We start from the raw sequence: 230,686 nt of genomic DNA on the forward strand, positions 1-230,686 counted from the left end.
TTCCCTCACGCTTTTCTTATGTTTACTCATATTATTCTCCTAACTTCATTCCTTCTTCTAAATGCGAGCCTGCTCCACGAAGGTAATCCACTGCACTCATCCTTTTCTTACCTGAAGGCTGCAGATCTGTTATCTTTATTGCTGTCTCGTTTCCGGTGGATACGACAAATCCGTCCTTTTTCACCTCGATGATTTCCCCCGGATTTGAAGAATGACTGCTTACTTTTTCTCCCCACCAAACCTTCATTACCGTTCCACCCACTGTGGTATAGGCAACAGGCCAAGGGTGCATCCCCCTGATATGGTTATAAATGTCTTCGCCCGTTTTCGTCCAATCGATCTTTTCTTGTTCTCTCTTGATATTTCTGGCGAAAGTCGCTTTTGAGTCGTCTTGTTTTTTCGGGGTAAGCTTTCCGGATAATAAGTCAGGCAATGTGTCTATCAACAGCTTGGAACCCGCAGCACTCAGTTTGTCGTGAAGTGTTCCCACATGGTCTTTTTCTTCGATCTCAACTTCAACCTGGCTGATCATATCACCTGCATCCAGTTTTTCCACCATATACATGATGGTTACACCGGTTTTTTCCTTGCCTTGAATAATAGAATAGTGTATCGGGGCTCCGCCTCTAAGTTCAGGAAGCAGGGATGCATGAACATTAATACATCCGTGTTCTGGTGCTTCCAGCAATTCGTTCGGAAGGATCTGACCGAAGGCTGCAGTGACGATAAGGTCTGGATTCAAGGCCAGTATTTCATCCAAATCTTGTTGATTTCTGATTTTCTCAGGCTGATACACCGGGATTCCGTACTTCATTGCCTCCGCTTTAACAGGAGGCGGTGTCATTACACGCTTTCTCCCTACAGGCCGGTCCGGCTGTGTAACCACCGCAATAACTTCATATTCAGCATTCAGTAAAGCCTGTAAAACCGGTACTGAAAAATCTGGTGTTCCCATAAAAACGATTTTTGTCATTCAACCTCATACCCTTCTAATTCTTCTTCTGTAACATATTTCTCTATTTTCGTTGTGAAAAGAATTCCATGTAAATGATCTATTTCATGCTGTATGGCACGTGCCAAAAAATCCTTGGCTTGAAATTCCAGGATTTTCCCTTTTCTGTTATACGTACGCACTTTAATAGAGAACGGCCTCGTGACCTCTCCATATAATCCCGGAAAACTTAGGCAGCCTTCAAGATCTGTCTGGGTTCCATCCCTATCTATAATTTCAGGATTGATCAGTTCAATTGTACCGCTCTCATCCCCGATATCGACAATGGCCACCTGCAGGTCAACACCTACTTGAGGCGCTGCCAAACCCACGCCGTCTGCTTCAATCATCGTGTCATACATATTGCTCAATAGTTTTTTTAATTTCTTATCAAATGCAGTTACCTGTTCACATTCTTTTTCCAAGATCGGATCAGGATGCATTACAATTGGAAGAATCGCCATTTATATCCTCGACTTTCTATATAGCTTTACATCATCATATAAGGATTCACATCAATCGAGATGGATAACCCCCCAGATGCATATTGTTGTTGAAATTGATCCAGCACTGTTTTAAGTGTTGGTGCCAGATTCGGTTCCCGCTTGTATTTTATCAAACATTGGTAACGATATCTATTTTTTATCCGGGGAATAGGAGAAGCAGCCGGTCCGAGAATAACAGTTGATTCCGACAGGCGTGAACGTACAAAACCTGCCAGTTTCTCAGCGATGCCGACGACTTTCATCAGGTCTTCATGACTCAGAGTGATCAATGTTATGAAATAAAATGGGGGATACGCACCCATTTTCCTCATCATCATCTCCTGCATATAAAAGCGGTCATAATCATGCTCGGACGCTAATTCAATCGAATAATGTTCCGGGGTATAGGTTTGAATGACCACTTCCCCAGGCAGTGTGTGCCTGCCAGCCCGTCCGCTTACCTGGGTCAATAGCTGAAAAGTCTTCTCGGCAGCTCGAAAATCTGGTAAATGCAGCATGGTATCGGCACTTAATACACCGACCAGTGTGATATTTGGGAAATCGAGGCCTTTAGCGATCATCTGAGTGCCAAGAAGGATATCCGCTTTTCCTTCACCGAATGAAGTCAGCAGCTTTTCATGCGAGCCCTTCCTGCTGGTTGTATCCACGTCCATCCGGATGATTCTTGCACCGGGTAAAAGTTTATTAAGCTCCTCTTCCACTTTTTGGGTTCCGGTCCCGAAATAACGGATATGCTCACTGGTACATTCAGGACAAGTATTGGGCACACTCTCTTCATAACCGCAGTAATGGCACTTCATTCCATTAGAAAAACGGTGGTATGTCAGCGAAATATCACAATTCGGACATTGCACGACGAAACCGCAATCCCGGCACATGATAAATGAAGAGTGACCTCTTCTGTTTAGGAATAGGACTGTCTGTTCACCTTTTTCCAATCGGGTTTGAAGCTTGTCAAAGAGTTCTTTGGAGAACATCGAACGGTTCCCGCTCCTTAATTCTTCTCTCATATCCACGATCGATACTTTTGGAAGGTCTCCATCATTCATCCGTCTATTCAATGTCAATAGTTGATAGACCCCTTTTGAAGCACGGGCGAATGACTCCAATGAAGGAGTCGCGCTCCCAAGGATGACGGGGCACTGGTGGTTTTCCGCTCTGTGAACAGCCACATCCCTTGCATGATAGCGGGGATTTTCTTCTTGTTTATAGCTCGTCTCGTGTTCCTCATCGATGATGATGATCCCGAGGTTTTCAAATGGGGCAAAAATAGCTGATCTTGCGCCCACTACCACTTTTACTTCTTTCCGCTGGATCTTTCTCCATTCGTCATACTTTTCCCCTACCGACAATCCGCTGTGCAGCACAGCAACGTCATCTCCAAACCTTCCTTTGAAGCGATGGACCATTTGCGGGGTGAGGGAAATTTCAGGAACCAGTACAATCGCTTCTTTTCCTTCGTCCAATACCCGCTGGATCGATTGTAGATAAATTTCAGTTTTTCCGCTGCCTGTCACTCCATATAAGAGGAACGTCTGATGAAGGGATTGATCGATTTTTTCCATAATGGGCTCGATGGCTTCAGCCTGCTGCTCGGTCAAATGTAATGGCGAAGTCTTTTCAAACGCCCTGTTTTCAAAAGGATCACGGTATACCTCTTCATCTTTTTCAATCAGCAATCCTTTTTTAACCAATGCCTTGATTGAAGAAGCAGTCGTTCCAGCTTCTTCAATGAGTTCATTGAGAAGCATCCCGCCTCCCGGTTTTGCAGTACGTCCAATATATTCCATGATTTCCTTTTGTTTGTTCGCTTGAGGCGGTAGGCCTTCGAGCAGCTCTTGAAGCTGATCTTCCGGGAAATTCGGGAAGATTTTCTTAACCGTCTTTTTCTTCGCTTTGGCTTTGACTTTATAAATGACGTCGACCATCCCTTTTTTGACCTGCTTCTGAATAAGGGGTAGATAGCCGGCTTCCTCTACCGACTTCCAGGAAATCTCACTGCCTTTTTTAAATAACCGGCTTAATGGCTCGGGAATTTCTTCGATTTGGATCGATTCTTCCAGACGAAAAAACTTTTCATATTTGGCTTTCATAGCTGCTGGGAGCATCGCCTGGAATGCTGATATCTTAAAACATAAGGTTTTGTCAGTCAGCCAGTTCCCCAAAGATAATAGTTCTTCGTTCAGCACCGGAACTAAATCCATGGGTTCTGAAATAGCCTTCAGCTTTGAAACTTCTCCTTTTTCTTTGAGCTCAATCACAAATCCCTGAATTTTCCGCGGACCAAAAGGCACGACCACTCTCATACCAGGTGAAATTCTGCCCAGCCAATCATCAGGAACAAGATAATCGTACGTCCGGTCTGTCTGCATTGCGGGAACATCGACAATGACACTAGCTACGTTCTTCATGCTTACCCCTCATTTGCTCTATTGCTTCTTTAAAAATTTCCTTTGCAGCTTCCTCTTTCGTAAGCAGCGGCAAATGACGTACAGAATCTACTGTGATAATGGATACTTTGTTTGTATCTGTACCAAATCCTGAACCCGTTTCCTTCACGTTGTTCGCTACAATCATATCGGCATTTTTTTTATGAAGCTTTGCTTTGGCGTATTCCTCGACATTTGTTGTTTCTGCTGCAAATCCGATTAAAAATTGCCCATCTTTCTGTTCACCCAGGCTCTTGAGGATATCCCTGGTCCGTTCAAATTCAAGTACCAGGTTACCGTCTTTTTTCTTTAATTTTTCATCCAGTATTTCTCTTGGACGATAGTCTGCGACTGCAGCACTTTTCACGACAATATCCGCTTGTTGGAACACGGAGTGAACAGCCTCATACATTTCTTCTGCTGAATTCACCTCAACTAGGTGAGCACCTGCAGGCGGTGATAAACTGGTCGGACCAGAAATCAGTGTCACATCGGCCCCCAGGTGCAAAGCGGCCTTTGCTAATGCATATCCCATTTTTCCGGTGGAACGGTTCGAGAAGAAGCGGACGGGATCTACCATTTCTCTTGTTGGACCTGCTGTAATGACAATTCGTTTCCCTTTTAATAGAGATTTTTCGCTCTTTGACTGGGTAAAGTGCCCGTGTATGATTTCAACGATCTTTTCAGGCTCTTCCAGCCTGCCTTTCCCAACATAACCACAAGCCAAGTATCCTTCGCTCGGTTCAATGAAACGGCAGCCGTCTTCAAACAATGTCTGAATATTTCTCTGCACTGCAGGATGATCATACATATGTACATTCATAGCCGGGGCCACCCATACAGGTGCATTGGTTGCCAGCAGTGTGGTCGAAATCATGTCATCCGCAATACCATTCGCAAGCTTTCCGATTATGTTGGCAGTGGCCGGCGCAACCAGAATGAGATCCGGCCAATCGGCCAAGTCAATATGTGCTATTTTAGAAGAATCTTTTTCATCAAACGTATCCCAATAGACATCTTGTCTGGATAGGGCCTGAAACGTAAGAGGTGCTACAAATTTCCGGGCGGATTCTGTCATGATGACCTTTACTTCCGCTCCGCTTTGCACAAGCTTACTTGTTAAGGCTGCAGCTTTATAAACCGCAATTCCGCCCGTTACACATAATAGGATTTTTTTCCCCTGATTCATCGATCTTCCCCCAGTACCTTTATACTTCCTTATATTATGAAGGATTTTCACTTAAAAAGAAAATAGGGCTGTCCCAAAAAGATTAAGATAAATCTCCTGGGTCAACCCTCTGTTTTTTCATAAAGTTGAAATGCTTTTTTTACTCATCTGAGTAAACAGCTTTTTCGTCTCTTTCTTTCATGGATAATTGACCTGCATGTATTTCTTCAAGCGCTTTCCCTACAAATTTTTGTGAAGAATACTTATCCAGGCGGAAATCTCCGGTATCCTGCAGATTTCTTGCACGCTTTGCCGCGACACTTACTAAGGAATATTTAGAATCAATCTTTTTCATCAATGAGTCAATGGATGGGTATAACATCTATTCAACCTCCAGCATTTTAATATATCGTTGTTGAACTCGTTCTCTTTTGCAATGCTCGGCCTGCACGATCGAGTTGATTTTTTCTACAGCATTTTCAATCTTGTCATTCTCCACAATATAATCGTAAAGATTCATCATTTCAATTTCTTTTCTGGCAGTGTTCAATCTTCCTTGAATGACTTCATTTGTTTCAGTCCCTCTTGTTACAAGACGGTTTTGAAGTTCTGAAAGGCTTGGAGGTGCCAGGAAAATAAATAATCCTTCCGGGAACTTATCACGTACCTGCTGTGCGCCCTGCACTTCAATTTCCAAGAAGACATCTTTGCCGTTGTTGATCGTCTCACGGACATAGTCGACTGGAGTGCCGTAATAGTTTCCTACAAATTCAGCATATTCGAGCAGTTTCCCCTGTTCGATCAGTGCTTCGAATTCTTCTCTTGATTTAAAGAAATAGTCAACTCCATCTACTTCTCCCTCCCGCGGCTTACGGGTTGTCATTGAAATGGAGTATTCAAATTTCGTATCTTCTTGGGAAAAAATCGCTTTACGCACTGTTCCTTTTCCTACTCCAGATGGGCCGGAAAGTACGATCAGCAATCCTTTTTCATTCATTTATTTACCCTGCCCTTCTTCTTGCAAATCCTCTTTATCAGTTAAGCGGTGAGCAACGGTTTCTGGTTGAACAGCCGATAATATCACATGATCACTATCGGTAATGATGACTGCCCGTGTTCTTCTTCCGTATGTAGCATCCACTAAAGTACCCCGGTCTCTTGCATCTTGAATCAGACGCTTGATCGGCGCAGATTCAGGACTGACAATCGAGATGATCCGGTTGGCTGATACAATATTTCCAAATCCTATATTGATGAGCTTAATAGACATGACGCTCCTCCTAATCAATAGCTTAGTTTCTCCGTATTCTGAATAAACTAAACTTCTTATTCAACATTTTGTACTTGTTCCCTAAGCTTTTCCAGCGTAGATTTCAACTCTACCACGGAAGCCGTGATGTTTGAATCATTCGCTTTCGAACCAATGGTATTTACTTCCCTGTTCATCTCCTGAATCAAAAAATCAAGCTTTCGGCCAACGGGCTCACTCAAACTCAATGTGGAGTGAAAATATTGGATATGGCTCTTCAAGCGGGTCAATTCTTCGGTTATATCCGATTTATCGGCCATGATGGCCACTTCATTCAACAAACGGTTTTCATCGATTGAGCCTTCGCTATATTCCAACATTTTCTTTTTAAGTCTTTCCCTGTATTCAATGACAACGTTCGGTGCAAAACTGGTTAACTCGGAAACTTTTTGTTCGAAATGACTCAGATGGGCATGGAAATCCTCCTCAAGTGCCTTCCCTTCCTGCATCCTCATTTCCTTCAAATCCCTGGCAGCCATGATCACGGCATCCAGTACCAATTGTTCAAGCTCTTCGTTTTCTTCTTCCATTTCTTCAATCGTGATGAACTCTTCTCTTGATAATAATTGATTTAACTCAACGTCACCCTTCAATGAGAAACTATTCTTTACTTCATGTACTAACTGATAATAATCTCGAATGAGCTTCCAGTCAATATGCAGGTTTCTATGAACGAGTCCATCTCCAGTAATAGTAATGAAAATATCCACTTTTCCTCTTTTAATGAATTCTGAGACCTGCTTTTTGATTTTTTCTTCAAGCTTCATCAACTGCCGCGGCAGTCTGATATAACATTCATGGTATCGATGATTCACCGATTTCATTTCGACTGTTATTGTATGTAGTTCAGAATCCAGCTTACTTCTTCCAAAGCCTGTCATGCTGACAACCATTACGATCACTTCCAATCTGTATGTGTATTAGTGTATGTAATGTTGTTCGTTTATGTATAAAATCCCCCGGCTATCATAGAGGGTGGGAATCATTTGAAAATCCCCTAAGATGAACAGTCGGAATATATGAAAAAAGGTAATAGAGGACGAAACTCTATTACCTTTTGGATTATACCACAATTAACTATTTTTTTCTTGCAAAAAATGACCCCGCCAGTAAAAAGGTAGGCACAGAACTGAGACCGATGATCAGCATCCAATCCTTTAACTCTATCGGAACCGTATGGAAGATGGGCTGAAGGGTCGGGATGTAAATGACCAGTAGCATCAGGACTAGCGATGATATGACGGCCCAAACCAAATACATATTTCCAAATGGATTCCTTGAGAAAACCGACACTTCACTCCGGCAGTCGAAAACATGGATCAATTGAGCCATTACTAATGTAGCAAAGGCCACAGTTTGAGCATAAGCAAGATGATCAGGGTGCGCTTTGTAAGCAAGGATGAACGCCAGCAAAGTGACGAGTCCAATCAAGAATCCCCTTGAAACGACTTTCCAACCCAACCCTCTGGAAAACACACCTTCATTCATATTCCTCGGCTTTCTCTTCATCACATCATCTTCAGGCTTATCAAGTCCGAGTGCCATGGCAGGAAGCCCATCTGTCACCAGATTGACCCAAAGGATTTGAATGGGAACAAGCGGAAGAGGTAATGCTAGCAGCATCGCAAATAACATGACCAGGATCTCCCCTACATTAGATGCAAGCAGATATCTGATGAATTTACGGATGTTTTCATATATATTGCGGCCTTCCTGAATGGCAGATTTAATCGTAGCAAAATTATCATCGAGAAGGACCAGGGAAGAAGATTCCTTGGCAACATCGGTACCTGTTATCCCCATAGCCACTCCGATATCCGCTGACTTGATTGCAGGGGCATCATTCACCCCATCACCTGTCATCGCGACTACATGACCCCTGTTTTGTAATGCCTTGACAATCTTCAATTTATGCTCCGGGGTAACGCGTGCAAATACAGAGACATCTTCAACCACTTCCTGAAGTTCTTCGACGTCCATCTCATTCAACGCTTTTCCATCCAGCACTTTGTCATTTCTTTTCAGGATTCCTAATTGAGCAGCGATTGCTTTTGCGGTCAGGAGATGATCCCCTGTGATCATGACCGTTTTGATGCCCGCAGACTTACACTCCCTGACAGCTTGTTTTACTTCTGGCCTTGGCGGATCGATCATTCCTTGAAGTCCGATGAATGTGATCCCTTCTTCCACATCTTTCTCACTCATAGATTCGGCCTTTATTCCATTTAAAGGCTTGTAACCGATTGCGATATTGCGCAGTGCGTTGGAAGACATTTCACTGATCGCAGTATCTACCCTTTGGGATAATTCACTAGTTTTGAATTGCAGTTTGTCATCCCACAGTATGGACTCACTATTCGCTGCAAGCACATCCGGTGCACCCTTCGTTACCGAAAATTGTTTGCCGTTTTGATCGATTACGATGACGCTCATCATTTTCCGGGTCGAATCGAATGGAAACTCTTTGACGATTTTAAACTTTTGTAACAAAGCATCCCGATTTAATCCAGCTTTTATCCCTGCTACCAGAAGAGCTCCCTCTGTTGGATCACCATTTACCGTGAAACTGTCATCCCTCGTGACAAGCTCTGCATGGTTGCAGAGCATACCAAACGTCAGTAATTGATTGAGGGCTTTTTGATTGTGAGGTGAAACCCTTTCCTCTCCACTGTAAAATTGCCCATCAGGTTCATACCCGGTACCCGTCACAGACCAGTTCCTGCCTCCGCTCCAAAGATGGGTTACGGTCATCTTATTCTGAGTGAGAGTGCCGGTTTTATCTGAACAGATGACTGAGGCGCACCCCAACGTTTCAACAGCTGGGAGCTTTCTTACAATCGCCCTCTTTTTGATCATTCTCTGTACGCCGAGTGAAAGAGCGACAGTCACTATGGCAGGCAGCCCTTCTGGAATGGCTGCCACCGCCAGCGACACACCCGCCAGAAACATGGTATAGATATCATGACCTTGGATCACACCTACTCCCACAACCAATGCTGTGAGAATCAACGCAACTGTTATAAGTATTTTCCCTAATTCTTCCAACCTTTTTTGTAAAGGGGTGATCATTGATTCCGCTTTTTGAAGCATGTCAGCAATCTGCCCCATCGCCGTCTTCATTCCAATTGCCGTTACAACCCCCACACCGTTCCCTCTCGTGATCATCGTCCCCATAAAGGCCATATTTTCTAAATCTCCAAGACTGATATGATCTCCCGTCACAGGAGAGGTGGACTTCGATACAGGTACGGATTCTCCGGTCAACGCTGACTCTTCAATTTCTAAATTATTGGCATCTATCAAGCGGACATCCGCTCCTATGCGGTCACCACTTCCAAAGCGGATGATATCCCCTACAATCACTTCCTTGGAAAGGATTTTCACCCAGCTTCCGTCTCTCAGAACTGTCACTTGAGGAGCTGACAGCTCTTTGAGCGCCTGAAGCGATTTTTCGGCTTTCCTTTCCTGGAAGAACCCGAGGAATCCATTTATTAGTACGATTGCAATGATGGCAACCGCATCAATATATTCACCCAGCAGTCCCGATATGAGGGTGGCTGCGAGCAGAACAAGCACCATGAAGTCTTTAAATTGGCTGAAGAACAATAATAAATTTGATTGTTTCTCTGCTTCTTCAAGCTGGTTATAACCGAATTGTTTCCTTCTCTTGGATACATCTTCTGCTGACAGACCATTGTTATAATCGGTATTTAGTGACTTTTCTATATCTTCCTGTCTCATCTCATGATATTTCATTCAACCAATTCACTCTCCTCCTACAATAACGAAAAGTTGTTCTTCTCTTAGCATTCTTATTCAGACTCGTCCTAAAAAATGATATGATTTAGATATGAATTTTAGGCTTGGCTGAATTAGTCACCACTACTTGTAAAAAGAAAGTGTCTGTGTCGATCACCGCTGTTAATTTCCGTGCAAGACTTCGCTTTCCGCGGGCGGTTGGTGAGCCTCCTCGTCGCTAAAGCTCCTGCGGGGTCTCACCTAACGCGCTTTTCCCGCAGGAGTCTTCGTCTTTCACTCCAATTAACAGCTGGAGACGGTAAGATATTAAGAATGAGCTTAACTTAGTGCAAAACTTGTTAGTAATGCAGGATTAGAGGCAAATGTTTTAAAAAATATTAATGATAATTATTTTTTCAGGTTGCTCTTCTTAAGAGAAACGGTTGGTTTCCTCTATTGAAAAATACAGAGTGGATTGGAGCGGAAGGCACTTGACTCCGACGGGAATTAGAGGAAAAGTCGAGACTTGTCCAGCTCCGGCGGTTAGCCCCTCGAGCTCATAAGCTAAACGGACCAAGAAGGCAAAGAACGCCTTCCCGGTCCATTCATCTTATGCTTGTCGGGGCTGTGCGAACCGCCTACACTTTTCTAACCCACAGGCGGAACGTCGAGGAGGCTCGACTTCCTCCCCGGGGAATCTTGTGCCTGCAGCGGAAAGAAACGGACAGTGTTTTTTCTTGAAGTTCGATATTAAACAGCTGTAAATCAAGAAAATTAATAAGATACTTAATAGAAAATATAAAATACGTTATTTTGAAGAGGATGTTGGTTATGTCATTTGATGGATTGTTTACTAGAGCTATGACGTTGGAATTGAAGGATGAGGTTGTGAATGGAAGGATCAATAAGATTCATCAGCCTTATAAAAATGAAATCATCATGATCGTACGTGCGAACGGTAAGAATCATAAGCTCCTTTTATCAGCTCACCCGAGTTATTCAAGAGTTCAGCTTACTAAAGAAGATTACGAGAACCCGGCAGTCCCACCTATGTTCTGTATGCTTCTTCGCAAGCATTTGGAAGGATACATCATTGAAGATATCAGACAATCGGAGCTGGACCGGATGATTGTATTTGAAGTTAAAGGAAGAAATGAAATAGGTGATGTTTCTTATAAGCAGTTGATCATTGAAGTGATGGGAAGACACAGTAATATCATTTTGGTCGATAAAGAAAGAAACATGATCCTTGACAGCATAAAACATATCTCTCCTAGCATGAATACTCACCGTACCTTATTACCGGGGCATGAGTATATCATGCCGCCGAAGCAGGACAAGGGAAATCCCCTGGAAGCAACGACTGAAGATGTGCTGAGGGCACTTGACTTCAATGCAGGGAAGCTGGATAAACAAATCGTGCAGTCATTCGCAGGGATCTCTCCGTTGTTTGCCAAAGAAGTCATCCACCATGCCGGTCTGGGTAAACAGGATGCAATCGCTCAGTCCTTCCTTGATTTAATTGTTAAATCGAAAGAAAATCAAGTGTCCCCAACGCTCATAATCGGGGAGAAAGAGGTATTCTACTGGACGGCCCTTGAACACGTGGAAGGGGAACAGCTCTCCTTTTCTTCGTTAAGTGGATTACTTGATCGTTTCTTCCATCAAAAAGCGGCCAGGGACCGTGTGAAGCAACAAGGAAATGATCTGGAGCGGTTTATCCGGAATGAACGGGATAAAAACGTAAATAAAATTGAAAAATTGAAACAAACATTAAAGGATGCCGAGCAGGCTGACCGCTATCAGCTATTAGGAGAACTCCTTACTTCAAACCTTTATGCTGTGGAAAGAGGAATGACTGAAGTCAGCGTAGTGAATTACTATGACGAGGATGGCGGCAGCATCACCATCCCGCTTAATCCACAGAAATCACCTTCTGAAAATGCTCAGCTTTATTTCTCCCGCTATCAAAAAGCCAAGAATGCGATTGAAATTGTTAACGAGCAAATCAAAATTGCAGAAGAGGAGATCATTTATCTGGAGCGGTTAATGCAACAGCTGGAATCAGCATCAACCAAGGATGTTGAAGAAATCCGTGAAGAACTAGAAGAAGAAGGCTATCTTAGAGCCCGGAAACAATCGAAAAAGAAAAAAGCAAATGTGAAGCCTGTACTGGAAAAATATATTTCAAGCGACGGCACACAAATCTTAGTAGGTAAAAATAATAAACAAAATGACTATTTAACGAATAAAGTCGCCGGCAAGGATGACATCTGGCTCCATACAAAAGATATACCAGGTTCTCATGTTGTCATCAAAAGTCATGAACCTTCCGAGCAAACAATCAAGGAAGCGGCAAATATCGCTGCCTATTTCAGCAAAGCAAGGGAGTCTGGTTCCGTTCCAGTCGATTTCACCGCCGTCAAACAGGTTAAGAAGCCAAAAGGGGCAAAGCCCGGCTTTGTCATTTATGAAGGTCAGCAAACAGTATATGTCACACCAAACCTTGACTTGGTTCGTTCACTTAAAGAATGATGCAAAAAGCGCTTTTACCACATCCCCCGGTAAAAGCGCTTTTTTGTTTCACGTTGCCGTTTGAAGAATCGCCGCTTGGATAAAGTGGCTGACTTCAATATATGATGTCGAGCTTCTTTATTCTAATTACCCCATGCTTCGGGATTTTCTCTCCATTTATTCAATTCTTCCAAATCTTCTTCCCTGATGATTGAACGTTGAAGTGCCACTTGAAGTAAACTGGAGTAATCCGATAAGGCATGAACATTTATTTTATGTTCTTCAAGCATCTCTTTGCCTTTTCCAAGTTCGTATGTGAAGATGGCAGCAACTCCCAATACCTCACACCCAGCTTCTCTTAATGCTTCTACTGCAGTGATGCAGCTGCCCCCAGTTGAAATCAGGTCCTCAACCACCACTACTTTTTGTCCTGCAGCGACTTTTCCTTCTATTTGATTTCCCTTTCCATGTGCTTTAGCTTTGGATCTGACATAACACATTGGGAGGTTTAATTTCTCACTTACCCAGGCTGCATGCGGAATCCCTGCTGTTGCTGTACCTGCTATCACTTCTGCTTGGGGAAAGTGCTCTTTTATCATCTCTGAAAGGCCGCTTGAGATGTCATTTCTCACCGAAGGGTAGGACATCGTTAAACGGTTATCACAATATATCGGCGACTTTATCCCGGATGACCATGTAAAAGGTTCTGCAGGATTTAAAAAGACAGCTTCAATGTCTAATAGTTTTTTGGCAGTTTCTTGTTTCATTTAAAAGCCCTCCCATTCTCTTACAACTTGCTGATATGCGAGTTGTGGATCATCTGCTTTCGTGATGCTTCTTCCGACAACTATTAGCGATGACCCCAATTCTTTTGCTCTTTCAGGGGTAGTAATTCTTTGCTGATCTCCTTTATCATCGTCATGCAGTCTGATTCCCGGGGTGACCCTTAAAAACCCCTCCCCGCAAGTTTCCCTGATCAGATGTGCCTCATGAGGTGAACATACCACTCCATCCAGCCCTGCCTGTTTTGCGAGACTGGCATAATGCAAGACTGAATCATTGATTGAGCTAGTAATCAGTTGTTCCTCCCTCATCTGCTTTTCTGATGTGGATGTTAATTGGGTCACTGCGATCAGTTTTGCACGATTCTGATTTGATGAACTGCCAGCCTGAAGGCCTTCCAAAGCTTTTTCCATCATGTCACTCCCCCCTGCAGCATGGACATTGAGCAGTTCGAGATCATATTGAGCAAGACCTTTCATTGCCCCGTAAACTGTGTTGGGGATATCATGAAGTTTCAAATCAAGGAATATACGGTGATTTTTCTCCAGTATCTTTTCGATGATGATCGGGCCATTTTGAAGATACAATTCCATACCAACTTTTACATTCAAACTCTCATTGAACAATTCCAGAAATGAAGAAGTATCTTGCCACGTCGGAAAATCAAGAGCTATAAATGGTTTTTGATTCATTCTTTCCCCAGCTCCTTCCAGTAAGATTGGAAATATGATCAACTCCAAGTTCATCGAGCAATCCAGGAAGTTCGTTAATGATCCGCTGACACACAAAAGGATCGACGAAGTTTGCAGTACCAACTGCAACAGCACTCGCTCCTGCGTAAAAATATTCAATGACGTCTTCAGCTGTTTGAATGCCGCCCATTCCTATAATCGGGAGGTCAACAGCCTGGCTTACTTCATAGATCATCCTGATGGCAACAGGTTTGATCGCCGGTCCGGATAACCCTCCTGTTTTGTTGGCCAATACCGGCTTGGCTGTTTTGATATCCAGTCTCATTCCGAGAAGAGTATTGATCATCGTCAAGCCGTCAGCTCCGCCTGCCTCAACTGCCTTCGCCATTTCAACAATATTGGACACATTTGGGGAAAGCTTTACATAAAGCGGAACCTCAGACACTTCTTTGACTCTTTTCGTTAATTCCTGTGCCACATCAGGAATGGTCCCGAATGCAATTCCGCCCGTTTTAACATTCGGACAAGAGATATTCAGCTCAAGTGCTTTTACATTGGGAGCGGTAGAAATTTCTTTTGCCACTTCCACATAATCTTCCATTTGTGATCCGGCAACATTTGCGATGATCGGTACATCGAACCTGGAAAGCCACGGCAGTTCATTTTCCATGACCCCATTGAGACCCGGGTTCTGAAGCCCGATTGCATTTAACATCCCTGCATTAGTCTCTGCTACACGCGGAGTCGGGTTCCCGAAGCGCGGCTCTTCAGTTGTTGCCTTTATCATGATCGCACCAAGTTCGCTTAAATCATAGAATTGACTGTACTCGCGCCCAAATCCGAAACAGCCAGACGCGGGCATGATGGGATTCTTCAGCGATAATCCTGGTAATTCAACCTTCAGTCTTCTCATAATTGCACCACCCCTGCAGGAAATACCGGTCCATCACTGCATACCTTTACATAGCTGTGGCCATCCGGATCATCTTGTTTGTGACAGACGCATGCAAAACATGCGCCGATTCCGCAGCCCATTCTCTCCTCTAAGGATATGGAACCAGATTTCATTTCTAATTTGGATTCTAATGCTTTAAGCATCTGTGTCGGTCCGCAAGAAAAATACTCATCAAAAGCTGGTGCTTCACTTTGGATGACATCTGTGACAAATCCTTTCGTACCCAAGGATCCATCCACTGTAGCGACAAATGTTTCACCTAGTTCCTGAAAGCGTTCTGCATAAAAGCTGACAGACTGATCTTGAAAACCTAGAATATGTTTCACTTCCCAGCCCCTTGAGACCAGACTTTTGGACAGACCGTAGAGGGGAGGAACACCGATTCCCCCTCCTACCAGTAATGCAGTCTTGTTTTTACCCTCCGCGACTGAGAATCCATTTCCAAGAGGGCCTAATACGTCGACTGTTCCTCCGATATCGACAAGGGAAAGAAGCTTCGTCCCCTTGCCTTCCGCGCGGTAAATCAACGTCATCGTTTGTTCTTCTCGATTGTGGGCTGCGATGGAGATCGGCCGCCTTAGCAAAGGGTCGATTCCGGTACCGACTTTCACATGGACAAATTGTCCCGGGGCCGTGATTTCATTCACTAAATCCCCGTTCAGGACCATTTCGAATATGTTTTTTGCAATCTGTTCATGGGAAACCACTGTCATCTGGTCGTTTACGATCATTGATGGACCGCCTCTCTTTTCCCCTGCTGTGCTGGCAGTGCATCCGCCGAGAAGGTCATTGATTCGATTACTCGTAAAATGGCCTCTGCTGTATCCAATGAAGTTAGGCAAGGAACTCCATTTTCCACTGATTCACGTCGGATCCTGAAACCATCACGGGCTGGCTGTTTCCCTTTCGTAAGCGTGTTGATGACAAGCTGCGTCTCTCCGCTTTGAATGATATCAAGCAGTGTGGGACCATCAGAACCGATTTTATCTACTTCCTTAACAGCGATGCCTTCCTTCGTTAAATACTCAGCTGTCCCTTTTGTAGCCAAGATCCCATAACCTATATTGACGAAGCGTTTAGCTAATAACACCGCTTCTTCCTTGTCTTTATCTGCCACTGTCATCAGGACGGATCCGTACTCCTTCATTTCCATTCCCGCTGCGACCATTCCTTTGTACAGAGCTTTCTCCAAAGTTAAGTCTTTCCCCATGACTTCCCCTGTGGATTTCATTTCAGGGCCCAGCGTGATATCGACTCTTCTCAGCTTTGCAAAAGAGAATACCGGGACTTTCACATATACTCCTTGCTTTTCAGGTATTAAGCCTGATTCGTAACCCTGCTCCTTCAAGGAAACTCCGAGTATCGCTTTTGTTGCCATATTGGCCATCGGAACATTCGTGATCTTACTGATGAATGGCACCGTCCGGCTCGATCGCGGATTCACTTCCAGGACAAAAATTTCACCTTTGGAGATGACATATTGAATGTTAAGCAGGCCGACAATATTCAATCCTTTTGCCAGGCGGGTTGTGTAGTCCACTAATGTTTCCTTTTGTTCCTGTGTCAGCTGCTGCGGTGGGTACACTGCAATGGAATCCCCCGAATGGACGCCTGCCCTTTCAATATGTTCCATGATTCCCGGGACAACGACATCGACTCCGTCTGAAATCGCATCGACTTCAATCTCTTTCCCGATCAAATATCTGTCGATCAGTACCGGGTGCTGGGGATTTACTTTTACCGCATTTTCCATATAGTGGAGGAGCTCTTCTTTTCTGTACACTATTTCCATCGCTCTCCCGCCAAGTACGTAAGAAGGTCTTACCAATACCGGATACCCGATGGATTCTGCTATTTCAAGCGCTCCTTCTACAGATACGGCTGTTTTTCCTTCTGGCTGCGGAATCCCTAATTCGTTGAGTGTCTGTTCGAATTTGTCGCGATTCTCGGCACGGTCGAGATCCTCAAGTGAAGTCCCAAGAATCGTGACTCCCCTTTTTACCAATTCCTCTGCCAGGTTAATCGCCGTCTGCCCTCCAAATTGGACCACAACCCCTTTAGGCTTTTCTAAATCAATAATGTGCATCACATCTTCCACCGTAAGAGGCTCGAAGTATAACTTATCTGAAATACTGAAATCCGTTGATACCGTTTCAGGATTATTATTTACGATGATCGCTTCATATCCTGCTTCTTTTATCGCCCAAACTGAATGGACTGTCGCGTAATCAAATTCCACTCCCTGACCGATTCGGATCGGCCCTGATCCCAGAACGATGACACTTTCACTATCTGTGACTTTAGATTCGTTTTCTTCCTCATAAGTTCCATAGAAATAAGGTGTTTCTGATTCGAACTCGGCTGCACAGGTATCGACCATCTTATACACCGGGAAAAGGCTATTTTCTTTTCTCCACTGATAAACTTCATTTTCAGCAGCGCCCCAAAGCTTTGCGACAGTGATGTCAGAGAAGCCCATACGTTTTGCTTTTTCAGCAAGTTTCACGTTAAACGGATGGTCCCTTAATTCTCTTTCAAACTCTACAATTCTATTCATTTTATATAAGAAGAAGAGGTCGATCTTGCTCCATTCATGAATCGTTTCTATCTTCACTCCTCTTCTGAGTGCTTCGCCTACATAGAAAAGACGTTCATCACCAGCTTTGCGGATCCTTTTCTCAATCCACTGATCCGTCATCTGGTCAGCACCGCTTAACTCGATGTGATACGTATTGCTCTCGAGGGAGCGGACCGCCTTCAACAGCGATTCTTCGAATGTTCTTCCGATCGCCATCACTTCGCCTGTTGCTTTCATTTGGGTACCGAGATTTCGTTTGGCTGCTTCAAACTTGTCAAACGGCCAGCGCGGAATCTTCGTTACCACATAATCAAGGGCCGGTTCAAAGGCTGCGTACGTTTTACCGGTAACAGGGTTCATCATTTCATCCAGTGTCAGTCCTACAGCGATCTTCGCGGCAAGCTTGGCAATCGGATAACCGGTTGCTTTTGAAGCAAGAGCGGATGAACGGCTCACCCTAGGGTTCACTTCGATGATGTAATACTGGAAGCTGTCGGGATCCAATGCGAGCTGAACGTTACATCCTCCCTCTATCCCAAGTGCACGGATGATTTTCAAGCTGGTGTTTCTGAGCATTTGATATTCCCTGTCACTTAAGGTCTGACTCGGAGCCACCACGATTGAATCCCCTGTATGGATTCCCACAGGATCGATGTTTTCCATGTTACACACTACGATTGCGTTATCGGCCCCATCTCTCATAACCTCGTACTCTATTTCTTTATATCCTGCGATACTCTTCTCAAGAAGGCATTGTGTCACAGGGCTGTATTTCAATCCGGAGCTTACGATTTCAATCAATTCTTCTTCGTTGTGGCAGATACCTCCACCAGTGCCTCCAAGTGTGTAAGCAGGTCTAACGATGACCGGGAAGCCGACTCCATCGACAAAATGAAACGCTTCTTCCACACTGCGGATGATCTCGCTCTCCGGTACCGGCTCATGGAGCTCATTCATCAGATTCCTGAATAGATCACGATCTTCCGCTTTTTCAATGGCAGATAGTTTTGTTCCGAGTATTTCAACTCCGCATTCGTCTAATACCCCAGATTTTGAAAGCTCAACAGCCAGATTCAAGCCAGTCTGTCCCCCGAGTGTCGGAAGGATTGCATCCGGGCGTTCCTTACGTATGATCCTGCTCACAAATTCGAGTGTGAGGGGCTCTATATAGACTTTGTCAGCCATTTCAGCGTCTGTCATGATTGTTGCCGGGTTGGAATTGACCAATATGACACGGTAACCTTCTTCTCTAAGGGCGATACAGGCCTGAGTCCCTGCATAGTCGAATTCCGCCGCCTGTCCTATGATGATCGGTCCGCTTCCAATTACTAAAATGCTTTTAATGTCTGTACGTTTAGGCATGTTGAAGCTCCTTTCTTTTCTCATCTTCCATTAAGTTCATGAAATCATCGAATAAGTAATTTGAATCCTCCGGTCCTGGTGATGCTTCCGGGTGATATTGAACAGTGAATGCAGGGTAGTCAAGGTGTTTCAAACCTTCCACCGTGCCGTCATTGATGGCAATATGAGTGACTTCAAGTCTTGTTCCTGCCAGCGATTTTTCTTCCACAGCATAACCGTGGTTTTGCGAAGTCAACGCTACTTTACCGGTTTTCAAGTCTTTCACCGGATGATTGCCTCCGCGATGGCCGAACTTCATCTTGAAAGAATCCCCTCCAGAAGCCAGTGCGAACAGCTGATGGCCCAGGCAGATTCCGAATAGCGGGATTTCGCCAATCAGTGCCCTGACCGTTTCAATTGCTTGAGGCACGTCCTTCGGATCTCCAGGTCCATTCGACAGCATGATTCCATCCGGCTGCAGCCTGCGAATCTCTTCTGCTGATGTATCGTAAGGAACGACGATGACGTCGCAATTCCGTTTATTCAGCTCTCTTAATATGCCGTGTTTCATCCCAAAATCCATCAGGACCACTCTGAATCCTCTTCCGGGACTGGCATAAGCCGTTTTTGTCGAAACTTGTTTTACTTGATCGTGTCTTAATGAGGTTGCGTGCAGCTTTTCAAGCACTTCTTCTTTATCTAATTCAGCAGAACAAACGATTCCTTTCATTGCTCCATGCTGTCTGATGATCCTTGTTAATTTTCTGGTATCGATACCAGCTATACCAGGAATGCCCTTCACTTTTAATAACTCATCCAACGTTGATTCATTTCTCCAGTTCGACGGAAAGTCAGCTACTTCCCTTACGATGAATGCCTTGATGGCAGGAGTGATCGATTCAAAGTCGTCCCGATTGATGCCGTAGTTGCCTACTAAAGGATACGTTAATGTAACCAGCTGTCCGCAATAGGATGGATCCGAAAGAATTTCCTGATAGCCTGTCATGCTTGTGTTGAATACAACTTCTCCAATAGAATCTTCATTTGCTCCAAAACCTTCTCCAATGAATACTGTCCCATCGTCTAATATGAGTTGTCTTTTCATTCTTCATTTCCTCCTTTTCCCCATACAAGGGATCCTTGATAAAAAGTGGCTGCCGGCCAGCCTTTACATTCCCAGCCTTTGAATGGAGTGTTCTTACCTTTAGATAAAAATTCGTCTGTATCAATGGCTTCCTGTTTTGATAAATCGATTAGGGTGAAATCTGCATCCCCTCCCACTTCAAGACGTCCAAATGGAAGATTGAATGCCGAGCTCGGTTTAATCGTCATCCATTCAATCAACTGCTTCAGTGTGAAAATTCCTTTTTCGACAAAGTTTGTATAGAGCAGCGGGAATGCTGTTTCGAGTCCTACGATCCCAAATGGTGCAAGCTGCATCCCTTCTGACTTCTCAGATTCTGTATGCGGAGCATGATCTGTAGCGATGAAATCAATCGTTCCATCCAATAATCCTTCGATTAAAGCCTCTTGGTCCTCTTTGCCTCTAAGCGGAGGATTCATCTTAAAGTTCGGATCAAGACCCGGGATATCATCTTCACATAGAAGAAGGTGATGCGGTGTTACTTCCGCAGTGACGTTGATTCCTGCCTTCTTTGCGTCCCTAACCACCCTTACTGACTCTTTCGTCGAAATATGACACACATGGTAGTGAACGCCTGCTGCTTCAGCCAGTAACACATCCCGTGCAATATGTACGGCTTCACATACAGATGGAATTCCAGCGATATCGTGTTTTCTTGAAAACTTCCCTTCGTGTACCGCTCCCTTGTTGATTAATGTATTCTCTTCACAGTGAGCAACAATCGATGCACCGGTGCTTGCCGCCTTTTTCATTGCTTGGAGCATCATTCCTGCAGATTGAACCCCAACTCCGTCATCCGTAAATGCAAATGCCCCATTTCTTTTTAAGGAAGCTAAGTCATTCAGACTCTTACCTGTCTGCCGTTCTGTAATCGCTGCGTAAGGTAAGACCCGGATGCTGGCTGTTTCTGCAATCCTCTCATTTAAGAATTGCAGTGTTTCTTCTGAATCTGGTACAGGTCGCGTATTCGGCATTGCTGCAATTGTTGTGAAGCCCCCTCTTGCCGCTGCTTTCGTACCCGTTTCTATCGTTTCTTTATGTTCTCCGCCTGGTTCCCTCAAATGAACATGCAGGTCGACAAACCCAGGAGAGATCAACAATCCTTCAGCTTGGAATTCTTGATGACCGCTGTTGTCGAGATTTTGACCCATTGCGGTGATTTTATTCCCTTGAAGCTTAATATCGATTTTCTCAAGTTCACCGTTTTCTTTTAAGATATTTGCATTTCGAATGAACCAATTCATCTTACATTCCCCCAATTAGTTGTTATCCAGTGCCCTTTTCAATACAGCCATTCTTACAAATACACCGTTTTCCATCTGCTTAAAAATTCTTGATTTATCGCATTCCACCAATGAATCGGCAATTTCAATCCCACGATTTACTGGGGCAGGATGAAGGATGATTCCGTTATCTTTCATTCTTTCTTTTCTGCTTACCGTCAGCCCGAAGCTTTCGTGATATTGTTCTCTTGTAAGATTCGAAGTGCTTCTATGGCGTTCATGCTGGATTCTTAAAAGCATAACTGCGTCCGATGTCGCCACACTTTCATCAACCGTCATATACTGATTCTGATATTCAGGCGGGAACCATTCACGGGGACCTGAGAAAACGACTTCAGCTCCCAATTTCCTCAGAGCCTCGGCATTTGAACGCGCTACCCGGCTATGTGCAATATCCCCGATGATCGCCACTTGAAGATTTTCAAATCCCCCAAATTCCTGACGTATGGTCATAAGATCCAATAAGCATTGAGTCGGATGATTCCCGCAGCCGTCGCCACCGTTGATCACCCTTATCTTCAAGCCTGCCAGTTCATCAAAGTATCGCTCGAGTGTATGTCGGATGACAACCGTTTCAACCCCTATCGCTTCCAAGGTCCGTACTGTGTCGTAAAGTGTTTCCCCTTTTTGGACACTCGAAGTATGTGCCTCGAATGGGATGATCTCTAGTCCCAGCTTCCTTTCTGCCATTTCAAAACTGCACTTGGTACGCGTACTTGCTTCAAAGAAAAGGTTCGCCACATATTTATTTGACCCTTTGTCCCAGGCCTCCCCTTCCTTGAACCGTTCAGCCTGGTCAAGGATGTCGATGATTTCTTCTTTCGTTAATTCATTCATTGTCAATAAGTTCTTCACGATGAACCCCTCCTAAAAAAACCACCTTGCCATTGATGCGACAGGGTGGTTTTGAACATGCTTCTTAAGACTTTGAGAGTATAGATCTCCCTTGTCCCGTTCAATTCACCCTTGTAGACTCTCTGGACTAACTTAAAAGGTGTTTCTATGCAACTTCATTTTTTGAAGAGTGTTCTTCTTCAAAGAGATTATGATTTCCTTCAGCTTCTTTTCTTCCAGGTAAGACCAGGTTCAGCACTACTCCCACAATCGCTGCTAGCGCCATGCCTGATAATGAAACCTCATCACTCACTTTCACGAATGCGCCGCCAACCCCGATTACCAGGATTACTGAAGAGATCACCAGATTCCGCTTGTTTCCGAGATCCACTTTGTTATCGATCAGCATTCGAAGTCCGCTTGAAGCGATGATTCCAAACAAGAGGATCGAGACACCGCCCATTACCGCTGACGGAATCGAGCTGATCAATGCAGTGATCTTTCCGATGAATCCGAATGTGATGGCAAGCACCGCTGCGCCGGCTATGACGAATACACTGAAAACGCGTGTTATGGCTAAGACTCCAATGTTTTCACCATAAGTTGTATTCGGAGGCCCTCCAATCAAGGAGGCAATCACTGTTGCTACTCCGTCTCCGAGAATCGAACGATGAAGGCCTGGTTTTTCAACGAAGTTCCGGCCGACAACCTTGCTTAATACCATCTGGTCTCCAGTATGTTCTGCCAACGTTACCAGGGCTACCGGCACCATGATTGATACGATTTCCCATGAAAAGCTTGGTGTATAGTTTACAAAAGGTATGAAGAAGTCCGGCATTTGAAAAACCGGAGCATCGATCACTTTTTGAAAGTCAACCAGTCCTGCGAGTACCGCAATGATATAGCCGCCGACGATACCTGCAAGAATCGGTACCATCCCAAGGAACCCCTTGAAGTAAATCGAGAATATGATGGTGATGGCCAGTGTAGCCAGTGCCACCATGAAATGAGTGTTGCTATAAACCAGGTTCTCTGCCCCTGGATTTTCATACATTGCCATGTTGACTGCCGTACCTGCCAGTCCCAGACCGATCACCATGATAACCGGTCCGACCACGATTGGAGGCAGGATGCGAACCAGCCATTTTAACCCCAGCTTTGAAATAAGCAGTGCGACGATCCCGTAGACAATCCCAGCCATGAAGCTTCCCATCATGGCTGCTTCCGGTCCGCCGAAGCTTTTAGCTGCAAGAATCGGTGCGATGAATGCAAACGATGAGCCTAGGTACGCGGGGATTCTCCCTTTTGTGATGAGCAGGTACGCTAAAGTTCCCAATCCACTTGAAATCAGTGCAACCCCGGGACTCAACCCTACCAGGAAAGGAACCAGTACTGTTGCTCCGAACATCGCGAATAGATGCTGTATGCTTAATGTGAGCCATTTTCCTGGATTCGGTCTTTCTTCTACATCAAGTACTGCTTTTTGATTTTCATTCATTACTTGTTCCTCCCTTGATTCTGTTTTTCCCATAAAAAAACCCTCTTTGTACTGTAAGAGGGTACAAAGAGGGTATAAGAAGTCCGTGGTGCACTTCATTCCCATCCTTTGTCAGCCTCTCTGGACCAATTTTAAAAGGATTATGCTTTATTCATTTTCGTGTATCGTTACTTGTTCCTCTCCGTCTACTTCAGAGAGCGAGACCATAATTTTTTCTGAACTTGAAGTTGGAATATTCTTTCCTACAAAATCTGCTCTGATCGGGAGTTCCCTGTGACCTCTGTCTACAAGGACCGCTAATTGAATCTGACTCGGACGCCCTCTGTCCATAAGAGCATCGAGCCCTGCTCTTACTGTTCTTCCCGTAAATAATACGTCATCGACAAGAATGACTTTTTTATTGGTGATATCCACCGGCAGATCCGATCCCTTCACTTCCGGTTCATTATCTGCTGTTTTTTTGCTGAGATCATCTCTGTACAGTGTGATGTCAATTTCACCTACAGGGATCTCTTCTCCCTCGATATCGTGAATGCGTTCAGCCAAGCGGTTGGCAATGTGGATTCCCCTGGTTTTGATGCCGACGAGAACACAATTTTCAATACCTTTATTTCGTTCGATGATTTCGTGGGCAATCCGTGTCAATGCCCTTCTGATGGCAGGCTGATCTAACACCGTAGCTTTCTTTGTCATTACTGCACCTCTTTTCACTCTCTTATCATTTTATAATCGGTTATCATGTAACTGCTCTATACTCAGCTTCCCGGTTTAATCTTGATTGTAAACGCTGATCCAATAAAAAATCCCTCTCACCGTTGGATGAGAGGGCACACTTATCGTATATAATCATTGCACGCCAAAGTATTGTCGTACATGCTCCTTCTCAGCCTCACGGGACCGTATTAAAGGTGTTATTCAATTAACCTAATGGTACAGGTTGGTCGATGTTTTGTCAATCATTTGTTTTTCAATTTTGTTAACAGCTCTTTGAATTCGTTTGGCAGCTCGGCCTCGAATTCCATATATTCATTTGTCCTTGGGTGGTTGAAACCCAATACTCCGGCATGAAGCGCCTGTCCATCAATATCCAACGTTTTACGCGGGCCGTATTTAGGATCACCTGCGAGAGGATATCCGATATACTTCATATGGACACGTATTTGATGAGTTCTGCCTGTTTCCAATTCACACTGTACTAAAGTAAAGTCCTTAAATCGCTCAAGTACTTTAAAATGGGTGACTGCATTCTTCCCATTGTCCACGACAGTCATACTTTGACGGTCTTTGGGATCACGTCCTATCGGGGCATCAATCGTCCCGTATTCATGAGGGATCAGTCCATGGACGACAGCGGTATATTTTCTTGTGACAGTCTTTTCGACAAGCTGATTGACAAGGTGTTCATGTGCAAGATCATTTTTCGCCACCATCAGTAAACCTGATGTATCTTTATCGATTCGATGCACGATCCCAGGTCTTAATACACCATTGATTCCTGAAAGGTCCTTACAATGGTACATGAGACCATTCACCATGGTTCCTGAATAATGACCTGGTGCCGGGTGTACAACCATTCCTTTTGGCTTGTTTACCACGATTACATCTGAATCTTCATAGGTGATATCAAGATGAAGATTCTCTGGTTCGACATCCAATTCTTCGGGCGCGGGAATCGTAACGGTAATGGTCGATTCCACCGGGCATTTAAAATTTGGTTTGACCTTTTCATCATCCACTTTGATATGTCCTTCTTTAATCCATTGCTGGACCTGTGAACGTGACCATTCTTTATTCAATCCGCTGACAATCTTATCAATTCGTTCGCCCTGTTCATTCTGTTGTATGATGTGCTGAATTACTTCCATTCTCTTTCTCCTTCTTTGCTTTTCGTTCGTCTAGATACATATAAATAATTAATAGCGCAACTCCAATCGTCAATGCTGCGTCGGCAATATTAAAAATCGGGAAATCATAGGAAAAAATATATGTATTTAAAAAATCGACAACTTCTTTTCGAAAAACACGGTCGATAAAGTTTCCAATTGCTCCACCAAGCATAAAAGCAAGGCTTAAACTAAACAAAGACTGCCCTTTTGCATGGACTTGCATATAATACACAATGCCTACTATCACTACTAATGTAATAATGTAAAAAAACCACATTTGCCCCTGGAGTATTCCCCATGCTGCACCTTGATTTCGATGAGAAGTCAAATAGAAAAGATTTTCAATGATTTCTATGCTTTCCCCTTCTGACATCTTTTTCACAACTAACCATTTCGTCAGCTGATCCAATCCAATTACAACCAAAGCCAATAAATAATAAAACACAAAGGCAACCTCCACATCGTAAGAAATGATTACCTTTGCATTTTAGCACAAACAGTAGAATAAAGACACTTAAACTAAAGGCTTTTATGAAGATTGTTTTATGAATGCTTGCCCATATGAATTTTCCCGTATTGTCTCCATTCATTTGCTTCTGTTAACGAAGTGAGTGTCGGGTTCATTTTGATTAAGTCAAAAGGAATTTCTTCACCGCTCATTTCACAAAGACCGTAACGATTTTGTGATGCCAGATGAAGCGCATGCTTCACATCTGAAATTTCCTCGTTTATATAATGTTGTATTAAAGGATGTTGAGATCGACTTGCCTCTAGCTCTTTCAAGGATGCTGTCAGTTCTTGAATGATGGATGTGTATCGGTCATATGTCATCTTGATCCCTCCACTCTTAGTATGGAGGTAAGTGTCTTAAAATTTGTCTTGCAAGATATAGTAATTATGGAATTAAGCGTGCCAATGACATAACTGCGCCATTTAAAGAGATATGTCAATGATTTCATGCTTAGAAAGTCCAAGACAATTGTTTGGTTGACTTTTAATTCCGCTAATGATTTCCGTGCAAGACTTCGCTTTCCGCGGGTAGCCCGTGAGCCTCCTCGTCACTGCGTTCCTGCGGGCTAGAAATGCGGAGGCGGCTTGCCCAGAGGCGACAAGCATAAGGCGAGAAAGCCGGAAAGGCGATTTTTGCCTTTTTGGCTTTCTTGACTTATGACCTCGAGCCTCTAGCCGCCGGAGCTGGACAGGTATCAATTGTCCAGCTGCAGGGCTTAGAGGCACATGTCATAAGCCAAACCGACCAAGAAAAGGTAACATCTGGGTGTATATTCAAACAAAAAACCCTAACTATTTTGCTTTTTTGAAGGCAAATTAGTTAGGGTTTTACTTTTTACTTGGACACTCATGTCCCATTCACTTTAATATATTCTATGCTAAGTGTGAATAATTTTCTTTTACGACGGAAGCACATCTTGTGCATAGAGCAGGATGATCTTTGTCATCTCCAACTGTTGGAGTGACTATCCAGCAGCGGTCACATGTTTCGCCTTCCGCTTTTTCTACGACAATGCTGTTCTGCCCGACCGTTAAAGCTTGTTCCGGTGCATCACTTGCTCCACCGCCAATTTCAATAGCTGAGACGATGAACAATTGCTTCAGGTCTTCTGAAATTGAATTCAATAGTGATTTTGTTTCATCATTTACGTAAAGGATTACTTTTGCCGTTAATGATTTACCGATCACCTTTTGATTACGCGCTTCCTCAAGGGCTTTTAATACATCGTCGCGCAGCTCAAGGAAGGCATTCCATTTTTCCTTAAGTGCTTCAGCATTAGGAAGCTCCTTCAATTCAGGCATATCTGTTAGTTGTACACTTTCTTCTTCTACTCCTGGAACGTGAGCCCAAACTTCGTCTGCTGTATGAGAAAGGATCGGTGACATTAATTTTGCAAGAACAACCAAAGCTTCATACAATACAGTCTGCATCGCTCTACGCTCATAGTTATCTTTTGCTTCGATGTAAAGGACATCTTTTGCGAAATCAAGATAGAATGAACTCAAATCCAGTGTACAGAAGTTATTTACTGCGTGATAGATGCTTGCAAATTCATAGTTGTCATAAGAATTTTTTACGTTCTTCACCAATTCATTCAACTTCACCATCATGAACTGATCGACTTCACGGAGTTTCTCATAGGATACCGCATCGGCTTTCGGATCGAAATCCGCCAGGTTACCAAGCAGGAAGCGGTAAGTGTTACGAATTTTTCTATATACTTCAGCGACTTGCTTTAAAATCGGATCAGATACGCGGACATCAGATTGATAGTCAACCGACGCTACCCAAAGGCGAAGGATATCTGCACCCAGCTGTTTCATGACTTTTTCAGGAACAACCACGTTTCCAAGTGATTTACTCATCTTTCTTCCTTCACCATCAAGGGCAAAACCATGACTCAATACGCCTTTATAAGGTGCTTTCCCTGTTACTGCAACCCCTGTCGTCAAGGATGAATTGAACCATCCCCGATATTGATCGGAGCCTTCAAGGTAAAGGTCTGCAGGACGCTGCAAGTCATCACGCGCTTCAAGAACTGCCTGGTGAGAAGAACCTGAGTCAAACCATACATCCATGATGTCCTGCTCTTTCGTGAACTGACCATTCGGGCTTCCTTCATGAGTAAACCCTTCAGGAAGTAGATCTTTCGCTTCTTTTTCAAACCAGATATTTGAACCATGCTTGCTGAATAAAGCAGAAACATGATCGATCGTTTCATCTGTGATGATTTCTTCACCGTTTTCAGCGTAGAATACAGGAATTGGGACACCCCATGCACGCTGTCTTGAAATACACCAGTCGCCACGGTCTCTTACCATATTGAAGAGACGGGTTTCACCCCAGCTCGGAACCCATTTCGTGTCCTTGACAGCTTGCAGCAGCTCATCACGGAATTTATCGATGGACGCGAACCATTGAGCAGTCGCTCTAAAAATAACAGGTTTCTTTGTACGCCAGTCATGAGGATATGAATGCGTGATGAAGTTAAGCTTCAATAATGCTCCGGCTTCCTCTAGCTTCTCAGTGATTGGTTTGTTGGCTTTGTCATAGAATAGTCCTTCAAAGCCTGGAGCCTCAGAGGTCATTACACCTTTATCATCAACAGGACATAATACGTCTAACCCATATTTCTTACCTACAAGGAAGTCATCTTCCCCGTGGCCCGGTGCAGTGTGTACACAACCTGTACCTGAGTCGGTTGTAACGTGATCCCCAAGGATGATAAGGGATTCACGGTCATAAAGCGGATGTTTGGCTTTTAGGTGTTCAAGGTCATCACCTTTGACTTTTTCCGTTACTTCATACCCTTCCCATTCAAGGTTTTCTGCCACATCTTCCAGAAGGTCTTCAGCCACTACATAAGAGTTTTCATTAACCGATACAACTACGTATGTCAGGTCCTGATGAACAGCGATGCCAAGGTTCGCAGGAATCGTCCATGGGGTTGTCGTCCAGATAATGAACTGTGTACCTTCTTCAAGGATACCTTTTCCGTCGGTCACGCTGAACCCTACATAAATGGACGGAGAACGTTTGTCTTGATACTCGATCTCGGCTTCGGCTAAAGCAGATTCACTTGAAGGCGACCAATAAACAGGTTTTTTCCCCTTGTAGATATATCCCTTCTTAGCCATATCGCCGAACACTTTGATTTGTTGTGCCTCATATTCAGGTTTTAATGTGATATAAGGATTTTCCCAGTCACCGCGGACTCCCAGCTGCTTAAATTGAGTACGCTGGATATCAACTTGTTCATACGCATACTCTTCGCATAATTTACGAAATTCTGCAATCGTCATCTCTTTACGCTTTACACCTTTATTCGTAAGTGCCTGCTCGATTGGGAGTCCATGTGTATCCCAGCCTGGAACATAAGGTGCATGAAAACCGTTCATTGATTTATATCGTACGATGAAATCTTTAAGAATTTTATTCAGGGCGTGCCCCATGTGAAGATTTCCATTTGCATATGGAGGTCCATCATGAAGGACAAACAGCGGGCGTCCGTTTGTACGATCCTGGACCATTTTGTAGATGTCCATTTCTTCCCATTTCTTTTGAGTTTCAGGTTCTCTTTTAGGCAAGTTCCCTCTCATCGGAAACTCAGTTTTCGGCATCAATAAGGTATCTTTATACTCCATTTAATATATCCTCCTTCAGCATGTATCTTAATTGCCATCTTTTCTACTTTCTTGTGTTCTTAATCAATCTGGACAACAAAAAAAGCTTTCTCATCCCTAAAAAGGGACGAGAAAGCTTTCCCGCGGTACCACCCTCATAAAAATATCCAAATGGACACTCTCACTCGATTCATTCGTAACGTGAATAAAACGCCATACACTAGTCTTCCCGAATCAGTTGGGTTTTTCATGCATGGAGCTCAAGGGTGATCTTCCGCTTCTATTTCCTTACCGGGCTCGCACCATCCCCGGCTCGCTATATAGGAATCAAAGTAGAAACGTACTGTCCCTATCTCAGCCTTTATTATGGCAAATCAGATTGTTTTACAATTATATGAAATGAAAGCAGCTTTCGTCAAGACAGAGTCTCTTCTTCTTTAAGAGTTTTCAATTCAGTCGCATCTAAATCAAATTCCATCAACTGATCCCAATCGTCTGTATCCAGAAGATCAAGCTGCGCTTCAATCAACATCTTGAATCGGGTACGGAATACTTTCGACTGCTTCTTAAGCTCTTCGATTTCAATCGCGATCTTTCTCGCTTTTGAAAGCGATTCATTGACGATCCTGTCTGCATTTTTCTCTGCTTCTTTGATAATCAGCTTAGCTTCTTTTGTTGCGTTCCTCTTTACTTCTTCCCCTGCTTCTTGAGCGATGACGATGGATTTGTTAAGCGTTTCTTCAATGGTTGTAAAATGACCTAAACGTTCATTAAGAGAATTCAAACGTTCTTCAGTTTCTTTCTTTTCACGGATAAGAATTTCATAATCTTTAATGATTTGATCTAAAAATTCATTAACTTCATCCTCATCATAACCGCGAAAGCCACGACTAAACTCCTTGTTATGTATGTCTAATGGCGTTAAAGGCATGGGAGCCACCTCCAGTACTTGGTGAGTTACACTCTTATTATAACTAAAAATTCGACAGCATGTGGGGGGATTCCTTCTTTTTTCTATAATTTATTTCAGAATCCCTAATGAAATTCGCCATTTTTCCCGTTTGGTTCTGCCTTCGATCGAAAGAAGCTTGCTTCTTCCGTATCCTCTTACTGATAATACATCTCCTGCTTCGACTTCTATGGACGGATTTTCTGTGACCTTCCAATTCAATTTCACCAGATTGCTTTTGATATAGGCTTGAGCCTTCTGACGTGAAATATTATAAATTGCTGAGAGCACTACATCCAGTCTTAGGGAACTCACGGTCGTTACTTTCTCCTGCCATTCCTCCCTTGTTTCAATCAATTGTGTAAAAGGGGTGGATTGTAATGTCACTTTTGCTTTCCCTATCTGATTTAATTCCATCCTGACAAATTCAGAAATTTCTTCCGCTAGAATCAGTTGGACTTTTTGTTCATCTGACAGGATATCACCAAATTTTTCACGCTTCAGCCCTAAAGACATGATGCTGCCTAATACTTGCCTATGTTCTATTGTAACAAACTTACTCGGGTACTCAATCTCGAATAACCGTATACCATAATCTTCTTCTTCAGGCTCGAAATAGGGAGGGTATAGCAAAGCCCTTTTCCTTTCTGTATGTTCTGGAAAAAAAGATAGTAGCACCTCTTCATTCTGCCCGATAATCGATTGGACAATATGCTGCTGCCTGGGATCAAGAAAGTCTGTCCGTTTAGGTGCATATTGACTTGCCACCTGTTCTCTCCACTGGAGCACATGATCTACAAATTCTTTTTCATCCTGTCTGAAATGCTGATAAATGGACAACAGCCTCAGCTCCTTACATGGTCTTGTATACAATTACGCCAAAATAAAAGAACTGAAACGAATTAAAATGTTTCAGCTCTTTACGGTAAAAACTTTTTTCAGTGAATGCATTTAAATGAACCAAAAATATAATTGACGGAGGCCCATTTGTGCCAAGTTCAACACAATGAATGCAACGATTGGAGAGATATCGATCATTCCAAGCGGCGGTACAAACCGTCTGAATGGTTCCAGGTAAGGTTCACAAATCCTGGCCAAAAACTGGCCAATGGATGATTCCCTCGCATTCGGGAACCATGACATTAATATATAAATGATTAATGCCCATGAGTAAAGCTGAATAAGTGTAGATAATACGTCAAATACAAATCCCATAATTTACATTACCACCTTGAATCAGATATATCTTCTTCTTTCAGGAACTCAGAAATATTTCCGCTTACTTCGACATTATCAGGTGTACAGAGGAAAATGTTCATGCCCACACGCTGAATGTCACCGCCTATCGCGTAAACGGTTCCGCTAAGGAAATCGACGATACGTTTAGCCTGATCATGCTGAATCCGCTGCAGATTCACAAGGACTGATCGCCTATTCTTCAGGTGATCTGCTATTTCCTGCGCTTCAGCATACACTCTTGGTTCTACCAGAATCACCTTGGAAGATTTCTGGACGCTCTGAAGACTGACAACATTCTGCTTGGAGCCAGACACTGGTTGTGTTTTCATTTTCTTCTTCTCCTCGAATTCCTCTTCGAACTTCTCATCTTCTTCATAATCATATTCTTCTTCATCTAATAAGAAGAACGTTTTCAATTTAGATTTAATGCCCATTTACGTACATCCCCTCTCAGTCATTTCCAACTAACGCTGATCCAATACGGATAAAAGTAGCTCCTTCTTCAATTGCAATCGTGTAATCATTACTCATCCCCATTGATAGCTCTGTACATGGTGCATTTGATATTTCCAAGGAATGGATCTTCTCTTGAAGTTCTCTTAATGTGCGAAAGTATTTTCTTAAAGAATCTTCATCATCTGTATAAGGCGCCATCGTCATTAAACCGATTACCTTTACAGTAGAATAGTCTTTGAGACTTCTGATGAATCCTTCAACTTCCTGGGGAGGCATGCCATGTTTCGAGTCCTCACCCGATACATTCACCTGAACGAAACAAGAGACAGGCTTGTCCGCTCTTTTATGAATTTCCTTGGCCAGGGATAACCTGTCCAAGGAGTGTATGTATGATATTTTATCAATGATATTCTTAACTTTCTTAGATTGAAGGGTACCGATGAAATGCCACTGAGGTTTATCTCTTAACTCTTCCCATTTGGACAGGAGACCTGAATCCCTGTTTTCTCCTAAATGAATGATGCCGGCTTGCAGGGCTTCCTCGGCTCTATCTGTAGAAACATATTTGGTTACGGCAACAACATTAATATCTTCAGGCTTTCTTCCACTCCTGCTGCAAGCCTCGTTAATGTTAGCCTGTATCATTTTCAGATTTTCTGCAACTTTCATTTCATATCTCCTTCCAGCCAATAAAACTCATCATTCTCCCTGTCTTCCCCTCATCTCTTCGGAAAGAGTAGAATTCACTGCTGCAGGAAGAACAATAACCAGAAGTATGGATTTGTTTTTCTTCTAAGCCCCTTTGAAGCAGAAGGAGTCTGTTCACCTTTTTCAAATCCAAACGATACTGCCCCTCTTCCTTTAAATTATAGGGCAAGTCGTTACCATCTTCTAGTACTTTTTTTACTCGATCCAATACTCTATCATCTACAACATAGCATTCTTCACAAATGGAAGGCCCTATTACGACTTCAATATCTGACAGCTGGGAACCTTCCTCCATGAATTTTGTTATCACGGCAGGTCCTATCTCTTCAACTGTTCCCTTCCAGCCTGCATGTGCCACCCCGATCTTCCCAGTCTTGTGATCAAGAAAATATAAAGGGACACAATCTGCATAACACATCGTTAACAGGATATTTTTATTGTCTGTCAAAAAACCATCAGTATCTTTGATGCTCGTGGAATAAGAGAGGCTTCCTTTTCCTTGATCAGAAGGAATCACTTTATGAATCCTGTTCCCGTGCGTCTGTTCGGCACCGACCCAGTTTTCTAAAGGAAATTGTAATGAACGAGAGATTATTGTTCTGTTCTTTACCACATCTTGACTGTCATCACCAACATGCAGCCCCATATTTAATGAATCATAGCAGCCTTTACTGTCTCCCCCTAGCCTGGTAGTCATTCCTGCCTGCAAACCGGGAAATTCTTCAGTCCATTTTTTTATCGTATAATATGAATCAGTTTCTTTGTAAAATGGCTCGTTAGACACGATTGAATCTCCTTCTTTTTTTATAAGTGTACCACAGAATCTGAATATTCGTCATTTATCAAGAAGATTCTTTAGGTTCCTCAAGCTGTCCTTGTATATAATGGCTTTCTTTGTGTCGAACCAGGATGACATCTTCCCCAATTTTCACGATACTCTTCCACGGTATGACAATATCCTCATCCTTTCCAAAAAAACCAAGTAACTTACCCCCTCCTCCAATGACGATCGCTTCAATCCTGCCTGTATCCAGATTAATTTCAATATCTCCAATGTTCCCTAACTTTCTACCATCCGATATATTGACTACATCTTTAATTTGGAATTCAGATATTCGTACCACAAGATCCCCTCCTGCAACTTTTGAATGTGACCGTAATACCCGCCGGTCAACGTTTTGAACCTTACTATATTGTATGCAGCAAAAAGAAAGGCAGACCCGGGATTTATGGATCTGCCTTTCTCAAGAGATCAAGGAGAAGAGATTGTTCTTCTTCCAGTGATGTTTCTTATTGAATATTCTTATTCATTTGTTTTATGGCTGCTTTTTCTAATCGAGAAACTTGAGCTTGTGAAATCCCTATTTCGTCAGCTACTTCCATTTGAGTTTTCCCTTGAAAAAAACGTTTACTGATAATCAGCTTTTCCCGATCATTCAGTCTTCGCATACCCTCTTGTAAGGCGATTTCTTCAATCCAGTGGAAATCACGATTCCGTTCATCGCTTAGCTGGTCCATTACAAAGATCGGATCTCCTCCGTCATTGTATATGGGTTCAAACAATGAAACCGGATCCTGGATTGCATCCAATGCAAAGACAATTTCTTCATGCGGGACGTCCAAAACCTTGGCTATCTCTTCAGCAGTCGGTTCTTTGGAGGTTTCACCCATCAGCTTTTCTCTTACTTGTAACGCCTTGTAAGCTATGTCACGCAGAGAGCGTGAGACACGGATGGGATTATTGTCACGCAGGTAACGACGTATCTCTCCTATTATCATTGGTACTGCATAGGTGGAGAACCGCACATTTTGACCTAAATCAAAATTGTCGATCGATTTCATCAATCCGATACACCCGACTTGAAACAAGTCATCAACATACTCACCACGGTTGTTAAAGCGTTGAATTACACTTAAGACGAGGCGTAAATTTCCATTCACAAGCTTTTCTCTTGCGGATATATCGCCTGCTTGCATTTGTTTGAAAAGCACTCTCATTTCTTCATTTTTCAATACTGGTAATTTGGAAGTATCTACACCACAAATCTCAACTTTATTACGTGTCATTCTTTCCCCTCCTTGCAGGAGCTGTTGTACAAAATTCAGTATTTCCTTGAGGAGGAAAAATATGCATTTCATTCAGACGAATAATCGATGGTTTCCTTTGAATCCCTTACCAATACAAGAAATAATGAACTAAATTTTTTTATGATTGCAATGAAAAAAGCTGATCTTAATAAAAAGATCAGCCGTCTGGATTTACACCATTTTATTGAACTCTTTTTTCAATCTCTTGATAATCCTTTTTTCGAGCCTGGAGATATAAGACTGTGAAATTCCCAGCATATCCGCAACATCTTTTTGAGTCTTCTCCTCTTCTCCCATCAGGCCGAATCTCAGCTCCATGATTTGTTTTTCACGATCGGAAAGCTGATGAAGTGCGTTGAAGAGCAATTTCTTATCCACAGTGGCTTCGAGGTCTTTCGTGATAATGTCTTCATCCGTACCAAGAACATCTGACAGCAGCAGTTCGTTTCCATCCCAATCAATATTCAACGGTTCATCAAATGAGACTTCCGAGCGAATTTTGTTGTTTCTTCTGAGATACATAAGTATTTCATTTTCAATACATCTGGAGGCATAGGTGGCTAGCTTTATCTTTTTTTCTGGATTGAAGGTATTTACTGCTTTAATTAAACCGATCGTACCGATGCTGATCAAATCTTCAATATTTATGCCTGTATTTTCAAATTTCCTGGCGATATAAACGACCAATCTAAGGTTCCGTTCAATGAGCAATGACCGTGCCGCTTTATCGCCATTGGGCAATTTGTTGAGAAGGACTTCTTCTTCTTCTTTTGTCAGGGGAGGAGGAAGCGCCTCACTGCCTCCTATGTAATAGATTTCATCCGTTTTTATTCCAAGCTTGATTAATAATTTGTACCACAAGTATAAAAATTTCATTTTTACTTTTTTCATTGTTGTTCCCCCTTCTATTTCTTTAGAATGTGAGTATAGTAATACTATGAAACATTCTGTACCGGCTTCCCTGAAGCCATTCTGGGATGAACGATCGCTCCAAAGCTTTCATCAGCCGAGAGCGGTTCCTGCCTGAAGACGATCAAGCCGCTTGATGACCAGGAGGATTCATGATCTTTTAAATTGATGGAATCAGGCTTGATTGCTGCTAATAGCTGACTTTTCCTTCCAACCGACTGGGCAGGGACGATTCTTAAACGGTCAGACCATTGTACTTCAAGGTTTGTTTGACCCGAAAATATGTCTTCCGCTTCTTCACATAACATTTTCACTTCTTCAGGAACTGAATCCTTTAAAGATGAAATGGACACAATCATTACGGGAGTCTTTGAAATAGGGTCCTGCAGCTGGTTGCCGCTGTCCACGAGACCTTTTACACTGAATTCATATTCCCCGATCTTTATGGCGACATCCACTAATTGGTCATATTGGATCTTAGCGTGCTCTACACTATCCATTCTGCCTTTTGAGAAATACCAAGCAAGTGGAAATGCAATCATGACGAAGACCCAGCTGATTGGATCTCCAAATCCCTTGATGCTTGCCAAAAGTACAGTCGTTTCCGCACCAGGATCAAACGTAAGGAAGTAATGGGCACCTATGAGGATTCCACCTGTAAGAAACGTGACAAAGTAAAACATAAGAAGATTCGTAAGATAGTAACGAAGTCTCTTGTAACCAAATGACGAATAAACCATGATCAGTGAAAACAGAAGTTTAATCAGAGGATTTCCAACTACATAGGCATAAGGAGAAAAGGAAAGAATTATAATGGCAGAACCTATCAAACTTCCTATCGCTATCCTCCAGAGAGCGAATTGTCTCTTGAGGAGCAAGCCTGTCAGCCAGAGCAACATAAAATCCACACATACATTCAACAACCAGATGACATCTAAATATAAGGTCAATCGCTACCCTCCTTAAACTTCATCTAGTCTGCTTCCTAATTTATAAAACTGAATGACTTATACGAAGTATATCGTACATACCCTCTAAAAGTTTGTCATTTTATGTATGCCAGGAAGGAAAACTTTTAAGAGAAAGAAACGAAATATGTCACCTCAATATGATAAGAATACGGAAGTCTTGAATGACTGGTTGACAATACAAAAAAGACCCCTCGATGAGTGGGTCTTTTTTGTGAAAGTTATTTTTCTGCATGAACCTTGTCACAGAGCAGTAATTATCGTCTGCGGTTACGGTTACGCAGGAATGTCGGAATATCCAATGTATCCTCTGCACCCTGGTTGTTAGAAGAGGAGCGTACTGGTTCCTGTTGTTGAGGTTCTTCGCGTTTTGGTTGTTCACGCTTGACCTGCTGCTGACTCGGTGCTGGATTAGGTTTCACACCGCCAAATGTAGGACGAGTCTGTTTTGGCGCTTGAATAACTTCTTCGTTAAATCCAGTTGCGATGACAGTAACCACGATATCATCTTTTAAGTCTTCGTTGATGACGGAACCGAAAATCATATTTACGTCCTGGTCTGATGCTGAAGCCACGATATCTGCAGCTTCCTGTACTTCATACAGGCTCAAGCTCGTTCCGCCTGTGATATTCATCAATACACCTTGTGCTCCATCGATCGATGTCTCTAGCAAAGGACTGGAAACAGCTTTCTTGGCAGCTTCTGCAGCACGATTTTCACCTGAAGCTGCACCGATTCCCATTAATGCGGAACCTTTGTTGGACATGATCGTTTTGACATCTGCAAAATCAAGGTTGATCAGACCTGGAGTCGCGATAAGGTCAGAGATACCTTGTACACCTTGTCTCAATACATTATCCGCTTCCCTAAAGGCTTCAAGCATCGGAGTGCTCTTGTCGACGATTTCAAGAAGACGATCGTTAGGGATGACGATTAACGTATCCACTCCTTCTTTCATGGCAGCGATACCACCGCTTGCCTGGTTAGAACGCTTACGGCCTTCAAACGTAAATGGACGGGTTACTACCCCAACCGTCAATGCCCCGATTTCACGTGCAATCTGGGCGATTACAGGTGCAGCACCTGTACCGGTACCGCCTCCCATTCCAGCTGTAACAAAGACCATGTCTGCTCCTCTTAATGCTTCTTCGATCTGCTCTTTACTTTCTTCTGCAGCTTTCTTACCGACCTCAGGATTGGCACCTGCACCTAAGCCCCTAGTCAATTTGCCGCCGATTTGCATCTTTATTTCTGCTTTTGAAAGATTAAGAGCTTGTGCATCAGTATTTACAGCGATGAATTCAACACCCTGTACCCCGTGCTCGATCATACGGTTTACAGCGTTGTTTCCTCCTCCACCGACACCAATAACTTTTATTGTCGCTAATGAATCTAAATTTGTATCAAACTCCAACATGACAAATCCTCCTAACTCGTCGAATCAATGGATTCCTTATTTATTCAAAGAAGTATCCAAAGAACTTTTTCACTTTTGACATCGCCTTATCATCTTCATGTGTTTCTTCTGTTACTTTTGCTGGTTTCGGCTTCTTATTCGTTTGTTTCGACTGCTGCCTCTTCTCAGATGCATCAACCGGTACAGGTTCAGCACTTACGCTTTTCCCTTGTAATCTGGCATTCTTCTGAGCATACTTTATCAATCCGACAGCTGTCGTATACTGTGGCTCTCTTACCCCGATATAATCCGGAATAGCTACACGAACTCGATTTTGGAATACAATTTGTGCTAATTCTAACACACCTGGCAGATTTACTACACCACCAGTTAATACATATCCGCCAGGCAGGTCCCTGATACCCATTCTCTTCAGTTCATGACTGATAAGATCAAGTATCTCTTCAAGCCTTGCTTCTATGATATCAGAAATTTCTAATTGATTAAATTGTTGATGTTGATCGCTTCCTATAATTGGGACACTGAAAACTTCATCTTCTGAAGCATGATCATAAAAAGCATGTCCATATTTTGTCTTTATCTTTTCGGCATCCTCGGTTGAGGTCCGGAGTCCGATGGATAAATCCTTTGTAATATGTTCTCCCCCTACAGGTAAAACAGTAGTGGCCTTTAAATGACCTTGTTCAAATACAGCAATCGTCGTAGAACCGCCGCCGATATCAATCAGTGCAGCCCCAAGATTTTTTTCATCTTTAGAAAGGGCGACCGATCCTGCTGCCAGCGGCTGCAGAACAATATCCACAATTTCGAGCCCTGCTTTTTCTACACAACGCAAAGTATTATGTAAAATCGTCTTAGATCCTGTAATGATGGTGCCTTCCATTTCAAGTCGGACACCGATCATGCCCCTCGGGTCTGTGATTTCATCCAGTCCGTCAACTATGAACTGTCTCGGGATTACATTGATGATTTCTCTTTCAGGCGGGATGGAAACCACTTGGGCTGCATCCATCACCCTCAGGACGTCTTCATCCCCTATTTCACGATTCTCACTTGAAACGGCTACCACACCGTGACAATTTTGAAGTGAAACATGATTTCCTGTAATTCCGACGATGACCTGGCTTATGGATAAACCGACCATTCTTTCTGCTTGCTCAACTGCCTTCTTGATTGTTTGAACAGTTTCGTCTATATCTACGATGGAACCCTTTCTGATTCCTTCTGATTCTACATTTCCTACACCGATAATGTTCAAGGAATCATTTGACATTTCACCAATGATCACTTTCACTGTGGATGTACCGATGTCTAGGCTAACGTAAATTTCATTGCTGTTCACTCTATGGCACCTCCTTAAAGAATGTTTATGGGAACAACAACCCTAGATAGTCTCAATTCTAAGTATATCTTAATTAAGATATTCGTCGTAACAAAAACGATTCCCTTTTAAAATTCTAATTTTTTTCTCTTTTTTCTTGATTAGTAGTCCAATTGCTTATGAGTATCCGTCTAATAACTGCTATGTTTTGGAATAATCGCACTCCAAAAGCAAAAACAGCTGCCAAATATAAGTCTACACCAAGATGGACCCCTAGAAAAGCTAAACTTGCTGCTAGTAAAATATTAAAAAAGAATCCCGAAACAAAGACTTTATCATCGTAAATATTTTGGAGGTGAGCACGGATTCCGCCAAACAGCGTATCCAAGGCTGCCAGAACTGCAATCGATAAATAGTTCGAGTATTCATCTGGAATTCTAATATCTGTAAGAAGGCCGAGTATGACCCCTACTAGCAACCCTAAAACGGGAAGCCACATATTATCCGTTACCTCCTCTTTCACTGACAGGTTCCATATGGCGGACACGGATTGTATCATCATATGCCGGTAAAGCCACTTCCTCCAACGGTTTGGATATGGAAACCCTGAGATTATCGATAAAGAAATCCTCTACAGATTGTGACACCTGCATCCGATTATACAATTTTTGAGCCGTTTCAAGATCCTTTGTCAATACTCTGACTTCAAACGGGATTTTGGTGATGGAGTATCCGTCTACATTTGTTTCCCCGTTTATGTCCCGGATAACCGAAGTATTGATTAATCGATGTCCATCTATCGAGATATCCATCGCTTCATATTGATTTAATTCATTGACTAACCGTTCGAGGAGCTGCGGGGATACGCTATGTACTTTTTCACCCAGCAGAATATCTTCCATGGCAGGTTCTATCGTTAGAATCAAGCCTGTTCCGTTTTTCTCGGTTAATCCTGCTTCTGTTTTCAGTTCTTCTAACGTTTCTTTCAGAGCCTGCTCGGGACTTGCCTTTCTCTCTGTTTCATAGGTCTCAAGTTTCTCTTCCACAGCTCGCATTTCCTCAAGCAGATTCGAATTCAATTCTTTCTCTTTTAGAAGTGCATCTCTTAATTCCCAAATGTCTCTCGTATCACGGACAACAGGTTCCTTGACTGTCTGGAATTGAATGGCAATCATGAAACCGATGATGATGGTGATAACCGTAAAACTCGCTTTAAGCTTGTTGTCCATTCCCCTTCACCTTGCTTTCCAACCACTATCCTTTTATTGGAGTGCAAACTTTATGATTCACCGATCAGTGGTTCCAGAACGATATCCGTTTTCTTTTCCAGAGAGAATTCAATATTCTCATTTACCAATTGATCTTTTACCCCACCTGTAATATTCATGGCGGAAGAGAGTACCTCCGGATCCCCTATGGCTGTGATTTCAAACGGAGCCGGATATTCAATCCCGTCGATTTGTATGACCGGTCCATGACACAGTACGTATGAATCATGTTTCAGCCTCTGTCCGTTTATGGCAACTGCAGAAGCTCCGGCAATATACAATTCATTTATCACCTTGAAAATGTGGTGTTCATGAACAATATAATTGTTTGCGTTATCTTCATTAGGTTTATAGTCAGCATCAGAAAGCTTCACTTTCACTCCCGGACCTTTGACTTTTGTTTTCCCTAAGAACATGCGGTACTTCTCTGCTTCTTCTGCAAGATTGAAATAAATTTGCTTTTCTTTAGAGAATTCCTTTTCCATATTGACTACTTTTTCCTGTTTCTCATAGAGCTGTTCCTGAAGAGTATTATTCTTCTGCTGCTGCGAGAGGATCTGATCTCTAAGCTCTTCTTCCTGTTTCCATTGTCCGTTACTGCGTTTTCCCTGTCCGGCTTCTTCTGAATTGGCAAGACTATAAGAAAAAGCAAGGATGAAACCAAGCACTAAGCCTACGAGAGAGAGGATAACATGTTTACCCTTCACTTTCATCCCCATCATCTCCTTCTCCCTGCTCTTCTGCTTCACTTCCTGCTTCTTCTTCGGTTTCATATGCTCTGAAATAAGAGCCTACCTCCAAATCAATGATCCCTTTTTTGGATGGGTCCAATTGACTGACAATCGAAGGGTAATGCTCCATTTTTTCTGAAAATGTCCGAATCGTCGCACTTACCTCATAACCGTCATTCATAAATAACGTTAAATGGTATTGATCCGTTTTCTTTGGCACCAAATTTATTTCCGATATCAGATGCTGAACCTCTTTTGGAAGTTCCCCAAGTTCTGAAATCATCTTCTTCAGTGTCTTATCCTCTTCGAATCCTCTTAGGAGAGGAGCGTCTACAGGAATGGATTCAGTTCCTTTATTCAGAACCTTGCCGTTTTCCAAGATGATCAGAAACTTATTATCTTTTAAGAGATAAGCTTTTTTGCCTAATTCATTCACTTCTATCACAAAGGAATTTGGAAAAGACAATTTGACCTCTGCACTCTCTATCTCGGGAAGTTTTTTTAATCGTTCAGCCGTTTCATTCTTATTGACGCTCCAGACATTCATTCCCGGTTTGATTTTACTTTCTGAAACAATCGTTTCACTGGAGACGAGTTCATTTCCCTTGACCTCTGTTGTTTTCACATGACTGAGAGGTGACTGAAAATAAATGACAGATAGGATCATAACCAGAAAAAGTGCCAGTAAAAATAGCAGCCTTCTGTTGGCTTTCTTTTTTCTGTGCTGTTTCAGTTTGGGAATTCTTTCTTCAATGGAAACAACATTTTCTTTTCTCATTACGTTTTCCTCAATTTCATTTCGTATTTATGGGGCATGGTTCGTCACGCCTTAAAATGAAAGTACTCTTATATGAGTTACCTTCTATGTCAGTGTGAAGGCAATGTATTGTGAAAGAGAATAGGACGGTTATCATTTTGAAAGGTCAAGTTACATTCCCTTAACTACATCAAACATAATGAAAATCTCAAATGATCTTTTATGTACATTCCATGGAATCGAAAAAGAGAACAACATCTTGTATATTACACTCTTTCCCTCTATTCTAAACACGAATTCCATGTTATGAAAGGATGTCATTGAATTGTAAAAGTTTTGGTTAAAAAAAGTAATATTACCTCCTATATTATAGAAAACCAAAACCCTTTCACACGTTGCATTTATGTAATTAATTGTAACATCTAACCTTCAAATATCCTATTGTTATTTCAATAAAATTTGCTTAATAGTGCTTTTTTCACTCTATGTAAAGATACCTCTTATTGCCGCTGCCCGATTCCGTGCAACACTTCGCTTTCCGCGGGCGGCCGGTGAGCCTCCTCGTCGCTGCGCTCCTGCGGGTTAGAAAAGCGTAGGCGGCTTGCTCAGAGGCGAATAGCATAAGACAGGGCAGCCACAAATGCGCTTTTTGCCTTTTTGGATGGCATGGCTTATGTCTCGAGCCTCTAGCCGCTGGAGCTGGACAATAAGAAAAGCGGAGGGGCTTTGCTCAGAGGCGGGTGGCATAAGACAAATCGGCCATGAAGGCGTTCTTTGCCTTCTTGGTCGGTTTGGCTTATGACATGTGCCTCTAAGCCCTGCAGCTGGACAGGTCTCACCTGTCTCGCTTTTCCCGCAGCGTCTTGCACTCCAATCAACAGCTGGAACAAGTTAAAATGGCAACACTTATTTTCTAACCGAATAATAACAGCATAAAAAAGACAACAAAAAAGATTGACTTCCTATCATACATTCAGACCCTTCCCAACTTTGATTCGAGGGAAGATATTATTGAATAAATGATGAAGCCAACCTTATTTGTTGTTAATGTCTTGAATATCGACTGATATTTAGAAGAACCCCAACAGCCATGAGCATGAGGGTCAATGAAGATCCGCCGTAGCTGAGGAATGGAAGCGTGATACCCGTTACTGGCATCAAACCTGTGACAACCCCGACATTGATCATGACTTGAATCGCGATCATCGACACGATTCCGACAGCCAGGAAACTTCCAAATAAATCAGGTGCACCGAGTGCAATGCGCACCCCCCGCCACAATATCAGTGAAAATAGCAGAAGTACAAATGTCCCGCCGATAAAACCCAATTCCTCTGCCAATATAGCAAAAATAAAATCATTCTGGGGTTCAGGAAGATAGAAGAATTTCTGTCTGCTTTCACCCAACCCCAACCCAAATAGTCCTCCAGGACCGATTGCATACAGTGATTGAATGATTTGAAAACCGCTGTTCAATGGATCCTCCCAGGGATCAAGGAACGATGTGATTCGTTTTATCCTGTAAGGTGCCGAAAGAACCAATGCACTGAATCCTGCCAATCCGGCAATCCCGAGCCAAGCAAAATGCATGACCCTGGCCCCGGAAATGAAGATCATCACCACACATGTGCCTACCATTACGGTACCTGTCCCTAAATCAGGCTGGAGCATGATCATGCCAAACGCTGAAAAAACCAACAGCAAAGAAGGCAGCACTCCTTTTCTGAAGGAGGTGATATACTTCTGATTCTCAGATAAGTATTTAGCCAGGAACGCAATCATAGCCAGTTTCATGAATTCTGAAGGCTGAATGGAAAATGCCCCGACTCCAATCCAGCTCCTGGACCCATTTCTGAGAACACCGATTCCAGGTATCAAAACCAGCACAAGCAGAATAAAACAGATGATGATAAGGACTTTCGCCCAGTTTTTCCAGGTCCAATATTCCACATTCATAATGAAAAACATGGCAAAGACCCCGACAGCTGCAAAGAGCAATTGTCTCTTTGCAAAGAAAAATGAATCATCAAATTTATAATCCGCCCATACCGCACTTGCACTGTAAACCATAATCAGCCCCACAGACAAAAGTGTAAGGGTGACGATAATAAGGATAAAATCGGGAGTCGATTTTTTTAAAGGCAATCTTAACACCTCGAATAGACGTATTTGAGCCGCTCCAAGCAATACATACTGTTCAATTTCGTAGATTGCCTTTCTGGTTGTAAGTAATTTTGCTTTTTAATGACAAGCCCTTATTAAAGGTTATGCACCGCTTTAATAAAAATGTCACCGCGTTCTTCAAAAGTTCGATATTGATCCCAGCTTGCACATGCAGGAGATAACAGGATCACATCACCAGCTTCCGAGTTATCATAAGCGGCGGGCACTGCCTTCTCAACATTATCGACACGTATGATGGTTTGTAACCCTGCCTTTTGACCGGTTTGCTGTAATTTATCAGCCGTTTCACCAAATGTAATCAGGATCTTCACATTTTTCAAATGAGGGATAAGATCATCAAAAGAGTTCCCCCTGTCCAATCCTCCTGCCAATAAAATAGTAGGCCCATTAAAAGCATTAAGAGCACTTTTCGTCGCCAAAATGTTTGTAGCTTTGGAATCGTTATAAAATTTTCTTCCATCAAGTTCTTTAACAAATTGAGTGCGGTGCTTCACGCCCGTAAACGTTTTAAGAACATTCATGATACTCTCATTTGAGACTCCATATAATTTTGAAGCTGCGACTGCGCAAAGAATATTTTCAAGGTTGTGGGCTCCTGGTAATACAACATCGGATAATTCACCGATGCGTTCGTGCTTAAAATAGATTCCCCCATCTTTTATAAAAGCCCCGCCTTCCACTTCCCGTGTAGTGGAAAAAGGAATGATGGATGCCTTGGTGAATTTGACGGTGCTCAGAAGATGCTCCTGATCATGATTGATGATCAAATAATCTTTTTCGGTTTGATTCTTTGTAATATTGGCTTTAGCATTCCAATACTCCCCGATATTACCGTGGTAATCCAGGTGTGCATCATATAAATTCGTGATGATCGCGATATGAGGGGAGAATTCCTCGATCCCCATTAGCTGGAAGGAGGATAATTCCACCACCATTTTTTCGTCTTTTTTAGCTGTTTGGGCCACTTCTGATGCCACTGTTCCGATATTCCCGGCAATCAGGGGCTGCTGTCTGTCTTCATTCAGGATTTCATACAGCAAAGTGGTAGTGGTCGTTTTCCCATTCGTCCCGGTGATGCCTATCATTTCTGCTTCTGAAACTAAATAAGCAAGCTCCACCTCGGTAAGGACGGGGATCCCTTTTTCAACCGCCCTTTTGATTAAAGGATTATGATAGGGGATTCCCGGGTTCTTGACAACATATTCAAAACCTTCGTCCAACAACTCGATCGGATGGCTTCCGCAAATGACTTTGATCCCTTCCTGCAGCAGACCCTGCGCTTCGGGATTTTCCACTAAAGGCTTCTGATCATTCACTGTGACAAAAGCTTCGAGCTTATGTAGTAATGAAGCGGCACTTACCCCGCTCTTTGCCAACCCTAATACAAGAACTTTTTTATGTTTGAACTTCGTATTTTTTTTCAATTATAACCACACCTCGATATAGATTCCTAATACAGCAAAAAGCAAACCAACCGTCCAAAATGTAACGACGACTCTCCATTCGGACCACCCGACAAGTTCGTAGTGATGGTGAAGAGGGCTCATTTTGAAGATTCGTTTTCCAGTCGTTTTAAAAGAAGCAACTTGTAAAATAACTGACAGTGTTTCGATGACAAAGACTCCGCCGATCAGTATCAGGATAATCTCTAATTTCGTTAAGATGGCAATCGTTGCAATCGCGCCCCCGAGAGCCAGTGAACCTGTATCACCCATAAATACTTTGGCAGGATGAGCGTTAAATACCAAAAAGCCAAGGACTGCCCCTACTACAGCTACTCCGAAGATCGCTACATCATATTGACCCTGATTCCAGGCAAGCACTGCCAAGGCACCGAATGCAATAGCAGAAGTACCGGATACCAGACCATCCAATCCGTCTGTAAGATTCACGGCATTAGAGAAGCCGACAAGCCAGATAATGATAAACAATACATAAAACCATCCAAGGTCGAATGATACGTCCGTCAATGGTATCGATACAGTCGTAGGGAAGTCGTTTTGTTTAAAGATGAAATAGAAAATAACCGAGATCACGATCTGTCCCAAAAGTTTCTGTTTGGAGGTCAATCCCAAGTTTCGCTTCATGACAACTTTAATGAAGTCATCAAGAAATCCGAGCAAACCAAATCCGACTGTAACGAGAAGCAATAAATATGTCTCAGGACCAGGTTCTGAATATTTCCCTGTCATCACAAAGGTCGTGATGATGATTGATAGCAGGAATACAATGCCCCCCATCGTGGGAGTCCCTGTTTTCTTTTGGTGTGACTCAGGACCTTCATCCCGAATACTCTGACCAAACTTCAATCTTCTTAAGAAGGGAATAAAGATCGGTGCCAGAAGCACAGTGATCAGAAATGCCATTATGATAGTAAAAAAGATAACTTGTTCCAGCACTTCATTCCCCTCCTTTCTTCTTCGCGTTTAAAACTTCCAAAAACTCTGCATCAACTGTTTTGATTAAATCAGATTCACTATTACATATAAACTTCGTCATAATTTCCCACTTTTCTAGATTGTTTTTTTGTTTGTAAAATTGTATAAGTTCACTATAAGCTGAATGAACATCCTCCACGATAAACAATGGAAAATGATTCGGTACGAATAAAGGGACCTTTTCACTTCCATCCCAAAGTGAAGCGACCGCACCATTATTGATGCTCTCAAAAAGCTTTGCATGAGACTCCAATGGAATATATAAGCCCCTTTCCAATCTTACATCCGGTAAGGAAGAAACCTTATGGAATCCTATCCCCGGGAGACCGACTCCCCGTGTATCCGGAAACAACTTCTTAACATCATCATAAAAGAGCATGACTACATCTCCCTTATGATTTGTCTTGCAACTTCACGGTCATCAAACTCATACACATCATGACCGATTATTTGGTAGGTTTCATGCCCTTTGCCGGCAATGAGCACTATGTCTCCTTCTTTTGCGAGAAGGATAGCTTCTTTTATTGCGTCTTTTCGATCGGAAATCAACTTATACTGTTTGCCGACAACCCCGGCTTCCATATCCTTCAATATTTCCATCGGATTTTCAGTACGGGGATTATCAGAAGTGAAGATTGCAAAATCACCGTAATCACAAGCGATTTCAGCCATGATAGGACGCTTGATTTTATCTCTGTCCCCTCCGCATCCGACGACAACGATAATATTGCCTTCTGCAATGGATTGAATGGTTTCAAGAACGTTTTTTAGACCGTCCGGCGTATGAGCATAGTCAACGATCACAGAGAAAGACTGCCCTGAAGCGACTGTTTCAAATCTCCCTCTGACCCCCTGCGCTTTCTCAAGGGAATTAACACTTTGTTCGATGGGGATGCCGGCAGCCGAAGCTGCAGCAATTGCAGCTAATGCGTTGTATACATTGAACTTTCCCGCCAGGCTCAGGACCATATCCTTTTCCCCGAACGGACTCACCAGCTTAAAGGAAGATTCCGAAGATTTCAACTGTAAATCCTTAGCATAAAAATCTGCTTCATTTGTTAAGCCGTATGTGAAAACATGCGCTGCTGTAGATCTGATAAAATAGTCAGCGGAATCATCATCCATATTGATAATGGCATATTTAGGTGATTTTTTAAAATAAGTATTTCCTAATTGTGAGAACAATAAGCCTTTCGCATTCCGATACTCATCCATGGAGCGATGGTAATCCAAATGGTCCTGCGAAAGATTTGTGAATACAGCAATATCGTAATCACATCCATGCACCCTTCCCTGATCCAGGGCATGCGAAGAAACTTCCATGATTGCAGAAGTAATCCCTTTCTGGCAAAATCGGTAAAATGTCTGCTGCAGGGTCAGACTGTCCGGCGTGGTATTATGACTGACCTCAAGCTCGTCGCCCGCTTTAATATGCATCGTACCGATGAGGCCGGTCTTCATTCCGTTGCCGGTAAAAACCTGATCGATCAGATGGGTGGTTGTCGTCTTACCGTTCGTGCCGGTCACACCCACCAACAATAATTGATGTGAAGGCTGTTTATAAAAATAATCCGATAGCACAGCCATGGCTTTTTTAGTGTCCGGTACAAGTATGACGGGTATGTGAACATCCACTTTCCTTTCTGCAAGAATAGCAGCTGCACCATTCTTCTCTGCAACTTGGGCAAGGGAGTGGCTATCAACCTCTAGTCCTTGAATGCAGATAAATAAGTCACCATCCCTTACTTTCTTATGGTGATTAGCGATGTTTGAAATAGCCGGATTTCCTTCACCATGTACTTTATAAAACGGAAGTACTTCCAGCAAAGTGTGCAATCTCATCATTTCAACTCCTCACAGGTAGAAAGCAACCTTTTTATATTTTACATAAAAACAGACTTGAAAGCTATCAACCTTTTAACTTAGTTCTTAATTTTCATAAGATCGATGATTTCCAGTAGAAAACGAACTTCAGTAAAAAGGGGGCTTTCTTTTCTGCTAAAACGCAAATGGATGATAAACCCATCAAAGAAAGCACCCCCTTGTCTTTATTCAGATAAATATACTCGTACCGTTGACCCCTGCTTTATTTTCACTCCTGGATCGGGCGACTGATTTACTACCTTTTCTCCGCTGCCGCTGATGTCAAGGTTTAGATTGACCAATTGCTGCTGCAGCTCTTTTTTCGACAATCCGATCAAATCCGGGGTTTCGATCATCGGGATGTCATCCCAATTCATTTTTTTCTCGATTTGTTCTTTTCTCTTTGGCACTCCCAATGCTTCTAAACTATCTCCTATTATACTGCCGGCAATAGGAGCAGCTACTACCCCGCCAAATTGGACGGTACCTTTCGGATTATCCACTGCTACATAAACGACTATCTCTGGATCGTCGGCAGGGGCGACACCCATAAATGAAACGATATGATTATTCTCCAAATACTTTCCATCCTTGGCTTTCTGGGCAGTTCCTGTTTTACCGCCAACCCGGTAGCCATCCACGAAAGCCTTTCCTCCTGTTCCTTGTGCGACCACACTTTCAAGTGCTTCCCGTATTTGTTTGGATGTTTCTTCAGAGATCACTCTTTTCTTCACTTGAGGTGACTTTCTCATAACGACTTCATTTGTTTCGGGGTCGATAAGCTCTTTCGCAATATATGGCTGATACAGGATCCCCCCATTGACAGCGGCAGAGACGGCTGCCACCTGCTGGATAGGGGTTACTGCAACACCCTGGCCGAAAGCAGTTGTCGCTTGTTCAACCGGACCGACACGGTCTATATTGAATAGAATCCCTTTACCTTCACCTTGAAGATCGATCCCTGTTTTTTGACCGAATCCAAAGTCTTTGATGTATTTGAACAATGTTTCCTTGCCGAGTCTTTCCCCAAGCTCCACAAATCCGGGGTTGCAGGAGTTCTGTACAACCTGAAGGAAGGTCTGGGTCCCATGGCCCCCTCTTTTCCAGCAGTGAAGTGTAGATCCAGCTACTTCGACGTGACCGGAATCATGAAACTTTTCTTTGTACAAATCAACCTTATTTTCTTCAAGGGCAGCTGCCAAAGTGATAATCTTAAAGGTTGATCCTGGCTCATACGTACTCCAGATGGGAAGATTGCGGTTATAAATTTCCTGCGGGACATTTCGGAAATTTGCAGGATCAAATGTAGGGCGGCTTGCCATCGCTAAGATTTCACCATTCTTTGGATTCATCGCAATGGCGATCATTCCATCAGGGTTATAGGTGGCCTGAGCGATGTCCAGCTCCCTTTCTACAATTGTCTGAACCTTCGTATCGATCGTCAGCTTTAGATCCAGACCATTCTCCGGATCATCAAAATCGTCTGCCATATCCCCCATCCGCTTGCCTTTGGCATCTGAGAAAAACTTCACGTACCCCTTATCACCTGTCAGCTCCTCATCGTATGACAGTTCAAGTCCCATCAGTCCCTGATTATCGATGCCAGCAAATCCAAGCACATGAGACAGATAGCTTCCATAAGGATAATACCTCTTGGAGTCCTCTCCAAGGTACACTCCTTTAAGGTTTAAATCTGTGACTTCCTTCGCTTTTTCATATGATATTTTTCTCGCTTCCTTTATCAAAACCATACTTGCCTGCTGTGTTACATATTTATATGCAGTTTCTACTGAAATATTAAGAACGGGGGCCAGTTTCTCCGCGGTTTCTTGGGGGTCGGTTATTTGTCTTGGAACAACAAAAATGGTCGGGGCACTTTGATTGCCCGCTAACTCCACCCCATTCCGGTCTACTATTTTCCCCCGCTCAGGCTGAAAAGGGATATTCCGGCTCCACGAATCTTTGGCACGGCTTGTCAGCATATCCCCCATGAAAAACTGCACATACCCAAGCCTCAAATCAATGATAGAAAATATCAATACTCCCACTATCAGAGCAACCGCTAACCTTTTTCTAACCGTAACGTTCGATACTCTTTTCACAAATGGACCTCCCCTTCTATGGCTCGTTCCATTATATGCTTGGACACACACGGGTATGTATTTCTTTATTTGAAGAGGATTCAGCAGCAAAAAGAAAAGGATGACTCTTCCGTGTGTTCTCCTTCTCCTTGCCATTCCGCCAAGTGAGTATGGAGTGACCACACAGAAACGTCCATCCTTCATAAGTTCACTACTAATTCAATGGTCTTTCTTGTTCAGAGTCTTCGGAGGCTTCCTCTTCTTTTTTCTTCTGCAGCTCTTCTTCAGGGGTTTTAAAGTTTACTACGAGAGGTTCAGATTCCTTTACAGGTGTATCTGGCTGAATGTTCTGACTGACCGCAAATCCATTCCCGACCATATTGATTCTGAGACCGGCAATATTTGCTACTTTGAAAACGTCTCTTATCGACCAGCCCTTCATATCCGGGATCGTAATGTCTCCGTCCGTTCTGAGAATCACTTTTCCACCTTCAAGCATTTCACTGCCTGCCTGCGGCAACTGTCTGATTACTTCTGAACCGTTACCCACCACTACAGGTTGGGCCCCTGATTTTTCTATTTCTGACTTTGCTTTTTCAACACCCATCCCGGTCAGATCAGGAATTTGTTCTTGTTTAAGATTCACTTTTTCCTGCGGTTTAATATTTAAGTATTTCAAACTGTTCTGCATGACTGGTTTAAAGATATCCGATACAGGATCCGACCCGATCTCAGTCACTTTCAATTCTGGTTCCTGCACCCCTACATAGACGATCAGCTGCGGATTATCCGCAGGTGCCATTCCCATGAAGGAAAAGAGGTAGTTTTCTTTCCCATACTTGTATCCCCCGGTTTCAGGGTCGGGAATTTGTGCAGTTCCAGATTTTCCTGCAACGCTGTAGCCTTCAATTGCAAACCTGGTACCTGTGCCGTTTTCCGAAGTGACAGTTGATTCTAAGTATTTTCTTGTCTTCTCCGCAGTTTCCTTTGAAATGGGAGTCCCGGCTACTTGAGGTTTTGTTTCTTTCACAACCTCTTTTGTATTCGGATCAACCACCTTCGAAATGACATAAGGCTTCATCATTTTTCCGTCATTCGCAATCGCAGATTCTGCCTGAATCATTTGCAGCGGGGTGACAGTTGTACCCTGGCCAAAGATGGTTGTATATTTTTCAATTGGATAATGATAAAGAATCGAGCCCGATGCCTCATGCGGGAGGCCGACGTTTGTCGGTTCCCCGAAACCGAAATCATGTAAATATCCTTCAAATTTCTCGAAACCGATCCGGTCAAGCAGATAAGCGAAAGCTACATTGGATGACCGCTGTACTCCTTCAAGGAAAGAAATCGATCCCCATCCCTCACCTCCATTATGATCACGTATGGGGTTAGGGACTTTCTCTACTTTATAAGTTCCTGATTGGTATGCTTCGTTGGGGTTGAACTTCCCTTCATTCACTGCTGCTGCAAGTGAGAAGGATTTCATGGTAGATCCCGGTTCTATCGTTTCTTCTACGATAGTATTTGTCCAGTTATCCATAAGCCCCACCCTTGTATCAGGGTGGAATGTAGGGCGCTGGGTCATTGCAAGGATTTTTCCTGTTTTGGGATCCGCTACAATCGCAAACATCTGCTTAGGTTTATACTGCTTTTGTACTTGATTCATTGCTTCTTCCAGGAACGTCTGGATTTTCTTATCAATAGTCAGATAAATATCCTTCCCATCCTGCGGAGGCGTGACATGCTCTTCTGAGTTAGGGAGAAGATATCCCCACACGTCACTTTTATATTCAACAGAACCGTTTTTTCCACTCAGGATGTCATTAAAGCTCTTTTCTATTCCCATTTTACCTGTTGTAACAGACTCGCCATCATCATTAGCCGTCTTCTGGGCAAAGCCGATCAAATGGGAAGCGAATGTTCCATTGGGATAGAATCGTTTGGCCTCTTTCCTGAATGTAATGCCAGGAAGCTCTTCTTCCTTGATATCAAGCATCAATTGATGGGAGAGGGCACGGCCGGCTGAACCGAACTCCACCTGGTAGGCACCATCAGCCGTTAATTTTTCATAAATTTCACTTTCCTTCATGTCTATGAACCCAGAAAGTTCTTTTGCCGTCTTTTCAGGGTCTGTTACATGTTTAGGATTCTCTGGATCACTTGTCACCGTCGGGCTGAGGACTGCCACTAAAGTGTAGGCAGAAGTGTCTTCGGCTATCACTTCCCCTTTTTGGTCATAGATGGTTCCTCTATGGGCTTCAAGTATCCGGCTTTTAATATATTTTTCTGCAGCCTGCGAAGCAAGGACTTTACCCTCTGCCTCGCCTGTTACTTGAATTGTAATAAAGCGAACCATTAATACAAAAAAGAGCAAGCCGAAAATCCCGAAAAGGATGGCTGCCCCTATGTTCATACTTGGTCTTTTTTTCATTATTGTTCAACAACCTTCACATTCTTTTCTTTTAAGTTAAGTCCAAGTTCTTTTGCTTTTTCCAAAATACGCTCGTATGTGCTTAACTCACTGATTTGAAGTTTAAGGTCATTATTCGCCTTTTCCTGCTTTTCAACGGCTGTTTCCATCACTTGCACTTCTTTGTTCACGTCATAGATTGCTGCTTGAGTCTGTACAATCTGTACAGCCAGGAAGCAAAACACCATTGCAAAGATTGCGACAAGAATCTTTTCCCCGGGGGTGATGACAGAACGCTGCTCTTTCCTAAGCGGCTGAGGCTTCACCTGAACAGATTGATTAGATTGTTCGACTTGCTGTCTTTCATAGTTTCTGGCTAAGTTACTCATTTTTTCTCCCTCCCATTTCCTTTTTTTATCTAGGCTCTTTTCTCATACTATTTTATATAAATCATTTTTCCGCTGTCCTATCTGTTATCCGTTAATGCTTGAGTTCGAAAAGAGCACGTACACACACTCCATGCAAACTTCTTAAACAACGTTCGAAAAACAACAATCTAACAAAAAATAGCCTCTACTTATTTTTCTCTGCAATTCTTAACTTTGCTGATCTGGCTCTATTATTTTCTGAGAGCTCTTCCTCGCTTGGTAATATCGGCTTTCTTGTAACGAGTTTTAATAATGGTTCATATTCTTTTGGAATAATCGGCAGCCCCGGCGGTAAATCAGGTCCGGAGGCTTTCTCTTTAAACATGGTCTTACACATGCGGTCTTCCAATGAGTGGAAAGTGATAACGCTGACCCTTCCGCCTTTTCCAAGCATGTCTATCGCTTGCTCAAGAGAATCCTCAAATGCCCCGAGCTCATCATTCACTGCAATCCGGATAGCCTGAAACACTCTTTTGGCAGGATGGCCTCCCTTTCTTCGGGCAGGTGCAGGAATTCCTTCTTTTATCAATTCAACCAGCTCTCCTGTGGTTTCAATCGGCTTCAACTCGCGGGCTGCTTCAATCTTTCTCGCGATTTGCTTTGAAAATTTCTCTTCCCCATACCGGTAGAAGATACGGACAAGGTCCTCATATGACCAGTGGTTCACCACATCGAACGCAGATATATCGGCTTCAAGATCCATTCTCATATCAAGTGGTGCATCATGATGGTAGCTGAAGCCTCTTTCAGGTGTATCAAGCTGGGGTGAAGATACCCCAAGGTCGTAAAGTATGCCATCGACACTATGTACTCCAAGCTGCTCAAGCTCTTCTTTCAAATGACGGAAATTCGATTGAACGAAAGTTACCTTTCCTTGATGGGGCAGAAGCTTTTCTCTAGCGTGGTTGATTGCGGTTTCATCCTGGTCGAAGCAATAGAGATGTCCATTCTCAGACAATTGGCTCAGCAGGTACTCACTATGACCTGCACCGCCTAACGTACAATCCACATAAACCCCGTCTTCTTTAATATTCAATCCATCTACCGTTTCCTTCAATAAAACTGTTGTATGTTTAAACATGTTGACGTCACCTTTCCAATCGAACGTTTTTGATTTGTTAAATATCAAATCCTATCATATTCTCTGCAAGTTCTGCAAAAGAATCTTCAGACTCTGTGAAGTAGTCTTCCCATAAAGCCTTACTCCAAATCTCAATCCGATTGGAAACTCCAAGGATGATGCATTCTTTATCCAGGTTTGCGTAGCTGACAAGAGTGGAAGGGATGTTTATTCTCCCTGTCTTGTCCAATTCACTTTCCGTGGCTCCAGAAAAGAAGAAGCGCGTAAAGGCTCGGGCATCTTTCTTTGTAAGTGGTAAAGCTTTCAGTTTTTCCTCGAGCGCCCGCCATTCATCCATTGGATAACCGAATAAGCATTGGTCCAATCCACGGGTGATGACAAATGACTCGCCGAGTAGATCGCGGAACTTGGCAGGCACAATTAAACGGCCTTTATTATCAATGTTATGTTGATATTCGCCCATGAACATATGCACTGCCCCCACTTTCTATCACAAATGTACCACATCCCCCCACTTTTCTCCACTGTTTTCTAAATTCAATATTTATAAAATATTTCCTTTAACTTTTTTTAGTCTTTTTCTCCCTTTTCCTGACAGTGAATGGAAGAATAATTTGTCTTTTAAGCACACAAAAAGGACTTCTTTCGTCTTTTATTACGAAAGAAGTCCTTTAATAATTGTTTCTGTTAAACACCGCAGTTTTAAATCTTATAATTTGGTCTTAAAAAGGCAAGTAAAGTCATGTTGTGTTACAAATAAACAACCTTATGAGTCCCATCAAATTCTAGTGGGAGGGAGGTCAGGTCCTGAATGAAGCTTTCTCCATATTTATTCAGGAAATAAAGGGTGTTCCAGGTTCTTTCCTGCGGCCCATTGTTGGGACGGAGACAATTTTCCACTTTAGCGAAGTCTGAAAATGTTTTGTCATGTTTATCCCTTAGTGCCTTATCTGCCCTCTTCCTCAAGTAATCAAATTGATGGAGGTGAATGGACAAGTTCTTATCCACTATCTGATTCAATCCCGTGTCGATCCGTTCAGATTTATCTCGGATATGGTTATATTTTTGCTGAAGCAACTGTTCAAGCTCGGCAATTTCTCTTTCTAAAGTTGGTACTTTTATAGAATTCCAGTATTTCTCGCGTTCTTCTTTGACACCATCTATTAATATCTGTGACAATGACAAATCGAGCAGGTTTAGTTTTTTCTCTACTTCTCTTTCAAGCAAGGTGATACTCAATCTCGGTACGACAGGAGGAATCTTCAATCCTACATAGTCGAATGCTTTTTTTAATTCACCCCAATAGGCGATCTCACCAGGTCCACCAATAAATGCAAGAGTCGGAAACAGCCATTCCTGCATCATTGGCCTTGTCACCACATTGTTGCTGAATCTTTCAGGCGTCTTTTCAAGCATCATTAGTAATTCCCTGCCCGTGATTTTGCTCCCGGTATTTTTTTCTTTGAAATCGAATCCTTCTCTTTCTAATAATGCACGTTCATTTTTTACGTTGATAAATAAATTCGCTGCTTCAGGAGATATGTCCAGTTGTGTGGGGAAACCGTTACTTTTGATTTCTTCCTGCTGCTCGAGTACTGCATTTGTAATACTCTGACTGCTTTCGATCAGATGATGAAAATGATTCTTTTCCAGACTCCTTAATGATGGATACGCAGAATCAATCACCAATAAACCGAATCCCTTGAACAGTTGCATTACAAAATGAGCGAAGAACCTGACCAGATCATCCTGAACATCAATCATTTTATTCAATTCAAAGGCAAGTTTATTTGTGTGCCGGGTTTCACCGAGAGTCTGGATGATTTCCTTCACCCATTTCTTCATGACATTTTTATCGAATGATATATCTGACGTCATCTTTTTTTCAAGTACTCGTTCAGGATAACCCGCCTTTTCCATTTTGTTGCCTTTTTCCAAATAAATGTGATTCACTTCCTGATAATCATGATCTTCTCCGGCTATCCAGAATACAGGAACAACAGGATGGTTCAATGCTTTTTCCTGCTGCTGTGCCAATTTGATGATTGAAATAATTTTATGTATGGTATATAACGGACCCGTCAACAAACCTGCCTGCTGACCTGCTACAACAGTAACTGCACCGGCTTTTAGTTTTGCTAAAGATTCCTCGACTTCATTTGAAGATGGCAGGCCTTTCATATATGAAGCAATACATCCAGCAAGCTCTTCACGCGGAAAGTCCCGAATTTTCAAATCATCCAGCCTTTTAGAATACACATCGGGCTGATTGATATTATAATGAAAAAAAGAAGTCACAGGTTCTTTCTGTTTTATATAAAGTGAAGCAAACTGGTTGATTGCCGGAATGTTCAGATTCTCCAATTCCATATGAACTACTACTCCTTTTCTAGCTCTATATTTCCTAACGAAGAGTATAACATTTCACTAACTGAAAAGGAAAAAAACTGCCTGCGTGAGAAGACTAGTTCAGCTCTATTATTCGTAGGATCAATCCCGTGATCATCAATGCAATATAAGCCGCGAAAAACAGAAGAAAATTTATTCTCCATACCCCTCTTAACAGCTTTGGATAATGAATTTCTCCCTTCGCCCTCCAATATAAAACAGCAAATATTAAGCCTACGCAGCAAACACATAAAAATATCAACCATAAATATGAAGTATCCCAAATCGCAAGCACAATAAAATGGACGGAAACCATAAGTAAAAACGTTGTCACATCAATTGCAGCATGCACAGCTTTCCGGTGATTCTTCATCACTTCCTTTGCAATGATAAAACTGATGAAATATCCCAAGAATGGAATAATGACAAATATGGCAATGACCGTGGAAAAAATGGAAGCCATTTTACCCCCCCTGACCTTCTCTTTCAATTCCTTTAACTAATTCGTAAAGTGTTTTCATGATGGGTACAAAATGGTTTTCTTGTTCAGCCTTTATCAATAAGGCTCCTAAAATGGTTTCAATTTCTGTCTTTCTGTGTTCTTCAATGTCTTTCAGCATGGATGAACGATTAGCTGATGTGCAGTAACAAATGTCCAATATTTCCTGGAAGTGAATGTGATCCTTCATGTGAGGAAAAAGGATTTGCAGTTCTTCGAATAACTTATGTTGGATATGAAGGAAGTGTGGATTTTCCGGTAATCTTCCATTCTTTACTCCAGCAATTGAGGTAAGGGGATTAATCAAGACATTTACAAATAGTTTTTTTAACAACATTTTTTCATAGTCGTCTTGAAGAAGGAATGGAAAATGATCTATATGTTGTATTAATAATTCTTCTATTCTACTCGATTCTCCTCTAATAAAAGCAAGATTTGTCTTGCCTATCCCCAGATGAATCACTGAGTGATCATTTTCTTTAGTCGCTCCATGTTCTACAGAACCCGCCAGGAGAGTATGATGAGGGAGCTTTTTCACCCGCTCTAAATGCCCGATACCATTCTGTAAGAAGACCAGAGGAATTTGAGGATTCGTATCAATCAAGTGTGTAATAACCGAGTCAAGGTTATATTCCTTAACTGCGATGATGGTTAAATCAAACTCCATTCTGCTTTCTGTGAGCCTTTCGGTATGAAAGAAAGCAGTGTTCGAACTATCACCCCTTTTAAGGTCGACACCTTGACGGTTAACCTCCTGCAATTGTTCATTTCTTTTAACTAGAAGTGTGACATCAAACTTTTCACTTAAATAATGGGAGAAAAGAAGCCCGATCGCCCCTCCTCCAATAATTCCTATCTTCATGACTACTCCTTCAAAAAGCGAAATGATATGTACTATTCATAGTTTAGCAAATTTTTCCCCAGCAGAAAACTATGGGTAAAAAGAATGATGGACTAAAAAAGACTTGTTCCCGAAAAAAGTCAGGAACAAGTCTGCCATCTAACGTTATTAAACCGGATATACCGGGTGCTTTCTTTCACTGAACTGGACTTCTTTCGTCGCATATAATTTAAAACGTTCTATCAGTACAGAACGCAGCTCATTAGGGGCAGTTATTTCATCAACGATTAGTTCTGAAGCCAATTTATAGATATCGATATGCTCTTTATATTCTTGTTGTTTCTCTTGAACATATTTAATTCTTTCTTTTGGATCTTCAATTGCCTGAATTTTATTCGAATAGACTGCATTCACTGCTGCTTCCGGTCCCATTACGGCAATCTGTGCAGTCGGAAGTGCAATACACACATCCGGGTCGAAAGCCGGACCAGCCATAGCGTATAATCCTGCTCCGTATGCTTTTCTTACAATAACAGAAATTTTCGGTACAGTCGCAGAACTCATAGCCGCAATCAGCTTGGCTCCATGCCTGATAATCCCTGCTCTTTCAACTTTTGTTCCTATCATAAAGCCCGGAACATCAGCTAGGAATAGTAAAGGAATATGGAAAGCATCACACAGCTGTATGAACTTAGCCCCTTTATCAGCAGAATCGTGGAACAAAACGCCGCCTTTTACCTTTGGCTGATTAGCAATAATACCTACCACTTTCCCGTCCATACGGCCAAATCCTGTGATTAGCTCTGGCGCAAACAATTTCTTCATTTCGAAGAAGCTGCCTTCGTCAATCAGTGTGTTTATACCCTCATACATATCAAATGGGGCATTTTGATGCTGCGGGATGATATCTTCCAACAGTTTTTCCGTTTTCGGCGCCATCCCTTCTTGAACGGGAGGCTTCTCTTTATAGTTCGCCGGGAAATAACTCAAGTATCTTTTGGCTTCTTCAATTGCTTCTTCTTCTGAAGCTGCCAACAGGTCACCACAGCCGCTCACTGAGCAGTGCATTCTTGCTCCGCCCATTTCTTCAAGCGTCACTTTTTCCCCAATTACCTTTTCTGCCATACGAGGAGAGCCGAGGTACATGGAAGCATTTCCATCAACCATGATGACGATATCACAGAAAGCAGGAATATAGGCTCCCCCTGCTGCCGATGGTCCAAAAAGTATACAAACCTGAGGGACCATGCCTGACATCTTCACTTGATTGTGGAAAATCTTCCCTGCCCCTCTGCGATTAGGAAACATTTCGAGTTGATCGGTAATACGTGCTCCCGCAGAATCCACTAAATAAAAGATAGGGACTTGCAAACGTAAAGCAGTTTCCTGGATACGAATAATCTTCTCAACAGTCCGGGCACCCCAAGAGCCTGCTTTTACTGTAGAGTCATTCGCCATGACACAGACCGTTTGTCCGCCCACTTTACCGATGGCTGTCACCACTCCGTCTGCAGGCAAGTCATCAGCTTTATTGTTTGCAAACATCCCGTCTTCCTGATAATCTCCATTGTCAAATAATAGCTGAAGACGATCACGAACAAACATTTTGTTTTGTTCCTTTAATTTTTCATGATATTTCGGCTGTCCGCCGGCGCTTATTCTTTCTTTTGTTTCATTGAGTGTATCTATGAATGTTTTAGATGCAGTCATATGAATCCCCCTTTGTTCGTTATGTAGTAGTGGTTGCTCTCCTCTGAAGACATTATTTTCATTTACCTTGATTGTTTTATTAAAGTGATGGCTACTTAACCCCGCTGTTGGTTTCCGTGCAAGACTTCGCTTTCCGCAGGAGTCTACGTCTTGCACTCCAACCAACAGCTGGAACCAACCAATACCTCTAAAAATAACGTTACGTAGTTTATCCTTGAGCTATTCATATATTATTTTGAAGGAAGAGCATTGTATGATAACAAGTGTTGATTCCAGCTATCAATCAATTCAGACTAAACCATGCTGTATACGATCGATAAAACTAATCTTCCTTTATCCTTCAAGGACGAGTAAAACGTCGCCTTCGTTTACGAAGTCTCCGATGTTTACTTTGATTTCTGCGATTTTCCCTTCGGCTTCGGCTTCTACTGGGATTTCCATTTTCATTGATTCAAGCATGAGTACCGTGTCCCCTGCCGCGACACTTCCGCCTTGTTCCACTAAAACATTTAATACTGTTCCTGCCATAGCTGCTGTAATTTCTTTCATTTTCGTTTCCTCCAATTGTAATAAATCTTCTTATGTTCGATTTGCAGTCAAATAATCCTGGAGCCATTTAGTCGTGTAGGTTCCATCTAGAAACTCTTTTTCCCCAATGATCTCCTTGAACAAGCTCACATTCGTTTTGAGACCATCGATTTGCACTTCTGCGAAAAATGCTCTGGCTTTCTCTATTGCTTCTGATCGATCTTTGCCATAAATGATACATTTGGAAATCATCGGATCATAAAAAGGAGTGACCTTATTCCCTTCCACATATCCTGAATCAATACGGACATCTTCACTATTGCCCCAATCCAAGGTTTTGATTAATCCTGGGGAAGGATAGAACGTTTTTGGATCTTCAGCATATACCCTGAACTCCAATGCATGACCGTTAGATGTGATTTCATCTTGATTTATTAATGGCAGAGGCTCTCCAGACGCCACCAGGAGCTGCCATTTAACCAAATCAAGCCCTGTGACAGATTCCGAAACCGGGTGTTCCACTTGTAATCTTGTATTCATTTCAAGGAAGTAGAAGTTTTCTTCTTCATCAACTATGAATTCAACCGTACCGGCGTTGGTATAATCCACAGCCTTCCCTGCTTTGACAGCAGCGTCATACATGGCTTGTCTTGTCTTCTCGGATAACATAGGAGACGGAGACTCCTCTATCACTTTTTGATTACGTCTTTGAACAGAGCAATTTCGTTCAAATAAATGGACGATATTCCCCTGCCCATCTCCAAATATCTGCACTTCAATATGCCGCGCATTATCCACACATTTTTCAAGGAACACTTCATCTTTTCCAAAATATGCTTTTGCACGATTTCTTGTAGAGTCAAAGCTTTGAACGAGCGCTTGCTCATTTTCACAGCGAATCATACCGATTCCGCCGCCCCCGCCACTCGCCTTAAGCATGACAGGGTAACCAATTTCTTTCGCAACCACCTTAGCTGACTCTATATTGTCCACTCCACCATCACTTCCCGGTACGACCGGAACCTGAGCCTCCTGCATCACCTTTCTTGCCTCTACTTTATCTCCCATCTTCTGAATGATGCTGTGATGAGGCCCGATGAAAGTAAAGCCTTCTTCTGATACCCTCTTCGCAAATTCCCCATTCTCTGATAAAAGACCGTATCCAGGATGAATACCATCTACGTTTTCTTTTTTTGCAACTTCAAGAATATTATCTATAACTAAATAAGATTTGTTAACGGGCGGTTCACCGATTCGATGAGCAATATCCGCTTCCTTGACAAAAGGCATATCCTCATCTGCATCAGAATAGACGGCAACCGTCTGAATGTTTAATTGTTTACAAGTTTTAATGATTCTTGAAGCAATTTCTCCCCTGTTTGCTATTAAGACTTTCTGCACATTATCTCCCCTTTCTTCAAAAAAACAGCAATTCATATAAGGAATTCTACAAAACTCGTCGAAATCCTCCTCTCTATTGTAAACGTTTTCTTAATTAAGTGCAGAATTTTTTGTTTATTTGTTATATAATAATAATAAATAATATATTATATTTCATAGTTGTGTAAACGGATTCAGATGATTCCGTTACTAACAAGGTACCATGAAGCAATAGTAGGAGGTAATAAAGATGGCTGTAAAAGTTGAAAAATTAAAAGTGAATTATAAAACTCTTGAAGAGTTTAAAAAGTTTAAAGAATATGGTGTTCAGGAGCTTTCCATGCTTGAAGATCTGCAGGCGAACATCATTGAAAATGATAGTGAATCACCCTTTTATGGTATTTACTTCGGAGATACCTTAATTGCAAGAATGAGCTTGTATCAGCGGGAGGCAAGATTCGACCAATACTTCGATCCGCCTCAAAATTATCTGGAATTATGGAAGCTAGAGGTACTTCCCAAGTATCAAGGTAAAGGATACGGCAAGCTGCTTGTTGAATTCGCAAAGGGATTTGGGCTTCCCATCAAGACAAACTCACGCATAAAATCTCAGGGATTCTGGGAGAAGATGAGCTTTGAGGCCGTCACTTATGATGTGGAACGTGATTTGGGGGAAAATCCTTTGGTCTGGTATCCTGAAGGGGTTAAAGAACAAAAAATCGGATAAATAACTGAAAAGGCTGGCTAATGTGCCAGCCTTTCATTATGGTTTAACGGGGAGGCTTTCGCCTCGATTTTATTTATTGACCCTTTGCAGATTTCCGTTTTTGTCCATCTGGAATTTCACTTTCTCTTCATTCCCTTGCAAAAGGGCCATCTTTCTTGCCTTTTCAAAAATGGTCAAAAGCGATTTATGATCCTCTTCAAGTAAAGTAAACTTGCTTTTGTATTCTTTTAATTCTTCCTCAAGCTGTTCAAACTTACTTGTTAATTGAGAGATTTGCTCATGAAGCTGTAAATTTTCCTCTTTCACCTTTGCTTCATTTCTTACCGCTTCCTCTGCTTTTTGTAAATACTGGATCATGCTGCTCATTGAAAAGTTATCATGCATACTCTGTCCGGATTCCAATTGAACTGGGGGCAGTGCCTGATTTTCCTCCTGAGGAGGCTTCTTTACAAACGGAGTATGTTTTTTTGATTGTTTTCGTTGTTTTTTTGCCAATTCAATACCTGATTTATATTGTTTACGGACAAATGAGTTCCATCTGAAACCGCATGCAGCGGAAGTCCTTGAAAGTTTCCTGCCCACTTCTTCAAAGGCCTTAAGCTGTGTACCGCCTTCACGAATGTGGCGCAGGACCACTTCAGCAAGTATTACATCCTCATCCTGACTCCAAGCATCCTGTCTATTTGAAGACATTTCCATCCCTCCTGTAAGATCCATTTATTCATGCATATGCACTTACTAGAGTAGATAGAATCAACAGAATACCTCACTTCGAAATATTTAAATGATCCCCACTGCTACTTGGCTAAGAAACGGTCAACCGCCTGATGGTGTTCTTCCATTGCCCATAGTCTTGAGCAATGACGGATTTCGCTTTCAATATCTTTCTCCATTTTCTTGCGATCCCAGCCCCTCAGCTGCTGCTGTTTGTATGCTTGAAGGACCTCGGTGGTTTTAGAGGAGATGGATTTTAATAACGGTATTTCCTTTATATCCTCTGTCTTCACCACTAGTTCATCTATGAAGCCCATTTCAAATAACGTTTCAGTTTCGTTCAATCTTGCTGTCATGAGAAGAGATAATGCTCTTGGGGAAGAAATACGTTTATGCAGCAATGTGCCGCCGCCCCAGCCCGTCGTAATAGCCAGATTCCCTTGAACAAATCCCATTTTCACTCCTTTTTTTGCGATCCTTACATCACAGGCTGCCGCAATCTCGCAGCCGCCCCCAATTGCTGTACCGTTTATAAGGGCGAATGTCGGCTTTGGAAGAAAAGCCAATCTGATTAATATACTCCCCATCCTGCTAAGCATTTCATAACTGTCTTCTTCAGTTTTCAGGCGATGGAATTCCGATAAATCCCCTCCCGAACAAAAAGCATCCTCTCCACTTCCTGTAATGACAAATGCCTTAACAGATGGATTTACTTCACACTCATTCAGTGCTTTTTCCAACCCGTCCATTATTTGATAATTGATAGCATTTCGCTTTTCGGGACGGTTGATAATGAATTGAAGAATCCCCTTTTGATTTTTATGTATGATATATTCTCCCAACTTATATTCTCTCCTTTTTCTATAGTGTAAATTGATTCAATTCAAATGAACAGTATTGCAATAAAAAAAGCGTGAAGAGCCATGGTCTCTTCACGCTTTTTTATTGGTTGTAAATGGTATTTACAACTGGTTGTAAATGGTATTTACAACTGGTTGTAAATATTATTTGTTTACAACTTCTTTTCCTTTATACGTTCCGCACTCTTTACAAACACGGTGTGCTAGTTTCATTTCACCACAGTTTGGGCATTCTACCATACCAGGTACACGTAGTTTGAAGTGTGTACGACGTTGTCTTTTTGCTGTTTTAGAAGTTCTTCTAAAAGGTACTGCCATTCTTCCCACCTCCTTAAAGAGATAAAAATATTATGAAGCCAGAACGAACTGGTACTTCGCTTTTAAGAGTTCTTGTTTTGATCAAGAAGCTTTGCTAAGTCAGCGAGTCGAGGATCAACTTTTTTCTCTTTTTCCTCTTCGACTTCATAAGCTTGATCTTCCGTCAACACTTCCCAGTTCTTACCGGAAGGAAGCTTATCCTGTTCTCTCGCTTCATCGCTGATTACCTGCAATGGTATCTCAAGTAACAGCAACTCTTTAATTACTGGTTTTAAATCAATTACATCCCCTTCGATGCGGTGAACTTCCTCTTCTTCATACTGATCATAATCAGTATCTGAAAGAAGGAAGGTTTCGATCGTTTTAAGATCAATTGGCCAATCCACGTCAACGAGGGTTCTCGAACAAGGCAAGACCAGCTTTCCTTCTAAGTGAAGATGAAAGGTGACACGGTTTGAGCCTATGTCTGCTTTACCTGTAACATGAATCGGGAAAACTTCTCTGACTTGCGGATCAATTTCTTTCGGATCTTCGAAATTTACCATTTCATCAAGAGTAAGTCCTTTATCCCTGAATTTTTGTAATTGTATAATTGACCATTTCAATGTCATCACCTCAAGGCAACAAAGGTAATTATAGACTTCATATTACCGTTTGTCAATATTTTTTCTTTACACTTATTACTCTACCAGTGTTGCAATTATAACGCTTTATTATAATCTGTTTCAAATATTTTATAATATCCGATATGATACTTATATAAATTAAATATTTTATGTGGCTTTAAGATTAAGGTCGTCCATTTATTCGTTATAATGTTTTTGAATGCCCCAGTTGATTTCCGTGCAAGACTTCGCTTTCTGCGGGTGACCAGTGAGCCTCCTCGGCTTCGCCTGCGGGTAGAAAAGCGGAGGGGCTTCGCTCAGAGGCGGGTGGCATAAGGCGAATCGGTCACGAAGGCGCTCTTTGCCTTCTTGGCCGGTTTGACTTATGACATGTGCTTCTAAGCCCCGTAGCTGGACAGGTCTCACATAAGCTACTCTTCCCGCAGGAGTCTTCATCTTGCACTACAATCAACCGCTAGAATAGGTAAATATCGCTAAGCTTTATCAAATATTCTATGCATTCAATAAATGGCGAATAAACATTTCTTTCATTACAGTTGTTTTGTGAAGAGCAAAACTAAAAGGAGTGAAATTATTTAATGAAAGCAACAGGGGTTGTGGTTGAGTATAATCCGTTTCATAATGGACATTTGCATCATTTGAATGAGACGAAGAAAGCATCGGGGGCAGATGTTGTTGTCGCCTGTATGAGCGGGCACTTCTTGCAGCGCGGGGAACCAGCACTTGTATCGAAATGGGCACGCACTAAGATGGCTTTGTCAGCAGGTGTTGATATTGTCATTGAACTGCCTTATTCATTCGCGACACAACATGCGGAAACCTTTGCGAAGGGTTCCATATCCCTTCTTCATGAAATAGGCTGTGAGAGCTTCTGCTTTGGGAGTGAAGACGGGGGGATTGCTTCATTTGAGGAAACTGTCAAATTAATTCACGATAACCAACATACATATAATACTTCTATTAAGCACTATGTGAATGAAGGCTTAAGTTATCCTTCCGCCTTATCGAAAGCCTTCAAGGAATTAGAAGGTAACGAAGACATGATAGATTTGAGTAAACCGAATAATATTCTAGGTTATCATTATATCGAGGCACGAAATGCAGTCGCTCCGGACTTAAAGGCGTACACCATTACACGAGAGTCGGCAGGCTATCATGATGAACATTTTTCATCGCCTTCCATTGCGAGTGCAACCAGCATCCGTAAAAATCTTTTTGACCCTGCCCAAGAAGAAAGCACAATCAATCAGTACATTCCTGCCGGGACTCTTCAGATACTTGAAGAATACAGGCAGGAGTTTGGGAATTATCATCGTTGGGAGAATTATTGGCCTTTACTCCAGTACAAGATAATGGCTTCCTCACCTTTAGAGCTTAAAGGGATTTATGAAATCGAAGAAGGCATTGAGAATAGAATCATTGAAAGCGCAAGGGCAGCTCTATCGTTTAAAGACTTTATGAGCAGACTGAAAACCAAAAGATATACTTGGACCCGGTTACAGCGAATGGCGCTTCATATTTTAACTAACACCACAAAAGAAGATATGGATAAAAGACATCATGCTCCCGCTTATATCAGGTTACTTGGAATGAACCAAAAAGGCCAAGAATACCTGCACATTTGCAAGAAATCGCTGAATCTTCCACTTATTAGTAAACTTTCAAGTGCAGACAAAGAAGATATTTCATTAGACTTAAAAGCTTCTGAAATTTATTCACTTGGACTTCCTTCTTCTGAAGCCAGGAAAAAGCTCCTTCGTCAGGAATGGTCACAGCCGCCGATTATAATAAAATAAGGATCATTTGATTTGATAAGAAAAAGAGAGACTGCCAGCCGGCAGTCTCTCTCTTTCAAATATTATTTGTCAGGAAGCGAATGTAAAAAGTTGATGGCATCATCAAATGTTTTTACCGGTATGACTTTCATGTCTGTCCCGATATCTTCGGCTGTCTTTTTGGCCGCTGAGTAATTTGATTCGAGTTCAGGATGTTTTTCCTTTATTTCTTTCGATATCGTATCGTTTGGAGCAAGAAAATACGCTGCACCCGCTTTATCAGCAGCAATGATCTTCTGCTCGATTCCGCCGATTCTTCCAACTTCCCCATTTTCTGAGATTGTTCCTGTCCCTGCTATAGGATGACCTTTTGTTAAATCATCTTCCGTCAATTGATTATAAATCTCAAGACTGAACATCAGGCCTGCCGATGGGCCTCCTATCTCATCTGTATTGAGGGACACTTCAGGATCTGTCACAATCTCTTTATCATCACTCAAGGAAATGCCGAGTCCTACTTTATCAGGCATTTCAGGAAATTCCTTCAAAGGGATCGTTGATGTCATTTCTTCATCATTTCTCATAAACCTGATCGTTACTTCGTCACCTTTCTTCTTCTTTCCTACATATTGTATGAACTCTTCGGATGATTCGAATTCCTGCCCATCTATCGCTGTGATGCGGTCACCTGGTTTCAAGATGTCCTCCGCAGGCATAGAAGGATATACGTTCAATATATAGATACCTTTATAATTATAATGAAAAGGTTTATTCGCTGCTTTATAGGCAACTTCTATTGCGTAATTTTGGGAATTTTCCATCAGCTGAAGTTGTCTGATGTTGTATTCTTCGTCACTTTCATGAGGATTTCTAATTTCCTCTACAGGATAGATATACTCATACTTTTTTATACTTGCAATAAGATATGCATAAATGTTTGCCTTTCCCATCCTGACAGTGGTCAGCATAAACTCACCTTCATCATCATACCCACCCTCCACTTTAACAATGGGATCAAGCTCATGTGCACTGCCAGGCTTGGTTACATAATAGGGAAGATAATAAAACGATGTTGCAACGATAAAAACGGTCATCAGGACCAGGATTCGAATCAGCGTTCTGTTCTTCATAGATTTTACCCCTTCCATTCCTCCAACGCTTTTTTAATAGAAGGAATGACCTTCTTAGCCTCTTCTTCCCCCATATCAATAATATCTTCAATATTCTTAAATGCCCGTGTACTGTACATTTCCACATGAGGCCGGATCATAAAATCTGAAGCAAATTCTCTATGAGCCACAATTTCAAGCTGGAGGATATCAATACTTTGCATAATGACATCATAGATTGTTGTAATTTCTGCATTTCTTTTGACATGCGAAACGTCCACGCCTATGACTATATCAGCACCCATTTCTTTTACGACAGATACAGGGACGCGGTCGATGACCCCTCCGTCCACCAATAGGCGGCCGTTGATCTTCTCAGGTACGAATATACCCGGAATAGCTATACTAGCCCTGACGGCGCTGGATACAGGCCCTGAGGTAAAGACCACTTTCTCGCCATTTGTTATATCAGTGGCCACAACACTCACGGGTATATTTAAATCTTCAATGTTTTTGTTATGAGAGAATAATTGTATGAATTCCTTTATTCGCTTACCTGCTATGAACCCCATTTTTGGAACTGTAAAATCCAAATAATATTTCCTTCTGAACGTGGTCGATAATTTATAGAGATCATCCATTTTATGACCTACTCCATACATGCAGCCGACCAGAGCACCCATGCTGCTCCCGGCAATCATATCCACTGGGATTCCTTCTTCGTCAAAAGCCTTTAAAACACCTAAATGTGCAAATCCTCTAGCTCCACCTGAACCAAGGGCTAATCCTATCTTCGGTCTATTCAACAGTCTTCCCCCTTTACCCTTAGTTTGCGGTTCAATTCATCATATGGTCTATTTCTAATATGTATGAGTATATTGATTAATATGAGGACAAGTAGAAGTTACTCTCATTTTATCATTCTTTCTGTGTTTCACAAGAAATTGACATAGTATGGTCTGTGAGGAGGACGTCCGGTTGTTGAAGTCAAAATTGAAAACATTAGTCTTATCGGCAGGTGTGACAGTGTTTGCTGCAGCATTAATCCTAATGCCTGGTGAATCCTTGGAGGCTTCGATCAGAGGACTGGATATGTGGTGGGAAATTGTATTTCCATCTCTGCTGCCTTTTTTTATCGTATCGGAAATGCTGATAGGGTTTGGGGTTGTTAGATTTATTGGTGTGGTGCTGGAACCACTGATGCGCCCTTTATTCCGTGTCCCTGGTGTAGGAGGGTTCGTATGGGCTATGGGGATGGCGTCAGGCTTTCCGGCAGGGGCAAAATTAACAGCGCGTCTACGCCAGGAAAAACAGCTGACCAAGATTGAAGCCGAGAGACTCGTTTCCTTTACGAACTCTTCCAATCCTTTATTTATTTTCGGAGCTGTTTCAGTAGGCTTCTTTCAAAACGCGACACTCGGAATCGTTCTTGCTTGTGCTCATTATATAGGGAATATCTGCGTGGGACTGGCGATGAGATTCTATGGGGGGAAAGACGGAGAATTCATTAGAAACAGCTCAACCAAAAAGAAACGATTCTTCCTCAAAGAAGCGTTCTCAGCTCTTCATCAAACGCGATTAAATGATAAGCGGCCCATCGGCAAGCTCCTCGGAGATGCAGTGACTTCCTCTATCCAGACTTTATTAATGATAGGTGGATTCATCATCCTTTTCTCCGTTATAAACAAGATGCTGTATCACCTTCATATAACGACATTTGTTGCTGCCGGATTTTCATACTTATTGAACATTTTTCAGTTAACTGAACAATTAAGCATCCCTTTCATTTCAGGATTATTTGAAATCACTCTGGGTTCAAAACTGACAAGCGGAGTGACGGAAGCTACATTGCTGCATCAGGCAATCATCACAAGTTTTATCCTGGGCTTCTCAGGCTTTAGTGTGCAAGCTCAGGTTGCCAGCATTCTTGCCCAGACGGATATTCGTTTTCAGCCTTTCTTTTACGCCAGATTTCTTCATGGCGCAGCCGCTTCGCTCGCGACAATCATCATCTGGAAACCTGTTTATGAAAGGTTTTCAGATGAACAGCTTTCGAATGCCATACCGGTTTTCTCACAACAGAACGCCTATATTTGGAATGGGATCATGTTTTGGCTGAAAACAGTCGGTCCCCTTATAACAATCGTAAGTTTACTTGTTTACATCCTGATTTACAGTAGAAGGACGTTTAAGAAAATCAATTGAACAATAAGGGGCTGTTCATGTGATTTAATTCAGCATGAACAGCCCCTTCTCTTATTCTTTAACGGTATATTTATCTTTCAGTGCGCCCTTTACAGGATGAGGAACCAATTCAGAAATGTTCCCTCCGTACTTAGCTACTTCCTTTACAATACTGGAGCTTAAGAAGGAATATTGATTATTCGTCATGATAAAGAATGTTTCAATGTCTTCTTCGAGCACTCTGTTCATGGATGTGATCTGCATTTCATATTCAAAATCTGATACAGCTCTTAACCCTCTGATTATAGCACTTGCTTTCACGCTTTTTGCATAGTCCACAAGAAGACCTTGAAATGAATCGACCACAACATTAGGAATGTCTTTAGTGGATTCACGTATCAACTCGATTCTTTCCTCAACTGAAAATAAAGGTTTTTTCGAAGAATTGTTCAATACCACTACATAAATTTGATCAAAAACTTTTGCCCCTCTTGTAATGATATCTAGGTGTCCGTATGTAATGGGATCAAAACTCCCTGGACAAACTGCGATACTCGTCATGATCATTTACCCCCAAGCTTCTTCTTTTTGCTATTTTTGATATGTATAAATCGATATACCAATGATTCCATAAGTCTCTTCTTTAACTTTATGCAATCTCCCAATCTCATCTATTGGTTTGCTGTCCGAGCTGTACTCACACATCACGTAACCGTTTTCATTTAATAGGTTATTTTCGTCAATGAACGCCACCAATTCTTCCAGTTTTTTCATTTTGTATGGAGGGTCCAAAAAGATATAGTCAAATGAAATCCCCCTTTTGACTATCGCCTTAAGTGCTCTGCCCGCATCATTTCGATACACTTCACTGTGACCCATTAAGTCACACTCTTTCAGATTTGTCTTAATGGTTTGAAGCGCCTTAGAATCTTTGTCGACAAAGATTACATTTTCCAGCCCCCTGCTTAATGCTTCTATACCCAGACCGCCGCTGCCTGCAAATAGATCCAAGCCAATACCTCCTTCAAAAAAGGGGCCAAGCATATTAAATATTGACTCTTTCACTTTATCTGTAGTCGGCCGTGTCCCGCTTCCCGGAACGGCTTTTAATGGCCTGCCTTTTAACGTTCCTGCTATTACTCTCATAATCATCCACCATATATGTATTTTTCCTCATTATCCTAACACAAATCTACAGCATTCGCCACTTCAGGAAATTGTCCTTAAAATGTATAAAATCATATTGTTAGGTGATAATGGAAGTAACAACATCCTAATTGATGTTGTTGCCAACCGCGGAGAAGACTTACGTTTCCCCATAAGTTCTTCCTCCGGTTTCTCCTCTCCCTTTGCCTTCTTTCCAGAAATGGATATAGAAGGACCCTGCAGAAATTCTGCAGGGCTTTTTATGTTTCATTTGTTTGTACTTTGACATTAGAGTTTGTCCGCTCTATTTCTATCTTGAATAGTTTTTTAAGCCACTCCACATCCATGTACACAGTGCTGCCTATTTTCTGTACCGGTTTTATCAGGAGACCGTAATTTTCTTCGTTAAGTATAAAATAATCTTTGTCGATAAAGAACCGATACGAATGACCGCCGTCGATCACATAAAGGACATCTTCCTGTAGATATTTATATTCAACACCCGCTCCCTTCAGCAATTCAGTAAGTGAGATCAGTTCATTTTGATTATATTGAATGAAGGAACCACCGTCTATAGGCTTACCATTCAGTAATACAGTCTGTGAAGCTTTCAGGACGAACGGAATCTCTATGTCTGTAATTTTTGTGATTTCACTTATGTATGATGAGTTAAAACTGGTCGCTTGTTTCAACAAAACATCCATTCGTCCTGCCTGAATAAACGGGCTGCTCTCGTTCATCAAAAACTGTCTAAAGGAAGCGAATTGATTTCCTGTCAGTCCATTTTTCAGTTCTTTATAAACCTTTAAAGTTTTGTGTGAGCCATGAGGTGATTGCAAGATGATACTCGCCTTCAACTCTTTTAACCAGTTTTCCTGATAAGAGGCAGTATATTTCTGCTGTTTTAGCCCCCAGTTCACTTTTTCCATATATTTTGATTGCGGTAGATCCTTGCTCATGATCAGAAAGTTCTCCGTTTCGCGCGCAGGAAGTCTGTCATCTATGACCACCGTAACGAAACCGTCATCACTGTAATCAGCATCTACGATGTTGTATTTCATTTTTTCTCTTGAATACACCCTGACTTTTCCATCTTCATAAAGATTCATCTCTCCTGAATAAAGAAGTAAATCCGATGGAGGTCCATTTCCGTTAAAGGAATAATAATCGATAAAATCCAAAGATTCATGCTTCCAATTTTTATATCCTGATATCCAAGCCGCATCCCTGGCTGTTTTCTCAATGATATTAATTGATGTTTTCACGGGGATTGCAGTTGATAACACAGGATACCACTCACTTAACAGCAGATGCCCATCAGCCGTTTGCCTTTTAAGTTTGTATGAGATTGTCAGCTTCTGGTTCCCTTCCTTTTTGACGTTTAAAGTGAATTCTCCATTTTCTTTAAATAAGCAGTGATCCCCGCTTTCATCTTTGCACTGATAGTTCGTGGCATTTTCCGGCCAGTCAATCGTCATATCCTTCAGATCACCGGAAACCAATTCCACTTCTTGGATTATGAAAAATTCGTTACCACTATGTTTAATCGTAAAAGACTGATTCACCTTAGATTGGCCGGATTCCTTGGAACTGCCTGATAAAAATCCGTTCCACTGAAAAAAGAGAATTCCTGAAATCACCATCACCATGGTGAAAGTAAAAAAAAGAATTAATCGCTGCATCTTGGTACCCCTTCGTTTGACCTTATCATTAAGATATCAGATTTCACAAAAGGGTTATATAGTAAGACCGCGAAATTTTCAACAATTTTGGAAAGGATTAACCTATATCTAAATCCTTACTTTCTACAAAAGGATTACCGCTTTCCAGATGGTCACTCACCAATTCATCCCATTCGAGCTCACCAATCCCGTTGTTTTTCAGAAGGTTTTCTTTTAAACTAATCAAGTTCTCCCCTTCAAGCTCCCTTGCTTCGAGCAGGGAAATCACTCCATGAGCAGCCAAGGTGGAAAGAATGGCAGTTACAATGAACGCATCGACATTCTCCAAGGTAACCTCTTTTTCTTCCTTCTTCACGGTAACGACATAAGAAACAATTAAACAAATAATCATACCTATAAATACCCATAACATACAATCACCCCTTCATATCTTCTTTACTTCTAATAGTATGTTTGAAATAATAAGGAATTGATTAAATACGTAAGAAAAGGAGTTAGAACATGATTCAGCGGTTTATCGAATTAGGCGAAGGATTATCTGATATTTATGAATTGATGGAAACGGCAAGATACAATAAAGAAAGAGTTCAGCACATGATGGCTTTTCATACTATTGTAAAAGACCGGCCGGTTACGTCTCTTGGCGTCGTGATGAAGCCGACAGCCGAAGGTAAGTTTCAGGCTATATACTTCTCCCGTGAAGGGATACCCAATCCAAATATGATGGAAAATAAGCGGTATTCACTTTTCCAGCAAACAGCAGAAGAACTTGAAAAAACAATCATTCAGCTTGATGTAAAACCATCCACATTATTTCCAGAAAAAGATCTGTATTATCAGCACTTAATTGCCATATTAAGATTAAATCATTATATTTTACCCTTGCAATGACAACAAAAAACCTAAAGAAAAAAGCTGCCAACAACATACGTTTGGCAGCTTTTTTTAAAAACCCATCTTATAATCATATTCCTTCGCCTTATCAGGCCTTGAATTCTCGAACACTGATTTAATAAATGGTTTATAGGAAGGATCCACTTTTTTTACATAAGAATACGAATTAATTCGATCCATGACAGAATCGATTTCGTCCTGATTACAATACAATACAACATATTTCATTTTTTTCGATACATAGTGAACATTTCCGAATCGCCTCAAAGACTTTGCATGCTTCAAACTATGTAACCAAACAACTAAACCTTGTCTTTGCGTCAACATACCGTTTCCCCTCTAGGAATCACTTTTTTTTAAGTCTAGCACAGAAATATGGGAATAATCAACACGAAATGCGGAGGCGGCTCGCTCAGCCCCGACAAGCATAAGATGAATGGGCCGGGAAGGCGCTCTTTGCCTTCTTGGACCATTCATCTTATGACCTCGAGGGGCTAGCCGCCGGAGCTGGACAACATGAAATGCGGAAAGGCTTTGCCCAGAGGCGGGTGGCATAAGGCGAATCGGCCACGAAATGCGGAGGCGGCTTGCTCAGCCCCGACAAGCATAAGCCCCCACTTCCCGCTTAAAACAACATTCTCCTTATTTACCGAACATATTTATCTTTTTTTGGGTATAGTACATAAGTAAATGCAATTGAACGGCCGGATGGAGGGTTATAATGGATTTGAAAGTCATATGGGATGATTTCATTGAGTATCTTCGAGCAGAACCGGATATTCAGAATGCATACGTCAAATGGGTTGCAGGCATCCCTTTTCTATATTTAGAGACCGACCTTGATAAAAACGAAATTGAATATTTAATAAGGAAGTGGTCGGCCCGGGCTATGAGAGGCAAAAGACTGCATTCAGATACAATATTCTTCAGGTCACAATCATCCTTATTTGTTTACCGACATCGTTTCTTCGTACCTCAAGAAAAAATGTTTTGCTGCGGAAATTTGTGTGTCGATTGTGTACGGCTAAAACAATAAAATGGTAAAAAAAAGCCGACGAAAAAATCGTCGGCTCTTTAATGAATCCTTATTAGGCTGAACAGCCGCAGCTGCCTCCAGATCCGCAGCCTCCGCCACATGAACTTCCGCTGAAGAAAGGGCTGCCTGTTGGGACCTTCACGTTTTTAGAAACCGAATGTCCTATGATCAGACTCACTCTGTCCAATAAATCCTGAAGTTCATTTTCTGCACGCCTGAATTCGGCTACATTGTCATCCATATCCATATCTCTTTTAAGTTCACGAATCTCCTTCATGACCGTCTTATAGTCCGGATGATAGCGGCCAAACCGCTGCACCTCTTCGTAACGTTCTTTCATACGCGTAAACTTTTGTATTTTTGTCTGCGTATCATTGTTATTACGAAGTTTATATAAACACTTCCGATATTTTTCTGCCACATCGGAATTTAGTATCCACTGAGAAAGTTCATCAGCACTATCTAATATTTCCATTCTTTCTATAGTAGCAAGCATAATGCTCACCTCCGTAACGCTATTTTAACACGTTTTATGATCGGAAGCGAATATGCTCTGTAAAAAAATTCCCGCTTTAAATTTAATAATTCTACGGAATCGTCACATACAATCGTTCTTTAATCCCGAGTGATTTATTCTTTGGGCTTACCACTTCAATCGTTAGGATATGATTCCCCTTCGGGAGATTCTTTACAACAAATGCTGCAGTATAATATTCCCTGTATAGCCCGCTTGTATTTGAAGTAACGATGATCTTCCCTTTCTTTGCTCCTTTTCTTGCCGATGAGAATGTTACATTGGGCACTATACATTCAATGAACACCTGGTTTCCTTGTACAATGTGCTTAACTGAAAGCGACTTGTCTTCTTTGGCATGAACCTTGTTCACGAATGAGAAATTTTCAGGTTCCGGGATATCATCTTTACACCCGCTTAGAACCACAAGAAGCGACAGGGACAAGACAATAAGTTTTTTCATAATCGAATCCACTCCTTTTCCCTTAGCCTTCCCCATCTTGCGCCCTGTTTACTCATTGTAATTCCAAGAAGAAAGATATCAATTCCAGCAGCGGCGGCTTGTCTGCATTATCTAAACAAAAAAGGAAAAGCAACCCGGCGATTGTTCTTCCTTTTGATTACCTACAATATTCTATTCAGCTTCATTCATACTTTGAAACATGCTGATCATCATAGACGCCATTTGGACGCCATTCGAAAATTTTTGCACACGATGAGGAATCGTTTTTTGAAAGTGATTAATTGATGCGATTTCAAATTTCTCCAGCTCATTTGGATTTCTGGAAAGCCTTCTGTACCATTCGGGTTTTTCCCTCAAGAACATTTTTAACTCTTCATTCGAATGAATATATTCAATAAGATCTGCTCTCATGTTTATACCTCCTAGTCCTTTCTGAACGAAAAGGGATGAGAAGGTTTTGAACGTGTCTCGTTCGTCACGGTCGAGCTTTTTGGATTGGATTGAAACTGACTGATGACACCCTGGACAGTTCCCAAGACTTCACTTATATTATTGATGTGACTTTGCAATTGATTGGCATCCATTTTTTTCACTAATTCACCTACGTGATCAAACCACCCGTTTTTACCGGTTTCTTCTTTTTCTGCATCACTTTTGTTTTCAGCGTCCCTATATATGTCCCAACGGGTATCCTCTTCCCCCAGCAAATACCAATCTTCAAATAGCTCCTGCCAATTCGCATTCCCGTTTCGGACATCCTTTACAATTTTCGGATGCTTCCTGACAAACTCTTTAAATTCTTTCACTTTAGGGTGTAATGATTTTCCCATTCCAAGCACCTCCTGCTCAGGACATTTACCTATTACATTTTATGATGAAATGAAAAAATGGTGAAACATTCCTTTTTGTAGTAAAATTCATTTGAGAAACAACGAGAAACTATACAGTCATGATCATACATAATAAAAGAGATGGGCTGTGTAAAGAAAAGGATGTTTAACAATGCAAGAAGAATTGCACAAATTATTGGATGAGGTTTTACAGAGAGCAGATGAAGAAGAAGTGATCAGTATCAAACAGCTGCTCAACGGAGTAAAGCGGAAGCAGAATAAACAGAACGAATCTATAATCGGCGGCATTTTTGCCATGGATAAATGTTCAGAAGACGGAAACTTTACAATAAGCATTCCAATAACAGCCGTTACCTATAATTCATTGCAGATCGTACATGGCGGTGTGACGGCCACATTAGTAGATACTGCCATGGGGACCCTGGCAAATATGATGCTTTCCGAAGGGTATGGTGCCGTCACAACAAATTTAAATGTTCATTACCTCGCACCCGGCATCGGTGAAGGATTGACCGCAAGCGCAACAATCGTTCACCAAGGGTCAAAGACAATGGTAGTAGACGGCAAGGTTGTGAATTCTGCAGGGAAAGTGGTAGCCCACTCCACTGGATCCTTCTTTATTTTTAAAAAGGATTGAAGTGAAAAAGGTTGACTGTTTCGAGGACGAAAAAATGTCCTGAAGAGTCAACCTTTTTACTGTTCAATTGTAAATTTCTCTATGAAATTCTGGGTATAATATTTCTTATAAACCCCGACCCCAAGATCGGTAAAATCTTTTTCCAGGAGGATTTTCCTGTGTCCTTCGGAATTCAGCCATCCGTGAACGGCCTCAGGGGCATCAGTATATTGCGAAGCGATGTTTTCCCCTGCAGTCTTGAAGGTGATCTCTTGTGTTTCCAATCTGTCAGAAAGGCTTCCAAACACAGGTGACTCATGTGAAAAATATTCTTCTTTAAACATTTCTTCACTATGTCCTCGCGCCACTTCTGCAGTTTCTTCATTCCACTCTACTTTTCCAGCTCCAAAATGTGTACGAATGACATTCGTAATATCAAATATCTGCTTTTCACTTGCGGTGTCGATTTTCTTCCACTCTTCATCAGTAGGCTCTGTTCCTTCAACCAGATCTCCTCGGTACATCATTTCATATGGATGCATTTTTATCAGGGTGGAACTATCCAAAAACCGGATACTCATTAGTTCACCAGTAAATTTGTCTAGATACAGCTGAGCATAAATATCCCCTAAAGAAACCAACAATCGTGTATTAAGATCTTCTTCATTTAATTCAAATTGATAAGATCCAGAATCATCGTTTACGACTATTTCAGACTCTATGATGGTAAAACGATAAATGTCCTCCAGCTTTTGACCAAGCTTATAAGGAGTAACCTCCACTTCGTTCCCAATCGTATAAAGAGTCACTACTTTTTTGTTCTCGACCCCTAGTTGGATGTATTGTTTGGGGGAAATGGGATAAACCCACCATTCATACCCATAGGAACTTGGTTCGATTCTTTCCGGTTCCCCAAACGCTTCAATTACTTTATCTGAACTTTTCCCTATCCATGTGGAGAGCCCGGTAACAGGACGTTCTCCCGCATTTTCAATCGGTTGTTTCAGCTGATTATCGTGATCTTTCTTAAGGGTCTGGGTGTCAGGCCCTTTTAGAGGTTCATTCTCGTCATTGAGACTTTGATAAATACTTATTAAAAGAATAAATACCAGAATAATAGCAATACGTAAAACCGTCTTCAGAGATTTCCCTCCTCTCTGCTTTCTCTAGCAGGATATGCTTGAAATACTAGAATTATTATACCATTTAAAAGGTTTCTTAATATTATGTATTGTATAAAGCATAGCATATTTTATTTTTGACTAAAACTAGATTTCCCCAAACAAAAAAGAAGCGATTTTAGAATCGCCCCTTAAGAATTAACATGGCTTGTTGCTGAAGTGAGATTCTGAAATCTCTTCGAGTGCTATAGAAGCTTGCGCCTCCAGCGATTCCCTGATGGCGAAATCCCCGAGAGAAACAACTCCGACTAGGCGGTCACCTTCAACTACCGGCAGCCTTCTGATCTGTTTATCCGCCATCAACTGTGCTGCCTGGGCCGCATCTGCATCCGGACTTATCGTTATGAGCTCCCTGCTCATGATATCCTCTACTTTGGATGAAGCAGGGTGTTTTTCTGCTACACAGCGAGTGACTATATCCCTGTCTGTTATGACCCCTACGATTTTGTCACCGTCTACAATCGGTATGGAACCAACATTATATTCTTTCATTTTCACTGCAACTTCGTATACATTATCCAGGAGCGTGCAGGATTCTACATCTTTAGTCATGATTTCTTTCAGTTTAGGCATTGTAGTCCTCCTCCAATATATCAATCATGATTATTCTTCTCTTTCATCCAGTACTTATACACCTTTAATAAAATTGACATATTCCGATTCACCAAGACATTGCAAGAAAAAGGATTTTACACTATTATTAAGAATGAGAAATACCGCATTTTGTATCATAGTACATTATACCGATATAAATGCTTCTAACATGAAGAATGCAGATAGGCACCAGGTGACACTTCAACCTGAGCCTTGCGCCAGACAATATAGGAGGGAATTTATATGCGTTTCGAAGCAACTGAAATTGAAAACTTAAAAGTAGATCTGAATCGCCTTGATGACATCATGGAATCTCACGGCCTTGTACGTGCAGGTCAGTGGGATTACGAAAGGGTAACATACGACCGTAAGTTTGAAATAAGAGAAGGCATTTTCTATCTTCGTATCCAAGGACTTGCAGTTGAGGGAGACATCGGAAAGCACGATGCCATCATACAGCTCATGACGCCGCTATTAGGCAAACACTATTATCCACACGGTGTTGAATACGGTGAAGGTGAAGAATTCCCTAAACACCTGCTGACTTCCTGTGAAAAACTAATCGCCGACGTAAAAAAAGAAGCAACAGAATTCGCTTGGTAAACCCAAAAGCGGAGGCGGCTTGATCAGAGGCGACAGGCATAAGATGAGCCACCCAAAAAGGCGCTTTTTGCCTTAATGGGTGGCTTAGCTTATGTCTCGAGCCTCTAGCCGCCGGAGCTGGATGAACCAAAAGCGGAAGCGGCTCGACCAGCCCCGACAAGCATAACTGGGAAATCCCTGAAGGCGCTCTTTGCCTTTGGGGATTTTTCAGTTATGACCTCGAGGGGCTAGCCGCCGGAGCTGGATGCTAGAAATGCGGAAGGGCTTTGTACAGAGGCGGGTGGCATAAGACGAACCGGGCTGGAAGGTGTTCTTTGCCTTCTTGTCCGGTTTGGCTTATGGCATGTGCCTCTAAGCCCTGCAGCTGGACAAAACCAAAAGCGGAGGCGGCTCGATCAGCCCCGACAAGCATAACTGGGAAATCCCTGAAGGCGCATTGCCTTTGGGGATTTTTTCACACTCGTATATTCCTTCCCCAAAAATATCAAATTTCACTTCTTCCCTACTGTTCATTCTTACGCTACTTTAATATAATAAATAGTAAGAGGAAACGTCAGAAAGGGGTTCTCAATTGTCCAAGTTCTTCACCAGAAAATTTTTCATCATACTATTAAGTATTATCATACTCGCATTATTAACTTTTTTTATTTTGCCCATATCAGTCCCCTTAATTACTGCTCTCATTACCGCGTTATTTCTAGAGCCTGCAGTTAAGTTCACTCAAAAAAGATTCTCCACCAACAGAAAAATAGCGGTTTTATCCGTGTTTATCGTTTTCTTGTTGTTAGTTGGTTTATCCGCTTACTTTGTCACAACAAAAGTGGTTGGAGAAGGAATTAAATTAATAGAGGACACACCAAAATATATTAATCAACTAAGTGACATATGGCTGGAATATGAGGGAAGACTACTGGAGGCGACTGAAGAGCTGCCCAATGAAGTGGTGACCGGGTTCAGTGAAGAAGTTCAGAATTTCTTGAACTCAGTAAAGACTAAAATACTTAATTCATTAAATATAGAAAAGATCAGTGCGTTTTTATCCTATATCCCTAGCTACCTGGTGAGCTTTCTGGTTTATCTGATCGCGCTATTTTTGTTCATACTGGACTTACCTGGTATTAAAAAGAGTATTTTCAGTCATCTGACTGAACGGACTGCAGAGAAAGTGAATTTTATGACTTCCAGACTTTCTTATGTTATCTTCGGCTTCTTTAAAGCCCAATTTCTTGTGAGTATCATCATCTTTCTCGTCTCACTTATAGGCTTACTCTTTATCTCGCCGGAAGTGGCGATTGTGATGTCACTTGTAATCTGGATCATAGATTTCATCCCTCTGATAGGTTCAATTGTCGTTCTTGGGCCCTGGTCTCTCTTTCACCTAATTACAGGAAATATCGCATTAGGTTCACAGCTTGCTGTATTGGCTGCCATCCTTCTGATTATCAGGAGAACAGTGGAACCAAAAGTGATGGGTACCCATATAGGGCTTTCGCCACTGGCTACACTGATTGCCATGTATCTTGGCTTGAAGCTGTTTGGAGTCCTCGGTTTCATAATCGGTCCACTTATATTGATTGTTTTTAATTCTGCAAAAGAAGCGGGCATCATCAAAACAAATTTCAAGTTGTAAACACAAAAAGGACTAACCGCTAAACCGGTAGTCCTTTTTGCTATTACTCAGAAAAAATCATAGAACAACGGGCTTGACTTTAGTGTAAGCTTTTCAAGTTTAACGACCTCTTCCCACTTACCTTCAATCCGTCCCATTTCGAAAAGCGCATGAGGTGTATATACACCGAAGATGATCGCAGTTAATGTATTAATGTTCATTTTTACATCTTTTTCAACCGCTTCACTTACCTTTACACCCTCGCTCTCCAATTTAAATGTACGGTTGTTCCAATCCGCGTTAACATCCTTCACGGAAATATGTACGCAGTCCTTAAACTCAATGTTCTTTATAAAATTATTCAGAAATCGTTCCACATCTACTATTCTACTCATAAAGTAAGGATGCCTTTCAATTTTAACCCGGGGGTCACTAAGCAAAAATGGCAGGGGCTCATTCGGATTCAAAACCAGTTCTGCGTCATTGATCATTGAATCATGCTGACAGATGAAGTTCCATAGCCCATATCTCGCATCCGCAGTTAGTGGAATGAATTCTTCTACCTTCAATTTTTCATTGTTAACTTCATAACTCAAATACCCTTTTGGAATCTCATCCTCATCATAATAAATTGCAATCCATAAGTCGGTGATACTTCTTTCTCTCCACCATTCCTTTGTTCGGACAAGCATCCCATTGTGTCTATGAGCATATTGCTCGTACAGGTTATGGAGTACTTCCGGGTATGAATCTTTATTAAATCTCTTAACACGTCCATTTGTCTCTTTCAAGGGACGCAGATCTTTCTTTTTTAAATGAAGCTTATCAAAATAGGCAAATACTTCCCAGCCGAACTTCCTGTAGAATTGAATATCAAAAGGATGAAGCATGGAAAGAGACTGCCCCTTATTCTTCATCTCTTCCAATGAGTAGGTTAGTAAAGATCTGACAAATCCCTTCCTTCTATATTCTGGGTATGTTGCAACTCCTGCTATTCCTCCCATTGAATATTTCCCTTCCCCTAACCAGATTTCCAAGGACAATAGATGAAGCTTCGCTGCTAGTACATCATCATTGAAAATACAATACACATCCTGTTTTTTTAGCTGTTCAAGTCTTTTTTCTCTTTTTACAGCAGGCACTTTATATTGAAATGCGTATTCAGATAACTGCAAAGAATCTTCATAATGGGTTTGTTTCAACTTTGATATTTTAGACTGCATCTTTTTATCTCCCCTTTATCAATTGTTTATTCGACAGGGACATGGAGATTCCTTTTCACAAAAAAAAGTTCGTATAAGAAAATTTCTTATACGAACTCCTAAACTCAATTTCCGAGTATCGCTTTGATGACTGATGTGGTTTCCCCGCCTTCATAAATCACGTACAAAAGCAGGTAAACAGCCACTCCTGTAATGGCAGTGAAAAACCATATCATACTTGTGATGGGACCGAGCTTTCTGTGTCTTGCCAACTTCTCTTTATAACCCGTCCACAAACTCATTAAACCGAATACAGCCCCTATTGTGGCAAGGGTAATATGGAAAATTAAGAATACTGTATAATATATTTTGATATCATCTGGTCCACCGAAAGATGTATTCCCGATGAAGATTGTTCTGCTTGCATAAATGATAAAGAAAATCAGTGCAAAAATGCCAGCCAGGGTCATCGTCCCCTGGTGCTGTTCAATTTTTCTTTGTTTAATTTGCCACCAGCCAATTGCGACAGTAATGGCACTTAATACTATGAAGCTGGTACTGATAGTTGGTAAGATTGGTACACCCATAACTAGTCCTCACTTTTCTGTAATTATTCTATGTACGGCAGGAACGGTGGTAAGCTATCCCTGCACAATATTTCCTCAGTCTGTCGGAGCAGGATCGGAAATCCGTTCGTATGATTGATTTTCCTGCCTCTCCATATCCTTTCGATACCATTGAAAAAAGAGGTTAAATAGCATGACACCGAAAACGATCTCCTGGATGATTTTCATGATGACTCCACCCAGCTGCTGATCATTTACCGTGGACATTGATGTAAATAATTCCGGACCTGTCAACGTCAAACCTTGTAAGGTATCAACCGGAACACATAAAGCCAATGCTTTCATGAACTCTTCGGGATCATAATAGGGTGCATACAGAGGGTTTTCTGCAAAAATAATCAAGCCGCATGCAGGTGTTAACAGCACTGCACTTCCCAATATATATCCAATTCTCTTTAAACCGCTTAAATCAATGTCTTCATCAGCGGGGTTCAATAACGGCCACCACATGAAAACCGATAATAAGAATAGAATGACCGTAGCCAAACCGTGCATCGTTACATCCGTTCTTACATGATCAAATACCAACGGAATATGATAAATGGAAAACACAATGTTAAACGCTAACAATGCAATTAAAGTCTTCGTCATAAATTTAAATAACGGTTGTACAACAGGCAGGTTGATTGCTGCCTTCCATACCCAATTGGGAATTCCCAAAATGATGAGCGGTGTAACCACTAAATAAAGAAGAGCCATCTGAGTCATATGAGCAGAGAATAAAATCGTGCTCATTACTTCAACAGGTGAGCCTTTGATTGCATATAATAGAATCATTGCCAATATAAAATAAGCTGCTTCTTTTAGAGTCAGCGGAGCACTTTCCTTGAAGCTGCTTCTCCACTTTACAGTAACCAAAAAATAAACAACTGTGATAAATACCAATGCCAATATAAAAAACGGGCTCCATAAAGCCATAAACCCAAATATACCTAATGGCATTTCCTCACCTCATTTCACTATTAAACCTATACCACCATTATACTGTCAACCTCCATCCACTTCAATCCAAGGTAATGACAAGTTCTTGAACAATTAGAAAAGCAGAGGCGGCTCGTTCAGCCCCGACAAGCATAAGATGAATGGGCCGGGAAGGCGCACTTTGCTTTCTTGGACCATTTAGCTTATGACCTCGAGGGGCTAGCCGCCGGAGCTGGACATTAGAAAAGCGGAAGGGCTTTGTTCAGAGGCGGGTGGCATAAGACGAACCGGCCTGGAAGGCGTTCTTTGCCTTCTTGGACGGTTTGGATTATGACATGTGCCTCTAAGCCCTGGAGCTGGACACTAGAAAAGCGGAAGGGCTTTGTTCAGAAGCGGGTGGCATATGAACACATCTTTAAAAAAACAAAAAAGCCAGCCAATTAAATTGGCTGACTTTCTTTTTAGATCCAAACGATTGTCATGAATGCTAATACTGTGATAAACGCTACAAGTGCTCCAGAATACAAGAACAATGCAGGAGCTTCATGACCTTTATGACTCATATGCATGAAGTAATATAATTGGAAAATCAATTGTACTACTGCCAGTAACAGGATGAATGGTACTATAAAGTACTTATCAAAATCACCTGCAACAGCGATGAATGCAACTAGTGTTAAGAAAATCATTAACATGAATGAAGTAACTTGCATTCTCATGTCTTCTGCATTTTTCTTACGACGGTATTCGTAATCTACACTTGGGTTACCTGAATTTGATTGTTGATTCGCCATCAGTTTATCCCACCATTCCCATTAAGTATACTACTGTAAAGATAAATACCCATACAACGTCGATAAAGTGCCAGTACAGAGAAGCTAAGTAGAACTTCGGAGCGTTGTAGAGATTTAGACCGCGTTTTGCATTACGGAGCATCAGACTGATAATCCAAAGAAGACCGAATGCCACGTGTCCACCGTGAAAACCAACCAGCGTGTAAAAGGCTGAACCAAATGCACTGCTAGTAAAAGTATGCCCGTATTCATGAACGTAATGATTAAACTCATAAATTTCCAAACCGAGGAATGCTGCACCCAATAATACAGTGATCAGTAACCATGCCTGCATACGCTGGAAATTATAGTTTTTCATGTGATACATTGCATAAACACTTGTTAATGAGCTAGTCAAAAGCAACATGGTAGCCACAAATGCCAACGGAAGATCGAAAATATCCGTCGTCAATGCATGGCTGTCACTTGGCACCTTGTTTTTAAGAGCTAAGTACGTTGCGAAAAGTGAACCGAACAGTACCGTTTCTCCACCAAGGAAGAACCAAAATCCCATAAATTTATTTTTCCCCTCAAGGGTCGCCTTTTCAGGGGTGGCCGGCCAGGTCTTTGGCGTGAATTTTTCTTCAGCGTGCATTATGCCTTACCCCCTTTATCATCATCCATTAAATCTTCTTTGTGAACATGATAACCATGATCATCGATTACAGATCTCAGGAACATTGCTCCCAATGTAATCGCCATACCAATGATTAATACAGGCAATGCCCAAGCTTCTCCATCAGGACGATACATTGCCCCAAAGGCTGCAACGAACAATCCGAAAGAAATGATTACCGGTAAGATTGAGTTATTCGGCATATGGATATCGCCAATCGGTTCAGCTGGTGTAAGATCTTTTTTCCCTTCCATTTTCTCTAACCAGAAAGCGTCCAATCCGCGGATAAGCGGAGTCTGCTTGAAGTTATAGAATGGAGGCGGTGTCGGAAGCGCCCACTCAATTGTGCGGCCGTCTCCCCATGCATCTTTACCTACTTTGACACCTTTAACTTGAGTCATGATCACATTGAAAATAAGGATTATTACAGCTACACCCATAAATCCTGCTCCAATGGAGCTTACTAAGTTTCCAGTCTCGAATCCTTGTCCAGGCAAGAATTTCCAGATACGGCGAGGCATTCCCATAAGACCTAAGAAATGCTGAATGAAGAATGTTAAGTGGAACCCGATAAAGAATAACCAGAAGGAAATTTTACCAAGGAACTCATTTAACTTCGTACCGAACATGATTGGCCAATAATAGTGAGTACCTGCTAGTAGTGCGAATACAACCCCACCTACGATAACATAGTGGAAGTGAGCTACAACGAAATACGTGTCGTGGAATTGGTAGTCGGCTGCAGCGGATGCAAGCATGATACCAGTGACTCCCCCTGCTACGAAGGAAGGAATGAAAGCAACTGCATACAACATCGGAGTTGTAAATTTCAGGCTTCCTCCCCACATTGTGAGAAGCCAGTTAAAGATTTTAATACCTGTTGGAACCGCAATAGCCATAGTCGCTACAGCGAAGATCGCATTTGCGATTGGCCCAAGACCTACCGTGAACATATGGTGAGCCCAAACCATGAATCCCAAGAAACCGATAAGCACGGTAGCGAATACCATGGATGAGTATCCAAATAAGCGTTTTCTTGAGAAGTGTGGAATGATCTCAGAGAAAATACCGAATGCCGGCAGGATAAGGATGTAAACTTCAGGATGTCCGAAGATCCAGAAGAAATGTTCCCAAATGATTGTGTTACCGCCATTTGCTACATCGAAGAAATTAGATCCGAACATACGGTCAAACATCAATAAGAACAGTCCGACAGTCAATGCAGGGAATGCAAATAAGATAAGTGCTGATGTAACAAACGCTGTCCATGTGAACAACGGCATACGCATATAGGTCATTCCCGGAGCACGCATATTAATGATCGTAACAAGGAAGTTGATACCACCAATTAAAGTACCTGCACCTGAAATCTGTAACCCTAAAACGTAAAAGTCAATTCCATGACCTTCTGATGCCAAGGATAATGATGCATAGGACGTCCATCCTGAATCCGGTGCTCCACCCATGAACCATGAAAGATTAAGGAAAACCCCTCCAAAGAAGAATAACCAGAATCCAAGTGAATTCACGAAAGGAAATGCAACATCACGGGCACCGATTTGTAAAGGAACAACAGCATTCATGAATGCAAAAATCAAAGGCATGGCTGCCAAGAATATCATTGTTGTACCGTGCATTGTCAATACTTCATTGTATAAGCCTGCGCTAATAAAGTCACTATTAGGCACCGCAAGCTGTATACGGATAATAAGAGCTTCTAGACCTCCAAGCAGGAAAAAGAATCCTCCTGACATAAGGTAAAGGATGGCGATCTTTTTATGGTCTACTGTGGTTAAGTAATCCCATACAGTCGCACCGAAGCCTTTTTTCTGTGCTAAGCTACTCACGATTTAACCTCCCTTTTAACTAATCCCCTATTAATCTTGAACTTTCAGGCCCATCAGGTATTCTGCAAGAGCATCCATCTCTTCATCAGACAACTCTCCATATGTACCTGTCATTTTGTTTCCTGGCTTATATTGCTCTGGGTCTTCAAGCCAGTTTTTCAGTTCTTCTTCATTGTGTTCCAGAATTCCAGCAATCCGGGTACGCTCTCCAAATGTTGCCAGGTTAGGAGCAAGACGTGCAGACTCTGGACGGCCATCTTCTGGTGATACAGCATGACAGCTTAAGCATTTTTGGTTGAAGATTTCTTGTCCTTGTTGTGCAAGATCAGAAGTTGGTTTAGGTTCTCCTGCATTTTGCATATCTTCTACCCATGCAGCAAATTCATCTTGAGGCAATGCTTTAACTTTAAAGTCCATTAATGCATGAGATGGACCACAAAGCTCTGCACATTTACCGTAGAATACTCCGCCGGCTTCCTCTGATTTTTGTCCATCAAACTCAAGGAAGAATGTGTTGACACCATCTACGTTGGTATCGATCTTTCCTCCTGCGGAAGGAATCCAGAATGAGTGTTTAACATCTGAAGCTGTAACATTGAAGTAAACCTTCTTATCTGTTGGAACCACTAGATCTTGAGAAGTGATGATTTTTTGGTCAGGATATTCGAACTCCCACCAGTAAAGGTTAGCTCGAACATTAACGACCAGCGCTTCACGATTGCCGTCAGCGTCTTTTTTGTCCATTGCTTTTGTATCAGCAAGCTGGAACGTAGCAGTAACTGTAGGTACTGCTAGGATAAGAAGAAGGATAATCGGAATAACCGTCCATAAAATTTCTAGTGTATGGCTTCCTTCTACTTGTTTTGGGATCGTAGTATCTCCTTTTTTTCTACGGAAACGAATAATCGCAACTGTGTAGACGATTACAACTACAATAATAACTAATACCATTATTAATGTAGCCAGAATCATAAGATCGTATTGTGTCTGTGCTACTTCCCCTGCCGGCTGCAGTGTCGAGATGAACGGCTCTCCACAACCAGAAAGTATAAGTGCCATCATGGCTACAATGGAGAATAAGCGCCACTTAGTTAGCCTTGCTTTCATAGCTTAATCAAACCCCTCTTTCGTGTAATGTTCTTTTGAAATAAAACAAGGACTCAAAAAATATCTATTTGGATTTCTTATCAGAAAGAATTCCCACTAATCTTATATAACGGTAACGATAACCATCGCTACAAACAAGATAGTCAAATAATTAAGTGAATATACAAACATCAATCTTGACCACTTGATGTCATCCTTCATTTTATAGCCTGCAAGGCCAAGAGCCAGCCAGCCTATGTTGAAAGCTGTTGCAAGAATGAAGAAAAACATTCCCAGATCCATCAGAAAGAAAGGAAGCGGCAGTAAGGCAGCCACCCAAGCGACGATATGGTGCTTGGTAACAGCGAATCCTTTCACCACAGGCAGCATTGGAATATTGGCTGCTCTGTATTCTTCCACACGTTTCATGGCCAGCGCATAGAAATGAGGCGGCTGCCAGATAAACATCATTAAGAACAGCATCCAAGCGATAATGTCAAGGTTGGCATCAACAGCTGCCCATCCAATTAATGGAGGAACAGCACCTGAAATGCTTCCTACAACCGTGTTGCTTACGTATTTCCTTTTGGACCACATTGTATATAATACAACGTAACTAAAAACTCCGATTATTCCTATAACACCTGCAGTTACGGTAGTCATGAACAGCATGATGATTCCGAATGCAATCATCAGAAGCCCCAATAACGAAGCTTTCGTACCATTTATCTTACCAGTGACCGTAGGACGTTCCTTTGTACGCTCCATCAGGTGATCGATGTCTCGGTCATAAACATTATTGATCACACAAGATCCTGCAATAATAAGAGAGGAACCTACTAAAGTAAGAAACATGATATCAAGAGAATTCAGAAAGTGTGTATTTGTAAAATAAAATGCTAACCACATCCCGGTAAAGGTAGTGATCAGATTAGAATTAACAATTCCGACTTTGATTAATGCTAAGAAATCTTTCCACACAGTGGATGTAGGAATCTTAGCTTCTTCAACATTTGCCATTGATCGACTGTTTGACATTTTACCCCTCCTCACATTAAAACCAAACAGAGGCAGATGATACCCCTTACTACTATAAAGTAAATGTACTACCATTTCTATATCGAATTGAAATTTTTAGCAAAGATAAGAAATAGTAAATACGCCATCAATATTATATTAAACCATATATTTTTTCCTTTTTGTGATAGAAAAAAATAATATTGTGAAGAAATTGTGAAGAAAGGAAACATTAAGGGTGCATGTCCTTTCTTAGGGGTATTTGTTTTATCATATCATACTTTGAAGATAAGCGCTTACACAATTCCAGTAAGTAGATTTAGGATATTTCTACTATGAAATAGTCTTCCCGGCTCCATCTTGAGAAATGCTCAATATTCTGTAACATTTTATATGTTGAGTTTTGGGCTTAATTTCGTTATTATCGTAAAGGCAACAAACTATTTTTCTACTATATTTTTTAATCCAACATTAATTAAGTCTTTATCTAAGAAGGTGAATAGATTGCATAGAGGATTAAAGTGGCTTGCCGTCATTACGACATTAGGCATGCTATTTGTACTATTAGGTGGAGCCTTAGTGACCAAAACGGAATCAGGAATGGGCTGCGGCCGTTCTTGGCCGTTGTGCAACGGACAGCTGATCCCTACAAATATAACGTTTGAGCTTGTCATCGAATTAGCTCACAGAGTTGTTTCCGGTGGTGTGGGACTATTGGTGCTTGCTTTGTCAGTGTGGTCTTGGAAAGCCATAGGGTATAAACGTGAAACGAAATTTCTATCAGTCCTATCTTTCTTTTTCTTGTTGCTGCAGGGATTGATAGGAGCAGCTGCAGTAATCTGGGGTCAATCAGATTTTGTACTTGCTTTGCATTTCGGTATTTCCTTGATATCATTCGCTGCTATATTACTATTGACTCTACTCATTTTTGAGGTGGACCAAAAATTTGAAGCAAGTTCACTCGTTATCAACAAGCGTATGAGATTTCATATGATCGGAGTAACCTTATATAGTTATATCGTCGTGTATACCGGTGCACTTGTCAGACATACAAACTCAAGCCTCGTATGCAAAGACTGGCCGCTTTGTGTGAATTCGAGTCCCTCGCTCCCTTCAAATATGTATGAATGGATTCAGATGGGACATCGTTTTGCAGCCGGACTGATCTTTTTATGGATAGCTTATATCACGTATATCGCCATTAAAGAGCACAAACATCAAAAAGTGATTTATTGGGGGTGGATCATTGCATTCACTCTTGTGTCGTTGCAAGTACTATCCGGAGCTTTGGTCGTTTTAACGCGATTAAACTTAGGAATCGCCTTGCTTCATGCCTTGATCATTTCCTGTCTGTTCGGGTTATTATGTTACTTTATCCTTCTCGCTTCAAGAAGTAAGTTGAAGAATGACTAATAAAAAAGGATGCCGGTTTGAAAACCGGCATCCTTTTTTTATATGTTCTTATGACTTTTGCATTTCAATCAATAAGTCCCCAGGGCTGATTGCATCCCCGCTCGTCACGTAAATGTCTTTTACCGTTCCTGAGAATGGTGCTTGAACGGTGGTTTCCATCTTCATGGCTTCTGTGATCATCAAGTGATCTCCCTTTTCCACCATCTCCCCTTTATCGACAATTACTTTAATGACTGTACCCGGCATAGAGGCACCGATATGCGTTTCGTCTTTTGGATCTATTTTTCTTTTCGAAGCAACCGTAGATTTGATATTTTCATCTTTGATCACAATCTCACGAGGCTGGCCATTTAATTCAAAATAAACGATCCTTGTACCGTCTGCCTGCGCCTGGCCGATCGATACCAATTTAACAATCAATGTTTTTCCAGTTTCAATTTCAACTTCAATCTCTTCTCCAAGTCTCATACCGAATAGGAATGTCGGAGTGTCCAATACGGAAATATCGCCAAACTGCTCAAGGGTTTGAGCGTAGTCAGAAAACACTTTTGGATATAAAGCATATCCTAGGGCATCAAAACTCGTGACAGGGCGATTAAGCTGTTCATACAGCTTTTCTTTCAGTTTCGTAAAGTCCACATCATCCAATAGTTCACCTGGTCGGACAGTTAAAGGATTTCTCCCTTTCAAAATGACTTTTTGGAGCTCTTCCGGGAATCCGCCATGCGGCTGTCCCAGATAACCCTCAAATAGTTCCACTACAGAATCAGGGAAGTCTATCTTTTCACCTTTTTCAATGACATCTTGTTCTGACAGATCATTCTGTACCATAAAGAGTGCCATATCCCCTACCACTTTAGAGGAAGGAGTAACCTTGACGATATCTCCAAAAAGATGATTGACTCTTGCATACATTTCTTTCACTTCTTCCCATCGATCTCCCAGACCGACAGCTTTTGCCTGCTGCTGAAGATTACTGTACTGACCTCCAGGCATTTCGTGCTTGTAAACTTCAGGATGAGGCGACATCATTCCGCTTTCGAAATCAGTATAGTATTTTCTTACATCTTCCCAATAGTGAGACAGTGATTCAAGAGAATCAATATTTACTTTGGGCTCTCTTTCGGTCCCCTTCAGCGCATAATACAATGTGTTTGCACTAGGCTGGGAAGTCAGCCCTGACATCGTGCTGAGGGCAGTATCTACAATATCGACACCTGCATCAATCGCCCTTGCATAAGTGTAGATTCCATTTCCACTTGTATCATGTGTATGAAGATGGATAGGAAGATTCACAGAATCTTTCAATTCAGAGATAAGCCTGTAGGCAGACTGCGGCTTCAATAGTCCGGCCATGTCTTTAATTGCTAGTATATGTGCACCGCTTGCTTCAAGCTCTTTTGCGAGATTCTTGTAGTACTCAATATCGTATTTAGTACGTGTTGGATCTTCGATATCACCTGTATAACAAATGGCTGCTTCTGCGACCTTTCCGCTCTGTCTAACGGCATCAATCGCTACTTCCATCCCTTTGACCCAGTTAAGGCTGTCGAATATCCTGAATACATCTATTCCGGCAAATGCAGATTTCTCTACAAATTCCCTGATGACATTATCCGGGTAATTCTTGTATCCTACCGCATTTGAAGCCCTTAACAGCATTTGGAATAACACATTAGGAATTCTCTCCCTTAACGTCAACAAACGGTTCCAAGGGTCTTCCTTCAAGAAGCGGTAAGCAACATCAAATGTAGCCCCTCCCCACATCTCAAGGGAAAACATATCTGGAAGAAGCTTCGATGTCGGCTCTGCAATCTGCTTCAAATCATTTGTTCTGACACGGGTCGCAAGCAATGACTGATGAGCATCGCGGAATGTTGTATCTGTCAACAGAACAGATTTTTGATCGTTCACCCAGTTCACCAAACCGTCGGCACCATGTTGATCCAGGATTTGTTTAGTCCCCGGCCTTACTGGTTCGGTCAAATCGATCACGGGTGTCCTTGGTTTGGAAAATACCGGTTTCTTCTTCTTTTCAACTCCAGGGAAACCATTTACCGTCACATTACCGATGTACGAAAGCATTTTAGTACCTCGGTCTTTTCGCTTAGGGAAAATGAATAATTCTGGGGTCGTATCGATAAACGAAGTATCATATTCCCCGGTAATGAATTTTTCATGTTTGACGACATTCTCTAAGAAGGGGATATTGGTCTTGATCCCGCGAATTCTAAATTCTTGAAGATTTCTGACCATTTTCGATGCGGCTTGTTCAAATGTCATGGCCCACGTCGAAAGCTTAACAAGTAAGGAGTCATAATACGGTGTAACAACCGCTCCCTGATATCCATTACCAGCGTCAAGACGTACGCCGAATCCTCCCCCGGAACGGTATGCCATGATCTTTCCTGTATCAGGCATGAAGTTGTTGAGCGGGTCCTCTGTCGTTACCCTTGATTGAATCGCAAATCCGTTCAACGTAACATCCTCCTGCAGGGGTATTCCTACTTTACTGCTGTGCAGGGCATGTCCTTCAGCGATAAGCAGCTGAGATTGTACGATATCCACACCTGTCACCATCTCGGTGATCGTATGTTCAACTTGTACACGGGGATTGACTTCAATGAAAAAGAATTCGTTGTTTGCCACTAAAAATTCAACGGTTCCAGCATTCACATATTTCACATTATCCATCAGGCGTACCGCAGCTTCACAAATATCCTCTCTCAGTTTATCGGGGAGGGATACTGATGGAGCGATTTCGACTACCTTCTGGTGGCGCCTTTGGATAGAGCAATCACGTTCATAAAGATGCACGATATTACCCTCGGCATCTCCAAGGATCTGCACCTCAATATGTTTAGGGTTTTCCACAAATTTTTCTACATAAATCTCGTCGTTCCCAAAAGCCGCCTTAGCTTCTGACTTTGCTCGTTCGTATGCTTCCTTAAGACTTTCAAGGTTTCTGACGATCCGCATTCCACGGCCTCCGCCGCCAAGGGAAGCTTTGATGATGATTGGGAATCCGGCTTCCTTCCCAAAGCTGATTACTTCCTCCAGGGAGGTTACAGGTCCGTCACTCCCTGGAATGACAGGGATATTCGCAAGCTGGGCCTGCTTACGTGCTTTAACTTTATCACCAAACATATCTAAATGAGTTGAATGAGGACCAACGAAGGTGATCCCCTCTTCTTCGCACCTTCTGGCGAAATGGATATTTTCAGACAGGAATCCATATCCAGGATGGATTGCATCAACACCGGATTTCTTCGCTATTTTGATAATTCCTTCAATATCCAGGTAAGCATCTATAGGTTTCTTGTCCTCACCGACTAAATATGCTTCATCTGCTTTATATCGATGATAAGAACCAGAATCTTCTTTACTGTATATAGCAACAGTTCTGATATTCAGTTCCGTACATGCACGGAATACGCGGATGGCAATCTCTCCGCGGTTTGCGACTAATACCTTTTGAATTTTCTTCAATACAATCTCTCCTTTAAGTTAGTTCATGATTGAAAATCTTTCATTACTAGTCTATTAAAAAAGGGCTGACCCGAAAGATGGATACTAGCGTATCTTAGGGGGCAGACCCTAGACATAGAGTGTTTGATCCTCTATTAGAGACCTACATTTTTACACCATATATTCTTCTGTTAGTAGACATATTCTCCAAAGGTTCGCTATTTTCCTTCTTTGTTTTATATTTTTCTTCATATTTCACAAACATCGAGACATTTACAAGAACTCCCAATGACAAAGAAAGAACCAATAATGATGAACCCCCATAGCTGATAAACGGCAGCGGAACCCCGGTGATAGGGATCAGACCGGATACACCACCTAGATTGATGAATGCCTGTATACCAATCATACTTGAAATCCCGATGGCAAGCATCGTCCCAAACGGGTCTTGGCATTTCACCCCGATATAAATCCCTCTTAATACAATATAGGACAAGCCAAGAATGACAAAGCTGACACCGAAAACACCCAATTCTTCCGCTATGATAGCCATGATGAAGTCCGTCTGAGGTTCAGGGATGTAACCGAGCTTCTGAATGCTCTGCCCGAGGCCAAGCCCCTGGACCCCCCCCGAACCAATAGCAAGATAGGAGTTAACCAGTTGATACCCTTCACCCTGGGCATCCTTAAACGGAGACAGGTAGGCTTCTATCCTGCTCAATCTTTCCTTCGTAAAGATAAACCCCCTGGCCAAGTAAATGAAAGGTGAGGTGATCAAAAGCAACCCCGTACCGATTCCGGCAAGCTTAAAGAAGGTACGGAAGTTAATCCCGGAGCACATAATGACGATGGAACCGATCGCAAAGATGATCGCTGCTGTACCAAAATCCGGTTCCAGGAAAACGATAAAACAAATAAAACCGAGAAAGATCACAGGGGGTGCAAGTCCGCGATTCAAGTCATTGATGTATGCCTGTTTCTTCGAATACACCGAACCGAGATAAATGACGACTGCAAGCTTGGCAAATTCAGAAGGCTGAATCCTCATGAACCCGAGGTCAATCCAGCTTTTTGCATTATTTACTTCACTCCCAATAATATGTACAGAAATAAGCATTGCTATAACCAAGAACATGAGTCCTTTAATGATTTTGCCGATCTGAAAGGCTTTGTAAGGAAACCATGCAGCTATTGTAAAAGCTATGAACCCGATGATGACGTTAATCAGCTGCTTCTTGTAAAAAAAATCGCTTTCCAGATCAAAACGTTCAACAGCCATCACCATACTTGCACTGTAAACCATTACCAATCCAAAAAAACACAGGAATATGTATACAGCTATTAGAGAATAGTCATAGGACTTCATTATTTTTTTAATCATGACAATTCAACCCTTTTTCTTATTTCAATTTCTTACCGGCAATTTATGTACCTCTACAAAAAAACTCAAACAACAGAGTACAGTATTGTTTGAGTTGTCATGACTATTTTACTTTTTTGTGGACGCATCATGAAGGGCAGAAAGTTGTCTTTCTAAAGAATCAATCAATTCCTTGCCATCTCCATCGTCCACCAGCCCTAATCGGACAGCAAATTCTATTTCACGGGATAATCCGAACATTTGGGTATCCAATACTTCCTCATAAAGAGGACATTGGGGCATCGTTAAATTATCCATTTGTACTTTAATTAGCTGTAAAATCTTTTCTGCATCAGCCTTTAATAACTCATAGGCTTTCTCTCGATGATTAACTGTCATTTCTGACGCCACAGTGATCCCCCCATTCCGAACAAATAGCATTCCTGTCTTAAAATTTTATCGTTAAATTGCATAAATTGCAAGAACAATTAGCTTATTAATAAGGATTGAATTTGTGAAATGGGGAGTTATCAGTCAACATTGGATATTGATGATGTATTAGAAAATACTCCATGAATACTTAGCGCTGAGGCCTTCAAGAAGTTTCACCCCCGCAATGCTGTTTCCTACATCATCCAAAGCAGGCCCGAATATCCCAATCCCGCACCGGCCAGGCACACTTCCCATTATCCCGCCGGAAACCCCGCTCTTTGCAGGAATACCCACTTTGATGGCAAATTCCCCTGAACTATTATACATACCGCATGTTACCATAAAGGTTTTGCATATCCTTGCAACATCCCTGGTGATAAGTTGTTTTCCACTCTCGGGATCAAGACCGTCATTTGCAAAGACAGCACCTATCTTGGCTAAGTCCACACAGTTCATCTCCACTGCACATTGCTTGGTATACAAAACTAATAAGTCCTCTACATTTCCCGTAATGACCCCATGTTGTTTCATAAAATAGCATAACGAGCGGTTTAAATTCGCTGTCTGTAACTCTGAATAAGCCACATCTTCATTATATGTAACTCTCTGCCCAGTCAAATGAGAAATGAACTCTATCAACCTTTCCCATTTTTCGACGACAGTGTCTCCATTAATCATATTCGTGACTGCTAAAGCACCTGCATTAATCATTGGATTAAGAGGCTTGGAAGGTTTATTTGTTTCGAGCTTGGCAATTGAATTAAAAGGGTCTCCTGTCGGTTCCATCCCGACTTTCGAAAACACTTCCTCTTCACCGTTATCCATTAACACCAGGGCAAGTGTAATCACCTTCGAAATACTTTGAAGCGTGAATTTTTTCAAGTGATCACCTGCATAGAAGGAATCATTTTCAATGGAATAGATGCAAATCGCTAAATCGTCCGGATTTTGATCACTCAACGCAGGGATATAATCTGCTACCTTGCCATAAGAAGCAAAGGACCTCGATATTTCAACTAATTCTCCCAATAGGTTCTGGTCTGACATTTATACTTCACCCTCCTCCATTCTCATTCATAAGTTTCCCTAATTTCATCAATTGAAACAGTGAAAATGCTTACATGAAATGATGTGACAAACTCTTCTATAACCGATATACTAGAACTATTGAAAGGGAGGAATCTGTAGTGGAAAGCATCGTACCGATTAAAGGTAAAGTAAAGTTTGTCATCACGTTGGATTCCGGAGTATGGATATTTGATGACAGAAAGATTGATTTGAACTCATTTTTTGAAGAAGGAAGTATCATGAAAGACGAACTTGAAGAATATACAAAGGCGGTTTCCAAGCATTGGTCGCGTGAAATCCAAGAGGGTGCCACTTATCCTCCGACATTAAAAACAGAAAAGAAGTATGAAAAGGAAAAAGTCCTGACGGGGAGCTTCGCCATGCCCCTTACTCCATTTCTGAAAAACGCGGAACCGCTTGAAGATGCTTCAAAAATCATTGTTGAAACAGCTTCTGATGTATACAGTTTCGACCTTGATGAGGCTGATGACCTGCTACTTGGTTTTTCTAAGAACGGAAAACCGTTCAAGGAAGATGGTCCGATTCATATTCTCTATAAAGACGGCTCCAACAAAGAAAACCCTATAACAGATGTTAAAGCTTTTCGTCTGGAATAATTAAATTACGTATAAATTCCATACATAAAGGAAAACCGGTACAGGAACCCCTGCACCGGTTTTTTCATATGGTATAAATGTATTTATTTTCCATTTCTCTTATTTGCTTTTGTCCTCAGATCATGTTTATAATAAATCGGCTGCCAGCTGGGCAAGACCCGAACGCTCACCCTTCATCAACTTGACATGGCCGGCAATTGATTGATCTTTAAATTTTTCGACCACATACGTTAACCCGTTATTGTATTCATCAAGATAAGGATGGTCGATTTGAGCGGGGTCCCCCATCAAGACGATCTTACTTCTTTCCCCCACCCGGGTTAAAATCGTTTTCACCTCATGCTTCGTTAAATTCTGTGCTTCGTCAATGATAATGAACTGATCAGGTATACTTCTTCCCCTGATATAGGTAAGGGCTTCTACTTCAATGGATGCCATTCCTGCTAGAATATCATCCAATTCACCCGGTTTTTTTACATTGAACAGATATTCAAGGTTATCATATATCGGCTGCATCCAGGGTCTGAGCTTTTCTTGCTTCTCACCCGGCAGATAACCTATATCTTTGCCGACCGGTACAATCGGACGAGCTACCAGGAGCTTGTTGAATTTGTGAAAATCCTCTGTTTGCAGCAGTCCGGCAGCGAGTGCCAATAGAGTTTTCCCTGTCCCTGCTTTCCCGATCATTGTCACGAGTGAAATATCATCTCGAAGCAAAAGCTCAGTCGCCATTGTCTGCTGAACATTCCTTGCTTTTATCCCCCACATGTGGTCTTGATCATATACTAACTTTTTCAATCTCGTTCCTGACCCATCCACCATTCCAAGGGCAGAAGCAGAGCTTCCCAATGCGTCTTTCATGATAATGAATTCATGTGAATAAAACCGTTGCTGTGTTATATCTTTAAGGGATAATTCCCCTTTTTCATAAAATTTGTTTACTAACTCTTTATCAACATACAACTCATTAAAACCAGTATATATGTCATTGACCTCTACTACCCGGTCGCTCAAAAAGTCCTCAGCCTGTAATCCAAGAGCGTCGGCTTTCACCCTCACCAGGGTATCCTTGCTTACCAAGATGACTGATTTCCCGCCCTCTTTGGCATCTTCCTCCAAAGAAAGATTTTTTGCGACAGCCAAAATCCTATTATCATTTGTCTTCTCTACAAATATTTCTTGAAGTTCCTGAAAGGAACGGTGATTTAACTCAATTCTCAGAGAGCCTCCCGTATACAAAGGGATCTTTTCGTGGAGCTTTCCTTCTTGCCTTAAATTATCGATCAGTTTTGATACATGTCTTGCGTTTCGTCCGATTTCATCCATGTAACGCTTTTTAGAGTCCACTTCTTCTAATACGACTGCTGGTATAACCACCTCATTGTCCTGAAACGAAAAGATGGCTTGTGGATCTTGTAATAAGACATTGGTATCTAATACATAAATTTTATTCAAATCGATGCCTCCTGCTCCTCATTTCTTATTACTATTGTATGTAGCCAAAGTTCATCCGGTTATTCCCAGCTACTCAAATAGGACGGCCCGTTTCTTAAAATATATGAATAAACGTATAAAGATAGAAGAAAATTACACAATAAGAAAAGATATTGAAATTAATTCGGGAGGTACTGACATGAATAAATTCGTCTCTCTGCTTGTGATGGTCCTCATTCTCACTGCTTGCGCCAATAACAATGAGGTAGGATACGAAAAGAATCCGAAATCTGACAGCAATAAGCCCATCACGGTCCAAGACAGTAATATCCAGCATGTTGAAAGAAAATCCGGTCAGCAAATATCAAGACATCTCGTTGACTTGACTACCAGTGTTCCTGATGTTAAAGACGCTACAGCTGTTGTAATTGGTAAATATGCCTTTGTAGGAATCGATATTGATTCCGATGTTGAACGCTCTCAAGTCGGTTCAATTAAATACTCGGTAGCTGAAGCATTAAAAGATGATCCATATGGTGCGCAGGCAGTCGTAGTCGCTGATCCTGATGTAACTGCGCGCCTGAAGGAAATAAGTAAAGATATCCAGCGCGGAGAACCTGTACAAGGTATCATGAACGAACTCTCAGATATTTCCGGAAGACTCATGCCTGAAATTCCGCGTTCGCTGAAGCAGACCGATCCTGAGAACGCACCGAAGGAACCGAAGAAAAAAATGAATCAAAAGAAAGAAAACCAACTGAATAAAGAACAAGAAGACCAAAGCGAACATCATATTGAATAATAAGGCCACGCAAAAAGCCATGAAAAAGCTGAAATCAGGCTTTTTTCATGGCTTCTATTACTTGGCGGTCCAAACGATCCGCAGCCGCTTTATCATATGTTTTCTCATAAGAAGGCTCCGTTGAGATTTTAGATCCGTAAAACATTACATCTCTTACCTCATTGATGACCAGTTTGATCAGAGTAAGTTTGAGAGGTACCCCCTCAAGGTGCTTCTGCATGATATCCGCCTTACCACTGATGGAATAGGTAGATTCATTCGCAATCAAATTAATGACCGCAAGCGGGTTCTTCTTAATGTTTTCAACGATTTTAGATTTTTGATTCACAGTGAAAAGCACCGTCTCCTCATCTTTAGCAAAGATCCATGAAACGGCATTGACATTTGGTCCGCCAGTTTCATGATCCACAGTGGACAGTGTCACAAAGCGTTCAGATTGAAGTTCTTCGAATAGTACCGGAATTAAGCCAGGTTCAACTTGATTAGCCATACATTCCCTCCTCCATGTTCCTCACTGCATCTTATCAGAATTTATAGGCAAAGAAATCTAGATATACCTATACATATGACAATTCGTGAAGACATTTTAATTGTCCTTCTTTTTCATTCGATATCATTATACATCAATTAATGAAGTATTAAAAAACGGAAGCGGAAGTAAATTAAGGCGTTCGCCCATACTACATGATATACTGAAAAGAGATATCTTATGAGAGAAAAGCAATGGGGTGTTCAAATGCGTGTAAAATGTGCTTTATGTGAAGTAATAGAAAATATTGATGATTATTCCCTGCAAGCTAAAAGACTAAGAAACAGGCCGATTCACACCTATATGTGTGACCCCTGTCACAAAAGGATCACGAAAAAAACGGAAGAACGAGCCGCTACCGGTAATTTTAAATTATATCGTTCACCAAAAGTAGAAGATGACTTCTAAACATTACATCGAGGGGTTAGGGATCGGGATAACTTCTGGAGTGATTCTAGGGGCATTCCTTAAGCTCCTGCAGACGCTGACAGGTATAAAAGTATACATACTCCTGCTTAACGTTGATTTCATCCCTTATATAGGGGACATCCAATGGAGTGAATGGGTTGAATTCATGTTCCATTTAATCATTTCCTGTTTGATCGGGTTTGCATTTGTGCTCCTGATTGATCAATTCCAACTTTCCGGCAAGGGAGTATGGGTTTTGGCATTTGCCCTGACCCTGCCCGCGTTCCTTTTATATTTTCCACTTTCGACCCTCGCCATCAAGGAAGTACCGGATGTCAATGATCCTTCAGGGATTTCACTCTGGTTCCTTGGACATCTGATATATGCAGTTTCACTTCCGTTCCTTTACGCTGCAATACAGAAATCAAAAAGAAAACCCTCATAATGAAAAAAGCTGCAGTCTTTTTAAGACCGCAGCTTTTTATTATACATTTCCTTTTTTCTTTTCATTGTTCAGACGGACCTTATAAATGATCAATATAAGAGCCGCTACCACAAGACCCTCGGCAACCGGTAAAAATATCCCTAAAAACGTCAGAACCGTACATCCGACAATTAAGAATAGATAAATCACAATCGATTTACCCAACGGCAGCTTTTTGGCAAAACCAAGTTTATAAACTAAAATCGAGAGTCCCACAATCGTTAAGTAAAGAAGCCACATTCCCAATTCCGCATTTTGATCGACACGGTAAAGGGATGCGAAAAAGGATAAACGCTCTGTTACATCCATCTCCTGCTCCCCCTCCACTTAGTTTATTATTGAGATACCTTGCTCTTCTTTTCCGCTCTTTCACGTTCATTCTTATCCAGAATTTTCTTACGGAGACGGATTGATTCAGGTGTTACTTCACAATACTCGTCATCGTTCAGATATTCAAGGGATTCTTCCAGCGTCATGATTCTTGCTTTCTTAATCGTAACGGTTTGATCCTTGTTTGCAGAGCGAACGTTTGTCGCTTGTTTAACCTTCGTGATATTAACGGTAATATCATTTTCTCTTGTATGCTCTCCAACGATCATACCGCCATAAATTTCAGTACCTGCTTCAACAAAGATGATTCCCCGGTCTTCCACTTGCATGATTCCGTATTGTGATGCCTTTCCTGTTTCCATTGAAACCAATACTCCTTGACGACGTCCACCGACACGGCCTTTTTGAAGCGGCTGATAGCTGTCGAATGTGTGGTTGATGATACCATACCCACGAGTAAGGGTCATAAACTCTGTGGAATAACCGATTAATCCACGAGCAGGGACCATAAAGATTAAACGGACTTGACCATTACCATTGTTCACCATATCAAGCATTTCGCCTTTACGCTGTCCAAGGGATTCAATGACTCCGCCCATATATTCTTCCGGAATATCAATTTGAACTCGCTCTACAGGCTCACACTGTACACCATCAACTTCCTTGATGATTACTTGTGGCTTAGATACTTGTAACTCGTATCCTTCACGACGCATGTTTTCAATCAGGATCGATAGATGAAGCTCTCCACGGCCTGATACCGTCCACGCATCAGGTGAATCTGTCGGCTCAACGCGTAAACTTACATCAGTTTGAAGCTGAGCAAGAAGACGCTCTTCAATTTTTCTTGAAGTAACATATTTACCTTCTCTACCTGCAAACGGACTGTTGTTCACAAGGAATGTCATTTGTAATGTAGGCTCGTCAATGCGCAGAACTGGCAGTTGGTCCTGATGTTCAACCGGACAAACCGTTTCACCAACGTTTATATCTTCCATTCCGGAAACAGCAATCAAATCTCCGGCTTTTGCTTCTTGGATTTCTTCACGTTTCAGTCCGAAGAAACCGAAGATTTTCGTTACACGGAACTGTTTTACAGAGCCGTCAAGCTTCATCAGTGCTACTTGCTGACCAACCTTCATCGTTCCTCTGAACACACGACCGATTCCGATACGGCCGACATAATCATTGTAGTCAAGCAGTGCCACCTGGAATTGAAGCGGTTCTTCAGAATTATCGACTGGTGCAGGGATGTGCTCGATGATTGAATCATATAAGCACTGCATGTTTTCGTCTTGTTTTTCCGGATCCGGGTCAACGCTTGCTGTACCATTGATAGCAGAAGCATATACAACCGGGAATTCCAGCTGTTCATCATTTGCATCCAGTTCAATGAATAATTCCAATACTTCATCAATTACCTCTTCTGGACGGGCTGATGGCTTGTCAATTTTATTTACAACTACGATTGGTGTAAGATTTTGTTCAAGCGCTTTTTTTAGGACGAAACGAGTCTGAGGCATACAACCTTCGTATGCGTCTACAACTAGTAAAACACCATCTACCATTTTCATGATACGTTCCACTTCTCCGCCGAAGTCTGCGTGCCCTGGTGTGTCAAGGATGTTGATGCGTGAGTCTTTATATTGAATCGCTGTATTTTTCGCTAAAATCGTAATACCGCGTTCTCTTTCCAAGTCATTTGAATCCATCGCACGTTCTGAAACCTGTTCATTTTCACGGAAGATTCCAGATTGCTTTAATAGCTCATCCACCAAAGTCGTTTTTCCGTGGTCAACGTGAGCGATGATAGCAATATTTCTAAGATCATTTCTTAAGTTCATATTTCCACTCCTGAATATATTGGATTTCTTTCCTAGAAGGCTAAAGATAAGGATATTTCAGTTCAACTAGACCATTATAGCACAGCACAACTAAAAACCCCTAATAAATATTGTGCAATAGGAATGAAGATATAAAAACTACCTCATATTATCTATAAAGGTGACTAGTTTTCAAAGGTTCTCCTTTTTGAAGTGAAGCAGGCAAACGAATTTACCATTGCACATTCTACGTCATCTAGGTAGAATTCAAGTAAGCAGTTTCATTGGTATTCGTTTTTATATATTTTCACATAACAATCGATGAAATACATATTGCCGGAGGTGTTTGTATGGGTAACATCAAATGGATTTTTGTACTGTTTTCCATTTTGGCTGCCATATCACTGATGGGTGTCGCCATTTCAATAAGTTTGGCAAGTCCTCTGATTGCAGCAGGCAGCATAGTCGCTCTTTTTATAATCATGGGATTCGGCTTTACCACGAAAAAGAGATACCGTGAAGAAGGAAAGTTATAGGCAGAAAGAGAAAAAAGCTGAATGAGGAGCTCATTCAGCTTTTTTCTATAGTTATTCAACCATTAGACCGTATGAAATCAGCTTTTAAGATAATCAGTCATGATGGTTTCATGCAGACCAGGCTTTCCAACAAATAAAGAACTCTTGTTCAACGGGTTGAGCTCATTTCCTTCCAAGTCAGTCACCACACCGCCCACTTCTTCAATCAGGATCTTACCTGCTGCGAAATCCCAAGGGGCTAACCGCATACTAATATAAGCATCCAATCTCCCTGCTGCAATATAAGCCATTTCGATTGCTGCCGATCCATATGAACGGGTACCTCTTACCTTTTGAACCAACGGAGCTAACACTGCTGGGTCAATGCGCTTATTAGTTGCCACCCACTGAGCATTTAATGCAATGACAGAATCTTCTACCGGCACCTCGTTAAGCGCAGGAAGCTTAACATCGTTCATGTAAGCTCCGCTGCCTCGCTCTGCATGATACAGTTCATCATGAACAACATCATAGATATATCCCAGCATACCCACCTGATTTTCATAAATCCCTATAGAGATGGCAAAGTTTCTTTGTTGATGAACAAAATTCATCGTTCCGTCTATCGGGTCGATGATCCACGTCACCCCCGATAAATCCTTCAGTTCGTCTCCAAACCCTTCTTCACCGAGTATTTTATGGTCTTTATATGTACCCCGGATTTTTTCAATAAAATAGTGCTCTGTGGCTTCATCCATATCCGTCACCAAATCATTGCGGTTGGATTTAGTTTTAATATTCAATTCAGCTTTAAAGGACTCGCGGATCTTCTTCCCTGCTTCAATGATCCAGGCTCTAACATTCTGGTCTACCTCTTTCCAATTTGTCACACTATTGACCTCCAATACTAAGTGAAAACTTTCTGACGTGTACATTTTCTATCGACTTATTTTTACCCTTAAACTGCTTTTTCATTATTAACCACTCATGTTCCTATAGCTCCTTAGCTTAATGGAAAAAAAGGGTGGATTCAAGTCTTTCACTCTATTCACAGCTTTAAAAAATCTTACAAAAAAGCGAACTCTACTTATGTAAATAGGAGTTCGCCTTCAATCGTTCAATACTATTACTTTGATCATTTACTTTATACCCTCTCTAAGGATTAAAGCTTTATAAAGCTTTCATTTTCATTAATTCTTCTCGAATATTCATCAGCTTTTCTTTTGACTTTGTCTGGTTTTCTTTGTTTTTTGTTTGAATAGCTTCGAACAATACAGCTAGTTCATAATCCATTTCGAGTCTTAATACATTTAAACGCTGTTGCTGGACATCACGTTTTTTTGACGTGTTCATTACTTGTTTCAAGGCCATGCACCCCTTCCGTGTTTTTCGATTTATCTGATTGTTCTGATAATATTTAATACATATTATGAAATTTCATCTCATCTTGTAACTAAAATGTGCAGACACCCAATGAGCAAGCTCTTTACTACATTTAATCCATTTTCTTGTGGTACTATATGAACATTAGATAAGGAGGCTCAAAATGAAATTCAATGGATTTAGCAGCAAAGATTTTGATGTGTTCACAATTAATGGATTAGAAAATAGAATGGAAGCCATTCAACAGCATATACGCCCTAAACTTGAATATCTAGGTGAATACTTCTCACCTGTTCTCAGCACGTTAACCGGAGATGAAATGTTTTATCATGTAGCCAAGCACGCACGCCGATCTGTTAACCCGCCAGATGATACGTGGGTGGCCTTTGCCAATAATAAACGCGGCTATAAGAAACACCCTCATTTTCAGATAGGATTATGGAATACCCATCTTTTCATTTGGTTCGCAATGATTTATGAAGCTCCGCACAAAGCAGAATTCGGTAAAAAAGCTGAAGAAAATGCTGATAAGATCAGAGAGGTTATTCCTCCGGAGTTTGTATGGTCCGGTGATCATACCAAGCCGGAAGCTGTACCATTTTCTTCTATGTCCCGGGACGAATTCCTGGCATTAAGTGAAAGAGTACAAAAAGTAAAGAAAGCTGAACTTCTGTGCGGTCTTCACTTGGATCGGGAAACAGTGACTGAACTAAGCGGTGATGAGCTGATCCATAAAATTGATAGTGCCTTTGAGACACTTTTACCCCTTTATAAAATGAACTAAACCATCTTAGTATGTAAAAAACGACAGCCATCTGGCTGTCGTTTTTTACTTCATAGTGATCAAGACGGATTCATCACCGGCTTCTTTCATCTTTTTCACTACATGATAAGAGGAGTACCCGCTGGATTCTTCAAATTCACCGCAGATTTTTTTCTCCTCCGATTTACTTGGAACAATTTCTTTGAATTTTCGGTATCGAACCATCAAATCCTCTTTCTTAATTCCTTTTTCATACGCTCTTTCAACCGCTTCAAAGAAATAGATGACATCGATCACTTCCTCGGTTGTCCAATCTATAGAGAAGGGATATTGATATTCCATTGGTGCAACAACTCCTTGATTAATTCCATTTACTGCGGATTCGTTCTGCCTCGCTGACCATTCTCTGAATGAGGAAGTCAACTGTCGGGATATCCGTTATCAATCCCATTACCTGACCGGCCCATCCAAAACCCTCTTCTTTCAAGCCGTTATATATGTACCGTTTATTAGCTTCCCCGCTGATGAGCGTTTTTAACCCATCATATCCTGATCCAGCTTGTTCTTCTTGAAGGATCTTTTCAGTCCAAATATTTGAAATAGCTCTTGCCGGGGCACCTAGAGAACGTTTAATCACTACTGTATCATTCTCGCTCCCCTCTAACAAGGCTCTTTTATATTCTTCAGATGCGTGCACACACTCCTTAGTCGCAATGAATCTGGTGCCCATCTCAACTCCCTCGGCCCCGAAACTTAAAGCTGCCATCAATCCTCTTCCATCGCCTATACCACCCGAAGCAATGACTGGTATCGATACAGCATCGACTACCCCTGGAATCAAAACGAACGTTCCTATATCGTCTTTACCTAAATGGCCTCCTCCCTCATGACCGACCGCCATGACAGCATCCGCACCAAGCTGCTCAGCTTTTATTGCCTGCCTCTTAGATGCAACCAGCACCATTTTAATGATCCTTGTCCCTTCTAATTGCTTAAATAACGGCGCCGGGTTTCCCCCGGTAATTGAGACAACAGGAACATTTTCATCAATTGCTGCCTCAACAAACTTTTCGAATGGCCTTCCATGCTGTCCAATGGCAAAATTGACGCCGAAAGGCTTATCAGTCAACTTTTTCACTTTCCTGATCTCATCCCTGAGCTCATCAGGATGATCAAGAGACATTGCAGTGATTTGCCCCAGCCCCCCTGCATTCGATACCGCTGCTGCAAGTTCAGCATATGCAAGGTGAGCAAGCCCTCCCTGAATGATGGGATATTTAATGTTTAATAATTCTGTTACTTTACTCGTCCAGTTCACTTTTATCCCTCCTACAATACACGTATTCTTTATTTCATTAATAATTTCCTTCAAGATGATTAAAATGATTAGAGTATGGGCAAATACCACTATGCAAAGAAAAACCTAAATGCTATAATTCTTTTGTTTGAAAAAGACTACTATGGAGTCAAGTTCCTTACGCTACAATCCACTCTGCACTATACATTGTGGTTATCGTGGCAACAAATTACAATAGAGCTTTTAATACATTATCTGCAATAACTATTTACAAACATTTTAAAGAGGTGTTGAATGAATTGTCACAAAATGAAACGCCGTTGTTTACCGGCTTAATTGAACATAGTAAAAAGAATCCAGTACAGTTTCACATCCCGGGACATAAAAAAGGGGCTGGTATGGATCCCGAATTCAAAGAATTCATCGGAGAGAATGCCCTCAGCATCGACTTGATCAACATTGGCCCCTTAGATGATTTGCATCAGCCGAAGGGAATGATCAAGAAAGCACAGGACCTTGCAGCAGAAGCATTTGGTGCCGATCACACATTCTTCTCTGTTCAAGGAACAAGCGGCGCCATCATGACCATGGTGATGAGCGTATGCGGACCTGGAGATAAAATCATCGTTCCAAGAAACGTCCACAAGTCCGTCATGTCTGCGATTGTTTTCTCAGGAGCAACTCCGATCTTCATACACCCAGACATTGACGAAGAGTTGGGAATTTCCCATGGAATCACTACAGATGCAGTTGCCAAAGCATTGGAACAGCATCCCGATGCCAAAGGTGTCCTAGTCATCAATCCCACTTATTTTGGGATTTCCGCAGACTTGAAGAAAATTGTTGAAATCGCTCACTCTTATGACGTGCCTGTCCTGGTGGATGAAGCGCATGGGGTCCATATCCATTTTCACGATGACTTACCCCTTTCAGCTATGCAGGCAGGGGCAGATCTCGCAGCTACGAGTGTACACAAGCTCGGGGGATCGATGACTCAAAGCTCGGTCCTGAATATGAAAGAAGGGCTTGTTTCAGCTAAAAGGGTCCAAACCATCTTAAGCATGCTGACGACCACTTCCACCTCTTACCTGCTGCTTGCATCATTGGATGTAGCAAGGAAGCGCCTGGCCACGGAAGGGCATGAGCTGATCAGTACGACCATAAAACTGGCAGAAAAAATCAGGAATGAAATCAATACGATCGATGGACTTTATTGTGTGGGCAAAGAAATCCTTGGGACCAAGGCTACACATGATTATGACCCTACAAAATTGATCGTATCTGTTAAAGAACTCGGAATCAGTGGGTTTGACGCTGAAAAATGGCTCCGTGAAGCTTATAATATTGAAGTAGAGATGTCCGACCTTTACAACATCCTCTGCATCATCACTCCAGGGGATACTGAAATCGAAGGCAATCAACTAATTGCTGCTTTACGTGAGCTTGCAAGTCAGTTAAAAAAACACGGAGACATCACTCCGGTAACCGTGATGCTGCCTGATATTCCTGTTCTGGCAATCACTCCACGGGATGCCTTCTACGCAGAAACAGAGGTCATTCCAATTGATGAATCTGCCGGAAGAACAATCGCAGAATTTATCATGGTATATCCACCGGGCATCCCTATTTTCATACCCGGAGAAATCATCACAAAGGAAAACATTAATTACATCAAGACGAATATTGAAGCAGGCCTCCCAGTCCAGGGTCCTGAAGATTATGACCTGCGGCACTTGCGTGTAATAAAGGAACATCGTGCCATCAGATAATCCATTCCTCGCCCAAGACCCCATCATTCAAAATGGGGTCTTTTCAATTGGTTAGATCCAAAATAAAAAGGTGAAGAAGATAGTTCTCCTTCACCTTTCACTATATGTTTACCCCTTTAAGTCTGACTGTCTCCGAACATCCCGTAAAAATTAATCGTCTATTTCTACATCATCATTACATTCGCAGCAATTAGAGAATAAAACAGAAACCTTCTCATCTTCGTAATGTTCAATGGTATTCAGGCATGATTGACAAACAATTGTTCCCATCGTTTTCCTCTCCTTTAATGATGTTTTGTAAGCGTTTTATCTTAACTGACTCTATAATAATATAACACATTTAAAAAATCAACCTTAAATTGTATAACATATTTAAAATATTTTTCTTTTAATTAGTCATATTATTGAATGATATGCTCTTGTTGATCCTCACATACCGGATATTATTACTTTTTTATCAGTTAGTTTTTTCAAAATACACCATTTACCTTTTAAACATAGACCGTTCCTTTCCGCTGCAGGCACTTGCTTTCCGCGGGGAGGAAGTCGAGCCTCCTCGACGTTCCGTCTGCGGGGTCTCGACTTTTCCTCAAATCCCGCAGGAGTCAAGTGCCTGCAGCTCCAATCCACTCTAGGTTTAAAAATCGCTACTACTAATCACAATATTTAGATTTAAAAGAGCAAACAAAAAAACCTGAACGATATACATTCAGGTTGTTAAAATTACGGTGTTTGTATTTTATTTGGGTCGAGGGTTTCGTAGCCTTTTTCCCTGAGTCCTTTTACTATGTCAGTCAAGCCTTCGCTGGTCCATGTGCGGTCGTGCATGAGAAGGTTTGCACCGCTGTTAAGAAATGGACTGTTGACCATGATATCGGTGATAGCTTCTTTTGTTTGATACTTTGGCTCCCAATCGTATCCGTACGTCCAATTCATAAGGGCCATTTTTTCTTCTGCGGCAATCTGTCTGCTGTAATCTGTATTCTGTCCAAAAGGTGCTCTAAAGAATTTGGGGCGCTCTCCGGTAATCGATTCGACCAGGTCACTCAATGAAATGATCTCTTCTTTTTGTTTTTCAGGGGAAAGGTCCGGCAGCGCACTATGACTGTACGTATGGTTGCCTATCACAAATCCCATGTCGTGGATTTTTTTCAAGACCAATTTTTCTTCTGGAGTATCAAGAAAATGCCCATTCACAAAAAAGATCGCTGGGGCCTCCATCGCTTTCAAATCTTCAGCCATTTTCAAGGCATGTGTATCAGGAGCATCATCAATCGTCAACAGTACGACTTTGGCATTTTGATCAGCAATCGGTTCAATGCTCCAATTGTTTTCATTTATTTTGTATTGCGGCTCTTGTACCACTTCTTCTGCCTCTTCTGAAGCGGCTTTGTCTTCTTGATTGCCTTCTGTGTCAGTAGCATCTGTTTCTTCCATATTTTCCGTTTGCTCTTCCAGATCTTCTGCCGGTACAGGTTCTTTTGATACATTTGCAGGTGCATTTGTACATGCAGTCAACAAAAACAATGTCAATCCTGTTGCGATAATCTTTTTCATAATTCTCACCTTTCATTATTCACTTTGAATATATTAACATATTCTGTGCGAATCTGGATAAGAATTAAAAGATTTCCATTAAATTCTCAAACAATAACTTGAAAGCAAAAAAACATGAAAGGCTGAACGATGTTACAAATAAAGTGAGTTTTCTGGATTGGACAATTTTTTTGGCTGCTATAAAGGCTAAATAGAAAAACAAGACAAACATGATCCATTTATATTCCACATGATCTTTAACTGAAATCCATTCTGCAATATAAAAAATACTCCACAATATCATTTGAATAAGAAAAGCAATATAAAATTTCATGTAAAACACCCTTTTATCTTGAGTATTTCTACCATTGAATGTACTAACATAGTATATTCTTTCAATGTTACTTTCATTATTGATGTCTTTTCATTTCTGTAACATTTTAATGACTTATCACTTTTCCATTTTGGCATATGATAAAATGTGACCAATGAATAGGTCTTTATACGCATTATCACTTAAGTTTATGGGCATCGCTAAGAAAAGAGGATGATGTATGAAACATTTACTTACCTTGATTATGTTAGCATCAACAGCGTTACTTCTCACTTCATGTAATGATATAGCTGCAGATAAGGTAGTGTTGGCCGAGGATAGATTCATAGAAAGACAAGTCATTTTTTTCACTGATGAACGAAATATATCTGAAGAAGTTGCATATTATGATGCCATCATAGAACTTAAGAATAAATATCCTGAAGACCTCAAACACCTCGAAGTAGTAAATTACAGTTCAGATAAATCTAATCCAAAAGTTCAATCCCCTGTCTATCCTGCCATTGTCGTAGTAGATAACAATCAGGTTGTCGCTAAAATCACAGGAAAAACACATAAGAATAAGATTATAAAATCAGTTTCTGATGCTATTGAAAAATGGTGAGAGCCCGTTTGTTATGAACGAATAACAACGGGTGATGATACATGTTGATTGCCCCAGTGAACTTATTTTCACAATATAAAAAAAGATGACCCTTGATTAAAGGGTCATCTTTTCATTTATCTTTACTTTACAATATGGATAGGGCTTCCCATCGCAACTTCTGCTGCTTCCATAGAAATTTCTCCAAGAGTTGGATGAGCATGGATTGTCATTGCAACATCTTCAGCAGTCATTCCTGATTCAATCGCAAGTCCAAGTTCAGCGATCATGTCAGATGCGCCAGATCCAACGATTTGAGCTCCGATGATTAGACCGTCTTCTTTACGAGTCACAAGCTTCATAAAGCCTTCTGAAGAATTAAGAGCCAGAGCACGGCCATTTGCAGCAAATGGGAATTTAGCTGCAACAACTTCAATTCCTTCTTCTTTTGCTTCAGCTTCAGAATAACCAACTGTTGCAAGTTCCGGGTCTGTGAAGCATACCGCAGGAATTCCAAGGTAATCAATTTCTGCCGGCTCACCAGCGATTACCTCAGCAGCGATTTTTCCTTCATAAGATGCCTTGTGAGCAAGTGGTGGTCCATCAACGATATCACCAATCGCAAAGATGTTAGGAATGTTCGTACGGCATTGCTTATCAATTTTGATAACACCGCGGTCAGACATTTCGATTCCCACTTCTTCAAGACCGATTTCGTCAGTATTTGGGCGACGCCCTACTGTTACAAGGACATAATCTGCTTCCACTGATTTCTCTTCGCCTTTTACTTCGTACTTAACAACTACTCCGCTGTCACTTTCTTCAACGCCTTTAGCCATTGCTTTCGTGACAACTTCAACACCTTTTTTCTTAAGGCCTTTCTTCACGACTGTTGTCATCTGCTTTTCGAATCCACTTAGGATATCGTCAGCACCTTCAAGAATCGTTACTTCAGAACCTAAGTTAGCGTATGCTGTACCAAGCTCAGTACCGATGTAACCTCCGCCGATTACAACAAGCTTGCTTGGAATTTCCTCAAGTGCCAATGCACCTGTGGAATCAAGAACGCGTTTAGAGAACTTGAAGCTAGGAATTTCAATCGGACGGGAACCAGTTGCAAGAATCAAGTTTTTGAACTTATACGTTTGTGCAGAGTTATCGTCCATTACACGCAATGTGTTTTGGTCTACAAGATAAGCTTCTCCGCGAACGATTTCTGCTTTGTTCCCTTTTAGAAGTCCTTCAACACCGCCGGTAAGCTTTTTAACCACGCCTGCTTTCCATTCTTGAACTTTATCAAAGTTAACTTTTACGTTTTCTGCAACGATCCCCATATCATCGGAATGCTGAGCTTGATGAAAACGGTGTCCTGCAGTGATAAGTGCTTTTGATGGAATACAACCAACGTTTAAACAAACGCCGCCCATGTTTTCTTTTTCAATGATCGTTACTTTTTGTCCAAGTTGTGCTGCACGAATCGCTGCAACATATCCACCAGGACCTGAACCAACTACTATAGTATCTGTTTCAATTGGGAAATCTCCTACTACCATCGCATTACGCCTCCATTAATAATAATTCTGGATCGTTCAACAAACGCTTAATATGGTTAAGTGCATGTTGAGCAGTAGCTCCATCAATCATACGGTGATCGAAGCTCAATGATAATGCTAACACAGGTGCTGCTACAATTTCACCATTTTTAACTACAGGTTTTTCTGCGATACGGCCGACTCCAAGAATTGCAACCTCTGGATGGTTGATGACAGGAGTGAACCATTGACCGCCGGCAGAACCGATATTCGTGATTGTGCATGATGCACCTTTCATTTCATCGCCTGATAGTTTACCGTCACGTGCTTTACCAGCCAGCTCATTAATTTCATTAGAAATCGAGAACATTGATTTGCGGTCTGCATTTTTCACAACCGGTACTAATAGACCTTTGTCTGTGTCTGCAGCGATACCGATATTGTAGTAATGTTTTTGGACGATTTCGCTTGTAGAATCATCGATTGACGTATTTAATGCAGGGAACTCACGCAGTGCGCTTGTCAGAGCTTTTACGATGTACGGTAAGAAAGTAAGTTTAACTCCTTTTTCAGCAGCAACCTCTTTGAATTTCTTACGGTGAGCCCATAGCTTCGTTACATCCACTTCATCCATTAACGTCACGTGTGGAGCAGTGTGTTTAGAGTTTACCATCGCTTTTGCGATCGCTTTACGCATTCCGCTCATCTTCTCGCGAGTTTCTGGGAAGTCGCCTTCTGGAGCTTTAGGTGCAGCTGCTTTTGCTTCCTCTTTAGCAGGCGCATTTTCTTCTTTTGCTTCTGCCGCTGGGGCTTCAGCTTTTGCTCCGCCTCCGCTTAAGAATGAATCGATATCTTCTTTCATTACACGGCCGTTTTTCCCGGAACCGGAAACTTGACGGATTTCAACGCCATTTTCCCTTGCATATTTACGGACTGACGGCATAGCAATGACGCGTTTGTTTGGATCAACTTCAACATCAGCATTTGCTGTACCTTCCGTTTTTTCTTCTTCAGCTTCAGGGGAAGCGTCTTTGTCAACATCTTGGCCTTGTTCAGCTGTACTTTGAACCTGACCTTCCGTTTTTTCTTCCGCTTTAGCTTCTTCTTTCTTACCGCTGTCGCTGTCGCTTCCTTTAAATTGAAGGTCTTCATAGCCTGGCGCATCAAATTTAATCAATGTATCCCCTACAACTGCTACAGTCCCTTCATCAACTAGAAGATCCTCGACTGTTCCAGCTACTGGAGATGGAATTTCAACTACTGCTTTATCATTTTGGACTTCACATAGTACATCGTCTTCTTCTACTTTATCGCCAGGTTTAACAAACCATTTTACGATTTCACCTTCATGAATACCTTCACCAATGTCCGGTAATTTGAATTCGAAAGACATGGATTCTACCTCCTGTATTGAATAATAATATAGATGAATGTTTTTATATCTTTATCTGTCTGATTTCTCTGCTTAAATGGGAAAAGAGAAGGGAATGACCCCTTCTGTTTTCACATGTAAATCAATTAAAATTCAAGTACTTTCTTAGCAGTCTCGATAACATCTTTATGGTTAGGAAGCCATACAGGCTCTGCTTGAGAGAATGAGTAAACTGTATCTGGCGCTGCTACTCGAAGTACTGGAGCTTCAAGGCTCAGGATTGCACGGTCATTGATTTCAGCAACGACATTTGCAGCGATTCCCGCTTGCTTTTGTGCTTCCTGAACGACGATTGCACGGTTTGTCTTCTCAACAGAAGCCATGATTGTGTCGATATCAAGCGGGCTGACAGTACGCAGGTCTACAACCTCTACTGAATATCCTTCTTTTTCAAGTTCTTCAGCAGCTTTGATAGATTCGTGAACCATTGCACCGTAAGTGATGATGGATAGGTCTTTACCTTCGCGCTTCACTTCCGCCTTCCCTAGTTCGATTGTGTATTCCTCTTCAGGTACCTCTTGACGGAAAGAGCGGTATAATTTCATGTGCTCAAGGAAGATAACCGGGTCGTTATCTCGAATAGATGAAATTAATAATCCCTTTGCATCATAAGGTGTTGAAGGAATGACCACTTTAAGGCCTGGCTGTTGGGCCATTAATCCTTCTAAGCTGTCAGCGTGAAGCTCAGGAGTATGTACCCCTCCACCGAATGGTGAACGAACTGTGATTGGTGCAGTATATGTTCCGCCTGAACGGTAACGCATACGTGCCATTTGTCCAGAGATGGAATCCATCACTTCGTATACGAATCCAAAGAATTGAATTTCAGGAACTGGACGGAATCCTTCTAATGCTAGTCCGATCGCTAAACCACCGATTCCGGATTCTGCAAGAGGTGTATCGAATACGCGGTCTTCGCCGAATTCTTTTTGAAGTCCTTCCGTTGCACGGAATACACCGCCGTTTAGACCTACGTCTTCACCAAAAACTAGTACGTCTTCGTTGTTACGCAGTTCTGTGCGCAGTGCATCAGTGATCGCTTGAATCATTGTCATTTGCGCCATGGCTTATTTCGACTCCTTTTCTTTGTAAATTTCCAACTGTTCTTTTAAGTTATATGGAAGCTCTTCGAACATGTTATTGATGAAATCAGTAACTTTTTGTTTTGGCTCTCCATCAGCTTTTTTAATTGCTTGTTTAATATCTTCTTTCGCTTCTTCGATTACTTCATTTTCTTTCTCTTCGCTCCATAGCCCTTTTTCTTCAAGGAACTTACGGAAACGTACCAATGGATCTTTCTTCTCCCAGTCAGTATCCATTTCAGAAGTACGGTAACGAGTTGGGTCATCCCCAGCCATTGTATGAGGACCATAACGGTAACACATTGTTTCAATTAGAGAAGGTCCTTCACCGTTCACAGCACGTTCTCTTGCTTCACGAGTAGCAACGTAAACTGCCAATGGATCCATTCCATCCACTAAGATACCTGGGATCCCTGCAGCAACTGCTTTCTGAGCGATCGTTTTACCTGCAGTCTGCTTGTCTCGAGGTGTAGAAATTGCGAATTGGTTGTTTTGCACGACGAAAATTGCCGGAGCAGAATAAGCACCTGCAAAGTTGATTCCTTCATAGAAGTCACCCTGTGAAGAACCGCCGTCACCTGTATAAGTAATCGCAACTGCTTTCTTTCCGCGCTTCTTAAGACCTAAAGCCACCCCAGCTGTCTGAATGTATTGAGCCCCGATGATGATCTGTGGAGATAATACATTTACACCTTCAGGAGGCTGGTTGCCTTTGAAGTGTCCACGGGAGAATAAGAAAGCTTGGTATAACGGAAGACCATGCCACACGATTTGCGGTACATCACGGTATCCTGGAAGAATCCAGTCCTCTTTCTCCAGTGCAAAATGAGAAGCAATTTGTGAAGCTTCCTGCCCTGCTGTTGGTGCGTAGAAACCTAAACGTCCTTGACGATTCAGGGAAATTGATCTTTGATCAAGAATACGAGTGTAAACCATGCGGCGCATTAATTCCTGAAGATCCTCATCGGAAATTTCCGGCATTGCGTCTTCGTTTACTACTTCGCCTTCTTCGTTTAAAATTTGAAACATTTCAAACTTGTCTTCAATCTGCTCGAGCGTTTTAACTGCATCGAATTGTGCCTTCTTTGATTTAGAAGCCATCGAAGTCACCTATCCTTTCTGTATACATTTATTTTGGTTTTTTACATACAAAGTTTAGATTACCCAAATTCAGTATGACCTACCACAATACTTGCGAATCACATTATAGATAGTTTTCCACAAATAATAAGAAAGAAAACCCATATTTGCATATTAGGTTCTCTGTATTAGTCTGTTTCACAGTTTCACTAATACAACTTTAACTACCTTTCATAGTTTACAATATTAAAAAACGTCTCGTCAACGACAAAGTATTATAATTTCAATATATTTCTAAAAGTCCTTATCGTTCAAAAACCTGTTTCAAAAAAACTGTATTAGTTAGACTTAAACACCTGTTATATATAAACCACCTATGTTTGACAATCTGTTATAGAGTAATGACTGTTGTTTTGATTCTGAGTATATAAGTGGAATCTATAATCATGAAATAAGAGCAAAAAAAAGAAAGGCTGGGGAACAGATTGTCCGCAGCCTTTCTTCCTTTATCCTTTTATTCCTTTTCTTCTACCTCTAGACCGGCAGTTGAATAAAAGCCTTGCTTAAGTTTGTTGAATTGTTCAGTTTTCGTATTATATTCCTCATTCAGCTTAATAGTCTTGTCATATGCTTCATTAATGGAGGTAATTTGTTTTTCTAATTCCTCCATCGTCAATTCTTTCTTTTTAAATAATTCATATAGTTTTTTATCCTGTGATAGTGCATCTAAGTATGAATCAGTCAATTCTTTATGAAGCTGATATCGTTCTTTCATCGTCTCTTCCAATTTTCCAGCTTCATTTTTGAGCTTGTCATCTTCTAACTTTGAAATAAATTCATCCAAACCAGAAAACTTTTCTTTTGCTTCCTTCATAGCTTTACGCTCTTTCTCGATATATTCTGTCCGTTCAGAAATATTTTTAAGAGCATCATCAGATAGTTTTACTATTTTATCGAATTCTTTCATACCAAGGCCCATGATTTCGCTATAGATTTCTTTTTCTTTCTTTTCTAAACCCTGGAGAGGTTTCTGTACCTCAACGTATTGATCTTCCTTGGCTACTGTTTCTTCGAGAACATTATAAATATTCTCTTGGGGTGAAGCTCCTCCGATACATCCCATGAGAATAAAAATGGCTGATCCTAAAACGAAAGCAAAACGAATTTTTGACACAACTAGATCCCCCTTAACTATATAACATCTTCTACTATATCTCCGTCTACAACATTTGACAATAGGGATTTACAACTGTGGAAAATTTTGTCGATTAGACTATTCTCCTATATCCATAACTATGTACATAGACCGCAAAGTATTCCTCCATAAATAAAAGGCTCTGTTAACTTTTTAATAAGAAAATGCTAGACTTATTTTATGCATATTGGTATATCTTATTAGGAGTCAATACATATATTCTTACTAAGTACGAACACTGTCTGATTACACAGCGCCGCTGATTGTTGTAAGGAGGAAGATTTAATGATTACGATGAAAGACATCATCCGCGAAGGCCATCCCACCCTTCGAAAAGTGGCAGAGGAAGTATCTCTGCCTCCATCAGCAGAGGATAAGGAAATATTAAAAAGCCTGCTGGAGTATGTAGTGAACAGCCAGGACCCCGAAGTAGCAAGCAAATATGGTCTCAGACCGGGAATCGGACTGGCAGCACCTCAAATCAATGTCTCCAAGAAAATGCTTGCTGTAAACGTTGTCGACGAGAAAGGTACACTTTACAGCTATGCACTATTCAATCCTAAGATTATCAGTCATTCAGTTGAAAAAGCATATCTGACTTCCGGTGAAGGATGTCTATCGGTTGATCGACAGGTTCCCGGATTCGTTCCACGCTACAGAAGAGTAACGGTAAAAGGATGGAATATTGATGGGGAAGAAGTAAAACTCAGGTTGAAAGGACTTCCTTCTATCGTTTTCCAGCATGAAATCGATCATTTGAACGGCATTATGTTTTACGATCATATTAACGAAGAGAATCCTTTTGAACCGATACCCGGTGCATTGGCCATTGAAAGATAGAATGACTAAGCCAGATTCTCGTAAACTGGGATAACAAGATGCGCATTAAAAAAGGACGCATTCACTTTGTAGTGAATGCGTCCTTTTGCCGTTCAGACATGCTTTATATCAATTGAAGTTCTTTTAATCCATAGTATATTCCATCTTCGTCGACCGGCTTCGTGATCATGTTGGCATGTTTTTGCACTTCTGTAACAGCATTGCCCATCGCAACCCCTGTTCCCACTGATTGAAGCATTTCGATATCATTAAGACCGTCTCCAAATGCATATACATCTTCCATTTTAAATCCTAATCGATCGATCATCTTTTTGATTCCTTCAGCTTTTGATCCGCCACCCGGGAGAATATCCATCGAGAATTGATGCCAGCGGATAAAAGTGAATTCTCTGTATTTTTCCCTGTAAAAACCTTCTTCTTCTGCAGGACAGAATAAAAGCGACTGATAAATGTCACGGTCTTTATAGAAGTCCGGTGAATAACCCGGATGAGGAAACTTCAGGCTGCCCATGCTTTCTTCAATGTAACGATGATGCTTATGGTTCGCCTTCATCGTTTCATGATTCAGATGTACGACAGGGTGTGCGTTTCTATGACTGTCTTCAAGCAGTTCTTCAAGCTTTTCAACGTTAAGCGGGTTCGTATAGATGACCTGATTTTCAAAGACGACATATTGCCCGTTAAAAGAGACAAATGATTCGATCCCCAGTTCTTCCCTTAACCCCTCATACATAAAAGGTGCTCTGCCTGTTGCAATGGCAACATACGTCCCATTTGCCTGCAATGTTTTTATAGCTTTTTTTGTCGCATCAGGCAATTTTTTATCATGATCCAGCAGTGTACCATCTATATCAAAGAAAACTATTTTTTTCATCGCTGATCTCCTTTTGCTTCCATTAAGAATATCTGATTCATTCGTTTTATAACGTAAACCTTTCAAATTTAATTGTCAAACCTCATCCCATTACCATACTTATCCATGTAAGAGAATCAATAAATTCCGTACACTATAAGTAAGACAATAGAGACGTTAGCATGATTGCACCTTTACTTCAGTGGACATTCTCGGTAAACTAATGATAAGGAGTGAGCCATATGTTAAAGAAGCTAAGAAAGAAGCTTTTAAAACAGTGGAAAGATATTCTCAAAAGAAAAACAATTGCTTAGACTGACTCCCTTTGACACTAGTTTCTTGCAGACAAAAAGAATGTTATATGTTTAGGGACTGAGGCCATTAGCGAGCATTTATTCGTCTCCTATGGTTTCGGTCCCTCTCTTAATTTATCATAGCAATTCACCCGAGTTCCTCGTAAAACTTTATTTACTGCCGGGAATCCTTTATAATCAAAACATACATAATCAATATTATCATTGTAGATTACATTTTATTATTGTTTATTAATTGAAGACTTAAGGAGTTTTCACTTTAGAAAGTGGATATTTTCCTTTTATGACAGGCAGGCTTTCGCTTACCTGATCGACATAGTTGATAACTTTTTTATCATAGATGAAAGTTAGATTTTTTGAAAACGGATAAGGAGAGAGAAAAAACATGATTTTCAAAGTATTTTATCAAGACAGTAAAGCTGAAGTGCCTGTTCGCGAATGCACAAATTCACTTTACATGGAAGCAGAATCAGAAAGAGAAGTACGCCAGAAACTTAAAGACCAACCTTATAACATTGAATTCGTACAGAAGCTAGAGGGCGCTTTTTTAGAGTATGAACAAAACCACCATTCTTTCGAGCTGGAGAAATAAACAGATGAAATTTGTAAAGAATGACCAAACCGCAGTATTTGCCCTTGGCGGTTTAGGTGAAATCGGTAAGAACACATACGGCGTACAATTTCAAGACGAAATCATTTTAATCGACGCGGGAATTAAATTTCCTGAAGATGAATTGCTCGGTATCGACTATGTAATCCCGGATTACACATACCTTGTGAAAAACGCGGATAAAATTAAGGGTCTATTTGTCACTCATGGTCATGAAGATCATATCGGCGGAATTCCTTACTTGCTTCGCGAATTGAACATTCCGATTTACGGAGGAAAGCTTGCTCTTGGCCTGATCAAAAATAAGCTGGAAGAACATGGTCTATTAAGGAATGCCAAGCTGAATGTCATTAAAGAAGATGACGTCATCAAGTTCCGTAAAACATCTGTCACTTTCTTCAGAACGACTCACAGTATTCCTGATTCTTATGGAATCGTGGTTAAAACACCACCTGGGAATGTCGTTCACACAGGAGACTTCAAATTCGATTTCACACCAGTCGGCGAGCCCGCGAACCTTGCCAAAATGGCTGAAATCGGTAAGGAAGGCGTTCTCTGCCTGCTTTCAGACAGTACAAATGCCGAAGTACCAAACTTCACGATGTCTGAACGCAAAGTCGGTGAAAGCATCAATGATATCTTCCGCAAAGTAGACGGACGTGTCATCTTTGCAACCTTTGCTTCAAACATCCACCGTCTGCAGCAAGTAGTTGAGGCAGCTGTTTACCATAACCGTAAAGTTGCTGTGTTCGGACGCAGTATGGAAGCAGCCATTACGATCGGTCAGGAATTAGGATATATTACAGCGCCTAAAGATACATTTATTGATCACGGCCAGATCAACCGCTTACCTGCCAATGAAGTAGCCATATTATGTACCGGTTCACAAGGTGAACCTATGGCGGCACTATCAAGAATAGCGAATGGTACACACCGCCAGATTCAAATACAGCCTGGAGATACTGTCGTATTTTCTTCTTCCCCTATCCCTGGGAACACGATCAGTGTTAACCGTACCATCAACCTGCTGTATCGTGCTGGTGCTGAAGTCATTCACGGTCCTTTAAATGATATTCATACTTCAGGTCACGGCGGGCAGGAAGAAATGAAACTGATGCTCCGCTTAATGAATCCGACATTCTTCATGCCAATTCACGGTGAATTCCGTATGCAGAAGATGCATGCGCAGATCGGAGTCGATTGCGGAGTGCAAGAAGGCAATTGCTTCATCATGGATAATGGTGAGGTACTGGCGCTAAGCAGTGATTCTGCCCAGGTCGCAGGTAAAATCCCTTCTGGAAATGTATATATTGATGGAAGCGGAATCGGGGATATCGGAAATATTGTATTGCGCGACCGACGCATCCTTTCTGAAGAAGGACTTGTCATCGTAGTCGTAAGCATCGATATGAAAGAGTTCAAGATTGCTTCCGGTCCGGATTTAATTTCAAGAGGATTCGTTTATATGCGTGAATCCGGTGATCTCATCAATGAAGCTCAGAATTTGATCTCGAAGCATTTAAACAAAGTTCTGGAAAGAAGGACTTCACAGTGGTCTGAAATCAAAAATGAAATCACCGACACACTGGCTCCATTCTTATATGAAAAAACAAAAAGACGTCCAATGATTTTACCAATCATCATGGAAGTATAATTAAAAGGCTCAGAGTCTCTACTCTGAGCCTTTCTTATGGGTTATAAGGAAAAAACCTTCTTTTCAAATCGGTTGATATCTGTATCGGCACCTATGACGATCAAGATATCCCCCACTCTGATCTGTTCGTCAGCCTGAGGGGAAACGATAATGTCCCGTTCTCGTTTAATGGCTACTATATTGATCCCATACTTGGCACGGATGTCGAGATCAATCAGCGTATTTCCAGCCAAATGATCATTTGCGACAATCTCCACGATAGAATGTTCATCAGAAAGCTCAAGGTAATCCAGTACGTTGTTGGATATGATATTATGAGCGATTCTTCTCCCCATGTCGCGTTCTGGATGGACGACCTGATTTGCCCCTATTTTTCTAAGGACTTTTTCATGGTAATCGTTCTGTGCTTTTACGGTAATCTTTTTTACACCTATTTCTTTTAACATGAGCGTAGTCAATACACTGGACTGAATATCATCCCCGATCGCAACGATCACGTGATCGAAGTTTCTGATCCCCAGGCTTTTCAAAACGGATTCATCCGTCGAATCTGCCACAACGGCATGAGAAGCAATCGATGAAAATTCATTGACTTTATCTTCATCCATATCGATGGCCATCACTTCCATCCCCTGGTCGGTAAGAGAACGAACGATGCTTCCGCCGAACCGGCCGAGACCTATTACTACAAATTCTTTTTTCATAATAAATTCCCCCAGATATTCCAGTAACATTCATATCTATATTTTAGCATGAAGTTTATCATGATATCGATTTTGTATAATAAAAAAGCGAAAAATCATGAAGGTGCACATGATTTTTCGCTTTCGTCCATTCCTGAAAGTAGGGATCCTGTTAAAGGTTGTACTTTTAACAAGTAACCAAACTTGCAAATAGAGTTCGATCACTTTCTACCTTTTACATAGTCTGCATCAAACAAAAATAATCTCATAAGTAAAATCAAAGACGGTATCAAGAGCAGCAGACCTGCAACGAATGCAATCACGAGGGCCATACCCATTGTCGGATTGGTGACACTCGATTCAATCGTTATATACGGCTTCAGGATATATGGCAAATGGGATGCGCCATATCCAAAGAATGCAAAGAAGAACTGAAGCATCACCAATACAAAAGCCGTTCCGAATTTCTTGCGTTTGTAAATCAGGAAAGACGCTGCCAAAAAGCTTCCTAACGAAAGCCCGAACATCCACCAAATATCAAGGGCATTCATAAAATGTTCTTGATTGTGCTCCCTTAGTCCGACAAATACTAAAAAACTCGCTAATATAGTTGGCGGGCTCCAAAATAATGAAAACTTTCTAAGTACTTCCCGTGAATCCATATCTCCTGCCCTATCTGCATAATAAGTCAAAAAGGCTGCACTGATAAACAATACAGATACAATGGACAGAACCACCACGCTCCAAGAATAAGGACTTGTAAACAATTCCCCTGCCAGGAATGTAACATTCCCGTCAGTCACTTTGAGGAATCCTCCTTCAGAAATCGTCAAAGCCGTTGATAAAGAAGCCGGAATCAATAACCCGGTAGCCCCGTAAAGAAAAAGGTAAACGATATTTTCCTTGGACCCATAATTATTGAATGCATAAAAGCTCCCTCGAATGGCAAGCAGTATGATGGCAATACTCCCTGGTATCAGCAATGCTGTTCCATAGTAATAAGCTGCATCAGGGAAAAAACCGACAAGCCCCACGAAAAAGAACACAAAGAAAACATTTGTCACTTCCCATACAGGGGACAAGTAGCGGCTGATCAACACATTCAACGTATGCTCCTTATTTTTCAACCTTCCATAAAAAGCAAAGAAACCGGCCCCGAAATCAATCGATGCCACAATCAGATAACCATAAAGGAAGATCCATAAAACCGTAATCCCCACTATTTCCAAACTCATAGCCATACCTCCCTCATAAACCTTACGTTAAAACAGACAACCCCCTTCTATCGAAAAGCAACACTTCTATTAGCAAACAGCTTATTGATAAAAGGGGCTGGCGTAATTATGCAGTACGTTTAGGAAAACGCTGTTCCAACTCAGCTTCTGCCGGTTTATTCTTGAACATCTTGATTAACACGACTACACATAAAATCCCGAGCAGAACGTATAGAGCAACAAACATCACAAACGTCAAGCCGACACCATCTGCTTTAGTGGCAGCATCCGCAACCTTCATGTATCCTCTCAGGATCCACGGCTGGCGCCCTACCTCTGCATAGATCCAGCCGAATTCGATTGCAAGCATAGCCAGCGGACCACTTGCAACAATCCCCCATAATAGCGGCTTGTTCCATTCGTTCCGTTTCTTCCATTTCCAGAAAAGAATGAACACCCCTGAAATGAAGATACTGTAGAATCCAATCGATACCATCAGATCAAACAAATAATGAATCCATAATGGCGGCCTTTCATCTTCCGGTGTCTCGTTTAATCCGATGACTTCATGATCGAATGAGCTGCCGGCTAAAAAGCTCAGAAAACCGGGAAGCCTAATTTCATTATGAACCTCATTATTTTCATCCAGCGTACCGAATACAATCAGATCGGCGTTTTTCTCAGTTTCGAAATGCCACTCGGCAGCAGCGAGTTTTTCAGGCTGGTGCTCTGCCAGGAACTTTGCAGACAAATCCCCTGCCAGGGCTGTCGCAAATGCAAAGATAAGCGCTGATACCATCGTTAAACGGAGAGCCTTGCGATGATACTCGCTACCCTTTTTCTTTAAAATCGCAAAAGCCGTAATACCTGCCAGTATCAAAGCTGAAGTCAAATAAGCTGTCGTCAGTACATGGAACACCTTTGTTGGCGTCGCAGGATTCAGCATGGCTGCAATCGGATCAATATTGATCGCTTTCCCATCACTCAGCTCAAAGCCCTGCGGAGTATTCATGAACCCATTCACCGTCGTAATAAACAAAGCTGAAGCAGAAGACCCGATCATGACGGGAATCGTCAACAGCCAGTGAATCCACTTATACTTGAAGCGGTCCCACGTATATAAATAGATTCCTAGAAAGATAGCCTCAAAGAAAAACGCAAATGTCTCCATAAACAGAGGAAGTGCGATCACCTGTCCGGCCACCTGCATGAAAGCCGGCCATAGCATGGATAACTGCAGCCCTATCGCAGTACCCGTAACAACCCCTACAGCAACGGTAATCGTAAACCCTCTCGCCCATCTTCTTGCAAGTAAAATATAATGAGGATCATTACGCTTGATCCCCACAAACTCAGCAATCGATATCATAATTGGCACACCCACACCAATCGTCGCAAATATAATATGAAACGCAAGGGTCGTGGATGTAAGCATTCTACTCAATATCACACTGTCTAAAACCATTTCATTAATCCCCCTACCAATTAATAACGAATACTTACTATTTATCACTTAAAGGCTATTATAAAACCTATTGAGTAGTTTGTGATGTGTTGAACATGAATATTTTGTGACGTTTTTCACAAACTTTTTGTTTGGTTATAGTTTATATGGTTGGTGAGGGGTGAGGCAAGGGATATGCTTATGGATGGAACGTTGCCACCACATCAGGGGTTTCAGATGGAAAACTACTTCGGACAGGAATAAGTTGTCCCTTTCCCGGTACCGAATTGATTTAAAGACATGGATTGCAGTAAATAATGTGCGTGTCGGGGCGATGAAATGTTAAGGAAATCTCTTGCTTCTTGATTTGTAATAGTTGGCCCAATAAGCAAGAAATAATCATTGATCGCTTGCACATGAACTTTTTTATCAAATGAGCTGCATTTTACACAAAGTCAGGAAGCCTTTCTTCTGATCATGGAAAACTCTTCACACTTTGAACACTGTATTCCTTTCATGTAATCAATTTGGAATTTTTTCATAGGATATGGATGGTGCTCCTTCAGGAGTAATTTTGAAGTGCGTTTCAATTCTTTTTCTTCAAGATGGGGAGTGTCGAAGATCTTCATCAAATGTTGAATTTTTGGGAGCAGGTTTTCAATTCTTAACACTTTATCAAGTACTTCAGTGTCTAATGGAGAAGCAGTCAAAAGCGATGAAGAATTCGTAAAAACCACTAAATACTCTATTGGGATATCAGGCAGTTTCATTTTTTTAAACCAGTTTATCAAATGAATCCTGTATTTTTTACACTGTGCTACCGGACTTGGAAAAGCTGTTATCTCACCATTTAGCGTTCTCTGTATCTGACCAAACTCCAGGGAAAATTCAACATGGCCAGATATATTCTTGATTTCGAGAATCAGAGCTAAATATTTTGTGAGAATTAATGTATCTATTTGAATATAGGTATTGCCTATTTTTAAGCACAGATCATTAATGATATGCATCTCCTTGTTGTCGATGATGCTTAACAATCGATCTACTTTACATTCACCATGGTAGCCAGCCCATGCTTTTAACAAGGATTCCTTAATTTGGGGGCGAAAGTCGGAAAGGGGTGGTAATCTTTTTAATGAAGCTTCGTGAAATTTAATTATTTCGGGGACGGGTCGTTCTCTCAGTATCAATTTTTCACTCCTCGGATTACTTTTGTTCTTTCTCACTTGTTTTCCATTCTACATTTACCAGATAAAACCCTTTATTTTCTTCGAAAATGTTTTCATTCTTGTTATTAAATTTGAAAATCCGCCTGATTAAGGCGGCCTAATTATAAAACGTCCAGTTCTAAAATAGATTCGTGTATTTAAGCGAGTGTTTGATCAGTAAGCAGGAGGTTATCAACGATAAATTATAGTTTACCAACGTTATTAGTGAATTATCAACGAGAAAAAATTTATATCAACGTTTTTCCGGATATATCAACAAAAACCTCCCATTTACCGACAATTCTTCATATTTCGCCAAATTTCGCACCCACCCCGCCCCTCCTCCATCTCCAAAAGCCCTCTCAAAAACAAAAAGCCCTGCACACCAAGTGCAGGGCCCTTCCCAAATCTCAAATCAAAAAACTCAACACAACCACAAACTCAATCCTACATAGCCTCCAACATCTTAAACTGCGATTTTACCAATTCATAATAATCGCCTTCCTGATCCATGAGTTCATCATGATTTCCGGATTCCTTGATCTTTCCGTGTTCCAGTACAAAGATGTTATCCGATTCACGGATGGTAGAGAGACGGTGTGCAATGATGATCGCTGTGCGTCCCGCCAGCAATTTTTTCAAGGCGTTTTGAATCTTGACTTCAGTTTCTGTGTCGATGGAAGCTGTGGCTTCATCTAAAATGATGATGCGCGGATTAGCGAGCAGCGCGCGGGCAAATGACAATAGCTGTCTTTCGCCAACGGATAAGACGTTTCCTCTTTCTTCAACCTCGGTATCGTAGCCTTCTGAGAGTTTCTCGATGAATTCGTTCGCTCCAATGGCTTCGGCAGCCGCTCTTACTTCTTCATCCGAAGCATCCGGTCGTCCGAAACGGATGTTATCCTTGATGGTTCCCGAGAAGATGAATGTATCCTGCAGGACGATGCTGATTTGGCTTCGCAAGCTAGAGACTGTTACCTCACGTAAATTGACGCCGTCTATTTTCACTTCGCCTTTTGTAGGATCGTAAAAACGGCTGATCAAATTAGCGATGGTTGTTTTCCCGGAGCCTGTGTGACCGACCAATGCGACGGTCTGGCCTTCCTTCATTTCCAGATCGATATTCTTTAACGCTTTTCTCTTATCATCATAGGAGAATTCAACATTCTCAAATTGGATTCTTCCTTTGATATCGTTCAACTCGATAGCATCTTTCTTTTCATTGACGATCGGCTGTTCATCCAGAAACTCAAAGATACGCTCGGATGATGCCATCCCGATCAGCAGCTGATTGTATACCTGGCCAAGCCTAGAAATAGGCTCCCAGAACATCCCCAGGTAGAAGGCAAATGAAACAAATTCCCCAAGCTGGAGAGATCCACCTTGGATAAGGTGTGCTCCATACCAGATCAATACGGCTGTCCCAACTGCATTAGTCAATTCAACCATCGGCCTGAACATGGCATTTTTCTTTGTGGCTGTTTTCCAGCTGTCGAACGTTTCGATGTTAACACCATCGAAGAAAGCCATGTTTTCTTTTTCCTGGGTAAACGATTGAGTAACCCGAATCCCCTGTATGCTCTCATTCAAATGAGAATTGAGTTTTGCTTGCTTTATTCTCACATCCTGCCAGGACCTGCGGATATTTTTTCGCAGGCTGGTGGAAATAAAGAACATGATTGGCAAAATGACCATGACTGCCAATGTAAGTTCCGGACTGAGCGTGAATAAGATGACAATGATCCCGGCAAGCAGGATGATGTCCATCAGCAGATTGATGACTCCATTCGTAAATAGCTCCTGAAGGGAGTTGATATCGTTCATGATCCGAACGAGGATCGAACCGGCCGAGCGCTGATCGAAGAAGCGGTGCGAGAGCCACTGAACATGACTGAACAGATGCTTCCTCAAATCATAAATGACCCCTTGCCCCAGCTGGTTCATCCAGCGTATCCGGAGAACGTTGGCGATGTAATTAATGACATAGAGTCCGGCGATAATGCCCACCAGTGTAAAAAGGAGCGTTCCATCTTTCTGTCGTATCGCTTTATCAAGGGTGTATACCCCTATCAGAATAGGGATGATCAACCGGATAGCGGTCGTGACCAGAACGGTAATGATCGAAAGGGGAAGCAGTTTTTTCGAATACGGTTTTAAATAAGTTAGTAAGCGCCAAAGCTGTTCCCAGTTAAAAGGCTTGTCGATTACCTGATCGGTTGAATAATGAAACCGGCTTAAGACATTCTTATTGACTTTAGATTTCTTACTCATTCCCCTCACCTACCTTCCTTGTGCTTGAAGTATCTTTTTTTGATCTTTGTATTGTATGTCGTAAATGCGCTGATAAGGTCCATTATTTTGGAGAAGGAAGTCATGAAGACCCCGCTCCACAATCTTTCCATTTTCCAAGACCAGTATCTCGTCTGCATGTTTCAATGAGGAAATTCTATGTGCAATGATGAAGGTCGTCCGGTCGGACATGGCATTTTTCAGCGCCTTTTGAATTCTGAATTCCGTTTCCATATCTACTGCACTTGTTGCATCGTCAAGAATCAAAATGGATGGATTTGTACAGAGTGCACGAGCGATAGCAATTCGCTGCTTCTGTCCTCCAGAAAGCCCAAGTCCCCTCTCTCCAAGCTTTGTATCATATCCATCTGGAAGCTCGGTGATGAAGTCGTGTGCCTGCGCCATCTTTGCAGCTTCAATAATTTCTTCCATCGTTGCTTCAGGACGGCCGTATGAAATGTTGGCCTTAATAGTAGAAGAAAACAGGAAGGATTCTTGAAGAACAACCCCGATATTTTTCCGAAGGGATTTTAATGAATAATCACATAACGCTTTCCCGTCGATGAGGATTTCTCCTTGAGTCGGTTCATAGAAGCGTGTCATCAATTGAGTTATGCTCGTTTTTCCTGATCCTGTACTACCGATCAGTCCGATGACTTTCCCGCTTTCTGCTTTAAAGGATATATCCTCCAATGCAGCTTCATCGTGTTCTGTGTAGTTTAAAGATACCTGATTAAACTGTACTTCGCCTTTCATCCTGTCAACATGGACAACTGCATCATGATCCTTGATTTTTTCATCCACTTCAAGGATTTCCAATAATCGTTCCCCTGAAGCTTTTGATTGAGAGAATAAATTGATGGTGAAACCGAGGTTCATGATCGGCCAGATGATATACCAAACCAAGCTGTAAAACGCAACAAGTTCACCTGGCTGAAGATTCCCATTCATGACCAGGTAGCCACCGTATGCAAGGAGCGTGACGACACTGGCATTTCCGAGGAACTCCATTAATGGAAAGTATTTAGCCCATATGTCCGATGTGAACAGATACTTATCTTTATAATCTCCATTTGATGTGTTGAATTTATTGATTTGGAACTCTTCCCGTGACAGCGATTTGACAGTATTGATACCGCTGATATTTTCCTGGACATTGGTATTCAATTTACCGAAGGATTTACGGATCCCTCTGAAAGCGGGATGCACTGCTTTATCAAATTTATAGACGGTAATAGCCAGAAATGGCAGCGTCACAAGTGTCACGAATGTCAGAGAAGGAGAATAATAAAACATGACTCCGAAGCTGACGGTGATTAATAAGAAGAAACGTAAAAGTTCTGTAAAACCGAATGATAAGAAAAAGCGGAATGCTTCTACATCGGCAGTCAAACGTGACATTAAGTCGCCGGTCTTTGCATTGTCATAATAACTGAATGGAAGGAATTGCAGCTTTTCATACAGCTCATTTCTCAGCCTGTACACGGAAGTGATTCCAAATAAATCTCCGCAGTACTGCTGAACGAATGTGGTGATTCCTTTTAGTATCATGATGCCGACAAAACCAAATGCCAGATAAGGAATCCATTGATAGTTACCTTGCAAAATCACATCATCAATGGTTTTCTGAAGGATGACCGGGTACACGACGGTGATACCGGTTACAAACAGCAGGAAAAACATTGAGATAAAAAAGTATTTCTTATAGGGCCAATAATAGGCTTTTAATTTTTTGAATGTTTCCATAATACCTCTCCCTTCCCTTGGTGCTTAAAAAACGACGTATTATTAAATATATCGGGTTTCGAAATATTTATCTACCCTTTTTTTAGAATTTTTTACTTTTTTGTGAATTGTTTTTTATTTTTCTGTTCAAACCTATTTTAAAAAGAAAAAAACAAAAAAAGATCGGTCTAATGACCGATCCATTCTGCGTAATTTGCAGGATTATTCGCTTTTTTCCATCTCGCCGAGTACTCTGTTGACCCGCTTTTCAAGCATTTTCATGCCGCTTCCGCCTGCTTGGAAATGACGGAGGTTTCCATCTTTATCGAACACATAATATGCAGGGACATATTGATTGTCAAAAGCATCTGTCAGTTTATGCTCACTGTCCACGAAAATAGGCTGTGTAATATCATGTTCAGCCGCTACCTTTTTGATGTCTTCCATATTTAAATCATCTTCGGAACGCGGCATATGAACGGCCATTACATTCAGCTTGTCATTGTATTTATCACGGAACTCATTGACTTGAGGCATTGCTTCCTTACATAGGTGACAGCTGACAGACCAGAAATGAATAAGTGTCGGCTTTTCCCCGATAAGATCTTGTTTCGTTACTTCACCATTTAACCATTCAGTCGCACCGTTTAGTTCAGGCATTGGTTCACGAAGTTTCATGATCTAACCTCCAGTTATTTTAAAAATTATATTAATTGGTAATCATTACTCAATAAATGATCCACCAGGATAAGAAAAAGGCCTAACAAACGGTTAGGCCTTTATTCATTTGGATATTATAAAGTTTTTTGACCTGGTTTCCAGTTAGCCGGGCAAAGTCCGCCTGTTTGAAGCGCTTGAAGAACACGCAGTGTTTCTTCAACGTCACGGCCGATGTTGTTGTGGAATACTACTTGATATTGAAGTTCACCTTCAGGACTGATGATGTATAGTCCGCGAAGAGCTACACCCTCATCTTCAATTAATACACCGTATTCCTTGGAAATACTGTGGTTAGTGTCCGCAGCAAGCGGATATCTTAACTCACCAAGACCGTTTTCTTTACGGTCAGTGTTAATCCAGGCTAAGTGTGTATGGATAGTGTCTGTAGAAACACCGATAACTTCTGCATCTAAATCTTCGAACTCATCGTAACGGTCTGACATTGCTGTAATTTCAGTTGGACACACGAAAGTGAAGTCCATTGGGTAGAAGAACAATACTGTCCATTTATCGTTTTTCATATTTTCTTCAAGAGATACCTTACCAAATTCTTTGTTTGGCATTACAGCGTCCATTTCAAAACGTGGCGCTTGTTTACCTACCATGCGTTCTGCCATGTAAAAATCCCTCCAATGAGTTTTTGATAAAATTTTGAGAAAGGCGTCGGCTAAAAGCCTGTCCTTTCTGAATCACAATTTTCATTATAAGGGATTAGTTTTGCCCAGTCAACGGTAGATTATAATGAATTTAATTTTAAAATGATTATAATCTATGAAGTCAATCCCTTAATTGTTTTTCCCTATTTAATAAAGATTTAGTCACTTTAACAAGTAAAAAAATCAATATCCGAGTACATGATTAGAGTTTACCATTTTTAAACAGGGGAATAAAACAATATGCATTTTACAGATTTCTTCTTTGACATAACCCTTATAGCAATGTATATACTATAAAGGTTCATTACTTTATCAGAAAGGATGTTTTGCTTGAATTACATAGTTGGACTGAATGTATTAGGCGATAAGATCGCCAATTTCAATTGGGGCGGGTTACTTGTCACGATTGGAATCGGTGCTTTACAGGTTTTAGCAATCTGGATTGCTTTCATAGTAGTAAAAGGGGCAGCAAACAAAGTGCTCGAAAGAATATTTGATAAGTACAGCAAGAGAAATGACGTTTCTGCCGGCAGGGCACAGACGCTTCAAAGCCTTAGTAAAAATATAGTTGGATACGTTCTGATTTTTATCTTCTTCGTAACAATTTTACAAATCTTCGGTATCCAGGTAACAGCTATCCTGGCTGGTGCCGGCATCATTGGTCTTGCAGTCGGATTCGGTGCCCAGGGGCTTGTCAGTGATGTTGTGACAGGTTTTTTCATTCTATTAGAAAAACAAGTGGATGTTGGCGACTACGTTTCCACCGGGAATTTCTCAGGTATTGTAGAAGAGGTTGGACTTCGCACTACTCATATCCGTGGATTTGATGGAACGCTCCATTATGTCCCGAACAGGGAAATCACCAGTGTAAGTAATCACTCAAGAGGAAATATGCGTGCCCTTGTAGATATTGGAATCTCTTATGATGATGATATCGACAAAGCTATCGTTGTGCTCCAACAGGTTTGCGACCAGATTGCTCAGGAGGACGACAACATTGTTGAAGGTCCTAATGTGATCGGGGTTCAGACCCTCGGTGCTTCTGACGTGGTTCTTCGCATTATCGGCAAGACAAAGAATATGGAACAGTGGGGAGTGGAAAGAAAGCTTCGCAAAGCCTTAAAAGAAGCCCTTGACCAAAACGGGATTGAAATTCCTTTCCCACATCAGGTCTATATCGAAAAGAAAGATCAGTAATGAAGTGAGAAACGGCCGGCTCCATTTATTTGGTGCCGGCCCTTTTACTATTCTTTCTTAACATTCAAAGACTCAAAGTACTCTGTAATGATAGATATCGCATAATCGATTGCTTCTTCCTCCGGATTCAATTTAGAATGATGCAGTCCATAAGGGGAATTCACTCCCAGCCAAAACATGAATCCCGGAATTTCCTCCAGCATGTAACCAAAATCCTCTCCTGTCATGGCCTCTTTACAAATAACTAGATTACTGTCGTCGGATGCCTCTACAAATGAAATGAAGTCTCTCGTCCATTCCGGATCATTGTATACCTGCTGATACATACTGCCATAATCAACTTCAACGTCACAGTCGTAACTTATTTTCATTCCTTGAATCAATGCTTCCAATCTGGTTTTCACACTCTTCATCGATTCGGGAGAGAGTGTGCGGATCGTTCCCTCCAATGTGGCGGTTTCAGCAATGATGTTTTGAACTGTACCGCTTTCCATCTTGCCGATCGTGATGACTGCGCTGTCCAATGGATCGACATTCCTTGATACAATGGACTGAAGCTGAGTCACAAAATATGAAGCAGCTACGATCATATCTTTTGTCTGGTGGGGATAAGCTGCGTGGCCGCCTTTTCCTTTGAACTTGAGAAACAGCTCAGATGTATTGGCAAATAAGAGACCTTCCTTGATTGCAACCGTCCCGACCTCATATTCAGGGGCTATATGGAGAGCGAAAATGGCATCAGGCATCCACTGCTTCATCTCGTCACTTTCAAGCATAGGTTTCGCTCCGCCCGGTCCTTCCTCTGCAGGCTGAAAAATAAACAATAGGTCATCTTCAATGGGCTTCTCAACAAAATATGTCAGGACCCCGAGTGCAATCGACATATGAAAATCGTGACCGCATGCATGCATTTTTCCAGAGTGATCGGAACAGAATTCCAACCCTGTTTCTTCTTTTATGGGCAACCCATCAATATCAGCACGGTAGCCGATGGTTCTTGACGGATTTGTTCCCGCTACTTTTACAAACAATCCGGTCTTCCATTTTTTCATTTCATATCTATGTGCCGGCAGACCTGTAATGTAATCTATCAAATACTTTTGTGTCTTATATTCCTGAAATCCGAGTTCAGGGATCTTGTGGAGATCTCTTCTGATTGTTTTGAAATCTGTTACACTCATTATGCCACTCCCTGCCTTTCTCTCTTATCCCTATACAAAAAGAACAGACGAAAGGTTTTTCTTTCCGTCCGTTCTTTCATGAGATTGTTATAATAGTAGAATCTTTTCGTAAAGTTTGTTATTTACCACCTTTAAATTAAAGCTGGCGAAGCTCCTGCTTGATTTCGGTTTTTGATTTTGTTTTTTCATCAATGTCTTTAAGCTTCTTAGCTGGTGTACCTGCCACTACAGTGTATGGAGGTACATCATCGACGACTACCGCTCCTGCTGCAACAACTGAGCCTTTTCCTACCGTTACGCCTTCCAATACAACAGCGTTCGCACCAATCACGACGTCGTCCTCGATAATGACCGGTTTTGCGGAAGGAGGCTCAATGACACCTGCGAGTACAGCGCCTGCACCAATATGACAGTTCTTCCCTACAGTTGCACGTCCGCCAAGAACCACGTTCATATCGATCATTGTACCTGCACCTACGACCGAACCGATATTGATGACAGAACCCATCATGATTACACAGTTTTCACCGATTTCCACTTGATCTCTGATGATTGCGCCTGGTTCGATGCGGGCTTTAACACCTTTAAGATCCAATAGAGGAATTGCAGAGTTTCTGCGGTCATTTTCCAGAACATAGTCTTCAATTTTTTCACTGTTTTCTTCCAGCACCTTCGAGAGTTCGTTCCACTCTCCGAAAACAACGCCGGTACTCCCTTCAATGAAAGCTTGTGAAGAAGATCCAAAGTCGATCCCTTCCAATTGCCCTTTTACATAAACCTTTACAGGTGTTGATTTCGTACTATTTTGAATAAAAGAGATAATCTCGTTCGCGTCCATCATTTTCATGCTTTTCCCTCCAAAATTATGTATAAATTCAGATTCTTTCTTGATTTACTTTATCAAATTAAAGGGTAGAAGACAACCAAAAAATCCTGATTATACAGAATTTCCATCAAGGAATTCTTTTACAACATTAACAAAAGCATCGACTTGCCTGAGTTGAAAGGCAGACTCATACCCAAGCAGCCAAGTATCGCGGTGGATAAGTGTGTCATGTTCATCGACCAACGGAAGCTTATAAATATTCTCTTCCATTCCATTCAAGGTGATTGCGGGCAGGATGGCATAGCCTATTCCATTCAGCGTCATTTGTTTGCACGTCTCGATTTGGTCAACGACGATTGTACGCTTAGGGGTCGTTTGAAATTGTCGGTGCCACCATTCCTGAATTTCCTGATAATAATTAGAGTCACTTTTAAATTGAATGAACGGCCTGTCTGTTTTCATCACTTCTTCGATCGATTGAATTTCACGATCGACTAGATACAACGTATCTTGAAATAAATGATGTTTCGGCCCTTTCCAGTCCGGTGTACCCCGGATGATCCCGATATGGACTTCATCTTCATAGATGGCTTTCAGGATTTCGCTGCTCCATCCCGTCATAAGTGAAATTTTAGCGTGGGGGTAAGTTTCGACAAAGCGCTTCAGCACTTTTGGGAGCCAATTCTGTCCCACAATTGAAGCACAGGCAATTTTCAAAGTACCGTGGACTTCATTTTCCATTGCTTGGATTTGTTCTTTTACCATCTCTTGTCTCCCGAGCATTTCATCCGCTAATTTGACGACAAGCTCCCCTGCCGGTGTCAAAGACAGCCCTTTTTGTGAACGTAGAAAAAGTTTGGTTCCCCATTCTTTTTCTATATTTTGCAGCCGTTGTGATAATGCAGGCTGAGAAACAAAAAGCCTTTCAGCTGCCTTACGCATATTCATTTCTTGTGCTAAGACTTGTAATAATTGATATTCAGTAAATGCCATATAACAACCTCATAAGTTTTTCTTATATTATATCTTAAAATAAATAATATTTCATTATCAGATAATATGGAATACACTGTAAGTATCAAAGATCGGCGAGGTGAAGAAAATTGGAAGTGCTTTTGTTTATAACTGGGATGACTGTTGCATTTGTGGGTACTCTGGCAGGGAGCGGGGGGTTGATCGGAATGCCGATGATGCTGCTCCTCGGCATCCCCGTTCACACAAGTATTGCTACTGCTAAATTCTCTAATATCATCAGTTCATCTTCAAGCTTTGTTTATTTGCTTAAAGACCGGAAAGTGACCCTAAAGGAGTGCCTCCCCATCATTCCACTTGCATTGGCAGGGGGCATCCTTGGTGCGTTTCTTGCTGACAAAATAAATCCGGCAGTCCTCGAATGGATGGCTTTTTTCTTTTTATTACTGGCCCTGCTCTTAAGCTTGTTGAAAGGATTCCAGCCTGAAAGAAAAAAAGAAAATTACACGCTCCCGTCAGGGAAACTTTTCTTGATCAGTATGTATGACGGTTTATTCGGACCCGGCCAGGCGACGCTCATCATGTACACTCACTTGATGCACGGTCTAAATTATCTAAAGACCGTAGCGTTGACAAGATTTCAAACCTTTGTCAGCTGCCTAGGCGCTTTCATTATGTATGTCAGCAATGGCCATGTCGACTGGATGACTGCAATCCCATTTGCCTTAGGTGCACTGATCGGGGCTCAGCTGTCTGTCAGATTAGCTTCGAAGGTTTCCATTAAACAAGCAGGGATTTTATTAAATATCATTACTTTCATTTTAATTTTACAAGTGGGAATGCGCCTATTCCTTTAAACCTCTATCTTTGGGCAGAAACATGATCCCAATAAAACTTACTATAGCAAAGATAAGTACTACAAGATAAACGGTGTGAAGCGAAGACGTTAACCCATCCTGAAGAGTCTGTAGTATTCCTGGGGATAGACTTGCTCTTTCTGACTCGCTTAATAAAGCATTTACTCCATCAAGGGACAATTCATTGTCTGCTTCAGACTTTTGGAGATAATCCTTCAACCTGCTGTTGAGGATTCCTCCAAGCAGGGCAGCTCCAATGGTCGTTCCCAGATTCCTCATAAACATATTCGTTGCAGTCGCTATTCCCCTTACCTTCCATTCAACATTGGATTGGATGGAAACGATAAAGGCTGTAGAAGATAATCCCATCCCGACTCCGATAAAGAAGGATCCACCTGCTGCCCATAATGGTCCAAAGGAGGGTTGCATAAACACAAAGAAAGATGCTCCCACTATTAGAGAAATCCCCCCGATCAACGAAGTGATGAAGTAGCCGGCTTTTAATAATAGACGGCCGGCGATTGTGGCGGAAATCGGCCATCCAATCGACATAGCCGTAAGCGTAAAGCCAGCAACTGTAGCGCTTCTTTCCATGACCCCTTGAACAAAAGCAGGCAGAAAGCTTGAAATACCGATCAGCATGATTCCGGTTGTCAGTGAAACCATATTCGCTACCAGAATGGAGCGGACCTTCCATAAATCAAAAGGCATCATAGGCTGCGGCGTCCTCATCTCATGATAGATAAACACGGCAAGTGACATGACCGATATATTGACGAGTAAAATCGTCTGCCAGGAGTTCCATGGGAGGCGGACACCACCTTCTACTAACACGATCATCAAGGAAGAAACGGATAATACAAGTAACGCAGCTCCACCGTAATCAATTATTGGTTTTTTCTTTTCAATATTCTCATGCAAGAAGAGCCAGAGTCCAGCAATGGCGAGGAGACCAAGAGGGATGTTCACCCAAAAAACATAACGCCAGCTCACATATTCAACAAGAATTCCCCCGATAAGCGGGCCACTGATTGCTGAAATCCCCCAAACACTGGATAAGTACCCTTGGATTTTGGCGCGTTCTTCTTTCGTATAAATATCCCCTACTATCGTCGTTGCCATCGGAAGTACCGCACCCGCTCCAAAGCCCTGGATGAATCTGAATACTATCAGCTGTGTCATGGATTGTGAAAACCCGCAAAGTACAGAACCTATCATGAAAATGACGATACCTGTTGTAATGATCGGCTTCCTTCCAAATAGATCAGATAATTTCCCATAAATTAAAACAGTGACAGCATTCATCAATAAATAGGCGGAAAATACCCAGCTATAGAGTGAGAATCCCCCTAAATCCCCAACAATCGCAGGCATTGCCGTTGATACGATCGTCGCTTCAATTGCACCCATAAACATAGCCAGCATGACGGCTATTAATACATAGGTTCTTTTTGTCTGCTTCAATTCTTGCTTCCCCAAACTGCTCATCGTGTTCTCCTTATATTAGTCTTCAATGAAAGAGGATGACAAGTTATGCCATCCTCCTCGATTTATTAGGGAGTTCCCCTCTATGGGGTCTCCGAGTATTCCATACTTTAACACTTTTCATTTTACAGATGTTAAGGATTATAGATGTTACGTCTAAGCTGCTTCAACATCACTCTTCTGGTCATGATCCCTTCAAAATATCCATCTGCAGAGACTACACACAAGAATGGGTGATCAATCAAGAGTTCTACCGCTTTTTTGAAATCAGCATCGAATGATATCGTGGGGAATTCCGTGGTCATGACTTCCTCTACTTTCATTGTTTCAAGCTTTTCAAACTCAAACCGCTCCAGTCCCAGAACTGCATCTGTTATTAGAGATGAGCTGATGAGTCCTTGAAAACGAAACGCAGAATCAAGTACCGGTATGGAGGAATATCCGCTTTTTGTGAGTAACAACAAAGCATGTTCAAGAGAATTACCCATCTGTACGTGAGCGACCTTCTCTGATGGAATGATAAATTCTTTAATATTCGTTTCTAAAAATTCCTTACTACTTAATGAAATCATGTAAAACCCCTCATTTTTTATGAATGTTTCATTTAGCATGGTTCTAAGTGCCAATCTTTTTATATTCATTTACAAAATAGCACCACCCTAATATTAACACAGGAGAAGAAAAATGTAGTAATTTTAGCTTCATAAATAACAAAAAATGGAATTGTTTGCACAAAAAAATAACCAAACAAGACTCGATCTCATCTGGTTATCTTAGCGTTATTCTTGATTTGCTTCTTGCAGCAGTTCGTATATTTCAATGGCTGTGATGTCAATGTTGTCAAAAGGAAAACTGCTTCCTTTTTCATTCATGACCTCAATTTCGAAGGTATCCTGTTTCGGTAAATACTTTACCTCACAGATCTTCTTTCCGTTGTATTCAAAAAAACGCTGTTGAGTTTCCCCTTGTTCACCTTGTTCTTGCAATGTCTTTAATCTTTGTATGATTCCAAGAAGCTGAGACATAAGCAGTCTCTCCTTTCCTGTTCTAATTCTTTTTTCATAGCTTTTGCATTGTACCAAATTCTATCCTGTTAAATCTAATGTTTTGCCCTAATACAGATAAAAATCCTATATAATGAAAAAAGGACAACTGACTAAGAAAGGATTTGTTAAGATGAGTATCAAGCGTTTAGATTCAAGGATATCATTAGTAGACCTAATGGATTTGTCATTAAAAGAACGGACAGGGAGCTATATCATTCAAGAAGAATCACTTGCGATCATTGAAACATCTGCCAGTCCTTCAATCCCATATTTAAAAAAAGGTCTCTCTAAGTTAAACATTAAATTAGAAGATATTCAATACATAATTCTGACTCATATCCATTTAGATCATGCCGGTGGTGCGGGACTTTTCCTGGAAGAGTGTCCTTCAGCGACCATCATCGTCCACCCAAAAGGGTACAGACACATGAATGATCCTTCCAGGTTGATCGCCGGGGCAAAAGCGGTATACGGTGACGAATTTGAAACATTATTTGCACCTATCAAACCGATCCCGGAAGAACGCATGATGGTTAAAAATCATGAAGAAACCTTAAAACTTAGTGAAACGTGCACTCTCACATTCTTTGATACACCAGGTCATGCCAACCATCACTTCAGCATTTACGATCCTGTTTCAGGCGGTATGTTTACTGGTGACACATGTGGAATCCAATATCGGACAGAGGAAGCATCCTTCTATCTCCCTTCCACATCACCCAACCAATTCAACCCTGATTCAATGAAGTCAGCGATCCATTTTTTCAGGGATAAGAAATTAAACCGCATTTATTTCGGTCACTATGGGATGACAGAAGACGTGGAACATGCTCTTACTGAAGTTGAAATGTGGCTGGATCTGTTCATGGAAAAAGCACAAAAAACATTTTCTCCCGAGGTTTCCATGGAGGAAAACGTTGAAAAACTCTCTGCTGAACTATTTGATATGGTGAAAGATTCCTTAATCCGAAAAGGAATCGATCATCATCACTCACTCTTTCAGCTATTGGAACTTGACATGAAAGTTTCTGCAATGGGAATTGTGGATTACTTAACAAAAAAAACAAAAGGGGAATGAAATTTTGAAAAAAGTCACTTTATACACCCAGCCGGATTGCCCTCCTTGCGAGGTGGTGAAGCTCTTCCTGAAAGAATATAAAATCGACTACCTTGAAAAAAATATTAAAGAAGACAATGGAGCAAGAGATCATTTGGTCAACGAGTTGAAATCTTACTCCACTCCAACAATCACTGTCGACGATACAGTAATCTCAGGTTTTGACTTGGAAGCACTCAAAATGGCATTGAACATATAAATCATTACACAAAAAAGATACCTCATCACACTGGAGGTATCTTTTTTAATTTTATTCTCTGTGAGACTTGATGTTGTCCGGCACTTCATTTGTTATGGAAGATACCTTCCAATCACCTTTAACTTTAGTTAATACAACTGCTTCCACTCCTGCAGCTGATGATACCGGACCTTCTTCTTCACCTGTCCGCTCTTCCCATATGTACCACTTTTCATCTGCATACTTTACTTTGGTGGACTCATCGTATTTGAAGAATGGAATATAGTATGGTGCAAAGTCAGAACCAAACGTTTGATATCCATCCTCTACTTTAACGACATTTTCTTCAATGAATGAGTCTGACAAATCCTCTGTAAAGGAAGTGTCGAGCTTGCTCTCAATGGCATCGAGAGATTGAGGCTTCTCACTTAAAGAGACTTGTATTTGGAATGCTTCCTTTACAAAAGCCATTGCCTGCTTTTCCTCGAACGTGGAAGCCTGGGTCTGATTGACTTGTCCACATGCTGCTGAAACCAGCCCGATGATCATAAATAAGAGCAATAATCTTCTTTTTGCCATTTTATTCCCCTCCTTAAAATAATTAGGTGAATCTATTGTAGCAATTGAAATTTGTCGATTGGCTAAGTTCTGTTCGAAAAATCCCTACATTGATTGACATCGTTTTCACTTATTTGTCAATTTCCCGGTGTTTTTGGAACTTAAACGCCACGAACACTGGAATTTATAACCAAAAAAAGCTTGGAAAACTAAAAATGTTTTTCCAAGCTTTTTTACAATCATGGCTCTGTTTCATACAGATCCCCGTTTTCGTGCTGCTGCCGAGACTAGTTAAGGCCCATCAATTAGCCTTACGAGAGCAAAATTAATATGAAAAATTAAACGAAAGATACAAAATCATAACCACCACGAAAACGGTAAATACTAAAATCGCAAGAAACACCGGATTCCGAATATAGGGATGCTGCTTAACAGCCTCCGGAATATCTGTATCAAAATCCCCTTTTAACCTCTTCTCCTGCCCTGCAATCTTAAATGTGTAATAAACTGAATATCCAGCTACTCCTATTGCAATTAATGAGAGCAGTATTATAAAAATACTCATCCGAGCCCCTCCTTTATTGTTCCTTTACAGATAATTTCCCCTAAAGGGAAAACCCTATTCAAGGAATAGTGGATGGACTTCCGTCAGTGACTGAGGCTGAGCCAATAACTGTTTTTGCCAGCTGTTTCTAGTAAAGCAGGCTTTCTTCTTCAAACAAAAACTCATACGATAAATCCATAAAGAGGTATAATCCATTCCCGAATGGATAAGAGTATGTGCGTATGGGTTCCCCAGAATCAATATCACTGTAGATATCCGACAATAACCCTTTTTTATTGATTCTCATTCTGATGATATTTTCCAAGAAATAAGGGCGCCAGCTCCAATTCTTTCCCTTGAACCGCTGATGGAGTTCCCAATTACCATGTACTTTCAGGATATTACTTGTGACCTGAAACCCGTTCTCATCGCATATATACAATCGAAAGCACTTATCTGTGAATGTGACCGCGAGTCCGGTGAGCAGGTTATCAAAGTCTTCTGTTTGTTTTTTCAAATGTGATAGTGTTTGAGTGATTTCTTTATGTAAATCATCAGCGAATTGATAACCTGCTTCTAAATGTTTCTTTTCATAGCGAATGAAATCCTGACACTTTTCCTTTAGTTTGTCTTTTAGGATATCCCCTTTCAAAAAAGTATCAGAAGGATGCTTTAGATAATAGCCTTGATAATACCTGCCGCCATTCAACCACGCAAACTGCAGCTGATAGTTAATTTCGATATTTTCGAACAGGAGTGAAGCTCCAATCTTTCTTGCAAGCATGGAAAGACTGAATAAAATATCTTTATACATCTTGTTTCCTGCATCATTACGCAGTTGTGAAAGATCGACTTTCAGGATATCCGGAGAGAATTGTGACAGCCTGTCAAGCTCTCCCATGTTTCCGCCAACATTGTCGATGGCGACTTTTATTCCATATGTTTTATAATATAGAAGAACATGTACAAGCTGTTCAAAATCGCCGTGAAATGTCTTCTCGGAAAGCTCTAATACTATTCGATTCAGCTGAAGTCCTTTGTCTTTATAGTGCTGCAGTAATTCCAGGAAGGATTCCCCATGATCGATCATGAGCAGCCTTGCATCCCGGTTGATAAAAATCAATCCTTCCTGATTAGCTGAAACGAATTGTTCAAGCGCCTTTCCCGTCACTCTCTCATCGACTTCCATCTTATATTCATCAGGAATATCATTACCAGTAAAAAAAGGGCCGAGACTTACTGCCTCACCATTGTCCTGAATGATCCTGCCCAGCACTTCATAACCTATTATTTTATGTTCATCCGCGCTGAAAACCGGTTGAAAATAAGGAATGACTTTCTCAATATTTGAAATAACATCTAAGGGATCCATAAGCACTCCTCCAACCCTAAACACTTTTTTGCATAATTATAACATATGACCCCTTTATTAATTAAGTTCTAATTGAAATAGCAAGTTACGCTGGTATGAAAAACACTACTATCGAAAAATCGGCAATAAAAAAGAATGCAAAAACTTAAAAGCATTCTACCTCACTGAAAAATTTGATACTGTAGAATTTACTTGCTTTAAGTGTTTGCATTCTGTAGAGCTACGGTTTTTATTTATTATTATGTTCGCTCAATTGCATAAATGATTGGTTTTAAAATGGAAATTGATTCAACCACTGTCCCCCATCCAAGGTGATGCATTCTCCATTCATGTACGCAGCTTGTTCAGAAGAAATAAAGTAAGCAAGCCCCGCAATCTCTTCAGGAGTCCCCAACCTTTTCAAAGGTACACTTTCAATCGTACGTTTGGCAGCTTCCTCTGAAACCCATAATTTTTCTGCTCCTCCTGTTCGTTCAATTGGTCCCGGGGCGATGGCATTGGTACGTATCCCATACTTGTGACCCCATTCAACAGCAAGCGTCCTCGTCAATGACAAGACTCCTGCTTTTGCCGCAGCAGAGTGAGCTACACCGGCCCCTGCATCCCAAGCGTATGTAGCCACCATATTGATAATCGAGCCTTTATGCTTTTCTGCAATCCAATGATTGCCCACTGCATGGGAACAAAGGAAAGTTCCATTTAGAACGATATCAATGACAGACTTCCATCCGTTAGGTGTCAGTTTTTCAACCGGACATATAAAATTTCCGGCTGCATTGTTGATCAACACATCAATTTTACCGAACTTCTCTACAGTGAATCTAACCATTGCGTCGGAGTGCTCAGGTTCTCTCACATCCATCTGAAATACTTCCAGTTCCCCTTCAAGACCAGCGTACTCTTCTTTTACAGACTGAAGCCTCTCTTCATTCCGTCCCGTGATGAGGACATTCGAACCTTTTTCAAGGAAAAATTTTGCCATGTATTTCCCCATCCCATTGGATCCCCCAGTGATGATCACCGATTGTTTTTCTGCCATTTTTCTTCTCCCCCTCTTAAAATGAATGAATATTCACTCATTATCTTATCACAAATCTTTTCCATACAGCCAGCTTCTAACGTAAAAAAATCCGGCACATGATGAAAATCACATACCGGACAGATCATTTAACTATCTTGATTATTAACAATGGTTTCATGCAGTTGCGCCAAAGCTTTAATAATCGTCTTATTTCTTCTATATCCTTTTGCTTCGACAGAAACATGATCAAATGTAACGATGACATGACCTAAAGATCGAGGAGTATGAAAACCGTGTACATACACCTTTACAGTCCCTCTATCGGTAGGGAGAAATAGGATTTCCATTTGCTTCTTTTTCATCTTAATCCCTCTCCTTTATAAACATTGCTTAATAAAAGGGCTTACGATTTCTGCTCCGATGCATTCAGTATTTAAATCTCTTTAGTAAGGAGTATGAGGAAATCTACTAATACGCCCTTTATTTTAACATAAGTCATCCCCATACACCTGTCAAATCCTAAGATCATACAATTCATTCGGTTTAAGCATGGACATAGTGCTCTAATTCCTCGGGACCTTTTGGCTTACTGAAGTAAAAGCCTTGCGCTTTCTGGCACTTTGCTTCTTTTAGGAAATGAACCTGGCCTTCTTTTTCTACACCTTCAGCAATCACTTCCAGGCCAAGGCTGTGGGCGAGATGAATGATTGTTGTCGTAATTGCTGAATCCTTTTGACTGTATCCGATTTCCCTAACGAATGATTGATCGATTTTTAAAATATCGATAGGAAATCTTTTTAAATAATTTAGTGATGAATAGCCCGTTCCGAAATCATCCACCGAAATAAATACACCCAGCTCCTTAAGTTTCTTGAGCACCTTTAATGTTTGCTGGGTATCCTGCATGGCCCCTTCTGTAATTTCAATTTCAAGACATGTTGCAGGAATTTCATACTTGGCAAGGTATCCTCGTATCGTTTCCACTAACTGCTCTTGAAGAAATTGTTTGGGAGAAATGTTTATCGCGATACGTACATTTTTATACCCTTTTTTTCTCCAATTTTTTAATTGGAGGCATACTTGCTCCAACACCCACTCTCCGATCCCGTGAATGAGTCCCGTTTCTTCTGCCAGCGGGATAAACTGTCCTGGAGAAACAAAACCGAATTTCCGATTATTCCATCGAATCAACGCTTCAAAGCTGTCGACATTGCCAGTTGATAAATTCATCTGGGGTTGGTAGTGAATATACAGTTCTTCTTTCTCTATTGCTTTTCTCAAATGTGATTCCATAATAATATAATTGGGAAAGCTTGACTCCATGTGAGTTTGATAAAATCTGTAATGGGCCCTCCCTTTTTCTTTCACCTGAAATAAAGCCTGTGCCGCCTTTTGGATAAGTGAATTGGCGTCGTACCCATCTGCAGGGTAACGGCTTACCCCGATGGAAGGACTGATATAGAACTCCTGATCATCTATCGTGAATGATTGATGAAATAGGGATAGTACTTCCCCTGCTTTTTTCTTTGTATCTTCCATGCTGCTATTCTTCAACAAATAGATGAATTCATCGCCCCCCTGTCTATAAAGAAGACAATGTTCATCAGTCAAGGTCACTAATCGTTCTGAAATTTTACTTAGGAATCGGTCTCCCCCTTTTAATCCAAGGGTATCATTCACAAATTTAAATCGATCTAAATCCAAGTATAGAACCGATAACTCCTGTTCGGTATCCTCCATCGATTGGACGAACAGGGGAAGATGTTCATCTAAGGCTTTTCGGTTCCAAAGTCCGGTCAATTGGTCATGAAGTGCCATATAATGAATCATTTCATTTTGCTCGTAGGAAATTGTATTATCCTTGACAATGATATAACATCCGTCAAACTTCTCTTTCACCACAATCGGAACAGCTTTCAGGCTTGTGACTTTGTCCTTTCTCTTATTGGTTTTTATCAAACAATGCTCCAATGTGGCAGGTGTGCCGCTTAAAGCCATTTCTAAAGTCTGCTGAAGGTCTTCCTTTATCGACGAGTGAAAAAGCTCAAAGATACTGGTATTCACCAGGTGGCTTTTTTGATAACCAGTCAATTGACAGCTGGCAATATTTGATTCCTTTATTACTCCATTTGAATCCAAAATGAATATGGCGTCTAAATTATGTTCGATTATCGATTTATATCTGTTTTTCGCATTTGTAAGCCTTTTCTTTTCTCTCATCAAAGGAGTGACATCTCTAGTGATTGACACCACATATTCTATTTCTTCCAATTCATTTTTAATAGGTGTCAAAATCGATTCATTCACTACCTGTTCCCTGCCTGGCAGCCTTATCGTGTCCCTGAAGATAATCGTCTCTTCATTTTCTACCAATTGAACATACTTCTCCTTGAGCCGTGCTGCCAGCTCTCCTGTAAGTACTTCATCCAGCAGCCTTCCCATATCTTCATTTTTAATATCCGTACTCTTCTTTGCTGATTCATTTATATATACATAACGAAATGAAGGTCCTTCTTCGACTTTCATAATAAAGATTAGGTCATTTATATTTTCTAATACAACTTCTTTTAAGACCGTGTCCAACATATCATGTTCTTGTTTCTTGTTTAATGCCTGCATGAATTTCATCCTCATCGCGTGAACTTGGTTGATTATATTTTCCTATTTATATTGTACTAGTAATCGATCCCAATTCCTATATACTTGTGTGAAAATTCAATTTCTACTTCCCTTTAAGTACTTTAGACCCACAAATCCTCTATATGGCTTTTTCTTTTTAAACAGGCTCACAGTCAAGAACCTGACCATACAATAATAAGGATAGAGAGGAGGTTATTCATGTATCATCGCTCATTTATTCCTTATAGTAACTACAACCACCCGGCCATGAGAGGATATGATCAGCGTTTCTTTCCTTTTTTTGGTCTTCCGTTTATAGCGGGAGGATTAGCTGGTCTTGCCATCAGCCCATTTTTGTTTAACAGACCTTGCTGCCCGCCGTACTATCCTCCATACCCGCCTTATGGAGGTTATGGAGGTTATGGAGCTTATGGCGGCGCACCTTATGGAAACAATTATGCCCCTTCTCCGTACAATGTTACGGAAAATATCAATATCTACCCGCAAAGAACCTAAAGCGGAGGCGGCTCGTTCAGCCCCGACAAGCATAAGGTGAATGGGCCGGGAAGGCGATTTTTGCCTTCTTGGACCATTTAACTTATGACCTCGAGGGGCTAGCCGCCGGAGCTGGATGATAACAAAAGCGGAGGCGGCTCGTTCAGCCCCGACAAGCATAAGGTGAATGGGCCGGGAAGGCGTTTTTTGCCTTCTTGGACCATTTAACTTATGACCTCGAGGGGCTAGCCGCCGGAGCTGGATGATAACAAATGCAAAGGGGCTTTGCTCAGAGGCGTGTGGCATAAGGCGAACCGTCCACGAAGGCGCTCTTTGCCTTCTTGGACGGGTTGACTTATGACATGTGCCTCTAAGCGCCGGAGCTGGAAGAACCTAAAGCGGAGGCGGCTCGTTCAGCCAATAAACAATCAAACATGCCATCCAAAAGAACTGATCATTTTAACATGATTCAGTTCTTTTTTGCTTTTTCTAAAACTTAGCAGTTTTCTAATAATAAATTATTTTCATAACCTTTCCAACGATAGGAAAAGAATGTATAATAGTAGGGAACAAAACAGAAAGGAGCCAAAAACTTGAGAAATACTAGTAAAAATACCTCTTCCTCCACATCAGTAAATACCCTCTCTCAAGCCATTTTCACTGTTAATCGACATGCGAAGACTGCCGGTAACCCAAAATACTTGTATGCATTAAAAAAACGCGCATTGATGAAAATGATCCGTGAAGGTAAAGCCAAAAAGGTAGGACTTCATTTTTCAAAGAATCCTAAATTCAGTCAGCAGCAATCAGATGTCCTGGTTGATTGTGGTGAATACACCTTCCACATCCCTCCTTCAAAAGAAGATTTTAAACAATTGCCTCACCTGGGAACACTCGATCAATCCCTGAGAAATCCGAGAAGTAAAATGGGGCTTCAGCATGCAAAGGGCATCTTGGAAGAATATACCGGAATGTCTGATACTGATGATAATCATAAAAAACAAGGAAAAAACAGTTATCAAAAACCTGTATTTAAAAAGCTGGGCGACAGCTTCTTTTAATACCTTGAAAATTTAGCGCATTAACGCATATCCCCTCTAAAGGGTAGAAATGGCTGTATGACTTTGAACTGTCATACGGCCATTTTTTTCATCACAACACGTACTGATCAATTTTCGTTATAAGTTCTGCTATCTCAGGCTTGCTTACTTGTTCCTCTGCACCAACCATTTCACCTTTATGCCGTAAATCATTCGTAATCAGTGAAGAAAAAATGATGACCGGCAGCTTCTTTAGCACCGGATGACTTTTAATTCTCTTCGTGAGATGATGGCCGTCCATTTGAGGCATTTCAATATCTGTAATGACCAGTCCGACCAAGTCTTCGATGGGGCCGATTTCATTTGCAAGGGACTCAAGAAAAGCCAATGCATCAGTTCCATTCTCAAAAAATTCCACAGATTCGTAACCCGCCTCCGTCAATGTTTCATTGAGAAGTTTTCGAAGAAGCGGTGAATCTTCAGCAGCCACGATTCTTTTATTCCTTCTTTCTCTTGGTCCGAGCTTTTTCACTTGTTCAAGGTGTATCCCGGATTCAGGGTTGATTTCAACCATGATACTTTCAAAATCCACCATTAAAACCATGGAATCTTCACGCTTCACCACCCCGATGATGCCAGATTTTATACCCGAATACATTTCGGATGGTTTTTCAATCTGGTTCCATGAAATACGGTGAATCTGAGTGACATTATGTACATGGAAAACCACTTTTTGTTTATTGAACTCACACACGATAAATTTAGACTGAGGTGAATCTTTTTCTTTAAGACCCAGTACTCTCGCCATATCCACTACGGGAAGTACTTCTCCCCGCAATTGAATCAGTCCCTTCACATGAGGATGAGAGTGCGGGATAGGTATGACCGTGGTTGGTAGAATGATTTCCTTCACCTTTATTACGTTAATTCCGAATTTATTATCCTGAACTTCAAATTCAACCATTTCAAGTTCATTTGTCCCGCTTTCGAGCAGGATCCCTTTTGAATCATTCATTTTCAATACGTCCTTCCCTTAAATAATGCAATGTTCATGCGGTCCTAAATACCTTACATATTTTATATCGAACAATTCCTGTACTTGTTTACACATTTTGTAGTGAAAGTAAGAATGCACGCCAGACTTATTCTTAATTTTTTTTCACATACATCAATACTGATTCAGCAAACTAAAGTAAGGAGGTGTAATCAATAATGCCAGAAAGACGAGATGCGGAGAATAGAAGGGTTCTTGATTTTGAAGAAATAAATGGTCACATTCTACCTGCACAGTATTCAACCCCTCTATTTGCAATAGGCAAAAATAAAGATGGTAACGATGACTTTGATGAAGTTTTTTATGTAGAGGGAAAAAGCGGCATAGACCGCGATCAAGATGAAAATTCAAGAAAATAAAACAAATTTCATCAAAAAAACGATTGGAGATAGAACCTCCAATCGCTTTTTTTGTCCTTATATTTACTACACGCCCCGCTTATTTCCCCAGACAAGCGTATGCAGCTGAGGGAGAACGCGGACGTGATTTAATTCTTCATCAAGTGAGACCTTATCAATCAATGTTTCGTAATCATTCAGTAAATCAGAAACCAACTTTTTTGTATTTTCTTCCATAACTTCAGGATTTCCAGTCTGGATATAGAATGGAACTGATGGATATCGTTGATGAACCACCTTTGCATATTCAAGATCTCCATCATTAAAGACAACCACTTTCAAGCTGAAGGTAGACTCATTCTCAATCAAATTCTGAATGATTAAGTCCAATTTTTCAAAATCCGTCTTCATTTGTGAACTAGGCGGTTTGGGTGAGATGGTTAAATCATCGATATCATAAAACCAGTCCTGCCATCTGCTTCCCTGAGTTTCAAGTGCTGACTGAATATTTTTCTCCTTAAAGATGTACAGAAGCTCATGTAAACTCGCTAGAAGAGCAGGGTTTCCTCCAGAAATCGTTACATGAGAAAAACGACCCCCGCCTATTTCTCTTAATTCATTCCATATTTCTTCAGCTGTCAGTAGTCTGATATCGTCTTTCGCAGAGCCGTCCCAGGTAAATGCTGAATCACACCAGGCACAACTATAATCACATCCAGCCGTTCTCACAAACATTGTTTTTTGCCCGATGACCATGCCTTCTCCTTGTATGGTCGGACCGAATATTTCTAAGACAGGGATTTTCTTCATCATGCTCTCCCCTTTTTAGGTCTGTATATTACATAAGATGTAGGAGTTTCCCGTAAAAACACCTGCAGGCACTGAGGGCGATGCTCCAACGTATCCAAGTGCTGCTGCACAATTTCACATATTGTCTTGGCTACTGCTTCGGTGGTAGGGAATTTCATGGAATCGTGATTTGAAAACCTGCTGTCTTCATTTAGAAGAGAGTGGTCGAACCGCTTATGAATCAACTTTTTGATATGTTGAAAATTAATGAGAAAACCTGATTGATCCAATTCATTTCCGCCAATTGTGATATTGGCAAAGTAGGTATGACCGTGTACCTTCTGACAATCCCCTGCATCCTCATGCGGTATATAGTGTGCCGCTGCGAAATGCATATCTTTATTCAGTTCGAATTCATAATCATGTTGAGGAGTCGGATAAATTTGCTGCAGCATTATTCCTCTCCTCCTTTTTTACTCTCTATATAATCTCTCAAACCTCTTTGTCTCAATTCACATGCCGGACATTCACCGCACCCGTCACCTTTTACACCATTGTAGCAGGTTAACGTATTTTTTCGGATATAATGCAGTGCATCGAGACGATCGGCCATTTCCCATGTTTGGGCTTTATTGATCCACATCAATGGGGTATGAATCACAAATTGTTCATCCATTGATAGGTTAAGGGAGACATTCAGTGATTTCACAAAGATATCCCTGCAATCGGGATAGCCACTGAAGTCTGTCTCACATACACCGGTTATGATATGTTTTGCACCAATCTGCTTTGCCAACACACCTGCAAATGACAGGAACAACAAGTTTCTTCCAGGTACAAATGTAGAAGGTAATTCACCTTCTTCTTGAGTGATTGCTTCATCATCCCTCGTCAATGCACTAGGTGCCAGCTGATTCAATAAACTCATATCCAGTATATGATGGGGAACATGTAAATCCTTTGCTATTTCTTTTGCACAGTCCAGTTCTGCCACATGCCGCTGTCCATAATTAAAGGTTACTGCTTCCACTTCTTTAAATTCTTTTTTTGCCCAGAACAAACAAGTGGTGCTGTCCTGGCCGCCGCTAAAGACGACTAATGCTTTTTCTTGATTCATTGCCATTCTCCTCTCTTTCTTTAGGCATTGATCTTCGCCTTGAAAAGAAGAAAAAGATTCTTTATAACTCTATAATCATGCTCTTCCCTCTGAATCTATCTCCTGCCAGAGTGAAGGCTGTAAGTAACAGCCTGAGAAAACCCGCTTAAACAAAAACAAACGACACCTAAGGATGCCGTTTCCCTTAGTTTTTTATAGAGGGTTGTGCTAGAACCTCTCGGGAATTTATATAATCCCAATTCTTCTTTTGTCCTCACTCAATATACCGCGTTTTTTATTAAAAATCCACCATTTAGAACATTTTTTTATTTCGGGGATTGAGAAATTGGTGGATACTGCCGTTGAAAATGCATGGCTCATGCAAGAAAACAAATAAAGAACCAGCGGACATAAAACAGGTCCGCTGGTTCTTCATTGACTGGAATTAAAAACTGGTTCATGTCCATTCAAGTATTGCATGTAAACTATTTTAACTTCAGCAGCCGTCTTTTTCGCCTTCTTTTTCTGGCCCCGAATTTAAGCCACCCTATTTTCACAAAGAAGCCAAACATGATGCACGCAATCGCGACCATTACTCCAAGCACAATGAAATACCCATTATGCTCATTCAATTCAGGCATGTAAACGAAGTTCATTCCATAAAGTCCCGCAATAAATGTAAGAGGCATGAAAATCGTTGTGATGACCGTTAATGTCATCATGATATTATTCATTTTATCAGAATTGATGGAGAGATAATTATCACGAATGTCTGCAGAAAATTCCCGATATGACTCCAGCATCTCAACTTGTTTGATCAGGTGGTCATACACATCATTAAAGTATAATTGCTCTTCTTTCAACGCATTCAATTTGCCAGAATTACTGATCCTGTACATTAGGTCCCGCATTGGTACAAGGGTTCTTCTCAATTTGGACATTTCATGACGGATATCGAATAATTCATCCATCAGGTTTGAATCTGAATCCTCATTCGTATTTTCCTCAATGGTATTCAAGCGATCTTCAATGCTGTAAATCAAAGGAAAATACTCATCGACCAGCCTATCCATGATACCATGCATGATGGTAAACGGACTCAGCTGTCCACCATCTTCTTTTACCATTTTCCATAGGTTATTTATTTCGCTGACTGGTTCTTTATGGAACGTTACGATGAATCTTGAATTCACGAAAAGATTCACTTCGTATGATTCCAGCGTTTTACGTCTGATCGCATGCATCAACACAAATATATATCCATCATAAAAATCCAATTTAGGCCTCTCACTAAAATCATCCAGGCAATCTTCTATTGCAAGCGGATGAAATTGAAAGAATCGCTTCAACATACGAATATCCCTCTCGGTCGGTTCGTTAAAATCAACCCAGTACCATTTCACATCACTTTCCTTCACTCTGGATACCGGCACATCCTGGAGGACATCGCCATCATATAAAATTGCAGTCGTTCTAATCATTGCTGTATCACCTTCTACGCCTATCTTTACTTTTCTACCCATTCCCCTTTTCTATTCTATTCAAACAAAATCATTCCTTTAATCCAGTAAAAAATGATAAAATATGTAGCAAATTAAGAAAAGCGCAAGCGCCTTGTTCAGCCCCGACAAACGCTCTTTGTCCGGCCGGTGAAGTCGTTTTTTGACTTCATTGGCCGGACCGAAACGTCTCGAGGGGCTATGCGCTGGAGCTGGACAATTCTCAAAAAAGTAGGTGTACATCTTGGAACAATACTTAAATCCAAATGTAAAGGAAATCAAAATCTCGGGTATCAGAAAGTTCTTTAACATGGTGGCTGACATAGAGGGCATGATTTCCCTTACCATCGGACAGCCTGACTTCCCCACTCCTTTACATATAAAGGAAGCTGCAAAGAGAGCAATCGATGAAGACTTTACTTCCTATACACATAATGCAGGATTTCTCCAGTTAAGAGAAGCTGCTGCCGCTTTTGTCGGTACAAAATATAATGTTCATTATCGTCCCGATTCCGAAGTCATTGTGACAAATGGTGCTTCCCAGGGAATAGATGTAGTACTTCGTTCGATTTTAGAACCAGGAGATGAATGTCTTCTTCCAGGACCTGTATATCCTGGATATGAACCCATCATCCATCTGTGCGGCGCAAAAGCAGTCCATATAGATACAACAGAAAACGACTTCAAGGTCAGTGCGGAATCAATCGAGAAACATATTACAGATTCAACAAAATGCATTATCCTTCCATACCCGTCCAATCCTACAGGAGTCAGTTTGAACACAGAAGAATTGAAGGAGATTGCCTCCGTGCTCAAAGGGCGGAACATCTTTGTAGTGGCTGATGAAATTTATAGTGAATTGACATTTGAAGGGACTCACCGTTCAATCGCTGAATTTCTTAGAGACCAAACCATCATGATCAACGGCCTTTCGAAGTCCCATAGTATGACAGGCTGGAGAATTGGGATGATATTCGCTCCGGAATGTATCAGTAAACATTTATTGAAGGTCCATCAGTACAATGTTTCCTGCGCATCTTCTGTCTCTCAGAAAGCAGCATACGAAGCTTTGACCATTGGAATAAATGATGCAGAGGATATGAAGAAGGAATATAAAACACGAAGAGATTATGTATATAAGCGGTTACGGGAAATCGGTTTCCCTCGTGTGGTCCTGCCTGATGGTGCTTTTTATTTCTTCGTTAAAATCCCGGACAAGATTGATATGACATCATTTGAATTCGCACTTGCCCTTGCACAGGAAGAAAAAGTGGCTGTGGTTCCCGGGGATGCCTTTTCTAGATATGGCGAAGGATATGTACGCCTTTCTTATGCATGCTCTTTGGAACAGTTAAAGGAAGGGCTCTCACGCATTGAGTCATTCATTACCAGCCATATGTAAAATTGAACAGACCTTGATTTAAAATCCAAGGTCTGTTTTTTTCTGCTATTTTTTTAATTCTCCGTTGTTTTTAGAAGCTTTTTCTTTTTTGGCTTTATCTTTGTGAATCTTATTCGTTGCTGCACTGCCAAATTCATGTGCGAATTCTTGATTCAACTGGGAGGAATCAAATCCTTTTTTATTTTTTTGCTGCGGATCATTCTTTTTCGTACGTTTTGCCATATTCCCACACCCTCTTCTCTTTTTGTATTCCTTTTCAGAAACACTACAGTTAGTATTTATCGGCCATGGAGGAAGTATTCAAATCAAAACTCTGTACAAAATCTGGCATTAAAAGTGGACAAAAAAAAGACTGCCCAGCAATATACTGAGTCAGTCAAAAAAAAGGAAAAGGGGGTGTTAGTGAGAAATTAATCTCCAATTTCATGCTTGCTTATAGATTACCCGCCTTACAGAATAACTAAACCAAAAAATAAAACTTTTTTAAAATTTTTTTGTTTTGTTAATATGAACTGATTAATTACACTGATCCAGCTGTTGTTTGGAGTACTAGATGAAGACGAAGACTCCAAAGGCGTGTGGCATAAGACGAATCGGCAGCGAAGGCGTGCTTTGCCTTATCGGTCGATTTAGCTTATAGTTTAGCTTGTAACGTGGATATTTTTAGTAAGTGACTGAATAAATCCTAAAATTCAAAGATTATTGCCCGGAATTGAAAGAAAAAATCTAGTTTTCGAAAGATTATATGCCAAAATTAAAAGATTCCCCCGATTCACCCCGTTTCGTAGGCTGCATTATACCGCTCATCGAGCAATAACGCTGATACACCTAATACTGCGAGTGCAGCCATTCGTATACTGCGTCAACAACGTCTATAGCCCCCGTAAACCTCAATAAAAAACCCATCATGACCTCTGGGGGCTAGTCACCGGAGCTGGACATGATCTGCTGTGAGAATGCCAGGAGGCGCACGGGCCGCCCGCGGAAATCGAAGTCTTGCACGGAAATCAACAGCGTTTAGAAAAATGAATGTTTTTTAAAATTATTTTTGTGAAATATCTTTAAAAAAGCGCTTTCATAAAGTATAATGAACAAGTAAATTTCTGATGAATGAGGTTCGATCATGTATCGAAAACAACAATTTGTCTTCAGAAACAATCAAATACATAAGGCTATTATTCGAAACTATGCCACTTCGGATTTCAACGGACTCATTGAAATCCAGAAGCGTGCATTCCCTCCTCCATTCCCTCCGGAATTATGGTGGAATAAGGAACAACTGGCAAGTCACATCAACAACTTCCCATTAGGTGCACTCTGTGTTGAAATTGACGGAAAGATAGCCGGCAGCATGACCGGTCTGATCGTCGATTTCGATGAATCTCATCCTGACCATACTTGGGATGACATAACGGATCAAGGATACATACGCACCCACAATCAGCATGGAAATACTCTTTATGTAGTCGACCTGTGCATCGACCCTGACTTCCGTGGATATAAGCTTGGAAAAGTATTAATGAATGCCATGTATGAGATTGTGGTTCATTTGCAGCTTGACCGTCTTTTAGGGGGCGGCCGCATCCCTACTTACCACAAATTTTCTCATATCTTCACCATAGAGGAATATGTAAAAAAATTAACTGCCGGTGAATATAAAGATCCTGTCATCACATTCCTGCTTCAATGCGGAAGAACGCCGTTAAAAGCTGTAAAATGCTATCTTGAAGATAAAGAATCATGTGATTATGGATTATTGATGGAGTGGAGAAACCCTTTTCAAAAAAAACATAAAAAATAGGATTGAAAGAGTAACTCTTTCAATCCTTAGAAAAGGGGGAAATGAGAATGAAAAGGCCATTTGAGTGCCTCAACTTCTTATTCTTTATTACATTACCCCCATTTCCATCCTTTAAACGTCTTTTTAGACTTCAGAAACAGCTTTTTCGACCGCTTTGATGACCTCGTCATTTGTGTCAAGTCCGAGTACTTCTTCAGCAAGCTTTTTCATATCGCTTTGATTCAGGCGATGGATTTGAGAGCGTGCTCTTAAAATGGAAGTAGCACTCATTGAGAACTCATCCAAACCTAGTCCAAGCAAGATAGGTACGGCAATTTCATCGCCAGCCATCTCACCGCACATGCCTGCCCATTTTCCTTCTTTGTGAGCGGCATCGATGACCATTTTCACAAGGCGCAGGATAGCAGGGTTGTATGGCTGATACAGGTAAGACACACGTTCGTTCATACGATCGGCTGCCATTGTATATTGAATCAGGTCATTTGTACCGATTGAGAAGAAATCGACTTCCTTGGCAAATACGTCGGCCAAGACAGCAGTTGATGGAATTTCAACCATGATTCCCACTTCAATTTTATCAGCTACATCTGTACCATTCTCTTGAAGTGATTTTTTCTCTTCTTCGAGAATTGCTTTAGCTTCTCTGAACTCCTGTAGGTTCGAGATCATCGGGAACATGATCTTCAAGTTACCATAAGGACTTGCCTTCAATAATGCCCTTAACTGGGTACGGAAGATTTCCTGCTCGTCCAGGCACAGACGAATCGCACGATACCCTAGGAAAGGATTCATTTCCTTAGGAAGGTTAAGATATGGAAGTTCTTTGTCGCCCCCGATATCAAGCGTACGCACGACAACAGGTTTATCCCCCATGCCTTCCAATACTGCTTTATAAGCCTCGAATTGTTCTTCCTCGGTCGGAAGCTCGTCACGCCCCATGTATAGGAATTCCGTACGATAAAGGCCTACCCCTTCACCGCCGTTGTTCTTTACACCTTCTAAATCTTTCGGCGTTCCGATATTCGCTGCCAGCTCTACATGGTGACCATCCTTGGAAACGGTCGGCTCGTTTACAAGCTTAGCCCATTCAGCCTTTTGCTCTTCATAGCGGGCATGCACTTTCTTATATTCTTCAATGACCTCAGGTGTTGGGTTAATATGTACTTCCCCATTCAAGCCGTCAACGATTATCATGTCACCATTTTCAACAGAAGAAGTAATCGACTTCGTACCCACCACTGCAGGAATTTCCATTGAACGTGCCATAATGGCAGAGTGAGAAGTTCTGCCTCCGATGTCTGTTGTAAATCCTTTAACAAACTGACGGTTTAATTGTGCAGTGTCAGAAGGAGTCAGGTCCTCTGCAATGACAATCACTTCTTCAGTAACCATACTTGGGTTGGCAATTTGAACTCCAAGTAAATGAGAAAGGACGCGTTTCGTTACGTCTTTGATATCCGCTGCACGTTCTTTCATATATTCATTGTCCATTGATTCGAACATGGAAACGAACATGTCGGCAGTTTCTTTAAGAGCAAATTCAGCGTTTACATTTTCAGTCTTCACTTTATCTTCAATAGGTGTCAATAATTCTGGATCGCTTAGTACTAAAAGATGCGCTTCAAAGATTTGGGCTTTATCCTCACCCAGGTCTTCCCTTGCCTTATCCCGGATCGCTTCAAGCTCTGATTTAGAAGTTGAAATTGCAGCCTGAAAACGAGCTACTTCTTCGTCTGCATTCTCAACTGACTTCTTTTCGAAGCTTAAATCAGGTTCTACCAGACGATAAGCTTTAGCAATGGCAATCCCGTTAGATGCCGCAATGCCTTTCAAGATGCTTGACATTACTCAGCTAAACCTTCTTTGTTTAATGTTTCTTCCAAGCTCTTCAATGCTTCTTCTTCGTCGCTGCCCTCAGTAATGATCGTAATTTGTGCATCTTTACCGACACCTAAAGACATAACACCCATGATTGATTTTAAGTTTACTTTCTTTTCTTTGTATTCAAGATGTACATCGCTGTCGAATTTGCTTGCCGTTTGAACCAATAATGTTGCCGGACGAGCATGAATTCCTGTTTCAGCTGTAACTGTAAATGTTTTTTGTGCCATATGAATCGACTCCTTATTCAACTTTGTATTTGGTTGCTTCATAAAAGTAATGGATAATGAAGAAAACGTCAACTATTTCTAGCAAATAATCCATTCTCCCTATAAGCCTGCTCAATAAAAAAGAATAGCATGCAATGAAGATATACACAATTGTTAAGCTTTATTTTTTTAGTATTTCATATATTTGCCACTATTATGTTTGATATTCCATAAAAAGCCCATAAAAAAAGGAAGGCTCCAACTCTGGAACTGTCCCTTTTTCCTGTATGATCAAGAGGATTACTTTTCCAATGTTGCAGATTTCTTTTTTAATGTATTATATCCAATCCTTGCTTTGATGACGGTTCCACGGAGAGTCATTTCATGATCTTCAGAAATATTGGTATAGACATTGACCAAGTCACACATGCAGCGGGCAAACAACTCTGTTACCTGCTTCAGGTCTCTTTGATCATGACCGGGATGATCTTTCATCAATTCTTCTATTACATCCATTGCCAGGCTTTTCACACGAAGGGCTTGCTCAGTTTCGTATTTCATAAATAATTCTCCTCCCTATTCTTCTTTCTCTATCATATGCAGTCATATGAGTGTAAAAGAACGGGAGGACTCTACTTTCTATCAATTTTATTAAAAAGGAAGCTTCACCTTAAATATTCAATTGGGAATGCTTAGTGAAGAGGAACTTATAGCCTAAGTAAATGAACAGAATCACCGTTAACGCCACACTTCCCACGATTCCGAGCAAAATGGCGATTTGATACTCAATTGCCACCAAAGGACTTACACCAGAAAGAATCTGGCCGGTCATCATTCCCGGCAGGAAAATGATCCCCATGCCGATCATATTATTCAGGGTGGGAAGGATGGCCGAGTCGAAAGCATTATCAACATATTTCTTGGATGCTGCTTTTGGTGTAGCCCCAAGCATCAATGCCCCTTCCACTACTTCTCTTTGATCTTTCAGCCCGCCAAGGAGCGTATTGAGCCCCAATGTGATGCCGGTCATCGAATTTCCCACGATCATCCCTGCTATCGGAATGAAATAACGCGGCTCGTACCAGGGGGTGAAGTGAATGACTATGATATTGAAATAAAACAGGCAGCCCAGTGTCCCAACCCCCATCGCAATACTGACCGTGGCTTTAAGCTGTTTACTTAACTCGTGTTTCACCTGCCTAAAGACATTCCGTATTGCGAAGACCTCCATTACTAAGATGATCAACAGCGTCAGCCACGGACTCGGGTTGTCAAAAATATAAGTCAGGATGTATCCTGCAACGATCAATTGGATTGTCATCCTCAACGACGCAATGATGATTTGCTTTTCCCGCGAAATCCCTCTTAGTTTTACGATGATCAACAAGAGCAGGATGAATGCATAGGCTGCAACGAATCTCCAAAGCTCGATATTGATGATTCCTTTTTCCACCTGTTAATCGCTCCCTACCTTTTAGATATCCTTATTATTTCGTCACCATACTGCTCCGCCACGTTCATTGAATGAGTCACCATGATCACTGTTCCTCCATGATTCCCCGCTGCTTCAATAAAGCTCTTCATCACTTCTAATTCAGTTTCTTCATCTAAAGCGGAAGTCGGCTCATCCAGCAGATATACTGCAGGCTTCATCAGAAGGACCCTCCCGAGAGACAAGCGCTGCTTCTCGCCGCCGGATAAATCTTTTGCATCTGTATCCAGATCCTTGTTCAGTTTCACTATATTAAGAGTTCTATTCAGTTCCTCACGGCTTGCTGTTTGCTTTTCAGAAAAGAGCAGGCCTTTTTGAAGATTTTCTTCTATCGTGTCACCAAAAAGCAAAGGGGTCTGAGAAATCATCACCACTTCCCTTCGCAGACCTACCGGGTCCATATCTTTGATTGAATTTCCCTTATAGTGAATCGTGCCTCTGTCAGGTATGTACATTTTATTGAGCATTTTCAAGAGGGTGGATTTACCCGCACCACTTTCTCCGATGATACACGTATTCTTCTTTTCAAGAATGTCCATCGCTTCAATTTCCAGTATATCTTTGTAGAGCAGGCCTTTGATGGTAAATAACATGATCTGCACCTCTCTTTCCGTTATTCACTGTTATCTTACCCTATCTTGAATCGAAATAAAAAAGCTGATGCCTGCTAAATTCAATATCAGCCCGCATCAGTTTATTTTTCAACTTCTCTATCTTTCAAAATAGAAATGTGCTGTTTTACACTTTGTGCAAAGAGGGATACTTCTTTTTCATCCGGAATATTAGTTCCATATCTGACTGTTTCGTATAGTTTAAAGAAACTTTCATCTTCGTTTATTCCCATTCTGGAAAACCAGCTGCGGATGTTTTCATTGTTCTTCCTGCCTATTTGCCGGGCAGCTGCTTCTTTTTCCAACTCTTTCACCGCTTGCCGGATGGCGTTTTCTGCTTCTGTATAATGGATTGGTTCAGAGCTTTCCTTTTGTTGAAGTTTTCCCTTTTTCGATTTGGTCAATAGAGGGGCCAGTTGTCCACCGGTTTCTACTTCATACGCTATTTTCCTCTTTTTAATGAGATAGATGATGACGGCCAGGATAAAGATGCCAATCAATATTTCATTCAGCCAGGGATAGGACATTCCCTCATAAAAAGCCTCTTGTTGTGTCTCGTCCATTTTTCCTTCAGGCAACTTAAACCCAAAACCAGAGAGCGTATCCCTCGAAATCTTACTCATGATCCAATCCCTCACCTTCACTAATAAAGCGAATAAAGGATTAACAAGGAAAGAAAAGAGCCAGAAAACTATATTCAAAATCCAGTAAAAGCCGCTTCTCGCATAAGTACTGAAAATAGACAAAATACCGCCTGCCGCTAACACAATGAGTAATACGCCGAAGGGTTTAATCAAATTCCTTTTATTATCATTCCCTTTCCCGGTACCGCCCTTCAACATCCTCTGGAAGCTGGTGAGGGTTGAAACGAGGGAAAATAATAGAATGATAAGGATCAATATGATCATGCCATTCCCCAAATCCCTTGCATTTCCTATGATAAGCGAAAAGGCAGACAGACATAGAAATCCAAACACAATCGAGCTTGACACCTCGATTTGATCATCTTCACTTTGAAAATATAAGCCTATTCTCCAATGAAGAAATAATAGGATAAACACCACCATCCAAAGTGAAATTGTAAAAAGAAAGAAACCTGCTGCGGCTATAATCAGAAAGACTGCAAACAGCATCAATGAATGAATGCCTTTCTTCTTAATCCACATTGTCATTGCCGGGTACAAGAAGAGAAACACTACTGCCATAAACGGGGCATACCGGGTCAGGATGATTTCTTTTTCGAACAGGAAGGTTATAAAAATCATCACAAATAGAAGATCCACCCCAAATAATAAAGCTAATTTCAGCAAAAGATGCTGCTGCCTGCTGGTCAAGAAGGAATTTTCGATCTTTGTTTCCATAACGTGACGACTCCTTGTTTATCTTCAATATGCATTGAATAAATTTCCTTGTGCCCAGCTTTAATTTTACTTAATCTACTCTCGCTTTCCACCGAAAGTATACCTGCAGTAATCAATACAGAGGGCACAAGCTGACGAATGGAAAGATGCTGCAGTACAATATGAAACGGAATGGTCGCATCATCAGTAGATAATGCCGAAAGCATTTCAAGGGCTTTTTGCTGATGTTTCCTGCCTGTACCCGAAGGTAAGTAATAAAACGGTGTGATTCCCTGACTCCTGATATTCACTACAAGTGAAAATGAAATCTGCTGTTCTACAGCAAGATGCATTAAATAGGCAGTATGTTTAATGATTTTTTCCAGGTCCCTCGTAATTGAATACTTTTCTGAAAGGTTTACGGCTATCATCCACTCTTTCTTCACAGCGGGTGCAAAGACTTTCGTCTGCAAAGCTTGCGTCCTTGCACTTGCTTTCCAATGGATGTCCTGAAACCTGTCACCAGGCACATATTCCCTCGTGCCTATCGGCTGAAATACATCGTAAAATAACGAATGCAGTGCAGGCACCTCACCGATGTCATGAGAGTCATGGTTATTTTCAAGCAAGACAGGGGCGGGGGATGGAAATACCATGATTGTAGATTTAACCGGTTCCACTAAATCCATAAGCACTTTACCGCTCCCGAATAAATGTGGAATGAGAATCTGCACTTTCGTCAAACGGCAGAGCCCCCTTCTATTACCAACAATCGGAAGAGAGATTTTTCCACTTTCCCTTCTACCCATTGAGAAGGGGATCGACACCTCGATGTTCCCACCGTGATATGTTTCAAAAGGGGGATCTGCAGGTTCTACGATGTCCTTGAAAGTGAGTCTCAAAACAGCCCCCCACAACGGCATTCCTTCATTGTCAAGATGGATATCCCAGTTCCCTTTTTCTTCAGTGTGAAGACGTACCCGCTTTGGCGGCTGCTTTACTTCCAAACCCTTTCCGATATTTTCAAGATACCATTTATGTATTCTGAAATAAGCGATACAGAGCAAAAATATCCCGCCGCCATGATAGAACTGAAAGAATAAGCTTGTTGCTGTCAGTATGATTAAAAGAACTTCACTTAGTGCGTTATATGGCCCTTCCTCGATTACTTCACGCTTCCAAGTCACAAGCGTTACCTCGTTTCAACAGGAAGAATGATTGAATCAATCAGTCCTGCTATGACTTCTTCCTCGGACTTAGTCAGCGAAGCTTCCGCAGTTAATTGGATTCTGTGCTGGAGGACATAAGGGGCTACATGTAAAACATCTTCCGGTCTGACAAAATCTCTCCCTTCAATGAAAGCCCGGCCCTGTGCTGCTTTAAGGAGTGCCAGACTTGCCCGCGGACTGGCACCTACTTCAATCAACTCATGCTTCCTTGTGCCCCTCGTCATTTGGAGGATATATGACTCTATATCAACTGAGACATGTACATCCTTTACCTCTCTTGTCAAAGCCTCTACTTCCTGTAAACTCATGACGGCTCTCACTTCATCCAAAGGCTGTTCAGATTTAAAGCGGTTAAGGATCATTCTTTCTTCCTCAAATTCAGGATATGTAAAAGGAATTTTCAATAAAAAGCGATCCAGCTGCGCTGCGGGCAGTGGAAACGTTCCTTGCTGTGATTCAATCGGATTTTGAGTGGCAACTACGATGAAAGGCGGACTTAATTGTACTGTTTCCCCATCAATCGTAATTTGTTTTTCTTCCATCACTTCAAGTAAACTGGCCTGCGTTCTCGGAGTTGCACGGTTAATTTCGTCAGCCAGTAAAACATTCGCAACGACTGGCCCTGTTCGAAGTTCAAATTCTTGAGTTTTAGGATTGAAAAACTGGATTCCGGTCACATCGCTTGGCAAGACGTCTGGTGTGAATTGAATTCGTTTAAAATTCCCCTTTATACACTGGGAGAATGTTTTTGCAAGTAATGTTTTGCCTGTCCCGGGAACACTTTCAAGTAGTACATGTCCTTCCTGAAGTAACGCGATCAAAAGTAAATCTATTTCTATGTCTTTTCCTACCAATACCTTATTCATTTCTCTTTTTATATCTGTTAAACACGTCATTCTTATCCCCACTTTCTAAGCTCTAATTATAATGAAATAGTAAAAATTTAGCAAATATTCTCATAATAGATATTTATTTTCATAGGTTCTTGTAAGAGAATTTCATCTTGAAGTATGATAGGTATATACTAAAAAATAGGTGATGGGTATGCAATACAAACGTCATGAATCCTTTCGCTATACATTTAATGAACCTATAAATGCAACTTACAGGCTGATTATTGAAAAAAACGGAGAATTAGTCGAGACTAAACAGTCAGATGCGCTGCTGATCGACCTGAGCCCTAATGGCGCAAGAATGAAAACAGGACTTGATTTGCCGGTAGAATATGGCACTTACCTTCTGGATCTTCATTTCAAATTAAATCAATCTTTGATCACGATGCTCGGTAAGCCAGTGTGGAAAAGAATAGACATCGGTCAATACGTCTATGGTATCGAAGCATTGGAAGATGAAAAAACAAAGAAAATCATCATCAAAGAACTAAAAGAGTATGTAAACGAACACGGAAGATGACAAACGAGGATAAGCCAGACCCTTAAACGAGTCTGGCTTATCTTATTTAAGTTCCATCGTCAAACATGCAGTTTATTGCGTGATTGGAATCTGATCAAATTTATTTAACATTTCTCCTCTTACTTCAAAAGAAACAATCTATTATAAAATCAGAAATTTACAATAATTTAGCAAAAATCTTATTTTTCTTCCACATTCCCTTTGTATACTTTACTAAAAGGAATAGAGGGTGAATAGCATGTTAACATGTTTAGTCTTTATACTATTAGTCGGAACTGCAAGTATCGCAATATTAAAAAAGGGGTAATGAGTTGTTATTATCAATGCTCGTAAATCATTTTTCTCGTCATGCCCCCATCAATCACAAGATTTTCCCCGGTTATGAAATCGTTATGCGGATGAGCTAAAAACTGGCAGGCTCTTGCTATATCTTCCGGCTTGCCAACTCGCTTAGATGGATGTTGACTATGGTCAATTTCCCTTAAGGATGAGTAATCGCCTGTTTCAATCCAACCTGGGCTGATGGAGTTGACGCGGATTCTGTATTCCCCCAGTGTAATCGCAAGTGAATGCGTTAAGCTGGTGATGCCTCCTTTGGAAGCTGAATAAGCTTCCGTATACGCCTCAGACATCAGTGCTCTTGTAGAGGCGATATTGATGATCGATCCACCCTCATCCTTCATGAGTTCCGCCGCTTCTCTCGAACAATAAAAAACACTGCTGAGGTTCGTCGAAATAATTGTATTCCATTCCTCCGGAGTCATATCCCAGAAAGATATGAATTTTGAGATTCCCGCATTATTTATAAGGACATCAAGAGATTCATGTTTATTTCGGATGGTCCGAAAACCACTTTTGATTTGTTCATAAGAAGCGATATCTATCTCATGAAACTCAGCGTCGTAACCACTATTAAGCAATTCCTTCTCCAGCTTTTCCCCGCCTTCACGATCTCTGTCAAAGAAATGGACAAAATCACCTTGCACTGCAAATCGTTCCACCAAAGACTTTCCAATTCCATTTGCTCCCCCTGTAATACATACAATTCGCTTAGCCATAACCATCTCTCCTTCCAGGTTAGTAATAGACTACCCTTTTATGGCAGATTCAAAAACAGGATCGGGGAACAACAAAAATAGCCAAATGCAAAAAAGGATTAACCTGCCATTCATAAAATGGATAGGTTAATCCTCACAAAACTAAACTTTATTAAGATTACTACTATTATTTTGCAAACACGTGGTTCCCGATCGTCAATAACGTATCAGTGGATGTAATCCAAGAACTGCTTGATGTATCCGGATTATAGAAGAACAGGGAACCCTGACCTTGACCTCTAAACGCCAATGCTTCATCTACAGCATTTCTGGATTCTTCAGATGGTATATTGTTGATTTCTCCATTCTGAACAGGAGAAAACGCATAATGCCCTTCTGCAACTTCATAAATTACATCTTTTATAGAATCAGGAAACTCATTTGAATCGACTCTGTTCAGCACAACCGTAGCGACAGCTACCTTGCCTGCATATGGCTCACCTTCTGCTTCTGCATGGACAAGCTTGGCAAGCAGTTCTTTTTCTTCCTCAGAAATATCGGTTTCAGGAAGGCTAATAGATTGCCCGGGATGAATCTCATGTGATTTTAAACCGTTTGCTTCCATCAATTGAAGAACAGGAACTGATTTTTCTTTACCGATTTCCCACAGCGACTCACCCTTTTTAACTGTATGGGTGCCTTCTGCAGCTGCGGCGGAAGTAGAAAAAGCAAGCATGCCAAATGCTGCTAATCCTGAAAGTAGTTTTTTTCTCATCTTGAATTCCCCCTTTACGGTGTTCACCCTATACATTAACAAGGCTCGTGAAGGAATTCACCCGGTAATGCTTACCTGAGCTAACCAAACTTACCTTTTCATCATAATGATTACAATTTCACCTTACCCCCACACCAATCCCTCTCAGCTTCTGGGAGTATCGAGAAATTGATAACGTGTATTGCCGCCATGCTCGGCAATCCCTCTGAAACGTTTGAAGTCTGGTTGTTTGACCAGAACCGCTCTGAATGAAAGAAAATCCTCTTTTTCAATTCGTATCTCCTCTACTTCTTTATTCCTTAATGCATTCACTAGCTGCAATACATCACTTTCCATCATGTAAGTATCCTCCCCAAAAGATTGTCTACTACCATTTTATTTGACTATAAAAAAACTACAAGTATTAGTTTTTTTATTAAATTGTTAGAAAACTCTTTACCTTTTCGTTTGTTTAAGTCAAAATATTAGTAATTGTTTGTAGAATTTTGGTAAAAAAGGAGCGACCTCGAATGAAAAAAGCAGAAATCGGAAATGTAATCGAATTCAAAGAAGGACTAAAAGGGATTGTAGAAAAAGTAAATGAGAATTCTGTAATTGTCGATCTCACTTACATGAAAAATTACAGGGAACTCGAACTTGAGGAAAAGACCGTCGTGAATCACAAGAACTATAAAATTATTGAACAATAAACTTAATACCCTACATAATAGTTACGGCCGGTAAAACTCCACCTTCTGCATCTGGTAAGTTTGTCTTACCCATCAGTTCTGAAAGGAAGAGTGTCCCCGGCCGCTCATCATTTTTGAAAGTTTTTAGGAGAGTGGATCATGCATTTAGAGTGAGAATGAATAGTTTCTTTTCTTTCGTTCAGGATATTCTTATAGCATATTATTTAAAAGGTGGCTCATCGACGATGCATTTGAATGTCCATATCCTCAAAAAGGCTCAAAAAAGCTTTTGGTTTGTGCCTCTTATTTTTTCCCTGCTCTCACTTGTGCTCGCTATTGCAACCTATTCTTTTGACTGGTGGCTAAGCCAGCACAACTATCCTTTGCTGCCTAAAGTATTATTTGCCAACTTCGACTTGAGCATGACGATCATCAGTACAATTGCATCCTCCATCATGACCATGACGACCATTACATTCTCCACAATCATGGTTGTCCTGACTACATTCTTATCACAGTATTCGCCAAGGACACTCCAAAATTTCATCAATGACCGCCCCACTCAACGCGTTCTTGCCATTTTCGTGGCAGGCGTGGTGTACTGTATCACCCTTCTCATACTATTGAAAGATGAGTCAGGCCAGGAACTATTTATTTCTGCTGCATTCGCTGCCATGGTGGCGATCATCTGCCTCTTTGTTTTTGTGTATTTTGTGCATCATGTTTCCAACTGGGTGAAAGTCAGCAAGCTGATACATAATATTACGATTAAAACCAACAACAAAATAGAGAACAGCCCACTTTATAGAAAAAAAGATAAAGTCGAATCTCAACGTGGACTTGATCCCCTTTCGTTTAAGGATACAAAACCAAGTTACGTATACAGTGAGGAATCAGGTTATCTGCAGCACATCGAAATTGAAGGTCTGCTCCATAAAGCGATTAGCGATGATTGTATTGTACGGATGATAAAAACACCTGGAGAATATCTACTAGAAGGAACAGCGGCGATGACGATCTGGTCCGTTCATAAGGATATCAAGCCAGAAGAATATTTGAATTACATCATTCTCGGTCCTGACAAGGAACCGATCGAAGACATTGACCTCGGGATACGAAAGTTGGTCGAAATCGCGCTGAGAGCCATATCTCCTGCTATAAACGATCCAAATACCGCAAAGAATTGCATTGAAGAAATAGGGATCATCTTATCTAAATTAGCCAGACACAAGCTTCCAGGCTCCTATATCACCGACAAAGAAGACACCATCCGCATTATATTGGAACAGCCCACATTTGTAGATTATTTATACAAGAGTTTTTATCAGCTGAGACATTACGGAAAGAAGGATATATCAGTGACCACTGAAATCCTCAGGTCCCTCAGAATGATAGCTGAAAATAATAAGGAAGACACTAAGGGAATGGTCTGGACGTTTAAGGACTACATATTGGAAGGGATAGATTATAAAAGCTTGCAAGACCTTGATATGCAGTATTTGATGCACTATCTTGAAAAGCTGGCGTCAAGCTGCGATATGCCTGATTGGGACCGCGACGAAGTACGAAATTCCTTTTTCCCAAAAAAATATAAGACTGATGATGCATCGGCCGAAAAGAAAAAAAGATAAAATACCCGTCCCATGACTATTTACTAGCTAAATGAAGAGGGATGGCAGCAGCCATCCCTGTTTCGCTTATTTCTCTTTATCATCCTGTGTTAATTCTTTGAATGAAGGTACCTTGCCATGAGGTTTTTGATCTTTTTTCCTTACATCCCATTGTCTTTCTTTCTCATGCTTAGATTTTGTCATCATACAGCCTCCTTTTACCGGTTACACTTATATAATGAGCAAAAAACGAAGATTTACTCACGCAGGATTAAGTTGGAATCCAGTCCGGTTACTTATTGTCCTCATGCTTCATCCATAACAGCACCAAGAACATTAGGCTCAGATAGCCAAACAACGGGTACAAATAAGACAACAACTCACTATATTCAAAAAAGCTCAGGGAATAGATGACTGTAAAGATCCCGATAAATGTTGCGATTGGAGGACCTTTCCAATAGCCCGCAAGCTGTTTCTCCAAACCAAATACACCGCCTATGACAGAAGTGAAAATTTCCCCATATATGATCAAAATGTAAAGATAATAAAAGCCTGCTACAAAAGATTTCATGACGACAGCCATAGGAATTTCATACAACGTCACATCCGGTATCATCACAAGGGTCAAATGACTCGAGATGAGGATAAGTGTTAGAAAGAATCCGCCTAAATAACCGCCATATTTTATTATCTGGCGATCCTTCACTTCACTTGCTACCGGTACAAGCACCGCTTGAGCCATCGCTAAATTAAACGCTACATACGAAAAAGGGGCAATAACCGATTTCCATCCGTCGTCCACAGGAGGAATGGTCAAAAAAGCTTCTAAAAAACGAGTATCTGTTACTGAATATGCCATTAAGAATAAGTTGAACAGAATCATAATCGGCACAACAAATGTGTTGACTGCAAAAAGTCCCTTCATCCCGACCATCATGGTGATGAATCCGAGCAAGATTGTCAGCAGGACGCCCAGCTGTTTCGGCATCATTAGTTGTTCTTGGAATACTGCCCCTGCCCCAGACAGCATGACTGCTGAAACTCCAATCAACATGACCATCATCATTATATTCATGAATTTTGAAAACCACTTACCAAATAAATATTCGTTAAATTGTTCAAATGATTTAGCTTTCAAATCATGTGATTTGAGCATAATTCTCGTTCCCATTGTGATAAATAAATATCCGCTAAATAAGATGGCAATAAAGCCTATAAACCCAAACCGGGTGAAAAATTCCACAATTTCCCTTCCTGTAGCGAACCCTGCTCCAATTACAGTTCCGACATACACGGCTGCGATTTGAAATGCCCCTGATAATCTTTTCATTCACTCACCTCATACCTCTTCTACTTCACTCTATGTACAAGCAGAAGAATTCAGAAGCAAAAGACAATAAATTACCTTTTTCAACGAAAACGGATTACCTATGCCTATAGTTTATTACACAATGTCCAGATAAAAAGCAGCCGATATCCGGCTGCTTTTTATCCTTATAATTTATTATCATCAATCTGATCTAACCACTTCGCAATGGGCTCGATCACCTTTTCGACTGCGCCTTCTTTAAAAGGGGATTCCAGCTTAGCTGAAGCTGCCAGATCAGTAAATGAAAGGCTTCCCCCCAGTTTACACAGGTCCGCATAATCACCCCAAGCTTCCTCCCGATTTTCATTCATTTTCACCCAGAATTGGAATGCACATATTTGTGCAAGGGTGTAATCGATATAATAAAATGGGGAGTTATAAATATGGGACTGACGCTGCCAGAATCCCCCCGCTTCAAGATAGTCGATTCCATCATAATCCCTGCCAGGTAGATACTCTTCTTCGATTTTTCTCCAAGCCGCATTTCTTTCAGACGGGGTTGCCACAGGGTTCTCATATACAAAATGCTGAAATTCATCTACTGCGACTCCATATGGAAGGAATTGAAGGGCATCACTTAAATGGGAAAACTTATATTTATCCGTGTCTTCCTTAAAGAAGAGCTCCATCCACGGCCAGGTGAAAAACTCCATACTCATGGAATGGATCTCACATGCTTCATATGTCGGCCACTGGTATTCAGGAATATCAAATCCCCTGCTGCTATATACTTGAAAAGCATGACCTGCCTCGTGGGTCAGGACATCTATATCTCCTGAAGTACCGTTGAAATTGGAAAAGATAAACGGAGAGTCATAATTCGCGATGTATGTGCAATACCCTCCGCCGGCTTTCCCTTTTTTCGCCTCCAGGTCCATCAGGTTGCGGTCAATCATAAAGTGAAAGAATTCTTTTGTTTCCTCAGACAATTCTTCGTACATTTTTTTACCATTATCAATGATGAATTGAGGATCTCCTTTAGGTACAGCATTTCCTGAAGTGAATTTGAATCCTTCATCATAAAATTTCATGGCGCTGATGCCGATTCTTTCAGATTGTCTCTCTTTCAATTTTTGCACCAGCGGCACCACATGATTTTTAACCCCTTCCCTGAACACTTTTACCATGTCCGGAGTATAATCAGTTCTGGTCATGCGATAATAACCGAGTTCAACGAAATTTTCATAACCCAATGTAACGGCAATATTATGCCGCACATTTACGAGGTCATCGAAGATTCTGTCTAATTCCCTCTGATTCTCTTCAAAGAAACGCACAGAAGCAAGTGAAGCATCCTTCCGTGTTTCCCTGCTCACAGACTGAGTGAATGGCCCCATTTGAGCAAGTGTTCTTTCTTCACCTTGAAAGGATATTTTTGCTGAAGCAATTAACTTCGTGTATTGAGAAGAGAGTTTATTCTCTTCCTGAAGGAGTTTAACCACTTCTGGCGAAAAGGTTTTGATTTCGCTCTCTGCCAGCGCAAACAGCTGCTTACCCCAACGTTGCTCCAACTCCGTTCGAAAGGATGAATTCAGGAGTTCTTTATAATATTCAGTGACAAGCCCCTGAAAATCCGGCATGATTTCATCGAAGAAATCCTGTTCACTTTTATAGAAATCATCATTCGTGTCAATTGAATGACGGATATAGCAGATGTTCAGCATTGTATCAAAATAAAGGCGTATTTTATTTAATTCTCCCATAGCAGTTACTTGATCATCTGCAGTTGCAGCTTGTTTAAACTCTGTCAATACCTGCTTAAATTCATACTTAATCTTTTTTAGATCTGGCCGTTCATATGTAAATTGTTCAAACTTCATATATATGCCCCCTTTTTCAAAGTCCATATATTGTATTCGACTCCTTATCCTTAATCTCCTTTAAGCTTAGTTACTTTATCACAAAATGAAAAAAGAGCCTCCAAGGAAGACTCTTACATGCATCAATATGATAAGTTCTTTATGGAAAGGCCCAGTTTCTTAAGAAGCTCTATCACTTCATTCTTTTCTTCAGGAGAAAGAGCAGACATCAATTCGTGGATCCTCTCTTCATGGTTCGGAAAAATCGTGTCAATTAGGCTTCTGCCTGTATCTGAAATTTGTGCATAGGTAACGCGCCGATCTTTGGGGCAGGCAACCCGCTTCAAGTAGCCTTTTTGCTCAAGCTTATCCACAACGTATGTGATACTTCCGGAGGCTAATAATATCTTACCGCCTATTTGCTGAAGAGGCTGGTCCCCTTTATGATAGAGCAGCTCTAATACAGCAAATTCAGTTGGGTTTAAACCATTTTCTTGTATATTCTTGTTAATCTCTTCGTTCAATGCTTTAAACGCACGGGAAAGAACAATAAACAGCTTCAATGATTGTTTTGTATCTTGGTTTTCATACATAATCTTCATTCCTTTAAACAGATATCTCAGTTTCAAAATATTATACTAGGATTAAGAGATAAAGTCAATCTTCCAAATAGATATCAAAAAAACCTCCATAAATAGTCATTAGACTTTACGAAGGTTTTCGATTGGAAGATTATTTAATAGTAATTATATATAACGACAAATTGATGATTTCGTATTTAGTGGTCATTCTGTGAGGTTGCAATTCTGATAAAGGTAATTAGAGGAAATCGATTAAATGATTAAGAAGCTGTCTTTTTCAGTAAATTCTTGATTACCTGACTCAATTCGTATGGTACTTCCTGAATATTAACAGTATGAGTGCTTTTATCACATTCCTGATATTGATTTAATAATCGATCTAATTGCTGACTGCAATCAATGGTTTCCTTGGCTCCCAACCCCAATCTTTCTCCAAGAGAGAGCATTTCAGCCCGTTTTTGATTGATTTTTACTAGTAACCACTTCTTTTTAAGATATTGACCCATTTCAAACTAACTCCTTTTCATTTTGTCTCGATCAGGCTGTAAATCCAACTGAGAGTCATAAGACGAACCATGCATGTGTCCGCATATATTGGTCCCTGGAAGATCCATTTGCCTCTGTTTCGATTAAGTTAAATCTACTAATAAAAACGTTACTCAGTTAGTATCGCAACTATTAACAGAAAAGTAAATAGATTCGCAAAACAAGACAAAATAACTAGATAAGTTTGTTTTTTTGACAAAAATCGCCAACTTCTGAATAGCGTTTGTATATGAATCAGAAGGAGAGGTCTTTCATCACTCTCTTTAATAGACTGGGGGACTGGCCATGTGATACGAATAGCAACCACTTTTTTTCTTACTCAATGTAAAGTAGTGTCGAATATTTTCAGGTACGGCATAAAAACGCTTCATCTTTCATTTTTTATCAATCTATTTATCGAAAAGGGATAAATTTTCAATTCGGCTGATCGCTTCTTCCAGCCGCTCATTACTGGTCAATAGCCCTACACGAACATAACCTTCTCCGTATTCCCCAAACCCTACACCAGGGGCTACAACCACATTAGCCTTCTCCAGAAGGTAATCTGCAAACTCAATCGATGAAAAGCCTGGAGGAACCTTTAACCATGCAAAGAAAGAGCCTGCCGGGGCTTTTACACTCCACCCGATTTTATTCAGTCCCCCAATTAACGTTTTCCTTCTTGTTTCATAGGTCTCAACCAATTCTTCCACACACTTCTGAGGTCCTAGCAAAGCGGTCACCGCAGCCTCCTGAATGGCACCGAAAAGACTCACATACAAATGATCCTGCAGAATATTGACTGCTTCTATTACACTTTTGTTTCCTACAGCAAACCCCACTCTCCACCCAGCCATATTGTAGGTTTTGGACAGCGTGTATATTTCAATGCCTACATCCTTAGCCCCTTCTGTTTCCAGAAAGCTGATCGGCTTTTGACCGTCAAAGCCGATCGCCCCATAAGCAAAATCATGCACCACACAGATATCATGTTCGCTTGCGAAAGATACAGTTTCTTCAAAAAATGAGCTTGAAGCAACCGCTCCTGTAGGGTTATTCGGATAGTTCAAAAACATGAGCCTCGCTTTTTTAATATCGTCTTCTGAAATTGCACCATATTCCGGCAGGAAATTTTTTTCTTCTGTCAGTGGCATCATGACCATGTGCGCATCAGCAAGAGACACTCCTGATAAATAATCAGGATATCCGGGATCAGGGACTAATACAGTATCCCCTGGATTTAGCAGACACTGAGGAATCTCCACGAGTCCTGCCTTCCCTCCGAATAAGACGGCAACTTCATCTTCTGGGTTAATATCCACTCCATATTCACGCTTATAAAAAGCTGCTATGGCTTCTTTAAAGGAATCCAATCCTCTGAAAGGAGGATATTTATGATTGCCAGGAGATTTTGCTGCTTCCATTAAGGCTTCTACAATATGTGGAGGGGTAGGCTGATCAGGGTTTCCTTGCCCCAGATTTATTACATCGTGTCCTTCATTTATCACTTTTTGTACTTTTGCTGTCAATGATGCAAAAAATTGCTGAGGCAGTGCTTGGATGCGTTTTGCTTTCTTAAAGCTTGTCATTTTTTCACCTTCTATACTTTTTTGAAAATTATTTACTTTCAAATTCTAGTCACAAATGATATAACGTAAAGTAAAGATTGTAAAGTGAAAATTCCATATCATGGTCAAAAAGAGGTGTTATTTTGATTAAAAAAATCGGACTCGCCCAAATGGATATTACATTTGGAAACCCCGCTGAAAACAAAAAAAGAGTTCAACATTGGGTAAAAAAGGCGAGTGAAGCAGGTTGTCATATCCTCGTCTTTCCTGAGTTGTGGACGACAGGATATGACTTAACGAGAATCGATGAGATTGCCGATGAAGAGGCACGTGAGAGTTCAGCATTTCTTTCTGATCTAGCCTCTCGCTTTTCGCTTCATATCGTTGGCGGATCGGTTGCAAGTAAATCAAAGGATGGGATTGCCAACAACCTTATTGTAGCTGATAAAGACGGCAAAATCGTTAAACAGTACACAAAGCTTCATCTATTTAAATTAATGGATGAGCATCATTACTTGCTTCCAGGTAAAGAAAATGGCTTATTCACTCTGATGGATACAAAGATGGCGGGTATGATCTGCTATGATATCCGTTTCCCTGAATGGATCAGAAAACATGTGATTGACGGCGCGAAAGCAGTGTTCGTGGTGGCACAGTGGCCAGCAGAAAGAATTTCCCACTGGAAGACCCTGTTATTGGCAAGGGCAATCGAGAATCAATGTTTTGTCATCGCCTGTAATCGTACTGGCAGCGATCCAAAAAATGAGTTTGGGGGCTGCTCGATGATCATTAGTCCCTGGGGTGAAATCATGGCCGAAGGAACCCGTGAAGAAGAATTGGTTACTGCAGAAATCGATATGAGCGAAGTCGAAGAAGTAAGAAAGAAAATACCCATTTTCCAAGACCGCCGTCCTGAATTCTATTAATATTCTTTTTCCCGGCTATCAAACATGAATAAAAGATACCTTCATATGTGAAGGTATCTTTCTCTTTGTCACTGCTTATACAAGGGAGTTGACCCCCACATTTCCCTTGGGTTCACTTCATAAATACCATTATCCCTGAACATGAACTGATGAATGATGAACTCTCTTCTCAATGTTGCAAAATCATCATGAAATTGCTTGATGTATTCATTGATTTCCTTTTCACTGTATTTCGTTCCAATCTTTAACCCTTCCACCATGTGCTCAAGCAAAAAAAGTTTCTTCTTCTGTTGAGCCGGTATGGATTTAAACCGTCCGTTCTTTTCAACAAAGTTATTCATCACTTTTTGTTTCTCTTTCATTATTTTCTCGTGCATTTCAGAATCCCCTTCCCCTTGAATGGTGAAACGATCAAGTACACTTGCATGATGCGCAAGCACTTTTTTGTTTAAAAAATAATAAATCGTATTTTTTTCTCTTCTGGAGTATACAAGATTGCATTCCTTCAATTTGTTGAGATGATGTGAAATCGTTGGGGCTGTCAAGCCCAATTTCCCTGCTATTGCACCGACATGCAGTGAATCAACTGACAGGAGATGGACAATTTTGATACGTGTGGGATCACCCAGTGTTTTATGAAAGGCCACTTGTTTATCCAGCTGCACCTTTACCCCTCCTAATTAGATTAGTATCTAATTAGATATTAATCTAATTAGACTGAAATGACAATAGATTCGTAAAAATATTTTAAACCTATAAAAAAAGCCAAACAAAAAAAGCATTTTCCCGTAGAAAAATGCTTTATACATTACTTGGCATGTTCAAGGCTCAGCAGAATTTCTTTCTTATCTACATGCTTCCCTGCATAGCCGGTTAATGATTTGTTCTTTCCTATCACTCTATGACAAGGGATGATGATGGGAAACTTATTAGCTTTATTAGCTTGCCCTATTGCCCTGACGGCTGTGGGTCTATTAATACTTGTCGCTACATCCCCATAAGAGCAGGTTGCCCCGTACGGGATTTCTGCTAATGCATTCCATACTTCCTGTTGAAATTCTGTTCCTTCTACTTTTAGAGGGAGTGTAAATTTTTTCCTCTCTCCTCTGAAGTACTCTTGCAATTGACGTTCAGCCTCAATCAATATTGGGTGTTCTGTCTCTGTGGCAGTTTGGTTTTCAAATGTAAACTCTAATGATAACAATTTTTCGTGATCAGCCCGTAGCTCCAAGACTCCAATTGGACTTTCCATAAACAGCGAATAGACGGACATGAATGCTCATCTCCTTACATCTTTGGTAAATAGATATGAAAAACAGTTCCTTCCCCTATTTTACTCTCTACTTCAATTCTACCATTATGTTCTTTTATTATATTAAAACTTACCATCAGTCCAAGTCCAGTTCCACGTTCTTTCGTCGTATAAAAAGGTTCACCAAGCTTTTTGATCTTATCTCTGGAAATTCCGCTCCCTTGATCCCTTATTTCAATATGAACGAAATCATCTTTGGTTTCATGAATGCCAATTGTGATCAACCCTCCCTGGGTCATGACTTCAATGGCATTCTTGATGATATTGATAAACACTTGCTTTAATTGGTTGGGCTCTGCAAATATGGGCGGCAGCCCTTCCTGATACACTTCATTGTATTGAACGTTATGCATGGTAGCCTGAGCACTTAACAGCTCAACCGTATCTTTCATGATTTTTATAAGATTTGTTTCCTGATACTGCACAGCCTGCGGTTTAGCCAGGACAAGGAATTCTGTAATGATCGACTCAATCCTCTGCAATTCTGACGTAATGACATTAAAGTACATTTCATGATCTTTACCTACACTATTTTCCAACAACTGGATAAACCCTTTTAAAGCAGTCATTGGATTACGGATTTCATGTGCAATGCCTGCTGCCAGCTCTCCTACTACACTTAGGGTGTCTGACTTTCTCAACTGTTCCTGCATCTCCATTTGTTCAGTGATGTCGCGGATGATTGTCAAATTAAGATTGGAAAGCAAATTATATTTAGATGATAATTCGATATACTGCAGCCTGTCATCATGAGAGCGGAATGTTTTCAAGAAGCTTGACTGCCCCTCTTCTTTTAATTGTACCAAATAATCATGATAAGCCTCGTCATCAGCTTTGATGCTTAATATTTCGCGTACGTCTTTCCCGATTAACTGATCTTTGTCGAGATTTAATATTTTGCTTGCCTCAGGATTTGCATCAACCACTACATAATTATGATTCGTCAGGAATAAACCATCCAATGATCCTTCGAAAATTTTCCGGAACCTCTCTTCACTTTCCCTCAGTTCCTTTTCCATCTGATATCGCTCACTTACGTTTCTGAAGATCGTCATATTGTATCCATCAACGGAATGGAGCTTAGACGTGAACTCCAGATGCTTCAATTGATTATTAGGCATCAGAAAGAGAACTTCATCTCTTACTGCACCGCTTTTGTACAAATGATCCATCACAAGATCAAACTTCTGGTTTTCTAACGGGTAGACAAAGTCTTTTATTCTTTTAGATAAAAGCTCGGATAAGGAGCACTCAAAAATCTTGAGGGCAGAGGCATTTGCTTTTAAAACCCTTCCGTCCTGGTCCCATAGGACGATTGCATCGATCGCTTCTTCAAATAAGCCTTTGAATAATTCTTCATTCCTCTTCACCTGAATCTCCATTTGCCTTCTTTCCGTCACATCTCTAAGAATCGCCATATGAAGCTTATGGTGAACAAAGGGGCTTGTGGTAAATTCTACGATGGAAATTCCATTTTCCCTTTTTATCGGAATTTCTCCTCTTGCTTTTCTATTCTTAGTAAGCAGCTCTTTAATTTTATCGATTTTATAATGGGAGTTTTCAGGAATGAACGAACGTATATTACGTGTGATAATTTCCTTTTTATTTAAGCCTACTTGTTTAGAGAACGCCTGGTTCACATCATTGATGTTTCCTTCAAGGTCGAAAAGGATGATCCCTTCTGAAGCATTCTGGAAAATATTAGAAAGCAGGTGAACGTTGAGATGATCTTTTCGTTCACTCTCTTTGGATTTGGTCACATCTTTAAAGTACAGGTATGCATTAGTAGAAATGGTGGATTTTTTGAGAATCAATTCAATATGGATGATTTTATCGTCTATAGTATTCATTAACGTCTCGTCTTCAAGAGACTTTCCCGACTCCATCACCTCCTGATAGTGAGTGACGATCGGGGATGGAACAGAAGTGAAAAAGCTGTTGAACAGTTTGCCGGTCAACGATGAAAGTTCAGTCTTCAGTATTTTGCATGCTTGATCATTCGCTTGACAAATTTTCATTTCATCATTTATTACAAACATTGCCATTGGTGATGCTAAGCAAATTTCCCTATCAATAGGATGACATTCTTCCTTATATAATTGATTTTCCAACTTGCTGCTTTTAGTCATTTCTACATCCCCCTATTTTGTTAAAAGACGACTTTCGGCTTAACTGCTGTGTTGTTTGAATAGTACCGCATGTTATTGGTGATAATTAACAATGAAATTCAGGTTTTGCACGTTGTATTCTAGGGTAGAAATTTAATTAACGTAAACCTTTGACAAAAAGACGGTGATGAAGATGAAACAACGTGATTCATATTTTGATAATGCAAAATTTATTTTAATTTTTTTAGTGGTCTTTGGACACATAATCCGTTCATATATAGAGAGTGATCCCATTATTCTCTCGCTATACAAAACAATCTACACATTCCATATGCCTGCTTTCATATTAGTTGCAGGCTTATTCGCAAAAGGATTTTATAAGAAAGGCTATATAGGAAAACTCGCCAAAAAGCTGATTTTGCCCTATATCGTGTTCCAGTTGATTTATACGATTTATTATTATTTCCTATACGACAAATCAACATTTGAACTTGATCCATTGAATCCACATTGGTCATTATGGTTCCTTATCAGTTTGTTCTGCTGGAACGCACTGCTGTATGTGTTTATTAAATGGTTTAAATTTAAGCCGCTAATAGGTTTATCTGTAGCGTTTGCTCTCGGTCTGTTGATTGGTTTTATAGATGAAATCTCAACTTATTTAAGTTTATCAAGAACTTTTGTGTTCTTTCCATTTTTCCTATTGGGCTACTACATGAAAAAAGAGCATTTTGAATACTTCAAAACTGCGAAAGCCCGAATATTTGCTGGGATAATGTTCATACTGGTTTTCTTAGGAATGTACTTCGTTCCGGAGTTTTCAGACAAATGGCTGCTGGGATCAAAGCCTTATGGAGATTTCGAATGGAATGACGTCATCAGCTTAGGAGTCAGGGCATTTGTATATTCCCTCAATATCGTGATGATTTTCAGTTTCTACACATTTGTACCAAATAAAGAACAATTCTTTACGAACTGGGGGAAAAATACACTTTACGTATACTTGCTTCACGGATTTATTATCCGTTTGTTCAGGGTAAGTGAAATTAAAAATTACATCGATCCCACATCAAGTCTATTATTGCTGCTGGCGGTCTCGCTCGTATTGACGATCATTTTTTCAACAAAGCTGTTTACATCCATTACCCAGCCCATCATTGAGCTCAAATCGACAAAACTTCAAAAGTTCCTCTCAAAAAGAGAGATGAAAACAAGGTAATACCAAAAGCGGAGGGGCTTTGCTCAGAGGCGTGTGGCATAAGGCGAATGGGCCATGAAGGCGTTCTTTGCCTTCTTGGACGATTTGACTTATGACATGTGCCTCTAAGCCCCGGAGCTGGAGGATACCAAAAGCGGAGGCGGCTCGTTCAGCCCCGACAAGCATAAGATGAATGGGTCTGGAAGGCGTTCTTTGCCTTCTTGAGCCATTTAGCTTATGACCTCGAGGGGCTAGGCGCCGCAGCTGGATGATATTAACTCTCTACACCGATAAAGGGCTGACCACATATACAATGGGTCAGTCCCTTTTTTTCATTTATATAAGAGAAAGCAATATATACCATACATTTTGTCCAAACTAACGATTATACTTTATATTATTCGGAACTTTTCTCTAAAATCCTTCTTATTTAAACAATAAATTCGAATTACTTTTAGACAAATATTGAGCTTTCTCGCCACCTCAGATAAAATGGGTAGAGCAGTCGTCAATACGCTGATATAGTTATCAAAGAATGGTTTTAGAAGAATATATCATCCATAAAGTGTGGATTGATGAAGTAAAGAAGGAGTTATTCTTAATGAAGAAAGTCGTATTAAGTACGTTAAATGCAAAATATATTCATACCAATCTCGCCATACGCTGCCTGAAAGCTTATATAGAGCCCGAATATGAAATTGATCTGGCCGAATACACGATAAAGGATCCGATCCTGAATATTGCTACTGACCTGTTTTCCAAAAAGCCGGATGTCGTTGGATTCAGCTGTTATATTTGGAACATTGAAGAGACGATCAAAGTCATTCAAGTACTTCGAAAGATCCTTCCGGAAGTAAAGATTGTTCTTGGCGGTCCTGAAGTAACTTATGACGTTCCTTACTGGCTTGAACGCTTGAAAGGCGATGTGGACTTCATTGTGCTGGGTGAAGGGGAAGAAACCTTTAAACAACTCCTTGAGCAAGTAAATGGTGAGGAAGATTGGTCTAAGGTACATGGAATTGCCTATTTAGAAAATGAAAAACCGGTCATTAAGCCGCAGCAGAATAAAATTGATTTGCGCAATGTCCCTTCCCCATTCAGATTTGAAGATGACCTTCCTTATCTCTCAAAGAGGGTGACATACATCGAAACGAGCAGAGGCTGTCCATTTCGATGCCAATTCTGTCTTTCTTCCATAGAAGTCGGAGTAAGGTACTTTGACCGCGAAAAGGTGAAGGAAGATATCCGTTACCTGATGAAGAACGGAGCAAAGACAATAAAGTTTGTTGACCGCACTTTCAATATCAGCAGGAGTTATGCGATGGAAATGTTTCAATTCCTGATTGACGAGCATCTTCCCGGAACTGTCTTTCAATTCGAAATCACGGCAGACATCATGCGGCCGGAAGTCATTGATTTCCTTAATAAAGAAGCACCTCCTGGATTATTCAGATTTGAGATAGGTGTGCAGTCGACCAACGATGAAACGAACGATCTTGTCATGAGGAAACAAAATTATAAAAAGCTTACACGAACGGTAACCATGGTAAAAGACGGCGGGAAAATCGATCAGCATTTAGACCTGATTGCAGGGCTTCCTGAAGAGGACTATCATTCATTCCGTAAAACCTTTAACGATGTGTTTGAACTCCGCCCTGAAGAGCTTCAATTAGGTTTCCTGAAAATGCTTCGCGGAACCGGTTTAAGAATACGCGCGAATGATCATCAATACACCTATATGGATCACTCCCCTTATGAGATATTGGGTAATAATGTATTATCTTTTGATGATATCGTACGAATCAAACAGGTTGAGGATGTGCTTGAAAAATATTGGAATGACCACAGGATGGACAAGACGGTTGAATACCTTGTTACGACTTGTTTCGACACCCCATTTGATTTCTTTCAACAGTTCGGGTCGTATTGGGAAGGACGCGGATGGTCCAGGATCGGCCACCAGCTGGAAGATCTTTTCAAAAGGTTATATGAATTCCTTTCATCTCAAGAAAAGCATGATATGAACGTTATTGAAGGACTCATGAAAGTGGATTACTTAAGAAATCAAAAGTACAAGCCGCGTAAACCTTGGTGGGAACATGAAATGACGAAGGAAGAACGATCAGGCATTTATCAGGAACTCTTACAATCTCCTCATATTGCCGGAAAGGACTTCATGGAGTTAAGCTTGTCTGAAAAAGAAGTCTATAAACACACACTGCTCGAAACCATCATTTCAGAAGATGGCAGGAATCAATACGTATTGGCCTACTTTGAACCTTCAACAGGTCATTCCTCCCTCTTTTTATTTGAAAAGGAATGTGTATCCACTTAATCAGGTAGCTCTTCATTGAAAATGTTGTAAAATAATTAATATGAAAGTGCTAAGCGAAATTCCGCTTAGCACTTTTTCTTATTTTCTTTTTGTTCCTTGTTATCTTTTAATGAAGCTTCTATGAGCTTCGCTGCATTAACATCTCCAAACTCTTGACCGAATTCTTCCCGGACTGTTTCCTTTTTCTTCTTCATCAGCTTCTGCCTTTCATGCCTTTGGCAGAGTTCCTGTTTTTTCCTTTGCTTGTATCTTCACCATGGGTGTATTCTGCAGCAAATTCAGTTTCTTGTTTATTTTTTAATGGAGTTTTATTATTTTTTTCAGCAGCATTATGCTGTGCTTTACGTTTGGCCATGTTCATCATCTCCTTTAATGATTACTTTTCCCTATTGTATTTATGCTCATTCAGGAAACTGTTTCAGAAACAATAACCATATAAAAATGAATAAATGCAGGTATTTACCAAAGACTAAAAAAAAATGAATGAGGAAATAACATGATCATTGTTTTTTTACTTACATATGCATTGGCAGGATGGAAGTTCGGTAATTGGAAGGAGTTCCATTCTTTCTATCCGACATTACTATTTTTTATCATTGGGGATTTACTCTCTCAATTCCTGCTTTATGATTATTCAATGTGGGAATTCCAAGCTGCCGACCATTTATCCCAGAGCTTAAAACTAAATCATACCATCATTGCATTATTAAAAATGATGGTTCAATATACAGTCACCGTTGCTATCTTTATTGGCAGGCTCCCTGAGGCCCTTCCAAGAAAGATTCTATGGGTTCTTTTCTGGACGGTGATTTTCGGCACAACTGAGGGCTTGACTCATTATGTTGGCATTATGACCTATCACCACGGCTGGCATTTCGGTTGGGACATCGCCTTCAATATTATGATGCTTTCCATGCTTATCATCCATCATAAAAAGCCGATTTATGCCTGGGCTGCTTCTTTTATGGTCATTATTGGTCTATGGATCATATTTGACGTGCCTTATTCTGTACTAAAATAACAATCATACGAAAACAAAATGACGGCTCGACTTCTCTACATAAGTTTGTCTTAAACATAAAAAAACGGTGTTGAAATTCAACACCGTTTTTGTCATCCAATGATTACCCTCTCTTTTGGGTAATGATAGTTTGCCGTTTTTTCCTTTCCTCCGATCATAAATAGGAAGGACAGGACTCCTACACGCCCAATGAACATCAGAATCATAATGACGCATTTACCAATTGTGGAAAGCTCTGAAGTAATCCCCAATGATAATCCTGTCGTCCCAAAGGCTGATGCAACTTCAAAAATAATTTCTATTAAAGAATGGCTTTCTGTCAAAGACAAAATGATTATTGAAACAAAGCACAGAATCGTTGCTACAATCGTGACTACCAAAGACTTAATGATATCTTGCTCATGGATTTCTCTTCTGAAGATCTTTATTGTTTGATTACCTCTTGAGAAATGGAAGAGAAATAAAAGGTTCAAAGCGAATGTTGTCGTCCTGATACCGCCGCCGACTGAACTTGGAGACGCCCCTATAAACATCAGGCCGCTCAGTAACAATAAGGTCGAAGTTGAGAATTCTGCAACATTCATCGTCGCAAGTCCTCCACTTCGTGTAGAAGCAGATTGAAACAACGCATAAAAGAAGGATTCGTGCCATACCATACCTCTGAAGAAATGATTATATTCAAGTATGATAATCATTAATGTTCCGAACACTAATAAACATCCGAACGTCAAGGTCGTGATTTTCGTAAAAAGCGAAAAATGATGCTTGCTCCTTTTACTATTCATCAAGAAGTCCTTTGTCTCAATAAGGACAGGAAATCCGATCGCTCCCATAGTAATGAGGACGATCGTAATGAATTGAACAAAATAATCATGTTTAAATGGAATCAACGATTGTCCCGTTATATCGAAACCTGCATTCGTGGTAGCACTTACCGACGCGAATAACCCATGTATGAACGCTTCCTGCCAGGTAGGATAATAACCCAGGAAATACACCCCTAGAGTAAGTCCTCCTATTATTTCAATAATGATAATCAGAAGCAGTATCTGCTTTAGTAGATTTACCAAACCTGATAAATTGGTCTGATTTTGATCTGTCATGATTAACTGACGCTCTTTTAAGCCGATTTTCTTCCCTACGAGCAGCCAGAAGAACGTTCCTACAGCCATGACCCCAATGCCTCCAAACTGAAGGACAAATATCAACAAGAAGACTCCAGTTGTACTGAATGTATCCGCTGTGCTGACAACTGTCAAACCTGTGACACTCACCGCACTTACAGAAGTAAATAAAGCATCTATAAAATTCCAATCCACCCCGGGCTTATGGGCAACAGGCAGACTTAATAATATGGTTGCCACTGTTACTGCAAGTAGATAATAGGTGACAATTACTTGCGCCGGCGTTAACCTGTTTAGTTTGGAGCGTAAAATTAACCACATATGTACTTCCCTTTCAAAGCAATAATCGTTTACTTTATCTATCTTAAATAAAATGGACATGGAAAGAAAGGAAAAAAAGCAGATTCCCCTTTATTTTATTCTTTCTTTTAAATTCTTTTCGCATACTATATGTATTACACGCACGGGTGTCTGGCAGCTGAATCAAATATTACCACTAATGAAGACCAGTAATATACAAATACTACTGTTACGGAGGCAATTAAGCTTCACGTTTTTTAAAAGGAGGATATCACTATGGCTAGAAGCAGTAACAAACTATTAGTGCCTGGTGTTGAGCAATATCTTGATCAAGTGAAATATGAAATTGCTCAGGAATTTGGTGTAACGCTTGGGTCTGACACTGTTTCTCGTTCTAACGGTTCAGTTGGAGGAGAAATTACAAAGCGTCTTGTAAAGCAAGCTCAATCTCAACTTTCAGGCGGACAAACTAAATAATATGGCTTAGCTGGCCGGCAGCCGCCGGCCAGCTATTACATATATTGAATAAAGTAAATGAAAGGCTCATTCGAAATGAATGAGCCTTTCATTATAAATAGTTATCAAAGAGCTTCAGCAATTTTGTGCATTAATGCTTTTTCTCTTTGTTTTCATTACTTTTTTCATGAATGGAGTCAGTATGTTGACCGTTTCCCTGATTTTTATTTTCTCGGCGATTTATATTGTCTTTTTTCTCATTCTTTTTCGAGCGATTATCTGATGGGCTATTATTTTTGTCTTTTTTATGGTCATATGAGCGGTTATCGGATTCAACCCGCTCTTTATGAGAAGAAGAATTTCGGTTTGAAGCATTATTTCCTTCGCTGCCTCTATTTTTCTCCGAACTTTTATTATTTCCAACCCCATTACTTCTTTTTTTATTTATGGCAGCATTATTATTTTGTTTCAAATCATTTGTCTCATCTATTTCATCCGACTTATTATGATTAGATACTGCTGGAATTTCTGCCTTTTTGTCTTGGTTTGCTTTTTTAACAGAAGGTTCCTCATCATCTAGAGGATTATCAATGATTTTTTTGTCTTTCTTCACTGTTTCTTTAAGAAGAGTACCCGCAGTTATACCTTTCTTTACAGCCTCTTCTCTAACATCATTTGTTGTTTCGTTCATGATAATTTCAGAACTGTGCAGATTGTTATACTCCTTAACGAAGTCATTCAAGTCTTTCAGCAATGCTGAATTTGTTTCATCCTTCGACGAATCTGTAAATGTGGAGGTAATCCATACATTTTGACCCTTTTTCAAATAACCAAGTTTTTCGCTCAAACGTAGGATTTCTTCCGCGACATCGCTTACCTCTTCATTTTTCCAATCCTTCAATTTCTTTATCAGGACTTTTCCATCTTCATTAAATGGAGTAATGGCAATTACTTGCTGTTCCTTGTCTAACGAAAGTTCAAGGCTAGGATTAATGTCCACAGAAACGTATGCATATGCTTTATTACTCTGAAGGAATTCTGTGGAGAAGAGGGTGATCATTAGGATCGCTGCTGTCAGAATCGAGGCGGCTGTCTTCCAACCCCACTTCATTACGTGTCTTTCTTTGTTAACAGGAGAGAAAGGAATTTCTTCACCAACCGAATAGTTCCTGTTTGGTGTTTTCTTTCCATTCATAAATTGTCCATCCTGCGTCATCATAATGAGTACATCACGTCTAATTTCCATAATGATCCCTTTTTTCATATATCTAACCGCCCTTTTAAGTAATCCTTTAAATACACATAATCTCCAATCATGATCAGAGAAACGGCAATTATGTATTTTCTATTTCTCTCTATTGTTTTTCTGCTGACATTCACCTGTTTTTCTAATTTTTTTATAGGTAAACGCTTTTTCTCCATGAGGTAATTCATTAATTCATTCGACGTGACGACTGTTCTTGCAATTTCAATTGCATTGAGCCTCGCATCTTCATGTTTCGGAGACTGCTCAACAAGATCTGTAAACGACAAATTATAATGAGAAAGTTGTTCCTGAAAATCAATTATCTCTTCTCTTCTTTTCAGGCTGTCTTCCTGCTTTTCGTATTCCTCCACCGATACTACCTGTTCGATGGTCAATGCTTGAGAGTCTTCCTCATTTCCGATAAGATTCTTGTCAATACTGATATCCTGGAACTTCCCGTTTTTTCTGATGTAATCGATCACCTTACGCTTAATGATCACTTCTGCAAAACTGATAAAAGAAGCTCCACGATCGTTATTAAATTTAAAGATGGCATCATGAAACGCAATAAGACCGATGCTAAATTCATCATCACTTTCATGTATATACCGCTTGCAGACAGAAGAAACTGTTTTCTTAATAAATGGTTTATAATCATTGATGACCATATTAAGCAGCTGCTCGTCACCACTTTGAATGTCTATAGCCAATTCTTCAAGTGATGGCTTCTTCATTTTTTTCGTTAGTAAAAATAGTAATAAATTTAGCATCAGTCTCACCCCATCCTGCAAACTATTATACTAATAAGCTGCTTTTTTTCAATGGAAAATAGAGAGGAAGGGGTCCTCAAAGCGGCTTTTCACCCTCATATACTTCCACTAAGTTTTTCTTAGTTTACTATATAATGGTGTATTAGAGCCTTAATTTCCCCCTTCAGACTGATGGTTTAAAATTGTTCATCCTGCAAGATGTTTCATCCTTTTCTTTATAGCCGCAAAATTAGTTATGTCCGTTCCCTTTTTGACCTTGCCCTTTTTCATGGTCGTTCTTTTCATGTCCTTGACCTTTATTTTCATGCTTTTCAGTTTGGCCTCTCTCTTCTTTTCGGCCTTCTTTAGCTTGCTTTCTTTCTTCTTTCATCGTTTCTCGCTGCTCTTTTGCCTGCTGCTTTCTTTCTTCACGCTGTTCTTTAACTTCTTGTTTAGCTGCTTTACGCTCTTCTTTCACTTCATTTTTATCTGCCTTTACCGGTGCCGGTGCAGGATCAATTTCTTCCTCAGTTGGTTGTTCTTCTACAGGAGTTTCACCAGTTGTATCTTCTGTAGTTGTATCTGTTGTTTCTTCTGTTGTTTCAGTTGTATCTTTTGTTGTATCTTCTGTCGTTTCAGTTGTATTTTCTGTTGTTTCCTCTGTCTCTTCTTCTTTTGCCCATTTCTCTTCAAACTTAGCAAGCTTTTCAGCTAATTTTGCATAGCTCTTTTCAATATTTTTCTGTAAAGCGGCTTTTGCTTTAGGGTTTTTCACTTTCTCAAGTGCAGCACTTAAAGCTACAATATTTTGGGACATCAGCTCTTTCATTTCTTCAGTTTCCTTGTCTTCTGTTGCTGCATCCCCTGTGTTTTCTTCTGTATCAGTATTTTCGTCAGTTGTGTTTTCTTCTGAATCAACTGATCCATCCGTGTCCTCATTATCAGCACTATCTTCAGTTGTTTTATCTTCTTCGGTTGAATCAGTCTCTTTGTCTTCTTCAGTTGAAGCGTCTTCTTCCGTTACATCATCTGTACCTTCAGAAGCAGTATCATCTTCTGTATCACCTTCATCTGACCACTTATCTTCAAAAGAGTTCATCATGTCAATTGCTTTGTTGATTGCTGCGATTGCTTCTTCCTCTTGTCCTGCTTGAAATAAAGCTTCTGCTTCTGCTAATCGCTCAGCTGCGTATTCAGCAAGCAATTTTGCTTCTTTGCTGTCATCCATCGTGAAAGCAATCTTTACTTTTTCTAATGCAAGCTTTGCAAAGTAAAAGAAATCACCCGGTAATAAAGATGGCGCTTCAGTGGATTCCTCTATTTTCTCGACTTCTTCTTTAACTGAGTCGATAATCGCCTCATCATTTACTTGTACATTTGTATTCGAATCCGTTTCTTTCTGCTCGATATTAACAGTGTCAAAACTTTCACTATCCGTATTAGCAAATGCCGAAGTTCCTGAGAAAGAAACAGATCCTGCAAGTAATACAGCCAGTGTAGATTTCATGATTTTTAGTTGTTTTTGTTTTGTCATATGTAACACCTCTGTTTTTTTGTAAGCGGCCGCTCTATTACAGGAATTACGTTTAGGTTATTTTTTTTAAGGGGGTAGCTGGCAGAAAAAAATTAAAATTTCCTATTTTGGTGTGATATTCCCTTCCCATATCAACCCCTGAAAATACTGAGAAATAAGAAAAAGCTGATGCTGCGAATGAACGCAGCATCAGCTTTCTTTAATCGATTATTCTGTTCCGGTTTCTGTATCATGGACTTCTGTTTTCTTTGCTTTCTTTTTGGACAATAAATATCCACCGGCTGCAAGCAGTATAAGGATACTCCAGAAGACAGCTTTCCAGCCTTTGGACTCAGGAAAATGATGATCTAAAATGGCTACTTCAGGGTGAGCTAAAGTGAATACTGCCAACTTTACACCGACCCATCCAACAATTAAAAAAGCAGTGGATTCAAGCGTCGGATATTTTTCAAGCAATTTAACGAACCAGGTTGCCGCAAACCGCATGATGACAAGTCCGATGACACCACCAAGGAACATGACTGAAAATTGTCCTCCGTCGATCCCCCCTATTTCAAACCATCCAGCAGGCTGCAGGGTGACAGCAAGAGCCACGGCAGCTAACATTGAATCCACAGCAAAAGCAATATCAGCAAGCTCCACTTTCAGCACCGTAGTCCAAAAGCCGGAACCTTTAGCGTTGGCTGGCTCCCCTTCAACGACACCTTTATCTTTTTTCTTTTTGATAAAATGATGAATGGCAACATAGAAAAGGTATATTGCCCCTATTGCTTGAACCTGCCACACATCCACCAGGAATGAAATCATGAAAAGAGCAAGAAATCTAAATATAAACGCACCCAACAACCCATAAAACAGTGCTTTTTTCCGCTGTTCTCCAGGTAAATGCTTAACCATGACAGCCATGACCACAGCGTTATCGGCTGCCAGGATTCCTTCCAGCCCCACCAGGATTAGCAATACCCATCCGTATTCCAATAACATCGTTGCATCCATAGTATATAAGTCCCTCCTGTTTTCACTGTTCGTTTTCTGTTAGGCAAGGAATTTCAGAAAAATAAAAAAGACCCTTGCCTAATAAGGCAAAGGTCTTGCTTAGCATTGAACATAATGCCAACAAAGCCGATGGAAAATTCCATGAAATGACGACTTTGTTTAGGCCGAAGCCTATAGCTACTCCCCTTTGACAGGTAGAAAACGTATATAATTATTTATATTCATTTTATCTCAAATATAGACGTTCGTAAAGAATTGTGCTTACCGAAACCTCAGTAGAAGAGACCGGAGTGCTAAGCCGATAAATACACCCGGAACGACACACATCATAGGAAAAAAAATGGGCCCTATGAATTTTCCGAGCAAATATACTTTTGGAGAATACATTAGTCCAACAGTGACAAAGTAGGCTGATAGTACGAAGGGTAAGTACGCATACTCCTGTTCTTCTATCAAGGCTATTTTATATGCATCCCACATTGCAAACATATATAGACATGGATAAAACATAAGCCACTGATAATCGATCACTGCAGCAGCCTTTTGTGTCTCTCCTAAAAAACTGTACATGATTGCCTGATTAAAATTGCTTTGTACATTGATAATGATTTCAAGCAGTACAAACAAAGTTCCCTTAAACCATAGGCTAACCAATAATTGAGGAAACCCTGGAAGGGCAACACTCCAGAGGATCGCTTCTGTTTTCGTGATGTTTTTTTTCATGAAAATCCCCTATTTGTTAGAGAAGTCTTGAGGTATGAGATCACAAGGTATAGTTTATATAATATTTTTAATTGGCTGCTATGTAAACTAAGGGAAAGTAACATCTTGAGAGTCCTCCTAGAGATGTATCTCAGCTTATTTTTACCATTCTTCTCCCAATTATTACGTGGATTCTTTTTATTATCAGGCGTTGTAATAAACTGGATACTTTTTCTGGAAAATTCTCCACTTTGGTCCAGATGGGATTGCGTCTTATACTACATTCAACTGCCGACAATCAAAGGTACCTGGTTTTGTTATTTCGTGTCTTTATCATTAAGTAAGAGAAAGCTAACATAATAAAAAAGCTTACCCTGGTCCTCAAGACCAGGGCAAACTCTTTTTAAAATTTATATGTGTATTTATTTTTTCGTTTCATCCGTCTCGTTTCTTTATCGAAGAAACTGTATACGACAGGAATAACATATATGGTCAATAAAGTACTGCTGACGAGCCCGCCAATGACTGCAATTCCCATTGGCTGGTTGATCTCCGTTCCCTCGCCGATCCCAAGTGCCAACGGAAGCAGACCAAGGATAGTAGTGAGAGCAGTCATCAGTATCGGGCGTGTACGATCCTGGACGGCTTCGACTATCGCCTCAAAACTGTTCGGGGCCGTTTCTTTGCGTTGATTGATGTAATCAACGATCACGATCGCATTATTAACGACTATACCCGCCAATACAATCACCCCGATGATCGCCGAGATACTGATCGGTGTTTGGGTGACCGTTAAAGCCAGGGCGACACCTATTACCATCAGTGGCACTGTGAACATGATGACAAAGGGATACTTGAATGACTCGAATTGAGCAGCCATTACCAAATATACAAGCACAATCGCCAGTCCTAAAGCAAGTGCCATATCATCGATTGAATCCTCGAGCAGCTCTCTGTCCCCGCTGAATGAAACCTGTGTTGCATCAGGGAGGTTCAGCTCCTCGATCTTTTCATCCACTGCCTGTGAGATGGATCCAAGATTGGTAGAAGATGAATACTTAAGGTCAAATTGAACGGCATGCTGTTGATCAATTCTTTGAATACTGACCGGTCCATCTTCAATACTGAAGTCCACCACGGAATCCAGCGCAATATATTCACCTCTGCCATTTGGAATAAGCAGTTTTTTTAGAGAGTCCAGATTCTCAGTGATATTCCGGTCATATTGAACAAAGACACTGAGCACATCCGATTCTTTTGTCACGATTTGAGTGGCCATTACCCCTCTTGTAATGTCTTGCACGGTACTTCCGATTTGGGCGGGAGCAAGACCTTGTTTCAAAGCCTCATCCTCATCTACATTCATTTGAATTTCTTTCACTGTTTCCATTTCATCTGTACTTAAAGCAGTTACATTTTTCATATCCTTCAGGGATTCGAATAAGCGTTCTACGGATTTATCCAAACGCTCCGGGTCGGAGTCTCGAACATTGAACGTTAACGTTTGAGGACTCGTACCTGAAGTCGACTGCAGATTGAATGCAATTTCAGCTGAGTCATTGACGCTTTGTGCTGCTTTTTCGATTTCTGGTTTAATGTCATCAGCAAATTCGAAGATGGAGCGATCCCTTTCTTCAAGAGGTTTCATCTTCACATAAATTTCAGCTATATTCCCTTTCTCCGAACCCCTGAAAGATTCCTCCTGGGTAGTTCCGACAAGGCTTACAAACACATCTACTTCTTTTTGTCCCTCTAAGTTCTTTTCAATCGCTTTAACGGTTTTATTCGTTTCATTAATCGAGGAACCATTTTCCAACTCGACTCTCATATTAAAAAATCCTTCGTCTGTTGGCGGCAGAAACTGAGTGCCTACAGTTGTCAGGCCATAGCCGCCTGCCACAAGGGTCACCACAGTGATCGTTAATATGAAGAACCTGTGGCGAAGGGACCATTTAATGCTTTGGATGAATCGCTTTCGGGTCTTTGAACGCCTGCGCCTTGCTTCCAGGTTTCCTTTCGGCTTCTTTAATAGCCTGCTTGCGAGCATCGGGATCACAGTGAGCGCGACGACTAAAGAAGCAATCAAGCTAAATGATATTGTAAGGGCAAACTCAGTAAATAACTCTCCTAACAATCCGGAAATAAACACAACCGGAAGGAAGACCGCCACTGTTGTCAAGGTTGATGCCGTAATGGCAGCCCCGACTTCCTTCGCACCTTCACTTGCCGCTGTCTTAGGATCCTTTCCTAAAGAGAGATGTCTGTAAATATTCTCAATGACAACAATGGCATTATCTACAAGCATCCCGATCCCAAGTGCCAGGGCACCGAGCGTCATGATATTTAATGTAAAGTCCGCAAAGAACATAAGGACAAATGTGACAACCACTGAATATGGGATGGCTACCCCTATGATCAAGGGGCTTTTTACATTCTTCAGGAATAAGAATAAGACAAGCATGGCAAATGCTCCACCAATCAATAATGAGTTGGTTATATTCCCTATCGCATCAGATATATAATCTCCTTGATCAAATAGGATATTTGCTTTAATCGATTTATATTGATCCTGTTCCAACAACCGGTCCAGTTCCTCTTGAAAAGCTTTCGAGACCGAGGCCGTATTAGCATCAGATTGTTGAAGAACGCTGAATAGAACAGCAGGCTCCTGATTTGCACGAGTTGAAGTATTCGTGCTTTCTTCCTTACGCTCTACACTTGCAACATCTTCCAATGTGATGTTCTTTCCTGTTTGAGGATTCACTCCGACTACGAGTTTCTTGATTTCATCAACATCTTTCAATTGACTGATGACGCGGGTCGTCAAGGTCTGTCCATCTGTTTCAATGGTATCACCTGGGGATGTGATATTATTCGCTCGAATCGAATTGACTATATCCGCCTGTTTCAGACGATTCTTTTTTAATGCCTGCTGATCCAATTCAATGACAATCTCATCATTGAATGAACCGGACACATTTACATTTGCAACTCCTTCTACCCGAGTGAGTTCCAATTTTAATTTTTCTGAAAGAGCCTTAAGGTTATTTCCGTCTCCTTCTTCTCTCAGTGATACTTGAATGATTGGGAACTGAGCGGGATCAAACTTTAAGAACCTCGGTTCTTGGGCACCGTCGGGTAAAGGTGATTGATCGATACGCTGCAGCACATCATTTTCAATTTCATCAATGGAAGTAGTCCATGAAAACTCGAGGAGAATAAAATTAGAGCCTTCCCTTGAAGTGGACTGGATATTTTTCATCCCGGGTAACGTAGAAAGGTTTTCTTCCAGGGGTTTCGTCACTTTCTCCACTACCTCTTCCGGACTCGCCCCCGGATAATTGGTCACCACCACCCCTACCGGAGGATTCAAATCTGGAATAAGTTTTAATGGGATCCTCAGGAGAGACACTCCCCCTAATATCAATATTAACAACATCGTCACGATCGTAAATACAGGACGACGTATCGAAAAATCACTGATTTTCAATGATGCTGCTCCCCTTTCTAGATCTTCTATCCAGGTTCTTTTCGTTATTTTGCAGGTTTAGTGTTTTCTTCGTACAGATTGTCTCCAGTTTACGTTTTCGTTCGAATAACGCGCGTGCACGCAGTCTATTAAAACGGTTAGTCAATGTATGTAAACCAGCAACCTTCCAGAAAACAGCCTCTATGTATGACAAGTTGCAGTTAGCTTTACTATAAGTCCTTCGCCACTAACCTTCAATATTAAAGCGTCTTGGATTTTAATTGTTCACATATTGGACACCAAATAAATAATTTGCGTCCGATTGTCAAAACTAAGTTCATTCTTTTATGAAGGAGTAAAATGATGCCAAACTGGATTCCATTTGTATGTTTAACCCTCATCAGTGTTTTCCTGCTGGCCTATACGTTGTTGAAAAATCGTGATAAATCTCCTCAGATCTTTCTTTTTTGGCTTTTTATATGCGGGCTTGCCTTTTCATTTGAATTTGTCATATTCATCCTGTTAGAAAGCTATGAATATTATCCGGATATTTTAGCCAACAAGTATAATGACAGTATATTGGGCTCTGTTAGTTCACAAGCCTTCGCAGTTCCTGTAGCGACCACCTTCATTGTGGTTTTTAATATAAGAAATCGATGGATCATCCTTATTATAGGTCTATTCTTTATGATTGAAACACTATTCTTATATCTTAATGTTTACCATCACAATTGGTGGAACTCGATTTACACCGCGTTTTTTTTGGTTTTAACAGTCACCCTTTCAAAGGCTTGGTGGAAATACTTTAGAAAAGGAAGGTATCATTATATTAATTTTACTACTCTTTTCTTTGCACTGCTTACACTTTCCCAAACAGGAGGATGGATACTGTCGGCGTTTTTGGGTTTATACGAATTACCCGTCCTGTTTTTCAGGGAAGAAATCAGAAACAACATTACCGGCAACTTTATCTATCTGTATTTTTCCACTTATCTATACTCACTTATCATTTACTTTCGAAACAGCGAACTGTCATTTACCATCATGACGGTTGCATTCCTGCTATCTATCGAGATATTGATGGTTGATCAGAATATACTTCTTTTAATAGAACCATCCTGCATTTTTGTCTTACCTGCACTCCACCTCACTTTTATCCTGTGGGGTAAGTACTTATACCGCCGACACTTTCCGGCATATCATCAAACAACTCAAAAAAGACTGCTCCGCTATGAATAGACAAGTATTGCTGGGATATCTGTCTATTCGATGCGGAGCAGTCTTTTATTATCACTTATTACAGACTGATTGATAATCATTTGCCTGTTTATCTTTTATTGATTGACTGCAGGATTCACTTCCGTTTTTTCACGTTTAATCGTCCAGCCCGTAAACCCGTACAGAATCGTAATCAGTGGGGAGACAATGCAAAACACAGCAAACGGAAGGTATTCAAGGGTTGAGACTCCAAGGACATCCGTGAGAAAAATTCCACAAACACTCCAAGGAACTAAAGGATTCACAACCGTACCGGCATCCTCAAGTGTCCTGGAGAGGTTCTTAGGGTGAAGGCCGAGCTTCTTGAATTGAGTCTGAAAAGCTTCACCAGTCAAAAGAATGGATAGATATTGTTCACCTACGACAACATTTATCCCGATTGCAGAGAAAGCTGCGGCGAAAATGGTACGTTTCGCTGAACCAATCACTACAGACAACCTGGAAAGCAAAACAGGAATGATGCCAAGCTTAAACAATAGTCCTCCAAGACTTAATGAAAGAATGACTAACGAAATCGTGAACATCATGCTTTCCACACCGCCTCGGGTCAATAGTGAATCGACTGCTTCCACGCCGGTTTTGGAGGTGAATCCTGCAAAGAGAATCGTAAATAGTTCCTTTGCATTCATTGAGAAATGAAAAATGGAAATCCCTATAGAAACCGCTACATTTATTGCAAGAGCAAGCAAGGCAGGAACCTTAAATGCAATCAGCAGCAATAGGATGATAACAGGAATGAAACTGTACCAGTGAATAAGCCCTGACTGAGTCAATCCATCTTGAATGGCTTGTAACTTTGATAAATCAACATCTTGTTCCCCCGGTGATAAAAGGAGGAAAACAACAAGAGTAATAAGGAATGCTGGGATCGTTGTCCATGCCATATTGCGGATATGTGTAAATAAATCCACTTTCACAATCGATGATGCAAGATTTGTCGTATCAGATAATGGTGACATCTTATCTCCAAAAAATGCACCAGAAACGATTGCCCCGGCGGTAATTGCCATGGATAGCCCCATTGCTTCTCCGATCCCTATCATAGCAACACCGATGGTCGCTGCTGTCGTTAAGGAGCTGCCGATCATCACTCCGCTCAAGGAAGTCAGGAGAAATGCAATGGCATAAAAGAAATAAGGCGATACAAACTCAAAACCATAGAACATCAAAGTCGGGATCGTACCGCTAATCAACCAGCTGCTGATTAAGAGACCGATGAATATAAATAACAGTACCGCTCCAAGTCCTCCTTGAGCTCCTAAAATCATCCCTTCTTCAATTTCCTTAAACTTAATTTTACGAAAGAACCCATAAATCATCAGTATGAATAAAGATATGATAATCGGAATATGAGGTACGGATTCCAAGCGTATGATGCTGATACTGATTGTCGCAAGGATGATTAATAAAATTGCAATTGCTTCCATTAATTTAGGCTGCTGAACAGGTTTAATATTTAACATACGGATGTCTCTCCCTTAAAGTGTGAGTTATAAATTAAATGGGGATAAAGGTAAAAAAAAGAAAAACCCTTCTATCCCTGGTATAGGGACGAAGAGTTTCTCCGCGGTACCACCCTAATTGGAGCATCAACTTCTTCCTCTGTCTTATGAGGACTGCAAAATTGATCACTCCCGCTTCATAAAGGCTTGTCTCATATTTAAAAGTCGCCGGCAAAAAAACTTTTATGAACAATGTAATTCAGATCATCTATGACCTAAGCTTTCACCTGCCGCTTAGTCTCTGCCTGCTGTCATGAAATATCCTACTGATTTGTTCGAGACAATAAATATAGTTTCGCACTTAAACGCTTTTAAGCTTTTATGCACTAAAGTAATTATTTATAGGTTTATTGTAACATGTCAATGTAGGATGTCAATAAAATTAATTTAATTAACTCCATGATTTAGATCATGGAGCGTAATTGAAAAGACAGACTATTTACGTCACAGAACTTTAGTAATGGGAAGGAACCAATGGTTTTTCTGCTTGTAATGCAGGCTTCCCTATCAGGTAGCCCTGTGCATACTTAACCCCGACATCTTTACAGAATGTCAATTCTTCTTTTCGTTCAATTCCTTCTGCCAATACAGAAATACCTAATTCACGTGAAGTATGGATAACTTCCTTCAGAAATTTCTGTTTGTCGGAATTCATGTCGCATTCTGAGATATAGGAACGATCGATCTTGACATAATCAGGGCGAAGTAAAGAGAGCATTTCTATCGTTGAAAATCCCGAACCGACATCATCAAGTGCAACCTTCATCCCCTCGCGCTTATAAACTTCGAGAACGGACTTCAAATGGCTAACATCTTCTATTTTTTCTGTTTCTACCACTTCAAACACCAGATCCTCAGGGTCCACTTCATATTTTTCGACGATGTCAAAAGTATGTTTCAGACAAAACTCAGGATTATAAATGGTAGATGGAAGAAAATTGATAAAGCTTTTCACTCCTCTTTCAATATTTCCCATCCTGCTTTCAATTGCCGTCCTTCTTGCCCGCTGATCAAGCAAGGAGTGAAAGCCGGTCACAAAGGCAGCTTCAAATAATGCTCCAGGGTTTAAACTTAATGAAGGATCAGCGTTTCTTAGAAGACTTTCATATGCAAACAATTTAAAGTTCCCGAGGTCGATTATCGGCTGTAAATGGCTGACGAAATTCCCTTTCTGTATCAGCTCTATCATTTCCTTGTATTTTATTTTATTCAGGAAATCTTCTGCTGGATAAAAGTCACCTGGTACTTCTGAAGCTGAAATGCTGCATTTCCAGCCATCTTCAATTAATTTCCGGGAAGCTCCATCTAGTGTTTTATAAAGGGATTCAAGATTATCATAAGGTAAAAGATATGAATTCGCACCTATGGGTGTACCCTCTCCAATAGGATTACCGCTGTGCTGCTCATTAAATAAATACAAATTCCCAGATTCGTAGAATTTCACCGTGGTACCACAATTCGCACATAATGTATTCAAAAAAACACCTCTATTTCAAAATAATTCACCTGTATCCATAATAGTCCTTTTACCCTATATATTACTAGTGAAAAAGTTTTAGCAGCATGCAAACAAAAACCCCTTCTAAGGCGTTTGCCTATGAAGGGGCTGGATACTTCTTTATTTCGGATTACATCAAGCTGTAAAGTTTGATGTCAGGATGTTTATCGGAGAACCATCTCATTGCAAAGTCATTTTCGAACAAGAAGACCAGATTTTCATGTCGATCTTTAACAAGCATACTGCGTGAGCTTGACATCGACTCTTTTACATCTTCCTCATTCTCAATCCATCTGGCAATTTTAGAACCGATCGGCTCCATTCTGACATCGACATTGTATTCATTTTTCATTCTGTGTTCGAAAACTTCGAACTGAAGCTGACCTACTGCTCCGAGTATGACATCTTCTGTTCTTGTCTTGTAATATTGGATCGCACCTTCCTGAACAAGCTGCAGGATCCCTTTTTGGAAATGCTTCTGTTTCATCACATTCTTAGCTGTTACCCTCACAAAGAGTTCTGGAGTAAATTGCGGAAGCTTCTCATACTGGAAGGATTTCTTACCTTCAGTAAGAGTATCACCGATCTGATATGTCCCTGTATCATAAATCCCTATAATGTCACCACTGACGGCTTCATTAACCGTACTCCGGTCATCTGCAAGAAATTGAGTGGATTGGGCCAATTTGATATTCTTCCCGATACGGGGCAGATTTACTGACATCCCTCTTTCAAATTGCCCCGAACAAATTCGTAGAAAGGCAATTCGATCGCGGTGGGCGGGATTCATATTCGCCTGGATTTTAAAGATAAATCCTGAGAACTCTTCACTTGCAGGATCTATTTCTCCTATGTCAGAATTTCTTGGCTGAGGTGAAGGGGCGAACTGCAAATAGGTCTCAAGAAAAGTCTGTACACCAAAGTTCGTCAGAGCACTTCCGAAAAATACAGGTGAAAGTTCTCCTGTTGCAATCCGTTCCCTGGAGAATTCATTTCCTGCTTCATTAAGGAGAAGCACATCCTCTAGAGTCTGATTGTAGAGATTACTATCTTTCATGGAATGGTCTCCATCTATTTCCCCACCTTCATTAAGAGGAATGAAGCGCTCCCCATCTTCTACACGGAATTGTTCAATCCTGTTATGAAAACGATCGTATATCCCAAGAAATTCTTTACCCATTCCGATTGGCCAGTTCATTGGGTATGATTGAATCCCAAGAACTTCTTCAAGTTCTTCCAATAATTCAAGAGGTTCACGTCCCTGACGATCCAGCTTGTTAATGAAAGTGAAGATCGGAATCCCTCTCATACGGCAAACTTTAAAAAGCTTCAGAGTCTGCGCTTCAATCCCTTTAGCGGAGTCGATGATCATGACAGCACTATCGACCGCCATCAAAGTTCGATATGTATCTTCAGAGAAGTCCTGGTGACCAGGAGTATCAAGGATGTTCACCCGATAGTCATCATAGTCAAAGGCCATTACCGAAGATGTAACCGAGATCCCTCTTTGTTTTTCAATTTCCATCCAGTCCGAAGTTGCAAATTTTCCGGACTTTTTACCTTTGACCGTCCCTGCAGCACGGATTGCTCCGCCAAACAAAAGCAGCTGTTCCGTTAACGTTGTTTTCCCTGCATCAGGGTGAGATATAATTGCAAAGGTCCTTCGTGACTGAACCTCTTCTTTAAAGTCTTTTTTCATTCATAAATTCCTTTCTCGTCATTCTTCCCTTCTCATCATATTCTTTGTGAAATGAGAAATCAATAGTAAAAGCGGAAGCGGCTCGCTTAGAGGCGGGAGCTGGATCAGGCCAAAAAAGATGGGCTTGATTATCATTAATATGTATATGGCTAATATACAGAGTAAGGTTTTGATAATATAAAGATTATTCGACAAAAGGCTCAATTAATTGGAAACAGGGTGCAATTATTTGTAAAGTGGGCACAATTATTCGAAAACAGGGCGCAATTATTTGTAAAGTGGCGCAATAATCCGGTGCACCCATGAATAATCGATTTTCAATAGGCTGTTTAGAGATATAAAAACAGGTATTTATAACAATCCGTCTGATTTCTTTCAATATCAATCCAAAAAATGATAAAAAAAGACTCTTTTATTCAACAAAAGAGTCTAGTCCAACCAACTGTCCGTTATTCTCACTAAAGGAGTACTTAAATCCGACTATACATTCAGTAAATAAGTCTCCCTTGAATTCACTTTTAATAGTTTTTCAACCCACCAAGACACAACAAACTCTTTTTTACATCTCCCTCGTCCACTGCAAGATTCTCCCGCTGATCACTTCCGCATCCTCTTCAGAAACTCGACTTTTCAATGATTCAAATAAATTCCTTTGAATATTATCATCTTCATACGTAAATGAATAAGACCATTCGATATCAGGAATAGCTATTAAAATCAGTTCTTCCTTCTTATTTTCATGAATATATACTTTTTGTTCCAAACCTTCCATAAAATTTTTTCTTATTTTCATTTTTGAATCCCCTTTCATGAAAACGCTGTCGTAGCGCATACTAAGTACGAACTTGTCCGTACAACAATTAAAAAAACGTGTAATTGTAGGTTGTCAGACTTCTGAAAGAATTGTAAAATAAAAAATCGAAAGCATCAAGTTTGTTACTTTATTATTATGAGGTGAAAAGATATGCAGTATTTATGGGGTATTGTAGGTATATTGGTCGTCCTTGGAATCGCTTTCCTGTTTTCTTCCAATAAAAAGAAAATCAATTTCAGAACGGTCCTAGGGGGCCTTGCGATTCAATTGTTATTCGCATTCCTTGTCCTGAAGACACCATGGGGGCAAAGTGGATTAGAAGGGCTGACAATGGGAGTCAATCAGATCATTAACTACTCAAACGAAGGGATACAGTTCCTATTCGGAGGATTATTTTCAGAGGAGTCGAATATCGCATTTGTATTTGCGTTTAATGTTCTTCCTGTAGTTATTTTCTTCTCAGCTTTGATTTCTGTTCTATATTATTTGAAAGTGATGCAGTTCTTCATTAAAATTTTGGGTGGCGGACTTTCTAAACTTCTAGGAACAAGAAAAGCCGAGTCTATGTCTGCAGCTGCAAACATTTTCGTGGGACAAACTGAAGCACCGCTGGTCGTTCGTCCTTATCTTTCAAGAATGACAGAATCAGAATTGTTCGCAGTCATGACCGGAGGATTGGCGTCGGTTGCGGGTTCTGTACTAATCGGTTACTCATTACTTGGTGTCCCGCTTGAGTTCCTGCTGGCTGCAAGTTTCATGGCAGCACCTGCTGGACTTGTCATGGCTAAGTTATTTGTTCCTGAAACAGATGATACGCCTGAACCAAAAGAATTCGATATGGAAGCAGACTCGGAGTCGGCAAATGTTATTGATGCAGCAGCGAATGGTGCGAGCGTCGGTCTGACATTAGCATTGAACATCGGTGCAATGTTACTTGCGTTCATCGCTTTGGTTGCTCTTATCAATGGGATCCTTGGCGGAATCGGCGGATTATTCGGTGCTGAAAACTTATCTCTTGAATTGATTCTTGGTTATGCGTTTGCTCCACTTGCCTTTGCAATCGGAGTACCTTGGAGCGAAGCTGTAACTGCGGGTAACTTCATTGGTCAGAAGCTTGTCATCAACGAGTTTGTTGCATACTCAGCTTTTGCACCTGAAATCGGTAATCTTTCTGAAAAGACAGTTGCCATCATTTCATTCGCACTTTGTGGATTTGCCAATATCTCTTCATTGGGAATCTTACTTGGCGGTCTTGGTAAACTTGCTCCAAACCGCAGAGGGGATATTGCACGTCTTGGAATTAAAGCAGTCATTGCCGGTGCCCTGGCATCATTATTAAGTGCTGCCATTGCAGGTATGTTTATTTAATTTTCAAAATGTATAACTAAAGAAGGAGAAGGCCTAGGCCTTCTCCTTTTTTTATTTGCATTTGATAAATAAAAGGAACCAAACAATTAAAATGTTTGGTTCCTCTCATGAAGCAATTTATTTTGCCGTTACATATTTTATTTTACTTTCTTCAATCGCAATATTTTTATCGCTGTGAGGATATTTGGTGTTTTCGACTATTTGATAATCTTCATGGCCTTTACCAGCGAAGATGATGATATCCCCAGGCTCACTCACTTCTATGGCATGCTTGACGGCTTCAGCACGATCGCCAATCAGAGCATATTGGTCATGCTGCATTCCTTTTTCCAAATCACCAAGGATGCTGTCGTATTCTTCATAGCGTGGATCATCGGTCGTCAAGATGACATAGTCTGCCATGGAGGCTTTCTCTGCCATTGTGGGCCGTTTGGATTTATCTCGGTTTCCACCTGTGCCCACGAGAAAAATGATTTTATTTTTCTTGAAAGGCATGACCGATTCTATTGCTTTTTCAATCGCGTCAGGAGTATGTGCATAGTCGATATAAACAGATAACGGTGCATCCATCTCAACTTTTTCCATTCTTCCACTCACCGGCGGCAATTCCCGGATAATCCCTACCAGCTTCTCCACTTCCATTCCACGTGCGTATAAGCAAGCCATGGCAGTAAGGATATTATAAACATTGAATTTTCCAAGAAGCTTCATTTCCACCTCAAATGAACCTTCGGGAGAATGCAGGGTAAAGGTTGTTTTGTCATTATCATACTGGATACCTTCTGCTTTAAAATTTGCGTTTGCCTCCAGCCCGTAACTGATAACTTCATGAGGTGTCATATAATGATAACGATCGAACCATTCATCATCTGCATTCAATACCACGTATTTAGGGTTCTCAAGGTCCTGGCCCAATTGTGAAAATAATAAGCCTTTGGCATATCCATAATGCTCCATTGTTTCATGGTAATCCAAGTGATCATGACTGAGATTCGTAAATGCCACAACATCAAAATCGATTCCCCATAACCTTCCGAGGCTAAGCCCGTGAGAAGAAACCTCAAGAATGAAATGTTGGATGTCTCTCTCAACCGCCGTGTTCAGCATTTGCTGATTGGTAAGATTATCGCATGTTGTATTCTCACTCGGCAGCAGTTCCCCGTCTAAATTGAACCCAATCGTTCCGGAAAGTGCGGCTTTTTGTTGGTCCCGTTTCAAAATTGCGTGGATCAGATTCGTGACTGTCGTTTTTCCGTTCGTCCCAGTGACTCCAAAGACATTTAATTTTTTTGAAGGATAATCATAATATTTATTCGAAAGCTGCGCCAATGCCTTAAACGAATCTTTCACCACCACCAAGGCCGCCTTCTCAAGGTCAATGTCAAGCTGTTTTTCTGCGATGACCAGTCTCGCTCCGCTTTCCACCGCTTTTCCTGCAAAATCATGGCCGTCCACCGTGTAGCCCCTCGTGCAGACAAATACGCTTCCTTCCGTTACTTTCCTGGAATCGACATAAATGTCTTTCACTTCGGAAGGTAATTCTCCATATACAGTTTTCAATTTAATACTTTCTAAAAGGTTGTATGTATTCATTATTCGTACCCTCACATTAATTCTTAGTATGATATTGGTTCTATTTTACCTTATCCATCTGACTTTGATAAGAGAAATACCTCCTAAATTGCCCTAGAATCATTCCCCATCTATCTCAGTTGTTCCCGTTCCCGGCGATGTTAAAACAAAAAGTCTTCCCATGCTGAATACAGCTGTAAGGAAGACTCGCTCGAACATTATTCTATTACCATTTTAGATTGTACATAATGCCATAAAAGATTTTCGGTATGAAGAATGGATGATTCATGTGTTCGTTCATACGCATGAGACGCATCGATACCTGCACCTACCAGGCCATGTACGATATCAAATCCTGCCCTGATTGCTGCCGATGCATCCGATCCATAATACGGATAAATGTCCACTTTATATTCAATTCCATTTTCTTCTGCCAGCTGAACAAGATGCTTTCTTAACCCGTAATGATATGGACCGCTCGAATCCTTGGCACATATCGAAACAGTATATTCATCAGTGGATTGGCCATCCCCGATGGCACCCATATCCACAGCCAGATATTCAATCGTTTCCGGCGGGATATTCGAATTGCCCCCATATCCGATTTCTTCATTATTAGAGATAAGAAAATGTGTGGTATATGGAAGCACCATTCCTTGTTTCTTGATTTGACGGATTAATTGAAGCAGCATTCCGACACTTGCTTTATCATCAAGATGACGTGATTTAATGAAGCCGCTGCCTGTTATTTCAGCACGCGGATCAAATGAGACAAAGTCTCCCACTTCTATTCCAAGCTCCCTTACTTCTTTAGCGTTTCTGACTTTTTCATCAATGCGGACTTCTATGTTTGTTTCATCACGCTTTGCTTCACCTGCATTTTTGTATACATGCACGGAGGTTTGATGCATGAGGATCGTCCCGCTGAATGTTTTGCCGCTGGAAGTTTCAATTTGACAATATTCACCCTCGACTGCATTCCATCTGAACCCTCCGATCATGGAAAGCCTGAGGCGCCCGTCACTTTTAATTTCTTTGACCATCGCCCCCAGGGCATCCACGTGAGCAGTCAGCATGCGGTGGCTTGCTGTATTCTCTCCCGGTATTGTAATGATAAGGGCCCCTTTACGGTTTCTGATCATTTCAAGGTCCAAATCTGAAAGATATTCCTCGACGAAATTCATAATCTTATCTGTATTGCCGGATGGACTTGGAATTTCTACTAGCTCTTTAATTAATTGAATTGTTTTCTTTGTGTCTGGATATGTACTCATACTGAATCCCTCCCTTATTTTATTATATCGTCTTTTCTGACTTTTCTACAAATAAACCTTATCAATCACGAGGTTATGTCTATTTGCCTCATTACTAAAAAACAATCCTTGAAACATATTTTTACCTTTAAAGACAAACGATATAGTTTAGGATTTGGAATTTTAAATGATTGGGAGTGATTCAAGATGCATTCTTCTACGCTGGATTCATTACCTCAAGGCAGGAAACACCCTAAAGGGCTGTACCTTTTGTTTTTCACAGAACTGTGGGAAAGGTATAGCTATTATGGGATGAGGGCCCTGCTGGTTCTTTATTTAACCACTGCCTTTGTAAGCGGAGGGCTTGGAGTCGAGCCTGCTCAAGCACTGTCTATATACGGACTTTATACAGGTTCTGTTTATTTTACACCGATATTGGGCGGATGGTTGACCGACAGGTATATAGGTTTAAGAAAAGCCATTACGATTGGCGGGATTACGATGGCTTGCGGGGACTTTACCATTTTCCTCACCCATTCACAGATAGGTCTCTACATCGGCCTTGCATTATTGGTCATTGGGAATGGTTTTTTCAAACCTAATATCTCTACACTTGTGGGAGAATTGTATCCCAGAAATGATAAACGCAAAGATGCCGCTTTTACCATCTTTTATATGGGAATCAACTTAGGAGCCTTTTTTGCCCCTTTGATTGCAGGGTTCCTTGCTGAAGACTTATTTTTAAGACCTCTTGAAGACGGAACGATGCATTATGGATTCAAATGGGCATTTTTAGCCTCATCATTGGGGATGATCATTGGACAATTGATATTCAGCCTATTCAGCAAAAGATATCTAGGAAAGGTAGGATTAAAACCAAATAAACAATTGGCAGAAGAATCAAACGAAAATCAAAATGTACCACTCTCCACAAAAGAAAAGCATCGTACAAGAGCCATTCTGATCCTAGCTTGTTTCGTGGTATTCTTCTGGGCAGGATTTGAACAAGCAGGCAGTTCTTTTACACTATACACGAAACATTTTATCGACAGGGAGATCTTTGGCTACACGATTCCGGTAGCCTGGTTTCAATCGGTCAATCCATTGTTCATCATTATTCTGGCTCCAATCTTATCGGGGGTATGGTTAAGACTTTCTCATTCAAAACGAGGAGATTTGAATATGACCACGAAGATGGCACTCGGAATGATCCTTTTGGGTCTCGGATTCATGATTTTAATACCTGCTGTCCTGCAGACTGGTTCTGATGAACAGAACATCGTCACCCGGGCAAACATTATGTTCATCATATTCACCTATTTATTCCATACCTTGGGTGAATTGTTCTTATCTCCGGTAGGCCTTTCTTTAGTCAGTAAGGTCGCTCCGGTGAAAATCGCTTCATTGCTGATGGGCGTCTGGATGGCTGCCATTGGGGTGGCGAGTCTGCTTGCCGGTCAACTGGCATCATTAACTGCTACCTTGGGCTATTTGGAGATATTCGCCACAATCGGAGCCGTTGCTATTGTGTTGGGGCTTATACTCCTTACTATTTCAAAAAAACTCGTTTCAATGATGAAAGAAGAAAATACAGTGAATTAAATGCAAGTGACCCGGAGATTCTCTTCTCCGGGTCACTTGCATTTTCATTGGATTATTCATCAATATCAATTCTTTTCGGCTACACTTCCATTTAGTAATCCGCCAATCAACAAAATAGTGGAAGAAATATAAAACCAAACAACGAGGGTGATTACACTTCCCAGCTGACCGTAAAATTGTGTATAATCATTAAGTTTCACATAAGTCCCATATAACCAGGAAGCCCCCTGCCATCCAAAAGTTGCTAAAAGGGCACCCGGAAGCACATGGAGCAATGGTATCCTTCTGCTCGGAACCACCATATAAAGAAAAATGAACAGTAAAAGCATAAAGATCGAACTCAATCCCCATTTCCCGATCACCCACGCCTGGCTCCATTCCCCTTGAAGCTTACCACTGGCAAACCTGGCTTGCCGTATGTATTCTTCGACCACTGGGACAACCAGTGAAAAAGCAATCAAAATCATAAACCCCATCGTTAATAATAAGTCGTAAATCAAAGCAATCAGAAAAGGCTTCTTTCTTTCTATTTTATAAGCCTGGTTTAATGATCGGACCATGGATTGAACGGCCATCGAGGCTAACCAAAAAGTGAAGAATATTGAAATCGATAAGACGTCTCCACGCTGGTTGTAGAGGATCCTTTCAATATTGTCATGGATGATGGCATACGATTTTTCCGGCGCAAATGGCTTGATTAAAAGCAATACATTCGTCTCTGAAATAGGCAGATAACTTAATAGCGAAAACACAAAAAGTAAAAATGGAAAAATGGATAATAGCAAATAGTAGGCTAACTGGGCTGATTGATCAAAGAAACGTTCTTTAAAGAATCGCACAATGACCTCTTTTGGATAATGAAAAAGTTTCATGACTCTTTGCTCCTTAATCAACAAGGATACTATTATTTTCCCCAAGTTCCGGAATTCAATCATTTCAGTGCACGGAGATTTCTAAATAATAAAAAAGGATTTACCTTCATTATCTCGAAGTGTTTAATAGTAAACGGTTCCAAGCATAAATACTCAGCTATACTGAAAGGAAGATGAACGTGTCAAAGAAGGAAGAACTAAACAATTCCATGGGAAACGAAAGTGTTCATACAGATTTCATCAACAACATGACCTATGGAGATTATCTGCATCTGGACACATTATTATCCAGCCAGAAAAGATTATCCGGGCATCACGATGAAATGTTATTCATTATCATTCACCAGGTGAGTGAATTATGGATGAAGCTGATTCTTCATGAATTAAGAGCGAGCATCGCCTCCATTAAAAAAGACGAATTATCACCTGCATTCAAAATGCTGGCCCGTGTTTCAAAAATCCAATCCCAAATCATACACGCCTGGGACGTATTGTCAACACTGACCCCATCTGAATATATTCAATTTCGTGATGACTTGGGTCAGGCATCCGGGTTTCAATCCTACCAATATCGAATGATCGAATTCGCATTGGGATATAAAACTCCACATGTATTGAAAATCTATCAAAAGGATCCCGAATTATTATCCCATCTGCAAGATGCATACAACTCACCATCCTTATACGATGTATCCATACATGCTCTTTCAAAAGCCGGATTCAGCATTGATGAAGACGTATTGAAACGGGACTTTACAACTCCTTATAAAGAAAATGATTCTGTTCTCTCAGCTTGGACGGAAGTGTACCGGAACACAGATAAATATTGGGATTTATATGAACTCGCAGAAAAACTCATCGATTTGGAAGACTGGCTCCAGCAATGGCGTTTCCGTCATATGAAAACGGTTGAACGGATTATCGGCCATAAAAAAGGCACCGGCGGCTCAAGTGGTGTAAGTTATCTTAAAAAGGTACTTGATCATCAATTCTTTCCTGAGCTTTGGAATGTCAGGACGAGCCTATAGCTTGGAACAGCAAAGAATTGCTTAATGGGACTCTACCTTGTAGGGTCTTTTTTAATTGCCCAATTTCACTCGTTGGGATATCCTAGTCACATACACATAATCGATATAAAAGGAGAATAGTCAAATGCCATCACACTCATTCTTCGTAAAGACGGATTGGCCGGGGCTTCGTAATGATATCGGAACGTTGAATTCTACAACCCTCAACACAGAAATCTCCATTCCGCCTGAAATGGATGGTCCGGGAATCGGTACAAATCCGGATGAAATGCTTCTCGGCGCCGCAGCGACCTGCTATATCATTACTCTTGCCGCGATGCTTGAAAGAAGCAGGATACCAAAGGCATCATTGACAATGGATTCTGAAGGAATCGTTGAAATTGAAAAAGGCATCATCACCTACAAGAAAATCATTCATCGTCCCAAGCTTGTTTTATCACACGAATGTACAGATAATGACTTGAATAAAGCTAAGAAAATTGCTGTAAAAGCTGAACAATCGTGCATGATCACGAGGGCAATCAAAGGAAATGTAATGGTTGAGCTGGAGGAAACGGTATATATTCAGGACAGAAGCGAGTAATTACGCTCTAGTTATTCCCACGAAATTTTCTGGCATCTTTACATTTAACGGATGGATGAATAATTGAACCATGAAAAAAGGCGCCTCGATTTGAAGCGCCTTTTTTATCTTTTGTTGATTAAGATTCTGAATTCACAAGCTTTACCAGCATGTGGGAAAGCATATGCTGTTCATCTTTGTTTCCTGCTTTCCATAATTCATATAATAATTTTTCTTCCCTGTTTTTTGGTTCTTCGTGGGCAGCAAGATAGTCCCCTACTTTTTGTGCAGCTTTCGCCTGCTGTTCTTCGTTCAAGCCAAGTTTATCGGCTAGTGACACTTTGTTTCCTAAGTACTCTTTGAAGTGATCGAAGTTTGATAGGATATCTTCTTTCTTATCCTCCGACATGCGTGATAATGTTTCGTCTACTTTGTTTTCCATTCTGTCTGTAGATTGATTTGACATTTGTTAAATCTCTCCTCTCTTAACTATAGTTTCTATATTCCCGGTATTAAAATCTTTAAACTATCGTAAAAGAGTTTGAGAGGATCAATATCAAATTGTCTGCAGGAGGCATCCGGCGTTACAAGTCATCAAACCCATTAACATCCGTCGTTTTCGTATACTGCCTGGATTTTTGTTCAAAGAAATCGGTTTTCCCCAGATCCACTTCTTGATAAGCAATGATCCATTTTAACGGGTTGTTCTGATGTCCGTCAAAGGGAGGCTTAAATCCAAGCTGCTTCGCTCTTTTATTTGCCATGAACTTTATATAGCTTTCAAGCTCAGACATTAATAGACCGTCTATTTCATTTCCGATGATCTCCTTTGCCCAGTCGATCTCTAGTTGCGCAGCCTGCATGAATGTCTTTTGACCGAACTCCAATAATTCTTCTGTTTTATAAGATGGATATTCCACCAGGATTTCTTTGAATATTTTTTCAAAGAGGCCGACGTGGAGCTGTTCATCACGATTAATATAATTGATCATCGTACTTGTGGCCACCATTTTTTGATTTCTGGCAAGGTTATAGAAGAAAGCGAATCCGCTGTAGAAAAATAAGCCTTCTAAGATGACATCATAGACAATCGATTTTAAGAGATTTTCCACTGTTGGGTTCTCTACAAAGTCCTTATACCCATTCACCACGAAGTCATTTCGTTTCTGCAGAATCGGTTCTGTTTTCCAATAATTAAACACTTCATCCTGCTTTTGTTTCGGCACAATGCTTGAGAGCACATAGCTGTATGAATGATTATGAATCACTTCCTGCTGAGCAAGGATGATCATCAATGCGTTTAAACTGGAATCCGTCAAAAAGTCTGCTACTTTTCCTGCGTAATCTGTCTGCACACTATCAAGCAGAGCCAATAAACCGATTACTTTCAGGAAAGTATCCTGCTCCTTCTGGGTTAGTGATTCAAATTGATTGATGTCTTTAGACATATTTATTTCAAAGGGTGTCCAGAAGTTCCCCAGCATTCTTTTATATTTTGGATATGCCCAAGAAAAACGGATATCATCCCAGTTCAATACGTTTGAGCTCCTCCCGTTAATAATGGACGTTGATTTATTTGGAGCTGCCGCATCGAGCAGTTCTCTTTTATTCAGTGTAATCATTTAACTATTCCCCCTTATTAGCTGTGACAGCTTTCACACTCATCAATGACAGAATCGGATGTGGATCTCACATAATATGTCGTTTTCAATCCTGATTCCCACGCGTCAAGATGAAGGAGCAGAAGGTCTTTCGCTTTTATGTCATTTCTGACATAGAGGTTGAAAGAAATACTCTGGTCAATATGCGTCTGTCTCCTGCTGTTTTGTTTGATGCTCCAATGCTGATCAAGGTGGTACGCTGTCTTGTAGTACCATTTCGTTTCAATCGAGAGGTCTGGTGCTGTTACCGGGATCTTATAATCCTTTTTTTCTTCGGAATATAGCTGTCTGAATAAAGGATCGATACTCGCAGTGGATCCCGCTATGAGTGAGGTGGATGAGTTCGGTGCCACAGCCATCAAGTACCCGTTGCGAATACCATTGGATGCCACTTCCTTCCTCAATTGCTCCCAAAGCGGACCTTCATATCCCTTTTTATCGAAATAGTTCCCGTTATCCCAATCGGAGCCTTTAAAATATGGATAAGCCCCTTTCTCCTTCGCAAGATTGTTACTTGCCTCAATTGTATGATACGCAATCTCTTCATAGAGAGAATCACAGTACGCTGCTGCTTCATCGCTTTCCCATCTTAAACCCTTCAAGGCAAGTAAATGATGCCATCCAAACGTACCCAGTCCGATTCCTCTATACCTCTGATTTGTCAATTGTGCTTGGAGTACAGGTATATTATTAAGATCGATGACATTATCCAAAAGTCTTACGGCTATCTTGATCGTCCTAGCCAAAACTTTGTGCTGAACGGCCTTTGCAAGTGAAAGGGACGCGAGATTACACACTACATAATCACCTGGATGTTTATATGTGATGATTTTCCCGTCTTCAATCTTTTCTTCCTCTATATAAGTAGCGCTCATATTTTGAGTGATTTCCGTACATAGATTGCTGCAGTAAATCATCCCTTTATGAGAATTGGCATTTTGACGGTTTACAGTATCCCGATAGAACATAAAAGGTGTTCCCGTTTCCAGCTGCGAGATCATGATTCGTTTAAAAATATCAATAGCTGGCACTGTTTTTTTAGTGAGTCCCGGATGTTCCACACATTGACGGTACTTCTTCCTGAACGATCCATCCCCTTTTAGTTCATCGTAAAAATCTTCCAGAGAAAATCCCATGACTCTCCTCACTTCATGTGGATCAAACAAATGCCAGTCATCCCTTCTTTGAACGGCTTCCATAAATAAATCCGGAAGGCAGACACCTGTAAACAAATCATGAGTGCGCTGTCTTTCGTCTCCATTGTTCAACCGGACGTCCAGGAAGGAATGGATATCCTTATGCCAAACATCCAGGTAGACGGCAATTGCACCTTGTCGCTGACCGAGCTGGTCAACGGAGACAGCGGTATTATTTAATTGCTTCATCCACGGAATGACTCCCGAGCTCACACCTTTAAAGCCTTTGATGTCACTCCCCCTGCTCCGGACTTTTCCTAAATAGATGCCGAGCCCCCCTCCATTTTTACTCAAGGTCGACACATCCGTGTTGCTGTCAAAGATGCCCCTCAAATCATCATTCACTGTGTCAATAAAACAGCTTGAAAGCTGACCGTAGCTTTTACCTGCGTTCGCTAAAGTCGGTGTAGCAACGGTCATATACAGATTTGACAGGGCCCAGTATGCTTCTTTTATCAGTGAGAGCCGGCGATCCTTTTCTTCATCCATCAAGAGTGTCATTGCGATAATCATAAATCGCTCCTGTGGTAGTTCGTAAACTTTTCCGTCATGTGATTTCGTTAAATAACGCTCAGCAAGTGTAACGATTCCAATATAGGTAAACAGCTTGTCTTTAGAAGGGTTCAAAAGAGATTCCAACTGTTGGATTTCTTCCCTGGTGTACGCCTCCAGCAAGCGTGGATTATAGAGTTTTTTCTCAACAAGTTCTTGTAACAGGCTATAAAAATCACGATATGGGTTTGCGGGATCAAGCCTCCTGGACTGACTGCTGGAGAGATACAGTTTTTCCAAGTACAGACATGCAGCTGCATATGTCCATTGCGGTTCTTCTGCTGAAATTCTTTCGACAGCGGTCAGGATCATTTGATGAAAAAGCTGTTCCTCCGAGACCTCCTTTTTCACTTGAAGAAGTCCCTCAACTTTCTCTTCAAATCCATCCATGTTCAAGTCTGGAAATTCCGACTTTAGCTTCCTGCAAAGCTGCCAAGCAAGATCTAATGTTTTCTCTGTTTCAATCAGTGTCATTCCTTCATTCCTCCCGTATCTGTTCAATTCATTCGTACTATACAAGCTGCGGGAGAGGATACAAAAAAGCCCATCCTCTTAACTGGACGGGCTTAACTGAATAACGATGATATGATATAACAGACGTATGTATAGATATCTATTATTCTATCCTCGCACATCCTCCCAATTCCCGAAGAAGATCATACGTAATAAATACGGCAGGTCTCCTGACTCGTGCTTCATCCTACTTTAAGGCCTTCCCATCTTTATCAAGATAGTGGCAATTCCTTATTTCGTCATCACTTACAGTTGCGGGGACAGTTCTGGAATTTCACCAGATTCCCTATTAAGTCTTAATAGACACCATATTTATAGATTTAATCGAACTAATCAATATATAGTTATGAATCGCATACAAAACACAAAGTATTGTGTTCTCATTAATCATAATTTAATTTTCATTATTTTTCAAGCAAAATTCCTTCTCTACTTTAAATGCAGAATTATGAACAAATATGCTTATAATTATCTTTTTCTCCAAAAATCCACGAACACCACTGAATTGAGAGCATTAATCATCGGTAAAGGGAGATTTCAATGGTATTTGTCATTTGAGACCCAGAAGTATAGAACCTATAATCCTAATAGAAGGTTGTTTGACAGTATTCTTTGGTCCCCAATAATTGACGGGCTGCTTACACGGGATCTCCCATAGTAAGCAGCCTCTTTTTTTTGAATGAAAGGCTATTCTGAAGGAAAAAATAAGCGAACCTAGTGTTTCAGGGTGATTACAAAATGATTAAATGAGGCAAAAAGGTTTATTTATTCATAAGAATCATATACAATGCGCATTAAGTGATTTTTTTAAATCCCCTCTTTTGAAAGGAGAACTAACATGAAGAAGTTAATGAGTGCGTTACTGATTACAATAATGACGATTGCCTTAGCCGCTTGCGGAAATGGAGAAGAGGCAAAAAAGCAATCTGAAGATAAACCAAAAACAGAAGAGAAAAGTAAAGAACAACAAGATCAAGCAAAGCAAATGGAAGAAATGCAAAAGAAAATGGACAAACAAAAAGTGGACAAAGATAAAGTGGTTGCAGTGGTCAATGACGAGAAGCTGAAGGGTGAAGATTATAATAACATCCTTACTTCCTCTCAGATGCAGTTTCAGCAGATGGGACAAGACCCTACCAGCGAAAAAGCCGCTGAACAAATCAAAAAACAAACAATCGACAGTCTTGTAGGTCAGACCCTTCTCATGCAGCAAGCAGACAAAAAAGGGTATAAAGCAACTGATGAAGAAATCAACAAACAGCTTGACCAAGTGAAAAAGCAATACAAGAGTGATAAAGAATTCGAAAAAGCAATGAAAGAAGCCGGATTCTCGATGGATAAATTAAAAACTCAAGTTGCTGAAAACATTAAATATACTAACTACGTTGAAAAAGAGATTAAAGTGGAAGAAGTAACAGAAGAAGAAATGAAGAAATTCTATGACCAATTTGCCAGCCAGCAAGGCGAAGATCAGAAAGCGCCTAAGTTTGAGGAAGTGAAGCCTCAAATCAAGACTCAACTAGAACAGCAAAAGAAACAAGAAAAACTTGTACAGCACGTCGAAGAGCTAAAGAAAAACGCTAAGGTAGATGTGAAAATATAACTCATTTAAAAGGGGCTGGGACAAAAGTGTTTTAGCCTAAGTAAAAGCCGAACTAATTCGCCTACTAGCTGGCAAGTTAGTTTCGGCTTTTTAGTTTAAGTGTAGATTTAGATTTTAGCTCTTTCCATCGGTTGATTGGAGTGCAAGACGAAGACTCCTGCGGGAAGAGTAGCTTATGTGAGACCCCGCAGGCTTGCCGAGGAGGCTCACGGGCTACCCGCGGAAAGCGAAGTCTTGCACGGAAATCATTTGCGGTGTTAGAGACTTCCCTTGAATGTTCGTCTTTAGACCGTGGTTATATAGTTTTGCCCCAGCCTCTTTTTCTATGATAAAATGTTTTCTCTTTCCGAAAAAGGGTACAGTGTACAATACCATTACTTTAGAAAGTAAAGGAGTTGGAATACATGAACAAACGTTCAAACGATAACCCGGAACAAGTCAATAAGGACCATGAAGGAATCCTCGATAAACATGAAAGTGAACAAAACGTAGACCCGATCCCCCTGGAAGATTTAAAGAAAGAACAACGGGAAGAAAAAAAGAAACATCATACAAAAGATGATTCCTCCAGCGAAGAATAAACCCTTCAAGAGGAAAAAAGCCGCAGTACATTAAAATTGTACTGCGGCTTTTTCGTTCATCCGTTTATTTACTTAGCCAATCTGTATGAAAGGTACCTTCTTTATCCGTTCGCTGATACGTGTGAGCTCCGAAATAATCACGCTGAGCCTGCAAAAGGTTTGCCGGCAGCGATTCCGAACGATAGCTGTCATAATAAGCTAGCGCACTTGCAAGCCCCGGGACCGGTATGCCCAATTTAATGGCTGTCGCGACCACTTCACGTGCCTCGTCCTGATAATTCTCCACGATCTCCTTAAAATAAGGATCCAATAGTAAATTCGTTAAGTCTGCATCCCGGTCATATGCTTTCTTTATTTCTTGGAGGAATCCTGCACGTATGATGCATCCCCCTCTGAAAATCATGGCGATCTCACCGGGCTTCAGATTCCAATTATACTCCTTGGATGCTGATTGTAACTGTGCAAATCCTTGGGCATAGGAACAGATTTTACTTAAATACAATGCTTTTCGGATCATTTCAACAAACTCATCCTTATTGCCGTTGAATTCGTTGTTTTTAGGTCCTCTTAGAATCTTGCTTGCCTTCACTCGTTCTTCCTTCATTGCAGAAATAAAGCGGGCGAAAACAGATTCAGTAATAATCGATAAGGGCACCCCAAGCTCCAGGGCGGAGATGCTGGTCCATTTACCAGTGCCTTTTTGTCCTGCTGTATCCAGGATGACTTCTACAAGGGGTTTACCCGTTTCTTCATCGACTTTTGTAAAGATATCAGCCGTAATTTCGATCAGATAGCTGTCAAGCTCTCCTTCATTCCATTCTTTGAAGATTTCATGCAGCTCTTGTGCCTCTATTCCCAAGACATTTTTCATTAAGTAATACGCTTCACAGATGAGCTGCATATCACTATATTCTATTCCATTGTGGACCATCTTGACATAATGGCCGGAGCCATCTGGTCCGATATATGTACTGCATGCATCACCGTTTACTTTCGCTGCGATAGCTGTCAAAAACGGTTCTATAAGATCATACGCTTCTTTTTGGCCGCTCGGCATGATGGCAGGTCCGTATAACGCTCCTTCTTCCCCTCCGGACACACCCGCTCCGATAAAATTGATACCTTTTTCCTCCAGGGCTTTATTCCTTCGGATTGTATCCTCAAAGTATGTATTTCCCCCATCGATCAGGATGTCCCCTTTATCTATGTGAGGCAGCAGGGAATCGATTGCTTTATCCGTGATTTCACCTGCAGGCACCATCATTACTATTTTTCTTGGTGTTTCCAATGATTCTGCGAAGTCTTCTACAGAGCTTGTCCCAATAAATTGTTTATCACCGTGCTCTTCTAAGATTTCGTTCACTTTTTCCTCAGTTACATCATAAATGGCGACTGAGTACCCTCTGCTTTCAAAATTCAGAGCAAGGCTTTTTCCCATCACTCCAACACCAACAACACCGATTTGTTGTTTAGTCATACTATCCTTCCTTTCCTTGCTTACAAAACATTTTTTCACTGTATATATTATAATACGAAATAAATTTTCATGCTGAACTTTCATAAAAAAACTTTTTTCTATTGGTGATTTTTTTAAGAGTGCTTTGATAAACACCGCTCGCCTATTCCGTGCAAGATTTCAAAAGCTGATGGCGGTAATATAACTAGCTTTACATTGCCTTATAGATAGTATTCATTCTTTCCTATTGGTTATTCAATTCAAAGGTTATGGGCACTGCCCAATTGAAAAGGACGGACCTGAAAAAGGTCCGCCCTAAGATAGATAGTGTAATAGTTATGTTTGCAATCGTTCAATGATGGTAGCATTGGCCATCCCGTGTCCTTCACACATCGTCTGCAGTCCAAAACGACCTCCTGTTCTTTCGAGCTCGTGCATCATCGTAATCATGATGCGTGCGCCACTGGCACCTAAAGGATGCCCAAGAGCAATCGCTCCTCCATTCGGATTTAATTTGGCCGGGTCTGCTCCCAATTCTTTTAACCATGCCAAGGCTACCGGTGCAAATGCTTCATTCACCTCGAATACATCGATATCCTCCAGGGATAAGCCTGATTTATTCAGTGCTTTCTTGGTTGCAGGAATAGGTCCGGTTAACATTAATGTGGGATCAGAGCCTGTTACCACCCGGGTGTGTACTTTAAACCTTGCTTTCAAGCCAAGCTCATCCGCTTTTTCACGGCTCATGAGCAAGAGCGCAGCTGCTCCGTCACTAATTTGGCTCGAATTTCCTGCATGAATGATTCCATCCTCTTTAAATGCAGGTTTCAATGTTGAAAGGATACCGGCAGTTGTCCCTTTCCTTGGACCTTCATCTTGGTTGAAGATGGACGTACCTCCCTCTTCGACTGGAATCTCAATCGGATGGATCTCTCCATTAAACCGGTGATCTATTTGGGCTTTTAGAGCTTTTTGATGACTTTCACTGGCAAACTGATCTAATTCTTCCCGACTGAATCCATATTTCTCTGCAATTCTTTCTGCTGATAATCCCTGATGGATAATTTCATGCTGTTCTTTGAGCTTTTCACTGAAGCCTGCTTTGCCATAATTGGAAGCGATGGGCACCCTCGACATATTCTCCACACCGCCTGCTATGACAATGTCCATATCACCTGAAAGAATAGCCTGAGCGGCAAAGTGAACAGCCTGCTGGCTAGACCCGCATTGACGGTCAATGGTCGTCCCAGGCACCTCGACTGGAAATCCTGCAATCAAGGCAGCTACTCTGGCAATATCGCCGGCCTGCTCTCCTGATTGTGTTACACATCCAAGAATGACATCATCCACACATCCAGGATCGACGCCTGATTTTTTCATTAATCCTTTAAGGATTTCACCAGCCAGATCATCTGGCCGCATGTTTTTTAACGCACCGTTTCTTCTTCCGACTGCTGATCTTATACCTTCTACTATGACTACTTCTCTCTCACTCATAACCTTCCTCCTCTATAGCCCTAAATTCTTGGCGATGATCACTTTCATAATTTCATTTGTACCGGCATAAATACTTGCGACCGGTACATCTCTATACCTTCTGGCAATTTCATATTCCTCCATATATCCATATCCGCCATGGAGCTGCATGCATTCTGTCGCAATCCTCCTGGACATTTCAGTAAGTTTGAACTTTGCCATAGACACTTTTGTGACTACATCTTTACCTTGTATGTGCTCGGCAATCAACCCATCAAGGAAAGCTCTTCCCATCTCAATATCAGTCGCCATTTCTGCCATTTTAAATTGAATATGCTGGAATTGACTGATCGCTTTTCCGAAAGCTTCACGGCTTTTTACATAATCCATGGTAAGCGAAAACATATGTTCAGAAGAGACCTGTGCTGCAATGGCGACGACCAGCCGTTCCTGCTGCAACTTTTTCATGAGATATTGAAACCCTTTACCTTCCTCACCTATTAGGTTCTGTTTAGGCACTTTACAATCTTCAAAAATCAATTCTGACGTGTCCTGGCAGTGAAGGCCGACCTTTTCGAGCTTTCTCCCCCTTGAGAATCCCTCTGCCCCTCGTTCGATAGCCAGGAGGCTGATTCCTTTATGAGGGGGAACTGCATTCGTATCTGTCTTACATGCCACTAAAACCAAATCAGAATGGATTCCGTTGGTGATAAATGTTTTTTGTCCATTCACAATGTAATGATCACCATTTAACACGGCAGTCGTTTTAATTCCTGCCAAATCAGAGCCCGTTCCTGGTTCAGTCATAGCAATCGCTGTTATCATATCTCCTTTTGTACAGGAGGGCAGCCAGCGTTTCTTTTGTTCTTCAGTTCCATACTCGTTTATATATGGAACAACAATATCGTTGTGTAAGCCGATTCCGATTAAACCGGATCCGACACGCTCGAGTTCTTCGTTAATGATAACAGAGAAGCCCCAATCAACACCGCTGCCTCCGTATCGTTCATCAACGTCAGGACACAGAAAGCCCTGCTTACCCATCTTCTCCCAAAAAGATCTCGGCACAAGCCTGTCCCTCTCCCATTGTTCATAATAAGGGCAGGCTTCTTTCTGCAGAAATTTACGAAGGGACCTTCGAAATATATCATGATCTTCTGTTAGATACGGATGATTCATAACCTTCTCACCTTTCTTAACTGATAGAATTGATGAAGAAAAATGAATGAATGCCCATTCAATTTTCTGCTGTTCTAACTTATTTCGGCTGCATTCGAATAGCACCATCCAGTCTGATCGTCTCGCCGTTCAGCATCGGATTCTCTGCGATTGCTTCTACAAGTTGTGCATACTCCGAAGGGTAGCCAAGTCTTTGTGGAAAAGGGACCGTCATTCCTAAAGAAGTTCTTGCCTCTTCAGGCAGTGAGTCAAACATGGGCGTATGAAACAATCCCGGGGCGATCGTCATCACTCTGATTCCGTCCCTGGCAAGCTCTCTTGCTATCGGAAGTGTCATGCCTGCAACCCCTGCTTTAGAAGCACTGTATGCGGCCTGCCCGATCTGCCCATCGAATGCAGCAACGGAAGCTGTATTAATAATAAGACCTCTCTCACCATATTCATTTTCTTTATTGCTCTGCATTTTTTGAGCCGCTAATCGTATGACATTAAATGTACCAATTAAATTGATTTGTATCACTTTAGAGAATTGCTCAAGCGAGTGAACACCCTTCCTGCCTACCACTTTTGAGGGTGGAGCAATCCCTGCACAATTGACAACCATATTGATGCTTCCAAAAAAATCAATCGCATTCATTATGGCCGATTCTACGTCTTCTTCGCTAGTCACATCCGTTGAACGAAAACCGACTCTGTCGCCTAATTCTTGTTTTAACATCCTTCCCTTTTCCTCATCGATGTCCAATATAAAAGCCTTTCCCCCTTTTTCAACCAGATTTCGCACAGTGGCTTCACCTAACCCTGAGGCACCTCCGGATACAATTGCTATACAATCTTTGATATTCATTTATTCATCCTCCAATAATCATACTATCTTTATTTTATCTTTGAATGAAGGAAAAAGAAATAATTTTAGGAAGATTCTGTTTATTCATCGTCTATCATATTTCCGACTCGTATTGAACAATATAAGAATGAACTAGAATTAATTAAATGTATGGAGGGACATTTCATGACAAATAAAAACGATAACCGCGAACGCAAAAATAAATATCCTAATAATAAGAAAACGGATGCTGAGTTCTCAAAGGAAACCGGCATCCGAAGTGAAATAACAAAAAATGATCTAAAAAAATGATGACTGCAACTAATTATAGAGTTCATGACCTAGGTCATGAACTCTTTTTTTACAACAAAAAAACAGACCCATCAAATGATGAGCCTGTTTTGGAAGTTTAAAATCAATTATTTCTTAACAACGTTAGCTGCTTGTGGTCCACGAGCACCTTGTTCGATGTCGAAAGAAACTTCTTGACCTTCGTCAAGTGATTTGAAACCTTCACCTTGGATCGCTGAGAAGTGTACGAATACATCGTCTCCACCTTCTACTTCGATGAATCCAAAACCTTTTTCTGCGTTAAACCATTTTACTTTACCATTTTCCATGAAAAATGCCTCCTAGTGTGTGCTTACCACACAATGTATTACTATTCTTGCGATATCAGGTGAAAACCAAATCTTGTTCTTCCCTCGTATACCGGACAAAAATAATTCTTCTATAGAATAACAGGATTCTCGGAAATAAGCAAGTAAACAAGAGCCTACTTGATAAAGTCAGACGACTTACTATTGTCAATCATTAATCTGATGAATCAATAGCAATAAATGTGCCACTACTGTTTTCAGCAAATTCTTTAGATTTTATGTGGTATAATAAAAGAAGTTGAAAGGAAGTGTCATATGAAATCCACTAAAAATCTGTTTAGTAATGGATCTGCTGTCACGATTAAAGAAACCGGGGAAACGGTCACCATTTTAAAATCCCAGTATGTTAAAAATATGAAACGCTACTCATATATCGTCAAAGAACATCCAGGTACGTTTTTCTTTGAAGAGGAACTAACAAAAGGTGAATAATAGCCTGAAGCTGCAGATCAATTGTTCTGCAGCTTTTTTAAATTTACAATCACGGTAATACTGAAATTACAAAAAAGCCGCTATCCAATTTTTATTGGATAGCGGCTTTTCTTAATGACCTGTGAGGGACTTGAACCCCCGACCCCCACCCTGTCAAGGTGATGCTCTCCCAGCTGAGCTAACAGATCGGTTTAAACTACATTTCCTATTATAGCGTGGATGGAAGGAATGTCAATAAGTTCTTATAGAAATTTTGTCGAAAAATTTATAGAGTAAATGTATACAAGAACGAATGTTCGCATATAATGTTAATACCCTGTCTGAAAGGATGATCAGGATGAACAAAATTCTTACCCGTTCGTTAACTGAACAGTCGCCGATTGAAATCATTTATATGGCTGACCATAAAATACCTACGAAAAGAAAAATCATCATTAAAAAAATGAACCTGGACACTGTCATTGCCTATTGCTTCCTTCGAAAACAGTTCCGGACTTTTCGTATCGAATGTATTTTAGCGGCTTATCCACTAATCAATCTCCAAAAACGTTCACATTGCCAATAAAAAAAGAGGATGCCCCGGGCACCCTCTTTTCTCATTATGCAGTCGCTTCTTTTGGACGTTTGTCTTCCCTTTTAATGAAGAACTGAATGGCTAATAGGGCTGCAAATGAAACTAAACCGATGATGTCACTCATTCCTTCAGGATAGATAAGCATTAACCCTGCTGCTACACAAAGGAATCGTTCGATTACATATAATCTGCGGAACCAATAACCAATCATGCCGGCACCAATAGCAATCATACCCGTTACCGCTGTGAATACAACCCATAACAATTGAGGTATGGTTGTATCGATCATAAGCAGTTCAGGTGACAGCACGAACATATACGGTATGATGAATGCTGCTATCGCCAGTTTTGCGGAATTGACTCCAGTCCGAATCGGTTCCCCGCCTGATACCCCGGCTGCCGCGAAGGCTGCAAGAGCAACCGGCGGCGTGATATCCGCAATAATTCCAAAATAGAAAACAAATAAGTGAGCTGAAAGCTCAGGTGCACCCAGTAAAATAATTGCTGGGGCGGCAATTGTTGATGTAATGACATAGTTGGCAGTAGTCGGTGAGCCCATTCCCAACACGATCGATGCGATCATAGTAAAGAATAAAGTAAGGAGAAGTTTTCCTTGAGCTGAATTTGTTAAGTCAGCCGCTAAGTCAACCAGTCCGTTTGCTAAAGTCAACCCTAATCCAGTCTTTGTCACTACTCCTACAATAATACCTGCAGCTGCCGTTGCAACTGCTACTGACAGGGCGGTTCTAGCACCATCCACTAACGCATCGACGGCATCCTTGAACCCGATTCTAGTATCTTTTCTTATTGCACTGATCGCGATGGTGGCAACAATTGACCAAAGTGCCGCCCTCATGACACTCATTCCGCTGACAAGAAGGATGATAACGGTCAATATAGGAAGCAGCAAATAAATCTTCTTCAGCACTTCCTTGCGATTCGGCATTTCTTCATCTGAAAGCCCCCGCAACCCTAATCGTTTTGCCTCAAAATGAGTCATAATCCAAATACCCGTGAAATACAGAACGGCTGGAATAGCAGCAGCTTTAGCAATATCCCAGTAAGAAATCCCGCCGATAAATTCGACCATCAAGAATGCTGCAGCACCCATGATTGGCGGCATCAGCTGACCACCTGTTGACGCGGCTGCCTCAACTCCGCCCGCAAATTCTTTTCGGTATCCAAGCTTTTTCATCATTGGGATCGTGAAAGAACCTGATGTTACCACGTTTGCAACAGAGCTTCCGCTGATGGTTCCCTGCAATGCACTGGAGAAAATGGCAACCTTCGCAGGCCCTCCCGTGCGCTTACCTGCAATCGACACAGCTAAATCATTAAAATATTGACCTACACCTGTTTTTACCAGAAAGGCACCGAATAACAGGAATAAGAAGATAAAAGTAGCTGAAACGTATAATGGCGTACCGAGTATCCCTTCAGAAGTGAAGAACATCGTTTTTACAATGTCATCCAAATCATATCCGCGGTGTGCAAGGAATCCAGGCATTTGTCTTCCATAATACATATATAGAAGGAAGGCTGATGAAATAATCGTAATCGGCAATCCTACAGCACGTCTTGTTGCTTCCAATACTAAAAGGATGGCCGCTAATCCTACATAAAAATCCAGGCTTGTCATAAGTCCTACTCTGCTGACGATATCATCCTGCATAATCGGCCAGTAGGCACCGATCCCTACAGAAATTGCCGCCAGTACGATGTCATACCAAGCCAGCTTATTCAATTTCAAATTCTTTTTCCTTGCAGGGAAAAGAAGAAATACAAGGGATAACGCAAATCCTAAATGTATAGATAGCAATAATTGCCTAGGTATGAATTGAAAAATGGATGCTGTTAATTGAAATAATGAGAATGCTAATAGGCCAAAAAATATAACCCACTTAAACATGCCATGTTCCAATTTTCTCGTTGAAGATTCAGGATCGTATTTTTCTAATAATTCTTGTTGTTGTTCTGCAGTAAGTGATTCAAACTTTTTATCCTTGACCAACAACAATCACTCCTTTCCATTGGCTAAATAGCGAAACTTTTTTATATTGTAGTCTTACAACGGATCCCTCGTTAAAATACTTTTTTAATGGATACACATCTTCTTCATAGACAAGTCGATGATTGGCAACCACTTCCCCGATGCGGATATCGATGTAAGAAAATTCCCTCTTCATATTCGAAATGACATATCTGCCGTCTTTTGTCCTTTCGAATACTTCTTCGCCTTCTGCATTCGAAGGCATTCCAATTGCGGTATCTTCATACAATAGTTTTGTTTGCTGAATTTTATTGGAAGATGTCTGGTGATAGAACTCCTCTACCTCTGATAGGTGAATGGAATGAGTATAGCGGATAGAGAAGGTTTTATTTTCACTGATTGAGAAATAAGCGGGATTTCCAGCATCATCCCTTGGTTCTATGACCAGGAATGTTTGTAAAGGAAGAAAGATGATTGATAAAAGAATCAGAAAAAGGAGAGTCGACCCAAAGTATTTCCTTCCCATAAAGTACTCTCCCCTTTCCATTTCTTCAAAACAAAAGAATAGACCGGGATTAGCGGCCTATCCTTTGTTCCATCTCAGGGTGAATCATTATTCTGCTGAAATACCTTTTTCATCGAAGTATTTCTTTGCACCCGGATGCAATTCTATACCCATCCCTTTTAAGCCATTTTCAGCTTTAATAAGTTTTCCTTTAGCATGAGTAATTTGGTCTGTATTTTCAAAGATTGCTTTAGTTACATCATAAATAACATCTTCTGAGATGTCAGCATTCGTTACTAACATTGCACGAACTGCAACTGTAGTTACTGCTTCATCTACTTTACTGTACGTACCAGCTGGAATTTCATCTTCAGCATAATAAGGATATTTTTCGATAAGCTCTGCAATTTTGCCAGATTCAACCGGAACGATTGTGATATCTTCAGTAGCAGCCAATCCTTCTACTGCTCCTGTTGGGGTACCTGAAGTGATGAATGCTGCATCAATGGTTCCGTCTTGGATTCCTGTCGTTGAATCATCGAAGGATAAATTACGTGCTTCAAGATCTTCAAGTTTCATTCCATGAATTTCAAGGATTTGCTCTGCATTAAGTAATGTACCTGAACCGGCTTCACCTACTGAAACAACTTTGCCTTTAAGATCTTCAACCGATTTGATTCCTGAATTTTTTGTTGTAACGATTTGGATTGTTTCAGGATATAAAGTTGCGATTCCGCGAGCGTTCTCTACTTTATTCTCAGAGAACATTTGAGACCCTTCAGAAGCATATGAAGCTATATCTGTTTGTGTAAATGCGATTTCAGTTTTACCGTCTTTGATTGAAGCCATGTTTTCAGCTGATGCACCTGAAGTTGATGCTGATGCTTTGATGCCGGTTTCATCTTCAATAATCTTTGCAAAGGTACCACCAAGCGGGTAATATGTACCTCCCGTTCCACCTGTAGCGATTCCGATGAAGTCAACTTTCTCATCACCGTCTCCTCCGCCGGCTCCGCCTCCACATGCTGCCAGGACGGCAGATAGAATGAGAAGAAGGGCAGTGCTTAAGAATAAACTGCGTTTTTTCATAATCTAATCCCCCTATTAAATTTTCTACTTTCCCGTAATCAATTGTATCACAAACTGTAACATTCTTGTCAAACGGGATACATAAACTTATAAAATTTTTCATAAAAAAAACTTCCCGTCATCGAACAAGTCTATAAAACTTCTGAATTACCGTATGTTTGCATTATGTCAGCAATTTGTAAAGTGCATGAAATATGTATAAAGCGTTTTCAATTGCCCTCCATCCATTCACCCCAAACAGATGAATGTCCACATAAAAAAGACTGAAGAAACGCATTGTTCCTTCAGTCAAACTGTTATAGGTCAGATATATTCAACCGATTAATTCTTCATCCTCAAATTGCTTCTTTTCTTCACTTGATATATTCTCTTCCTTATCCCTTAAGCTGTGTGCAATCCTCGAGGAAGCATTCGCCGCTATACTAGCAACGATGTCATCGAGGAAGGTATGAATCCCCTTTCCTCTTTTTGTATCCAGATCATGGATGATTCCTATCTTATTTTTGTCCAAATGGCCGAAAGTAGTAACCGCTATGCTTCCGTAACCCAAGGCAGCACCAAGCGCGATGGTTTCATCTACCCCGAACAGACCTTCGTCGGTTTCAACGATCGACTGCAAGGGTTCGGAAAGCATCTTCCTTTCAGCCAGCTGATCCAATTCCACCCCTACTAAAATGGCATGCTGAATTTCTCTTTTTAGAAGCACTTTCTTAACACTTTCAATACAATCTTCCATCACTAACTCATTATGATAAGGAAACTGCATTTCAAATACGATTTCGGCAATATCTTCTATTGTAACCCCTCTATCCTGGAGCTTCTGAAGGGCTGCTTTCGTCACTTCCTTTGAATGGATCGGCTTACTCATTGTATGTACCCCTTTCTGACTTTTCATCTTTAGTAATTATAACACTTTTTAGAATATTCGTATCCCAAACTGCTTAAGGGATTTACAAGTAAGATTGTGATACAATCTTTTTGTAAACGTTATCGAGAGAATCAGGAGGGTTATGTATGACTGTAAATAGAGGCACTGTTAACGAATTAAACCTCTACAGTAAGGAATTAAATGAGGAAATGAAAATGCTGGTCTATCTCCCTGCCACATTTTCTCCTCTTTATAAATATTCATTATTGATTACACAAGACGGCAAGGACTATTTTCAACTTGGAAGAATCCCCCGTCTAGCCGATGAACTATTGGGTAACAAAGAGATAGAAAACATGATCATCGTTGGCGTACCTTATAAAGATGTAGAAGATAGAAGAAGGAAGTATCATCCCCACGGAGAAGAAAACGATTCTTATATCCGTTTTTTGGCTCATGAACTCGTACCGTATCTAGATGAGCATTATCCAACTTACCACATGGGTATGGGACGCGCGCTCATCGGAGATTCGTTAGGGGCGACCGTCTCACTTATGACAGCACTAAAGTATCCTAACACTTTTGGCAAAGTGATTCTTCAATCACCATTGGTGAATCAAAAAGTACTGGATGAAGTTGAACACTTCACACAGCCCCATCTATTGAATGTCTATCATGTGATAGGCAGCAAAGAAACGGAAGTAAAAACAACCGACGGAAAAGTGAAGGACTTTTTAACACCCAACCGTCAGCTTCATGAGCTATTCACTGAAAAGAAATTCTCGGCCTTCTACGAAGAATTCGACGGCGACCACACCTGGAAACACTGGCAGCCTGATTTAAAACGTGCCTTGACCATGATGTTTGGTTGAATATGTTAAGTAACAATTCGGAATATGATTTCACTTTATTAAATGCAAAGTTCGTACAGCACAAAAACTTAAGTAACAAATGGAATCTCTTAGCTACTTTTTATAACCCTTTGATCGTATTTGCAGGGTACAGCTGTTGATTGGAGTGGAAGACGAAGACTTCTATCATAAAAGCGGAAGGGTTTTGAAAGAGGCGGTTGGCATAAGACGAATTGGCAAAGAAGGCGTTCTTTGCCGCCTTCTTGGTCGATTTGGCTTATGACATGTGCCTCTAAGGCCTGCAGCTGGACAGTTACTATCTCTTAAGAGGGTACGAGGAGGCTCACGGGTCACCCGCGGAAAGCGAAGTCTTCCACGGAAATCAACAGCTGTATTTCAAAGTGTTCCTAGTGGGAGAACTTCCCTTCCGTTCGTCCTATATTAAATTTTTGAAAAATTTGCTATACTATAATATATATATAGTTTTTATTAGTGATATATAGAGGAGGATTGAAGAAAATGAATTATGGTGTTGTCATTTTCCCATCAAAAAAGCTTCAGGATTTAGCAAATTCGTATCGTAAACGTTACGATCCTCATTACGCTTTGATTCCACCACATTTGACCCTAAAAAATGTGTTTTCAGCTGATGATGATCAAATTAAAGATATCGCCGATAAGCTGAGAAACGTCGCAAAGAACTATGACCCATTTAACTTAAAGGCTTACAAAGTAAGCTCGTTTCAGCCAGTAAATAATGTTATTTATTTCAAGGTTGAGCCTACACCTGAATTAGAAGGCCTTCATCACGATATGCATAAAAGGGAAGTCTTAGACGATGAGCCAGAATTTGCATTTGTACCACATATCACTATTGCACAAAAACTTTCAAACGATGAACATTCGGATATTTTTGGTTCACTCAGCATGCTGGGTGTAGACCATGAAGAAACGGTCGACCGCTTCCACCTATTGTATCAGTTAGAGAATGGTTCCTGGACTGTATTTGAAACCTTCCGTCTTGGAAAGGAATAATGACCTTGAAAGTTGAAATCGCTAAATCAGAATCACAGCTTGAAGAAGTTTTTCAAGTGAGGAAAACAGTTTTTGTGAATGAACAAAATGTTCCTTTGGAAGAAGAAATTGATGAATTTGAAAATCAATCGACCCACTTCATTTTGTATGATGACGATCAGCCTGCAGGTGCCGGCAGGTTTCGTATGTTAGATGGGGTTGGAAAAGTGGAAAGGATCTGTATCCTAAAAAACCTCCGTGGAAAGGGTGCCGGCAGGGAAATCATGCTGGCCATTGAGCAATTTGCAAACAATCATTCCATACCTAAACTTAAATTAAATGCTCAAACCTATGCCATACCCTTTTACGAAGGATTGGGCTATCAGGTTGTCTCTGAGGAATTCATGGATGCGGGAATCCCCCATAAGACCATGGTAAAAACATTATCTTAGTCCAGCGCCTTTAATATTGAAAAAGATCAATCACCGCTTTTTGCCGGTAGATTGATCTTTTTTATTTTGGCGGGAAGAATACCCTTCGAATGAGTATAAACAGAAGTTAAGTGGACGATAATGTAAGAGTATATGGGGAGGGGGATACCTATGGAGATCATGTCAATAGCCGTAGAACTCGTGGTCGGCTATTTTGCCCTTTTGATTTTAACGAAAATATTAGGAAAAACACAAATAACACAAATATCCGCCTTTGATTTTATTTCTGCGTTAATATTGGGGGAATTGGTCGGAAATTCCCTTTATGATAAAACGATCAGTGTTTGGCCCATCCTTGCAGCTATTTTCATCTGGGGGTCCTTGATTTTCTTTACCGAATACTTCACCCAAAAATCCAGACGGTTTCGCCATATAATGGAAGGCACTCCGGCGATTGTCGTCAATAAGGGAAAGATAGATTTTAAAGAATTAAAGAAGAACCACTTAGATTTAAATCAACTTCAGCATTTACTTAGGGCCAAGGACATTTTTTCCGTACGTGAATGTGAGTATGCGCTGCTTGAATCCAATGGAACATTAAGTGTTCTAAGAAAACCCATGTATGAAAATGTTCAGCGGGCGGATTTAAACATTAAGCCTGACCATGTAAGTCTTCCATTGTCATTGATTGTGGATGGAGAAATTGTATATGATAATTTAAAAATAGCGCATCAGCAGGAAGAATGGCTGCTGAGCGAAATAAATAAACACGGCTTCCAATCACATAAAGACGTTTTATATGCTGAATGGAAAGAAGGCGAAAATTTATTGGTTCAGGGCTATTAATCAGTAGCCACAACTTTCGGTTCATTATTCCTGACAATGAACTTTATCCGTTTTTGACGTTCCAGACTTGCTAAATAAGCAGTTACAGAAGTGCGAAATAACAGCCATTGACCCAAGCTTTTCACATCTATGTTATGTAAGGTTAGAAAATCTTTTGTAAGCTTTTCTAAGGATTCACCGTGCTCTTTATTTTCAATCAGCTGATAAAGGGCAAACAGCCTTTCAATGTGAAGCTTTTGATTTTCTCGTATGGTATCATGAAAGTTTTCTTCAAATTTACCGTGACCCGGGATTGCTCCTTTACATTGGAT

227 protein-coding genes, 1 tRNA gene, 1 pseudogene, 3 riboswitches and 1 other annotated feature (1 of these 233 cut by a window edge) are annotated in these 230,686 nt (G+C 41.0%); of the genes and pseudogenes, 51 read left to right on the forward strand and 178 right to left on the reverse strand.

Translation table 11 applies throughout. The features are described from left to right. Positions 1–31: 31 nt before the first annotated feature. The 10 genes and pseudogenes from fmt to ACXAFV_RS18185 all read right to left on the reverse strand — a co-directional run bounded on the left by fmt (position 32) and on the right by ACXAFV_RS18185 (position 10,451). Positions 32–973: a methionyl-tRNA formyltransferase gene (gene fmt, locus ACXAFV_RS18140; RefSeq protein ID WP_475128531.1), complete on the reverse strand. Its 942-nt coding sequence runs from the start codon at positions 971–973 to the stop codon at positions 32–34. Next, complete coding sequence (def, locus tag ACXAFV_RS18145) at positions 970–1,455, reverse strand: peptide deformylase (RefSeq protein ID WP_475128532.1); 486 nt, start codon at positions 1,453–1,455, stop codon at positions 970–972. Before def (ACXAFV_RS18145) ends, fmt begins: the two co-directional genes overlap by 4 nt. A 26-nt stretch (positions 1,456–1,481) precedes the next feature. Beyond that, positions 1,482–3,908: a primosomal protein N' gene (priA, locus tag ACXAFV_RS18150; protein ID WP_475128533.1), complete on the reverse strand. Its 2,427-nt coding sequence runs from the start codon at positions 3,906–3,908 to the stop codon at positions 1,482–1,484. Further along, entirely contained in the window at positions 3,892–5,115 is a 1,224-nt protein-coding gene (gene coaBC / locus ACXAFV_RS18155) for a bifunctional phosphopantothenoylcysteine decarboxylase/phosphopantothenate--cysteine ligase CoaBC (protein ID WP_475128535.1), read from the reverse strand. The genes priA and coaBC overlap by 17 nt, the downstream gene beginning before the upstream one ends. A gap of 139 nt (positions 5,116–5,254) precedes the next feature. Further along, positions 5,255–5,476 (reverse strand): DNA-directed RNA polymerase subunit omega, encoded by a 222-nt coding sequence (gene rpoZ / locus ACXAFV_RS18160; protein ID WP_071617929.1) that lies wholly within the window; start codon positions 5,474–5,476, stop codon positions 5,255–5,257. Then, positions 5,477–6,091, reverse strand: a complete 615-nt coding sequence (gene gmk / locus ACXAFV_RS18165; protein ID WP_475128536.1) for a guanylate kinase — start codon at positions 6,089–6,091, stop codon at positions 5,477–5,479. After that, positions 6,092–6,364 carry an extracellular matrix/biofilm regulator RemA gene (remA, locus tag ACXAFV_RS18170; protein ID WP_172248446.1) on the reverse strand — a complete coding sequence of 91 codons (273 nt, stop codon included), beginning with the start codon at positions 6,362–6,364 and terminating at the stop codon, positions 6,092–6,094. 56 nt (positions 6,365–6,420) lie between these two features. Then, complete coding sequence (locus ACXAFV_RS18175) at positions 6,421–7,296, reverse strand: YicC/YloC family endoribonuclease (RefSeq protein WP_475128538.1); 876 nt, start codon at positions 7,294–7,296, stop codon at positions 6,421–6,423. A gap of 184 nt (positions 7,297–7,480) precedes the next feature. Beyond that, positions 7,481–10,159 (reverse strand): cation-translocating P-type ATPase, encoded by a 2,679-nt coding sequence (locus ACXAFV_RS18180; protein ID WP_475128539.1) that lies wholly within the window; start codon positions 10,157–10,159, stop codon positions 7,481–7,483. 88 nt (positions 10,160–10,247) lie between these two features. After that, a pseudogene (locus ACXAFV_RS18185) lies at positions 10,248–10,451 on the reverse strand (hypothetical protein). A gap of 521 nt (positions 10,452–10,972) precedes the next feature. On the opposite strand from ACXAFV_RS18185, the gene ACXAFV_RS18190 reads away from it, so the two are divergent. Next, on the forward strand, positions 10,973–12,676 hold the full coding sequence (locus ACXAFV_RS18190; protein WP_475128540.1) for an Rqc2 family fibronectin-binding protein: 1,704 nt from the start codon (positions 10,973–10,975) through the stop codon (positions 12,674–12,676). A gap of 122 nt (positions 12,677–12,798) precedes the next feature. Here the strand turns inward: ACXAFV_RS18190 and pyrE are convergent, their stop codons facing one another. The 46 genes from pyrE to ACXAFV_RS18420 form a co-directional block, all read right to left on the reverse strand. After that, on the reverse strand, positions 12,799–13,422 hold the full coding sequence (gene pyrE, locus ACXAFV_RS18195) for an orotate phosphoribosyltransferase (RefSeq protein ID WP_475128542.1): 624 nt from the start codon (positions 13,420–13,422) through the stop codon (positions 12,799–12,801). Further along, a complete protein-coding gene (gene pyrF, locus ACXAFV_RS18200; protein ID WP_475128543.1) occupies positions 13,423–14,130 on the reverse strand; it encodes an orotidine-5'-phosphate decarboxylase in 708 nt (235 codons plus the stop codon). It abuts the gene before it with no gap. Then, a complete protein-coding gene (locus tag ACXAFV_RS18205; protein WP_475128544.1) occupies positions 14,102–15,043 on the reverse strand; it encodes a dihydroorotate dehydrogenase in 942 nt (313 codons plus the stop codon). Before ACXAFV_RS18205 ends, pyrF begins: the two co-directional genes overlap by 29 nt. Further along, complete coding sequence (locus tag ACXAFV_RS18210; RefSeq protein WP_475128546.1) at positions 15,040–15,816, reverse strand: dihydroorotate dehydrogenase electron transfer subunit; 777 nt, start codon at positions 15,814–15,816, stop codon at positions 15,040–15,042. Before ACXAFV_RS18210 ends, ACXAFV_RS18205 begins: the two co-directional genes overlap by 4 nt. Then, positions 15,813–19,025: a carbamoyl-phosphate synthase large subunit gene (gene carB / locus ACXAFV_RS18215; protein WP_475128547.1), complete on the reverse strand. Its 3,213-nt coding sequence runs from the start codon at positions 19,023–19,025 to the stop codon at positions 15,813–15,815. The genes ACXAFV_RS18210 and carB overlap by 4 nt, the downstream gene beginning before the upstream one ends. Then, a complete protein-coding gene (locus tag ACXAFV_RS18220) occupies positions 19,018–20,109 on the reverse strand; it encodes a carbamoyl phosphate synthase small subunit (RefSeq protein ID WP_475128549.1) in 1,092 nt (363 codons plus the stop codon). Before ACXAFV_RS18220 ends, carB begins: the two co-directional genes overlap by 8 nt. After that, entirely contained in the window at positions 20,106–21,392 is a 1,287-nt protein-coding gene (locus tag ACXAFV_RS18225) for a dihydroorotase (protein ID WP_475128550.1), read from the reverse strand. Before ACXAFV_RS18225 ends, ACXAFV_RS18220 begins: the two co-directional genes overlap by 4 nt. A gap of 15 nt (positions 21,393–21,407) precedes the next feature. Next, on the reverse strand, positions 21,408–22,286 hold the full coding sequence (locus ACXAFV_RS18230; RefSeq protein WP_475128552.1) for an aspartate carbamoyltransferase catalytic subunit: 879 nt from the start codon (positions 22,284–22,286) through the stop codon (positions 21,408–21,410). Between the two features lie 145 nt (positions 22,287–22,431). Further along, positions 22,432–23,796 (reverse strand): uracil-xanthine permease family protein, encoded by a 1,365-nt coding sequence (locus tag ACXAFV_RS18235; RefSeq protein WP_475128554.1) that lies wholly within the window; start codon positions 23,794–23,796, stop codon positions 22,432–22,434. Positions 23,797–23,910: 114 nt separating this feature from the next. Further along, positions 23,911–24,456: a bifunctional pyr operon transcriptional regulator/uracil phosphoribosyltransferase PyrR gene (gene pyrR, locus ACXAFV_RS18240; RefSeq protein WP_446246263.1), complete on the reverse strand. Its 546-nt coding sequence runs from the start codon at positions 24,454–24,456 to the stop codon at positions 23,911–23,913. A 263-nt stretch (positions 24,457–24,719) separates the two neighbouring features. Then, complete coding sequence (locus ACXAFV_RS18245; protein ID WP_475128556.1) at positions 24,720–25,628, reverse strand: RluA family pseudouridine synthase; 909 nt, start codon at positions 25,626–25,628, stop codon at positions 24,720–24,722. Then, positions 25,594–26,094: a signal peptidase II gene (lspA, locus tag ACXAFV_RS18250; RefSeq protein WP_475128558.1), complete on the reverse strand. Its 501-nt coding sequence runs from the start codon at positions 26,092–26,094 to the stop codon at positions 25,594–25,596. The genes ACXAFV_RS18245 and lspA overlap by 35 nt, the downstream gene beginning before the upstream one ends. A gap of 98 nt (positions 26,095–26,192) precedes the next feature. After that, on the reverse strand, positions 26,193–26,480 hold the full coding sequence (locus ACXAFV_RS18255) for a hypothetical protein (protein ID WP_475128560.1): 288 nt from the start codon (positions 26,478–26,480) through the stop codon (positions 26,193–26,195). Between the two features lie 552 nt (positions 26,481–27,032). Continuing rightward, positions 27,033–29,804, reverse strand: a complete 2,772-nt coding sequence (gene ileS, locus ACXAFV_RS18260) for an isoleucine--tRNA ligase (protein WP_475128562.1) — start codon at positions 29,802–29,804, stop codon at positions 27,033–27,035. A gap of 99 nt (positions 29,805–29,903) precedes the next feature. Continuing rightward, positions 29,904–30,148: a binding site (T-box leader), on the reverse strand. Between the two features lie 50 nt (positions 30,149–30,198). After that, positions 30,199–30,714: a DivIVA domain-containing protein gene (locus ACXAFV_RS18265; RefSeq protein ID WP_446246258.1), complete on the reverse strand. Its 516-nt coding sequence runs from the start codon at positions 30,712–30,714 to the stop codon at positions 30,199–30,201. 90 nt (positions 30,715–30,804) lie between these two features. After that, on the reverse strand, positions 30,805–31,572 hold the full coding sequence (locus ACXAFV_RS18270; RefSeq protein WP_475128564.1) for a YlmH family RNA-binding protein: 768 nt from the start codon (positions 31,570–31,572) through the stop codon (positions 30,805–30,807). 111 nt (positions 31,573–31,683) lie between these two features. Continuing rightward, positions 31,684–31,947 (reverse strand): YggT family protein, encoded by a 264-nt coding sequence (locus tag ACXAFV_RS18275; protein WP_475128565.1) that lies wholly within the window; start codon positions 31,945–31,947, stop codon positions 31,684–31,686. Between the two features lie 8 nt (positions 31,948–31,955). After that, positions 31,956–32,405, reverse strand: a complete 450-nt coding sequence (locus tag ACXAFV_RS18280; RefSeq protein WP_446246255.1) for a cell division protein SepF — start codon at positions 32,403–32,405, stop codon at positions 31,956–31,958. A gap of 16 nt (positions 32,406–32,421) precedes the next feature. Next, entirely contained in the window at positions 32,422–33,096 is a 675-nt protein-coding gene (locus ACXAFV_RS18285; RefSeq protein WP_475128567.1) for a YggS family pyridoxal phosphate-dependent enzyme, read from the reverse strand. Position 33,097: 1 nt separating this feature from the next. Continuing rightward, entirely contained in the window at positions 33,098–33,919 is an 822-nt protein-coding gene (gene pgeF / locus ACXAFV_RS18290) for a peptidoglycan editing factor PgeF (protein ID WP_475128569.1), read from the reverse strand. A 58-nt stretch (positions 33,920–33,977) separates the two neighbouring features. Beyond that, positions 33,978–34,259 (reverse strand): YlmC/YmxH family sporulation protein, encoded by a 282-nt coding sequence (locus ACXAFV_RS18295; protein WP_175988847.1) that lies wholly within the window; start codon positions 34,257–34,259, stop codon positions 33,978–33,980. A 166-nt stretch (positions 34,260–34,425) separates the two neighbouring features. Then, the gene (gene sigG, locus ACXAFV_RS18300; RefSeq protein WP_032088921.1) at positions 34,426–35,202 is read right to left on the reverse strand and encodes an RNA polymerase sporulation sigma factor SigG; all 777 of its coding nucleotides are present in this window, start codon (positions 35,200–35,202) and stop codon (positions 34,426–34,428) included. A 192-nt stretch (positions 35,203–35,394) separates the two neighbouring features. Next, positions 35,395–36,114, reverse strand: coding sequence for an RNA polymerase sporulation sigma factor SigE (gene sigE, locus ACXAFV_RS18305; RefSeq protein WP_475128571.1), 720 nt, complete (start codon positions 36,112–36,114; stop codon positions 35,395–35,397). A 44-nt stretch (positions 36,115–36,158) separates the two neighbouring features. Next, entirely contained in the window at positions 36,159–37,082 is a 924-nt protein-coding gene (gene spoIIGA / locus ACXAFV_RS18310) for a sigma-E processing peptidase SpoIIGA (protein WP_475128573.1), read from the reverse strand. 275 nt (positions 37,083–37,357) lie between these two features. Beyond that, positions 37,358–38,518 carry a cell division protein FtsZ gene (gene ftsZ, locus ACXAFV_RS18315; protein WP_475128576.1) on the reverse strand — a complete coding sequence of 387 codons (1,161 nt, stop codon included), beginning with the start codon at positions 38,516–38,518 and terminating at the stop codon, positions 37,358–37,360. Positions 38,519–38,558: 40 nt separating this feature from the next. After that, on the reverse strand, positions 38,559–39,860 hold the full coding sequence (gene ftsA / locus ACXAFV_RS18320) for a cell division protein FtsA (RefSeq protein ID WP_475128578.1): 1,302 nt from the start codon (positions 39,858–39,860) through the stop codon (positions 38,559–38,561). A gap of 115 nt (positions 39,861–39,975) precedes the next feature. Next, entirely contained in the window at positions 39,976–40,338 is a 363-nt protein-coding gene (locus tag ACXAFV_RS18325; protein ID WP_175988837.1) for a small basic family protein, read from the reverse strand. Between the two features lies 1 nt (position 40,339). Next, the gene (locus ACXAFV_RS18330; protein WP_475128581.1) at positions 40,340–41,068 is read right to left on the reverse strand and encodes a DUF881 domain-containing protein; all 729 of its coding nucleotides are present in this window, start codon (positions 41,066–41,068) and stop codon (positions 40,340–40,342) included. 50 nt (positions 41,069–41,118) lie between these two features. Next, positions 41,119–41,826, reverse strand: a complete 708-nt coding sequence (locus tag ACXAFV_RS18335) for a DUF881 domain-containing protein (protein WP_475128985.1) — start codon at positions 41,824–41,826, stop codon at positions 41,119–41,121. Next, the gene (locus ACXAFV_RS18340) at positions 41,804–42,616 is read right to left on the reverse strand and encodes a cell division protein FtsQ/DivIB (RefSeq protein ID WP_475128582.1); all 813 of its coding nucleotides are present in this window, start codon (positions 42,614–42,616) and stop codon (positions 41,804–41,806) included. The genes ACXAFV_RS18335 and ACXAFV_RS18340 overlap by 23 nt, the downstream gene beginning before the upstream one ends. Positions 42,617–43,639: 1,023 nt before the next feature. Continuing rightward, positions 43,640–44,740, reverse strand: a complete 1,101-nt coding sequence (gene spoVE / locus ACXAFV_RS18345) for a stage V sporulation protein E (RefSeq protein WP_475128584.1) — start codon at positions 44,738–44,740, stop codon at positions 43,640–43,642. Between the two features lie 113 nt (positions 44,741–44,853). Then, positions 44,854–46,203, reverse strand: coding sequence for a UDP-N-acetylmuramoyl-L-alanine--D-glutamate ligase (murD, locus tag ACXAFV_RS18350; protein WP_475128586.1), 1,350 nt, complete (start codon positions 46,201–46,203; stop codon positions 44,854–44,856). After that, positions 46,204–47,178 carry a phospho-N-acetylmuramoyl-pentapeptide-transferase gene (gene mraY, locus ACXAFV_RS18355; RefSeq protein WP_475128588.1) on the reverse strand — a complete coding sequence of 325 codons (975 nt, stop codon included), beginning with the start codon at positions 47,176–47,178 and terminating at the stop codon, positions 46,204–46,206. It lies immediately after the preceding gene. A gap of 1 nt (position 47,179) precedes the next feature. Beyond that, positions 47,180–47,596 carry a hypothetical protein gene (locus tag ACXAFV_RS18360; protein ID WP_475128590.1) on the reverse strand — a complete coding sequence of 139 codons (417 nt, stop codon included), beginning with the start codon at positions 47,594–47,596 and terminating at the stop codon, positions 47,180–47,182. A gap of 2 nt (positions 47,597–47,598) precedes the next feature. Further along, positions 47,599–49,059 carry a UDP-N-acetylmuramoyl-L-alanyl-D-glutamate--2,6-diaminopimelate ligase gene (locus ACXAFV_RS18365; RefSeq protein WP_475128591.1) on the reverse strand — a complete coding sequence of 487 codons (1,461 nt, stop codon included), beginning with the start codon at positions 49,057–49,059 and terminating at the stop codon, positions 47,599–47,601. Positions 49,060–49,265: 206 nt separating this feature from the next. Then, positions 49,266–51,182 carry a stage V sporulation protein D gene (locus ACXAFV_RS18370; protein WP_475128592.1) on the reverse strand — a complete coding sequence of 639 codons (1,917 nt, stop codon included), beginning with the start codon at positions 51,180–51,182 and terminating at the stop codon, positions 49,266–49,268. A 193-nt stretch (positions 51,183–51,375) separates the two neighbouring features. After that, complete coding sequence (locus tag ACXAFV_RS18375) at positions 51,376–53,592, reverse strand: penicillin-binding protein (protein WP_475128593.1); 2,217 nt, start codon at positions 53,590–53,592, stop codon at positions 51,376–51,378. Beyond that, entirely contained in the window at positions 53,592–53,960 is a 369-nt protein-coding gene (gene ftsL, locus ACXAFV_RS18380; RefSeq protein ID WP_475128595.1) for a cell division protein FtsL, read from the reverse strand. The genes ACXAFV_RS18375 and ftsL overlap by 1 nt, the downstream gene beginning before the upstream one ends. Before the next feature lie 184 nt (positions 53,961–54,144). Continuing rightward, a complete protein-coding gene (gene rsmH, locus ACXAFV_RS18385) occupies positions 54,145–55,080 on the reverse strand; it encodes a 16S rRNA (cytosine(1402)-N(4))-methyltransferase RsmH (RefSeq protein WP_475128597.1) in 936 nt (311 codons plus the stop codon). 37 nt (positions 55,081–55,117) lie between these two features. After that, positions 55,118–55,549, reverse strand: a complete 432-nt coding sequence (mraZ, locus tag ACXAFV_RS18390) for a division/cell wall cluster transcriptional repressor MraZ (RefSeq protein ID WP_475128599.1) — start codon at positions 55,547–55,549, stop codon at positions 55,118–55,120. Between the two features lie 281 nt (positions 55,550–55,830). Beyond that, positions 55,831–57,450, reverse strand: a complete 1,620-nt coding sequence (bshC, locus tag ACXAFV_RS18395; protein ID WP_475128602.1) for a bacillithiol biosynthesis cysteine-adding enzyme BshC — start codon at positions 57,448–57,450, stop codon at positions 55,831–55,833. Positions 57,451–57,544: 94 nt separating this feature from the next. Then, a complete protein-coding gene (locus ACXAFV_RS18400; protein WP_475128604.1) occupies positions 57,545–57,931 on the reverse strand; it encodes a DUF3397 domain-containing protein in 387 nt (128 codons plus the stop codon). A gap of 1 nt (position 57,932) precedes the next feature. Continuing rightward, positions 57,933–58,829 (reverse strand): 2-dehydropantoate 2-reductase, encoded by an 897-nt coding sequence (locus tag ACXAFV_RS18405; protein ID WP_475128606.1) that lies wholly within the window; start codon positions 58,827–58,829, stop codon positions 57,933–57,935. Between the two features lie 147 nt (positions 58,830–58,976). Further along, positions 58,977–60,518 (reverse strand): acyl-CoA carboxylase subunit beta, encoded by a 1,542-nt coding sequence (locus ACXAFV_RS18410; RefSeq protein ID WP_475128607.1) that lies wholly within the window; start codon positions 60,516–60,518, stop codon positions 58,977–58,979. A gap of 333 nt (positions 60,519–60,851) precedes the next feature. After that, the gene (locus ACXAFV_RS18415; protein ID WP_446246234.1) at positions 60,852–61,067 is read right to left on the reverse strand and encodes a biotin/lipoyl-binding carrier protein; all 216 of its coding nucleotides are present in this window, start codon (positions 61,065–61,067) and stop codon (positions 60,852–60,854) included. A gap of 30 nt (positions 61,068–61,097) precedes the next feature. Continuing rightward, positions 61,098–62,447, reverse strand: coding sequence for an acetyl-CoA carboxylase biotin carboxylase subunit (locus ACXAFV_RS18420; RefSeq protein ID WP_475128609.1), 1,350 nt, complete (start codon positions 62,445–62,447; stop codon positions 61,098–61,100). 229 nt (positions 62,448–62,676) lie between these two features. On the opposite strand from ACXAFV_RS18420, the gene ACXAFV_RS18425 reads away from it, so the two are divergent. Further along, positions 62,677–63,153, forward strand: coding sequence for an N-acetyltransferase (locus ACXAFV_RS18425; protein WP_475128610.1), 477 nt, complete (start codon positions 62,677–62,679; stop codon positions 63,151–63,153). Positions 63,154–63,222: 69 nt separating this feature from the next. Here ACXAFV_RS18425 and ACXAFV_RS18430 read toward each other — a convergent pair whose 3' ends face one another. The 4 genes from ACXAFV_RS18430 to ACXAFV_RS18445 all read right to left on the reverse strand — a co-directional run bounded on the left by ACXAFV_RS18430 (position 63,223) and on the right by ACXAFV_RS18445 (position 65,650). Then, positions 63,223–63,846 (reverse strand): RsfA family transcriptional regulator, encoded by a 624-nt coding sequence (locus ACXAFV_RS18430; protein ID WP_475128612.1) that lies wholly within the window; start codon positions 63,844–63,846, stop codon positions 63,223–63,225. A gap of 104 nt (positions 63,847–63,950) precedes the next feature. Next, complete coding sequence (locus tag ACXAFV_RS18435) at positions 63,951–64,709, reverse strand: enoyl-CoA hydratase/isomerase family protein (RefSeq protein WP_475128614.1); 759 nt, start codon at positions 64,707–64,709, stop codon at positions 63,951–63,953. A 162-nt stretch (positions 64,710–64,871) separates the two neighbouring features. Then, positions 64,872–65,045 (reverse strand): 50S ribosomal protein L32, encoded by a 174-nt coding sequence (rpmF, locus tag ACXAFV_RS18440; RefSeq protein WP_032088947.1) that lies wholly within the window; start codon positions 65,043–65,045, stop codon positions 64,872–64,874. A 62-nt stretch (positions 65,046–65,107) separates the two neighbouring features. Then, positions 65,108–65,650, reverse strand: a complete 543-nt coding sequence (locus ACXAFV_RS18445; RefSeq protein ID WP_475128616.1) for a YceD family protein — start codon at positions 65,648–65,650, stop codon at positions 65,108–65,110. Positions 65,651–66,249: 599 nt separating this feature from the next. Between ACXAFV_RS18445 and ACXAFV_RS18450 the strand changes: the two genes are divergently transcribed. Further along, complete coding sequence (locus ACXAFV_RS18450) at positions 66,250–67,467, forward strand: nucleotidyltransferase (protein ID WP_475128618.1); 1,218 nt, start codon at positions 66,250–66,252, stop codon at positions 67,465–67,467. A 62-nt stretch (positions 67,468–67,529) separates the two neighbouring features. On the opposite strand, the gene ACXAFV_RS18455 is transcribed toward ACXAFV_RS18450, so the two are convergent. Both ACXAFV_RS18455 and ACXAFV_RS18460 read right to left on the reverse strand, forming a co-directional pair. Continuing rightward, entirely contained in the window at positions 67,530–68,576 is a 1,047-nt protein-coding gene (locus ACXAFV_RS18455; protein WP_475128620.1) for a SepM family pheromone-processing serine protease, read from the reverse strand. A 5-nt stretch (positions 68,577–68,581) separates the two neighbouring features. Next, the gene (locus ACXAFV_RS18460; RefSeq protein WP_475128621.1) at positions 68,582–69,361 is read right to left on the reverse strand and encodes a patatin-like phospholipase family protein; all 780 of its coding nucleotides are present in this window, start codon (positions 69,359–69,361) and stop codon (positions 68,582–68,584) included. 172 nt (positions 69,362–69,533) lie between these two features. Here ACXAFV_RS18460 and ylbJ point away from each other — a divergent pair, with 172 nt between their 5' ends. Continuing rightward, positions 69,534–70,760 carry a sporulation integral membrane protein YlbJ gene (gene ylbJ, locus ACXAFV_RS18465; RefSeq protein WP_475128622.1) on the forward strand — a complete coding sequence of 409 codons (1,227 nt, stop codon included), beginning with the start codon at positions 69,534–69,536 and terminating at the stop codon, positions 70,758–70,760. Between the two features lie 51 nt (positions 70,761–70,811). Here the strand turns inward: ylbJ and coaD are convergent, their stop codons facing one another. From coaD to ACXAFV_RS18485, 4 genes are all read right to left on the reverse strand, one after another. Beyond that, positions 70,812–71,300, reverse strand: coding sequence for a pantetheine-phosphate adenylyltransferase (gene coaD, locus ACXAFV_RS18470; protein WP_475128624.1), 489 nt, complete (start codon positions 71,298–71,300; stop codon positions 70,812–70,814). 30 nt (positions 71,301–71,330) lie between these two features. Then, positions 71,331–71,885, reverse strand: coding sequence for a 16S rRNA (guanine(966)-N(2))-methyltransferase RsmD (gene rsmD, locus ACXAFV_RS18475; protein WP_475128626.1), 555 nt, complete (start codon positions 71,883–71,885; stop codon positions 71,331–71,333). 260 nt (positions 71,886–72,145) lie between these two features. Next, a complete protein-coding gene (locus tag ACXAFV_RS18480; protein WP_475128627.1) occupies positions 72,146–73,567 on the reverse strand; it encodes a hypothetical protein in 1,422 nt (473 codons plus the stop codon). A 97-nt stretch (positions 73,568–73,664) separates the two neighbouring features. Further along, entirely contained in the window at positions 73,665–73,979 is a 315-nt protein-coding gene (locus ACXAFV_RS18485) for a hypothetical protein (RefSeq protein ID WP_475128628.1), read from the reverse strand. 89 nt (positions 73,980–74,068) lie between these two features. Here ACXAFV_RS18485 and ACXAFV_RS18490 point away from each other — a divergent pair, with 89 nt between their 5' ends. Continuing rightward, the gene (locus tag ACXAFV_RS18490; RefSeq protein ID WP_475128629.1) at positions 74,069–74,458 is read left to right on the forward strand and encodes a DUF7147 family protein; all 390 of its coding nucleotides are present in this window, start codon (positions 74,069–74,071) and stop codon (positions 74,456–74,458) included. Between the two features lie 54 nt (positions 74,459–74,512). Here ACXAFV_RS18490 and ACXAFV_RS18495 read toward each other — a convergent pair whose 3' ends face one another. The 5 genes from ACXAFV_RS18495 to ACXAFV_RS18515 form a co-directional block, all read right to left on the reverse strand. Further along, positions 74,513–74,788, reverse strand: a complete 276-nt coding sequence (locus tag ACXAFV_RS18495) for a YlbG family protein (RefSeq protein ID WP_175988778.1) — start codon at positions 74,786–74,788, stop codon at positions 74,513–74,515. 761 nt (positions 74,789–75,549) lie between these two features. Then, a complete protein-coding gene (locus ACXAFV_RS18500; protein WP_475128631.1) occupies positions 75,550–75,993 on the reverse strand; it encodes a YlbF/YmcA family competence regulator in 444 nt (147 codons plus the stop codon). Positions 75,994–76,084: 91 nt separating this feature from the next. Beyond that, a complete protein-coding gene (locus tag ACXAFV_RS18505; RefSeq protein WP_475128633.1) occupies positions 76,085–76,474 on the reverse strand; it encodes a hypothetical protein in 390 nt (129 codons plus the stop codon). 171 nt (positions 76,475–76,645) lie between these two features. Beyond that, positions 76,646–76,885, reverse strand: a complete 240-nt coding sequence (locus tag ACXAFV_RS18510) for a YlbE-like family protein (protein WP_175988771.1) — start codon at positions 76,883–76,885, stop codon at positions 76,646–76,648. Positions 76,886–76,896: 11 nt separating this feature from the next. Continuing rightward, a complete protein-coding gene (locus ACXAFV_RS18515; protein ID WP_475128634.1) occupies positions 76,897–77,304 on the reverse strand; it encodes a YlbD family protein in 408 nt (135 codons plus the stop codon). Between the two features lie 172 nt (positions 77,305–77,476). On the opposite strand from ACXAFV_RS18515, the gene ACXAFV_RS18520 reads away from it, so the two are divergent. Next, positions 77,477–77,962, forward strand: a complete 486-nt coding sequence (locus ACXAFV_RS18520; RefSeq protein WP_475128636.1) for a PaaI family thioesterase — start codon at positions 77,477–77,479, stop codon at positions 77,960–77,962. Positions 77,963–78,018: 56 nt separating this feature from the next. Here the strand turns inward: ACXAFV_RS18520 and ACXAFV_RS18525 are convergent, their stop codons facing one another. Both ACXAFV_RS18525 and ACXAFV_RS18530 read right to left on the reverse strand, forming a co-directional pair. Continuing rightward, positions 78,019–79,083 (reverse strand): CAP domain-containing protein, encoded by a 1,065-nt coding sequence (locus ACXAFV_RS18525; protein ID WP_475128987.1) that lies wholly within the window; start codon positions 79,081–79,083, stop codon positions 78,019–78,021. 177 nt (positions 79,084–79,260) lie between these two features. Next, a complete protein-coding gene (locus tag ACXAFV_RS18530) occupies positions 79,261–79,695 on the reverse strand; it encodes a CBS domain-containing protein (protein ID WP_475128637.1) in 435 nt (144 codons plus the stop codon). Between the two features lie 264 nt (positions 79,696–79,959). On the opposite strand from ACXAFV_RS18530, the gene ACXAFV_RS18535 reads away from it, so the two are divergent. Both ACXAFV_RS18535 and ytvI read left to right on the forward strand, forming a co-directional pair. Continuing rightward, a complete protein-coding gene (locus ACXAFV_RS18535) occupies positions 79,960–80,319 on the forward strand; it encodes a YugN family protein (protein ID WP_475128639.1) in 360 nt (119 codons plus the stop codon). A gap of 571 nt (positions 80,320–80,890) precedes the next feature. Then, a complete protein-coding gene (gene ytvI / locus ACXAFV_RS18540; RefSeq protein ID WP_475128641.1) occupies positions 80,891–81,949 on the forward strand; it encodes a sporulation integral membrane protein YtvI in 1,059 nt (352 codons plus the stop codon). A gap of 47 nt (positions 81,950–81,996) precedes the next feature. On the opposite strand, the gene ACXAFV_RS18545 is transcribed toward ytvI, so the two are convergent. The 8 genes from ACXAFV_RS18545 to cyoE all read right to left on the reverse strand — a co-directional run bounded on the left by ACXAFV_RS18545 (position 81,997) and on the right by cyoE (position 90,097). Continuing rightward, the gene (locus ACXAFV_RS18545) at positions 81,997–83,151 is read right to left on the reverse strand and encodes a GNAT family N-acetyltransferase (RefSeq protein ID WP_475128642.1); all 1,155 of its coding nucleotides are present in this window, start codon (positions 83,149–83,151) and stop codon (positions 81,997–81,999) included. Between the two features lie 104 nt (positions 83,152–83,255). Continuing rightward, positions 83,256–83,717 (reverse strand): DUF420 domain-containing protein, encoded by a 462-nt coding sequence (locus ACXAFV_RS18550; protein ID WP_475128644.1) that lies wholly within the window; start codon positions 83,715–83,717, stop codon positions 83,256–83,258. A 75-nt stretch (positions 83,718–83,792) separates the two neighbouring features. Next, positions 83,793–84,698, reverse strand: coding sequence for a cytochrome c oxidase assembly factor CtaG (gene ctaG, locus ACXAFV_RS18555; RefSeq protein WP_475128646.1), 906 nt, complete (start codon positions 84,696–84,698; stop codon positions 83,793–83,795). Positions 84,699–85,138: 440 nt separating this feature from the next. Further along, a complete protein-coding gene (gene ctaF, locus ACXAFV_RS18560; protein WP_475128647.1) occupies positions 85,139–85,471 on the reverse strand; it encodes a cytochrome c oxidase subunit IVB in 333 nt (110 codons plus the stop codon). 4 nt (positions 85,472–85,475) lie between these two features. Continuing rightward, positions 85,476–86,105 (reverse strand): cytochrome (ubi)quinol oxidase subunit III, encoded by a 630-nt coding sequence (locus ACXAFV_RS18565; protein WP_475128648.1) that lies wholly within the window; start codon positions 86,103–86,105, stop codon positions 85,476–85,478. Beyond that, positions 86,105–87,973 (reverse strand): cytochrome c oxidase subunit I, encoded by a 1,869-nt coding sequence (gene ctaD, locus ACXAFV_RS18570; RefSeq protein WP_475128649.1) that lies wholly within the window; start codon positions 87,971–87,973, stop codon positions 86,105–86,107. Before ctaD ends, ACXAFV_RS18565 begins: the two co-directional genes overlap by 1 nt. A 30-nt stretch (positions 87,974–88,003) precedes the next feature. Further along, complete coding sequence (coxB, locus tag ACXAFV_RS18575; protein ID WP_475128651.1) at positions 88,004–89,080, reverse strand: cytochrome c oxidase subunit II; 1,077 nt, start codon at positions 89,078–89,080, stop codon at positions 88,004–88,006. A 102-nt stretch (positions 89,081–89,182) separates the two neighbouring features. Further along, positions 89,183–90,097, reverse strand: a complete 915-nt coding sequence (cyoE, locus tag ACXAFV_RS18580; RefSeq protein WP_475128653.1) for a heme o synthase — start codon at positions 90,095–90,097, stop codon at positions 89,183–89,185. A gap of 483 nt (positions 90,098–90,580) precedes the next feature. On the opposite strand from cyoE, the gene ACXAFV_RS18585 reads away from it, so the two are divergent. After that, a complete protein-coding gene (locus tag ACXAFV_RS18585) occupies positions 90,581–91,489 on the forward strand; it encodes a COX15/CtaA family protein (RefSeq protein WP_475128654.1) in 909 nt (302 codons plus the stop codon). Positions 91,490–91,537: 48 nt separating this feature from the next. On the opposite strand, the gene pyc is transcribed toward ACXAFV_RS18585, so the two are convergent. The 4 genes from pyc to glsA all read right to left on the reverse strand — a co-directional run bounded on the left by pyc (position 91,538) and on the right by glsA (position 97,796). Next, complete coding sequence (pyc, locus tag ACXAFV_RS18590; protein ID WP_475128655.1) at positions 91,538–94,978, reverse strand: pyruvate carboxylase; 3,441 nt, start codon at positions 94,976–94,978, stop codon at positions 91,538–91,540. 142 nt (positions 94,979–95,120) lie between these two features. Then, positions 95,121–96,338, reverse strand: coding sequence for an FtsW/RodA/SpoVE family cell cycle protein (locus ACXAFV_RS18595; protein ID WP_475128657.1), 1,218 nt, complete (start codon positions 96,336–96,338; stop codon positions 95,121–95,123). A gap of 108 nt (positions 96,339–96,446) precedes the next feature. After that, the gene (locus ACXAFV_RS18600) at positions 96,447–96,728 is read right to left on the reverse strand and encodes an Fpa/YlaN family protein (RefSeq protein WP_446246200.1); all 282 of its coding nucleotides are present in this window, start codon (positions 96,726–96,728) and stop codon (positions 96,447–96,449) included. A gap of 147 nt (positions 96,729–96,875) precedes the next feature. Beyond that, positions 96,876–97,796 (reverse strand): glutaminase A, encoded by a 921-nt coding sequence (glsA, locus tag ACXAFV_RS18605; protein ID WP_475128659.1) that lies wholly within the window; start codon positions 97,794–97,796, stop codon positions 96,876–96,878. A gap of 140 nt (positions 97,797–97,936) precedes the next feature. Between glsA and ACXAFV_RS18610 the strand changes: the two genes are divergently transcribed. Continuing rightward, positions 97,937–98,434 (forward strand): peptidyl-prolyl cis-trans isomerase, encoded by a 498-nt coding sequence (locus ACXAFV_RS18610; RefSeq protein ID WP_475128660.1) that lies wholly within the window; start codon positions 97,937–97,939, stop codon positions 98,432–98,434. Between the two features lie 126 nt (positions 98,435–98,560). On the opposite strand, the gene ACXAFV_RS18615 is transcribed toward ACXAFV_RS18610, so the two are convergent. Beyond that, positions 98,561–99,889 carry a PhoH family protein gene (locus tag ACXAFV_RS18615; RefSeq protein WP_475128663.1) on the reverse strand — a complete coding sequence of 443 codons (1,329 nt, stop codon included), beginning with the start codon at positions 99,887–99,889 and terminating at the stop codon, positions 98,561–98,563. 178 nt (positions 99,890–100,067) lie between these two features. On the opposite strand from ACXAFV_RS18615, the gene ACXAFV_RS18620 reads away from it, so the two are divergent. Continuing rightward, entirely contained in the window at positions 100,068–100,670 is a 603-nt protein-coding gene (locus tag ACXAFV_RS18620; RefSeq protein ID WP_475128664.1) for a YhcN/YlaJ family sporulation lipoprotein, read from the forward strand. A gap of 34 nt (positions 100,671–100,704) precedes the next feature. Here ACXAFV_RS18620 and ACXAFV_RS18625 read toward each other — a convergent pair whose 3' ends face one another. Continuing rightward, a complete protein-coding gene (locus ACXAFV_RS18625) occupies positions 100,705–101,160 on the reverse strand; it encodes a pyridoxamine 5'-phosphate oxidase family protein (RefSeq protein ID WP_475128665.1) in 456 nt (151 codons plus the stop codon). Positions 101,161–101,406: 246 nt separating this feature from the next. Here ACXAFV_RS18625 and ACXAFV_RS18630 point away from each other — a divergent pair, with 246 nt between their 5' ends. Further along, positions 101,407–101,607, forward strand: a complete 201-nt coding sequence (locus tag ACXAFV_RS18630; protein ID WP_475128988.1) for a YlaI family protein — start codon at positions 101,407–101,409, stop codon at positions 101,605–101,607. Next, positions 101,597–102,052 (forward strand): hypothetical protein, encoded by a 456-nt coding sequence (locus ACXAFV_RS18635; protein WP_475128666.1) that lies wholly within the window; start codon positions 101,597–101,599, stop codon positions 102,050–102,052. Before ACXAFV_RS18630 ends, ACXAFV_RS18635 begins: the two co-directional genes overlap by 11 nt. A gap of 39 nt (positions 102,053–102,091) precedes the next feature. Here ACXAFV_RS18635 and ACXAFV_RS18640 read toward each other — a convergent pair whose 3' ends face one another. Further along, on the reverse strand, positions 102,092–102,400 hold the full coding sequence (locus ACXAFV_RS18640) for a YlaH-like family protein (protein ID WP_446246192.1): 309 nt from the start codon (positions 102,398–102,400) through the stop codon (positions 102,092–102,094). A 26-nt stretch (positions 102,401–102,426) separates the two neighbouring features. Next, positions 102,427–104,265 carry a translational GTPase TypA gene (gene typA / locus ACXAFV_RS18645; RefSeq protein ID WP_446246191.1) on the reverse strand — a complete coding sequence of 613 codons (1,839 nt, stop codon included), beginning with the start codon at positions 104,263–104,265 and terminating at the stop codon, positions 102,427–102,429. 329 nt (positions 104,266–104,594) lie between these two features. Between typA and ACXAFV_RS18650 the strand changes: the two genes are divergently transcribed. Next, positions 104,595–104,780 carry a YlaF family protein gene (locus ACXAFV_RS18650; protein ID WP_475128667.1) on the forward strand — a complete coding sequence of 62 codons (186 nt, stop codon included), beginning with the start codon at positions 104,595–104,597 and terminating at the stop codon, positions 104,778–104,780. Between the two features lie 77 nt (positions 104,781–104,857). On the opposite strand, the gene ACXAFV_RS18655 is transcribed toward ACXAFV_RS18650, so the two are convergent. Both ACXAFV_RS18655 and ACXAFV_RS18660 read right to left on the reverse strand, forming a co-directional pair. After that, positions 104,858–105,649 carry an inositol monophosphatase family protein gene (locus tag ACXAFV_RS18655; protein WP_475128668.1) on the reverse strand — a complete coding sequence of 264 codons (792 nt, stop codon included), beginning with the start codon at positions 105,647–105,649 and terminating at the stop codon, positions 104,858–104,860. A 280-nt stretch (positions 105,650–105,929) separates the two neighbouring features. Further along, positions 105,930–106,130: a hypothetical protein gene (locus ACXAFV_RS18660; RefSeq protein WP_446246188.1), complete on the reverse strand. Its 201-nt coding sequence runs from the start codon at positions 106,128–106,130 to the stop codon at positions 105,930–105,932. Between the two features lie 175 nt (positions 106,131–106,305). Here ACXAFV_RS18660 and ACXAFV_RS18665 point away from each other — a divergent pair, with 175 nt between their 5' ends. Beyond that, positions 106,306–106,926, forward strand: coding sequence for a YktB family protein (locus ACXAFV_RS18665; protein ID WP_475128669.1), 621 nt, complete (start codon positions 106,306–106,308; stop codon positions 106,924–106,926). A gap of 45 nt (positions 106,927–106,971) precedes the next feature. Here the strand turns inward: ACXAFV_RS18665 and ACXAFV_RS18670 are convergent, their stop codons facing one another. Together ACXAFV_RS18670 and ACXAFV_RS18675 are read right to left on the reverse strand one after the other, a co-directional pair. Continuing rightward, complete coding sequence (locus ACXAFV_RS18670) at positions 106,972–107,247, reverse strand: UPF0223 family protein (protein WP_475128670.1); 276 nt, start codon at positions 107,245–107,247, stop codon at positions 106,972–106,974. Positions 107,248–107,266: 19 nt separating this feature from the next. Beyond that, positions 107,267–108,223 (reverse strand): NAD(P)H-dependent flavin oxidoreductase, encoded by a 957-nt coding sequence (locus ACXAFV_RS18675; protein ID WP_475128671.1) that lies wholly within the window; start codon positions 108,221–108,223, stop codon positions 107,267–107,269. Between the two features lie 278 nt (positions 108,224–108,501). On the opposite strand from ACXAFV_RS18675, the gene ACXAFV_RS18680 reads away from it, so the two are divergent. After that, positions 108,502–109,971, forward strand: a complete 1,470-nt coding sequence (locus ACXAFV_RS18680; RefSeq protein WP_475128672.1) for an aminotransferase class I/II-fold pyridoxal phosphate-dependent enzyme — start codon at positions 108,502–108,504, stop codon at positions 109,969–109,971. Between the two features lie 150 nt (positions 109,972–110,121). Here ACXAFV_RS18680 and ACXAFV_RS18685 read toward each other — a convergent pair whose 3' ends face one another. Then, entirely contained in the window at positions 110,122–110,241 is a 120-nt protein-coding gene (locus tag ACXAFV_RS18685) for a GapA-binding peptide SR1P (protein ID WP_074439988.1), read from the reverse strand. A 453-nt stretch (positions 110,242–110,694) separates the two neighbouring features. Continuing rightward, positions 110,695–111,528, reverse strand: a complete 834-nt coding sequence (locus tag ACXAFV_RS18690) for a polysaccharide deacetylase family protein (RefSeq protein WP_475128673.1) — start codon at positions 111,526–111,528, stop codon at positions 110,695–110,697. Positions 111,529–112,061: 533 nt separating this feature from the next. On the opposite strand from ACXAFV_RS18690, the gene ACXAFV_RS18695 reads away from it, so the two are divergent. Beyond that, on the forward strand, positions 112,062–112,445 hold the full coding sequence (locus ACXAFV_RS18695) for a hypothetical protein (RefSeq protein WP_475128674.1): 384 nt from the start codon (positions 112,062–112,064) through the stop codon (positions 112,443–112,445). A 122-nt stretch (positions 112,446–112,567) separates the two neighbouring features. Here the strand turns inward: ACXAFV_RS18695 and lpdA are convergent, their stop codons facing one another. The 5 genes from lpdA to ACXAFV_RS18720 all read right to left on the reverse strand — a co-directional run bounded on the left by lpdA (position 112,568) and on the right by ACXAFV_RS18720 (position 118,724). Next, positions 112,568–113,977, reverse strand: a complete 1,410-nt coding sequence (gene lpdA, locus ACXAFV_RS18700; protein ID WP_446246182.1) for a dihydrolipoyl dehydrogenase — start codon at positions 113,975–113,977, stop codon at positions 112,568–112,570. A 4-nt stretch (positions 113,978–113,981) separates the two neighbouring features. Further along, on the reverse strand, positions 113,982–115,349 hold the full coding sequence (locus ACXAFV_RS18705; RefSeq protein WP_475128675.1) for a dihydrolipoamide acetyltransferase family protein: 1,368 nt from the start codon (positions 115,347–115,349) through the stop codon (positions 113,982–113,984). Between the two features lie 125 nt (positions 115,350–115,474). Further along, on the reverse strand, positions 115,475–116,452 hold the full coding sequence (locus tag ACXAFV_RS18710; RefSeq protein ID WP_475128676.1) for an alpha-ketoacid dehydrogenase subunit beta: 978 nt from the start codon (positions 116,450–116,452) through the stop codon (positions 115,475–115,477). A 3-nt stretch (positions 116,453–116,455) separates the two neighbouring features. Then, the gene (gene pdhA, locus ACXAFV_RS18715; RefSeq protein ID WP_475128677.1) at positions 116,456–117,571 is read right to left on the reverse strand and encodes a pyruvate dehydrogenase (acetyl-transferring) E1 component subunit alpha; all 1,116 of its coding nucleotides are present in this window, start codon (positions 117,569–117,571) and stop codon (positions 116,456–116,458) included. A gap of 493 nt (positions 117,572–118,064) precedes the next feature. After that, a complete protein-coding gene (locus ACXAFV_RS18720; protein ID WP_475128678.1) occupies positions 118,065–118,724 on the reverse strand; it encodes a YkyA family protein in 660 nt (219 codons plus the stop codon). 306 nt (positions 118,725–119,030) lie between these two features. On the opposite strand from ACXAFV_RS18720, the gene def (ACXAFV_RS18725) reads away from it, so the two are divergent. Further along, positions 119,031–119,585 carry a peptide deformylase gene (gene def, locus ACXAFV_RS18725; RefSeq protein ID WP_475128679.1) on the forward strand — a complete coding sequence of 185 codons (555 nt, stop codon included), beginning with the start codon at positions 119,031–119,033 and terminating at the stop codon, positions 119,583–119,585. Positions 119,586–119,688: 103 nt separating this feature from the next. On the opposite strand, the gene ACXAFV_RS18730 is transcribed toward def (ACXAFV_RS18725), so the two are convergent. Then, positions 119,689–120,459: a Cof-type HAD-IIB family hydrolase gene (locus tag ACXAFV_RS18730; RefSeq protein ID WP_475128681.1), complete on the reverse strand. Its 771-nt coding sequence runs from the start codon at positions 120,457–120,459 to the stop codon at positions 119,689–119,691. Positions 120,460–121,137: 678 nt separating this feature from the next. Here ACXAFV_RS18730 and ACXAFV_RS18735 point away from each other — a divergent pair. Both ACXAFV_RS18735 and rnjA read left to right on the forward strand, forming a co-directional pair. Beyond that, positions 121,138–121,344, forward strand: a complete 207-nt coding sequence (locus ACXAFV_RS18735; RefSeq protein WP_475128683.1) for a DNA-dependent RNA polymerase subunit epsilon — start codon at positions 121,138–121,140, stop codon at positions 121,342–121,344. A 4-nt stretch (positions 121,345–121,348) separates the two neighbouring features. Beyond that, a complete protein-coding gene (gene rnjA / locus ACXAFV_RS18740; protein ID WP_475128685.1) occupies positions 121,349–123,016 on the forward strand; it encodes a ribonuclease J1 in 1,668 nt (555 codons plus the stop codon). Between the two features lie 41 nt (positions 123,017–123,057). Here rnjA and ACXAFV_RS18745 read toward each other — a convergent pair whose 3' ends face one another. From ACXAFV_RS18745 to ACXAFV_RS18780, 8 genes are all read right to left on the reverse strand, one after another. After that, positions 123,058–123,720, reverse strand: a complete 663-nt coding sequence (locus ACXAFV_RS18745; RefSeq protein ID WP_475128688.1) for a potassium channel family protein — start codon at positions 123,718–123,720, stop codon at positions 123,058–123,060. A 200-nt stretch (positions 123,721–123,920) separates the two neighbouring features. Then, positions 123,921–124,934, reverse strand: coding sequence for a cytochrome d ubiquinol oxidase subunit II (locus ACXAFV_RS18750; protein WP_475128690.1), 1,014 nt, complete (start codon positions 124,932–124,934; stop codon positions 123,921–123,923). A gap of 106 nt (positions 124,935–125,040) precedes the next feature. Continuing rightward, positions 125,041–126,378, reverse strand: a complete 1,338-nt coding sequence (locus tag ACXAFV_RS18755; RefSeq protein WP_475128692.1) for a cytochrome ubiquinol oxidase subunit I — start codon at positions 126,376–126,378, stop codon at positions 125,041–125,043. Between the two features lie 434 nt (positions 126,379–126,812). Then, a complete protein-coding gene (locus tag ACXAFV_RS18760) occupies positions 126,813–127,583 on the reverse strand; it encodes a nuclease-related domain-containing protein (RefSeq protein ID WP_475128694.1) in 771 nt (256 codons plus the stop codon). A 429-nt stretch (positions 127,584–128,012) separates the two neighbouring features. After that, on the reverse strand, positions 128,013–129,836 hold the full coding sequence (locus tag ACXAFV_RS18765; protein WP_475128696.1) for an ABC transporter ATP-binding protein: 1,824 nt from the start codon (positions 129,834–129,836) through the stop codon (positions 128,013–128,015). A 9-nt stretch (positions 129,837–129,845) separates the two neighbouring features. Then, complete coding sequence (locus tag ACXAFV_RS18770) at positions 129,846–131,600, reverse strand: ABC transporter ATP-binding protein (RefSeq protein ID WP_475128698.1); 1,755 nt, start codon at positions 131,598–131,600, stop codon at positions 129,846–129,848. Between the two features lie 201 nt (positions 131,601–131,801). Further along, on the reverse strand, positions 131,802–132,257 hold the full coding sequence (locus tag ACXAFV_RS18775; protein ID WP_475128699.1) for a TlpA family protein disulfide reductase: 456 nt from the start codon (positions 132,255–132,257) through the stop codon (positions 131,802–131,804). Positions 132,258–132,373: 116 nt separating this feature from the next. Then, positions 132,374–132,916, reverse strand: coding sequence for a peroxiredoxin (locus tag ACXAFV_RS18780; RefSeq protein WP_475128700.1), 543 nt, complete (start codon positions 132,914–132,916; stop codon positions 132,374–132,376). 360 nt (positions 132,917–133,276) lie between these two features. Between ACXAFV_RS18780 and ACXAFV_RS18785 the strand changes: the two genes are divergently transcribed. Next, positions 133,277–134,152: a mechanosensitive ion channel family protein gene (locus ACXAFV_RS18785; protein ID WP_475128702.1), complete on the forward strand. Its 876-nt coding sequence runs from the start codon at positions 133,277–133,279 to the stop codon at positions 134,150–134,152. A 47-nt stretch (positions 134,153–134,199) separates the two neighbouring features. Here ACXAFV_RS18785 and ACXAFV_RS18790 read toward each other — a convergent pair whose 3' ends face one another. The 3 genes from ACXAFV_RS18790 to ACXAFV_RS18800 form a co-directional block, all read right to left on the reverse strand. Beyond that, a complete protein-coding gene (locus ACXAFV_RS18790; protein ID WP_475128704.1) occupies positions 134,200–135,333 on the reverse strand; it encodes an N-acetyldiaminopimelate deacetylase in 1,134 nt (377 codons plus the stop codon). A 136-nt stretch (positions 135,334–135,469) separates the two neighbouring features. After that, positions 135,470–136,180 (reverse strand): 2,3,4,5-tetrahydropyridine-2,6-dicarboxylate N-acetyltransferase, encoded by a 711-nt coding sequence (gene dapD, locus ACXAFV_RS18795; RefSeq protein ID WP_475128706.1) that lies wholly within the window; start codon positions 136,178–136,180, stop codon positions 135,470–135,472. Positions 136,181–136,270: 90 nt separating this feature from the next. After that, positions 136,271–137,152, reverse strand: coding sequence for a LysR family transcriptional regulator (locus tag ACXAFV_RS18800; RefSeq protein WP_475128707.1), 882 nt, complete (start codon positions 137,150–137,152; stop codon positions 136,271–136,273). A gap of 116 nt (positions 137,153–137,268) precedes the next feature. Between ACXAFV_RS18800 and ACXAFV_RS18805 the strand changes: the two genes are divergently transcribed. Then, a complete protein-coding gene (locus ACXAFV_RS18805) occupies positions 137,269–137,988 on the forward strand; it encodes a sulfite exporter TauE/SafE family protein (RefSeq protein ID WP_475128990.1) in 720 nt (239 codons plus the stop codon). Here ACXAFV_RS18805 and ACXAFV_RS18810 read toward each other — a convergent pair. From ACXAFV_RS18810 to ACXAFV_RS18820, 3 genes are all read right to left on the reverse strand, one after another. Continuing rightward, positions 137,977–139,476 (reverse strand): MDR family MFS transporter, encoded by a 1,500-nt coding sequence (locus ACXAFV_RS18810; protein ID WP_475128708.1) that lies wholly within the window; start codon positions 139,474–139,476, stop codon positions 137,977–137,979. The two genes, ACXAFV_RS18805 and ACXAFV_RS18810, sit on opposite strands and share 12 nt — an antisense overlap. A gap of 131 nt (positions 139,477–139,607) precedes the next feature. Continuing rightward, positions 139,608–140,045: a cyclic-di-AMP-binding protein CbpB gene (cbpB, locus tag ACXAFV_RS18815; protein WP_475128710.1), complete on the reverse strand. Its 438-nt coding sequence runs from the start codon at positions 140,043–140,045 to the stop codon at positions 139,608–139,610. A 207-nt stretch (positions 140,046–140,252) separates the two neighbouring features. Then, entirely contained in the window at positions 140,253–140,498 is a 246-nt protein-coding gene (locus tag ACXAFV_RS18820) for a YkuJ family protein (protein WP_032089035.1), read from the reverse strand. Between the two features lie 151 nt (positions 140,499–140,649). Here ACXAFV_RS18820 and ACXAFV_RS18825 point away from each other — a divergent pair, with 151 nt between their 5' ends. Further along, the gene (locus ACXAFV_RS18825; RefSeq protein WP_475128712.1) at positions 140,650–141,597 is read left to right on the forward strand and encodes an MBL fold metallo-hydrolase; all 948 of its coding nucleotides are present in this window, start codon (positions 140,650–140,652) and stop codon (positions 141,595–141,597) included. A 4-nt stretch (positions 141,598–141,601) separates the two neighbouring features. Next, positions 141,602–141,835 carry a glutaredoxin family protein gene (locus tag ACXAFV_RS18830; RefSeq protein WP_475128714.1) on the forward strand — a complete coding sequence of 78 codons (234 nt, stop codon included), beginning with the start codon at positions 141,602–141,604 and terminating at the stop codon, positions 141,833–141,835. A 51-nt stretch (positions 141,836–141,886) separates the two neighbouring features. Here ACXAFV_RS18830 and ACXAFV_RS18835 read toward each other — a convergent pair whose 3' ends face one another. The 6 genes from ACXAFV_RS18835 to ACXAFV_RS18860 form a co-directional block, all read right to left on the reverse strand. After that, positions 141,887–142,393: a DUF3993 domain-containing protein gene (locus ACXAFV_RS18835; protein ID WP_475128717.1), complete on the reverse strand. Its 507-nt coding sequence runs from the start codon at positions 142,391–142,393 to the stop codon at positions 141,887–141,889. Positions 142,394–142,697: 304 nt separating this feature from the next. Continuing rightward, entirely contained in the window at positions 142,698–142,937 is a 240-nt protein-coding gene (locus ACXAFV_RS18840) for a hypothetical protein (RefSeq protein ID WP_475128720.1), read from the reverse strand. Positions 142,938–143,064: 127 nt separating this feature from the next. Further along, the gene (locus ACXAFV_RS18845) at positions 143,065–144,288 is read right to left on the reverse strand and encodes an EAL domain-containing protein (RefSeq protein ID WP_475128724.1); all 1,224 of its coding nucleotides are present in this window, start codon (positions 144,286–144,288) and stop codon (positions 143,065–143,067) included. 271 nt (positions 144,289–144,559) lie between these two features. Next, positions 144,560–145,327: a 2,4-dienoyl-CoA reductase gene (fadH, locus tag ACXAFV_RS18850; RefSeq protein ID WP_475128725.1), complete on the reverse strand. Its 768-nt coding sequence runs from the start codon at positions 145,325–145,327 to the stop codon at positions 144,560–144,562. A gap of 128 nt (positions 145,328–145,455) precedes the next feature. Continuing rightward, a complete protein-coding gene (locus ACXAFV_RS18855; RefSeq protein ID WP_475128726.1) occupies positions 145,456–145,671 on the reverse strand; it encodes a hypothetical protein in 216 nt (71 codons plus the stop codon). A 181-nt stretch (positions 145,672–145,852) separates the two neighbouring features. After that, positions 145,853–147,928, reverse strand: coding sequence for a sensor domain-containing protein (locus ACXAFV_RS18860; RefSeq protein ID WP_475128730.1), 2,076 nt, complete (start codon positions 147,926–147,928; stop codon positions 145,853–145,855). Between the two features lie 219 nt (positions 147,929–148,147). Between ACXAFV_RS18860 and ACXAFV_RS18865 the strand changes: the two genes are divergently transcribed. Further along, positions 148,148–148,444: a hypothetical protein gene (locus tag ACXAFV_RS18865; protein WP_475128732.1), complete on the forward strand. Its 297-nt coding sequence runs from the start codon at positions 148,148–148,150 to the stop codon at positions 148,442–148,444. Positions 148,445–149,016: 572 nt separating this feature from the next. Further along, positions 149,017–149,484, forward strand: a complete 468-nt coding sequence (locus tag ACXAFV_RS18870; protein WP_475128734.1) for a YkyB family protein — start codon at positions 149,017–149,019, stop codon at positions 149,482–149,484. A 91-nt stretch (positions 149,485–149,575) separates the two neighbouring features. Here ACXAFV_RS18870 and ACXAFV_RS18875 read toward each other — a convergent pair whose 3' ends face one another. Continuing rightward, positions 149,576–150,478: a chemotaxis protein gene (locus tag ACXAFV_RS18875; RefSeq protein WP_475128735.1), complete on the reverse strand. Its 903-nt coding sequence runs from the start codon at positions 150,476–150,478 to the stop codon at positions 149,576–149,578. Between the two features lie 197 nt (positions 150,479–150,675). Between ACXAFV_RS18875 and ACXAFV_RS18880 the strand changes: the two genes are divergently transcribed. Then, on the forward strand, positions 150,676–150,876 hold the full coding sequence (locus ACXAFV_RS18880; RefSeq protein ID WP_475128737.1) for a hypothetical protein: 201 nt from the start codon (positions 150,676–150,678) through the stop codon (positions 150,874–150,876). A gap of 66 nt (positions 150,877–150,942) precedes the next feature. Here ACXAFV_RS18880 and queE read toward each other — a convergent pair whose 3' ends face one another. The 4 genes from queE to corA all read right to left on the reverse strand — a co-directional run bounded on the left by queE (position 150,943) and on the right by corA (position 154,263). Continuing rightward, positions 150,943–151,668 (reverse strand): 7-carboxy-7-deazaguanine synthase QueE, encoded by a 726-nt coding sequence (gene queE / locus ACXAFV_RS18885; RefSeq protein ID WP_475128738.1) that lies wholly within the window; start codon positions 151,666–151,668, stop codon positions 150,943–150,945. Further along, positions 151,665–152,099: a 6-carboxytetrahydropterin synthase QueD gene (gene queD, locus ACXAFV_RS18890; RefSeq protein ID WP_475128740.1), complete on the reverse strand. Its 435-nt coding sequence runs from the start codon at positions 152,097–152,099 to the stop codon at positions 151,665–151,667. The genes queE and queD overlap by 4 nt, the downstream gene beginning before the upstream one ends. Continuing rightward, a complete protein-coding gene (queC, locus tag ACXAFV_RS18895) occupies positions 152,099–152,761 on the reverse strand; it encodes a 7-cyano-7-deazaguanine synthase QueC (protein ID WP_475128742.1) in 663 nt (220 codons plus the stop codon). The genes queD and queC overlap by 1 nt, the downstream gene beginning before the upstream one ends. Before the next feature lie 178 nt (positions 152,762–152,939). Then, positions 152,940–152,984, reverse strand: a riboswitch (PreQ1 riboswitch). Positions 152,985–153,225: 241 nt separating this feature from the next. Continuing rightward, a complete protein-coding gene (gene corA / locus ACXAFV_RS18900) occupies positions 153,226–154,263 on the reverse strand; it encodes a magnesium/cobalt transporter CorA (protein WP_475128744.1) in 1,038 nt (345 codons plus the stop codon). Positions 154,264–154,483: 220 nt separating this feature from the next. Here corA and ACXAFV_RS18905 point away from each other — a divergent pair, with 220 nt between their 5' ends. Further along, a complete protein-coding gene (locus ACXAFV_RS18905) occupies positions 154,484–155,641 on the forward strand; it encodes an aminotransferase A (protein ID WP_475128745.1) in 1,158 nt (385 codons plus the stop codon). Positions 155,642–155,686: 45 nt separating this feature from the next. Here ACXAFV_RS18905 and ACXAFV_RS18910 read toward each other — a convergent pair whose 3' ends face one another. Further along, positions 155,687–155,863, reverse strand: coding sequence for a hypothetical protein (locus tag ACXAFV_RS18910; RefSeq protein WP_475128747.1), 177 nt, complete (start codon positions 155,861–155,863; stop codon positions 155,687–155,689). A 901-nt stretch (positions 155,864–156,764) separates the two neighbouring features. Here ACXAFV_RS18910 and ACXAFV_RS18915 point away from each other — a divergent pair. Then, complete coding sequence (locus tag ACXAFV_RS18915; protein ID WP_475128749.1) at positions 156,765–157,442, forward strand: GNAT family N-acetyltransferase; 678 nt, start codon at positions 156,765–156,767, stop codon at positions 157,440–157,442. 123 nt (positions 157,443–157,565) lie between these two features. Here ACXAFV_RS18915 and ptsP read toward each other — a convergent pair whose 3' ends face one another. The 8 genes from ptsP to ACXAFV_RS18955 form a co-directional block, all read right to left on the reverse strand. Next, a complete protein-coding gene (gene ptsP, locus ACXAFV_RS18920; protein WP_475128751.1) occupies positions 157,566–159,287 on the reverse strand; it encodes a phosphoenolpyruvate--protein phosphotransferase in 1,722 nt (573 codons plus the stop codon). Beyond that, positions 159,287–159,553 carry a phosphocarrier protein HPr gene (locus ACXAFV_RS18925; protein ID WP_032089054.1) on the reverse strand — a complete coding sequence of 89 codons (267 nt, stop codon included), beginning with the start codon at positions 159,551–159,553 and terminating at the stop codon, positions 159,287–159,289. Before ACXAFV_RS18925 ends, ptsP begins: the two co-directional genes overlap by 1 nt. A gap of 279 nt (positions 159,554–159,832) precedes the next feature. Continuing rightward, on the reverse strand, positions 159,833–160,093 hold the full coding sequence (locus ACXAFV_RS18930; protein WP_475128753.1) for a hypothetical protein: 261 nt from the start codon (positions 160,091–160,093) through the stop codon (positions 159,833–159,835). Between the two features lie 109 nt (positions 160,094–160,202). Further along, complete coding sequence (locus ACXAFV_RS18935) at positions 160,203–160,985, reverse strand: ABC transporter permease (RefSeq protein ID WP_475128754.1); 783 nt, start codon at positions 160,983–160,985, stop codon at positions 160,203–160,205. A gap of 14 nt (positions 160,986–160,999) precedes the next feature. After that, complete coding sequence (locus ACXAFV_RS18940; RefSeq protein ID WP_475128755.1) at positions 161,000–161,617, reverse strand: ABC transporter ATP-binding protein; 618 nt, start codon at positions 161,615–161,617, stop codon at positions 161,000–161,002. 101 nt (positions 161,618–161,718) lie between these two features. Then, positions 161,719–162,996, reverse strand: a complete 1,278-nt coding sequence (locus ACXAFV_RS18945) for a hypothetical protein (protein ID WP_475128757.1) — start codon at positions 162,994–162,996, stop codon at positions 161,719–161,721. Further along, on the reverse strand, positions 162,966–164,162 hold the full coding sequence (locus ACXAFV_RS18950; RefSeq protein ID WP_475128758.1) for a DUF58 domain-containing protein: 1,197 nt from the start codon (positions 164,160–164,162) through the stop codon (positions 162,966–162,968). The genes ACXAFV_RS18945 and ACXAFV_RS18950 overlap by 31 nt, the downstream gene beginning before the upstream one ends. Before the next feature lie 5 nt (positions 164,163–164,167). Then, positions 164,168–165,100 carry an AAA family ATPase gene (locus ACXAFV_RS18955; RefSeq protein ID WP_475128760.1) on the reverse strand — a complete coding sequence of 311 codons (933 nt, stop codon included), beginning with the start codon at positions 165,098–165,100 and terminating at the stop codon, positions 164,168–164,170. A 148-nt stretch (positions 165,101–165,248) separates the two neighbouring features. On the opposite strand from ACXAFV_RS18955, the gene ACXAFV_RS18960 reads away from it, so the two are divergent. Continuing rightward, positions 165,249–165,617 carry a PilZ domain-containing protein gene (locus tag ACXAFV_RS18960; RefSeq protein ID WP_475128762.1) on the forward strand — a complete coding sequence of 123 codons (369 nt, stop codon included), beginning with the start codon at positions 165,249–165,251 and terminating at the stop codon, positions 165,615–165,617. Between the two features lie 320 nt (positions 165,618–165,937). Here the strand turns inward: ACXAFV_RS18960 and ACXAFV_RS18965 are convergent, their stop codons facing one another. From ACXAFV_RS18965 to ACXAFV_RS18975, 3 genes are all read right to left on the reverse strand, one after another. After that, positions 165,938–166,681, reverse strand: coding sequence for an SDR family NAD(P)-dependent oxidoreductase (locus ACXAFV_RS18965; RefSeq protein WP_475128764.1), 744 nt, complete (start codon positions 166,679–166,681; stop codon positions 165,938–165,940). Between the two features lie 160 nt (positions 166,682–166,841). Further along, positions 166,842–167,429 (reverse strand): cell wall hydrolase, encoded by a 588-nt coding sequence (locus ACXAFV_RS18970; protein ID WP_475128765.1) that lies wholly within the window; start codon positions 167,427–167,429, stop codon positions 166,842–166,844. Between the two features lie 144 nt (positions 167,430–167,573). Next, entirely contained in the window at positions 167,574–167,768 is a 195-nt protein-coding gene (locus tag ACXAFV_RS18975) for a hypothetical protein (RefSeq protein ID WP_475128766.1), read from the reverse strand. 170 nt (positions 167,769–167,938) lie between these two features. Between ACXAFV_RS18975 and ACXAFV_RS18980 the strand changes: the two genes are divergently transcribed. Both ACXAFV_RS18980 and ACXAFV_RS18985 read left to right on the forward strand, forming a co-directional pair. Continuing rightward, the gene (locus ACXAFV_RS18980) at positions 167,939–168,118 is read left to right on the forward strand and encodes a YkvS family protein (RefSeq protein ID WP_172248350.1); all 180 of its coding nucleotides are present in this window, start codon (positions 167,939–167,941) and stop codon (positions 168,116–168,118) included. Between the two features lie 224 nt (positions 168,119–168,342). Then, the gene (locus ACXAFV_RS18985) at positions 168,343–169,728 is read left to right on the forward strand and encodes a DUF2254 domain-containing protein (protein ID WP_475128768.1); all 1,386 of its coding nucleotides are present in this window, start codon (positions 168,343–168,345) and stop codon (positions 169,726–169,728) included. 66 nt (positions 169,729–169,794) lie between these two features. On the opposite strand, the gene ACXAFV_RS18990 is transcribed toward ACXAFV_RS18985, so the two are convergent. The 6 genes from ACXAFV_RS18990 to ACXAFV_RS19015 form a co-directional block, all read right to left on the reverse strand. Beyond that, the gene (locus ACXAFV_RS18990) at positions 169,795–169,911 is read right to left on the reverse strand and encodes a DUF6254 family protein (protein ID WP_475128769.1); all 117 of its coding nucleotides are present in this window, start codon (positions 169,909–169,911) and stop codon (positions 169,795–169,797) included. Between the two features lie 88 nt (positions 169,912–169,999). Beyond that, positions 170,000–171,037 carry a YkvI family membrane protein gene (locus ACXAFV_RS18995; RefSeq protein WP_475128770.1) on the reverse strand — a complete coding sequence of 346 codons (1,038 nt, stop codon included), beginning with the start codon at positions 171,035–171,037 and terminating at the stop codon, positions 170,000–170,002. A 164-nt stretch (positions 171,038–171,201) separates the two neighbouring features. Beyond that, positions 171,202–172,896, reverse strand: a complete 1,695-nt coding sequence (locus ACXAFV_RS19000; RefSeq protein WP_475128771.1) for a M3 family oligoendopeptidase — start codon at positions 172,894–172,896, stop codon at positions 171,202–171,204. A 122-nt stretch (positions 172,897–173,018) separates the two neighbouring features. Then, the gene (locus ACXAFV_RS19005) at positions 173,019–173,468 is read right to left on the reverse strand and encodes a MarR family winged helix-turn-helix transcriptional regulator (protein WP_475128772.1); all 450 of its coding nucleotides are present in this window, start codon (positions 173,466–173,468) and stop codon (positions 173,019–173,021) included. Positions 173,469–173,716: 248 nt separating this feature from the next. Next, positions 173,717–173,962: an aspartyl-phosphate phosphatase Spo0E family protein gene (locus tag ACXAFV_RS19010; protein WP_475128773.1), complete on the reverse strand. Its 246-nt coding sequence runs from the start codon at positions 173,960–173,962 to the stop codon at positions 173,717–173,719. 429 nt (positions 173,963–174,391) lie between these two features. Continuing rightward, on the reverse strand, positions 174,392–175,570 hold the full coding sequence (locus tag ACXAFV_RS19015) for an aminotransferase class I/II-fold pyridoxal phosphate-dependent enzyme (RefSeq protein ID WP_475128775.1): 1,179 nt from the start codon (positions 175,568–175,570) through the stop codon (positions 174,392–174,394). A gap of 122 nt (positions 175,571–175,692) precedes the next feature. Between ACXAFV_RS19015 and ACXAFV_RS19020 the strand changes: the two genes are divergently transcribed. After that, positions 175,693–176,475 (forward strand): carbon-nitrogen family hydrolase, encoded by a 783-nt coding sequence (locus ACXAFV_RS19020; RefSeq protein WP_475128776.1) that lies wholly within the window; start codon positions 175,693–175,695, stop codon positions 176,473–176,475. 68 nt (positions 176,476–176,543) lie between these two features. On the opposite strand, the gene ACXAFV_RS19025 is transcribed toward ACXAFV_RS19020, so the two are convergent. The 3 genes from ACXAFV_RS19025 to ACXAFV_RS19035 all read right to left on the reverse strand — a co-directional run bounded on the left by ACXAFV_RS19025 (position 176,544) and on the right by ACXAFV_RS19035 (position 179,916). Next, positions 176,544–177,140 carry a DUF2087 domain-containing protein gene (locus ACXAFV_RS19025; protein WP_475128777.1) on the reverse strand — a complete coding sequence of 199 codons (597 nt, stop codon included), beginning with the start codon at positions 177,138–177,140 and terminating at the stop codon, positions 176,544–176,546. Positions 177,141–177,283: 143 nt separating this feature from the next. Next, positions 177,284–177,748: a methylated-DNA--[protein]-cysteine S-methyltransferase gene (locus tag ACXAFV_RS19030; RefSeq protein ID WP_475128779.1), complete on the reverse strand. Its 465-nt coding sequence runs from the start codon at positions 177,746–177,748 to the stop codon at positions 177,284–177,286. A 14-nt stretch (positions 177,749–177,762) separates the two neighbouring features. Next, positions 177,763–179,916 (reverse strand): PAS domain S-box protein, encoded by a 2,154-nt coding sequence (locus ACXAFV_RS19035; protein ID WP_475128782.1) that lies wholly within the window; start codon positions 179,914–179,916, stop codon positions 177,763–177,765. A 172-nt stretch (positions 179,917–180,088) separates the two neighbouring features. On the opposite strand from ACXAFV_RS19035, the gene ACXAFV_RS19040 reads away from it, so the two are divergent. Continuing rightward, complete coding sequence (locus ACXAFV_RS19040; RefSeq protein ID WP_475128784.1) at positions 180,089–181,114, forward strand: acyltransferase family protein; 1,026 nt, start codon at positions 180,089–180,091, stop codon at positions 181,112–181,114. Between the two features lie 580 nt (positions 181,115–181,694). Beyond that, entirely contained in the window at positions 181,695–183,428 is a 1,734-nt protein-coding gene (locus ACXAFV_RS19045; protein ID WP_475128786.1) for a B12-binding domain-containing radical SAM protein, read from the forward strand. Positions 183,429–183,493: 65 nt separating this feature from the next. On the opposite strand, the gene ACXAFV_RS19050 is transcribed toward ACXAFV_RS19045, so the two are convergent. Beyond that, complete coding sequence (locus ACXAFV_RS19050) at positions 183,494–183,622, reverse strand: hypothetical protein (protein WP_475128787.1); 129 nt, start codon at positions 183,620–183,622, stop codon at positions 183,494–183,496. Then, positions 183,622–183,783 carry a hypothetical protein gene (locus ACXAFV_RS19055; RefSeq protein WP_475128789.1) on the reverse strand — a complete coding sequence of 54 codons (162 nt, stop codon included), beginning with the start codon at positions 183,781–183,783 and terminating at the stop codon, positions 183,622–183,624. Before ACXAFV_RS19055 ends, ACXAFV_RS19050 begins: the two co-directional genes overlap by 1 nt. 141 nt (positions 183,784–183,924) lie before the next feature. On the opposite strand from ACXAFV_RS19055, the gene ACXAFV_RS19060 reads away from it, so the two are divergent. After that, complete coding sequence (locus tag ACXAFV_RS19060) at positions 183,925–184,449, forward strand: CBO0543 family protein (RefSeq protein ID WP_475128790.1); 525 nt, start codon at positions 183,925–183,927, stop codon at positions 184,447–184,449. A gap of 92 nt (positions 184,450–184,541) precedes the next feature. On the opposite strand, the gene ACXAFV_RS19065 is transcribed toward ACXAFV_RS19060, so the two are convergent. Next, complete coding sequence (locus ACXAFV_RS19065; RefSeq protein WP_475128792.1) at positions 184,542–185,894, reverse strand: TrkH family potassium uptake protein; 1,353 nt, start codon at positions 185,892–185,894, stop codon at positions 184,542–184,544. Between the two features lie 255 nt (positions 185,895–186,149). Between ACXAFV_RS19065 and ACXAFV_RS19070 the strand changes: the two genes are divergently transcribed. Continuing rightward, positions 186,150–186,350 carry an alpha/beta-type small acid-soluble spore protein gene (locus tag ACXAFV_RS19070; RefSeq protein WP_032089084.1) on the forward strand — a complete coding sequence of 67 codons (201 nt, stop codon included), beginning with the start codon at positions 186,150–186,152 and terminating at the stop codon, positions 186,348–186,350. Positions 186,351–186,480: 130 nt separating this feature from the next. Here the strand turns inward: ACXAFV_RS19070 and ACXAFV_RS19075 are convergent, their stop codons facing one another. From ACXAFV_RS19075 to ACXAFV_RS19105, 7 genes are all read right to left on the reverse strand, one after another. Beyond that, entirely contained in the window at positions 186,481–187,593 is a 1,113-nt protein-coding gene (locus ACXAFV_RS19075) for an anti-sigma factor domain-containing protein (protein ID WP_475128794.1), read from the reverse strand. Further along, on the reverse strand, positions 187,590–188,345 hold the full coding sequence (gene sigI, locus ACXAFV_RS19080) for an RNA polymerase sigma factor SigI (RefSeq protein ID WP_475128796.1): 756 nt from the start codon (positions 188,343–188,345) through the stop codon (positions 187,590–187,592). The genes ACXAFV_RS19075 and sigI overlap by 4 nt, the downstream gene beginning before the upstream one ends. Positions 188,346–188,574: 229 nt before the next feature. Continuing rightward, positions 188,575–189,858, reverse strand: coding sequence for a DUF5667 domain-containing protein (locus ACXAFV_RS19085; protein WP_475128797.1), 1,284 nt, complete (start codon positions 189,856–189,858; stop codon positions 188,575–188,577). 207 nt (positions 189,859–190,065) lie between these two features. Further along, entirely contained in the window at positions 190,066–190,854 is a 789-nt protein-coding gene (locus tag ACXAFV_RS19090; RefSeq protein WP_475128799.1) for a TerC family protein, read from the reverse strand. Between the two features lie 101 nt (positions 190,855–190,955). Further along, positions 190,956–191,052, reverse strand: a riboswitch (yybP-ykoY riboswitch). Positions 191,053–191,115: 63 nt separating this feature from the next. Beyond that, complete coding sequence (locus tag ACXAFV_RS19095; RefSeq protein WP_475128800.1) at positions 191,116–191,577, reverse strand: hypothetical protein; 462 nt, start codon at positions 191,575–191,577, stop codon at positions 191,116–191,118. A 382-nt stretch (positions 191,578–191,959) separates the two neighbouring features. Then, on the reverse strand, positions 191,960–195,046 hold the full coding sequence (locus ACXAFV_RS19100) for an efflux RND transporter permease subunit (protein WP_475128802.1): 3,087 nt from the start codon (positions 195,044–195,046) through the stop codon (positions 191,960–191,962). Then, a complete protein-coding gene (locus ACXAFV_RS19105; protein ID WP_475128804.1) occupies positions 195,033–195,239 on the reverse strand; it encodes a hypothetical protein in 207 nt (68 codons plus the stop codon). Before ACXAFV_RS19105 ends, ACXAFV_RS19100 begins: the two co-directional genes overlap by 14 nt. A gap of 149 nt (positions 195,240–195,388) precedes the next feature. Between ACXAFV_RS19105 and ACXAFV_RS19110 the strand changes: the two genes are divergently transcribed. Next, on the forward strand, positions 195,389–196,264 hold the full coding sequence (locus tag ACXAFV_RS19110; protein WP_475128806.1) for a hypothetical protein: 876 nt from the start codon (positions 195,389–195,391) through the stop codon (positions 196,262–196,264). A gap of 95 nt (positions 196,265–196,359) precedes the next feature. Here ACXAFV_RS19110 and nhaC read toward each other — a convergent pair whose 3' ends face one another. From nhaC to ACXAFV_RS19130, 4 genes are all read right to left on the reverse strand, one after another. Then, entirely contained in the window at positions 196,360–197,766 is a 1,407-nt protein-coding gene (gene nhaC, locus ACXAFV_RS19115; protein WP_475128807.1) for a Na+/H+ antiporter NhaC, read from the reverse strand. A 493-nt stretch (positions 197,767–198,259) separates the two neighbouring features. Next, positions 198,260–199,282: an EAL domain-containing protein gene (locus ACXAFV_RS19120; RefSeq protein ID WP_475128809.1), complete on the reverse strand. Its 1,023-nt coding sequence runs from the start codon at positions 199,280–199,282 to the stop codon at positions 198,260–198,262. A gap of 151 nt (positions 199,283–199,433) precedes the next feature. Beyond that, on the reverse strand, positions 199,434–201,002 hold the full coding sequence (locus tag ACXAFV_RS19125) for a peptide chain release factor 3 (protein WP_475128810.1): 1,569 nt from the start codon (positions 201,000–201,002) through the stop codon (positions 199,434–199,436). A gap of 559 nt (positions 201,003–201,561) precedes the next feature. Further along, entirely contained in the window at positions 201,562–201,795 is a 234-nt protein-coding gene (locus ACXAFV_RS19130; RefSeq protein WP_475128812.1) for a YueH family protein, read from the reverse strand. Positions 201,796–201,966: 171 nt separating this feature from the next. Between ACXAFV_RS19130 and ACXAFV_RS19135 the strand changes: the two genes are divergently transcribed. Further along, entirely contained in the window at positions 201,967–203,184 is a 1,218-nt protein-coding gene (locus ACXAFV_RS19135; RefSeq protein WP_475128813.1) for a NupC/NupG family nucleoside CNT transporter, read from the forward strand. Positions 203,185–203,301: 117 nt separating this feature from the next. On the opposite strand, the gene ACXAFV_RS19140 is transcribed toward ACXAFV_RS19135, so the two are convergent. Continuing rightward, positions 203,302–204,777 (reverse strand): UDP-N-acetylmuramoyl-L-alanyl-D-glutamate--2,6-diaminopimelate ligase, encoded by a 1,476-nt coding sequence (locus ACXAFV_RS19140; RefSeq protein WP_475128814.1) that lies wholly within the window; start codon positions 204,775–204,777, stop codon positions 203,302–203,304. Positions 204,778–204,974: 197 nt separating this feature from the next. Beyond that, positions 204,975–206,030: a M42 family metallopeptidase gene (locus ACXAFV_RS19145; protein ID WP_475128815.1), complete on the reverse strand. Its 1,056-nt coding sequence runs from the start codon at positions 206,028–206,030 to the stop codon at positions 204,975–204,977. A gap of 186 nt (positions 206,031–206,216) precedes the next feature. Here ACXAFV_RS19145 and ACXAFV_RS19150 point away from each other — a divergent pair, with 186 nt between their 5' ends. After that, the gene (locus ACXAFV_RS19150; protein WP_475128817.1) at positions 206,217–207,611 is read left to right on the forward strand and encodes a peptide MFS transporter; all 1,395 of its coding nucleotides are present in this window, start codon (positions 206,217–206,219) and stop codon (positions 207,609–207,611) included. Between the two features lie 65 nt (positions 207,612–207,676). On the opposite strand, the gene ACXAFV_RS19155 is transcribed toward ACXAFV_RS19150, so the two are convergent. Beyond that, entirely contained in the window at positions 207,677–208,483 is an 807-nt protein-coding gene (locus tag ACXAFV_RS19155; protein WP_475128818.1) for a YihY/virulence factor BrkB family protein, read from the reverse strand. Between the two features lie 209 nt (positions 208,484–208,692). Here ACXAFV_RS19155 and kynA point away from each other — a divergent pair, with 209 nt between their 5' ends. Together kynA and ACXAFV_RS19165 are read left to right on the forward strand one after the other, a co-directional pair. After that, positions 208,693–209,511 carry a tryptophan 2,3-dioxygenase gene (kynA, locus tag ACXAFV_RS19160; RefSeq protein WP_475128992.1) on the forward strand — a complete coding sequence of 273 codons (819 nt, stop codon included), beginning with the start codon at positions 208,693–208,695 and terminating at the stop codon, positions 209,509–209,511. A gap of 124 nt (positions 209,512–209,635) precedes the next feature. Then, positions 209,636–210,094: an OsmC family protein gene (locus tag ACXAFV_RS19165; RefSeq protein WP_475128819.1), complete on the forward strand. Its 459-nt coding sequence runs from the start codon at positions 209,636–209,638 to the stop codon at positions 210,092–210,094. 118 nt (positions 210,095–210,212) lie between these two features. Here ACXAFV_RS19165 and ACXAFV_RS19170 read toward each other — a convergent pair whose 3' ends face one another. From ACXAFV_RS19170 to ACXAFV_RS19180, 3 genes are all read right to left on the reverse strand, one after another. Then, complete coding sequence (locus ACXAFV_RS19170) at positions 210,213–210,539, reverse strand: DUF3243 family protein (RefSeq protein WP_475128821.1); 327 nt, start codon at positions 210,537–210,539, stop codon at positions 210,213–210,215. A gap of 118 nt (positions 210,540–210,657) precedes the next feature. After that, positions 210,658–211,695, reverse strand: coding sequence for a ribonucleotide-diphosphate reductase subunit beta (locus ACXAFV_RS19175; RefSeq protein ID WP_475128822.1), 1,038 nt, complete (start codon positions 211,693–211,695; stop codon positions 210,658–210,660). Between the two features lie 17 nt (positions 211,696–211,712). Next, positions 211,713–213,956, reverse strand: a complete 2,244-nt coding sequence (locus tag ACXAFV_RS19180) for a ribonucleoside-diphosphate reductase subunit alpha (RefSeq protein WP_475128823.1) — start codon at positions 213,954–213,956, stop codon at positions 211,713–211,715. A gap of 182 nt (positions 213,957–214,138) precedes the next feature. Beyond that, a riboswitch (cobalamin riboswitch) is annotated at positions 214,139–214,321 on the reverse strand. Positions 214,322–214,833: 512 nt separating this feature from the next. Between ACXAFV_RS19180 and ACXAFV_RS19185 the strand changes: the two genes are divergently transcribed. Together ACXAFV_RS19185 and ACXAFV_RS19190 are read left to right on the forward strand one after the other, a co-directional pair. Beyond that, the gene (locus tag ACXAFV_RS19185) at positions 214,834–215,598 is read left to right on the forward strand and encodes a SurA N-terminal domain-containing protein (protein WP_475128824.1); all 765 of its coding nucleotides are present in this window, start codon (positions 214,834–214,836) and stop codon (positions 215,596–215,598) included. 404 nt (positions 215,599–216,002) lie between these two features. Further along, positions 216,003–216,179: a hypothetical protein gene (locus ACXAFV_RS19190; protein ID WP_341986256.1), complete on the forward strand. Its 177-nt coding sequence runs from the start codon at positions 216,003–216,005 to the stop codon at positions 216,177–216,179. A 64-nt stretch (positions 216,180–216,243) separates the two neighbouring features. Here the strand turns inward: ACXAFV_RS19190 and gndA are convergent, their stop codons facing one another. The 4 genes from gndA to ACXAFV_RS19210 all read right to left on the reverse strand — a co-directional run bounded on the left by gndA (position 216,244) and on the right by ACXAFV_RS19210 (position 221,137). Next, entirely contained in the window at positions 216,244–217,656 is a 1,413-nt protein-coding gene (gndA, locus tag ACXAFV_RS19195) for an NADP-dependent phosphogluconate dehydrogenase (RefSeq protein ID WP_475128825.1), read from the reverse strand. A gap of 315 nt (positions 217,657–217,971) precedes the next feature. Further along, the gene (locus ACXAFV_RS19200; protein ID WP_475128827.1) at positions 217,972–219,132 is read right to left on the reverse strand and encodes a thiolase family protein; all 1,161 of its coding nucleotides are present in this window, start codon (positions 219,130–219,132) and stop codon (positions 217,972–217,974) included. 12 nt (positions 219,133–219,144) lie between these two features. Further along, positions 219,145–220,290: an acyl-CoA dehydrogenase family protein gene (locus ACXAFV_RS19205; protein WP_475128829.1), complete on the reverse strand. Its 1,146-nt coding sequence runs from the start codon at positions 220,288–220,290 to the stop codon at positions 219,145–219,147. 79 nt (positions 220,291–220,369) lie between these two features. After that, positions 220,370–221,137, reverse strand: a complete 768-nt coding sequence (locus ACXAFV_RS19210) for a 3-hydroxyacyl-CoA dehydrogenase (protein ID WP_475128830.1) — start codon at positions 221,135–221,137, stop codon at positions 220,370–220,372. Between the two features lie 165 nt (positions 221,138–221,302). Here ACXAFV_RS19210 and ACXAFV_RS19215 point away from each other — a divergent pair, with 165 nt between their 5' ends. Beyond that, complete coding sequence (locus ACXAFV_RS19215) at positions 221,303–221,428, forward strand: hypothetical protein (RefSeq protein ID WP_446246081.1); 126 nt, start codon at positions 221,303–221,305, stop codon at positions 221,426–221,428. 107 nt (positions 221,429–221,535) lie between these two features. On the opposite strand, the gene cspD is transcribed toward ACXAFV_RS19215, so the two are convergent. Continuing rightward, on the reverse strand, positions 221,536–221,736 hold the full coding sequence (gene cspD, locus ACXAFV_RS19220) for a cold-shock protein CspD (protein ID WP_032089110.1): 201 nt from the start codon (positions 221,734–221,736) through the stop codon (positions 221,536–221,538). Between the two features lie 294 nt (positions 221,737–222,030). Here cspD and ACXAFV_RS19225 point away from each other — a divergent pair, with 294 nt between their 5' ends. Further along, a complete protein-coding gene (locus tag ACXAFV_RS19225) occupies positions 222,031–222,207 on the forward strand; it encodes a hypothetical protein (protein ID WP_475128832.1) in 177 nt (58 codons plus the stop codon). Positions 222,208–222,322: 115 nt separating this feature from the next. Here ACXAFV_RS19225 and ACXAFV_RS19230 read toward each other — a convergent pair. Next, positions 222,323–222,395: transfer RNA gene (locus ACXAFV_RS19230), tRNA-Val, on the reverse strand. A gap of 149 nt (positions 222,396–222,544) precedes the next feature. Here ACXAFV_RS19230 and ACXAFV_RS19235 point away from each other — a divergent pair. Next, positions 222,545–222,772 carry a WYL domain-containing protein gene (locus tag ACXAFV_RS19235; protein WP_475128834.1) on the forward strand — a complete coding sequence of 76 codons (228 nt, stop codon included), beginning with the start codon at positions 222,545–222,547 and terminating at the stop codon, positions 222,770–222,772. 34 nt (positions 222,773–222,806) lie between these two features. Here the strand turns inward: ACXAFV_RS19235 and ACXAFV_RS19240 are convergent, their stop codons facing one another. From ACXAFV_RS19240 to ACXAFV_RS19255, 4 genes are all read right to left on the reverse strand, one after another. Continuing rightward, positions 222,807–224,792 carry a TRAP transporter permease gene (locus ACXAFV_RS19240; RefSeq protein WP_475128835.1) on the reverse strand — a complete coding sequence of 662 codons (1,986 nt, stop codon included), beginning with the start codon at positions 224,790–224,792 and terminating at the stop codon, positions 222,807–222,809. Then, positions 224,779–225,297 carry a DUF1850 domain-containing protein gene (locus ACXAFV_RS19245; RefSeq protein WP_475128836.1) on the reverse strand — a complete coding sequence of 173 codons (519 nt, stop codon included), beginning with the start codon at positions 225,295–225,297 and terminating at the stop codon, positions 224,779–224,781. Before ACXAFV_RS19245 ends, ACXAFV_RS19240 begins: the two co-directional genes overlap by 14 nt. An 87-nt stretch (positions 225,298–225,384) precedes the next feature. After that, positions 225,385–226,365, reverse strand: a complete 981-nt coding sequence (locus tag ACXAFV_RS19250) for a TAXI family TRAP transporter solute-binding subunit (RefSeq protein WP_475128838.1) — start codon at positions 226,363–226,365, stop codon at positions 225,385–225,387. Between the two features lie 313 nt (positions 226,366–226,678). Then, positions 226,679–227,233, reverse strand: a complete 555-nt coding sequence (locus tag ACXAFV_RS19255) for a phosphatidylglycerophosphatase A family protein (protein WP_475128840.1) — start codon at positions 227,231–227,233, stop codon at positions 226,679–226,681. A 146-nt stretch (positions 227,234–227,379) separates the two neighbouring features. On the opposite strand from ACXAFV_RS19255, the gene ACXAFV_RS19260 reads away from it, so the two are divergent. From ACXAFV_RS19260 to ACXAFV_RS19275, 4 genes are all read left to right on the forward strand, one after another. After that, complete coding sequence (locus ACXAFV_RS19260) at positions 227,380–228,105, forward strand: alpha/beta hydrolase (protein ID WP_475128842.1); 726 nt, start codon at positions 227,380–227,382, stop codon at positions 228,103–228,105. Positions 228,106–228,603: 498 nt separating this feature from the next. Continuing rightward, a complete protein-coding gene (locus tag ACXAFV_RS19265) occupies positions 228,604–229,119 on the forward strand; it encodes a YjcG family protein (protein WP_475128843.1) in 516 nt (171 codons plus the stop codon). A gap of 5 nt (positions 229,120–229,124) precedes the next feature. Beyond that, positions 229,125–229,550 (forward strand): GNAT family N-acetyltransferase, encoded by a 426-nt coding sequence (locus tag ACXAFV_RS19270; RefSeq protein ID WP_475128844.1) that lies wholly within the window; start codon positions 229,125–229,127, stop codon positions 229,548–229,550. Positions 229,551–229,700: 150 nt separating this feature from the next. Further along, the gene (locus ACXAFV_RS19275; protein WP_475128846.1) at positions 229,701–230,375 is read left to right on the forward strand and encodes a DUF421 domain-containing protein; all 675 of its coding nucleotides are present in this window, start codon (positions 229,701–229,703) and stop codon (positions 230,373–230,375) included. Here the strand turns inward: ACXAFV_RS19275 and ACXAFV_RS19280 are convergent. Continuing rightward, positions 230,372–230,686, reverse strand: the end of a protein-coding gene (locus tag ACXAFV_RS19280; RefSeq protein ID WP_475128847.1) for an MBL fold metallo-hydrolase. 585 nt of this gene lie beyond the right edge of the window; the window shows 315 of its 900 coding nt (coding positions 586–900); its start codon lies beyond the right edge, outside the window — the gene reads right to left on this strand; its stop codon occupies positions 230,372–230,374. The two genes, ACXAFV_RS19275 and ACXAFV_RS19280, sit on opposite strands and share 4 nt — an antisense overlap.

Source organism: Rossellomorea sp. ABR4_012 (genome assembly GCF_056159545.1).

Excerpts from the sequence above, each read along its gene's own strand:
- fmt (WP_475128531.1), bottom strand. The coding sequence starts at position 973 with ATGACAAAAATCGTTTTTATGGGAACACCAGATTTTTCAGTACCGGTT.
- def (WP_475128532.1), bottom strand. The coding sequence starts at position 1,455 with ATGGCGATTCTTCCAATTGTAATGCATCCTGATCCGATCTTGGAAAAA.
- priA (WP_475128533.1), bottom strand. The coding sequence starts at position 3,908 with ATGAAGAACGTAGCTAGTGTCATTGTCGATGTTCCCGCAATGCAGACA.
- coaBC (WP_475128535.1), bottom strand. The coding sequence starts at position 5,115 with ATGAATCAGGGGAAAAAAATCCTATTATGTGTAACGGGCGGAATTGCG.
- rpoZ (WP_071617929.1), bottom strand. The coding sequence starts at position 5,476 with ATGTTATACCCATCCATTGACTCATTGATGAAAAAGATTGATTCTAAA.
- gmk (WP_475128536.1), bottom strand. The coding sequence starts at position 6,091 with ATGAATGAAAAAGGATTGCTGATCGTACTTTCCGGCCCATCTGGAGTA.
- remA (WP_172248446.1), bottom strand. The coding sequence starts at position 6,364 with ATGTCTATTAAGCTCATCAATATAGGATTTGGAAATATTGTATCAGCC.
- ACXAFV_RS18175 (WP_475128538.1), bottom strand. The coding sequence starts at position 7,296 with ATGGTTGTCAGCATGACAGGCTTTGGAAGAAGTAAGCTGGATTCTGAA.
- ACXAFV_RS18180 (WP_475128539.1), bottom strand. The coding sequence starts at position 10,159 with ATGAAATATCATGAGATGAGACAGGAAGATATAGAAAAGTCACTAAAT.
- ACXAFV_RS18190 (WP_475128540.1), top strand. The coding sequence starts at position 10,973 with ATGTCATTTGATGGATTGTTTACTAGAGCTATGACGTTGGAATTGAAG.
- pyrE (WP_475128542.1), bottom strand. The coding sequence starts at position 13,422 with ATGAAACAAGAAACTGCCAAAAAACTATTAGACATTGAAGCTGTCTTT.
- pyrF (WP_475128543.1), bottom strand. The coding sequence starts at position 14,130 with ATGAATCAAAAACCATTTATAGCTCTTGATTTTCCGACGTGGCAAGAT.
- ACXAFV_RS18205 (WP_475128544.1), bottom strand. The coding sequence starts at position 15,043 with ATGAGAAGACTGAAGGTTGAATTACCAGGATTATCGCTGAAGAATCCC.
- ACXAFV_RS18210 (WP_475128546.1), bottom strand. The coding sequence starts at position 15,816 with ATGATCGTAAACGACCAGATGACAGTGGTTTCCCATGAACAGATTGCA.
- carB (WP_475128547.1), bottom strand. The coding sequence starts at position 19,025 with ATGCCTAAACGTACAGACATTAAAAGCATTTTAGTAATTGGAAGCGGA.
- ACXAFV_RS18220 (WP_475128549.1), bottom strand. The coding sequence starts at position 20,109 with ATGAAAAGACAACTCATATTAGACGATGGGACAGTATTCATTGGAGAA.
- ACXAFV_RS18225 (WP_475128550.1), bottom strand. The coding sequence starts at position 21,392 with ATGAATTGGTTCATTCGAAATGCAAATATCTTAAAAGAAAACGGTGAA.
- ACXAFV_RS18235 (WP_475128554.1), bottom strand. The coding sequence starts at position 23,796 with ATGGGAAAAACAGAATCAAGGGAGGAACAAGTAATGAATGAAAATCAA.
- pyrR (WP_446246263.1), bottom strand. The coding sequence starts at position 24,456 with ATGACAAAGAAAGCTACGGTGTTAGATCAGCCTGCCATCAGAAGGGCA.
- ACXAFV_RS18245 (WP_475128556.1), bottom strand. The coding sequence starts at position 25,628 with ATGGAAGTAATTCAGCACATCATACAACAGAATGAACAGGGCGAACGA.
- ACXAFV_RS18255 (WP_475128560.1), bottom strand. The coding sequence starts at position 26,480 with ATGACATATGACCGATACACATCCATCATTCAAGAACTGACAGCATCC.
- ileS (WP_475128562.1), bottom strand. The coding sequence starts at position 29,804 with ATGGAGTATAAAGATACCTTATTGATGCCGAAAACTGAGTTTCCGATG.
- ACXAFV_RS18265 (WP_446246258.1), bottom strand. The coding sequence starts at position 30,714 with ATGCCTTTAACGCCATTAGACATACATAACAAGGAGTTTAGTCGTGGC.
- ACXAFV_RS18275 (WP_475128565.1), bottom strand. The coding sequence starts at position 31,947 with ATGGGATTTGTATTTGACGTATTATCTACACTTATTCAGCTTTACTCA.
- ACXAFV_RS18280 (WP_446246255.1), bottom strand. The coding sequence starts at position 32,405 with ATGGGCATTAAATCTAAATTGAAAACGTTCTTCTTATTAGATGAAGAA.
- ACXAFV_RS18285 (WP_475128567.1), bottom strand. The coding sequence starts at position 33,096 with ATGAAAGTTGCAGAAAATCTGAAAATGATACAGGCTAACATTAACGAG.
- sigG (WP_032088921.1), bottom strand. The coding sequence starts at position 35,202 with ATGACACGTAATAAAGTTGAGATTTGTGGTGTAGATACTTCCAAATTA.
- sigE (WP_475128571.1), bottom strand. The coding sequence starts at position 36,114 with ATGAAAAAAGTAAAAATGAAATTTTTATACTTGTGGTACAAATTATTA.
- ftsZ (WP_475128576.1), bottom strand. The coding sequence starts at position 38,518 with ATGTTGGAGTTTGATACAAATTTAGATTCATTAGCGACAATAAAAGTT.
- ACXAFV_RS18325 (WP_175988837.1), bottom strand. The coding sequence starts at position 40,338 with ATGTGGCTTCCCGTTTTAGGGTTGCTAGTAGGGGTCATACTCGGCCTT.
- ACXAFV_RS18330 (WP_475128581.1), bottom strand. The coding sequence starts at position 41,068 with ATGGACAACAAGCTTAAAGCGAGTTTTACGGTTATCACCATCATCATC.
- ACXAFV_RS18335 (WP_475128985.1), bottom strand. The coding sequence starts at position 41,826 with ATGGGGATGAAAGTGAAGGGTAAACATGTTATCCTCTCTCTCGTAGGC.
- ACXAFV_RS18340 (WP_475128582.1), bottom strand. The coding sequence starts at position 42,616 with ATGAGAAAAGAAAATGTTGTTTCCATTGAAGAAAGAATTCCCAAACTG.
- ACXAFV_RS18360 (WP_475128590.1), bottom strand. The coding sequence starts at position 47,596 with ATGCTCTTTTATGATGATGTTAAGAAGTTGTTTCCGGATACACGGGGA.
- ACXAFV_RS18365 (WP_475128591.1), bottom strand. The coding sequence starts at position 49,059 with ATGAGATTGCACACTTTGCTGGAAGTACTTCCGTTTTATAAAGTACAT.
- ACXAFV_RS18375 (WP_475128593.1), bottom strand. The coding sequence starts at position 53,592 with ATGAAAAAAAGACCAAGTATGAACATAGGGGCAGCCATCCTTTTCGGG.
- ftsL (WP_475128595.1), bottom strand. The coding sequence starts at position 53,960 with ATGAGTAACTTAGCCAGAAACTATGAAAGACAGCAAGTCGAACAATCT.
- rsmH (WP_475128597.1), bottom strand. The coding sequence starts at position 55,080 with ATGTTTAAACATACAACAGTTTTATTGAAGGAAACGGTAGATGGATTG.
- mraZ (WP_475128599.1), bottom strand. The coding sequence starts at position 55,549 with ATGTTCATGGGCGAATATCAACATAACATTGATAATAAAGGCCGTTTA.
- bshC (WP_475128602.1), bottom strand. The coding sequence starts at position 57,450 with ATGGAATTGGAGAATCTGAACATTCCGGCAATCAACCAGTTTGCTTCA.
- ACXAFV_RS18400 (WP_475128604.1), bottom strand. The coding sequence starts at position 57,931 with ATGGCTTCCATTTTTTCCACGGTCATTGCCATATTTGTCATTATTCCA.
- ACXAFV_RS18405 (WP_475128606.1), bottom strand. The coding sequence starts at position 58,829 with ATGAAGATAGGAATTATTGGAGGAGGGGCGATCGGGCTTCTTTTCTCC.
- ACXAFV_RS18410 (WP_475128607.1), bottom strand. The coding sequence starts at position 60,518 with ATGACTGCATCTAAAACATTCATAGATACACTCAATGAAACAAAAGAA.
- ACXAFV_RS18415 (WP_446246234.1), bottom strand. The coding sequence starts at position 61,067 with ATGAAAGAAATTACAGCAGCTATGGCAGGAACAGTATTAAATGTTTTA.
- ACXAFV_RS18425 (WP_475128610.1), top strand. The coding sequence starts at position 62,677 with ATGGCTGTAAAAGTTGAAAAATTAAAAGTGAATTATAAAACTCTTGAA.
- ACXAFV_RS18430 (WP_475128612.1), bottom strand. The coding sequence starts at position 63,846 with ATGTCTTCAAATAGACAGGATGCTTGGAGTCAGGATGAGGATGTAATA.
- rpmF (WP_032088947.1), bottom strand. The coding sequence starts at position 65,045 with ATGGCAGTACCTTTTAGAAGAACTTCTAAAACAGCAAAAAGACAACGT.
- ACXAFV_RS18450 (WP_475128618.1), top strand. The coding sequence starts at position 66,250 with ATGAAAGCAACAGGGGTTGTGGTTGAGTATAATCCGTTTCATAATGGA.
- ACXAFV_RS18455 (WP_475128620.1), bottom strand. The coding sequence starts at position 68,576 with ATGAAGAACAGAACGCTGATTCGAATCCTGGTCCTGATGACCGTTTTT.
- coaD (WP_475128624.1), bottom strand. The coding sequence starts at position 71,300 with ATGACGAGTATCGCAGTTTGTCCAGGGAGTTTTGATCCCATTACATAC.
- rsmD (WP_475128626.1), bottom strand. The coding sequence starts at position 71,885 with ATGAGAGTAATAGCAGGAACGTTAAAAGGCAGGCCATTAAAAGCCGTT.
- ACXAFV_RS18480 (WP_475128627.1), bottom strand. The coding sequence starts at position 73,567 with ATGCAGCGATTAATTCTTTTTTTTACTTTCACCATGGTGATGGTGATT.
- ACXAFV_RS18485 (WP_475128628.1), bottom strand. The coding sequence starts at position 73,979 with ATGTTATGGGTATTTATAGGTATGATTATTTGTTTAATTGTTTCTTAT.
- ACXAFV_RS18490 (WP_475128629.1), top strand. The coding sequence starts at position 74,069 with ATGATTCAGCGGTTTATCGAATTAGGCGAAGGATTATCTGATATTTAT.
- ACXAFV_RS18495 (WP_175988778.1), bottom strand. The coding sequence starts at position 74,788 with ATGTTGACGCAAAGACAAGGTTTAGTTGTTTGGTTACATAGTTTGAAG.
- ACXAFV_RS18500 (WP_475128631.1), bottom strand. The coding sequence starts at position 75,993 with ATGCTTGCTACTATAGAAAGAATGGAAATATTAGATAGTGCTGATGAA.
- ACXAFV_RS18505 (WP_475128633.1), bottom strand. The coding sequence starts at position 76,474 with ATGAAAAAACTTATTGTCTTGTCCCTGTCGCTTCTTGTGGTTCTAAGC.
- ACXAFV_RS18510 (WP_175988771.1), bottom strand. The coding sequence starts at position 76,885 with ATGAGAGCAGATCTTATTGAATATATTCATTCGAATGAAGAGTTAAAA.
- ACXAFV_RS18515 (WP_475128634.1), bottom strand. The coding sequence starts at position 77,304 with ATGGGAAAATCATTACACCCTAAAGTGAAAGAATTTAAAGAGTTTGTC.
- ACXAFV_RS18520 (WP_475128636.1), top strand. The coding sequence starts at position 77,477 with ATGCAAGAAGAATTGCACAAATTATTGGATGAGGTTTTACAGAGAGCA.
- ACXAFV_RS18530 (WP_475128637.1), bottom strand. The coding sequence starts at position 79,695 with ATGCCTAAACTGAAAGAAATCATGACTAAAGATGTAGAATCCTGCACG.
- ACXAFV_RS18535 (WP_475128639.1), top strand. The coding sequence starts at position 79,960 with ATGCGTTTCGAAGCAACTGAAATTGAAAACTTAAAAGTAGATCTGAAT.
- ACXAFV_RS18545 (WP_475128642.1), bottom strand. The coding sequence starts at position 83,151 with ATGCAGTCTAAAATATCAAAGTTGAAACAAACCCATTATGAAGATTCT.
- ACXAFV_RS18550 (WP_475128644.1), bottom strand. The coding sequence starts at position 83,717 with ATGGGTGTACCAATCTTACCAACTATCAGTACCAGCTTCATAGTATTA.
- ctaG (WP_475128646.1), bottom strand. The coding sequence starts at position 84,698 with ATGCCATTAGGTATATTTGGGTTTATGGCTTTATGGAGCCCGTTTTTT.
- ctaF (WP_475128647.1), bottom strand. The coding sequence starts at position 85,471 with ATGGCGAATCAACAATCAAATTCAGGTAACCCAAGTGTAGATTACGAA.
- ACXAFV_RS18565 (WP_475128648.1), bottom strand. The coding sequence starts at position 86,105 with ATGCACGCTGAAGAAAAATTCACGCCAAAGACCTGGCCGGCCACCCCT.
- coxB (WP_475128651.1), bottom strand. The coding sequence starts at position 89,080 with ATGAAAGCAAGGCTAACTAAGTGGCGCTTATTCTCCATTGTAGCCATG.
- cyoE (WP_475128653.1), bottom strand. The coding sequence starts at position 90,097 with ATGTCAAACAGTCGATCAATGGCAAATGTTGAAGAAGCTAAGATTCCT.
- ACXAFV_RS18595 (WP_475128657.1), bottom strand. The coding sequence starts at position 96,338 with ATGATTAAAAAAATAATGAAGTCCTATGACTATTCTCTAATAGCTGTA.
- glsA (WP_475128659.1), bottom strand. The coding sequence starts at position 97,796 with ATGTCAGACCAGAACCTATTGGGAGAATTAGTTGAAATATCGAGGTCC.
- ACXAFV_RS18620 (WP_475128664.1), top strand. The coding sequence starts at position 100,068 with ATGAATAAATTCGTCTCTCTGCTTGTGATGGTCCTCATTCTCACTGCT.
- ACXAFV_RS18625 (WP_475128665.1), bottom strand. The coding sequence starts at position 101,160 with ATGGCTAATCAAGTTGAACCTGGCTTAATTCCGGTACTATTCGAAGAA.
- ACXAFV_RS18630 (WP_475128988.1), top strand. The coding sequence starts at position 101,407 with ATGCGTGTAAAATGTGCTTTATGTGAAGTAATAGAAAATATTGATGAT.
- ACXAFV_RS18635 (WP_475128666.1), top strand. The coding sequence starts at position 101,597 with ATGACTTCTAAACATTACATCGAGGGGTTAGGGATCGGGATAACTTCT.
- ACXAFV_RS18640 (WP_446246192.1), bottom strand. The coding sequence starts at position 102,400 with ATGGATGTAACAGAGCGTTTATCCTTTTTCGCATCCCTTTACCGTGTC.
- typA (WP_446246191.1), bottom strand. The coding sequence starts at position 104,265 with ATGAACTTAAGAAATGATCTTAGAAATATTGCTATCATCGCTCACGTT.
- ACXAFV_RS18650 (WP_475128667.1), top strand. The coding sequence starts at position 104,595 with ATGGGTAACATCAAATGGATTTTTGTACTGTTTTCCATTTTGGCTGCC.
- ACXAFV_RS18660 (WP_446246188.1), bottom strand. The coding sequence starts at position 106,130 with ATGGCCTTGAAACAAGTAATGAACACGTCAAAAAAACGTGATGTCCAG.
- ACXAFV_RS18665 (WP_475128669.1), top strand. The coding sequence starts at position 106,306 with ATGAAATTCAATGGATTTAGCAGCAAAGATTTTGATGTGTTCACAATT.
- ACXAFV_RS18670 (WP_475128670.1), bottom strand. The coding sequence starts at position 107,247 with ATGGAATATCAATATCCCTTCTCTATAGATTGGACAACCGAGGAAGTG.
- ACXAFV_RS18685 (WP_074439988.1), bottom strand. The coding sequence starts at position 110,241 with ATGGGAACAATTGTTTGTCAATCATGCCTGAATACCATTGAACATTAC.
- ACXAFV_RS18690 (WP_475128673.1), bottom strand. The coding sequence starts at position 111,528 with ATGAAAAAGATTATCGCAACAGGATTGACATTGTTTTTGTTGACTGCA.
- ACXAFV_RS18695 (WP_475128674.1), top strand. The coding sequence starts at position 112,062 with ATGAAACATTTACTTACCTTGATTATGTTAGCATCAACAGCGTTACTT.
- lpdA (WP_446246182.1), bottom strand. The coding sequence starts at position 113,977 with ATGGTAGTAGGAGATTTCCCAATTGAAACAGATACTATAGTAGTTGGT.
- ACXAFV_RS18705 (WP_475128675.1), bottom strand. The coding sequence starts at position 115,349 with ATGTCTTTCGAATTCAAATTACCGGACATTGGTGAAGGTATTCATGAA.
- ACXAFV_RS18710 (WP_475128676.1), bottom strand. The coding sequence starts at position 116,452 with ATGGCGCAAATGACAATGATTCAAGCGATCACTGATGCACTGCGCACA.
- pdhA (WP_475128677.1), bottom strand. The coding sequence starts at position 117,571 with ATGGCTTCTAAATCAAAGAAGGCACAATTCGATGCAGTTAAAACGCTC.
- def (WP_475128679.1), top strand. The coding sequence starts at position 119,031 with ATGATTACGATGAAAGACATCATCCGCGAAGGCCATCCCACCCTTCGA.
- ACXAFV_RS18730 (WP_475128681.1), bottom strand. The coding sequence starts at position 120,459 with ATGAAAAAAATAGTTTTCTTTGATATAGATGGTACACTGCTGGATCAT.
- ACXAFV_RS18735 (WP_475128683.1), top strand. The coding sequence starts at position 121,138 with ATGATTTTCAAAGTATTTTATCAAGACAGTAAAGCTGAAGTGCCTGTT.
- rnjA (WP_475128685.1), top strand. The coding sequence starts at position 121,349 with ATGAAATTTGTAAAGAATGACCAAACCGCAGTATTTGCCCTTGGCGGT.
- ACXAFV_RS18745 (WP_475128688.1), bottom strand. The coding sequence starts at position 123,720 with ATGAAAAAAGAATTTGTAGTAATAGGTCTCGGCCGGTTCGGCGGAAGC.
- ACXAFV_RS18750 (WP_475128690.1), bottom strand. The coding sequence starts at position 124,934 with ATGAGTTTGGAAATAGTGGGGATTACGGTTTTATGGATCTTCCTTTAT.
- ACXAFV_RS18755 (WP_475128692.1), bottom strand. The coding sequence starts at position 126,378 with ATGGTTTTAGACAGTGTGATATTGAGTAGAATGCTTACATCCACGACC.
- ACXAFV_RS18765 (WP_475128696.1), bottom strand. The coding sequence starts at position 129,836 with ATGAGTAAGAAATCTAAAGTCAATAAGAATGTCTTAAGCCGGTTTCAT.
- ACXAFV_RS18770 (WP_475128698.1), bottom strand. The coding sequence starts at position 131,600 with ATGGAAACATTCAAAAAATTAAAAGCCTATTATTGGCCCTATAAGAAA.
- ACXAFV_RS18775 (WP_475128699.1), bottom strand. The coding sequence starts at position 132,257 with ATGAAACTTCGTGAACCAATGCCTGAACTAAACGGTGCGACTGAATGG.
- ACXAFV_RS18780 (WP_475128700.1), bottom strand. The coding sequence starts at position 132,916 with ATGGCAGAACGCATGGTAGGTAAACAAGCGCCACGTTTTGAAATGGAC.
- ACXAFV_RS18785 (WP_475128702.1), top strand. The coding sequence starts at position 133,277 with ATGTTTTGCTTGAATTACATAGTTGGACTGAATGTATTAGGCGATAAG.
- ACXAFV_RS18790 (WP_475128704.1), bottom strand. The coding sequence starts at position 135,333 with ATGAGTGTAACAGATTTCAAAACAATCAGAAGAGATCTCCACAAGATC.
- dapD (WP_475128706.1), bottom strand. The coding sequence starts at position 136,180 with ATGAAAATGATGGACGCGAACGAGATTATCTCTTTTATTCAAAATAGT.
- ACXAFV_RS18800 (WP_475128707.1), bottom strand. The coding sequence starts at position 137,152 with ATGGCATTTACTGAATATCAATTATTACAAGTCTTAGCACAAGAAATG.
- ACXAFV_RS18810 (WP_475128708.1), bottom strand. The coding sequence starts at position 139,476 with ATGAGCAGTTTGGGGAAGCAAGAATTGAAGCAGACAAAAAGAACCTAT.
- cbpB (WP_475128710.1), bottom strand. The coding sequence starts at position 140,045 with ATGATTTCATTAAGTAGTAAGGAATTTTTAGAAACGAATATTAAAGAA.
- ACXAFV_RS18820 (WP_032089035.1), bottom strand. The coding sequence starts at position 140,498 with ATGTCTCAGCTTCTTGGAATCATACAAAGATTAAAGACATTGCAAGAA.
- ACXAFV_RS18825 (WP_475128712.1), top strand. The coding sequence starts at position 140,650 with ATGAGTATCAAGCGTTTAGATTCAAGGATATCATTAGTAGACCTAATG.
- ACXAFV_RS18835 (WP_475128717.1), bottom strand. The coding sequence starts at position 142,393 with ATGGCAAAAAGAAGATTATTGCTCTTATTTATGATCATCGGGCTGGTT.
- ACXAFV_RS18840 (WP_475128720.1), bottom strand. The coding sequence starts at position 142,937 with ATGAGTATTTTTATAATACTGCTCTCATTAATTGCAATAGGAGTAGCT.
- ACXAFV_RS18845 (WP_475128724.1), bottom strand. The coding sequence starts at position 144,288 with ATGGATCCCTTAGATGTTATTTCAAATATTGAGAAAGTCATTCCTTAT.
- fadH (WP_475128725.1), bottom strand. The coding sequence starts at position 145,327 with ATGGCAGAAAAACAATCGGTGATCATCACTGGGGGATCCAATGGGATG.
- ACXAFV_RS18855 (WP_475128726.1), bottom strand. The coding sequence starts at position 145,671 with ATGAAAAAGAAGCAAATGGAAATCCTATTTCTCCCTACCGATAGAGGG.
- ACXAFV_RS18860 (WP_475128730.1), bottom strand. The coding sequence starts at position 147,928 with ATGCAGGCATTAAACAAGAAACAAGAACATGATATGTTGGACACGGTC.
- ACXAFV_RS18865 (WP_475128732.1), top strand. The coding sequence starts at position 148,148 with ATGTATCATCGCTCATTTATTCCTTATAGTAACTACAACCACCCGGCC.
- ACXAFV_RS18875 (WP_475128735.1), bottom strand. The coding sequence starts at position 150,478 with ATGAATGATTCAAAAGGGATCCTGCTCGAAAGCGGGACAAATGAACTT.
- ACXAFV_RS18880 (WP_475128737.1), top strand. The coding sequence starts at position 150,676 with ATGCCAGAAAGACGAGATGCGGAGAATAGAAGGGTTCTTGATTTTGAA.
- queE (WP_475128738.1), bottom strand. The coding sequence starts at position 151,668 with ATGATGAAGAAAATCCCTGTCTTAGAAATATTCGGTCCGACCATACAA.
- queD (WP_475128740.1), bottom strand. The coding sequence starts at position 152,099 with ATGCTGCAGCAAATTTATCCGACTCCTCAACATGATTATGAATTCGAA.
- queC (WP_475128742.1), bottom strand. The coding sequence starts at position 152,761 with ATGAATCAAGAAAAAGCATTAGTCGTCTTTAGCGGCGGCCAGGACAGC.
- corA (WP_475128744.1), bottom strand. The coding sequence starts at position 154,263 with ATGGGTAGAAAAGTAAAGATAGGCGTAGAAGGTGATACAGCAATGATT.
- ACXAFV_RS18910 (WP_475128747.1), bottom strand. The coding sequence starts at position 155,863 with ATGGCAAAACGTACGAAAAAGAATGATCCGCAGCAAAAAAATAAAAAA.
- ACXAFV_RS18915 (WP_475128749.1), top strand. The coding sequence starts at position 156,765 with ATGTATCGAAAACAACAATTTGTCTTCAGAAACAATCAAATACATAAG.
- ptsP (WP_475128751.1), bottom strand. The coding sequence starts at position 159,287 with ATGTCAAGCATCTTGAAAGGCATTGCGGCATCTAACGGGATTGCCATT.
- ACXAFV_RS18925 (WP_032089054.1), bottom strand. The coding sequence starts at position 159,553 with ATGGCACAAAAAACATTTACAGTTACAGCTGAAACAGGAATTCATGCT.
- ACXAFV_RS18930 (WP_475128753.1), bottom strand. The coding sequence starts at position 160,093 with ATGAAATACGAAACTGAGCAAGCCCTTCGTGTGAAAAGCCTGGCAATG.
- ACXAFV_RS18940 (WP_475128755.1), bottom strand. The coding sequence starts at position 161,617 with ATGTTATTTACCATCAAAGGCCTGCTCTACAAAGATATACTGGAAATT.
- ACXAFV_RS18945 (WP_475128757.1), bottom strand. The coding sequence starts at position 162,996 with ATGGAAACAAAGATCGAAAATTCCTTCTTGACCAGCAGGCAGCAGCAT.
- ACXAFV_RS18955 (WP_475128760.1), bottom strand. The coding sequence starts at position 165,100 with ATGACGTGTTTAACAGATATAAAAAGAGAAATGAATAAGGTATTGGTA.
- ACXAFV_RS18960 (WP_475128762.1), top strand. The coding sequence starts at position 165,249 with ATGCAATACAAACGTCATGAATCCTTTCGCTATACATTTAATGAACCT.
- ACXAFV_RS18965 (WP_475128764.1), bottom strand. The coding sequence starts at position 166,681 with ATGGTTATGGCTAAGCGAATTGTATGTATTACAGGGGGAGCAAATGGA.
- ACXAFV_RS18970 (WP_475128765.1), bottom strand. The coding sequence starts at position 167,429 with ATGAGAAAAAAACTACTTTCAGGATTAGCAGCATTTGGCATGCTTGCT.
- ACXAFV_RS18975 (WP_475128766.1), bottom strand. The coding sequence starts at position 167,768 with ATGATGGAAAGTGATGTATTGCAGCTAGTGAATGCATTAAGGAATAAA.
- ACXAFV_RS18980 (WP_172248350.1), top strand. The coding sequence starts at position 167,939 with ATGAAAAAAGCAGAAATCGGAAATGTAATCGAATTCAAAGAAGGACTA.
- ACXAFV_RS18985 (WP_475128768.1), top strand. The coding sequence starts at position 168,343 with ATGCATTTGAATGTCCATATCCTCAAAAAGGCTCAAAAAAGCTTTTGG.
- ACXAFV_RS18990 (WP_475128769.1), bottom strand. The coding sequence starts at position 169,911 with ATGACAAAATCTAAGCATGAGAAAGAAAGACAATGGGATGTAAGGAAA.
- ACXAFV_RS18995 (WP_475128770.1), bottom strand. The coding sequence starts at position 171,037 with ATGAAAAGATTATCAGGGGCATTTCAAATCGCAGCCGTGTATGTCGGA.
- ACXAFV_RS19000 (WP_475128771.1), bottom strand. The coding sequence starts at position 172,896 with ATGAAGTTTGAACAATTTACATATGAACGGCCAGATCTAAAAAAGATT.
- ACXAFV_RS19005 (WP_475128772.1), bottom strand. The coding sequence starts at position 173,468 with ATGTATGAAAACCAAGATACAAAACAATCATTGAAGCTGTTTATTGTT.
- ACXAFV_RS19010 (WP_475128773.1), bottom strand. The coding sequence starts at position 173,962 with ATGGGTCAATATCTTAAAAAGAAGTGGTTACTAGTAAAAATCAATCAA.
- ACXAFV_RS19015 (WP_475128775.1), bottom strand. The coding sequence starts at position 175,570 with ATGACAAGCTTTAAGAAAGCAAAACGCATCCAAGCACTGCCTCAGCAA.
- ACXAFV_RS19030 (WP_475128779.1), bottom strand. The coding sequence starts at position 177,748 with ATGTCCGTCTATTCGCTGTTTATGGAAAGTCCAATTGGAGTCTTGGAG.
- ACXAFV_RS19035 (WP_475128782.1), bottom strand. The coding sequence starts at position 179,916 with ATGACTAAAAGCAGCAAGTTGGAAAATCAATTATATAAGGAAGAATGT.
- ACXAFV_RS19040 (WP_475128784.1), top strand. The coding sequence starts at position 180,089 with ATGAAACAACGTGATTCATATTTTGATAATGCAAAATTTATTTTAATT.
- ACXAFV_RS19045 (WP_475128786.1), top strand. The coding sequence starts at position 181,695 with ATGAAGAAAGTCGTATTAAGTACGTTAAATGCAAAATATATTCATACC.
- ACXAFV_RS19050 (WP_475128787.1), bottom strand. The coding sequence starts at position 183,622 with ATGAAGAAGAAAAAGGAAACAGTCCGGGAAGAATTCGGTCAAGAGTTT.
- ACXAFV_RS19055 (WP_475128789.1), bottom strand. The coding sequence starts at position 183,783 with ATGGCCAAACGTAAAGCACAGCATAATGCTGCTGAAAAAAATAATAAA.
- ACXAFV_RS19060 (WP_475128790.1), top strand. The coding sequence starts at position 183,925 with ATGATCATTGTTTTTTTACTTACATATGCATTGGCAGGATGGAAGTTC.
- ACXAFV_RS19065 (WP_475128792.1), bottom strand. The coding sequence starts at position 185,894 with ATGTGGTTAATTTTACGCTCCAAACTAAACAGGTTAACGCCGGCGCAA.
- ACXAFV_RS19070 (WP_032089084.1), top strand. The coding sequence starts at position 186,150 with ATGGCTAGAAGCAGTAACAAACTATTAGTGCCTGGTGTTGAGCAATAT.
- ACXAFV_RS19075 (WP_475128794.1), bottom strand. The coding sequence starts at position 187,593 with ATGAAAAAAGGGATCATTATGGAAATTAGACGTGATGTACTCATTATG.
- sigI (WP_475128796.1), bottom strand. The coding sequence starts at position 188,345 with ATGCTAAATTTATTACTATTTTTACTAACGAAAAAAATGAAGAAGCCA.
- ACXAFV_RS19085 (WP_475128797.1), bottom strand. The coding sequence starts at position 189,858 with ATGACAAAACAAAAACAACTAAAAATCATGAAATCTACACTGGCTGTA.
- ACXAFV_RS19090 (WP_475128799.1), bottom strand. The coding sequence starts at position 190,854 with ATGGATGCAACGATGTTATTGGAATACGGATGGGTATTGCTAATCCTG.
- ACXAFV_RS19095 (WP_475128800.1), bottom strand. The coding sequence starts at position 191,577 with ATGAAAAAAAACATCACGAAAACAGAAGCGATCCTCTGGAGTGTTGCC.
- ACXAFV_RS19110 (WP_475128806.1), top strand. The coding sequence starts at position 195,389 with ATGCCAAACTGGATTCCATTTGTATGTTTAACCCTCATCAGTGTTTTC.
- nhaC (WP_475128807.1), bottom strand. The coding sequence starts at position 197,766 with ATGTTAAATATTAAACCTGTTCAGCAGCCTAAATTAATGGAAGCAATT.
- ACXAFV_RS19125 (WP_475128810.1), bottom strand. The coding sequence starts at position 201,002 with ATGAAAAAAGACTTTAAAGAAGAGGTTCAGTCACGAAGGACCTTTGCA.
- ACXAFV_RS19130 (WP_475128812.1), bottom strand. The coding sequence starts at position 201,795 with ATGAAAATAAGAAAAAATTTTATGGAAGGTTTGGAACAAAAAGTATAT.
- ACXAFV_RS19135 (WP_475128813.1), top strand. The coding sequence starts at position 201,967 with ATGCAGTATTTATGGGGTATTGTAGGTATATTGGTCGTCCTTGGAATC.
- ACXAFV_RS19140 (WP_475128814.1), bottom strand. The coding sequence starts at position 204,777 with ATGAATACATACAACCTTTTAGAAAGTATTAAATTGAAAACTGTATAT.
- ACXAFV_RS19145 (WP_475128815.1), bottom strand. The coding sequence starts at position 206,030 with ATGAGTACATATCCAGACACAAAGAAAACAATTCAATTAATTAAAGAG.
- ACXAFV_RS19150 (WP_475128817.1), top strand. The coding sequence starts at position 206,217 with ATGCATTCTTCTACGCTGGATTCATTACCTCAAGGCAGGAAACACCCT.
- ACXAFV_RS19155 (WP_475128818.1), bottom strand. The coding sequence starts at position 208,483 with ATGAAACTTTTTCATTATCCAAAAGAGGTCATTGTGCGATTCTTTAAA.
- kynA (WP_475128992.1), top strand. The coding sequence starts at position 208,693 with ATGGGAAACGAAAGTGTTCATACAGATTTCATCAACAACATGACCTAT.
- ACXAFV_RS19165 (WP_475128819.1), top strand. The coding sequence starts at position 209,636 with ATGCCATCACACTCATTCTTCGTAAAGACGGATTGGCCGGGGCTTCGT.
- ACXAFV_RS19170 (WP_475128821.1), bottom strand. The coding sequence starts at position 210,539 with ATGTCAAATCAATCTACAGACAGAATGGAAAACAAAGTAGACGAAACA.
- ACXAFV_RS19175 (WP_475128822.1), bottom strand. The coding sequence starts at position 211,695 with ATGATTACACTGAATAAAAGAGAACTGCTCGATGCGGCAGCTCCAAAT.
- ACXAFV_RS19180 (WP_475128823.1), bottom strand. The coding sequence starts at position 213,956 with ATGACACTGATTGAAACAGAGAAAACATTAGATCTTGCTTGGCAGCTT.
- ACXAFV_RS19185 (WP_475128824.1), top strand. The coding sequence starts at position 214,834 with ATGAAGAAGTTAATGAGTGCGTTACTGATTACAATAATGACGATTGCC.
- ACXAFV_RS19190 (WP_341986256.1), top strand. The coding sequence starts at position 216,003 with ATGAACAAACGTTCAAACGATAACCCGGAACAAGTCAATAAGGACCAT.
- gndA (WP_475128825.1), bottom strand. The coding sequence starts at position 217,656 with ATGACTAAACAACAAATCGGTGTTGTTGGTGTTGGAGTGATGGGAAAA.
- ACXAFV_RS19200 (WP_475128827.1), bottom strand. The coding sequence starts at position 219,132 with ATGAGTGAGAGAGAAGTAGTCATAGTAGAAGGTATAAGATCAGCAGTC.
- ACXAFV_RS19205 (WP_475128829.1), bottom strand. The coding sequence starts at position 220,290 with ATGAATCATCCGTATCTAACAGAAGATCATGATATATTTCGAAGGTCC.
- ACXAFV_RS19210 (WP_475128830.1), bottom strand. The coding sequence starts at position 221,137 with ATGAATATCAAAGATTGTATAGCAATTGTATCCGGAGGTGCCTCAGGG.
- ACXAFV_RS19215 (WP_446246081.1), top strand. The coding sequence starts at position 221,303 with ATGACAAATAAAAACGATAACCGCGAACGCAAAAATAAATATCCTAAT.
- cspD (WP_032089110.1), bottom strand. The coding sequence starts at position 221,736 with ATGGAAAATGGTAAAGTAAAATGGTTTAACGCAGAAAAAGGTTTTGGA.
- ACXAFV_RS19225 (WP_475128832.1), top strand. The coding sequence starts at position 222,031 with ATGAAATCCACTAAAAATCTGTTTAGTAATGGATCTGCTGTCACGATT.
- ACXAFV_RS19235 (WP_475128834.1), top strand. The coding sequence starts at position 222,545 with ATGAACAAAATTCTTACCCGTTCGTTAACTGAACAGTCGCCGATTGAA.
- ACXAFV_RS19245 (WP_475128836.1), bottom strand. The coding sequence starts at position 225,297 with ATGGGAAGGAAATACTTTGGGTCGACTCTCCTTTTTCTGATTCTTTTA.
- ACXAFV_RS19250 (WP_475128838.1), bottom strand. The coding sequence starts at position 226,365 with ATGAAAAAACGCAGTTTATTCTTAAGCACTGCCCTTCTTCTCATTCTA.
- ACXAFV_RS19255 (WP_475128840.1), bottom strand. The coding sequence starts at position 227,233 with ATGAGTAAGCCGATCCATTCAAAGGAAGTGACGAAAGCAGCCCTTCAG.
- ACXAFV_RS19260 (WP_475128842.1), top strand. The coding sequence starts at position 227,380 with ATGACTGTAAATAGAGGCACTGTTAACGAATTAAACCTCTACAGTAAG.
- ACXAFV_RS19265 (WP_475128843.1), top strand. The coding sequence starts at position 228,604 with ATGAATTATGGTGTTGTCATTTTCCCATCAAAAAAGCTTCAGGATTTA.
- ACXAFV_RS19275 (WP_475128846.1), top strand. The coding sequence starts at position 229,701 with ATGGAGATCATGTCAATAGCCGTAGAACTCGTGGTCGGCTATTTTGCC.